Annotated in this window: 178 protein-coding genes (2 of these 178 only partly in view); 82 read left to right on the top strand and 96 right to left on the bottom strand. The window is 41.5% G+C overall.

Annotation, left to right across the window (positions count from 1 at the left end; all coding sequences use genetic code 11):
• The 5 genes from HUW48_RS25710 to HUW48_RS25690 all read left to right on the top strand — a co-directional run.
• Positions 1–13, top strand: the 3' portion of a protein-coding gene (locus HUW48_RS25710) for an ABC transporter permease (RefSeq protein WP_182413653.1). The gene continues 2345 nt to the left of window position 1, outside the view; only the last 13 of its 2358 coding nucleotides appear in the window; its start codon lies beyond the left edge, outside the window; its stop codon occupies positions 11–13.
• A 206-nt stretch (positions 14–219) separates the two neighbouring features.
• Entirely contained in the window at positions 220–2655 is a 2436-nt protein-coding gene (locus HUW48_RS25705) for an ABC transporter permease (RefSeq protein ID WP_182413652.1), read from the top strand.
• 378 nt (positions 2656–3033) lie between these two features.
• A complete protein-coding gene (locus tag HUW48_RS25700) occupies positions 3034–5391 on the top strand; it encodes an ABC transporter permease (protein ID WP_182413651.1) in 2358 nt (785 codons plus the stop codon).
• A 727-nt stretch (positions 5392–6118) separates the two neighbouring features.
• Complete coding sequence (locus HUW48_RS25695; RefSeq protein ID WP_182413650.1) at positions 6119–8515, top strand: ABC transporter permease; 2397 nt, start codon at positions 6119–6121, stop codon at positions 8513–8515.
• Positions 8516–8551: 36 nt separating this feature from the next.
• Complete coding sequence (locus tag HUW48_RS25690) at positions 8552–10981, top strand: ABC transporter permease (RefSeq protein WP_182413649.1); 2430 nt, start codon at positions 8552–8554, stop codon at positions 10979–10981.
• Between the two features lie 560 nt (positions 10982–11541).
• Here HUW48_RS25690 and HUW48_RS25685 read toward each other — a convergent pair.
• A complete protein-coding gene (locus HUW48_RS25685; protein WP_182413648.1) occupies positions 11542–12342 on the bottom strand; it encodes a hypothetical protein in 801 nt (266 codons plus the stop codon).
• A gap of 408 nt (positions 12343–12750) precedes the next feature.
• On the opposite strand from HUW48_RS25685, the gene HUW48_RS25680 reads away from it, so the two are divergent.
• The 11 genes from HUW48_RS25680 (at position 12751) to HUW48_RS25630 (ending at position 32873) form a co-directional block, all read left to right on the top strand.
• Positions 12751–15168: an ABC transporter permease gene (locus HUW48_RS25680; protein ID WP_182413647.1), complete on the top strand. Its 2418-nt coding sequence runs from the start codon at positions 12751–12753 to the stop codon at positions 15166–15168.
• 54 nt (positions 15169–15222) lie between these two features.
• The gene (locus HUW48_RS25675) at positions 15223–17637 is read left to right on the top strand and encodes an ABC transporter permease (protein WP_182413646.1); all 2415 of its coding nucleotides are present in this window, start codon (positions 15223–15225) and stop codon (positions 17635–17637) included.
• Positions 17638–17765: 128 nt separating this feature from the next.
• A complete protein-coding gene (locus HUW48_RS25670) occupies positions 17766–20219 on the top strand; it encodes an ABC transporter permease (protein WP_182413645.1) in 2454 nt (817 codons plus the stop codon).
• Positions 20220–20265: 46 nt separating this feature from the next.
• The gene (locus tag HUW48_RS25665; RefSeq protein WP_182413644.1) at positions 20266–22677 is read left to right on the top strand and encodes an ABC transporter permease; all 2412 of its coding nucleotides are present in this window, start codon (positions 20266–20268) and stop codon (positions 22675–22677) included.
• A gap of 43 nt (positions 22678–22720) precedes the next feature.
• Positions 22721–25117 carry an ABC transporter permease gene (locus tag HUW48_RS25660; protein WP_182413643.1) on the top strand — a complete coding sequence of 799 codons (2397 nt, stop codon included), beginning with the start codon at positions 22721–22723 and terminating at the stop codon, positions 25115–25117.
• An 89-nt stretch (positions 25118–25206) separates the two neighbouring features.
• Positions 25207–26013: a pentapeptide repeat-containing protein gene (locus HUW48_RS25655; protein ID WP_182413642.1), complete on the top strand. Its 807-nt coding sequence runs from the start codon at positions 25207–25209 to the stop codon at positions 26011–26013.
• Between the two features lie 245 nt (positions 26014–26258).
• Entirely contained in the window at positions 26259–28691 is a 2433-nt protein-coding gene (locus HUW48_RS25650; protein WP_182413641.1) for an ABC transporter permease, read from the top strand.
• Between the two features lie 234 nt (positions 28692–28925).
• Positions 28926–29063: a hypothetical protein gene (locus HUW48_RS25645; RefSeq protein ID WP_182413640.1), complete on the top strand. Its 138-nt coding sequence runs from the start codon at positions 28926–28928 to the stop codon at positions 29061–29063.
• Between the two features lie 709 nt (positions 29064–29772).
• Positions 29773–31239 (top strand): TolC family protein, encoded by a 1467-nt coding sequence (locus HUW48_RS25640; protein ID WP_182413639.1) that lies wholly within the window; start codon positions 29773–29775, stop codon positions 31237–31239.
• A 376-nt stretch (positions 31240–31615) separates the two neighbouring features.
• Positions 31616–32191: a Crp/Fnr family transcriptional regulator gene (locus HUW48_RS25635; protein WP_182413638.1), complete on the top strand. Its 576-nt coding sequence runs from the start codon at positions 31616–31618 to the stop codon at positions 32189–32191.
• Between the two features lie 241 nt (positions 32192–32432).
• A complete protein-coding gene (locus HUW48_RS25630; protein WP_182413637.1) occupies positions 32433–32873 on the top strand; it encodes a carboxymuconolactone decarboxylase family protein in 441 nt (146 codons plus the stop codon).
• A 230-nt stretch (positions 32874–33103) separates the two neighbouring features.
• Here the strand turns inward: HUW48_RS25630 and HUW48_RS25625 are convergent, their stop codons facing one another.
• A complete protein-coding gene (locus HUW48_RS25625; protein ID WP_182413636.1) occupies positions 33104–34270 on the bottom strand; it encodes a glycoside hydrolase family 5 protein in 1167 nt (388 codons plus the stop codon).
• Between the two features lie 278 nt (positions 34271–34548).
• Here HUW48_RS25625 and HUW48_RS25620 point away from each other — a divergent pair, with 278 nt between their 5' ends.
• Positions 34549–34989, top strand: a complete 441-nt coding sequence (locus HUW48_RS25620) for a DinB family protein (protein WP_182413635.1) — start codon at positions 34549–34551, stop codon at positions 34987–34989.
• 127 nt (positions 34990–35116) lie between these two features.
• On the opposite strand, the gene HUW48_RS25615 is transcribed toward HUW48_RS25620, so the two are convergent.
• The 3 genes from HUW48_RS25615 to HUW48_RS25605 all read right to left on the bottom strand — a co-directional run bounded on the left by HUW48_RS25615 (position 35117) and on the right by HUW48_RS25605 (position 37837).
• Positions 35117–36553, bottom strand: a complete 1437-nt coding sequence (locus HUW48_RS25615; protein ID WP_182413634.1) for a B12-binding domain-containing radical SAM protein — start codon at positions 36551–36553, stop codon at positions 35117–35119.
• Positions 36554–36902: 349 nt separating this feature from the next.
• Positions 36903–37202 carry a winged helix-turn-helix domain-containing protein gene (locus HUW48_RS25610; RefSeq protein WP_182413633.1) on the bottom strand — a complete coding sequence of 100 codons (300 nt, stop codon included), beginning with the start codon at positions 37200–37202 and terminating at the stop codon, positions 36903–36905.
• Positions 37199–37837 carry a hypothetical protein gene (locus tag HUW48_RS25605; protein WP_182413632.1) on the bottom strand — a complete coding sequence of 213 codons (639 nt, stop codon included), beginning with the start codon at positions 37835–37837 and terminating at the stop codon, positions 37199–37201. Before HUW48_RS25605 ends, HUW48_RS25610 begins: the two co-directional genes overlap by 4 nt.
• Positions 37838–38182: 345 nt before the next feature.
• On the opposite strand from HUW48_RS25605, the gene HUW48_RS25600 reads away from it, so the two are divergent.
• The 3 genes from HUW48_RS25600 (at position 38183) to HUW48_RS25590 (ending at position 40056) form a co-directional block, all read left to right on the top strand.
• Positions 38183–38620: a DUF1810 domain-containing protein gene (locus HUW48_RS25600; protein ID WP_182413631.1), complete on the top strand. Its 438-nt coding sequence runs from the start codon at positions 38183–38185 to the stop codon at positions 38618–38620.
• 213 nt (positions 38621–38833) lie between these two features.
• Complete coding sequence (locus HUW48_RS25595) at positions 38834–39424, top strand: TMEM175 family protein (RefSeq protein ID WP_182413630.1); 591 nt, start codon at positions 38834–38836, stop codon at positions 39422–39424.
• A 134-nt stretch (positions 39425–39558) separates the two neighbouring features.
• Complete coding sequence (locus HUW48_RS25590; RefSeq protein WP_182413629.1) at positions 39559–40056, top strand: GNAT family N-acetyltransferase; 498 nt, start codon at positions 39559–39561, stop codon at positions 40054–40056.
• A gap of 221 nt (positions 40057–40277) precedes the next feature.
• Here the strand turns inward: HUW48_RS25590 and HUW48_RS25585 are convergent, their stop codons facing one another.
• The 4 genes from HUW48_RS25585 to HUW48_RS25570 form a co-directional block, all read right to left on the bottom strand.
• Complete coding sequence (locus HUW48_RS25585) at positions 40278–41111, bottom strand: DUF4097 family beta strand repeat-containing protein (protein ID WP_182413628.1); 834 nt, start codon at positions 41109–41111, stop codon at positions 40278–40280.
• A gap of 535 nt (positions 41112–41646) precedes the next feature.
• Positions 41647–42513 carry a DUF4097 family beta strand repeat-containing protein gene (locus HUW48_RS25580; protein ID WP_182413627.1) on the bottom strand — a complete coding sequence of 289 codons (867 nt, stop codon included), beginning with the start codon at positions 42511–42513 and terminating at the stop codon, positions 41647–41649.
• A gap of 12 nt (positions 42514–42525) precedes the next feature.
• Entirely contained in the window at positions 42526–43332 is an 807-nt protein-coding gene (locus HUW48_RS25575; protein WP_182413626.1) for a HEAT repeat domain-containing protein, read from the bottom strand.
• Positions 43329–43889 (bottom strand): RNA polymerase sigma factor, encoded by a 561-nt coding sequence (locus HUW48_RS25570; RefSeq protein ID WP_246343621.1) that lies wholly within the window; start codon positions 43887–43889, stop codon positions 43329–43331. Before HUW48_RS25570 ends, HUW48_RS25575 begins: the two co-directional genes overlap by 4 nt.
• Before the next feature lie 212 nt (positions 43890–44101).
• Between HUW48_RS25570 and HUW48_RS25565 the strand changes: the two genes are divergently transcribed.
• Together HUW48_RS25565 and HUW48_RS25560 are read left to right on the top strand one after the other, a co-directional pair.
• Positions 44102–44911: a LytR/AlgR family response regulator transcription factor gene (locus HUW48_RS25565; RefSeq protein ID WP_182413625.1), complete on the top strand. Its 810-nt coding sequence runs from the start codon at positions 44102–44104 to the stop codon at positions 44909–44911.
• A gap of 131 nt (positions 44912–45042) precedes the next feature.
• The gene (locus tag HUW48_RS25560) at positions 45043–46248 is read left to right on the top strand and encodes an acyltransferase family protein (RefSeq protein WP_182413624.1); all 1206 of its coding nucleotides are present in this window, start codon (positions 45043–45045) and stop codon (positions 46246–46248) included.
• A gap of 107 nt (positions 46249–46355) precedes the next feature.
• Here the strand turns inward: HUW48_RS25560 and HUW48_RS25555 are convergent, their stop codons facing one another.
• The 3 genes from HUW48_RS25555 to HUW48_RS25545 form a co-directional block, all read right to left on the bottom strand.
• A complete protein-coding gene (locus tag HUW48_RS25555; protein ID WP_182413623.1) occupies positions 46356–47750 on the bottom strand; it encodes a GH1 family beta-glucosidase in 1395 nt (464 codons plus the stop codon).
• A 255-nt stretch (positions 47751–48005) separates the two neighbouring features.
• Positions 48006–49016 (bottom strand): glycosyltransferase family protein, encoded by a 1011-nt coding sequence (locus HUW48_RS25550; RefSeq protein WP_182413622.1) that lies wholly within the window; start codon positions 49014–49016, stop codon positions 48006–48008.
• A complete protein-coding gene (locus HUW48_RS25545; protein ID WP_182413621.1) occupies positions 49013–49870 on the bottom strand; it encodes a UDP-2,3-diacylglucosamine diphosphatase in 858 nt (285 codons plus the stop codon). Before HUW48_RS25545 ends, HUW48_RS25550 begins: the two co-directional genes overlap by 4 nt.
• A gap of 1340 nt (positions 49871–51210) precedes the next feature.
• On the opposite strand from HUW48_RS25545, the gene HUW48_RS25540 reads away from it, so the two are divergent.
• The 6 genes from HUW48_RS25540 to HUW48_RS25515 all read left to right on the top strand — a co-directional run bounded on the left by HUW48_RS25540 (position 51211) and on the right by HUW48_RS25515 (position 60593).
• Positions 51211–54366 carry a SusC/RagA family TonB-linked outer membrane protein gene (locus tag HUW48_RS25540; protein ID WP_182413620.1) on the top strand — a complete coding sequence of 1052 codons (3156 nt, stop codon included), beginning with the start codon at positions 51211–51213 and terminating at the stop codon, positions 54364–54366.
• Positions 54367–54501: 135 nt separating this feature from the next.
• A complete protein-coding gene (locus HUW48_RS25535) occupies positions 54502–55971 on the top strand; it encodes a SusD/RagB family nutrient-binding outer membrane lipoprotein (protein WP_182413619.1) in 1470 nt (489 codons plus the stop codon).
• Between the two features lie 46 nt (positions 55972–56017).
• Positions 56018–56458, top strand: a complete 441-nt coding sequence (locus HUW48_RS25530) for a hypothetical protein (RefSeq protein ID WP_182413618.1) — start codon at positions 56018–56020, stop codon at positions 56456–56458.
• 20 nt (positions 56459–56478) lie between these two features.
• Positions 56479–57603: an FAD-dependent oxidoreductase gene (locus HUW48_RS25525; protein WP_182413617.1), complete on the top strand. Its 1125-nt coding sequence runs from the start codon at positions 56479–56481 to the stop codon at positions 57601–57603.
• 629 nt (positions 57604–58232) lie between these two features.
• A complete protein-coding gene (locus HUW48_RS25520; protein WP_182413616.1) occupies positions 58233–59063 on the top strand; it encodes an IS5 family transposase in 831 nt (276 codons plus the stop codon).
• A 198-nt stretch (positions 59064–59261) separates the two neighbouring features.
• A complete protein-coding gene (locus HUW48_RS25515; protein ID WP_182413615.1) occupies positions 59262–60593 on the top strand; it encodes an aminotransferase class V-fold PLP-dependent enzyme in 1332 nt (443 codons plus the stop codon).
• Between the two features lie 196 nt (positions 60594–60789).
• On the opposite strand, the gene HUW48_RS25510 is transcribed toward HUW48_RS25515, so the two are convergent.
• Entirely contained in the window at positions 60790–61254 is a 465-nt protein-coding gene (locus HUW48_RS25510) for a RidA family protein (protein ID WP_182413614.1), read from the bottom strand.
• Positions 61255–61548: 294 nt separating this feature from the next.
• Between HUW48_RS25510 and HUW48_RS25505 the strand changes: the two genes are divergently transcribed.
• The 4 genes from HUW48_RS25505 (at position 61549) to HUW48_RS25490 (ending at position 67018) form a co-directional block, all read left to right on the top strand.
• A complete protein-coding gene (locus HUW48_RS25505) occupies positions 61549–63138 on the top strand; it encodes a flavin monoamine oxidase family protein (RefSeq protein ID WP_317173735.1) in 1590 nt (529 codons plus the stop codon).
• Positions 63139–63213: 75 nt separating this feature from the next.
• Positions 63214–64368, top strand: coding sequence for a pyridoxal phosphate-dependent aminotransferase (locus HUW48_RS25500; RefSeq protein ID WP_182413613.1), 1155 nt, complete (start codon positions 63214–63216; stop codon positions 64366–64368).
• Between the two features lie 311 nt (positions 64369–64679).
• Positions 64680–65675: a Hint domain-containing protein gene (locus HUW48_RS25495; protein WP_182413612.1), complete on the top strand. Its 996-nt coding sequence runs from the start codon at positions 64680–64682 to the stop codon at positions 65673–65675.
• A 242-nt stretch (positions 65676–65917) separates the two neighbouring features.
• Entirely contained in the window at positions 65918–67018 is a 1101-nt protein-coding gene (locus tag HUW48_RS25490; RefSeq protein WP_182413611.1) for a glycosyltransferase, read from the top strand.
• Between the two features lie 392 nt (positions 67019–67410).
• On the opposite strand, the gene HUW48_RS25485 is transcribed toward HUW48_RS25490, so the two are convergent.
• Complete coding sequence (locus HUW48_RS25485) at positions 67411–67818, bottom strand: hypothetical protein (protein WP_182413610.1); 408 nt, start codon at positions 67816–67818, stop codon at positions 67411–67413.
• Positions 67815–68393 (bottom strand): RNA polymerase sigma factor, encoded by a 579-nt coding sequence (locus HUW48_RS25480; protein WP_182413609.1) that lies wholly within the window; start codon positions 68391–68393, stop codon positions 67815–67817. Before HUW48_RS25480 ends, HUW48_RS25485 begins: the two co-directional genes overlap by 4 nt.
• Before the next feature lie 325 nt (positions 68394–68718).
• Between HUW48_RS25480 and HUW48_RS25475 the strand changes: the two genes are divergently transcribed.
• Positions 68719–69054, top strand: coding sequence for a DUF6249 domain-containing protein (locus HUW48_RS25475; RefSeq protein WP_182413608.1), 336 nt, complete (start codon positions 68719–68721; stop codon positions 69052–69054).
• 206 nt (positions 69055–69260) lie between these two features.
• On the opposite strand, the gene HUW48_RS25470 is transcribed toward HUW48_RS25475, so the two are convergent.
• The 4 genes from HUW48_RS25470 to HUW48_RS25455 form a co-directional block, all read right to left on the bottom strand.
• The gene (locus HUW48_RS25470) at positions 69261–70235 is read right to left on the bottom strand and encodes a Gfo/Idh/MocA family protein (RefSeq protein WP_182413607.1); all 975 of its coding nucleotides are present in this window, start codon (positions 70233–70235) and stop codon (positions 69261–69263) included.
• A 136-nt stretch (positions 70236–70371) separates the two neighbouring features.
• Complete coding sequence (locus HUW48_RS25465) at positions 70372–70710, bottom strand: hypothetical protein (protein ID WP_182413606.1); 339 nt, start codon at positions 70708–70710, stop codon at positions 70372–70374.
• Between the two features lie 127 nt (positions 70711–70837).
• Complete coding sequence (locus HUW48_RS25460) at positions 70838–72043, bottom strand: Gfo/Idh/MocA family protein (protein ID WP_182413605.1); 1206 nt, start codon at positions 72041–72043, stop codon at positions 70838–70840.
• A 165-nt stretch (positions 72044–72208) separates the two neighbouring features.
• Entirely contained in the window at positions 72209–73432 is a 1224-nt protein-coding gene (locus HUW48_RS25455) for a nucleoside permease (RefSeq protein ID WP_182413604.1), read from the bottom strand.
• Between the two features lie 486 nt (positions 73433–73918).
• Here HUW48_RS25455 and HUW48_RS25450 point away from each other — a divergent pair, with 486 nt between their 5' ends.
• Positions 73919–75451: a gluconokinase gene (locus HUW48_RS25450; protein WP_182413603.1), complete on the top strand. Its 1533-nt coding sequence runs from the start codon at positions 73919–73921 to the stop codon at positions 75449–75451.
• 56 nt (positions 75452–75507) lie between these two features.
• On the opposite strand, the gene HUW48_RS25445 is transcribed toward HUW48_RS25450, so the two are convergent.
• The 10 genes from HUW48_RS25445 to HUW48_RS25400 form a co-directional block, all read right to left on the bottom strand.
• Positions 75508–77292 (bottom strand): tetratricopeptide repeat protein, encoded by a 1785-nt coding sequence (locus HUW48_RS25445; RefSeq protein WP_246343620.1) that lies wholly within the window; start codon positions 77290–77292, stop codon positions 75508–75510.
• Positions 77293–77634: 342 nt separating this feature from the next.
• Positions 77635–79743 carry a peptidylprolyl isomerase gene (locus HUW48_RS25440; protein ID WP_182413601.1) on the bottom strand — a complete coding sequence of 703 codons (2109 nt, stop codon included), beginning with the start codon at positions 79741–79743 and terminating at the stop codon, positions 77635–77637.
• Between the two features lie 233 nt (positions 79744–79976).
• On the bottom strand, positions 79977–81299 hold the full coding sequence (locus HUW48_RS25435) for a hemolysin family protein (RefSeq protein ID WP_182413600.1): 1323 nt from the start codon (positions 81297–81299) through the stop codon (positions 79977–79979).
• Between the two features lie 92 nt (positions 81300–81391).
• The gene (locus HUW48_RS25430) at positions 81392–81568 is read right to left on the bottom strand and encodes a hypothetical protein (RefSeq protein ID WP_182413599.1); all 177 of its coding nucleotides are present in this window, start codon (positions 81566–81568) and stop codon (positions 81392–81394) included.
• Positions 81565–82107, bottom strand: coding sequence for an LPS export ABC transporter periplasmic protein LptC (gene lptC, locus HUW48_RS25425; RefSeq protein ID WP_182413598.1), 543 nt, complete (start codon positions 82105–82107; stop codon positions 81565–81567). Before lptC ends, HUW48_RS25430 begins: the two co-directional genes overlap by 4 nt.
• A 36-nt stretch (positions 82108–82143) precedes the next feature.
• Complete coding sequence (locus HUW48_RS25420) at positions 82144–83436, bottom strand: hypothetical protein (RefSeq protein WP_182413597.1); 1293 nt, start codon at positions 83434–83436, stop codon at positions 82144–82146.
• Entirely contained in the window at positions 83429–84142 is a 714-nt protein-coding gene (locus tag HUW48_RS25415) for a type III pantothenate kinase (protein WP_182413596.1), read from the bottom strand. Before HUW48_RS25415 ends, HUW48_RS25420 begins: the two co-directional genes overlap by 8 nt.
• A gap of 99 nt (positions 84143–84241) precedes the next feature.
• Positions 84242–86023, bottom strand: coding sequence for a pseudouridine synthase (locus tag HUW48_RS25410; RefSeq protein ID WP_182413595.1), 1782 nt, complete (start codon positions 86021–86023; stop codon positions 84242–84244).
• 124 nt (positions 86024–86147) lie between these two features.
• On the bottom strand, positions 86148–86711 hold the full coding sequence (gene scpB / locus HUW48_RS25405) for an SMC-Scp complex subunit ScpB (protein WP_182413594.1): 564 nt from the start codon (positions 86709–86711) through the stop codon (positions 86148–86150).
• 7 nt (positions 86712–86718) lie between these two features.
• Entirely contained in the window at positions 86719–87102 is a 384-nt protein-coding gene (locus tag HUW48_RS25400) for a TraR/DksA family transcriptional regulator (RefSeq protein ID WP_106931783.1), read from the bottom strand.
• A gap of 378 nt (positions 87103–87480) precedes the next feature.
• Between HUW48_RS25400 and HUW48_RS25395 the strand changes: the two genes are divergently transcribed.
• The gene (locus HUW48_RS25395) at positions 87481–88410 is read left to right on the top strand and encodes a hypothetical protein (protein WP_182413593.1); all 930 of its coding nucleotides are present in this window, start codon (positions 87481–87483) and stop codon (positions 88408–88410) included.
• 342 nt (positions 88411–88752) lie between these two features.
• A complete protein-coding gene (locus tag HUW48_RS25390; RefSeq protein WP_182413592.1) occupies positions 88753–88992 on the top strand; it encodes a hypothetical protein in 240 nt (79 codons plus the stop codon).
• A gap of 48 nt (positions 88993–89040) precedes the next feature.
• Here the strand turns inward: HUW48_RS25390 and ribH are convergent, their stop codons facing one another.
• The 3 genes from ribH to pdhA all read right to left on the bottom strand — a co-directional run bounded on the left by ribH (position 89041) and on the right by pdhA (position 91633).
• A complete protein-coding gene (gene ribH, locus HUW48_RS25385) occupies positions 89041–89523 on the bottom strand; it encodes a 6,7-dimethyl-8-ribityllumazine synthase (RefSeq protein WP_182413591.1) in 483 nt (160 codons plus the stop codon).
• 169 nt (positions 89524–89692) lie between these two features.
• Positions 89693–90403: a tetratricopeptide repeat protein gene (locus HUW48_RS25380; protein WP_182413590.1), complete on the bottom strand. Its 711-nt coding sequence runs from the start codon at positions 90401–90403 to the stop codon at positions 89693–89695.
• Between the two features lie 198 nt (positions 90404–90601).
• Positions 90602–91633: a pyruvate dehydrogenase (acetyl-transferring) E1 component subunit alpha gene (gene pdhA / locus HUW48_RS25375; RefSeq protein WP_182413589.1), complete on the bottom strand. Its 1032-nt coding sequence runs from the start codon at positions 91631–91633 to the stop codon at positions 90602–90604.
• A gap of 63 nt (positions 91634–91696) precedes the next feature.
• Between pdhA and recF the strand changes: the two genes are divergently transcribed.
• From recF to HUW48_RS25350, 5 genes are all read left to right on the top strand, one after another.
• The gene (recF, locus tag HUW48_RS25370; RefSeq protein ID WP_182413588.1) at positions 91697–92803 is read left to right on the top strand and encodes a DNA replication/repair protein RecF; all 1107 of its coding nucleotides are present in this window, start codon (positions 91697–91699) and stop codon (positions 92801–92803) included.
• A gap of 134 nt (positions 92804–92937) precedes the next feature.
• The gene (locus HUW48_RS25365; protein ID WP_246343619.1) at positions 92938–93234 is read left to right on the top strand and encodes a DUF721 domain-containing protein; all 297 of its coding nucleotides are present in this window, start codon (positions 92938–92940) and stop codon (positions 93232–93234) included.
• Positions 93235–93370: 136 nt separating this feature from the next.
• Positions 93371–93937 (top strand): acyl-CoA thioesterase, encoded by a 567-nt coding sequence (locus HUW48_RS25360; protein WP_182413586.1) that lies wholly within the window; start codon positions 93371–93373, stop codon positions 93935–93937.
• Between the two features lie 302 nt (positions 93938–94239).
• Positions 94240–95637 carry a T9SS type A sorting domain-containing protein gene (locus HUW48_RS25355; protein WP_182413585.1) on the top strand — a complete coding sequence of 466 codons (1398 nt, stop codon included), beginning with the start codon at positions 94240–94242 and terminating at the stop codon, positions 95635–95637.
• A 275-nt stretch (positions 95638–95912) separates the two neighbouring features.
• Positions 95913–96437, top strand: coding sequence for a GNAT family N-acetyltransferase (locus HUW48_RS25350; protein WP_182413584.1), 525 nt, complete (start codon positions 95913–95915; stop codon positions 96435–96437).
• Between the two features lie 61 nt (positions 96438–96498).
• Here the strand turns inward: HUW48_RS25350 and HUW48_RS25345 are convergent, their stop codons facing one another.
• A complete protein-coding gene (locus HUW48_RS25345; protein ID WP_182413583.1) occupies positions 96499–97800 on the bottom strand; it encodes a Gfo/Idh/MocA family protein in 1302 nt (433 codons plus the stop codon).
• 365 nt (positions 97801–98165) lie between these two features.
• On the opposite strand from HUW48_RS25345, the gene HUW48_RS25340 reads away from it, so the two are divergent.
• The gene (locus HUW48_RS25340; protein ID WP_182413582.1) at positions 98166–98885 is read left to right on the top strand and encodes a DUF547 domain-containing protein; all 720 of its coding nucleotides are present in this window, start codon (positions 98166–98168) and stop codon (positions 98883–98885) included.
• Between the two features lie 186 nt (positions 98886–99071).
• Positions 99072–99686 carry a thioredoxin family protein gene (locus HUW48_RS25335; protein ID WP_182413581.1) on the top strand — a complete coding sequence of 205 codons (615 nt, stop codon included), beginning with the start codon at positions 99072–99074 and terminating at the stop codon, positions 99684–99686.
• 74 nt (positions 99687–99760) lie between these two features.
• Here HUW48_RS25335 and HUW48_RS25330 read toward each other — a convergent pair whose 3' ends face one another.
• Entirely contained in the window at positions 99761–100588 is an 828-nt protein-coding gene (locus HUW48_RS25330) for a transposase (RefSeq protein WP_182412169.1), read from the bottom strand.
• A gap of 191 nt (positions 100589–100779) precedes the next feature.
• Here HUW48_RS25330 and HUW48_RS25325 point away from each other — a divergent pair, with 191 nt between their 5' ends.
• Positions 100780–102111 carry an NAD(P)/FAD-dependent oxidoreductase gene (locus HUW48_RS25325; protein ID WP_182413580.1) on the top strand — a complete coding sequence of 444 codons (1332 nt, stop codon included), beginning with the start codon at positions 100780–100782 and terminating at the stop codon, positions 102109–102111.
• A 51-nt stretch (positions 102112–102162) separates the two neighbouring features.
• On the top strand, positions 102163–103089 hold the full coding sequence (locus HUW48_RS25320; protein ID WP_182413579.1) for a sugar phosphate isomerase/epimerase family protein: 927 nt from the start codon (positions 102163–102165) through the stop codon (positions 103087–103089).
• A gap of 65 nt (positions 103090–103154) precedes the next feature.
• Here HUW48_RS25320 and HUW48_RS25315 read toward each other — a convergent pair whose 3' ends face one another.
• The gene (locus tag HUW48_RS25315) at positions 103155–103814 is read right to left on the bottom strand and encodes a DUF6624 domain-containing protein (protein ID WP_182413578.1); all 660 of its coding nucleotides are present in this window, start codon (positions 103812–103814) and stop codon (positions 103155–103157) included.
• Between the two features lie 208 nt (positions 103815–104022).
• Here HUW48_RS25315 and HUW48_RS25310 point away from each other — a divergent pair, with 208 nt between their 5' ends.
• The gene (locus tag HUW48_RS25310; RefSeq protein ID WP_182413577.1) at positions 104023–104226 is read left to right on the top strand and encodes a hypothetical protein; all 204 of its coding nucleotides are present in this window, start codon (positions 104023–104025) and stop codon (positions 104224–104226) included.
• Positions 104227–104328: 102 nt separating this feature from the next.
• Here the strand turns inward: HUW48_RS25310 and HUW48_RS25305 are convergent, their stop codons facing one another.
• From HUW48_RS25305 to HUW48_RS25295, 3 genes are all read right to left on the bottom strand, one after another.
• Positions 104329–104580, bottom strand: a complete 252-nt coding sequence (locus HUW48_RS25305) for a hypothetical protein (protein ID WP_182413576.1) — start codon at positions 104578–104580, stop codon at positions 104329–104331.
• A 174-nt stretch (positions 104581–104754) separates the two neighbouring features.
• Positions 104755–106152, bottom strand: a complete 1398-nt coding sequence (locus HUW48_RS25300; RefSeq protein ID WP_182413575.1) for a M16 family metallopeptidase — start codon at positions 106150–106152, stop codon at positions 104755–104757.
• A 15-nt stretch (positions 106153–106167) separates the two neighbouring features.
• On the bottom strand, positions 106168–107619 hold the full coding sequence (locus HUW48_RS25295) for a M16 family metallopeptidase (RefSeq protein ID WP_220463973.1): 1452 nt from the start codon (positions 107617–107619) through the stop codon (positions 106168–106170).
• A gap of 196 nt (positions 107620–107815) precedes the next feature.
• Here HUW48_RS25295 and HUW48_RS25290 point away from each other — a divergent pair, with 196 nt between their 5' ends.
• Positions 107816–108154, top strand: a complete 339-nt coding sequence (locus HUW48_RS25290) for a hypothetical protein (RefSeq protein WP_182413574.1) — start codon at positions 107816–107818, stop codon at positions 108152–108154.
• Between the two features lie 476 nt (positions 108155–108630).
• On the opposite strand, the gene HUW48_RS25285 is transcribed toward HUW48_RS25290, so the two are convergent.
• On the bottom strand, positions 108631–111117 hold the full coding sequence (locus HUW48_RS25285) for a bifunctional UDP-N-acetylmuramoyl-tripeptide:D-alanyl-D-alanine ligase/alanine racemase (RefSeq protein WP_182413573.1): 2487 nt from the start codon (positions 111115–111117) through the stop codon (positions 108631–108633).
• A 370-nt stretch (positions 111118–111487) separates the two neighbouring features.
• Here HUW48_RS25285 and HUW48_RS25280 point away from each other — a divergent pair, with 370 nt between their 5' ends.
• The 5 genes from HUW48_RS25280 to asnB all read left to right on the top strand — a co-directional run bounded on the left by HUW48_RS25280 (position 111488) and on the right by asnB (position 115805).
• Positions 111488–111817, top strand: a complete 330-nt coding sequence (locus HUW48_RS25280) for an ArsR/SmtB family transcription factor (protein WP_182413572.1) — start codon at positions 111488–111490, stop codon at positions 111815–111817.
• 423 nt (positions 111818–112240) lie between these two features.
• On the top strand, positions 112241–112840 hold the full coding sequence (locus HUW48_RS25275; protein ID WP_182413571.1) for an RNA polymerase sigma factor: 600 nt from the start codon (positions 112241–112243) through the stop codon (positions 112838–112840).
• Positions 112815–113045 carry a hypothetical protein gene (locus HUW48_RS25270; RefSeq protein ID WP_182413570.1) on the top strand — a complete coding sequence of 77 codons (231 nt, stop codon included), beginning with the start codon at positions 112815–112817 and terminating at the stop codon, positions 113043–113045. Before HUW48_RS25275 ends, HUW48_RS25270 begins: the two co-directional genes overlap by 26 nt.
• 19 nt (positions 113046–113064) lie before the next feature.
• Positions 113065–113739, top strand: a complete 675-nt coding sequence (gene nth / locus HUW48_RS25265; protein WP_182413569.1) for an endonuclease III — start codon at positions 113065–113067, stop codon at positions 113737–113739.
• A 185-nt stretch (positions 113740–113924) separates the two neighbouring features.
• Positions 113925–115805: an asparagine synthase (glutamine-hydrolyzing) gene (gene asnB / locus HUW48_RS25260; protein ID WP_182413568.1), complete on the top strand. Its 1881-nt coding sequence runs from the start codon at positions 113925–113927 to the stop codon at positions 115803–115805.
• A 96-nt stretch (positions 115806–115901) separates the two neighbouring features.
• Here the strand turns inward: asnB and HUW48_RS25255 are convergent, their stop codons facing one another.
• Both HUW48_RS25255 and HUW48_RS25250 read right to left on the bottom strand, forming a co-directional pair.
• Positions 115902–116288, bottom strand: a complete 387-nt coding sequence (locus HUW48_RS25255; protein WP_182413567.1) for a co-chaperone GroES — start codon at positions 116286–116288, stop codon at positions 115902–115904.
• A 159-nt stretch (positions 116289–116447) separates the two neighbouring features.
• The gene (locus HUW48_RS25250) at positions 116448–117608 is read right to left on the bottom strand and encodes a homogentisate 1,2-dioxygenase (RefSeq protein ID WP_182413566.1); all 1161 of its coding nucleotides are present in this window, start codon (positions 117606–117608) and stop codon (positions 116448–116450) included.
• A gap of 354 nt (positions 117609–117962) precedes the next feature.
• On the opposite strand from HUW48_RS25250, the gene HUW48_RS25245 reads away from it, so the two are divergent.
• Positions 117963–118592 (top strand): GDSL-type esterase/lipase family protein, encoded by a 630-nt coding sequence (locus HUW48_RS25245; protein WP_182413565.1) that lies wholly within the window; start codon positions 117963–117965, stop codon positions 118590–118592.
• Positions 118593–118713: 121 nt separating this feature from the next.
• On the opposite strand, the gene HUW48_RS25240 is transcribed toward HUW48_RS25245, so the two are convergent.
• Positions 118714–119127 carry an EamA family transporter gene (locus HUW48_RS25240; protein ID WP_182413564.1) on the bottom strand — a complete coding sequence of 138 codons (414 nt, stop codon included), beginning with the start codon at positions 119125–119127 and terminating at the stop codon, positions 118714–118716.
• A gap of 153 nt (positions 119128–119280) precedes the next feature.
• On the opposite strand from HUW48_RS25240, the gene HUW48_RS25235 reads away from it, so the two are divergent.
• Positions 119281–120186, top strand: coding sequence for a Gfo/Idh/MocA family protein (locus tag HUW48_RS25235; RefSeq protein ID WP_182413563.1), 906 nt, complete (start codon positions 119281–119283; stop codon positions 120184–120186).
• Positions 120187–120410: 224 nt separating this feature from the next.
• On the top strand, positions 120411–122363 hold the full coding sequence (locus HUW48_RS25230; protein ID WP_182413562.1) for a S9 family peptidase: 1953 nt from the start codon (positions 120411–120413) through the stop codon (positions 122361–122363).
• Positions 122364–122448: 85 nt separating this feature from the next.
• Here HUW48_RS25230 and HUW48_RS25225 read toward each other — a convergent pair whose 3' ends face one another.
• Positions 122449–122952, bottom strand: coding sequence for a cytochrome P450 family protein (locus HUW48_RS25225; RefSeq protein WP_182413561.1), 504 nt, complete (start codon positions 122950–122952; stop codon positions 122449–122451).
• 226 nt (positions 122953–123178) lie between these two features.
• On the opposite strand from HUW48_RS25225, the gene HUW48_RS25220 reads away from it, so the two are divergent.
• Together HUW48_RS25220 and HUW48_RS25215 are read left to right on the top strand one after the other, a co-directional pair.
• A complete protein-coding gene (locus tag HUW48_RS25220; protein WP_182413560.1) occupies positions 123179–124000 on the top strand; it encodes a LytR/AlgR family response regulator transcription factor in 822 nt (273 codons plus the stop codon).
• A gap of 129 nt (positions 124001–124129) precedes the next feature.
• Positions 124130–125251: a serine hydrolase domain-containing protein gene (locus tag HUW48_RS25215; RefSeq protein ID WP_182413559.1), complete on the top strand. Its 1122-nt coding sequence runs from the start codon at positions 124130–124132 to the stop codon at positions 125249–125251.
• A 124-nt stretch (positions 125252–125375) separates the two neighbouring features.
• Here the strand turns inward: HUW48_RS25215 and HUW48_RS25210 are convergent, their stop codons facing one another.
• The gene (locus HUW48_RS25210) at positions 125376–126710 is read right to left on the bottom strand and encodes an MFS transporter (RefSeq protein WP_182413558.1); all 1335 of its coding nucleotides are present in this window, start codon (positions 126708–126710) and stop codon (positions 125376–125378) included.
• A gap of 406 nt (positions 126711–127116) precedes the next feature.
• Here HUW48_RS25210 and HUW48_RS25205 point away from each other — a divergent pair, with 406 nt between their 5' ends.
• Positions 127117–127512, top strand: a complete 396-nt coding sequence (locus HUW48_RS25205; RefSeq protein WP_246343618.1) for a transposase — start codon at positions 127117–127119, stop codon at positions 127510–127512.
• 76 nt (positions 127513–127588) lie between these two features.
• Here the strand turns inward: HUW48_RS25205 and HUW48_RS25200 are convergent, their stop codons facing one another.
• Positions 127589–128374, bottom strand: coding sequence for a hypothetical protein (locus tag HUW48_RS25200; protein WP_182413557.1), 786 nt, complete (start codon positions 128372–128374; stop codon positions 127589–127591).
• 290 nt (positions 128375–128664) lie between these two features.
• Here HUW48_RS25200 and HUW48_RS25195 point away from each other — a divergent pair, with 290 nt between their 5' ends.
• Positions 128665–130929: a Tex family protein gene (locus tag HUW48_RS25195; protein WP_182413556.1), complete on the top strand. Its 2265-nt coding sequence runs from the start codon at positions 128665–128667 to the stop codon at positions 130927–130929.
• Between the two features lie 229 nt (positions 130930–131158).
• Here HUW48_RS25195 and HUW48_RS25190 read toward each other — a convergent pair whose 3' ends face one another.
• Positions 131159–131422, bottom strand: a complete 264-nt coding sequence (locus HUW48_RS25190) for a hypothetical protein (protein WP_182413555.1) — start codon at positions 131420–131422, stop codon at positions 131159–131161.
• A 363-nt stretch (positions 131423–131785) separates the two neighbouring features.
• Here HUW48_RS25190 and HUW48_RS25185 point away from each other — a divergent pair, with 363 nt between their 5' ends.
• Together HUW48_RS25185 and HUW48_RS25180 are read left to right on the top strand one after the other, a co-directional pair.
• Positions 131786–132310, top strand: a complete 525-nt coding sequence (locus HUW48_RS25185; protein ID WP_182413554.1) for a hypothetical protein — start codon at positions 131786–131788, stop codon at positions 132308–132310.
• Positions 132311–132413: 103 nt separating this feature from the next.
• Complete coding sequence (locus HUW48_RS25180; protein ID WP_182413553.1) at positions 132414–133745, top strand: sigma-54-dependent transcriptional regulator; 1332 nt, start codon at positions 132414–132416, stop codon at positions 133743–133745.
• Between the two features lie 210 nt (positions 133746–133955).
• On the opposite strand, the gene HUW48_RS25175 is transcribed toward HUW48_RS25180, so the two are convergent.
• Entirely contained in the window at positions 133956–136535 is a 2580-nt protein-coding gene (locus HUW48_RS25175) for a hybrid sensor histidine kinase/response regulator (RefSeq protein ID WP_182413552.1), read from the bottom strand.
• A 694-nt stretch (positions 136536–137229) separates the two neighbouring features.
• Here HUW48_RS25175 and HUW48_RS25170 point away from each other — a divergent pair.
• Positions 137230–137421, top strand: coding sequence for a hypothetical protein (locus HUW48_RS25170; protein WP_182413551.1), 192 nt, complete (start codon positions 137230–137232; stop codon positions 137419–137421).
• Positions 137422–137465: 44 nt separating this feature from the next.
• Positions 137466–137726, top strand: coding sequence for a hypothetical protein (locus HUW48_RS25165; RefSeq protein WP_182413550.1), 261 nt, complete (start codon positions 137466–137468; stop codon positions 137724–137726).
• 109 nt (positions 137727–137835) lie between these two features.
• Here HUW48_RS25165 and HUW48_RS25160 read toward each other — a convergent pair whose 3' ends face one another.
• Complete coding sequence (locus HUW48_RS25160) at positions 137836–138423, bottom strand: histidine phosphatase family protein (protein WP_182413549.1); 588 nt, start codon at positions 138421–138423, stop codon at positions 137836–137838.
• Between the two features lie 201 nt (positions 138424–138624).
• On the opposite strand from HUW48_RS25160, the gene HUW48_RS25155 reads away from it, so the two are divergent.
• On the top strand, positions 138625–139056 hold the full coding sequence (locus HUW48_RS25155) for a hypothetical protein (RefSeq protein WP_182413548.1): 432 nt from the start codon (positions 138625–138627) through the stop codon (positions 139054–139056).
• Positions 139057–139217: 161 nt separating this feature from the next.
• Here HUW48_RS25155 and HUW48_RS25150 read toward each other — a convergent pair whose 3' ends face one another.
• Positions 139218–141032: a glycoside hydrolase family 3 protein gene (locus tag HUW48_RS25150; RefSeq protein WP_182413547.1), complete on the bottom strand. Its 1815-nt coding sequence runs from the start codon at positions 141030–141032 to the stop codon at positions 139218–139220.
• Positions 141033–141603: 571 nt separating this feature from the next.
• On the opposite strand from HUW48_RS25150, the gene HUW48_RS25145 reads away from it, so the two are divergent.
• Positions 141604–142827 (top strand): pyridoxal phosphate-dependent aminotransferase, encoded by a 1224-nt coding sequence (locus HUW48_RS25145; RefSeq protein ID WP_182413546.1) that lies wholly within the window; start codon positions 141604–141606, stop codon positions 142825–142827.
• Between the two features lie 143 nt (positions 142828–142970).
• Here HUW48_RS25145 and HUW48_RS25140 read toward each other — a convergent pair whose 3' ends face one another.
• Positions 142971–145766 carry a TolB-like translocation protein gene (locus tag HUW48_RS25140; protein ID WP_182413545.1) on the bottom strand — a complete coding sequence of 932 codons (2796 nt, stop codon included), beginning with the start codon at positions 145764–145766 and terminating at the stop codon, positions 142971–142973.
• 267 nt (positions 145767–146033) lie between these two features.
• On the opposite strand from HUW48_RS25140, the gene HUW48_RS25135 reads away from it, so the two are divergent.
• Both HUW48_RS25135 and HUW48_RS25130 read left to right on the top strand, forming a co-directional pair.
• Positions 146034–147401: an HTTM domain-containing protein gene (locus tag HUW48_RS25135; RefSeq protein WP_182413544.1), complete on the top strand. Its 1368-nt coding sequence runs from the start codon at positions 146034–146036 to the stop codon at positions 147399–147401.
• Positions 147402–147517: 116 nt separating this feature from the next.
• On the top strand, positions 147518–148897 hold the full coding sequence (locus HUW48_RS25130) for a M28 family metallopeptidase (protein WP_220463972.1): 1380 nt from the start codon (positions 147518–147520) through the stop codon (positions 148895–148897).
• Between the two features lie 20 nt (positions 148898–148917).
• Here HUW48_RS25130 and HUW48_RS25125 read toward each other — a convergent pair whose 3' ends face one another.
• Positions 148918–149886: a M28 family peptidase gene (locus tag HUW48_RS25125; protein ID WP_246343617.1), complete on the bottom strand. Its 969-nt coding sequence runs from the start codon at positions 149884–149886 to the stop codon at positions 148918–148920.
• A gap of 191 nt (positions 149887–150077) precedes the next feature.
• Between HUW48_RS25125 and HUW48_RS25120 the strand changes: the two genes are divergently transcribed.
• Entirely contained in the window at positions 150078–150383 is a 306-nt protein-coding gene (locus HUW48_RS25120) for a hypothetical protein (RefSeq protein ID WP_182413543.1), read from the top strand.
• On the opposite strand, the gene HUW48_RS25115 is transcribed toward HUW48_RS25120, so the two are convergent.
• The 3 genes from HUW48_RS25115 to HUW48_RS25105 all read right to left on the bottom strand — a co-directional run bounded on the left by HUW48_RS25115 (position 150348) and on the right by HUW48_RS25105 (position 152677).
• On the bottom strand, positions 150348–150980 hold the full coding sequence (locus HUW48_RS25115) for an NUDIX hydrolase (protein WP_182413542.1): 633 nt from the start codon (positions 150978–150980) through the stop codon (positions 150348–150350). The two genes, HUW48_RS25120 and HUW48_RS25115, sit on opposite strands and share 36 nt — an antisense overlap.
• Positions 150981–151010: 30 nt before the next feature.
• Complete coding sequence (locus HUW48_RS25110) at positions 151011–151700, bottom strand: HAD family hydrolase (RefSeq protein WP_182413541.1); 690 nt, start codon at positions 151698–151700, stop codon at positions 151011–151013.
• Positions 151701–151954: 254 nt separating this feature from the next.
• On the bottom strand, positions 151955–152677 hold the full coding sequence (locus tag HUW48_RS25105) for a hypothetical protein (RefSeq protein ID WP_182413540.1): 723 nt from the start codon (positions 152675–152677) through the stop codon (positions 151955–151957).
• 345 nt (positions 152678–153022) lie between these two features.
• Here HUW48_RS25105 and HUW48_RS25100 point away from each other — a divergent pair, with 345 nt between their 5' ends.
• Together HUW48_RS25100 and HUW48_RS25095 are read left to right on the top strand one after the other, a co-directional pair.
• Complete coding sequence (locus HUW48_RS25100) at positions 153023–153955, top strand: M48 family metalloprotease (protein WP_182413539.1); 933 nt, start codon at positions 153023–153025, stop codon at positions 153953–153955.
• Between the two features lie 119 nt (positions 153956–154074).
• Complete coding sequence (locus tag HUW48_RS25095; RefSeq protein ID WP_182413538.1) at positions 154075–154788, top strand: TVP38/TMEM64 family protein; 714 nt, start codon at positions 154075–154077, stop codon at positions 154786–154788.
• A gap of 67 nt (positions 154789–154855) precedes the next feature.
• On the opposite strand, the gene HUW48_RS25090 is transcribed toward HUW48_RS25095, so the two are convergent.
• A complete protein-coding gene (locus HUW48_RS25090; RefSeq protein ID WP_182413537.1) occupies positions 154856–155563 on the bottom strand; it encodes a YebC/PmpR family DNA-binding transcriptional regulator in 708 nt (235 codons plus the stop codon).
• 172 nt (positions 155564–155735) lie between these two features.
• Positions 155736–157160 (bottom strand): sodium:solute symporter family protein, encoded by a 1425-nt coding sequence (locus tag HUW48_RS25085; protein WP_182413536.1) that lies wholly within the window; start codon positions 157158–157160, stop codon positions 155736–155738.
• Positions 157161–157517: 357 nt separating this feature from the next.
• Between HUW48_RS25085 and HUW48_RS25080 the strand changes: the two genes are divergently transcribed.
• From HUW48_RS25080 to HUW48_RS25060, 5 genes are all read left to right on the top strand, one after another.
• A complete protein-coding gene (locus HUW48_RS25080; RefSeq protein ID WP_182413535.1) occupies positions 157518–158009 on the top strand; it encodes a YciE/YciF ferroxidase family protein in 492 nt (163 codons plus the stop codon).
• A 192-nt stretch (positions 158010–158201) separates the two neighbouring features.
• Complete coding sequence (locus HUW48_RS25075) at positions 158202–158429, top strand: hypothetical protein (protein WP_182413534.1); 228 nt, start codon at positions 158202–158204, stop codon at positions 158427–158429.
• A 348-nt stretch (positions 158430–158777) separates the two neighbouring features.
• Positions 158778–159326: an RlpA-like double-psi beta-barrel domain-containing protein gene (locus HUW48_RS25070; protein ID WP_182413533.1), complete on the top strand. Its 549-nt coding sequence runs from the start codon at positions 158778–158780 to the stop codon at positions 159324–159326.
• A gap of 650 nt (positions 159327–159976) precedes the next feature.
• Positions 159977–162322, top strand: a complete 2346-nt coding sequence (locus HUW48_RS25065; protein ID WP_182413532.1) for a TonB-dependent receptor — start codon at positions 159977–159979, stop codon at positions 162320–162322.
• Between the two features lie 21 nt (positions 162323–162343).
• Positions 162344–163132, top strand: a complete 789-nt coding sequence (locus HUW48_RS25060; protein ID WP_182413531.1) for a DUF4249 domain-containing protein — start codon at positions 162344–162346, stop codon at positions 163130–163132.
• A gap of 76 nt (positions 163133–163208) precedes the next feature.
• Here HUW48_RS25060 and HUW48_RS25055 read toward each other — a convergent pair whose 3' ends face one another.
• The 7 genes from HUW48_RS25055 to ileS form a co-directional block, all read right to left on the bottom strand.
• The gene (locus HUW48_RS25055) at positions 163209–163721 is read right to left on the bottom strand and encodes a fasciclin domain-containing protein (RefSeq protein ID WP_182413530.1); all 513 of its coding nucleotides are present in this window, start codon (positions 163719–163721) and stop codon (positions 163209–163211) included.
• A 182-nt stretch (positions 163722–163903) separates the two neighbouring features.
• A complete protein-coding gene (locus HUW48_RS25050; RefSeq protein ID WP_182413529.1) occupies positions 163904–164527 on the bottom strand; it encodes a rhomboid family intramembrane serine protease in 624 nt (207 codons plus the stop codon).
• 52 nt (positions 164528–164579) lie between these two features.
• On the bottom strand, positions 164580–165551 hold the full coding sequence (locus HUW48_RS25045) for a polyprenyl synthetase family protein (RefSeq protein WP_182416520.1): 972 nt from the start codon (positions 165549–165551) through the stop codon (positions 164580–164582).
• 42 nt (positions 165552–165593) lie between these two features.
• Positions 165594–167936: a ribonuclease R gene (gene rnr / locus HUW48_RS25040; protein WP_182413528.1), complete on the bottom strand. Its 2343-nt coding sequence runs from the start codon at positions 167934–167936 to the stop codon at positions 165594–165596.
• A gap of 161 nt (positions 167937–168097) precedes the next feature.
• Positions 168098–169912 (bottom strand): ABC transporter ATP-binding protein, encoded by a 1815-nt coding sequence (locus tag HUW48_RS25035; RefSeq protein ID WP_182413527.1) that lies wholly within the window; start codon positions 169910–169912, stop codon positions 168098–168100.
• Between the two features lie 317 nt (positions 169913–170229).
• Entirely contained in the window at positions 170230–170901 is a 672-nt protein-coding gene (locus tag HUW48_RS25030) for a lipoprotein signal peptidase (RefSeq protein WP_182413526.1), read from the bottom strand.
• A 119-nt stretch (positions 170902–171020) separates the two neighbouring features.
• Positions 171021–174422, bottom strand: a complete 3402-nt coding sequence (gene ileS, locus HUW48_RS25025) for an isoleucine--tRNA ligase (RefSeq protein ID WP_182413525.1) — start codon at positions 174420–174422, stop codon at positions 171021–171023.
• 664 nt (positions 174423–175086) lie between these two features.
• Between ileS and HUW48_RS25020 the strand changes: the two genes are divergently transcribed.
• The gene (locus HUW48_RS25020) at positions 175087–175737 is read left to right on the top strand and encodes a hypothetical protein (protein ID WP_182413524.1); all 651 of its coding nucleotides are present in this window, start codon (positions 175087–175089) and stop codon (positions 175735–175737) included.
• A gap of 123 nt (positions 175738–175860) precedes the next feature.
• Here HUW48_RS25020 and HUW48_RS25015 read toward each other — a convergent pair whose 3' ends face one another.
• Positions 175861–177363 (bottom strand): glycine--tRNA ligase, encoded by a 1503-nt coding sequence (locus HUW48_RS25015; protein ID WP_182413523.1) that lies wholly within the window; start codon positions 177361–177363, stop codon positions 175861–175863.
• A gap of 234 nt (positions 177364–177597) precedes the next feature.
• Between HUW48_RS25015 and HUW48_RS25010 the strand changes: the two genes are divergently transcribed.
• Positions 177598–179004 (top strand): inorganic phosphate transporter, encoded by a 1407-nt coding sequence (locus HUW48_RS25010; protein ID WP_182413522.1) that lies wholly within the window; start codon positions 177598–177600, stop codon positions 179002–179004.
• A gap of 80 nt (positions 179005–179084) precedes the next feature.
• Here the strand turns inward: HUW48_RS25010 and HUW48_RS25005 are convergent, their stop codons facing one another.
• The 11 genes from HUW48_RS25005 to HUW48_RS24955 form a co-directional block, all read right to left on the bottom strand.
• Positions 179085–179552 carry a hypothetical protein gene (locus tag HUW48_RS25005; RefSeq protein ID WP_182413521.1) on the bottom strand — a complete coding sequence of 156 codons (468 nt, stop codon included), beginning with the start codon at positions 179550–179552 and terminating at the stop codon, positions 179085–179087.
• Between the two features lie 64 nt (positions 179553–179616).
• Positions 179617–180111 (bottom strand): DUF4385 domain-containing protein, encoded by a 495-nt coding sequence (locus tag HUW48_RS25000; protein WP_182413520.1) that lies wholly within the window; start codon positions 180109–180111, stop codon positions 179617–179619.
• A gap of 511 nt (positions 180112–180622) precedes the next feature.
• Complete coding sequence (locus HUW48_RS24995) at positions 180623–182212, bottom strand: Ig-like domain-containing protein (protein ID WP_182413519.1); 1590 nt, start codon at positions 182210–182212, stop codon at positions 180623–180625.
• A gap of 166 nt (positions 182213–182378) precedes the next feature.
• Entirely contained in the window at positions 182379–183272 is an 894-nt protein-coding gene (locus HUW48_RS24990; RefSeq protein WP_182413518.1) for a class I SAM-dependent methyltransferase, read from the bottom strand.
• Entirely contained in the window at positions 183273–185138 is a 1866-nt protein-coding gene (gene mnmG / locus HUW48_RS24985; protein ID WP_182413517.1) for a tRNA uridine-5-carboxymethylaminomethyl(34) synthesis enzyme MnmG, read from the bottom strand. It abuts the gene before it with no gap.
• Between the two features lie 61 nt (positions 185139–185199).
• A complete protein-coding gene (gene ybeY / locus HUW48_RS24980) occupies positions 185200–185634 on the bottom strand; it encodes an rRNA maturation RNase YbeY (protein ID WP_182413516.1) in 435 nt (144 codons plus the stop codon).
• The gene (locus HUW48_RS24975; RefSeq protein ID WP_182413515.1) at positions 185627–186034 is read right to left on the bottom strand and encodes an ATP-binding protein; all 408 of its coding nucleotides are present in this window, start codon (positions 186032–186034) and stop codon (positions 185627–185629) included. The genes ybeY and HUW48_RS24975 overlap by 8 nt, the downstream gene beginning before the upstream one ends.
• 33 nt (positions 186035–186067) lie before the next feature.
• Positions 186068–189409: a DUF4175 family protein gene (locus HUW48_RS24970; protein ID WP_182413514.1), complete on the bottom strand. Its 3342-nt coding sequence runs from the start codon at positions 189407–189409 to the stop codon at positions 186068–186070.
• A gap of 174 nt (positions 189410–189583) precedes the next feature.
• Positions 189584–190357 carry an exodeoxyribonuclease III gene (locus HUW48_RS24965; protein WP_182413513.1) on the bottom strand — a complete coding sequence of 258 codons (774 nt, stop codon included), beginning with the start codon at positions 190355–190357 and terminating at the stop codon, positions 189584–189586.
• On the bottom strand, positions 190358–190714 hold the full coding sequence (locus tag HUW48_RS24960; protein WP_182413512.1) for a hypothetical protein: 357 nt from the start codon (positions 190712–190714) through the stop codon (positions 190358–190360).
• On the bottom strand, positions 190715–191056 hold the full coding sequence (locus tag HUW48_RS24955; protein ID WP_106931474.1) for a carboxymuconolactone decarboxylase family protein: 342 nt from the start codon (positions 191054–191056) through the stop codon (positions 190715–190717).
• Positions 191057–191155: 99 nt separating this feature from the next.
• On the opposite strand from HUW48_RS24955, the gene HUW48_RS24950 reads away from it, so the two are divergent.
• Entirely contained in the window at positions 191156–191860 is a 705-nt protein-coding gene (locus HUW48_RS24950; protein ID WP_182413511.1) for a ComF family protein, read from the top strand.
• 61 nt (positions 191861–191921) lie between these two features.
• On the opposite strand, the gene gldJ is transcribed toward HUW48_RS24950, so the two are convergent.
• Positions 191922–193163: a gliding motility lipoprotein GldJ gene (gldJ, locus tag HUW48_RS24945; protein ID WP_182413510.1), complete on the bottom strand. Its 1242-nt coding sequence runs from the start codon at positions 193161–193163 to the stop codon at positions 191922–191924.
• Positions 193164–193223: 60 nt separating this feature from the next.
• Positions 193224–194237: a PorP/SprF family type IX secretion system membrane protein gene (locus HUW48_RS24940; RefSeq protein WP_182413509.1), complete on the bottom strand. Its 1014-nt coding sequence runs from the start codon at positions 194235–194237 to the stop codon at positions 193224–193226.
• A gap of 270 nt (positions 194238–194507) precedes the next feature.
• On the opposite strand from HUW48_RS24940, the gene HUW48_RS24935 reads away from it, so the two are divergent.
• Positions 194508–197510: an AsmA-like C-terminal region-containing protein gene (locus HUW48_RS24935; protein WP_182413508.1), complete on the top strand. Its 3003-nt coding sequence runs from the start codon at positions 194508–194510 to the stop codon at positions 197508–197510.
• A gap of 112 nt (positions 197511–197622) precedes the next feature.
• Here HUW48_RS24935 and HUW48_RS24930 read toward each other — a convergent pair whose 3' ends face one another.
• The 7 genes from HUW48_RS24930 to HUW48_RS24900 all read right to left on the bottom strand — a co-directional run bounded on the left by HUW48_RS24930 (position 197623) and on the right by HUW48_RS24900 (position 203083).
• Entirely contained in the window at positions 197623–198102 is a 480-nt protein-coding gene (locus HUW48_RS24930) for a DinB family protein (RefSeq protein WP_182413507.1), read from the bottom strand.
• A 99-nt stretch (positions 198103–198201) separates the two neighbouring features.
• Entirely contained in the window at positions 198202–199407 is a 1206-nt protein-coding gene (locus tag HUW48_RS24925) for a glycoside hydrolase family 130 protein (protein WP_246343616.1), read from the bottom strand.
• 62 nt (positions 199408–199469) lie between these two features.
• Positions 199470–200405: an NAD-dependent epimerase/dehydratase family protein gene (locus HUW48_RS24920; protein WP_182413506.1), complete on the bottom strand. Its 936-nt coding sequence runs from the start codon at positions 200403–200405 to the stop codon at positions 199470–199472.
• Between the two features lie 246 nt (positions 200406–200651).
• Entirely contained in the window at positions 200652–201290 is a 639-nt protein-coding gene (locus HUW48_RS24915; protein WP_182413505.1) for a Crp/Fnr family transcriptional regulator, read from the bottom strand.
• 261 nt (positions 201291–201551) lie between these two features.
• On the bottom strand, positions 201552–202004 hold the full coding sequence (locus tag HUW48_RS24910; RefSeq protein WP_182413504.1) for a DoxX family protein: 453 nt from the start codon (positions 202002–202004) through the stop codon (positions 201552–201554).
• A gap of 45 nt (positions 202005–202049) precedes the next feature.
• On the bottom strand, positions 202050–202403 hold the full coding sequence (locus HUW48_RS24905) for a nuclear transport factor 2 family protein (RefSeq protein ID WP_182413503.1): 354 nt from the start codon (positions 202401–202403) through the stop codon (positions 202050–202052).
• A 95-nt stretch (positions 202404–202498) separates the two neighbouring features.
• A complete protein-coding gene (locus tag HUW48_RS24900; RefSeq protein ID WP_182413502.1) occupies positions 202499–203083 on the bottom strand; it encodes a Crp/Fnr family transcriptional regulator in 585 nt (194 codons plus the stop codon).
• A 290-nt stretch (positions 203084–203373) separates the two neighbouring features.
• On the opposite strand from HUW48_RS24900, the gene HUW48_RS24895 reads away from it, so the two are divergent.
• Positions 203374–204348 (top strand): pseudouridine synthase, encoded by a 975-nt coding sequence (locus HUW48_RS24895; protein ID WP_182413501.1) that lies wholly within the window; start codon positions 203374–203376, stop codon positions 204346–204348.
• Between the two features lie 106 nt (positions 204349–204454).
• On the opposite strand, the gene HUW48_RS24890 is transcribed toward HUW48_RS24895, so the two are convergent.
• From HUW48_RS24890 to HUW48_RS24870, 5 genes are all read right to left on the bottom strand, one after another.
• Complete coding sequence (locus tag HUW48_RS24890; protein WP_182413500.1) at positions 204455–205348, bottom strand: aldo/keto reductase; 894 nt, start codon at positions 205346–205348, stop codon at positions 204455–204457.
• Positions 205349–205752: 404 nt separating this feature from the next.
• Entirely contained in the window at positions 205753–208299 is a 2547-nt protein-coding gene (gene hrpB, locus HUW48_RS24885) for an ATP-dependent helicase HrpB (RefSeq protein ID WP_182413499.1), read from the bottom strand.
• Positions 208300–208401: 102 nt separating this feature from the next.
• On the bottom strand, positions 208402–210513 hold the full coding sequence (locus tag HUW48_RS24880) for a beta-N-acetylhexosaminidase (protein ID WP_182413498.1): 2112 nt from the start codon (positions 210511–210513) through the stop codon (positions 208402–208404).
• Between the two features lie 192 nt (positions 210514–210705).
• The gene (locus HUW48_RS24875; RefSeq protein WP_182413497.1) at positions 210706–212115 is read right to left on the bottom strand and encodes an alkaline phosphatase PhoX; all 1410 of its coding nucleotides are present in this window, start codon (positions 212113–212115) and stop codon (positions 210706–210708) included.
• 274 nt (positions 212116–212389) lie between these two features.
• Complete coding sequence (locus HUW48_RS24870) at positions 212390–213565, bottom strand: putative sensor domain DACNV-containing protein (protein WP_317173733.1); 1176 nt, start codon at positions 213563–213565, stop codon at positions 212390–212392.
• A 398-nt stretch (positions 213566–213963) separates the two neighbouring features.
• Between HUW48_RS24870 and HUW48_RS24865 the strand changes: the two genes are divergently transcribed.
• Complete coding sequence (locus HUW48_RS24865; protein WP_182413496.1) at positions 213964–214161, top strand: hypothetical protein; 198 nt, start codon at positions 213964–213966, stop codon at positions 214159–214161.
• 138 nt (positions 214162–214299) lie between these two features.
• Here HUW48_RS24865 and HUW48_RS24860 read toward each other — a convergent pair whose 3' ends face one another.
• From HUW48_RS24860 to HUW48_RS24840, 5 genes are all read right to left on the bottom strand, one after another.
• Positions 214300–214515 carry a VF530 family protein gene (locus HUW48_RS24860; protein WP_182413495.1) on the bottom strand — a complete coding sequence of 72 codons (216 nt, stop codon included), beginning with the start codon at positions 214513–214515 and terminating at the stop codon, positions 214300–214302.
• Between the two features lie 481 nt (positions 214516–214996).
• The gene (locus HUW48_RS24855) at positions 214997–215434 is read right to left on the bottom strand and encodes a CBS domain-containing protein (protein ID WP_182413494.1); all 438 of its coding nucleotides are present in this window, start codon (positions 215432–215434) and stop codon (positions 214997–214999) included.
• Positions 215435–215573: 139 nt separating this feature from the next.
• Positions 215574–216731 (bottom strand): glycoside hydrolase family 18 protein, encoded by a 1158-nt coding sequence (locus HUW48_RS24850; protein WP_182413493.1) that lies wholly within the window; start codon positions 216729–216731, stop codon positions 215574–215576.
• A gap of 116 nt (positions 216732–216847) precedes the next feature.
• Entirely contained in the window at positions 216848–218344 is a 1497-nt protein-coding gene (locus HUW48_RS24845; protein WP_182413492.1) for a peptide MFS transporter, read from the bottom strand.
• A 420-nt stretch (positions 218345–218764) separates the two neighbouring features.
• The gene (locus HUW48_RS24840) at positions 218765–220123 is read right to left on the bottom strand and encodes a PQQ-dependent sugar dehydrogenase (protein WP_182413491.1); all 1359 of its coding nucleotides are present in this window, start codon (positions 220121–220123) and stop codon (positions 218765–218767) included.
• 414 nt (positions 220124–220537) lie between these two features.
• Here HUW48_RS24840 and HUW48_RS24835 point away from each other — a divergent pair, with 414 nt between their 5' ends.
• On the top strand, positions 220538–222097 hold the full coding sequence (locus tag HUW48_RS24835) for a glycerol-3-phosphate dehydrogenase/oxidase (RefSeq protein WP_182413490.1): 1560 nt from the start codon (positions 220538–220540) through the stop codon (positions 222095–222097).
• A gap of 178 nt (positions 222098–222275) precedes the next feature.
• Here HUW48_RS24835 and HUW48_RS24830 read toward each other — a convergent pair whose 3' ends face one another.
• Together HUW48_RS24830 and HUW48_RS24825 are read right to left on the bottom strand one after the other, a co-directional pair.
• On the bottom strand, positions 222276–226709 hold the full coding sequence (locus HUW48_RS24830) for a T9SS type A sorting domain-containing protein (RefSeq protein WP_182413489.1): 4434 nt from the start codon (positions 226707–226709) through the stop codon (positions 222276–222278).
• A gap of 365 nt (positions 226710–227074) precedes the next feature.
• Positions 227075–230686 carry the 3' portion of a T9SS type A sorting domain-containing protein gene (locus HUW48_RS24825; RefSeq protein WP_182413488.1) on the bottom strand. Its footprint extends 921 nt past the window's final position, so 3612 of the gene's 4533 nt are visible here — the last part of the coding sequence; the start codon falls outside the window, past its right edge; its stop codon occupies positions 227075–227077.

Raw genomic sequence — 230686 nt, 5'->3', positions numbered from 1 at the left:
GCGCAGCGAGTAAAACTGAGTTTGGTCTGAACCAGGATCTGTTGGATTAAAGGATTAGCTTGATTGAAAAAAGACGTGATCGGTTAGAGAGATTAAAATTTATCCAAATAAATTATAAATCACCTCCCTGATAATCCAGCAATCCGGTAAATCAAAGTGCAGACAAATAAAATTTTTAGAACCCGTGGACGATGGAACCATGGACAATCGACTAAAGTTATGCTGACCATCTATCTCAAAACTACCTGGCGGATATTATGGCGCCACAAAGCTTTCTCGCTGATTAATATTCTGGGTTTAGCGCTGGGCATAACGGCTTTTGTGCTGATTCTGGAGTACGTTAGTTTTGAACGCAGCTTTAATCGTTTTCATCAAAACTTAGCCACGCTGTACCAGGTACAAACCCAAACGCCCGAAGGCGAGGTGTGGGTAGACATGGCACCCGCCGTAGCACCTTTGCTGAAGCAGCAATTTCCGGAAGTGCAGGCTTACTGCCGCCTCGCAGAAGGATTCGGCAGCGGGGTTGTTTCTACGGCACTGGGTAAAACCAACCAAGGCCCGCAGCTCTTCCGCGAAACCAAATTGGCTTACGCCGATGCTAGTTTTTTTAAATTATTTACTTTCCCGGTGATGCAGGGCCAGGCAACCACCGCGCTGCAAGCCCCCAATACCGTGGCTCTATCGCAAACACAGGCTCAGAAGTACTTTGGTAACCAGCCGGCGCTGGGTCAGGTTATCGCGCTAAATAACCAGTTTGGTAAAACCTTGTACAAGGTAACGGCGGTGTACGCCGATATGCCCCTGAACTCGGACTTACGTTTCGATGCTATCTTTTCGTTGATTACGTTGGCGAACCCGGCCAATTTAAACGGCAACGGTTGGGCGCGCCTGGATGGTTTTGATGGTTCGTTTTTAACTACTTTTCTGCAATTAAGCCCCGGCGCTGATCACCGGGCTTTAGCTGCCAAAATTGATGCGCTGGCCCGGCAACGCGACCCTCAGGATCAGAATCATTTTTTGGTGCAGCCGGCTGGCAATTTGCATTTAGCAGCCTCGCTAAGCGCTCCGGGCCGGGCAAATGGCAGCCTGGGGTTTGTGTATTTACTGGAAGGCATTGCGGGTTTAATTTTAGTGATTGCCTGGTTTAATTACGTTAATCTTTCTACGGCCGGCGCTTTAAAACGCGCGAAAGAAGTTGGTATCCGGAAAGTAATCGGGGCGCGGACGGGGCAATTAATCGGACAATTTCTGAGCGAGTCGTTGTTCTTAAATTTGGCCGGTTTTGTTCTGGCGCTGGGCTTGGTAACCTTGCTGCAAAGCACTTTTAACGAGCTAGTAAAAAAAGAACTAAATTTAGATGTGCTGCAAACCGAAAATTTCTGGCTACTGGGTTTAGGCCTGCTATTAACCGGCGCTTTGGGTTCGGGGTTGTACGTGGCATTTACGTTGGTAACTTTTCAGCCGGTGCAAACTTTAAAAGGCACGCCGCGCACGGGTCGTGGTTTTTGGCTCCGCAAAACCCTGGTAGTAGGGCAATTTAGCGCCTCGGTGTTGTTAATTATTGCCACGCTCGTGTTAAACAAGCAATTGCAGTACATGCAAGGCCAGGATTTAGGTTTTAAAATGGACCAGCGCATTGTTACTCAAGGGCCGCAGGTGGGCGATGATGCCGCTGTTGCTTCGGGATCGGCTTTGTTAAAACAGCAATTAAGCCAACTGCCTTACGTCAAAAACTTTAGCCAGAGCAGCATGGTACCGGGTGGTTTTTACAGCTTCACGGCCACGGGCATTGCTAAACCCGGCGCTCCCGCCCTAGATAGTAAGAAAAATTATAAAATGGGCATTATCGACGATCAGTATTTAAAAACCTACAGCATTGCCGTAGCGGCGGGCCGCAACTTTACCCACCAGGAAGCTACGCTGGCCTGGGAAAAAAGTGCCAAAGTAATGCTCAACGAAACGGCAGCCCGGGAGCTGGGCTTTGCCTCGGCCGCGGCTGCCGTCGGAAAAACAATTTCCTGGGGGCAACTGTATCAGGTAGTAGGCGTGGTGCGCAATTACCACCACCAGGGCTTAAAACAAGCCATCGACCCGATTATCTTTTTGCCGAGCCTTTACAAAGGTCCTATTACCGTGCAACTCTCCCCCGACCGCATGACCCGTAAAATAGCTGAACTGGAACAGCTGTACTTAGCCAGCTACCCGGGCAACCCGTTTGAGTATTACTTTTTAAATGACCGCTACAACGAGCAGTACCAGCAAGAACAACAATACAGTAAAGTATTTACCGTAGCTTCGGCGCTGGCAATTTTTATTGCTTGTTTGGGCCTATTTGGTTTGGTGGCCTTTACCACCGAGCAACGCACCAAAGAAATTGGTATTCGCAAAGTACTGGGTGCTTCAGTGGCGAACATTCTGGGTTTAATCTCGCGTGATTTTTTAAAATTAGTGGTGCTGGCCAACTTGCTGGCCTGGCCCGTAGCTTGGTGGGGCATGCACCGCTGGCTCCAGGATTTTGAATACCGGATTACTTTAACCTGGCCGATTTTTGCGGCAGCTGCCCTGTTGGCCATTCTTATTGCGTTGCTCACCATCAGCGTGCAAGCCATTAAAGCCAGCTTAGCCAATCCGGTCCATTCGCTGCGCAATGAGTAGTCGGCACCTTGATTCGTAGGATTACGGGATTACCTGGAATATTATTAAAATTTATCATCCCATTTATTTTTAGATCAAGACAATCCTTTAATCCCCTAAATCCTGGTGCAGATAATCTTCTAAATTAAGGTTCCGAAATCCGGCCGCAGAACCTACCCGGGCTTGTTCTAAAAGCGAACAAAAGTTGTATCAAAACCGAACAAATTTTTAAAAATTCCGAGCCATACTACCTTTCAAATAACTGATAAACAAATATTTATAGTTGTGGCATCTTTCTTACTTTCAGTTTAGCCGGATGGTTGGTATTGGTAAGTATTAGGTTGATCAGCCTTCCGCATTTTAAACTTGCGTAATTTTTAAATTTTACCTTCAACGGATATGCTCCAGAATTACCTGAAAATTGCGTTGCGCAACCTGCTCCGCCACAAAGCTTTTTCTTTTATCAATATTCTGGGTTTGGCTTTAGGCATGACCTGTAGTATTTTAATTATGCTTTGGGTACAGGACGAAACAAGCTATAATAAATTTCATAAGAACGGGCCGCAGCTGTATCGGATTATGGCTAATTTAAATTGGGGCGAAACCCAAACTGGAAACAATACGCCGCAGCCTTTAGGCGAAGCGCTCCGCAAAGACATTCCGGAAATTACCCACGTAGCACAGATGACGGATTGGGATTTAGGTGTAATATTTAAAGCCAACGGCAAGACAAACAAAGAAACCAAAGGCCGGTTTGTGGGTCCCGAGTTATTTCAAATGTTTTCGTTTCCCTTAGTAGAAGGTGACCCCAAAACCGCTTTAGCCACGCCGGATGCAATAGTAATATCCCAATCTTTAGCGCGTAAGTATTTTGGGAACCAGGCCGCACTGGGGCAAATTATTAACCTCAAAGACCAGAGCAATGTGCGGGTAACAGGCGTGATGCAGGATATGCCCCAGAACTCCTCTCTGCGGGTTGATTTTGTGTTACCGATAGAAGTATTTGTTAAAAAGAACGATTGGGTAAAAACCTGGGGTAACTTTAGCTTAACTACCTTTTTGCAACTGCGGCCCGATGCTAATTTTGCCAAGGTAGATGCGCAAGTCCGGAAATACATGCCGCAAAATCATCCGGAACAAAAAGCCGATTTTTTCTTACAACCCCTTTCCGAAATGCACTTGCACGCCTACAAAGCCGGTAAACCCGATGGGGGCCGCATTGTATACGTACGCTTATTTACCCTGGTAGCGGTATTTATTTTACTAATTGCCTGCATTAATTTCATGAACCTGGCTACTGCCCGCTCGGCGAAGCGCTCCAAAGAAGTAGGCATTCGCAAAGTAATCGGGGCGGCCCGGTCGTTGTTAATGGGGCAGTTTATGGGCGAAGCTTTACTTACGGCTTTGCTGGCCATGTTGCTTTCGCTTTTATTGGTTATTTTATTGCTACCTACTTTTAACCAGGTTACCGGCAAATTTATCAACCTTAATTATACCCATCCGGCATTTCTGCTTTCGTTGGGGGGCATTACGGTACTCACCGGACTTATTGCGGGCAGTTACCCGGCTTTGTTTTTATCGTCGCTGGAGCCGGTAAAAGTATTAAAAGGCAATATTAAATTTGGGTTTAAATCGCTGCTGTTCCGGAAAGGCCTGGTAGTTTTTCAGTTTACCTTATCGCTTATTTTAATGGTAGGCACAGCGGTTATTTACCGGCAAATTAATTTTATTCAGAACCGCAATTTAGGCTTCGATCGGGAAAATGTTATTTCTATTGGCGTAGAGGGCGGGTTAGACAAAAATATAAAAGTTTTTAAAACCGAACTGCTGCAAACGCCCGGCATTAAAGGGGTTACCACCACCAGTGACCTTCCCATGTCCATTTATAACTCGTCCGCCGATTTGCAATGGCCCGGCAAATCCGACAAAAAAGCAACTTCTATTTCGGGCGTTTTTGTGGATTACGACTACTTTACCACCATGAACATCCGGCTGAAGGATGGCCGTACTTTTTCCCGCGATTTTGCCAGCGATAGCAGCGCGTACATGATAAACGAAGCCGCCGCCGACATGATGGGCATGAAAAACCCAATCGGGCAAACCGTTTCTTTCTGGAATGGCAAAGGAAAAATTATTGGGGTAGTTCAAAACTTTCATACGCAGTCGCTGCACGAACCCATTAAACCTTTAATTATGCTACCCCTGCCGGAACCCCGCGGAGAAGGCCTTGTATTAATCCGCACGGAACCCGGCAAAACCAAAGAAGCCTTAACAAATTTAGAAAAAGTTACCCGTAAGTATAATCCAGGCTACCCGTTTGAATACAAGTTCCTCGACGAAGTTTTTGAAGAACAATACAAAAGCGAAATGACCATTGGCACCCTGATTAATTGCTTTGCGGGTTTAGCCATTTTTATTTCGTGCTTAGGTTTATTTGGCTTAGCGCTTTTTACCGCTGAGCAACGCACCAAAGAAATTGGCGTGCGCAAAGTACTGGGTGCCTCGGTAGTTAACATTGTAGCCTTACTTTCTAAGGATTTTCTAAAACTAGTAGTTCTGGCCAATGTGCTAGCCTGGCCGCTGGCTTGGTGGGCGATGAGTAAATGGTTGCAAAACTTTGCTTTCCGCGCTGATTTAGGTTGGTGGATTTTTGCCCTGGCCGGTGTAGCCACCTTGGGCATTGCGCTTTTAACCGTGAGTTTCCAGGCCGTGCGCAGCGCCGTAGCCAACCCGGTAAATTCTTTGCGAAGCGAGTAAGCAATTAGTTATCCGTTGTTTGATTAACAAAAATTAAAATAAGTATCGGACGATGAACATAACCAGCGCAAGTCTTAGCGCTACGAGACTGGTGGTTAAAGACAAATGCCAGTCTCCGGACTGGCAAAAGCAGATAACATGAGGAACCGTTAAGCGGAAATTTAGTAGTTAAAGGAAGGAGTGTAATTTTTGATCTGATAATACATATCCTGCCCCTACCCCCTCCAAAGGGGGACTTTCTATAGCTGATTAAAAGGACAATAACTGATAGTAAGGCAAAGGTTCAGCAAATCCCAGCGCCAGGAAAAAGTAAAACATAGAAAAGGCAACTATCCGGTAGGCAGCAGCTAAGAGCAAAGACACCAGTTTGGCTCTAGAGGGCCTTCTAAGGTTCCGGTTTTGCGCAGCAAAATTCCGAAGACGGAGTCGAGGAAAGGAAGCTTAGACAGCCCGAGAGAGCTAAACGAGGCCCGCCGGCCACGAGGCAAACGCAGCCGATTCAAGCCAGATTGCACTTGAGCCTGGAGACGGGAACCGGCTCCAATGACAAACAGAAAGGAATGATATAGGCAGATATGCCAGTCCGGAGACTGGCTCTTGTTAAAAAGTCACCAGTGCCGCTACGCTAAACACGGGCGCTAGTTTAATGCCAGCTTAAGGCAAAGAAGAGACTAGAAAAGCTTCGAAAATGAAAAAATTTAAAAATTAATAATTAATCATCCATCTCATGCTTTCCAACTACTTAAAACTCGCTTACCGGAATTTACTGCGGCAGAAGTTTTATACTGCCATTAACATAGTAGGGCTAACGCTGGGAATTACCTGCTGTTTGCTGATATTCTTATTTGTAAAGAACGAACTCAGCTACGACCGTTTTCACGCGCAAGGCGACAGAATTTACCGGGTGTTGCGCGTGGCCAGCATCAACGGCGACAAAGCAAAAATACCGTACGTATCCGGGCCGTATGCGCCCGCGCTGCGCAACGATTTTCCCGGCGATGTAAAAGCAGCGGTGCGGGTTATGTCGACTAACGCTTTGTTTTCGTATCAGGATAAAACGTTTAAAGAAGACCGGGTATTTATCACGGATCCTAATTTTCTGGAAGTATTTACTTTTCCGTTAGTGCAAGGCGATCCGCGGCAAGTACTCGCCGACCCGAATAACGTAGTTATCAGCGAAGCCATGGCCCAGAAGTATTTCGGCTCCGAAAACCCGGTAGGCAAGCTCCTGACCTTAGATAAAACCCAAACGTGCAAAGTGAGCGGCGTAATGGCCAACGTGCCGGAAAACTCCCACCTGAAATTTGATTTTATCTTTTCCATTAAAGACTACGAAGGACAAGACTGGTTCCAAAGGTGGAATAACAATGCGATGTTTACCTACGTGCTGCTGGCCGAGCAAACGAATCTCCAAAATTTAATGGCGCAATTCCCCGCTTTTATGGAGAAACACCAGGGCGCCGAAGCCAAAAAAGAAGGACAACGCATGACCCTGGATTTACAGCCCCTCCTGGCCATTCACCTGGATACCAATACCCAGTTTGATTTTGCGGAGCAAGGCAATAAAAGCAACGTGTACATCTTTTCGGCCATTGCCGTATTTATTTTGCTCATTGCTTGCATTAATTTCATGAACCTGGCTTCGGCCCGTTCGGCTGGCCGGGCCAGAGAAGTAGGCGTACGCAAAGTGCTGGGCGCCTATAAACAACACCTGATCGGCCAGTTTTTAAGCGAATCTACCTTGCTCACGTTTATTGCGGTGGCCTTATCGTTTGGTTTAATCATCTTAATCTTACCTTACTTTAATGCCTTCACCGAAAAGCACCTGGTTATTCCTTTTACCAGTCCGGGATTATACGCGTTTTTAGTGGGCATTACGCTGGTGGTTGGTTTGCTTGCGGGCAGCTATCCGGCTTTCTTTTTGTCTTCTTTTCAGCCGGTGAAAGTTTTAAAAGGCCGGCTAGCTTCCAGTGCGGGCCATCCGGTGTTACGCAAAGCTTTGGTAGTAGCGCAATTCAGCCTTTCTATTTTCCTGATGATTGGTACTGCGGTTATTTTCCGGCAGATGGACTACGTACAACACAAAAATTTAGGATTTAGTAAAGAGCACATTATTAGAATTCCGTTGGATAATAGCGAGATTCACGACCACCGACAGGCTTTTATGAACCGGGTAAAACAACTGCCGGGCGTACAAGCAGTTTCGGTTATGTCGGGCGAACCGGGCGGTTTCCACGATAAATACGTATTTGCCGTAACCGATAAACCCAACGAAACCTGGAGTTTCCGGACGGCTTTCTCTGATGTAAATTACCTGCCTACGCTCGGCATTAAACTGGTAGCGGGTCGCAATTTCTCTAAATCTTTTGCCACCGATTCGGTAGCCGCCATATTACTGAACGAAACCGCCGTTAAAAACTTAGGCTGGACGCCTCAGGAAGCGCTCGGGAAAGAGTTAGTAGACCCCAGCCATTGGGCCGAACAACAAGTGCCACGCCGGCGAAAAGTAATTGGCGTAGTACAAGATTATCATTTCTCGTCGCTGAAAGAAGCCATTGAGCCTTTGGTAATAACCATGCGCCGCGACCACCGGCTGGTAGCTATCCGGTTGGCTCCCGGTAATCCTAAACCAGCTTTGGCCGCCATCGAAACCGTGTATAAGCAACTAGCGGCCAGTTATCCGTTTCAATACACTTTCCTCGACGAATCGTTCGACCAATTATACAAGAGCGAGCAAAAGCAAGCGCAAATTCTTACCGTTTTTGCCGTACTCGCCATTTTTATTGCTTGCCTGGGTTTATTTGGTCTGGCTTTATACTCCACAGAACAGCGCCGCAAAGAAATTGGCATTCGCAAAGTGCTCGGCGCTTCGGTGGGCGGGTTGGTAACCTTACTTTCTCAGGATTTTTTAAAATTGGTATTGTTGGCTAATGTATTAGCCTGGCCTTTAGCCTGGTGGGCCATGCACCAATGGTTGCAGGATTTTACCTACCGCGTAGAACTCAGCGCCTTTATTTTTATTGTGGCTGGCATTGTTGCCTTACTCATTGCCATTGCAACAGTCAGTTTACAGGCCTTAAAAGTAGCCGTGGCCAACCCGGTTAACGCGCTGCGCGACGAGTAAGAAATTCTGTTTTTTTAAATTTTTGTATTTACGGCTATGCTGAAAAACTATTTTAAAATTGCCTGGCGCTCTTTAACCAAGCAAAAGATGTATGCGGCCATTAAAGTGGGCGGGTTTGCGCTGGGCATTGCGGCTTGTTTTTTAATTTCTTTGTACATCCGCGACGAGCTGAGCTACGACCGGCACGTACCAGATGCGGAGCGCGTTTACCGGGTAGCTATCGATTTTAACTATAAAGGCGAGATTATCAAAAGCGTGCATTTTCAGGCGCCTTTTGCCAAAGCGTTAAAAGCCGACTTTCCGGAAATTCAAAAATCAGGTCGCTTAATTGCCAGCGAGCTGTTCGGGGCGGGCAACGCCCAGATCCGGCGCAGCGATAAGCTGGAAAACTCCTACGAAGATCACGTTGCCTTTGTCGATCAGGAATTGGTAGATATACTGCAACTACCTATGGTGTACGGCGACCGTAAACGGGCGCTCGCGGAACCCAACACCATTGTTATTTCTAAAGCAAAAGCCGATCAATTTTTTCCGAACGAAAACCCGGTTGGCAAAACGTTAATCATTAACGACAACACTGCCAAGCCTTACAAGATAGGCGGCGTTATGGCCGACATGCCCACTACCTCGCACCTGCAGTACGATTTTTTACTTACGTTAACCGGGCAGGATTTTTACCCCGGCGAACAATCAAATTGGCAAAACACTAATTATCTAACTTATATTTTACTGCGGCCGGGCGTTGATGCCCCGCAGTTAACGAAAAAGTTAATCTCGGTAATTGAGAAAAATATGATGCCCCAAATGGTAGCGGCTGGCAACGTGGAGGCGGCGAATATTGTAAAAAACAGTACTTTTAAGCTGCAACCCCTCCCGGATATTCACCTGCGTTCCAACGGCATCCGGGATGCCTGGTCGAAGTACGGCGATATTCGGTTTGTGTATTTGTTTGGCGCTATTGCTGGTTTTATTTTAATCATTGCCTGCATTAACTTCATCAATCTGTCTACGGCTAAGTCGGCGAACCGGGCCAAAGAAGTAGGATTGCGCAAAGTACTGGGTTCTTACCGGAGCAGCTTAATCAAACAGTTCTTAACCGAATCGCTGTTATACAGCGTTATTTCTTTTGCCGTGGGGCTTTTCCTGGCTTGGCTCTTACTGCCGTACTTTAATCAATTAGCCGCTAAAACGTTAGTGATTCCGTGGCGGGCCTGGTGGCTGCTGCCTACATTGTTATCGGCTGCCGTAGTGGTGGGGGTAGTAGCGGGCTTGTATCCGGCTTTTTACTTGTCGGCTTTTCAACCGGTTAGCGTATTAAAAGGGGCTGTCAGCCGGGGTAGTAAAAGTTCCGGTACCCGCAGTTTGCTAGTGGTTTTTCAGTTTACTACTTCCATTGTTTTAATCGTCGGTACTTTTATTATTTACCGGCAAATGAATTACATCCTGCACAAGGAAATTGGTTTTAACAAAGACCAGGTAATTTTACTGCAAGGTGCCCATACGTTAGGCGATAAAGTAAAAACTTTAAAAACGGAGCTCCTGCGCTTACCCGAAGTAAAAAGTGTGAGCATCAGCGATTATTTGCCCGTAAAAGACACCAAACGTAACGGCAACTCTTTCTGGAAAGAAGGAAAAGTTACCGAAGAAAGCTCTGTAAATGGCCAAATCTGGGAAGTGGATCAGGATTACGTAAGAACCCTGGGCATGCAAATAGCCGCAGGCCGGGATTTCTCCCGCGATCTGGCCTCCGACTCTCAGGCAGTAGTTGTAAACCAGGCGATGGTGCAAAAATTTAATTTTGCGCAGCCCATTGGTCAGCGCATTACCAACGGCGGCCAAACCTGGACCATTATCGGGGTAGTTCAGGATTTCCATTACGAAACGTTTAAGCAAGACATTGCCCCCCTTTGCCTGGTTCTAGGCAATAGTCCGTCGGTAGTGGCGGTTAAAGTAAATACCGCCCAAATGGCGAACCTGGTGCAATCCGTCACCGGCGCCTGGAAAACCGTAGCGCCGCACCAACCCCTGCGTTTTAGCTTCCTCGACGAATCGTATGCCCGCATGCACGAAGAGGTGCAGCGTATGGGCCAGATCTTCAGCAGTTTTGCGGTACTGGCTATTATTGTGGCCTGCCTCGGTTTGTTTGCTTTGTCGGCTTATATGGTGGAGCAACGCAGCAAAGAAATCAGTATCCGGTTGGTACTAGGGGCGTCTACGTTTAACATTTTCCGGTTGCTCACCTCAAATTTTTTAAAATTAGTACTAACGGCCCTGGTTATTGCGGTGCCCATTGCCTGGTACGGGATGCAACAATGGTTGCAGGATTACGAGTACCGCGTTGCGATTACCTGGGATGTATTTGTAGTGGCCGGCATACTAGCCGTTTGTATCGCAGTGCTTACCATTAGCTATCAATCCATTCGGGCGGCGTTTACCAGGCCGGTGAAGGCTTTGCGGAATGAATAAATTTTTAAATTTTGAGTAAGGAGGGATCCGTCAGCGAAGACTTTTCTTTGGAGTCTTTTCAAGCCTCCATGCTCAGGTGCTATCTTATTTGATCGGGCTGAGTTTGCCTCATGGCCGGCGGGCCTCGTTTGGCTCTTTCGGGCGGTCTAAGCTTCCTTTCCTCCTAACGTCGGAATTCTGCTGCGCAGAACCGGAACCTTAGAAGGCCCTCCACAGCCAAACTGGTATCAATTGCGAGTGGCTACTGTTTGATGATAATTTGAAATTTTAAAATTACCCTGGCATTACCTTGCCCTGGCGCAAGTCTTAGCAAAGTGAGACTTGTGCCTTAATAACAAAAGCCAGTCTCCCGACTGGCGATATACAAATCACATGAAAGTTGTAGGTTTGGAAGTCTGGAGACTTCCTCTTGTTCATGAAGCATCAGTGACGCTACACTGATATCTGGCACTAATTGACGGAGTTTTTAAAGCTTTGTAGTGGAAATTAGTTTCAGGTTTTTATATAAGCTAGCCTGAAGTAAATACTGCGTTAGTTACTCACTATTTCGGGCTTGTGGTTTAGTTTCCAAATAGCTTTCCTAAGTAAGCCCCTAACAATGCTGAAATCAGAAATAGTATCATGCTATAAATCCAATGGTCTTTAGTAAGTTCGAAAATGCCCTGTGGGCTAAGTCCATAGATGTCTCTCCATTTAGATTTTGTTTTTAAACTTTCTTCTGCTGTTAATTTCAAAATATTTTCGATAACGTCCACCTTAGCCAAGGTCGATTGATGTAGTCGAACATATTCTTTGTTCTCAAAAGATTTCGCTTCATTGGCTCCATTTAGCCAATGTTTGGGTGATATCTTATTCATTTCTAATATTGAAGGAAGTCTAGGATGGCTCGAATAGCCTTTTCCATATTTGTCAATTAAAAGTCTGGCAAGATCAAATTTATTTTCATCCTTAATTTCAAATGGTTTTGTTCCTAAAACAGATGCTCTGTATTGAAGGGCTTCAAATCCATAGTTTATATCCCGCATATTCCAATGAATCCACTTGTAATCTTTATGCTCCTTTACAAAATCATAAAAGTCTTTCAACATTTCTTTTTCAAGTTGGTCGTAGCTTTCATTTACTTGGTCAAGTGCAATCTTTCTTAATTCTGCTACTTTGTGAATTGAAAATGACTTCGTTTGAGCTGTACTTAAATATCTAACCGCAATAGAAGTAATTCTTGGAGTTTTACCGTCTTTAATGTCGTAAAAACTTTCACAAGAATAGTGTATAATTAAGCAATGGGAATTGTTATCGTAAAAACTATTAATTATCTCCTTAGCTTTTCTATGTGTATTAATTCTTCGACTCGTTTGTCCCATTAATGTATAAAGCCCTTTTAAGATAGCAGGTAGCTAGAATGTATATAGAAACTGTTAGTTTATCCCTCCAATATAGTAGTAAATGCGCAATTTGTAGTTAATATAATTTACCCATAAACTAATTTAAAAACTTCTTTTTAAACAAATTAGCTGTATCATATCAGGTTAAAAACTTTTAGGACGAAAGCAGAATGGTGTCAACTTCTGCTCACTTGCATTTGATTTAAGCGCTTGATTAAATTAGTTCTAACCTCTGTTCCGGAACCGGACAATTTATTGTATCAAAACCGGACATTTTTAAATTCAACCCTGGCTTTTACCTATATAACTTATTATAATTTAGCAGTTTACAATCGTGGCATTTTTCTTACGCGTTATTTTGTACCGGTACATTAAATCGCTTCGGCCATGCTACTCAACTACTTCAAAATTGCGATCCGGAATTTGCTGCGGCACAAGTTGTTTTCGTTCATCAACATCTTTGGCCTGGCCGTGGGTTTAGCATGTTGCCTGCTGATTGCCTTGTTTATTTTGCAGGAGTTAAGTTACGATAAGTATCACGCCCATGCCGACCGTATTTACCGGGTAGGTCGCTACTTTAACGGCGAAGACGGATTGCCCGGAGTACAGTTAGCGAATATTGCTCCGCCTTTTGCCCCTTTGCTTCAAAACGATTTTCCGGCGATAGAAGAAGCTACCCGTTTGTTGCAGCACAAGGCCGTAATAGCTGTTAGTCCGCAGAAATTCTTTACCGAAGAGAATGTATTTTTTGCGGAGCCTTCTTTTTTTAAAATTTTTACCGTTCTGCTCCATAGTGGCAATGCGCAAACGGCCCTAAGCGAACCAAACACCATCCTGCTCACCGAAAAATTAGTAGCGAAGTATTTCCCGAAGCAAAACCCCATTGGCCAATTGGTGCGCTTGGATAACAAAGTAACTTTAAAAGTAAGCGGCGTATTCCAGGACTTTCCGGTAAACTCCCATTTCCACCCGAGCTTTCTGGTTTCGTTTAGCACCCTGCAGGATAGTACGCTTTTTGGCCGGAAAAACCTGGCTAACTTTAGCATCAATCGGTTTACCACTTACCTGCTGGTACCACCAAAATACAACGTAGCCCACATCAGCGTGCAACTGCCGGCATTCCTCGACCGGCACATTGAATACCAGAATACCCGGCCTTCTTCGTACAACAACCTGTTTCTGCAAAAGCTTACCGATATTCATTTACATTCCCACCTGGATACCGAACTGGAAGCCAACGGCGATAGCAAGCAGGTGTATTTATTTGGGGTAATTGCTTTGTTTATTTTACTCATTGCATGCATTAATTTCATGAATTTATCTACCGCTCGTTCGTCAGTGCGGGCGAAAGAAATAGGAGTACGCAAAGTAATGGGCGCCAGCCAGGGCAAGTTAATTGTGCAGTTTTTAAGCGAATCGCTGTTGTTTGTATTGATTGCGGTACTACTGGCCGTAGTGTTCACCGATCTGGCTTTGCCGCTGATGAATCATTTGATTGGTAAAGAGCTAACTTATAGTCCGGTAAATGGTTGGCTAACGGCTTTGGTAGTGCTGGGTTTAGCCTTGCTGGTTGGCTTGGTAGCGGGTTCGTATCCGGCTTTGTATTTGTCTTCGTTTCAGCCAGCAAAAGTTTTAAAAGGCAAAATTATCCAGATAAACCGTACCGTATCGTTGCGAAAAGCGCTGGTAGTACTGCAATTCGCGATTACGATAGTATTGGTGGTGAGCACGGCCGTGGTGTACAAACAATTAGGCTACCTGCAAAATAAATCTTTGGGCTTAAACAAAGATTACATCGTTACGCTGCCTTACATGCCGCTTTTATCCGCGCGTTACCAGGCTTTCCGGAATGAATTATTAGCTACTAATGCCGTCGCGCAGGTGGCCCGTTCCATAGAAGCGCCTTCCGAACGTTTACTAAATTCATTGGGCGAGATGGGCATTGAATCAGGTGGATCGTACAAGGAATCTTCGCTATCATTTGAATTTCTGGGCATCGATCCTTATTTCGTGCCGACCTATAAAATTAAGGTTTTAGCGGGCCGTAACTTTTCTGAAGCGTATCCCACTGATAGCAACAAGGCTTTTCTGCTGAACGAAGCCGGAGTAAAAGCATTGGGCTTTAAAACGCCTCAGCAAGCCATTGGAAGCACCATTGATTACGGCGACCGTCGGGCTAAGATTGTGGGAGTATTATCGGATTTCCACTTCGAATCGATGCACCAAAAGATCAAACCTATTTTGTTCATGATTCCGCCTACGTCCGAATTCCGGCATTTATCGGTAAAGTTAGCGGGCGCGGATTTACAATATGGAATAACTCAGCTGGAAAAAACCTGGAAACAGTTTCTCCCGGACTATCCGTTTGAGTACGCTTTTCTGGACCAGAAATTTGGCCAGCTCTATGCAGCCGAACAGCGGCAGGGACTTTTGTTTACGCTGTTTGCCGGCATGGCTATTTTAATTGCCTGCTTAGGCTTGTTTGGTTTGGCCACTTTTGCTACGGAGCAGCGCTCCAAAGAAATTGGCATTCGCAAGGTGCTGGGCGCTTCCATTGGCAGTATTGTGGCTTTGCTCTCACGTGATTTTTTAAAATTAGTGTTATTGGCGAACCTGTTGGCCTGGCCCATTGCCTGGTACGGCATGCACCGCTGGCTCCAGGATTTTGCTTATCGCACGCCCTTATCGTGGTCTACGTTTGGGTGGGCAACGCTGCTGGCTTTAACTATTGCCCTGCTTACAATAAGCTTCCAGGCGATAAAAGCCGCTGTGGCAAACCCGGTAGAGGCGCTACGGAACGAGTAATTTAAATTATTTAAAAAATTATGGTCTATTGACCCTGAACTATCGATTAAAACTATGCTACTCAACTACTTTAAAATTGCTTTCCGGAATTTGCTGCGGCACAAAGCTTTTTCGCTGCTAAACATTGCTGGCTTGTCGGTGGGCGTAGCGGTGGCTTTGCTTATATTTTTAATTGTAAGGTTTGAGCTAAGCTTCGATACGTTTCATAAAAAATACGACCGTACATATCGGGTGGTAAACGAGTTTACCCACGAAGCCGGTAAAGATTACCAAGTAGGGGTGCCGTTTCCGTTTGTGCCCGCCTTAAAAACCGACTTTCCGCAACTAGAAAAAGTAACTACTACTTTCCAAGCCTATAATTCGCAAATCACGGTTTTAGATGAGCACGGTGCTATTACCAAAAAGTTTAGAGAAGAAACCAGCCTTTTATTCACAGAACCCGAGTTTTTTCAAATTTTTGATTACCCATGGCTGGCCGGTGACCCTAAGAAATTTTTAGTAGAACCCAATACCGTAGCCTTAACCCGCTCTACTGCCGAAAAGTATTTCGGCACCTGGCAAAAAGCCTTAGGCAAGTTTATTAAGCTCGATAACAAACAATTGCTGCAGGTAAACGGCATTTTAGAAGACCTGCCGGATAATACCGATTTTCCATTACAAATAGCCGTTTCTTTTCCAACTATTCGCCATTTTCTGGAGGCGAGTGAATTTACCAATTGGGGCAGTGTTTGGAGCAGCACGCAATGCTACCTGGCGCTGCCGCCCAAAGTATCGCAAGCACAATTTGATCGGTCATTAATGTCTTTTTTAAAAAAACACAATCCCGACGATCGTAACCACACCTACAAACTGCAGGCTTTATCGGATTTGCATTTTAATACGCGCTACCCGTCCATGACGTACCGCAGCATCAGCAAAGCCACGGTTTTGTCGCTGGTACTTATTGGTGCTTTTATTTTGGTAATTGCCTGCATTAATTTCGTGAACCTGGCTACGGCGCAAGCCATTGGCCGGGCCAAAGAAACCGGTATCCGCAAAGTACTGGGCAGTAACCGGGGTCATTTAATGGTGCAGTTTCTCGGCGAAACGTTCGTGATTGTGGTACTGGCGGTTTCGGTGGCGGTATTACTGGTAATGGCGGTGCTGCCGTTTATTCGATCTATCTCTAACCTTCCGGAGGATTTCCAGCTGCCTTTTTCGCTGGAAGTAATTGGTTTTCTGTTCTTCCTGATTTTGCTGGTTACCGTACTTTCAGGTTTTTATCCGGCCTTAATTTTATCGGGTTTTCAGCCGGTACAGGCTTTAAAAAGTAAAATGACGCTGCAAACCGTGGGTGGTATTTCGTTGCGCAAAGCTTTGGTGGTGATGCAGTTTTCCATTTCTCAGGTTCTGATTATCGCCACGCTTATTGCCATTACGCAAATGGACTATGTGCGCCAAAAGGATTTAGGTTTTAACAAAGAAGCCATCTTGCTGGTAACCGTACCCCAGGATAGCCTGAGCCAACTAAAACTGCAAACGTTAAAAAACCGGTTCCAGGCTTTATCGGCAGTGCAAAAAGTAAGTTTGCATTTCGCGGCGCCTTCGTCGGGCAGTAACTCCATGACTAATTTCCGGTTCGGCAAAGCCACTGAAGACGCGCAGTTTCCGGTTAACTTAAAAGCCGGCGATGTCGATTATTTTTCTACTTTCCAATTGCGGTTAGTGGCCGGGCGGGCTTATTTCCCTAGCGATACCGCCCGCGAAGTGGTAGTAAACGAGAAATTACTCCGACAGGTCGGCGTGAAGCACGCCCAGGATGCCATTGGTCAGACTATACGCATCAACGATCGCAATTATCCGGTAGTTGGGGTAGTGCAGGATTTTCACAATGTATCGCTGCGCGACCCCATTGCACCCACCGCCATACTCGCGAATAAAAGCAGCTACCGGCAGGTAGGTTTAAAATTAAAATCTACCAATGCGGATATGAAAGAGACCCTACATACCGTGGAGCAAATTTGGAACGAAACTTTTCCGGAGTACGTGTACGAGGCTAATTTTCTGGATGAGCGTTTAGCGGAGTTCTACGAAGGCGAAACTAAGCTGGCGCAATTATTTAAAATTTTTGCCGGCATTGCCATTTTCATTGGCTGCTTAGGGCTTTATGGGTTGGTATCGTTTGTGGCGGTGCAGAAAACCAAAGAAATCGGTATCCGCAAAGTACTGGGTGCTTCGCTGCCCAACATCGTATCGCTGCTTTCCCGCGATTTCCTGAAACTGGTTTTACTGGCTAACGTGCTGGCCTGGCCGCTGGCCTGGTGGGTAATGCAAAGCTGGCTGCAGGATTTTGAATACCGCACGCCCATTGGCTGGTGGATGTTTGCTATTGCCGGTGTGGGCGCTCTGCTTATTGCTTTAGTTACCGTAAGTTTCCAGGCTATTAAAGCCGCCGTAGCGAACCCGGTAAAAAGCTTAAGAACCGAATAATATTAGCTCTAAAAAATATCAAATTTAGGTAAGAAGAATTAGTAAGCCGGGGTGCAGAGTGATTGAGTACCATTGGCTCATTACCCGGCATTGAACAATAGCACTAGAAATCTTCTAAATCTACTTCTATGATTCAGAACTATTTAAGAATGGCCTTTAGAATATTTATTCGCAATAAAGCTTTTACAGCCATAAATGTTTTAGGCTTATCTATTGGCATTAGTGCTTCTCTGATTATTTTCTTAATTGTGCATTACGAGTTTAGCTACGACAAATTCGTGTCTAATTCTGACCAGGTTTACCGGGTGGTAATGGACCTAAAATTTAACGGCAACGAAGGCCACAGCGCGGCCGTACCGGCTCCCTTAAGCAACGCCATTCAACAGGAAGTTTCCGGTGTAGAAGTAACCGTACCGCTCATGCAGTTTCAGGGCGATGCTACGGCCAAAGTGAGCATCCAAAGAGAAAAAACAACCGAACCAGTAATTTTAAAAAAGCAAGCCGGTATTATATTTACTAATTCTCAGTATTTTTCATTATTGCCTTTTCAATGGTTAGCCGGTTCGCCTAATAACGCGCTTAAAAATCCATTTACAGTAGTCCTCACCGAAAGCCGAGCCAGACAATATTTTCCTTCAGAAAACCTGCCGGACATTCTGGGTAAAGAAATAAAATATAATGAAGATTTTACCGCTACCGTTTCGGGCATTGTGCAGGATTTAAACGAAACCACCTCTTTCGAGGCTGTAGAATTCATCTCGTTTGCTACCATTGCTCAAACCCACTTGCAGGATAATTTTATGATGCAGGTATGGAACGATTGGATGGCTTATTCTCAAGTGTACGTAAAACTGGCCCCAAATAACCAGGCTGCTAACGTAGAGAATCAATTAGTTGCCCTTTTTAAAAAATATAATAAAGACGCCAATAAAGATAAAGGCAACAGCATGCGCTTTAAGCTGCAACTTTTAAGCGACCTTCATTTTAACAAAGATTATTCGGGTTTTAATCAAAGAATAATACCTAAATCTGTTCTGTACAGTTTGTTCGCGGTGGCTGCATTTTTGTTATTGCTGGCTTGTATCAACTTTATTAACCTTACTACCGCTAATGCTGCTCGGCGCGCCAAAGAAATCGGTATTCGAAAAACCATGGGTAGTTCCCGCAAACAACTAATAATTCAGTTTTTAGGAGAAACCTTTTTATTAACTTCCGTAGCCGCTCTTATTTCTTTTTCCTTGGCGCCTGCCCTACTTACCTTATTTGCCGATTTTATTCCGGAAGGTTTACAGGTACAATCGCTGCGGCAGCCGCATGTGTTTTTGTTTTTATTCCTGCTCACTTTATTGGTAAGCTTTCTGTCCGGCTTGTACCCAGCCTTTGTTTTATCGGGCTATCAACCTATAAAAGTTTTAAAGGCGCAATCCCTCACCAGCGGCAACGAGACCAAACAAGTCTGGATTAGAAAAACCTTAACTGTGTCGCAGTTTGCCATAGCGCAAATTTTTGTAGTGGCTACTTTAATTGTAAGCAAACAAATTAATTATTCTTTACACACCGAGTTAGGTTTTAACAAAGAAGGCATTATTACTTTCTCGTTGCCCCGTGATACAGTAACTACCCACCGGCAACAATTACTAAACGAAATAAACGCTATATCTGCCGTAGACTTGGCGAGTACCGGTTTTCTGGCTCCGATTGAAGAAGGCCCCGCTTTCACGAACATATCCTTTGCTCCAAAACCCGAAATAAAAGACCCGGTGCAAATACGCTGGGGCGATCCTAATTACATTCATGTTTATAAAATAAAATTACTGGCCGGCCGAAACATCCTGGCCAGTGATAGCATCAAAGAATTTCTGATTAATGCTACCTATGCCAAATTACTGGGCTTTCAAAATCCGGAAGAGGCTATTGGTCAGCCTCTCCTCTTTGGAGAAAAGAAAGTACCTATTGTGGGTGTAATGCAGGATTTTCATGAGCAATCCATGCATGCATCTATAACGCCGCTTATTTTGGGCGGTAATAACGGCGATATATTTCACGTCAGGTTAAAGCCTAATATTTCCGGCGCCGATAATTGGCAGCAAGCCATCCGCGAAATCCAGAAAGCTTATCACCAGATATACCCCTGCGAAGATTTTGGATACCGTTTTGTAGACGAAACAGTAGCTAATTTTTACCAAACCGAACGGCGCACTGCACGGCTTTTAAGCTGGGCCACTGGCTTATCGGTTCTTATTAGTTGTTTGGGTTTATTAGGCTTGGTAATGTTTACCATTAATACCCGCACGAAAGAAATTGGCATCCGCAAAATTCTGGGAGCTTCGGTAAATAGCATTGCCGCTATGCTGTCGCAGGATTTTATAAAGTTGGTAGTACTGGCGAATATCCTAGCCTGGCCGATTGTGTGGTACGGCATGCACCGCTGGCTGCAAGATTTTGTTTACCGCATCGAAATGAACTGGTGGATATTTGTATTGGCCGGAGTAGCGGCTTTACTCCTTGCCTTAGTAACGGTTAGTTTCCAAGCCATAAAAGCTGCCCTGGCCAACCCGGTAGATGCGCTCCGGAATGAGTAAAGGCAAGTGCTTAGTTAAGTTATGTTGGTTTTAATCTCAGATAAATATGATTACCCATTACCTCAAATTAGCTTTCCGGAATTTATTCCGTCATAAGTTTTATTCCTTCCTGAATATTGCCGGGCTCGCCATTGGTATGGCCTGTTGCCTACTAATTTTCTTGTACGTGCGCACATCCTTGGGCTACGATACGCACCATCAACACGCCAATGATATTTACCGGATAGTAGCCGAAGATAAAAACGTAGAGCGGGAAAAGTTACTTGCCTTTACTACTCCTATGCTGGCCCCTACTTTACTAAAAAATTTACCGGAAGTGGAGCAGGCTGCCCGCCTGATAATTATGCCGGGTTCCCTGGTAGAGTACGAGCAAAACCGATTTTACGAAGACAACTTTTACCTGGCCGATTCTTCAATTTTACAAATTTTAAACTTACGCTTGCGGTACGGCGATGCCCGAACAGCCTTACACACTCCTAATAGTGTACTTCTTTCGGAAGCGACGGCCCAAAAATACTTTGGTTCAGAAAACCCGGTGGGCAAAACTATCTCGCTGGATAAAGAGGCGAAACTAACTGTAACGGGGGTATTGGCGAAACCGACTACTCCCACGCATTTAAAAGCCGATTTTATTGCCTCTTTCTCCCTGGCTCGTTCGCTTTTTCAGGAGCGGTTACAGGATTGGACCTGGCAGCAGTTTTATACTTATATACGGCTAAAAAATAACACTTCCCGGCAGGAATTTGAAGCAAAACTGGCCGATTTTACCCAGAAAGTAGTAGACCCGCTCACCCGCTCCGAAAACACCCAATACGTTTTTCACCTGCAACCGGTAAAGCATATTTACCTGCGTTCGGCGCACCTGGAGTACGACCAGCCCAACCGTGGCAACATTAATTACGTGTATGCCTTTGCTATTATCGCGGTATTTATTCTGGTTATTGCCTGCTTTAATTTTATGAACTTATCTACGGCTCGTTCCCTGAAGCGGGCCAAAGAAGTAGGTGTACGCAAAGTTATCGGGGCGCAAAAAAGCCAGCTTATCGGTCAGTACCTCGGCGAATCCATTTTAATGACTTTGCTTGCTTTCGTGCTGGCTATTCCGTTAGTAAAATTGGTTTTACCTTTTTTCAATGCGTTATCCGGCGAATTTTTACACTTGCATTTTAGTAAAGACTTACCCGTAATAGTTGGTTTGCTGGTACTAAGTATCCCGGTGGGCGTATTGGCTGGTTTGTACCCGGCTTTCTTCTTGTCTTCTTTCCGGCCGATTACGGTACTTAAAAGCAATACAACGGCAAATGGCTATCGGCTTTCTTCGTTGCGGCAAGGATTGGTGGTTATTCAGTTTGTAATCTCTGTAGTGCTGATTGCCGCTACCGCTATTGTGTACCGCCAGCTAAACTACCTCCAAAATAAAGATTTAGGTTTTAATAAAGAGCAAACCCTGGTTTTTAGAATGGAAGGCACCCGAATGCAACAGGCTTACGAACAATTTAAAACCGAACTTCTCCGGAACCCGAATGTATTGGCCGCCACCGCCTCTTACGGCGAACCAGGCGGGGTAGCCGCCGGAGAAACCATTCGGCTCAGAGGCGACAAGAACGACCGGTACATTAATATGTTTGCGGTAGATTACGACTACCTGCCCGTGCTAAATATGCAAATGGTAGCCGGCCGGCCTTTCTCCCGGAAGTTTAAAACCGACGAAAAACAAGGTTTTATTCTGAACGAAACTGCCGTAAAAGAATTTAATCTGGGCACCCCTGAACAAGTTATAGGAAAAGAAATCTTCTGGGACGAATGGGAAGCGCCTAATCAGGTTAAAAACGGAAAAGTAGTGGGGGTGGTAAAAGATTTTCATTTTAAAACCATTCAGCAAAAAATAGAGCCTTTGGTAATGCACGTGTACCCGGCAGCCTTTACCTGGATGACCGTGCGCATCCGTCCTACGAATATTTCTGCCACTTTAGCCGACCTGGAAAAAACCTGGCGAACCATGGCCCCGGAATATCCTTTTACCTACCACTTTCTGGATGAGTCTTTTGGTAAAATGATTGCGAAAGAACACAAAATGAGCCAGGTATTTACTATTTTTTCTGGCTTAGCCATTTTTATTGCCTGCCTGGGCTTACTGGGGCTGGTTGCTTTTGCGGCGCAGCAACGCACCAAAGAAATCGGCATCCGCAAAGTACTGGGCGCTTCGGTACCCCAAATTATGCTTTTGCTCTCCCGCGATTTTACTAAGTTGATACTAATTGCCATTGTTATTGCCTGTCCCATTGCCTGGTACGGCATGAATAAATGGTTACAGAATTTTGCTTACCGCATTGATATTAACTGGTGGGTATTCGGGCTGGCCGGTATGGGAGCTTTGCTAATTGCATTACTTACCGTGAGTTTCCAGGCCATTAAAGCGGCCGTTGCCAATCCGGTAAATGCCTTACGCAGTGAATGAGTACAGCGCTGGTAAATAAGATATAACTTTAATAAATGCAGTTATGCTCCGGAATCACTTAATCATTGCTTGGCGTAACTTATGGCGCCACAAAATTTACGGTTTTACTAATTTAGCGGGTTTGGCTTCCGGCTTGGCCGTTAGCATCCTCATTCTGCTTTTTGTGGCTCACGAGCTTACCTACGATCGGTTCCATACCCAGGCCGAACGCATTTATCGAGTAGTAGCTAAAATAAATTACGGGGGTAATATGCTGCAGATGATGGGTATGTCGGCGCCGTTTGGCCCCGCCGTGCAGCGGGCCGTACCCGAAGTGCAAGGAGTAGTGCGGCTGCGGGAAGCCCGCCGAATAGTAGTAAAAGCTGATCCGCAGCACCGGTTCTTCGAAGATAAATTTATTTTTGCGGATAGCTCGTTATTTACGGTTTTCTCCTTTGTCCTGAAGCAAGGTAATGCTCGGACAGTGTTATCGCGCCCCGGTACGGTAGTTATTTCTGATAGAATGGCGCATAAGTACTTCGGCGACGCAAACCCTATTGGTAAAACACTTACTTACGACAATAAGCATACATTTGAAATAACCGGACTAGCCCAAAATCCTCCATCCAACTCCACCCTTGATTTTGATTTTGTCGGCTCTTTCTCCAGTCTGGCTCAGGTAGAAAAAGGAGAAAACAGTTTTATTTCCGACGATGATGGTATTCCTTACCTCCAGAATCACTTAGGCTCCGGCTCCTACGTAACCTATTTTTTACTTAATGCCTCCACTAGCCAGGCTAAAGTAGAAAAGTCTATTTTAAAGTTGCTACAGAAAACAAATAGTTACAATAAGGAAGAACAATATACAATAGTGCCGCTGCTGGGCGCGCACCTGCAAAACACTTTTGGTCGTTCTTCCGAAGTGCTGCCGATATATATTTCTCTAGGCATTGCGCTGTCCATTATGTTACTGGCCATACTCAATTACATGAGCCTAACCACAGCTCAGGCTACTAAACGGGCCAAAGAAGTGGGTGTTAGAAAAGTAATGGGCGCGAGCCGTTCCGAACTAGCCGTGCAGTTTTACGGTGAATCCATCCTGACCTGTTTATTGGCTTTTGGTTTGGCTCTGATGTTGGTGCAAGCACTGCAGCCGGCATTTTATAATTTGTTAGGTTTGCGCATTGATGCTAATTTTTTATACAGTCCGGTTGCTTCACTTACTTTACTCAGTTTATTAGTAGTTTGCGCTTTACTGGCAGGAAGTTATCCGGCCTTGCTGCTGTCGCGGTTTTCGCCGGTAGCCGTGCTGAAAGGAAAATTAGGAATTAACCAGGGTGGTGCCTGGGTACGGCGCGCGTTTACGGTGTTTCAGTTTGCGGTTTCGGTGGGTTTGATTATTGGCAGCCTGGTAGTGCAACAGCAATTAAATTTTGTACGAAACCGAAAACTTGGTTTCTATAAAGAACAAGTATTAGTTGTGCCCCTCGATGCTACTACAGGTCGCCACGCCGGAGCTGTAAAAAATGAGATCCGGCGGCAAACGGGAGTGCAACAAGTGGCAGCTGCCTCCAGTACGCTTTTCGAAGGTTACACCCTATTTTTTACTAAATCGCCTACCACCAACCAGGATGTGATGCTCAACTTTCTGCAGGTAGATGAAAGCTTCCTGAACACGTTGGATTTAGCCTGGAAAATTCAGCCGGAAGATAAAACGCGAATTGGTACGGGAAATACCATTATCATTAACGAAGCGGCCGTTAAAAAGCTCCAGATAGAAGAACAGCCTATCGGGCAGGTTCTAAAACTGGGTACTTCCAACGAGATTGTGGGCGTTTTAAAAGATTTTAATTATAGCCCGCTCCATAAAGAAGTAGAGCCGCTGTACTTGTCGGTGGTAAAAGATACGGCTACTATGGCGGGTGGGTGCCTGTTCATTCGCCTTGACCCAAAATCTGACATTCCTCAAAAAGTAGCGGCTATTGGGGCAACTTTTCAAAAATACCAACCCGAGAAACCTTTCGAATACACTTTCCTCAACGATTCTTTTAATGCGCTTTATAAAGCCGAAGACCGGCTCGCCAAAATGTTTGCTGCCTTTACGGGCTTCGCTATTTTTATTGCGGCTCTGGGTTTATTTGGTCTGGTTACCTACATGGCCGAAACCCGCACCAAAGAAATTGGCATCCGCAAAGTGCTGGGTGCCTCGGCTTCCTCTATTGTGGCGCTGCTTTCCCGGGATTTCTGCCGGTTAGTAATATTAGCAAACCTGATTGCCTGGCCACTAGCCTGGTGGGTCATGCACCGTTGGCTGGAAAATTATCCTTACCGGATTACGCTTAGCTGGTGGACTTTTATTGCCGCTGGTTTGGGAGCCTTACTAATAGCCTTATTAACCATTAGCTTTCAGGCAATAAAAACAGCTTTAGATAACCCGGTAAAAGCCTTACGAAATGAGTAAAAATAAATGCTTATACCCTGTTACCTTTTCCGGAAGGTACGGTTACCCTTTACAGCAACCTCATCTTGTTATTTATAAATAGTAAAGCCATGAAAAGTTTAGTGTCTGTTCTCTTAATCATTATTATTGTTTCGGGCCGGGTAGTAGCCCAAACAAAAGTAGCCGCTGCCGATATTTTGGCACAGGTAAACCGCGGTGAGGCCGTAACTTACAAAAACGCCGAAATAACCGGTAACCTCGACCTGACTCAACTGGCCAACAAAAAATTGAAAAAATTTGCAGATGAGGACAATGACCGCTCCACGAAAGAATACATCAGCACCGTTACCGCTCCGCTAACATTCTCGAACTGCACCTTTACGGGCAAAGTACTGGCTTATTATAATCCGGACCAAGGCATCATGTACTTTAATAATAACGACAAGAAAAACGAAATTTATAATACCAATTTTGATAAAGCGGTACGCTTTGAGAACTGTACTTTTGAGCAGGAAGCTACTTTTAAATATAGCCAGTTTAAAGAGGGAATTTCATTTGCCAGCAGTCAATTTAAAGACGAAGCTTTCTTTAAATACACCAAGTTTGAGCAGGCTCCGGATTTTAGTAAAGTAAAGTTTAACGATGGTGCCGTATTTAAATACGTGCATTTCCCGGCAGGCACTAATTTTAGTCAGGCAGTATTTACCGAGGATGCGGATTTTAAATACGCTAAGTTTACGGGTAACACCAATTTTGAAAAGGCCCAATTTAACGGTTTAGCAAACTTTAAATACGCCGATTTCTCCGACGATGTAAAACTACAAGGCATTGCCTTTAACGGAACCAAAGATTTTAAATACACCCAACTGGGCGGCCGCAAATTCAGTGAGGTAGTATCGGGAGAAAAAAATAAGTAAATACTTAAGCGTAAATTCCTTATCCGGTAACAAATTATAACTTCTGGCGCGAGCGTCTTCGCTCGTGTCTACTATCTGGTAGGCCTCTGGCCGGGCGAACCGGAGAACTAAAATTAAAAGCAAAGTAATATAAAGCTACCATCGGCCAGAGGCCGGACGATAGGCATCACGAGCGAGGACGCTCGCGATAGTAATGGAGATAGAAACAGATTCCATATACCTAAAAACCACTAACCCCAATAAGTATGCTCCGGAATTATTTAAAAATTGCCTGGCGCAATATGCGACGGCACCGTGTATTTACTTTTATTAACTTGTTTGGTCTGGTAGTAGGGCTTACCTGTTGTTTGCTCATTGCCTTGTATATCCGGCAGGAACTAAGCTACGATACTTACCATAAAAATGCCGACCGTATTTATCGCGTTACCCGCAATTTTTCCGATCCGGATGGTAACGTAAGTTTGCATTTAGCCAATGTGGCGCCGCCTTTCGGCCCTTTGCTCAAAAATGATTTTCCGGATATCGAACAAGTAGCGCGTACCCTGCAAACCAATACTCTGCTGGCTCTGGATAAAGAACACTCGTTTAACGAGCGGGAAGTTTTCTTCGCGGAGCCATCTTTTTTTAAAATTTTCTCTGTCCCGGTTCAGCAGGGCAGCCCGGAGAAAGCTTTGCAGGAGCCGTATTCTATTATGCTCACCGAGAAAATGGCTCAAAAGTACTTTCCGGAGAAAAACCCGATAGGTCAGGTGCTGCGCATGAACAACCAGTTTAACGTGAAAGTAACCGGCGTTTACGAATCCTTTCCCGCCAACTCTCACATGCACCCCGATTTTCTGGTATCATTTAATACTCTGGAAGACAGCACTATTTACGGCAAGCAAAACTTACTCACCAATTGGGGCAATAACTCCTTTAATACTTATTTACTGTTACCAAAAGAGTACCCCATAGAAAACATGCAGGCTCAGTTTCCGGCTTTTATCGACCGCCACATGACCGAAGAAAGTGATGGACAAGTAAAGCCTTCGTCGTGGACCAAACTGTTTCTCCAGAAACTTACCGATATTCATTTGCGATCGCACCTGGATTCAGAATTGGAGCCGAATGGCAATATTACCAACGTGTATTTATTTTCGGCAGTAGCGTTGTTTATTTTGCTTATTGCCTGTATTAATTTCATGAATTTATCAACGGCCCGTTCTTCTTTGCGGGCGAAAGAAATTGGTTTGCGCAAAGTAATGGGTGCTACCCAGCCCAATTTAATCCGGCAGTTTTTAAGCGAATCGTTGCTGTTTGCCTTTCTGGCGGTGATAATTGCGTTGGTACTTACCCGGCTAACCTTGCCGTTCCTAAACCGGTTTTTAGACAAAGAACTAAGCTTTACTTTCGGCAATGGTTGGCTAATGATAGTAATTATGTTCGGGCTGGCCTTGCTGGTAGGTTTGTTCGCGGGCTCCTACCCTGCCCTGTTTTTATCTTCGTTTCAGCCGGTTAAAGTATTAAAAGGCACCTTAACCGTAGGGCGCAATTCGGTGTCGCTGCGCAAAACGCTGGTAGTGCTGCAATTTGCTATTTCGGTGGTGTTATTGGTGAGTACAGCTATTGTGTACAAGCAATTAAGCTATTGCCGAAATATTACTTTAGGCTTCGATAAAGAACATATTGTTACCATAAATTACACCAGCGAACTTAACGAACGGTACAGTGCTTTCCGAAACGAGGTGTTATCCAATGGCGTGGTAACTCAGGTGGGGCGGTCTATTGGCGTGCCTTCTGATCGTTTGTTAAATTCCATGGGTACGCTCCGGATTCAGAAAGAAGATTCACTGGCTCCCTCGCCGGTTTCTTTTCAATATTTGGGCATCGACGATCAGTTCATTGATACTTACCGGATAAAATTAATAGCCGGCCGTAATTTTGATCCCCGTACCTATCCTACCGACGATTCTATGGCTTTTATTTTGAACGAAGCCGGAATGAAAATGCTGGGCTTTACCCATCCGCAGGACGCGTTGGGCCGGAACGTTGAATACGGTAATCGCAAAGGTAAGCTGGTAGGCGTGCTCCAAGATTTTCATTTTGAATCGATGCACGAAAAGATAAAACCCCTAGTTTTCATCATGTCGCAAGGCGATGGTTATAACGATCTTTCTTTTAAAATTAAGGGCAATCAATTGCCTGAAGGCTTAGCGCACATTGAGAAAACGTGGCAACAATTTTTACCGCACCGGCCGTTTGAATATACATTTCTGGACGAAAAATTTGGCCGCTTGTACGAAACCGAGCAACGTCTAGGAACCCTATTTACCCTTTTCTCCGGTATTGCTATTTTAATTGCCTGCCTTGGCTTGTTTGGTTTAGCTTCTTTCGCCATTGAACAGCGCACCAAAGAAATTGGCATCCGCAAAGTATTAGGCGCTTCGGTTGCCGGAATTGTATCGCTGCTTTCCAAAGATTTCCTGAAACTGGTATTGGTAGCAAATATTCTGGCCTGGCCTATTGCCTGGTACGGCATGCATAAGTGGCTCCAGGATTTTGCTTATCGTACACCTATTACGTGGTGGACATTTGCCCTGGCTATGGTGCTGGCAGTTATTATTGCTTTAATTACCGTTTCGTTTCACGCCTTAAAAGCAGCGGGCAGTAACCCAATAAAAGCCCTACGCAGCGAATAAAGATTTATAATAAATAGTAAATTTTAAAGTAGCAAAATTTGGTTTAACAAAAGCCGGGTCTGCAAAACAGGTCTGGCTTTTTTATGATCTGTACTTACTTGGTTTTGGCTTATAATTAATACTAAAGTGTATAAACTCTTGGCTATATAAAGTTGAATAAAGGGCTTTTCCCTGGAGCCTTTTCAAGTCTCCAAATGACGGTGCTGATACAGTTCAACGGCCTACGTTTGCCTCGTGGCCTGCAGGCCTCGTTTGGCTGTGGAGGGCGGTTTAGCGAACCTTGGCTCGTTGCACTGCGCCATGCTGCTGCGCCGCACCGGAACGCTAAAGGCCCTCCACAGCCAAACTGGTATCTTTACTAGTAGCACCTGATATTGCTACTACTGATTAATTCATTCAATTATTTTATAAAATACTAGGGTTTTACATTCAGAAAGTACTGCAGGCTCCCCTCCTATTTTAGGAGAGGCAGGAGTGATATAAAATAGTACCCTAATTCAAGTCACGAACTTTAGAAAATTAGTAATAGCTACATAGTAAATATAACAAGTCAATAAAAACAAGAAAGACTTTGCTACCATGTAATGACACCAGTTTGGCTATAGAGGGCCTTTTAGCGTTCCGGTGCTACGCAGTAGCATGACGCAACGGAGTGAGCCAAGGTTCGCTAAACCGCCCTCTATAGCCAAACGAGGCCCGCCGGCCATGAGGCAAACGTAGGCCGTTGAACTGCATCAGCACCGTCATTTGGAGCCTTTTCAAGTCTCCAAAGAAAAAAGCAAACACCGCTAGGTATTTCAAGAAATTAAAGCCAATAATTTACCTTAACTCTCTATAGAATAATGTTTAGACAGTCGGGTATAAGTGTTATAAAAGCGAACAATTACTTGTATCGGAACCGGACAATTCTATCTTTTTCCTTAATCCATGTTAATATAATCTGCTATAAATCAGATATTTAATAAAATGGCATTTTATTGTATACCTCTTCCTGCGGGAAGTAATTCTACCTATATCCGGTAAACCGAGCGATTTACTCTTTGAATAGAATTAGAAAGCAAACCGCTATAATCTGATTATTATGTTTAAAACATTAACTTTTATCCTGGCTTTTTTATTGCTCTTTTCTTCCGCTAAATTGGCTGCTCAGCAAACTCCCCGCGTATGGTCATTGGATTCTTGTATTAATCAGGCCATTTCGCAAAATATTCTGGTAAAGCAAAGCGAGTTGAATTTGCAGTCTAGCCGGGTAGTTAATGCGCAAACCAAAGCAGCTTTTTTACCTACCAGCCAGTTCAATGGCTCTCACTCGTACAACACGGGCCGGTCCATCGATCCGTTTACAAACCAACCCACCACTGATCAAATTCAATCGAATAACTTTGGCTTATCTGCCGACCTTACTTTGTTTAATGGCGGCCAGTTACAATATCGCTTGCAGCAAAGCAAGTTAGGTTTAAAAGCCAGTCAATATGAGTTAGAACAAACCCGCCAGACAGTGGCCTTAAATGTGACTCTGGCCTATTTACAGGTACTGTTTAGCCAGGAGCTTTTAATTATTTCCGAAAACCAGTTAAAAAATACTAATTTACAGGTAGAGCGCTCCAAACATTTAGTAGATGCCGGTGCATTGGCTACTTCTACTCTTGCTGATTTAGAAGTACAGGCCACCCAGGATGAATTGCAAGAGGTAACCGCTGCTACTAATTTAAAAACCGCCCGTTTAGCTTTATTGCAGTTGTTAAATTTACCCGCTACCACTGATTTTACTATTCAGCCTCTGGCCACCGAAGTACCCGCTACTAACCCGTACAATAAATCTTCGGATGAGTTAATTGCTATTGCTGAAAAAATACAGCCGGGCATTATAGGTGCTGATTTACGGGTGAGAAGTGCTCACCAAGGAGTGCGAGCAGCACGCGCCAGCTTACTGCCTGTTTTAGGAATGAGCGGTTACATGGGCAGCAATTACTCCAGCGCCGTGCCTACCTCGCGGTTTGTGGCCGATGGTACGGGAACTACAACCCGGGAGGTTCCTTCGCAAACCGATTTTGTATTAATCAATGGCACGCGCACCCCCATTATTCAAACGCAAACTAATCCTAACGGTAACGTAGAAAGTTTTCATTATTTCGACCAGTTAAAATTTAACATGCGCAAAAGCATTGGTTTTTACCTGAGTTTCCCGATTTTAAATAGCTGGCAGAACCGAACTCGTTTGAGCAACGCGCTTATTGCTGAAAAAACGGCCGAATACGCCGCCGAAAACGTAAGGCTACAATTACGTCAGAGCATAGAATTGGCCCATAGTAACCTCGAAGCTGCCCAAGCCCGGTTCCAAACCTCCACCCGCCAGGTTACTGCTTCTAAAATAGCTTACGATGCGGCTCAAAAGCGTTTTGAAAGTGGCAGCGTACACTACGTAGATTTAAACCTGGCCAAAACCAACTACGACAAAGCGCTCAGTAACCAGGTGCAAGCCAAGTATGATTATTTGTTCCGGCAGCGGCTGTTAGATTTTTATTTGCAGGAATCTACGGCTAAATAAGTATAGCATTCCATTCAAATTAAAGCCCGGCTGGTTCTTCGTAAACAGTCCGGCTTTTTTATGATAAATGGTATCAACTATTTACGTGAAGGCTTTTAAGCCTTCATACAGCGGTGCTAATGCAAATATAAAGTTTTAAGTTTTGCTTCGTGGCTAGCAGTTTTCGTTTGGCTGTTGGTTGCTCGTTGCGACTAGTTTTACTTCATTGCGGTAGTATAATCTCGTGAGTGCAGTAAAACAGTTGCTAAAATGTGGGGCAAATTTCTGTTTCTAATTGATTCGATTATTACCTTGTTCTGGTCAGATTTGAAAGTTTGGTATACTAATCAAAATTTTAGAAAAAATAAACAAGCAGCCTTTTATTTCTAACCTTAAAATGTCAGAGCAGTTAATTAAGCACTTTGCCCGGTTTGTAGAAATTAAGGAAGCTAATATTCCCGGTATCTTATCTTTTTTTCAGCCTATTAGCTTACTTAAAAAAGAAAATTTACTTCGGGAAGGTAGTATTTGTACTTCCCATTATTTTGTAGTGAAAGGTTGTTTGCGCCTGTTTTTTGTAAATGAAAAGGGAGTAGAACAAACCATTCAGTTTGCGCTTGAAAACTGGTGGTTAACCGATTATATGGCTTTTCAGAATCAACAAGTTTCTAACTTTTACATCCAGGCCGTAGAAAAAACCGAAGTATTGGCTATTAGCTTGTCGGCACAAGAGCAATTATTTCTGCAATTTCCACCATTAGAAAAGTATTTTCGCCTGATTTACCAGCGAGCGTATGCCGCCAGTCAGTTAAGAATAAAATATTTATACCACTTTTCTCGCGAAGAGCTATACGAGCAGTTCATTACTGCCTATCCTGAATTTATTCAGCGCATTCCGCAATATTTATTAGCCTCTTTCCTGGGTTTTACCCCCGAATACTTAAGTGAGCTCCGCAAGAAAAAACGTTCTTAAACCAGTTTAAGTTTTTTCAGAGGTAAGTTTCCGAGCTTTGTTGGGGATAAGGTAGTCAAGTTATGGAAAACCCTGCTGCTATCTTCGCTCCTTTTTTAATTATTTACTGTTTGTTTTTGCCGGCAAAGGCAGCAAAATTTAAAACTTAGGGCGGCAGCTAGTTACTCGTAAAACGGGTTTTCTTCTGAGTACAATGACTTATTATCCATCAGTAGTTTGTATTCATTATAAAAGTAAACTCATGGAAACCAGAATTAACATTCAGGCTGCTCAACCCCAAGCCTATAAAGCGATGCTTGGGTTAGAAAGCTATTTGCAAACAACCCAGTTAAACAATAAACATAAAGAATTAATAAAAATTAGAGCTTCGCAGATGAACGGCTGCGCTTTTTGCCTGGATATGCACACCAAAGACGCCCGGAAACTAGGCGAAACCGAACAACGGATTTATTTACTAAATGCCTGGAAAGAAACCGACCTGTTTACCGACGAAGAAAAAGCTATTCTCGCCCTAACTGAAGAAGTAACTTTAATTCACCAGAAAGGCGTAACCGAAGAAACGTACAAAACCGCCGAGAAACTATTTAGCCCCGAATACCTAGCTCAACTTATAATGGCTATTGTAACTATAAACGCCTGGAATAGAATTGCTATCAGCACCCGATTACCTATTCTTAAATAAAAGCTTGCTAAACAAGTGTCTGCTGCCTGAAGATAACACAGGTACCATCTTGAATAGGCAGCAGACACTTTTTCTAATTTCTTTATTAAAAAATCCCTTCAGCGGTGCTGATGCGGCTTGAAAAGTAACCAGTTTGGCTCGTAGCTAGCGGGCCTTGTTTACCCCGTTAATTAAAGAATTATAAAGCTTTTACAAATTAGCTTATAGATTATAGATCAAGAATCCAGCCGCTACACTTTACTTAATAAGTTCAGCATTTTGCGGTCGAGTTTTTGGCCGTACCAATCTTCGTAAGCTACATCGGTCCGGCCGGAATTTAACACGCCAAAATCACCGCTAAACTCCCAAACAGCAAAGCCAATTCCATTTTCCGACAAAATACCTAATACATCGCCGAACCAGGCCAGGAACACGTCGTGCGGCGTTTTGTTCCAGGAACCGCATTCGCCGCAATGTACGCCAACGCCGCTATTTACTAAATCAATCCAAGGCTTATAAAATTCTTCTAACAAAGCCCGGCTTAAATATTTATCGCCCACCTGGCCGGGCCATTTTGGTTCCGGTAAATTTTCGGGATCTTTGTTTGCCCAAGGGGCTTTGTAGTGCGAAATAATACCCGGATTATAACCCCGGCAACTCTGCCCAATGTCCAAATCAGTAATTTCGGGGATAACGGTGGTACCGGTATTGTTACCATCGGCTATAACCAGGTGCTTTTTATTTTCTCCCCGAATGGCTTCAGAAGCAGCTTTGGCTAACTTCCGGTAAGCTTCGCCGGGTACCGCGCTGCGTTTCGAATGTTGGTCGTTCATGTCTTCGCGCATGCTGGGTTCGTTAAGCAAATCGAAGCTTATTTTTTTATTAGACACATTTTTGTATCGGTTGGCCCACATTTTCCAGTGAAAACAAAATGCATCTAAGGCTTGCTGATCGGTCCATAAATTGTAAGGCTCGTTAAATCCGGCATTCACGCAGTAACCCGGAGCGCGGTGTAGGTTTAAACTTACGTGCATTTTGTATTTATGCGCCATCTGCACCAGGCTATCAATTTTATCTACTTGCCTTTCGTCTATCTTATAAACCTCATCGGGAGTAATATTACGGCTACGGTCAAAATTTAGATAATACGGATACGCCATTGGCAAACGCACAAAATCAAAGCCCCAATCCGACATCCACTTAAAGTATTCTTCGGGGGTTGACTGACGGGTGCGAGTGGGATCCGGCGAAAAGAAATCGAGCAGGTTAAATCCTTTCCACTTCGGAAGTTTGTTCTTTTTTTTGGCGTTTACCTCTAAGTTGGCAAAAGCGCTGCTGCCAACCAAGCCCAGACCAGCCGTAAGCATGCCGGTTTTTTTTATAAAATCGCGACGGCCATTTGGTAATTCGTTTTGCATCTTCTCTTCTTTGTTTAAATATTAAGCAGGAGTTCTGATCTAGTCTGGAAGATACACATTTAACTCTAATACTTATAAATTAGCAAGAACGAATATTAAAATTATACATGTCCTTCTCAAGCAGAATTATTACCCGCCGTACCACTAAAGAATTTTATTCAAAAAAAGCCACCGGAATAATACTACCTGGGAAATAGTAAAATAAAAGAAAGATATTTAGACATTAGAAGGCAAAATAGTACTCGAGCAAAGTCAAGCTAACTTTAAGAACACAGGCCATGGTTTCGGAATTAATAACTATTTACGAACGGGATATAAACCGATTAAAAATTGAAATTGAATCTTTTCAGACGGAAGAAAACCTCTGGAAAATAACGGGCCAGGTAAAGAACACCGCCGGTAATTTAGGCCTGCACCTGGTAGGAAACCTGAAAACCTATATTGGTAAGAACCTGGGAGGCTATGATTACACCCGTGACCGGGAGGCAGAATTTAATTTAAAAAATGTGCCGAAAGAACAACTACTGCAACAAATCGATGAAACAAAACAAGTAGTTGTTTTAGCGTTGCAGCAATTAGAAAAAACGCAACTCGAAGAAATTTACCTAGAAGAAACCTTAGGTTACCCCATGACTACTGGTTTTTTCCTGATTCATTTAGCCGCTCATCTTTCTTACCACTTAGGCCAGATAAATTATCTCCGCCGGATATTAGAATAACCTAATAACCGCACTGGTTTGAGTCTAAAGAAACCTACGTTAAAGATTTGAGCTCTTTTTCTCTATTTTGATTTTAATAATTCCTGCTCTTAAAGGGGGCGGGGCATTCGTTTATTCCTATAAAAGGCTATTCGCTAAAGGCAGTAAGAACCGGTAGTTCGGGTAAAGAAGCAGGTAAGATGGGTTCTGGTTGAAGCTTTTCCTTTCGGTTTACTTTAGATAAAATACTTTCCAGCAGAGGCAGCATCGCATTAAGATTACGCGATTTAATTACAAAATTCCAGAGCGATTCAAATTTTTTCCAGCCTCCGGCATAGGCAAAATGTTTTAATTGGTGTTTGAGAGAATCGTGCGTTAGGCTGCCTTTCAGAATATTAGGCCAGGAGTAGAAATTATCATAAGCCCAGTTGTAGCCTTGTTTTAGGGCTTCGGCAGAAATTTTAGTGGTTTGGTATACCACGTGGCGGGTGTCGTACAAATCCCAGTTATGGGTAAGAATACGTTTAGCGGCATTCATATCCTGAAAAAGCTTGGTGCCAGGGTATGGCGTGAGAATGTGAAAAGTAGCGGTGGTAATACCCTCCTGCACCGCCCAGTTTACTGTTTGCGCAAAAACGTCTGGTTCGTCGTTGTCGAGCCCAAAAACAAAGCTGCCGTTAATCATAATGCCTAAGTCGTGCAGCCGCTGAATGGCCGCGTGGTAATCGCGGTTTAGGTTTTGCTTTTTATTGCTGATTCTTAAATTTTTAGGACTTAGCGTTTCGAACCCAATAAACACGCTGCGGAGCCCGGCATCGGCGGCCTGTTCAATTAAGTTGCCCCGCAAAATGGCATCTACGGTAGATGCTCCTTGAAAAACCCGATTCATGCCCCGCATACCGGCAAATAATGCAGCGGCAAATTTCTGGTTGCCCAATAGATGATCGTCGAGAAAATAAAGGTGGCGCCCCGGCAAGCGATCAATCTCGGCGAGTGCCGCATCTACCTGTTGCACGTAAAATCCTTTACCGCTCTGAAAAAAAGCATCTTTGTAACAGAAATCGCAGTGGTGTGGGCAACCGCGGGTTACCACAATAGAATTAGGAACGAGATAGTAATTTCGCTTTATTAAATCGCGGCGCACCGGCGGAATGCCAGTTAATGTCCGGACGGGAGAAAAATAACGCTTTTGGGGGTGCTTTCGGCGTAAATCTTGTAAAAACTGCGGAAAGGTTTCTTCGCCGGGGCCTAAAAATATACTATCAGCATGTGGGGCAGCTTCGTCGGGTAAAGATGTTACGTGTAATCCTCCCAAGGCAACGTACGTTCCTCGGCTCCGGTAGTGATCGGCAATTTGATAGGCCCGGTACGCATTAGTAATATAAACTTGAATCACCACCAAATCAGGCGTATCATTCAGTTTTAATTCTTCTACGTGTTCGTCTTCTAACACTGCCTCATCGTCTGGCGAGAGGTAAGCAGCCAGGGTAGCCAATCCAAGCGGCGGAAAGAGGGAATATTTAATAGGTCGCCAGTAAGGGCTTTTGGCTTCGGTAAGAGCGGGTAAGATAAATTTTACTTTCACGATTATTGGTTATTAAAAAAGTTACTTTTTGTTTTTTAGCTTCTGCGGATTGAGCCATTTTCAAACATTGGAGAATAATAATTTTATTTATTTTAAAGTACTTTGAATTACAAAGTTCATAAACAAAAAAAATAGAGCTAGCTATTTTACTTATAAAGAATACTCCGCCGCCAGATTGTAATAAGACAAAACTTCATAATTTATATAGCTGTATTGTGTTTCATTGGTCATACAACCAGGAGCAAATACTAACATTAATCAGAATAGTTTTTAGTAAATTCTGCACCTGTTTTCCACTTCTTTATCTATTAAAAATTAAGAAATTCTTATAATGCTCTTATTTATTACTTTATCCTTCCCGCGTTTTAATTAATTGTTCGAGGGCATTTAAATGGTCGTTAAAAGCTTTGCGGCCTGCTTGAGTTACGGCGTAAGATGTATTAGGCTTTTTGCCTACGAATTGCTTGCGTACCTGCAGGTAATTTAATTTTTCGAGGGCTGTAATATGGCTGGCCAGGTTGCCATCCGTGAGTTGCAGCGTTTCTTTTAAGGTAGCAAAATCTACCCAATCGTTTACCAGCAATACCGACATTACCCCTAACCGAATCCGGCTATCAAAAGCTTTATTTAATTTGTTAAAGGCGATCATCGTTCGTATTTATTGTACAGCAAGATACCGTAAATAATATGCAGTATCCCAAACCCAACGGCCCAAAATAACAATCCATACCCGATAAACCAAGTTGCTAATAAACCTAAAATTAGTTCACACAGGGCTAATTGGCGTAAATCAGAGTACGTATATTTGCTGGCATTCAATAACGCTAAGCCGTAAAACAGTAAGGTAGCCGGAGCCAGTAAACCTACCATGCCGTGTTTGAGCATAATTAAACAAAAAATTCCACCGGTAGCTAAAGGAATAAGTAAGTTCCAGAAGACCCTTTTGGCAGAAGCATCCCAAATAGGTAAATTTTTTCGACGGGCCTGCCGGGTAGTTAAAAATATGCCTACAGAGGTGGAAGCTATTAAAACGAATACTGCTACCGAAACCAGGAACACATCTAAACTTGAGACACCCAGGAGCGTGTCTCGCTCCGTGCGTGCGTAGGTGGTAGCAGCACTTAAATTAAAATCAAATTTCCAGTAAACGGCAAAAGCACCTAATAAAGCAAAAATACCGGCGAACACTCCGGATAAGCCACTCAGCGAAATAAACCGCGAGGAGCGCTCCATTAACGAGCGTATTTCGGACAGGGTTTCTAAATGTTGCTCGGGATTTTTCATGAGATTAAGCGATAAAAGGACTTTGTGATTCAAAGTAAACATTAAACATTCAGTATTCCAATTATTGTTTTCATTAAATTTATATTGTGCTTGGAGTGAAGAGTTTCCATACGAATTTTTATTATTCTGAAATCCAAATGTTAGCCTTGATAAACTTGGGAAGCTGCTTTTTCGCTATAAAGCATTAGTAAATTATTTAGCAACCATAAACTTTGCGAAGACACTCTTAAAATTTACTAAAAATTGTATTTGCTAGTACCGAAACGAACCTGATTGCATGCCTGGTAAGTATTCATTTATACAAGTTACATAGTACTTATTTTCCTAAAGCTACTTTAATTGATAATGACAAAAGAAAACAACTTAAAAAGATTTCTGGATGCCCAAGAAGCCGATTACGCCATTGCTTTAACGGATGTGAAGAATGGCAGAAAGCGGAGCCATTGGATGTGGTATATCTTTCCGCAGATACAAGGATTAGGGTTTAGCCAAATTTCGAGGTTTTACGCTATTAAAGACCTTAACGAAGCCGAAGATTATTTAAAGCACCCTGTTTTAGGTAGCCGCTTAATACTTATTTGTAACGAATTACTTCAACTGCAAGAGAACAATGCCAATAAGATTTTCGGCAGCCCGGACGATTTAAAGCTAAAATCGTGCATGACCTTATTTTCAGTTGTACCTAATCCTAATCCCGTTTTCCAATCAGTTTTAGATAAGTTCTTTAGTGGCGCAAAAGACAATAAAACCCTCCAAATAATCAGCGCACAACAATCAGAATAAAACGCATACCAGCTTAGTTCTTGAAACAGAAAAGATTACGCAAAAGAAAGATTACTTTAAAAGTACTTTTGAGTACACTTTTCAAAAAAAAGTAATTCGAATATTAATTCTTTATAAGAATGCCTGAAGAATAAAGCTTAAAACCATAAAAAAACTAAGCCTCTACAATAATTTTAACTTATAGGCTACATTTACATAATATAAACTTACCTAATGCATAAAGGACGATTAGAAGCATTTAGTGATGGTGTACTAGCCATAATTATTACCATTATGGTTTTAGAAATTAAGGTTCCACACGGGCAAGATCTGCGGGCTTTAGAGCCCCTAATTCCGGTTGTTATTAGTTATATCTTAAGCTTTATCTACGTGGCTATTTACTGGAACAACCATCATCATATGCTGTATACCGTAAAACATGTAACTGGCGATATTTTGTGGGCGAACCTGCACTTACTTTTCTGGTTATCGCTGATCCCGTTTGTAACCGGCTGGATTGGAGAGAATCATTTTGCTCCAATACCCATGGCCTTTTACGGGGTGGTTTTATTTATGTCGTCAATAGCGTACTGGCTGCTTCAAAACCGGATTATCCAAAACCACGATCCGGAATTTATTCTGACTAAAGCAATCGGAAAAGATATAAAAGGCAAAATATCTCCGGTTCTTTATTTCACCGCCATTTGCTCCACTTATTTCGGTTCCTGGATTGCAGGTAGTATTTACGTTTTAGTTGCTTTTATGTGGTTGATTCCGGACAAACGTATTGAAATAATAATGAAACATACTGCGAATGAAAAATAATCGGACGAGGCCAAAAGGTTACGAATGGTAAAAGAGCTATTCAGAATAAATATGCTAGTCGGAACTGCCTTTTAAATAAATTCTACACCAATTAAAGTATATCGGGTTAACAAATCTTTTAGACAAGTAATTTAATGCTGCAAACAGAAAGGTTAAGGATTGAACTGGCCGATTTAAATGACAAAAAATTTTTCTTTAACCTGCTGAATAGCCCTCACTGGAAGGAGTACATTGGAGACAGAGGAATTAAAACCGAACAAGATGCAGAAAACTACATTAAAAATTCGCTGATTAAAAACTATACCGATAAAGGATATGGGTTATACAAGATGGTAGAAAAGGCCTCTCACCTGCCCATTGGTATATGTGGTTTTATTAAAAGAGACTACCTTGATTCGGTGGATATTGGCTTTGCCGTACTACCGGAGTTTGAAGGAAAAGGTTATACTTACGAAGCGGCCAAAGCTGTTTTAGAATACGGCAAAACGCAGTTAGGTCTTACAACTGTTTATGGAATTACTACTCCCAATAACCAGGCTTCGCGGCATTTACTCGAAAAATTAGGGTTACAATTTATTGCAAAGAGAACCGCTCCCGGGCAAAATCAAGAGTTATTAATTTTCTCTAATTAAAAGAGGATACCAGTCATTCACTCCCTGAAAAATAATTGATAACAAAGAAACGCCCCTAGCTGGAAGATGTACACTGTACCATCAACTTAAAACAAAAACAATTGCCCGAGTTTTAGAAGATAACGATACGTAAAAAAGTATCAGGCAGATGTGCCTGACACAAGAAATACCTCTCCTAATATTGAGGAAATTGTAATGTATTCTTTTTTCTATACCTCTGGTTATTTGATTTTCCGGATGTAGATATTGCCGTTAAAGTTCTTGAACATAAACTCCGGACCACCGCCGTTTACCGAACCATAAAGCCATTTATCCAGTTTTATACTTTTGCCGCCACTTACTTTCACCAGGTCTTTTTCTTTACCATCTTTGTTGAAATTCATCTCAAAATCGCTGTAGATTTCGCCATTATCGGCTTTCATTTTGGTGGCAAACTTAGCATTAGCGGGTAAAGCAACGTCTATTTTCCCATTCATGGTGCTAAACGCCATGGGTACGTTGGGGTTAATTTTTCTTAAACTTACTTGCAGGTCGCCGTTTAAAGTATTAGCTACTACGGAACCAGAAACATCGGTGAGTCTAATATCATCGTTGAGGTTACTTATTTCCATTTCACCATTTACGCCTTCCACAATTATTTTACCGCCGTTCAGAGTACTAAGTTTTACCGAAAAATCGCGGGGCACTTTAATATTCAAGTCCATTTCTTTATTGAAGGAATTGGTACGTACCACTACCCGGTTATTTTCTTCGCTAGCCTCCAAGCCAAAGCTATTATTCGGGATCCGGCGCAGACCATTAGCAGCCGCGTCGTTTTGCCGGTCTCTTTTGCTGTCGTTATCATCGCCCCGTCCGGAATAGCCAATGATTACATCTTTACCAGAATGAGCCGTTACTTTAATAGAACCATTCATTAGTTCTACTTTTAAGTTGCCTGGCTGGCTTGGTTTAGATAAAGCTACCGTTAAATTCTTGTTTTCATTTTGAGCTACCACGGGCTTGGAAGGAATTATAATAATCCCGGCAAATAATAAAATATAAAGTAATCGTTTCATGACTTGGGTGAGTTAAATTTTGTTAATCTAAATAAGTTTAAGTTCTGTTAGCATAGCTTCGGTATGCAGTTGATTTTTAACTGCCTTGTTTCATTGCCGAAGTATTTGTTCTTTTTGTCTTGACACAAAAAGAACCAAAAAAGTCAAGACGATTTTAAACTCGCTCCGCTCAAACACAAAATCGTCGAGTTCTGCACCTAGCTAAGGTTGTTTGTTCTATAGCGACTAAGTGTTATTTGTTCTTAATTTTAATTTTTTCGTTTTCTTGCTTTGCTTCCTATTCTAATATCGTGAGCGTCCTCGCTCGTGATGATTATCGTCCGGCCTCTGGTCGGTTGTAGAATGATTGTGTTTCCGTTTTTAGCTTTATATGTAATTCCTGAATCAAAAGCTTTCCAATTCGCCCGGCCAGAGGCCTCCCAGATGGCAGCCACGAGCGAGGACGCTCGCGGCATTAGGATTTTTAAATTTTTAACTTCTCAACCTTATAACTTTTCAACTTGCAACTTGCAACCTTTAACCTGTAAACTCGCGCTCACTTCCCCTGCCGCACGTACACGTTGCCATTGAGGGTTTCGAAGCTGAAGGTGGGGCCGCCTTTGCTGAGACGCATGGTCTGGCGGTTATCTACTTTGTATATGGTGCCGGTGCCTTTGTTTTTGGTGTTTTGAATGGTTTGCGCCGGTAAAGTTTTCAGGTCATCGAAATCGCTGTAGAACTCGCCGTGCATGGTTTTAAAAGTAAAATCCGCGGATAAGTTAGGTTTAAACACCACATTCAGTTTCCCGTTAATAGTCCGGAAATCAGAATCACCGGTGGGGTTTTTAGTGTAGATTACGTCTACGTCGCCGTTCACGGTATTGGCTTTGGTGGTGCCTTCAATGTTGTTAATTTTAATGGGGCCGTTAACATTGTTGGCTTTTACGGCGCCTTGCGTGTTGGCCACCGTAACCTCGCCATCGTTCACTGTGGATACTTCCAGGTTAGTTTTCCGGGGTACTTTTACAGTAATATCAAAAGCAAAATTATAATTATCCTCGTCGCGGTCGATGTTCATACTGCGCATGCGGCCTTTGCGACGGTATATAAAAGGCGCTTCGAGGTAAACGTACACGGTATCGCCAGAGGCTTCGGTTTTTAACTGCACTTCGCGCATGCCTTTTTCGGCGTCGGCCTGGGTTTTGGCCGTAATGGTTTTTTCGGCGGTAAGCTCTACTTTGTCGCCGTTGTAACCTTCTACTTTTACATCGCCCTGAATATTTTGTACGTAGAGCACGTGCGTACCAGTAGGGGTGTTATAGCTGACGCTGCGCGTAATGTTTTCGGTTAATTTCTGGGCAAAGGAATTCCCGGTTAGCCCGCTGTACGTTAGTACCGCCAGGCTAAGTAACATCTTTTTCATAAGATTGATGGATTAGATAAGTACGTTGATGGTTTGTTTTACTTTGGCCTGTACGGCCTGATTTAAGTCTTTTTTGCGCAAGAGTTTTTGGAGTTCACCCACCGATTTTTTCTCCTGTAAGCTCAGCATAATATCGGCGAGCGCAATTTGAACCAGCGGCGAATCCTGCTGACTGATAGCGGCAATTAAACCTTCGCGCACCGCGGGGTTGCTGGCGTGTTGGTACAAAGCCTCGATGGTAGCCAGGCGCACGTTTACGTTCGGGTCGTTATTTAAGGTTTGCAGCAAAGCCCGGACTACTTTCGCATCGGCCGTTTCCAGATCGCCGGTTAAGTTCACCGCTTTCAGGCGTTCTGTGGCTGATGATTGCTTGAGTAAAGCAAGCATCATCACTTCGCGCATGGTTTGTACTTCGCCGGTTAAGTGACTTAGTTCTTTTTCGTACGTTTTCGCGGGTGTCAGCCGGAAGCCGATGCCTACGCCAATGGCCAGCACAATAACGCCGAAAACCATTTGCCCGAATACCTGCGGTACGCTCCACTGCGCTAACCAACTTTTGAAAAAACTGCTTTTAGGTACGCGATAGGGGTTTTCTTTTTTATAATCCGTCAGCATTTCCTGAAAATCCGCTTTCATGAAAGCACTGGGGGCCGGTGCCGGTATGTCGCCCATCTGACAATACAAATTTTTAAATTCCTGTATTTCCGTGGCCTTAATGTTACCTTGTTCCAGGTAATCCTGTAGTTCGGCTTCTTGCTGTAAGGTTAAGGTGCCTTCCAGGTGACCGGTTACTAAATCTATGTACTTCTCATCCATCATATTTCTTGCCGCTCTAATTGAGTATAAATATTTTTTAAATTCTGCATCGCCCGAAATACTTTTACTTTTACTGCCGCCTCGGAGCAGCACAGTATATCGGCAATTTCTTTGTATTTTAAATCCTGGTACCGGCTCAAAATCAACACTTCTTTTTTATCGTGACTCAGCTGGTTCAGGGCTTTTTGTAACAGTTGTATTTCTTCGTCTTTCTTGGTTTGCTCTTCTATATTGTATGAGTTGTGCAAACTGTTTTCCACGGTTGTAAAATCATCCGAAAAACCCAATCGACTGTCTCGGCGGTAATGGTCGGCGTATACGTTGCGGGCTAAGTGGTACATCCAGGTGGTAAATTTACCGTCGCCGGTAAACGTGTGTTTGTACTTGAGGATGCGCATAAATACGTTCTGTACCAAATCTTCGCTCACCATTTTGCTCGACGTAAACCGGTAGAAAAAGCTGTACAGCACCCGGTGGTACCGGTCGAACAGCAATCCCAGCCGATCTACGTCTCCGGATTTAACTTTCAGCATTAAAGCATTATCGGCAAGTGCGTCCAAGCGAAACAGCGTTTTGTTTTTCAGATTCAGGAAGGGAAACTACAGGTTTAGTGAATGGTTACAACCTTTTGGCAAATAAATTTAAAATTTTTCAGGAGACTTTGATAAACTATAAAAAAGGAGCATCCTGTCTAGTAACTAGAAAAAGTTTATCTTTAATTATCAATTAATTAACAATGCTCAATTACTTCTTTTAAGTAAGAAAAATAACTATGGTTACGGACATTAAGAAGATGCACTCTACCCCTGATGTCCGGCTGTTTTTATTGCTGATTCCTTTTGTCAACGCTTACAATTACTATTTAACTTACACCAACATTCAGCTTAACTGGTTTTTGGTACAAACCTTTACCGTGGATACTTTGCAAGGCTACGCCGCCTGGTGGAGCATACGCAGTTTTATTTTCTGGTTAGATAAACGGGTGCCTTATGCTCAGGGGCTTGTTAAACGGATATTGTTACAGGTATTGGCCAGTACAGTAATAGGCTTGCTTTTGATAATTGTTACGACCGAAATACTCAATGCTTTACTGCGGGAGAAGCCTGTACCGCTTAGTTTTTACCAGAACGATATTTTTATTTTTATCATCTGGTTTCTGGTAATTAACGGCTTTTATGTGGGCTACCATTATTTCCAGGAGTGGCAGCGCACGGAACAGTTACGCGCCGATGAGAAAAAAGTGCGCCAGGGAGGAATATGGGTAAAATCGGGTCGTGAAAATGTTTTAGTTGCCTTCTCCGAGATTCAAGGACTTTACGTGGATGGGGACTATACTGTGCTGGTTACAAAACTAAAAAAATACCTGCTGGAAAAATCCTTGGATAAAATGGAGGCTACCCTGCCCGCCGAAATGTTTTTCCGGCCTAACCGGCAGTTTATTATCAGTCGCCAAATAATTAACGGATTTAAACGAATCGAGAATGGTAAATTAATTTTACTGGTGCAGGACTTAGATTTCTTCCCGGATACAATTCAGGTAAGCCGTACCAAGGCTCCTGCGTTTAAAGATTGGTTTCAATAACTGCTCACTAATGCCATTCAAGGAGAAAAGCGCTACAGTTCGCCGGTAAAGCAATATTAAGGCACTGTAGATACGGGTAAACAAGCCTATTTTTGAATCAAAATTAGTTTTCCCGAAAAATCTATTCCCTTATGCCTACCCTTAGTTCGTTTCAACCAACCTTAAAATCAGCCACCCAAACCGAACGTTTTCATGGCTTAGATGCTACCCGCACGTTTGCCTTGCTCATCGGAATCTTTCATCACGGCATTGAATCGCTTGTTACTTACGTAAACAACGACTGGGCCACCCAAGATAGCCAGAGCAGCATTGTACTAGATATTTTGTTCTACGTTTCGCACGTTTTTCGCATGCAAACCTTTTTTCTACTGTCGGGATTTTTTGTCCATTTATTGTACCACCGCAAGGGCGAGACGGCTTTTATTCGCAACCGGTCCAAGCGGCTCTTATTACCTTTTCTATTATTCTGGCCGTTACTTTACGGTCTTAATTGGTCGTTGTGGGTATGGGGAATCCAACGGGTTACGCAGCTGAGCCGACCAGAAGCAATCGCGAAACTGCCTGGTTTTATGGTTTGGGAGCAGGGTTTTCCTTTAATGCATTTGTGGTTTCTTTATTTTTTAATCTTGTTTTGTTTGTTGGTGGTTCTGGTGCGACCTATAATGGAAAATTGGATTGACCCTGCTCACCGGATTCGTTTATTTTTTGACCGCCTGTTAGCAAAATGCCTGCAAAACTGGTGGGGCAGTTTAGCATTAGGAATACTAATGATTGGCCCCATGCTGGGCATGACCGACTGGTTTGGGGTAGATACCTCGGCCTCCGGAATAGTGCCGCGGTGGGCTTCTTTCACAGTTTACGGGCTTTATTTTACTTTGGGTTGGTTTCTGCATCGGCAGCCAGGCTTATTAAATAATTTTCGGAAGTTCCGGCTTGTTAACCTAGGCTGGAGCGTTGCCTTAATTGGAGCCTTAATAACTATTAATTTACTTTATGCGGAGCCAAACGCCGCCGTAGCTCAAATTATTTTAGCGGTTCTTAATACCGTATATGCTTTTGCCTCTATGACTACTGCCCTCGCGTTTATTGGCTACATGATGGTTTACTTCTCCGAACCAAAACCGCTTATCCGGTATTTATCTGATTCGGCTTATTGGGGTTATTTAATTCATTTACCGGTGGTGGTCTTTTTTCAAATTTTGGTGGCTCCTTACGCCTGGCATTGGCTTCTAAAACTCGGGTTTATTTTTGGACCAAGCAGTATTATTTTATGGCTCACCTATCAATACGGCGTACGCCATACTTGGCTAGGGGCCCTACTTAATGGGAAACGCTAGGCTGACAAACAAAATTTGAAAGGTAATTAATAGCACTACACCAGCGGGATTAAAACTTTCTACATGAGCACAAAAAAGCTTTTCTTCTTTTAAAAATCAGGAAAGGTTTAATCGTTTAAAAACTCCGTATACCACTTACCCGAAGCTTTTACAATACGTTGCTGCGTTTCGAAATCGACGTAGACTAAACCAAAGCGGGGGTGGTAGCCTTCAGCCCATTCAAAATTATCCGTGAACGACCACACGAAATAGCCGTCTACTTTCACGCCTTCTTGCCTGGCCTTAAGTACTTGCATTAAGTGTTCCTGAATATAATGTAACCGTTGCGTATCGTTTACTTCGCCGTTAACAACCTGGTCCGGGAAAGCGGCGCCGTTTTCGGTAATGATTAATTTTTTGATTTGCGGGTACTTGTTGTACTTGTGCAGAATGTGGTAGATCGAGGGCGGGTACACTTCCCAGTTCATGACCGTAGAAGCTACCCCGCGTTTTTTAGGCGGCACCAAAGCGGCTTGGATAAAAGGCGTGAAAAAAGCGTATTTCACCATTTCGCGGGTGTAGTTCTGGATACCAATAAAGTCAAAGTCAAAGGGCAGCAAAGCTTCATCGCCTGGCTTCATAAATTCTTGGATGCGGCGGAGGTAAGGTACGTCGGCGATGGGATAGCCCAGACCCAGGCCTGGTTCGATAAACAAGCGGTTGAGAATCGCATCTACCCGGCGAGTAGCGCCGTGGTCACGGATAAGCGTTGGGCGATAAGGTTCCAGATGAGAGCAAGAATACGTGGTGCCAATTTCGGCGTGCGGCAAAGCATTTTTTAAAATCCGGCCGCCTTCGGCCTGGCAAAGGGCAGCGTGGTGGGTAGCCGCTAAAAAAGATTTAATGCCGCGCCGACCGGGAGCGTGTACACCTAAAAAATAACCGGCGCCCACAAAAACCATGGGTTCGTTCAGCACCATCCAGTATTTAATACGGTCGCCGAATTGGCTGGCGCACAAATGGGCGTATTCCTGAAACCAAGCTACTATGTCGCGGTTGGTCCAGCCGCCGCGGTGTTCGAGGGCTTGTGGTAAATCCCAGTGGTATAAAGTTACCCAAGGCTCAATGTTGCGTTCCAGGCAGCCGTCAATTAAACGGTTGTAGTAATCAATGCCTTTTTGGTTGGCCTTGCCGTAGCCCTGCGGGAAAATGCGCGACCAGGCCAGCGAAAACCGGAAGTTTGGGATATTCATCTGATCCAGGAGGCAAATATCTTCGCCGTAGCGGTTGTAAAAGTCGCAGGAATGATTGGCGTGGTGGCCCGATTGAATTTTACCTTTAATGCCCGAAAAAGTATCCCAGATAGAAGGACCTTTGCCGTCGGCGGTATGGGCGCCCTCAATCTGGTGCGCCGCCGTAGAAACGCCCCACTGAAACGTTTCGCCAAAAGCCGCCCGGGTTAATGGTTGCTCGCTGGTTTGGGCCTTATCGGCAGTAGTATTTTTTAAAAAAGTTTGCTGCATCTGGTTATTACTCAAAACGCCGGAAGTAAGCTTCCAGCGTTTCCATTTTTTTAAATTTTTGCTGAGCTTGGACTCCTCTTCGCTGGTGCGAGCTTGCAGCTCGTACCATAATTATTATTGGTATTTTAGTGATACGAGCTGCAAGTTCGCACCAACAATTAGTTGTAAATTTATCTCGCCAGTGCGGAGACTGGCTTTTGTCTATCGGTCCAAGTGACGCTGTGCTTAACTCTTGAACCATTCGTTTCTGAAATACTAAACTACCGACTGGTACTTATCCGCGGCGTGTTCCTGTAAAATCTGATCAATAATTTGTTCGGTTTCGTTCGGGTAATTTACCGGTATCACCGCGCCGTTTTCGAGCCACTCCTGAATAACCGGCAAGTGTTTGGTTTTAAGCGATGGAATAACCGGTACGCCCATTTGTTTTAAAGCGGCCGCGTTGCATTGTTGTTCGTACTGACTTTTCATGGGAATGGCCAGTAATTTTTTCCCCAGGTACAAGGCTTCGGCGGGAGTTTCGAAACCAGCGCCGCACAACACGCCCGCACTGGTAGCCATACTTTTCACAAAGGCTTCGTTTTGAATCGGGTTTACCTGAATGTTTTTGTGCCGGAAAGGCGTTTTGTTATGCTTCGAGAACACCTGCCAATCCGTATTTTTAAAATTTTTTAACTGGTCAATCAGCTTCCAGTCGTCGTAGGCGGGCAGGTAAACGGTAATGTGGCCCTGGTTATCGGGAGTGAGTTCCCGAATTTGGGAGCGGATAACCGGGGTAAAAATATTATCGCCAAAACGGTCGAAGTGAAAGCCGTAGTGGTGCGTGGCCGGCGCGTAATTTTTTAAAATAAACTTACCGAACACATCTTCTTTTTTGGGTTGTGGGGCTTGCGGTGCCAAAACGGCGCTTTGGTGACTTAAGGCCACGCAAGGCTTCTTTTTAAAGTAACAAGCCCAGGCCGAGACCGGCTCAAAATCGTTCAGCACTAAATCATACGCCTCAATGGGCAACTGCCGCATTTGCTGGTAAAATGCCCGGGAGTTTAGCTTGCCAAAGGTTTTTACAAAATCAACCCCGCCTTTCTTACCGAAAATAAAACTTAAACCGCTAAACTGATGCTGTACCGGATAAGGCAAGGATATATCGGCCTGGCAGCCGCTTACCAGAATATCTACTTCGCCGCGCTGTTGTAAAATAGGGATAATATCCCGTGCCCGGCTTAAATGACCGTTTCCGGTGCCCTGTACGGCGTATAATATTTTCAAGCGCCTTTTAATTTAAATTCCTGCATTAAGTTTTGCATGAGCTCCGGGTAGTTTAATACTTCCGATGCTGTGTCGGGGAGTTCTTCTTCCTGGTAGGCTAGGGTGGCATCGTCGTGGTAACGGTACAAATGCCATTGACCGCCGTAGTATTCCAGGGCGGTTAAGTTTTCAATCCAATCGCCGGAGTTGAGGTAAGTAACGGAGCCAATATCTGTGCTGATTCGCTTTATTTCGGGATGGTGAATATGGCCGCAAACCACGTAATCGTAGCCATTATCAATGGCGATATTGGCGGCAGTTTCTTCGAAGTTATTAATAAAAGCAACGGCGCTTTTCACCCGGTTTTTAATGCTACGGGATAGGGATATTTTGTTGCCGTTGAGTTTAACCGAAAAAAAGTTAACAAAGCGGTTTATCAAAATCAATAAATCGTAGCCTACGGCACCCAGTTTGGCGAGCCAGCGGGAGTGCTGCATAGTAACGTCGAACACGTCGCCGTGGAAAATCCAGGCCTGGCGGCCGTCAAGCTCGAGTAATAATTTGTTCTGGATGGTAAACGAACCCATTTTAAACCCCACAAACTTGCGCAGCATTTCGTCGTGGTTACCGGTAATGTACTGCACTTTCACACCTTTGGCGATTAAACCGGTCAGGTATTTTACTACCTGCATGTGCGCTTTGGGCCAGTAACTTTTACTAAACTGCCAGATATCAATAATATCGCCGTTCAGAATAATTTTTTTGGGTTTAATGCTTTTCAGGTAGCGCAGAAGTTCTTTGGCGTGGCAGCCGTAAGTGCCTAAATGCACATCCGAAATAACCACCACCTCCACTTTTCTTTTTTTTACGCCCATAATAATCGGGTAAAAGCCTTAGGTAGTTGGTTGACCGGTTTGATCGGACTTTAACGCCGAATAAAAAGAATGCAGCCGATATAAGACAAACTGATCTACTAATTGCCGGAACAAACGCGTGAGTGCTTTCATAGTACTTCCGATTTTTAAATTTTGGTTAAGAAACAGCCCTAACGTTACAAGCTTGATTTAAAGGAGATCAAACAGAATACCGTAACAAGTGTATTTCTCAATATTTAAAACTACAAAGCAAGTATTAGCCAAATATTACCCCCAAGTTAAGTTTAGGTAAACACCAGTAAAAAGCTAAAAAAATGAAGTGTCTTATTATTTGATAGGACATTAATACTTATAAGTAAAAATTAGTAAGTAATCGTTTATATTTTAATTTAATTATTTAATAAACTTATGTATTTTACCAAATACACTTTAAAATTTGTGTCATATTTATAAATAAACATTTAAAATTAGATAAGTGGCATCAAATTTTAATGCGAATTTATGATATTATAAAATTTAAAATGTTGAATATTTTTGAATTATTTTAAAAAATGGGCTGGATTTTAAAGGGTTTTCTGAAATATAATGAACGAAGAACTTTAAAGTCAGAAAATTATAGCTGTTAGTTGGATGATTTGTAAATTTTTCAATGATATTTTCACTTTAATTAATTATTTGTAACTATGCATAGTATCAAATCAATAATTAACAATAAAACATTTGTTTAACTATTAAGAACTCTGAAAAGCTTTTGTGTCTGGCCAACGTTAATGCTTTTTATACCCGAATGGTTTATGGCAGATTTTTTTAAAAATTAAATAAAGTTTTATTTCTGGGAGAAAAATTATGGAGAGACAAGTACAAACCGAATGCTGGCCGGCGAGCCAGCAGTAAAAACATAAAGCAGTAGCTTTCTAAAACCCAAAGCAATCAAGGATCTGGTACCAAAGTAAATTTTAGATTTATTAACTAAATTGGTGAAATTCCTGGGTTGTTTTGTAAAATAAAACCTGTAAAAAGCTGCTAATATTTACTATTAAGAACTGTTAACCTGAAGGTTAATTGGGTTCTTGTCCTGTACCAACAGTTTCGAGCTGTTTTGAACAATTCTGTTATCCGGAGTTGATTCAATCCTGATTTTTACGCGCCACGTTTCCGGTTATTTCCTATTCTCAGGCAGCTTTTGTCGGGAGCCAGATAATTTTTGCCCATTGTAATACGCCATAACCCGGATGCCGACCTATGTTTTAAAGCCTTTCGCTGGAAAGGAGTGCGGTTTACGCATTGCTGTTAATTACTTGTCTACACAAAAACAACACCCATCATTAAAATTAAGATTTATGAAGCGATTACTACTCTTGTATGCCCTTGTTACCCTAGCCCTGTCGCCGGTACTGGCGCAGCAGCCCATTAAAGTCACCGGAAAAATACTAGATGCTGATTTACCCTTACCGGGTGTAACCGTGTTGGTAAAAGGCACTACCACCGGAACCGTTAGTAACGCAGAAGGAATGTATTCTTTAGAATGCCCGCCAACCAGCACCTTAGTGTTTTCCTTTATTGGGTACACTTCTCAGGAAATTGCCGTGGGTGGCAAAACCAGCATTAACGTAAGCCTGGTTACCGATGCTACTCAATTAGGCGAAGTAGTAGTAACCGCCTTTGGTATCGAAAGAGAGAAAAAAGCTCTGGGTTATACCATTCAGGAAGTAAGCGGCGAAAAGCTAACCGAGGTAAAATCTACCAACGTGGTTAATAACTTGTCGGGCCGGGTGGCCGGGGTACAGGTAAACAGCAACGGCGGGCCGGGTAGCAGTTCGAATATTGTAATCCGGGGTATGGGTTCGGTAAGCCGAAATAACCAGCCGCTGGTGGTAGTAGATGGCGTGCCTATTCAACAATCTAATTCTAACCGCTACGGCGGTGGCATTTCGGAAGTAAACCCCGAAAACATTGCTTCTATGTCGATCTTAAAAGGCCCGAATGCGGCGGCTTTGTACGGTTCGCGGGCGGCCAACGGAGTAATTTTAATTACTACTAAAAACGGTGCTGGCACCAAAGGTATTGGCGTAGAAATAAGCTCTAGCGCTACATTTGAGCGCCCTCTGGTAAAACCAAATTTCCAAAATACATACGGCGGCGGCAACGGCTACCGCACCTGGTTTAACAATGGTCGCAGTGGTTCTATAACCGACCCGGTGGAAATACAGCAATACCGCGCGGCTTACGGACCAAACGCGCCGCTTAACGGCACCGAAGGTACCGACGAAAGCTGGGGCGCTCCCATGGATGGTCGTTTAGTGCGCCAATGGTGGACCGGCGACGATGTAGCACCTTTAACCCCGCACCCGGACAACTGGGAAGAATACTGGGAAACCGGCCATACCTTCTTTAATACCATTGCGCTTACCGGCGGCAACGAAAAAGGCAGCTTCCGGCTTTCGCTGGGCCGCCTGGACCAAACCGGTATTATGTTCAACAACGATTTTAAAAGAAACAACATCGATATCAGCTCTTCTTATAACCTTACTTCTAAGTTAAAGGCTACGGTAAGCGCCGAATATATTAAATCAGGTTCTGATAACCGGGCTTACCAATCCAGTCAGGATTTTATCTGGGCGCACCGGTCGGTTTCCTGGGATCAGTTGAAAAACTGGCGCGATTACGTGGGCGTGCATAACCAAATGCCCGGCGATAATTTGCCGCCGAACTGGCAGCATACCTTCTTCGTGAATCCATTTTACGAGCAGGAATATTTAACTAACGCCAACGACAAAGACCGTTTACGCGGCAACATGTCCTTAGCCTACACTTTCAACGATAAATTTAGCTTAATGGTGAGAAGCGGTACCGACTACTGGAGCGATACCCGCACCAACATTACCCGCTTCGAGCGTATTTCGGGCGGTAACTTCCGGGCCGGCCAGTTTAACGAAGAAATTTTGCGGAGCCAGGAAACCAACCACGACATGATCTTGACCTACAAGCAGGATTTCGGACCGGATTTCTCTTTTAGCGGCCAGGCCGGTGATATTTACCGCAAAAACTACTACAAACGCAACTACGCCCAGGTAGAACAATTGGTAATCGACAAGCTGTATACTTTAAACAACAACGCTAGCCCCAACACCAACGCCAGCGAAACGCAGGAATTTAACGTGCAAAGTTTGTTTGCCGCCGCGCAATTTGGTTTCCGGAACTCGTTATTCCTGGATGTAACCGGCCGCAACGATTGGTCCAGTACTTTACCTATCAACCAAAATTCTTTCTTCTATCCATCGGTATCGGTGAGCGCAGTAGTAACAGATTTATTAGGTATCAGCAGCAAAGCTTTATCGTTTGCCAAAGTTAGAGCCAGCTGGGCCCAGGTAGGTAACGATGCCGATCCGTATCAGTTGTACCAGTTATACGATGCTAAATCGCCCTGGAACGGCGCTATCCCGAGCTTCGGCGAAAGCACTGATATTAACAACGCCGGCCTGAAGCCCGAAATTACGACTGGTCAGGAAGTAGGCGCGGATATTCGTTTCTTAAATGGCAAAATTGGCTTAGACGCAACGTATTATACCAAAAGCACCAAAGATCAGATTTTAGGAGTAGAAATTTCAAAAGCTACGGGTTACAACCGCCGTTTCTTAAACGCCGGTGAGGTTACCAACAAAGGGGTAGAATTAATGTTAACCGGTACACCGGTGCAATTAGCTAATGGCTTCCAGTGGGATGTTTCGGTAAATTACGCCCGTAACCGCAGCGAAGTAGTAGAACTGGCCGAAGGTTTAACCACTTACACGCTTTACACCACCCGCGGACTTTCTACCGAAGCTCGGGTTGGTCAGCCTTACGGTACTTTCTACGGCACCGCGTTTTTACGCTCTCCCGATGGCCAGATTGTTTACGACAAAGAACGTGGTACGCCATTAGTAGCGCCGGGCCAGCAAGTGCTGGGCAACATTCAGCCAGATTGGATTGGTGGTCTTTCTAACTCGTTCTCTTTTAAAGGTGTTACGCTAAGCGCTTTAATTGATGTAAGAAAAGGCGGTGATATTTACGACGAAGGAACCGGTACTGCCCGCTGGACCGGCCAATACGCCGAAACGGCCGTAGGTCGCGAAGAAGGCGTAATTGGGAAAGGCGTGAAAAACGTAGGAACCGCCGATGCCCCGGTTTACGTGCCCAACGATGTTATTGCCGATGCCAAACTTTTCTACAGCTACAACAACCCACGTACCTACCACGAATCTGCCATTTTTGATGCCAGCTACGTGAAATTACGCGAAGTAAGCTTAGGTTACCAACTGCCGGCATTCCTGACTAAATCCATCAGAGCGCAATCGGCCCGTATCTCGTTTGTAGGTCGTAACCTGGCTATTTTGTTCAAGAATACGCCGCACATTGATCCGGAAGTAGATTCACAAGGCGGTAATGCCCAAGGCTTTACTTATGGTCAGTTGCCTAACAGCCGCAGCTTCGGGATGAGCCTGGACGTGAAATTCTAAAACAAAGCGAAACATCTCCTAAACACACAAAAATTTAAAAAAACTGTACAACTCCCTTCTCCTTTGCAGGAGAAGGGGCCAGGAGATGAGGGTTGCTACCATCAAAATCTAATTATTTTTAAAAAGACTTATCCGATGAAAATATATTCTAAAATAAAAATAGCCTCGTACGTAGTTGCCGGAGCTTTTATGGCGAGTGCCTGTACCAAAGACTTTGAAGCGATGAATGTGAGCCCGAACAAACCAAATGAGGTAAGTTCGGCGGTATTGCTGCCCAACGGCATTGAGTCGAGTGTAGACCGTTACTGGGGGCACCGGGCGCGTTTCGAGCGTATAAACCTGGATGGCGGCATGCTGTGGGTGCAATACCTGGCTCGCAATATTTACTCCGACGAAGGCGATAACTACAACATGAGTCCCGCTTATTACACCAATAACTGGAAAGGCTTTTACAACGACGCCCTGCAAAACTTTCAACGGATTATCATTCAGTCTGGCCCGGAAGGCACCGCGCCAAATGCCAATTACGAAGGTGCTGCCTTGGTAATGCGTTCCTGGGTATTTTCGTTATTAACCGATATTTACGGCGCCATTCCTTACACCGAAGCATTACAAGGTACCGCTGAAACACCTATTTACACGCCGAAATACGATTCGCAGGAAGCAGTTTACGCGGGTTTGCTCGAAGATTTAAAAATTGCCAACGAAAAGTTAACCGTAGACGGACCAGCTATTTCGGGCGATATTATGTTCGGGGGCAAAATTGACATGTGGAAGAAGTTTGCCAACTCGCTGCGCTTAAAACTAGCCAACCGGCAAGCTGCCAAGAAACCCGCCGAGTCGCGGGCTATTATGGCCGAAATATTAGGCGACCCGGCTAAATACCCGGTTTTCACCAGCAACGCCGATTATGCGGTACTTAAAAACGCCAACGGTTTACCCAGCAACAACGAGTGGAACCAGGTAATGGTGCAGGAAAGCCGTACCGACTGGAACCTAAGTAAAACCTTGGTAGATAAGCTGCAAGCCCTGAATGATCCCCGCTTAGCGGTTTACGGCCAGCCGGTAAATAACCAGTACATCGGTATCCCGAACGGTTTACCCGACGCGATTGCCACTACTTACCTGGCTACCAGCGCTAAAATCGGCACTTACTTCTTGCAGACTACTACGCCGAGCGTTGTGATGAGCTATTCCGAATTGTTGTTTACCCTGGCAGAAGCTGCCGTTGACGGCGACATTACCGGAGATGCCCAGATGTATTACGAACAGGCCATTGCTGCCTCTTTTGGCCAGTATGGTTTAACCATGCCTGCCGATTACCTGGCAACCGCCGGACCGGCCACCAAAGAAAATATTCTTACTCAAAAGTGGATTGCCTTATTTGGCCAAGGCATTGAAGCCTGGACGGAATACCGCCGCACCGGTTACCCGGTTATGCCTAACCCCGATACCCGGGCTATTTTCTTGAACGATGGGGTGTTGCCTACCCGTTTGCAGTACCCTTCTACCGAATACTCACTGAACAAATCGCAGTTAGATGCCGGCATTTCTTTAAACGGCGGCGCCGACGATAAAAAAACCAAAATGTGGTGGGTCGAGTAGTCAGCCAGGTAAAAATTAAAAAATTTAAATTCTAAGCGTATCAACCATGAAAATAAATCATCTAAATAAATTCTATACCCTGCTTTTTGCCCTGAGCTTTTTCTTAATAAGCTGCGAAAAAGAAGACGAACTAGTAGTGGACCGGGTAGTATCGCCGGTATTAGTTACCGTATCTGGTTCCAGCTTTTTAGCTACCGAGCCGGTAAAAGTAACCACGGCCATTTACGAATTGGATAAAAGCGGTATTCTGGATAATAAAGTAGGCATCGACACCATACCGGTAACCGGTTTAGCCGTAAAAGTAATGCTGAATAATGCGGCCATTACCGAGCTAACCACCGATGCGGCCGGCCAGGTAAGTATGGAAAAAACTTGGGCCGAACTGGGATTAGCAGCTCCTACGGCCGGTAAATTTCTGGTGTTAGAATGGTCGGGTTCGCACAAAGGACAAGCTTTTACCAAAACAAGTCGGGTAGTAGTAAAATAATTTAAAAAACGCTACCCAATATGGATAGAAGAGATTTCCTGTTAAAATCCGGGGCATTCGGGCTGGCTTTGGCCATGGGGGTTGGTTCTTGTGCTCCGGCCAATAATCTTTACCGGGGCAGCGCCACCAGTGCGGGCTCCCGGCGCTTGCCGCGCGTCCGGATTTCGCCGGACCGGGTCGTAAAAGAAACGGTAGGGCTGCGGCCTTACCGGCTTTTGGGCCCCCGGCTGGACGTAGAAATGCTGGGGAACAAAACCATTGTGCATAATTACGGGCACGGCGGCAGCGGCTTCTCGCTGTCCTGGGGAACCGGGCAGATTGCCGCCAACAACGCCGCGGCTACCGGTAAAAAAGAAATTGCGGTAATTGGCTGCGGCATTGTGGGTTTAACTACTGCCCGTTTGCTGCAGGAACAAGGCAAAACCGTTACCATTTACGCCAAAGAATTATGGCCGAAAATTACGTCCAGCATGGCAACCGGCACCTGGTCGCCGGCGCATTTGCTCTGCGAAGACGAGCACGTTACCCCGGAATTTAAAGCTATGTGGGAACAAGCCTGCACCTATTCTTTCCGGACGTACCAAAATTTGTTGGGCTTAGGCGATGTAGTGACTTGGATTGATCATTTTATTATTGGTGGCCGCACGCACAAAGAAGAACCTAAGCTTCACATTAAAGGGCAATTGCCAGAACCCATCGAGCTAACCCGCCGCGAACATCCGTTTCGGGCCAAAGAAGTGGTAAACCAACCCAATATGGTTTTTAACATTCCGGCCTACCTGCGCCTGCTCACCGATGATTTTTTAAAATTTGGCGGCAAAATTCAAGTGCAGGAGTTTAAAACCCTGGAAGAAGTAGATGCTTTGTGGGAAGATTGCGTTGTAAACTGCACCGGTTTAGGTGCCAAAACCTTATTCAACGACCAAAACTTAATGCCGATTTCAGGTCAATTATCTTTCCTGATTCCGCAACCCGAAATCAATTACCGCTTAAGTACGCCCAACGGGTATATCATTCCCCGGAAAGATGGGTTGGTGCTGGGCGGCAATGCCATCCGCAATAATTGGAACACCACGCCTAATCCCGAACAAACCAAAACGGTTATTGCTGCTTTGAATAATGCCATGATGGGAATGCGGAGTTAAAATTTGTTGCATAGCTGCGGCTGATGCTTTAATACACTATGGCGCGGAAGTTACTTCCGTGACTTTCGAACCAGAACAAGGTAGATTAATTTAAAAACTATCGTTCGCATAGCTGCGGTCGTTACATTGGTTGCTAATTGAAGTTGTTTCATTGATTGCGTAATTGTTCTTTTTGTCTTGACACAAAAAGAACCAAAAAAGTCAAGACGCTAAAAACTCGCTGATCGCTCAAACAGTTTAGCGCCAATCTTTGCACCTGGCTTAAGCTACTTGTTGCATAGCTGGCAAGTAAAATTTAAATTTTTAAAATTTTAGAAGTAACCACTTCAAAATACAAAGTTGTCATTCAGGAGGAACCTATTTAGCTGCGCAGCAACATTGTTAAATTTACTTAGTAGCCATCAACAACTCGAGTATATCCATCGGTTAGCAGAAAAAAAGTCCCCCTTTGGAGGGGTAGGATAATTACCACGATAATAAATTGGTAACTGGCACTTAGTAAATGGCATCTGAAAAAAAAGCTCCCCTCCTAAGAAGGTGTTTTAAAAAGTACTTAGGGGAAAATAGGGGAATAAAAAAGTACTCAAAAGGGTTAAGAATAGTTGAACCACCAACTTATCAAAACCGAAATGAGTACTAGTCAAAAGAAGCAAAAACGGCGGAGATATCCAAGTGATATCAGTCAGAATGGCTGGCAGAAGTTAAAGAAGTTATTGGAAGGACCGGATTCAGCCATCAGGAAAGCAGGTCGCCCAGCCGCCGATTTAAGAGAGGTCATAAACGCTATTTTTTATGTAGTAAAAACGGGTTGTAGTTGGCGGAGCATGCCCCATGACTTACTGTGCTGGCAAACGGCGTATGGTTACTTTAATGGCTGGAGTCAGAATGGCACCTGGGAGTGGGTTCATAGCGTTTTTGTAAAAAAGCTGCGGTGCCAATCCCAGCGCCAAGCTTGTCCCTCGGCGGGCAATATAGATTCCCAAAGCATCAAAACAACGGCTTGTGGGGGTTCTCACCGGGGCTTTGATGCGGGTAAGCAAATCAAGGGCCGCAAACGGTTTGTTCTTACCGATACCCAAGGCTTGCTGTTAGCCGTATGGGTATGCGCTGCCAGTGTTTCGGAAAAGAAAGGAGCCATGCCATTGCTTCGCTATAGGAAGCGAGTGCCTTATCTAGCTCATCTCTGTCGGCGTAGTAAATTGGTTTGGGTGGATGGTGGTTACCGGGGAGAGGATTTAATGGCCTATGTAAAAAAGCTATGGGGCTGGTGCTGGCAAGTAGTGCTTCGAACAGATAATACGAAAGGCTTTAAAGCCTTGCCCCGTCGATGGGTCGTAGAAAGAACTTTTGCTTGGCTGCTGTTTGCCAGACGACTGAATAAAGATTATGAAAAGAACCGTCGTAATAGTCAGAGGATGGTCTACTTAGCGATGCTAGCCCTCATGCTTAAACGAGTTTAATCTATTTTAAAACAGTTTCTTAGATAAGGAAAGGTTGAGGGTGGTTGATTTTCCTTCTAATTAGATAACTAGTCGCTATTGTAGCAAATTATTTTTATATTAATGTAAGAAGAAGTATAACTAAAGCTTTGAGTAGTTGAATTATAAAACAGATAAATTTTCAAACATAAAACTTACCATTTAAAACCAGTAACTCTCATGCCGGATAACTCAAATTCCAGAAGAAACTTTGTTCGAAAAATAGGCGGTTTGGCTGGTTTGCTGAGCGTTAGTCCGGCATTGGCGGCCCGGAAAACCGAAATGGGTTTAATAATTCCGGAAGTTGCTGCCGGCGAAGATGTAACCCGCGACGAAGATTACTGGAGTTTTATTCAGCAAGCCTATTCAGTTTCGCCCAACATTATTAACCTGAACAACGGTGGCGTAAGTCCGCAGCCCATTGTGGTGCAGGATGCCCTCGACCGGTATAACCGCCTGAGCAACGAAGCCCCCAGCTATTACATGTGGCGTACTTTAGACGAAGGTCGGGAAGCAGTCCGGATGAAATTAGCGGATTTAGGCGGGTGCTCGCCCGAAGAAATTGCCATTAACCGCAACGCCAGCGAAGCTCTGGAAACTATTATTTTCGGTATAAACCTGCAACGCGGCGACGAAGTGGTACTGACCAAGCAAGATTACCCCAACGTCATCAACGCCTGGAAGCAACGCGAAAAGCGCGACGGCATAATTTTAAAATTTATCTCCCTGGACTTGCCCATGGAGGATAATAAATTGATTGTTAGTAAGTTTAGTGCAGCATTTACGCCCAAAACCAAAGCCGTAATGATTACGCACCTGATGAACTGGTCGGGGCAAATTTTACCAGCGGCCTTGATTAGCCGGGCCGCTAAAAAACACAATCCGGCTATTCAAGTAATAATCGATGGGGCACACTCTTTTGCGCATATCAACTACAAAATTCCGGATTTAGAAGGCGATTACTACGGCACCAGCTTGCACAAATGGCTTTGCTCGCCGTTTGGCACCGGCATGTTGTACGTAAAGCAAGCTCGTATCAAAGATTTATGGCCGCTCCTGGCTCCCGAAGATCCGCAATGCCCCGATATCCGCAAGTTCGAACGACTGGGCACCCGTTCTTTCCCAACCGAAATGGCGATTGGGCACGCCATCAATTTTCACAACACAATTGGCAACGAGCGCAAGCAAAAACGGCTGCATTTTTTAAAAAATTACTGGGTAGAGAAATGTATGAACGTGCCTGGCTTTTCTACGCAAACTTCCTTGAAACCAGAATTTTCGGGAGCTTTATGTACTTTCGCCTTAAAAGGCGTGGAGCCCGGGCAAGTTGCCAGCGAATTATTTAAGCGGGCGCGTATTCATACGTCGGCTACGGTTTGGGAAAATATCAGCGGCGTGCGCATTACCCCACACGTGTATACCCCCATCAAAGATTTAGACCGATTAGTAGACACCATTCACGCCATTGCCAAAGAAAATGGTACTGCCGCTAATCGCACCAGCAGCAAATAAATAATAGCAACGCATTTATTGGAACTTGCCCCACTAAAATTTAAAAACCGGCCTGCTTTTCTTCTTAACTAATAGGTTAAGGAAGAAGAGCAGGCCGGTTTCTTTCTGAGTTTTTTAATTAAAGTAACTAGCAATAACTAGTGATCGATACCACTAAGCTAGTATTGTTTATCGTCAGTCGACTATGGGCTAAACATTAATGCATGGCGGCAATTACCGAAATTTCTAAGTTGGCGTTGCTGGGCAAATTAGATACTTGCACTGTTTCACGGGCAGGCGGCTCTACGGTAAAGTACTTGCCATATACCTCATTCACTTTCGCAAATTGGCCCATGTCTTTTAAGTAAATAGTAGCTTTTACGACATGCCGGAAATCCATGCCGGCCCCTTTTAATATCGCCTGTAAATTTTTAAGCACCTGGTCAGTTTCGGCTTCAAAACTTTGCGACGCTAACTGGCGGGTTTGCGGATTAACGCCCACTTGCCCCGCTACAAACAAAAAACCATCTACTAAAACGCCTTGGCTGTAAGGCCCAGCGGGTAAAGGGGCCTGGTCAGTTTTAATAATTTTCTTTTCGGGCTGGGTGCCGGCCGTTTGTTCGAAGCTGGCCGTAGCCGATAACAAAACAACAGCGCAGGATAGGTAAAAACACTTTTTCATGGATAAATCAGGTTAAAAGGCAACGATTTTATAAGAAAAGTAAAAGAATGAAACATTTTTTAAGTGGCTGGTACAGATTGTACGATTTAAATTAAACAACAAGCTGGTTAAAATAGGTGGTTTTATTATAAACAGTTTAAATTTTAAGGCACTTATATAAAAAATAGATGTTTTTTATTGAAACAAGTGTAAATTTTAGGTGTGTTTTGAAATTGACACATGTTTTTTCGGCAATATACTATAAAATTTTTACCTTTAGACATGGAGTTTTAGTAAAATTTAAATAGAATTAATTTGAAACATCTATCCCGAAGAGCTTTTTTGAGTAAGAGCGCGCTACTCGCCGGAAGTGCTTACCCAGCCATGATGGCATTAGGCTTATTGCCCGGTGCCCCAGCCCATGCTTTTGATTTATCCGGTGATGGTAAAGGCAAACACGTCCTGATTTTGGGGGGTGGTTTAGCCGGCATGACGGCGGCTTACGAGTTAAATAAATTAGGTTACCGCACTACTATTCTGGAGGCCCGCACCCGGGCTGGCGGTCGGGTATTTAGTGTCCGGAAAGGATCTACCCACCAGGAAGGAGACGGTCCGGTGCAAACCGCTAACTTCGACAATGGCCTGTATTATAATGCTGGCCCTTCGCGGATTCCGCATCACCACCAGCTTACCATGCATTATTGCAAAGAGCTGGGCGTGCCGCTGGAAGTATATAATAACGTAAACGAAGGCACCTATTACTTTAGCGAAGGCAAAGGCGCTTTATCGAATAAAAAAGTGCGCGCCCGCGAGATCCACAACGACATGCGCGGCTACATGACCGAACTGCTCGCCAAAGCCCTGGACCAGGACAAGCTGGATTTAGCCTTAAATAAAGAAGACGCCGCTAAAGTATTAGAATATTTACGGGCCGAAGGCGGTCTGGACATTGATAAGTTATACAAAGCTTCTGCGCGCCGCGGTTACCTGGAATCGCCGGGTGCCGGTGAAAAGTCCGGGAAAGTAGGTGATCCGCATAAACTGGCCGATATAATTCAGTCGGGTTTGCTAGACCCCGATTTTTACAACGTAGCCGAATACACCTATGAGCTGCAAATGACCATGTTCCAGGCGGTAGGCGGCATGGATAATATCGCCAAAGCCCTGGAGAAAAAAGTGGCAGGTTCACTAAAGCTAGGAGCCGAGGTAAAAACCGTGCAAAATGTACCCACCGGCGTAAAAGTTATTTATAAAGATAAACAAGGCGAACACGAGTTAACCGGCGATATCTGTATTTGTACTTTGCCGTTGCCAGTGCTCAGCAACATCGACCATAACTTTGCTTCGGATGTGAGCCGCGCCATTGATTTTGTGCCTTATATCCAAACGGGTAAAATAGGCTTGCAATTTAAACGCCGCTTCTGGGAGGAAGACGAGCAGATTTACGGCGGCATTACCCACACCAACAACGAGCTTACCCAGATTTTTTACCCCTCGTACGATTACTTAAGCAAAAAAGGTATTCTGCTGGGGTATTATAACTTTAATGAGAAAGCCAAAATGGTCGGCGATTTATCCATGGCCGACCGGGAAAAACTGGCTCTGGAAAAGGGCAGCCTTATTCATCCGCAGTACAAGCAAGAGTTCGAAACTTCGTTTTCGGTGAGCTGGCACAAAACCAAATACAACCTGGGCGGCTGGGCCGTGTACAACAGCGAAGCCCGCAAAACCCTTTATCCGGCCTTGCTCAAACCCGATCAAAACGTCTATTTCGCCGGCGAACACACCACCTATTTAACCGCCTGGATGGCCGGCGCTTTTGAATCGGCCCGCAGCGTGGTAGCTTCTATTCACTCGCGGTTAGCGGAGCAACGGGTACAATACCCGGTTACTTCTAAAGGCTAAAATCCCTCTCTATCAAAAATAAACTTTCACCTTTAATTTACACTTATACGCACTTTTACTCTCATGGAAAAATCAATGAACAGACGTAACTGGCTAAAGTCCAGTGCTTTTTTAGCCGGAGGATTTACTTTCTTTTCCGGTTCAATCAATCAACTGGTAGCTAAGCCGGTTGCCCGTACCCTCGAGAAGAAAGTTACGGAAGAAAGTATTATTCTGAGCGCTCCGGCCGAAATGAAAGCGCGCCTGAATGCCAACGAAAATCCTTTTGGACCCTCTGAGAAGGCTAAAAAAGCCGCCATGGATGCTCTGAACACCAGCTACCAATACCCCATGAAATATACCCGGGAGCTGGCGCAAAAAATTGCGGATTACGAAGGTGTAAAACTAGAAAACATTCTAATGGATGCCGGTTCCGGCCCTTTGTTGTTAGCCGCTGCCATGTATTACAGCAAAAAAGGCGGTTCTAATATTGTTTCCGGCGATCCTACTTACGCCAGCTTGCCCCGCGACGCCGAAGATTTTAATACCACCTGGAACAAAGTGCCTTTAACCGCTGACTATAAGTTAGACCTGGATGCCATGGAGAAGCGGGTAGATGCCAGCACCTCGCTCATGTACGTCTGTAACCCCAATAACCCCACTGGTACCGTAGTAGATTCGGCTAAGCTCCGCGCTTTTTGCGGCCGCGTATCGCAGAAAGTGCCCGTGTTTATTGATGAGGCTTACATTGATTATTTACCGGATCCGCAAGCCGCTTCGATGATGGATTGCGTAAAAAAAGGCCAGAACGTAATTATTGCCCGCACTTTCTCTAAATTATATGGCTTTGCCGGCTTGCGTGTAGGGTACATTATTGCCCAGCCCGAGGTAGTAAAAGAATTAAGCAAATATGCTGCTGGTGGTATGAGCATTTCGGCTCCTTCGGTACAAGCTGCTTTAGCCGCTTACCAGGATAAAGCCTTTTTGCAGGATGCTTTAAAGAAAACCATGGCTTCTAAGAACTTCCTGTACGATGTACTGAAGAAAGAAGGCTACGAATACATTCCGTCGTCGAGCAACTTTGTGATGTTCCCGCTGAAAATGGACGGCGAAAAATTTGTCGCCGAATTAATGAAACGTGGCGTAGGCGTACGTAACTGGAAATTCAGTAACCAGGAATGGTGCCGCATCAGCATTGGCCGCATGGACGAAATGCAAGCGTTCGCCGATGCCTTCCGCCAAATATCTTAAAACCTCAACTCCTAGCCCCTTCTCTTCCGGGAGAAGGGGAGCTTAGGTTATTTTTTTTTAAAATTTTACAATTAGAGGAAGCTATTTAGTTGTCCGAAAAGCAGTGGCAACCAACTGGCACCAGCAAAGTGGATGATATAAAACTACCAAACTTACACCGCTCGGAAAACGGGCAAACTACCTAAAACAAAAACAAAACAATATCAAAAGTCGCCCGCAGCTTCAAGCTTATTTTAAGAATTTACAAAGGCATTATGGCTTCGGGTTAGGCTTAATTTTTTAGAAAATCTTTCATTTTAACCTTTACAATTATGCGTAAAATATTCTTATCGTTTGCACTCATTGGTAACATGTACGTGGCGCACGCCCAGAGTACCGGCACGTCGCGGCCTTTAACCATGGCCGAATACCAGAAAGCCAAAACTTTTGCGGTAAAAGATTTAGATAACGATACCTACGTTAAAATTGAAAACGCTTATATCCTGGACCGGTACGAAGGCCGCAAACCTTACTTTATTACCGGCGACGATGGCCTGAAAAAACGCATGGACTTGTACCGCCTAGTAAGCAAAGAAGGCATGCAGGAACTCGGTACCATGGTATTTTACACCAACGAAAAAGGTAAATTATACAAGGCTTTGTTGCCTAACTTCACTACCGATGGCAAGGTGTGGGAAAATTATTTCGAAGACATTCACGCCATTGATAAAGAAGAAAAAAACTTTGTGCTGAAGCTGTCTTATATTTTGTCGAAAGAATTGGCGTTTCAGCAGTACAAAGCTTTAAACCAGGGCAAAGATTTAAAAGCGGAATCGGCTACCTACGGCAATGATATTTGTTTCCCCGGCGACCAGTTGGTAGCCATGGCCAATGGTAAGCAAAAATTGCTGAAAGAAGTAAAAGCCGGCGACCAGGTTTTAACCATCGATCCGGCCACCAAAAAGTCGACCACGGTACTGGTAAAAGAATTGGTATCGCACGAAGCAAAGAACTACGCCATTACCCGTTTACTGGTAGCCAGCGCTTCGGAGAAAACAAGCAAGCTGGGCAAAGAAGTGAACCTTAGCAGCAAAGTGCTGGAAGCCACCCCGAACCACCCGATGCAAACCCGCGATGGGAAACGCAAAATGGGCGAAATAAACCTGGGCGAAGAAGTATTGTGCTACAACAGCAAAACCGGTAAATACGAACCATTTACGGTATTAAACAAAGGCGAATACGCGGGTGGCGTGCAAAAAGTGTATAACATTGAAGCCGCCGCCGGTACCACCTTCATGATGAACGACGTAATGGTATTGCAGAAATAAGGCTGATTATTTAAAGCTATCCAAGAAGATGTTCCGCCTGCCTACATAGCCGGCAGGAACTTCTTCTTAGATTAAAACCATGAGAATTAGTATTCTATAATTTAAGTTAGCTCCTAATCTTTTTACAATTTATCCTACTTATCAAAACCAGGAACAATAAAAATGCGTATCGTTAAATTAAAATATCAATATATATAAATTATTTACTATATTTAGTACCACTTCACTTTAAGACAAGTAAAATGAAAAAAATATGTTTCTTCCCAGGTACGCTGGCACTAGGCGGGATAGGAAAAATATTTGTGAACCTAATTCAGGAATATGCCGGGCGCGGCGTAGATGTACACGTGTTTCTTACTAAAAAAGAAGGTGAGTTTCTCAGCCAATTACCCCCTAACGTGCAGGTATTTGAGGGCAGTGGCCGAGCTTTAACCAGTATTGTAAGCTTTATTCAATATTTACGCCGCGAGAAACCAGAAGCTGTTCTGTCGGCACGGGAATTCTTGAATATTATTAACATTTTCTGCTGTTTATTTACCTTCAACAAAACCAAACCAGTAGTTTCGTTGCACACTAATCAAACCGCTGAAAACGCCGCTGAACCTAATAATCCGAGTTTGTACAAAAACCCTTACTTTCTTACTTTAGCCAAAGTACTTTACAAAATTCCGGAAAAGATTGTAGCCGTATCGGGGGGAGTAGCCGACGATTTCTCGTATCGGATGGGTGTGGACCGGAAAAAAATGAAAGTTATTTATAATCCTGTTTATAGCCCAACCCAAGAGGATATTATACCTAATACTTTACTTCATAATTTTTTATCTGATAATCGAAAGTTTATTATTGGAGTAGGACGATTAACCCCGCAGAAAGATTGGCCAAATTTACTAAAAGCATTTAGCTTAGTTAGAGAAAAGATGGATGTGTCTTTAGTTATATTAGGAGAAGGTTCTCTGCGCCAGGAATTGGAGGAACTAATTGAAGAATTATCATTACAAGGACATGTATTGCTGCCGGGATTTGTTAATAATCCTTCTTATTATGTAAAAAAAGCATCTGCATTTGTTATTTCGTCAAAATATGAAGGGTTTGGCAATGTAATAGTAGAAGCATTAGGCGTTGGCACTCCGGTAGTATCCACTGACTGTCCTAGCGGACCAAGTGAAATATTAGAAGATGGCAAATACGGTAAATTAGTTCCAACGGAAGATCCGGTTGCTTTAGCTACCGGAATTATAGAGACTCTAAACATCTCGCACAATTCAGAAGTTTTGATCAACCGGGCGAAAGATTTTTCGGTCCCTAGAATTGCGGATGAGTATTCGAATTACATTATGAATTAAGTAACTGAATAAAATTAATTTACTATTCTTGATGTCGAGATTGCTATTATGTAGCGTTTATAGTCAACTATTTAATCTCACAAAATTCTGATAGCTAATAGCTTGATACTTGTGTCTCTTTGCTAAATACAACCTTCGCCTTGCTTAATTTTAAATTTAGTAAAAACAGTACGTAAAACTTTCCTACTCTCCCTTCCTCTTAAAATGTAATTAAGATAAAATTTAATTTTCTTTATTACGCCGAGGCCGATTTAGCTACAGCCAGCTCCCCTAAAAAGGAGCTGGCTGTAGCTAAATCGTCGAATTTGAAATCCCTTTAAAATTTATTGCTCCTTAACTTCCTCTGCAACCCGGAACTTACAAGAATAATTCTCCGCAAAGCAGTTAAGCTCCTAGTTATTCCGCAATCGCCCATAAAGATGATCCAAAACGAGCCAACAAAAACAAATAATACCCGCCAGGAACAATTCTGGTAGGTAGGGCATATGGTTATAAGTAGCAATATTATGTAGAAACTGTGGAAAGAAAGAAATTAAAGTAAAACTTGGTGAAGGACCAAAGGCCAACACGCTTAAACTTAGCGTGAGTAAAACAATACTGCTTAAGCTAATACCTATCCACCGCCAAACCTGAGCAGGAAGAAATGGCTCGTATATTTTTGCGCGTTGTGCCAACGTTTGCGCTTTAATTTGCGCCATAACTTCTGTGGTAAAATCTGCTTTCAAGTCAGGTAAAGGCGTGGCTTTCGTTAAAAGCTGTTGGGTTAGTAAATCGCGTTGCACTTCCATATTTTCTTTCATCTAATAATTTCCTTCCATTCGTGCTTTAATACTCCTTGCAGGTACAAATACATTTTTTGCCTGCCGCGGAATAGTTTTACTTTAATGTTTGCTTTTGATAACCCGGTAATTTCTTTAATTTCTTCCACGGATTTTTCGTGCAGATAGAACAAGGTTAAAAGCAGATTTTCGTGGGCGGGCAGTTGGCTCAAAGCTAGGTCAATATACTTGCTTTGCTCGGCCGTTTGCAGGTTTAGCATTTGTAATCCTACTTGTTCCAACTCTGTTTCGGTGAGGTCGGCATCTTCCAGCGAAACGGCAAAAGATATTTTGCGGCGGGTTTTAGAAATTGCTGAATTATAAACAATGCGGTACAACCAAGTCGAAAATTTGGACTCGCTTCTAAAACCCGGTAATGCTCGGAAAGCTTTCACAAAAGCATCCTGAGCGACTTCTTCGGCATCTTGCTTATTTCCTGTAATTTTAAAAGCAAGAGTAGTCGCCAAATGCTTGTACTTTTCTACTAAAACGGTATACCCCGCTGTATTTCCGCAGAGTACTTGCTGAACATAGTAATAATCAGGCTGCGTTTCCATGTGTGCGGGTTAGACGCCACTATTTTAAAAGCGGTTACAAGTACGTAGTAAGTTCTAAGCTAAAAGTAATAAGTAAAATCAAGTTACAGAAAATCGGCGTTTCTTTAAAGTTCCTTCAGAAAAAGCTATATAGCCGAAAAGCTTCCTCTGGAAGGACTAGATAAATTTAAGATTATTGGTTTGCAGATATAGATAGTTGCTGAGTTTTTTAAAGTTTCGGATAAGTGAGTACACATAACTGTAATTTTAAATTTACTTTGTATAAGCTGTAACCAGCTGTTATTGCAAGGCGTCCAAAGAACATAAAACTTAAAATTTACTTATTATGCAAAACATGTTCGGCCCAGTGCTCATCGTTATTGTAGCCATTTTGTTCTTCAGCACAATTTTCGGTATTTGCTATTTGTATTTCACTTCCCGTACTCGCGAACGGTTGGCTTTGGTAGAACGGGGCCTCGACCCTAACTTTTTCCGGCCTCGGCGCACTGCCCTTAAATACGGCATGGTTATTTTCTCGGTGTTGCTGGGTATGACTATTGGAGATTTTATACCTTGGCGTTACGCGATTGGGGTGCCGCTGGGCGTAATGTTCGGAGGCTTAAGCCTGATTGCTTATTACTTTATTATTGATAAACGCCTAGGTGACCGCGATGAAGCCTGAAAAGTAAAAAAGACGCACTTAAATGCGTCTTTAGAGTAGAAGAATATCGTTAATAGAACTTACGCGAAAGATAAAGTCGTTTGTGAAGACACAAACGACGGCACCGATCGAATTTCAATGCCGACGCTGGTCGTTGGCAGTATCCTCACTGCCAATCTTTGCGAAAATCTTTATTAAGTCTGGTGTCTAGCGTCTAATATCTAAAATTATCTGCCCACAATCTGATCCATTACCCAAGCGGTACGGGCAGCAGTTACTCCCGTGCTGGGGCACTCTCCTTGTCCGGTTAGTTGCTCCACGATGGTTTGAATGAATGGTTGCTGAATATGCGTGGGGGGCGGTAAGTCAAATTTTTTAATTCCTTCGGCTGTTTCTAGTTGCACCGGTACTTTATCAAAAGCCGCGAACGTAATTTTGCCTTTACTACCAATTATCTCCATCTGATCGGTACGTTGAGTCTCGGCAACGGTAAAGGACCAGGTACCGCTACCCAGTACACCAGATTGAAAACGAAACTGCGCCGTTACAATATCTTCCGCCGGATATAAACCAGCTTGATTAGCCGTTTGCCCCGAAGCAGTAGCAATCGGGCCTAAAATGTAATCTAAAATATCCAATTGGTGCGGAGCCAAATCAAAGAATAATCCTCCACCGGCAATTTCGGGTTGCACGCGCCAGGGTAAATTTTCTTTTTCTAAATTATTTTGTAAAGGATGGTACAACTGAATGTTTACAAACCGTACTTCACCAATCGCGCCGGTGTCCACTAACTCTTTTACTTTTAAGAAAGAAGGCAAACAGCGCCGGTAAAACGCTACAAATAATGGCAACTGAGCTTCTTCACAAGCTGCAATCATCTCCTGGCATTCGGCATAAGTGCGGGCCATTGGCTTTTCTACGTACACGGGTTTGCCCGCGGCAGCTACCTGCAAGGTATAATCACGGTGCGAATCGGGCGGCGTGGCAATGTAAACGGCATCTACTTCGGGGTCGTTAATGAGCGCAGTAGCATCGGCATACCACTTGGGTACATTGTGCCGACGAGCGTAATCTTCGGCTTTGGCGGCATCGCGGCGCATTACCGCTACTAGTTTTGAATTTGGTATTTTACTAAAAGCGGGTCCGCTTTTTACTTCGGTTACGTCGCCGCAACCAATTATCCCCCATCGAATGGTTTCCATAGTTTTATCTGGTTCTGGTAAGGTAATATAAATTTGAAAAGGGAAGAACAATCGGGTTAATAACTACAATCCTAGGTTGTTCCGACAAAGGTTTGAATTAAAACTAATTGGCTTACTCGTCTTCCCACTCTTCTTCCTATACATTTTTCAGAAACTGTTCTTCGATTTCTGTTTTATATATTTCTCCCGGCAGAAAAGTAAGTACGTTTTGCTCGAACTTTTTACGGGCATGTTGCTGAAATACCTGAAACATTGTCCAGAGCATTAAGCGGCCTTCGGCATCATCTTCGGCTATTTGTTCTTCCAGGGCATTCCATTGATTACTCAGGTTTTTAGAATAAAAGTAATCTTTAGAATCGGTAACCTTCTTTAAATTTTTGTATTTCCGCTCTGGTTGAATTATGTATCCATCCGAAAAGTCTATTTTATCTCCCCATAAAGGCAGTATTTTGCTATAAATTTCTTCAAATGTCATTCTAGATAATGCCTTTAAAATTTAAATTACTAATTCTAACAAAGCCTTTTAAACTACGTAACCAGATAAATTCTTACTTGATAACAACTAAGCATGAAATAAGATTTTTACAAATACTTTAAATAGCTCACTTATTAGCGGCCATTACCTGTTGCACAATTTTACCGGATTCTTTGTGTTTTAAAATGCGTTTAATTTCGCCGCCGGGCACTAATTCTTCTTTTATAAGCCAGTAATCAGCGTCGAATTCTACTTTAAGGCTTCCTTTTTCGGTTACTTCAGTATTCCCGCGCCAAATTGCTAATTCTACGGGCTCCCATTGTTTAGTTTTAGCGGATTTTAAACAAGCGTCCATTACGGCGTTTACAATATACCCATCGTAAAAAGTCTCCATGGGCGTGCTACCTTTTTCCATGGTATTGAACATATCGGTAAACATGTGGGTATAGCCCAAATCGTGCACCTCGTCGCCAACCGGAAAAAGCCAGCCCGTTTCCATTTCGGCTTTTTCGGCCACGTAACCGCCCCGGCCCACAGCGGTGAACATCTCAAAACCGGTTCGCAGGAAATGATCAATGCGGATGGTTCCTTCGGTACCCGTTAATTCGTCGCGTAAATCCATACCGCCCCGAAACGCCCAGCTTACTTCAAACTGTGCAACGGCTCCAGTCTCGTATCTTACCAGCCCAATGGCGTGATCTTCCGCTTCAATGGGTTTTACCAGCGTATCTGCCCAGCACATTACTTCTACGGGCCGCACGTTTTTGCCAATGTAATTCCGGCTTACCTCAATGCAATGACAGGCTAAATCCAGAATAGCTCCCCCACCCGATTGATTAATATCCCAGAACCAATCGCTATGCGGACCAGGATGCGTTTCGCGAGAACGGGTCCAGAGCACTTTGCCCACAGCACCACTTTTCACGGCATCTAAAGCTTCCAAGGTTTTAGGTGTATAAGCTAAATCTTCTAAATACCCGTGAAATACACCGGCTTTTTCCACAGCTTCCAGCATTTGGCGGGCTTCATCGCCGGTACAGCCAAGCGGCTTGGTACACAGGACCGCTTTACCGGCTTCCGCTGCCATTATTACCGCTTCCAGATGCAAATTATTAGGCAGGGCAATCACTACGGCATCCACCTCCGGGTCGTTAATAGCTTCGGCCATATCCGTGGTAGATTTAGGAATATTAAATTCAGCGGCGAACTTTTTACCCGATTCTTCTTTACGAGCATAGATAATGTGCACTTGGTCGCGGCTGCGTTGGGCATGTAAACTACGGGTATAAAACCGGGCAATAAATCCCGAACCTAACATTGCTATTCTGGCCATTTTTTATGTTGTAGGTTATAGGTGGAAGGTTTTAGGTAAGTAAAGAGACACAAGTATCAAGATATTAGATGCTAAACTTTTATTAATAAATTTAATATCAGCACCTTCTTACAAAATTCTCGGCATTCAGTATATTCAATTAATTTTGTTTAAAATCTTAACTCATTAATGCACCGCCGCTGCTACCTGCTTGCGGTCTAACTGTTTTTCGCGGAATAATAGGGCAAATAATAGTAAAACTCCCGCTGCAATGGCTGCCGGTACCAACCAGATTTCCTGCCAGTGATGCTCTGTAGGCGAGATTGTATAATTTTTAGCCACGTACCCCGAAAGTTTAGTACCGATCCACATACCAATGCCGTACGTGGCCATGGTAATCATTCCCTGAGCGGAACTTTTAATTTTTTCGCCGGCTTTGTGATCGGTGTAAATCTGGCCGGTTACAAAGAAGAAATCAAAGCAGACACCGTGTAAAATAATACCGGTAAACAACATCCACATCTGATCCGGGCCACCAAATCCAAATATTAAAAACCGTATTACCCAGGTAAGCATCCCAATCATAATCATGTATTTTACCCCAAACCGACGAAAGAAAAACGGAATAGCCAAAATAAACAGAGCTTCTGAAATCTGGCCGAAGGTCATGTTACGGGTTGCATTTTGCATGCCGGACTCTACTAAAAATTGATTAGTTTGGCTATAGTAAAACGACAGCGGAATACAGATTAAAATAGATGAAATAAAGAAAATAAGAAAAGAGCGGTCTTTTAATAGAACAAATGCCTCGGAACCAACAATTTCGGAAGTACGAACGGCAGCGTTTTTGGCTTTGGGGGGTGTGTTAGGTAAAAATAAACTTAAAGCTGCTAAGGCAATGGACGCTACTGCGGCCATTGTAAAAGTAAAGCCCAATTCCGTAGGAGAAATATGAAAAACCTGATCGATGAGCCACCCGGTGGCAATCCAGCCTATGGTACCCCATACCCGTACAGAGGCAAACTGTTTTCCGGGCTCAGCCATTTGGTTAAACGAAATAGCATTGGCTAAAGCTAAAGTGGGTGCGTACAACAGCGAATAAAGTAAAATACCCCAGTAAAACACATCCGGATTTTGAATAGTAGTAAGATAATACAATACTCCTGCTCCAAGCAAGTGCATTAACCCAAATACGCGTTGGGCCGCAAAAAACCGGTCGGCAATCATACCCACAAAAAACGGCGAAATAATAGTAGCAATAGACATGGCACTGTACGCATCACCAATATCAACCCCGTCCGCCTGTAATGCATTTGCCAGATAGGTACCCATGGTAACGTACCAGGCTCCCCAAATAAAGAATTGTAGAAACATCATGGCGGAAAGTAACCCGCGTACCCGTGATTTCATAAGTGGTAAAATTTATCTTAGTAACATACTAGTATTATTGGAGCAAAGCAATAGCACCAGGTAAGTTTTAAGGTATTGGCCGCACGTTTTACTCCTGCCTTCTACTGCAAATTAGCTTTCTGCATACGGTCGGTTACTAATATTCTTATCTGTTTAAAGTAGTTAGGGCAAGCTGATAGGAGTAATTTAACTCGTCGTTATAATTCTGATTTACTTATTACTAAAATTTACTTTAACGAAAATAATTCAGGTAAAAAAGTAAATACAGTTTCATATAAGTTCATAATAGTTGTACTTGCAAAACTTAGTTACCTGAAACTGGGTGCAACCAATTATTTTTAAAATGTTAATTAAACCACCTTGTAATTTACTTTATTTTGAAATTTGAACACCAGAGAGGAAAGAACTCATATAAATAAGATACATTTTTTGTAAACTTATAACCTGCAAATAAAACTTATTACTTATTCTGAATAAACCGGACTTATGCACTACATGATCGGGGTTGATATTGGTACTACAAGCACCAAAGCCGTTGGCTTTAATTTACAAGGGCATGTACTAGCCGAAAAGTCGGTGGAATATCCTTTGCTCAATCCACAACCCTCGTACAGCGAACAAGATCCGGATGAAGTATATCAAGCTGTGTTGGATTCTATTAGTGCCGTTACCACAGCTGCCCGAACTATTGGTTTTACGGTAGCTGGTTTAGCGGGAATTAGTTTCAGCAGTGCCATGCACAGCTTAATTGTTTTAGATGTAGAAGGTAATCTGCTCACGAACAGCATTACCTGGGCCGATACGCGAAGCAAAGAATACGCTAATCAAATTAAAAACAGTGCCGCAGGTCATAACATCTATCGCCGGACGGGTACGCCTATTCACCCTATGTCGCCGTTGTGCAAATTGGTTTGGATGCAAGCAGAGCAACCGGAATTAATACAAAAGGCGCATAAATTTATCTCTATTAAAGAATACGTGTTCTACCGGCTTTTCGGGCAGTACGTTATTGACTATTCAATTGCTTCGGCTACCGGATTGTTTGATATTTTTACTTTACAATGGCATCAACCAGCCTTACAATTAGCGGGTATTTCCAATGATCATTTATCTACTCCGTTTCCATGCACGCATATTGTTCGTGGCCTATCGACTGAGCAGGCTAGCTATTTAGGAGTGGATACCCAGGTAGCTTTTATTTTGGGTGGTAGCGATGGTTGTTTGGCTAATCTGGGAAGTAGTGCTATCCGACCCGGTAATGCGGCCCTTACCATAGGTACCAGTGGGGCCATTCGGGTAATTTCTTCCGAGCCGGCTACAGATTCTCAAGAGCGAATATTTAGCTACATTTTAACTCCCGAACACTATGTATTGGGTGGCCCGGTGAGTAATGGAGCTATTTTGTTGCGTTGGTTCCGCGACCAGTTCGGGATGCCTGAAAAACAAATAGCAGACGATTTAGCAACGGATGTATATGAATTACTGCTGCAAAAAGCGGCTACTATCCCTGCCGGATCTAATGGTTTACTATTTTTACCGTATTTGCTGGGTGAACGGGCGCCTATATGGGATGCGAATGCCCGGGGCGTTTTCTTCGGCTTAAACTTAACGCATACCCGTGCGCATTTATTACGCGCCTTGCTCGAAGGTATTTTATTTGGCGTATACAGCGTAGCAAATGCCTTAATACAAGTTACCGGACCTATTGATGTAATTTACGCCAACGGCGGATTTGCCAAAGGTGGTATTTGGGTGCAAATGCTAGCCGATATATTTAATCAGGAAATTCGGGTAACCGAAAGTGTAGAAAGTTCGGCATTAGGAGCTGTTATTTTAGGCATGCAAGCTTTAGGCATCATCCACGATTTTGAAACGATAGAAAAGCTGGTACCCGTTTCCCACACTTATTTACCTAACCCGGAGAACCATGTTGTTTACCAGCAGTTGTACGCCATTTACGAAGGCTTGTACCCGAAATTAAAGCAAGATTTCGCCGCTATTGCTGCTTTGCAGGGATAATTAATTTTTTTAGAAAAATTTACTCCTTAAATCTTTAAGAGGCTCTTAGGTTAAATTTAATTTATAGTATCGCCACGTAGTTTGCGGAAGCGTTTGCGGGCATCTACGGTATAAATACTTCCTGGATATTTCACTATTAAATCATTGTAAAGCTGTTTTGCTTTTTCCGGATCTTTTACCTGCTCTTCATAAATGGTAGCCAGCAAAAACAAAGCATCGTCGCTGAGAATATCGTATTGCGGGTTATCCGTAATTTTAGTTAGATTTTGAATGGCATCTTGGTAATTACCCGTTTTGAGAAATACTTTCGCTTTCAGGAAGAAAATATCATCTGAAAGACTGTGTTGCGGATACTTTCGTAAAATATCATCCAACTGTTGCTGAGCTTCTGGTAATTTATTTTGAAAAATAAGCAACTCTGTAGCTGCGTACTCCTTTAAAGCGGCCGTAGAAGAATCCAAGCCGGTATTATCGGTTATCAGCAAACTTAAGTCCATGGCATCATTAGCAATTTCGCGACTGGTTGCCAGTTTTAAAATATCCAAGTGCTCCTGCGCCAACTGAAAATCGCCTTTGTAATAATTTAATTTAGCGTTTCGCAACTTAGCTTCATGGCCAATTGGCGTTTCTTTATGCGATTTTTCTACTTGCGAATATAGTAAAGTTGCTTCCCAAGGTTCGCCGCGCAGTAAATAAATATCACCCAAGCTAATTTTAGCTTCTGCTATTAAATCCTGATTAACCCGTGGGGTATTAATTACTTCCTGCAACAGAGCAATAGCTTTGTCTTTTTCATCTAAGTAAAAGGCGTGGAGCGAAGCCATGTTTTTCATTACTTCTGCGGTACGGCCGTTCTTACCTAACTCATCTAACAAGTTCTGATAATCGCCAATAAGAGTACGAATTTTAGCTAAATCTACCGGAAAAGTATTGCGCACTTGTTCTTCGCGGGCTTTAATCAAACGTTCGCGGGCATACCCATAATAAGGACTAGTACGGTATTCTTTAACTACGTAGCTGTATGCCTCAATGGCGCTTTCGTAATCTTTATTCTTTAAACTAATAGCGCCTAATTCCATTACCTTTTCGCCGCCACCTTTGGTACGCTTATCCAAGGATTTTGCTTGCACCAAGGCACTAAAAAAATCCTTCCGCTGCGTATATACCCAGATTAATAATTCGCTATACACGTTCTTATCCGGATTTTGCTGCACATTCGTCAGCAATATTCTCTCTAATGCTTCAAATTCTTTTTCTTCGCGTAAGCTGTTTTGCAACATATTTTGCGCCAACAGCAACTGCTCCGGATTTTCTTTTACAATATTGAGTATTTCGGAAATTAATTTTTCTGATTGGCGCTGGTACGAGTACAACTGCATTAACTGCCCCGTATAATCGGTTTCCTTTTTGCTGAGTTTACGACCTTGCAAATAAGTTTTTTCGGCATAATCATAGAGCCGGTTTTGCTCAAAGGCTTGGGCAACCGGTAAAATAGTATTAGGCTTAGCCTGATCAATTGCCTTATCAAAGGTTTTCTCTGCCCCTCTCTTATCCCCGCTTGCTAATTGTACTACGCCCAAATCAATGGTAAAAGCGGATATTTCCGGATTTCTTTTAATAGCTTTTTTTACTAATTTTTCGGCCTCCTTATAATTTTTAAGGGCGGTAAGAGTCTTAAGATAATCTGGGTAGATGGCAGTAAACTGCTGATTATTAGAAGCAAGCTTGCTATAAATAGAACTAGCTTTATCGTATTCTTGCTTCTGCAAATAAGTTTTAGCTAAGGCTTCCTCTTCCGAAGTATTTTGGGCTTGCGCTGAAAAGGAATGAAGCCCTATCAATAGGCTGATAAGTAGAAAAAAACTATAATTTCGGGCAGAATATAACATAAAAGTAAAATTCTAAGTCGCGTGAAAACAGCTAATAAAAAGAAGGAGTTGTTTTAAGATAAGATAACTATAAAAAATATATTTTACCCGAAAATTTACTCTGTTTTTATCTTTTTGTTTGTTTAATCTAAATACTTTAAAATCAATCGTAAGGGTACATACATTTGCAGAAAATTTGCCGGAGTTTATTAAAAGTTTAACGTAAATCTACTTTGTTTCTGTACTAATTATAAAACAAAAAGAGCTGCCTTTTATAAGCAGCTCTTTTTGTTAAGCAAAGAATTCTTTTACGATTTAGAAGAACTTAACCCGTTCATCTTTAATATTGGCTTGTTCGCGAATATACTGATAAGTACCTCCTTCGATACGAGCACTACGGTTTGCTTCTAATTGCTTCCGGGTGGCTACTAAATCTTGTGTTCCTGGAGTTTTATTCATGCTAGTAACTTCTACAACAACTACACCACTTTGTCCTTCAATTGGCGCAGAACGCTTACCTGGTTTTAACCCGAAGGCTTGCCCAACTACAACCGGCTCAATTCCTAAACCATCTACATTACCAGCCGCAAAAGTTATATCATTAGCCGATTGAACCGCTGCACCGGCACCATACTTAGCCGCAATTTGTTCTAAGCTGCCGTTCATGCCTTTTAGCTTTTCCGTAATCTGCTTGCTTTTTAGTTCATTACGCACAGCTGCCGTTAATTCTTCTTTTACATCATTAATAGCAGCGTAGCCTTTTTTGTTTTTACCAGTTAAAACTGCTACCACAAACTGATCATCTATTTCAAATACCGGCGATACGGAACCAACGTCTGTTTTATCGTTAAAGGCCCATCTTACTAATTCACGGGCGTTAGATAAAGTATTAACTGCCCGGTCACCCACCTTAATCGACTTAGCTTCAGTTTTTATTAAAGACTTATCTTGCGCAATATTCTTCCGGAAAGATTCGGCACTTTTACTTTCTCCTTGCAGTTGGTCTGCTTTCTTGAAAGCCATATCGCGGGTAGTTTCGCTTGGAGCAACTGCCCGTTGAACAGTAGCAATCTGATAAGAACGGGTAGTTTTAGGAGCTGTTACTTTTATAATATGATAACCAAATTGAGTTTCTACTACTTCTGGTAACAAACCTAGTGATTTAGCATCAAAAACTGCTTTTTCAAATGGTGCCACCATCGCTCCCGCCGAAAAATATCCTAAATCACCGCCTACGGAAGCAGTACCATCCGTACCATACTGACGCGCCATCATAGCAAAGTCAGCGCCCCCTTTAATTTGGTTTAATACATCTTGGGCTTTTTTCTTGGCCGCTGCTTTAGCAGCAGGCGTTTCATTATCCCACCGGATTAATATATGGCTAGCCCGGGAAGAAGCAGGTCCATTATCTTTTACGTCGGTAACTTTATAAATGGTATACATACCATTTTCTAAATACGGCCCGAAAATAGCGCCTTTCTGTAAATTAGCATTTTTTAATTTCTCCGGTACAGATCCTGGATTTACATACTGCCCGTTAAAAGGAACATCAGAATTAGCACTCACAAAAAGAGAATCGTTGTCAACGGTAGCAAATTGCTTCACCACCTGGTCAAATTCTTCTTTTGTCGCTAAGCTGTCTTCTTTAGATGGGCTAACCGGAACGGTTACATATTCAACAGAACGGCCTTCTTCAACTTTGTATTTTTCTTTATTTTTCTCGAAGTAAGCTTTTAACTGGTCATCGGTAACTTTTATGCTCGAATCGTTAATAGAAGAGAATGGAACCAGTAAATATTTTATATTTACTTTAGTGTTTTGTTCGTCTAAAGCACGTTTCGCTTCTACGGTAGTTACGTAATTTGATAAACGAATTAAATTATTATATTTCGTTAAAGACCGCTCGGGGCCTAAGTTGCTTTCGAAATTATCCCAGGCCGCACGTTGCTCTGGAGCTGCTTTCGGTAATTGGTCTCTTAAATAATTTTTTACCAAAGAGCGGTCGAATTGCTGCGTTTGCGGATTAGTAAAGGCTTGTTTAATGGCCGGGTGAATATTGTTACCTTGTACCATATCAATCAGTTCATCGTCCGAAACCGAAATACCCAAACGATCTAATTCTTTCTGGTAAGCTACTTTAACAATTAACTGGTTCCAGGCTTGTTCCCGCAACGAAGTCATTTCGTTTTCGTTTGGCTGCTTGCCGGTCTGAGAAGCATAATTGTTTTTAATACCTTCCAGTACTTGGTCAAACTCTTCGATGGTAATTTCTTTACCCGCAATTTCGCCAACAACGTTGTTACTGCCGAATAAACGGGATTGCGGACCTAAAAGGTCGCCTAATACCATGAATACCACCATTGCCAGGGCAATTAAACCTACAGCTACGCCCGATTTTTCTCTGATCTTATTAATTAAAGACATATAAAATTTAAATGATACAAAAGAATTGCAAAATAACCAGAATACAGATTAAATTCAAAATTAAGCCTTTCAAATTCTTATGGTTACTAGTTATTATACTAAGAACCACGTAAGAAAATAAGTTGCTTCCGTAACAATAAACAAGCCTAATTAATTCGCTACAAAGATTATTTCTAGATTTGGCTATTATTTAAAGATAAAATAATTTATTAATTATTGCGATAACCGCTAAATCAGGAAACTGTATCATCCGCACTGGTTACTAAATCAGAGGAAATTGGAAGGGTAAGTTTTACTGTGTTGATCCGGTTATCATCCATAGACAATATAGTAACTACGTAAGGAGCCACGGCAATAACTTCGTTTGGTTCAGGAATATCTTCGTGAACAGATAATATAAAGCCTCCTAAGGTTTCGTAATCCCCTTCGGGAAGTTTTAAAGTATATTTATCATTTAAATAGTCGATTTCGTGCCGGGCGCTGAATAAGTAGCTGTTTTCATCGGGTAAGTATTGCTCCAGCAAAGCTTCGGTTTCTAAATCATATTCATCGTTTATTTCGCCAAATATTTCTTCAATTAAATCTTCAACGGTTACAATACCCGATGTGCCCCCAAACTCATCTACTACCAGGGCCATGCTCCGGTGGTCGGCCACAAACTTTATAAACAACTCGCTGGCAAGCATGCTTTCCGGTACAATAATAATAGGCGTTAAGATAGAAGCAATATCAGCGGGTTTCTTAAAAAGCGCCAATTGGTGACAGTACCCTATAATATTATCTATGGTTTGATTATAAACTAAAATTTTAGAATGACCTGTTTCCACAAAAGCTCGCTTTAAATCGGCAATACTATCTGTAATACCTACTGCCTCAATTTCAGTGCGGTGTACCATACACTCCTTTACCTTTGTATTCCGGAACTCCAGGGCATTATGAAAAATTTTAGTATTTACTTCCGGAGTAGTACTTTGCTCCTCTGGCTGGTACAATTGTTTTTTTATATAATATTCTACATCCGTTAAACCAAAAACTGGTTGTTGGTCTGAGAATTCTAACTTTAGTAATTTTACTACTATAAACCGGGTAATACTTATAATTACAAAAACAATAGGATACAAGCCATAATACAATACGAGCATAGGCAGGGCAAATACTTGTAGCATTTGATTTGCATTTATTAAAAACAAGCTACGGGGTAAGAACTCTGCCATTAATAAAGCTACCAGTGCTGCTACCAGAACCTCTACCAGCACTAACAATATTTTTGAAAAGGGAAATACCGGCCAATATGGTTCCAGCGATTGATGCAGCATAAATGCCAGCGTTGCCCCAAAAAGAACTAATGCTAACGTTTGGCCAATTAGTAAAGTAGCGGTAAGCTTAGAAGGCCGTTTAAGGAAATGGGCAATAATACGTCCTGAAACAGAATTTCGTTTTTCCTGTAATTCCAGTTGCAAGCGGCTAGCCGTAAGATAGGCTATTTCAATGCCCGAAAATAAACCACACAACAACAACGAAAGAATAATGAGTAAAATAGCTGGCATTTGCTCCATGCAGTTTTGCAAACTTTAGTTACAAGTTACGAACAAAAAGCATAATAGATTAAGTTATTCTGCAGCAGCAATAATAAAGGCTATTTCTTCAATTATTTTTTCCCGGATTGACCTGATTTTTTCTGATAGCGGTATAAAAACAAGCAAATGAAAGCTATCATAAAAATCCAGTAATTAGCCGCTAAATTGTTTTCCACGATAGTTCGGTGAACGCCAATAACCATAGCTACTACCGCAATAGAAATATAAATTGTTCCGGAGAGCCTCATTGTGGTTGTTCTACAGTAATATTACCCGTCGGATTTAATATTTTCCAGTGGATAAACCCATCGTCCGACACTAATCCGTTACCTTGAATAATATCGGTTTTAGTTTGAACAGTAACAAACTTATCGGTATGAATCTGGCGCTTAACTTTATCCCAATGCAGCTCTTCAGTTTTCATCGTTTCGCCTTTTTCAATGTTATTTACCACTACGTTGCCCCGCGCAAAATAAGAATCGCGTTGCTTGTCGTATTTGGCATAATTAGCTCGCAACGTACTGCTTACCTGCTGATTCCGGTTATAGAAGGAAAGGTTGATGCCTTCGGGGTATTCTGCATCGCCATTCTCGAACTGCCACTGCATTTTAGCGTTCAGCTTTATTTTAAGCCGCGCAGAATCGCTGTACAGAGTAGTAATATTACCCGACTGCATAGTTGGCCCGGTATATTTTACTTTTGGCACAGGATTATCTGCCCCAGAGTTGCAGGCAATAAGCGAACTTATAGCTATTAATAAGCAAAACAGTTTTTCAAAACGGTACATGTAATTAGAAGCCTTAATAACGTAAGGTTATACTTACTAATCGATTTTTGGCTTAATAAACCAGTTGCTGTTTAGCGAAAATCCTAATTGTATCCGGAAGTATTTTTCCTGCAAGGCGCTACTTTCGCCGTTACTGCGACGTCCTACTGCAAAACCTAAGTTAAGCAACGATTGGGTATATTCTGGTGGCCGGGGCGACCCGCCAATCGGTAAGGTAAAGCCCCAGTGCAAGGACACATCGTTTACCGGTTTGCCATTAAGTTCCAGAGGTGTTTTTCCTACCCCAAGGCCAGCCCGGTAACCTATCCGTTGGAAATAAGAATTAATAGACGCTGGATTGGGAATGTATTCTGCACCAATGGCTGCCCGGTAAGAATCTGCCAGTTTATCTGAATTTAAGCCACTTTTAAAATTTGACCATTTCTGGGCGCTTAAATCGGCTCCAACTACCAGGGAACGTCCATTATCTATGCTTAGCCCAACCTGAATTCCTTGGGGCAAGTGGGTAGTAGTACTAATACTATCGCCCAGGTAGTTACGGCTCAGGACTAAATCACTAGAAAGACGACGTTCCTGCACGGTTCTTCTTTTAGCATCCAGATCGTTGCCTAAGGTATATACTGTTCCTACATTCAAGCTCCACTTATTGGTAAGCGGCTGTCGATAAGCCAATGCACCTTTAAACAAAAGGCCATTATAGTTAGAACGTTCGTTAATAACTAGGCGTTCCGCACTTAACGAAACATCTGATTCATTTACCAGTTGAGCAGTAGCTTCCCGCTCCACCGCCCCAAAAAGGTACGAGGCCGAAACACCAATATTTAATCGCTTGGCAATTCGTATTCCATGCCCCCAAGATACTTCCGAAATATTACCGTTACCCGTATAGCTATTTAAAGTTTTAGTAGTAGCATCTCCATTTACTGTACCCTCCGAACTATATTCGTAGTTTACATTAGAAAAAGGGCGCAGGCTAATAGCCGTACTCCATCGTTTAGATAAAGGCAAAGCTAAACCTAAATAATTTAAAGTACCATCGGCACTACTTTGTTTACCAACATTGTCTGATAATTGCTTGGCTTGTCCGCCTAATCCCATTTCAAAAGTAACCCGGTTATTATAATAAAGTAATGCTGGGTTAGAACTATTGATGTACGCACTAGCCGGGGTTCCTACACCTACGTTCCCCATACCGAAACTACGCACCGAACCGGTGCTTTCGTTGATATCTCCAATGCCGGTAGCAGAAAAAGGAGAGTTTTGAGCTTGGGCAGTTACTACACTCGCCAAAAAAGCAAAACCACTTAAAAACCGGTAAACTTTATACATTATAATTTAAAATTCGGTTAAGCCCAATTAAAACTAATTCGGGTACGACAAAGATGGAAGCTTTTATGTTCTTTTCAAAAAACGATGCATCTCCACCACATACTACCGTTATTAAATTGGGAAATTGTTGTTTATATTTTTTTATTATTCCTTCTACTTCCGCTAAGGTACCATTTAATACTCCGCTTTTTAAACACTCAATAGTATTACGACCTGTCAGAGGTACTTCGTCTTTTTCAGCCTGCTCCACTAACGGCAACTTACCGGTAAAAGTATGCAAAGCTTTAAACTTCATGTCTAAACCCGGCGAAATACTTCCCCCATCATAAGTAGCTTCGCGATTAATAAAATCAAAAGTAATACAGGTACCCGCATCTATAACTAAGCAATCCTGATCCGGAAAAAGAAAACTAGCTCCAGTTACCGCAGCTAACCGATCCATGCCTAATGTTTGGGGAGTACCATAGTTATTCGTTATGGGTACTGACATGTCAGGCGTTAACCAGATAATTTTCCGCGGAATAGGTAAAAACTCCTGTTTTAAGTGCCGCACCGACGAAATTATGCCGTTATGCACCTTGTACTGCGTTATTTTATCCGCTAATTCGGGTAAATTTTGCACTTGATTGGCTTCTAATAAATTTTGCCCATTAAAAATACCGTATTTAATTCGGGTATTTCCAACATCAATTGCAATCTGATTCACGTGAAACTAGCTTATTCCGTCTATCTTTTATATTTCACCAATTTGCTAAAGTTTCAGCTTTTTTAGTAGATAAAACTTTACGCTAACTGGTTGCCTGCTTTACAAGAAATATTTTAACCGAATAACTTCTTTCTCGGATAAGAAGCGCCATTTACCCCGGGGCAAATCTTTTTTAGTTAAACCTGCATATTGTACACGATCAAGGGAAACCACTTCATAACCCAGGTGTTCAAAAATGCGCCGAACAATCCGGTTCTTTCCAATATGAATTTTAATGCCTAAGAATTTACCTGTATCCCCCACTAAAGCTAATTCATCTACTTCTGCTTTGCCATCTTCTAACTCCAGACCAGCTTCAATTTTGACAAAATCTTCTCTGGTGATGGGCTTATCTAACTCAACCTGATAAATCTTTGAATTTTCGTGCGAAGGGTGCGTTAATTTCTGAGCTAACTCGCCATCGTTGGTAAATAACAATAAACCCGTAGTGTTACGGTCTAAGCGTCCCACTGGAAAAATTCGTTCCTTAGAAGCATTTTCCACCAAATTCATTACTGTTTTGCGTCCTTCCGGATCTTCGGTAGTAGTAATAAAATCTTTAGGCTTGTTCAGGAGTACATACACCATTTTTTCGCGGTTTAACCTTTTTTTACCGTATTGCACGGTATCTTCGGGTTTTACCATGTAGCCCATTTCAATTACTACTTCACCATTCACTTTAATCTCGCCAGCAGCTATAAGCGTATCGGCTTCGCGGCGGGAGCAAACTCCAGCATTGGCAATATACCGATTCAGGCGAATACCGCCATCTGCATGATTTCCGTCCCCACTTTTGTTGGAATCGCGTTGGCTAAAACGACGCAAGTCATAATCAGGCGCTTCGTTGGGCCGCTCCTCTGTATTTCGCCGGAAAGACCTGGGTTCATCCCTTCCTGAATCTCTTTTGTTGAATGGTTTTTTTACGAACTTGTCCCGGTCAGGCCGAGTTTCTTCCCGTGAACGTTGAAAAGGTGCGTGCTCTTGATTTTTATTATCACGTGTTCGGTTAAAAGACTTACGTTCGCCGGTTGCTTCATCGCGATTACGGTTAAATGGCTTACGGGCACCGGTTTCTTCCCGGCTGCCACCATACGGTTTACGATCGGTGCTCCCATTACGATCAAATGGTCTGCGATCGTCATTAGAAGCTTCTTGGTTAAACCGGTTGAATGGCTTTCGGGTAGAATTACCTTCTTCCTTATCTCGGTTAAAAGGCCGACGTTCATTGCCAAACCGGTCTTCGTGGCTATTCCCTTCCGATTGTAATTTTTGCCGGTAAGCTTCTTTTTCGGGTTTGAAAGAACGGTTACGTTCACCCGGTTTCCCTTTAGGCACATCGCCAAACGGTGATTTCCGGTAACGGTTTTCAGTATTAAAGTTACGGTTCGGATTATAAGGTCGCGCCGGACGGTAATCAGATTCGCGGTTACTTTCGCCGCTTTCGTCAGAACGCTGATAACGTTTAGGTGCTCCGTCGCCTTCTTTCGAGAAAGAATTTCTGCTCGTGAAAGGCTTAGAATTTTTAAATTTATTATTTGATTGAAATCCGCCAAATCTTTTATTATCTCCGTTTCGGCGATAATTGGAGCCTTCCTGATTATTCCTGTTTTCCCGAAAACTACCTGGTTCTTGGTTTTGATTATTCTCGCGATTCCCGTCGGTAGAAGGGCTGCTCCGATCGAAGCGGTTAGAACGGTTAAATACTTTTTTACCCTCGTTGTTAAACCTGGGTGATTTTCCTTTTGACCAGGATTTATTGTCAGAATCGTTAGAGGAACGTTTTGTAAACTTATTGCGGGAATTAAATTTACCAGATCCGGTTGAATTAGATTCAGTTGCCATAGTTATATTGTTTTGCAGTATCGCTACTGTAATGAATTTATTTAAAATAGGAGAAGGCCGGTTAAGTTATGGTAGACTTAACCGGCCATTTTTACTTTTACGAATAATTAAGAAAATAAGAAATCTAATTTTCAGAAATGCCGCCAATAATATTTTCTTCGGATACGAAGTCTTTGAGTTGGGGTAGATCTTTTAAATGGTTAATGCCAAAGTATTCCATAAACTTTTGGGTTGTTCCATAAATAATTGGCCTACCAATAGTATCCGCTTTGCCTTTAATCTGAATCAATTCTTTTTCCAGGAGTTTCTGAATAGCATAGTCACAACTTACTCCCCGGATCTGTTCTATACCCGACTTAGAGATTGGTTGTTTGTACGCTATTATAGCCAAAGTTTCCAGCGCCGACGTGGAAAGCTTACGTTTCGATTTTTGTTTCAAAAACGCTCCAATCACCTCTTGATAATCGGGTTTAGTCAGAAATTGATAGCCGCCACCAATAGCGTAAATCTGAAAAGCAAAAGATGCCTCAGCAAAACGCTGGTTCATTGCTTCAATACTTTCTAAAACGTCGCTAATGGTAATTTCCTGTTGCAGCGTTTCTGATAAACATTTTTGTAGCTCTTCAATCGCAACGGGCGCCGAAGCACAAAAGATAATTGCCTGGATATAATTTTGTAAAAATTCCAAAAACTAATTAATCTCTGCGTTGTAACTTAGCTTCAATTGAATGTTGAGTATGTGGTACTGCACGTAAACGTTCCTTAGGAATTAACTTCCCGGAAGCAATGCAAACGCCATAACTGCCATTCTTAATTCGGATTAACGCATTTTCTAGCTGCTGGATAAATTTTAATTGCCGAGAAGCTAATTGGTTTAAGCTCTCTTTTTCAGCAGTATCTGCTCCATCCTCAAGCACTTTGGCCGAAGAAGCTGTATTATCGGTGCCACTATCGTTCCGTCTACTTAAAGTTTCTTTTATAAAAGCAACTTCTCTTTTGGCATTGGTTAGTTTTTCCCGAATTATTTGCTCAAACTCATTTAATTCTTCTCTGGAATAGCGAAGCGGTTCCTCTGACATATACTTTAAAACTCTTGAATTGATTCTTATTATAATGAAAATGTAAATCAGTTAAATCAAATATCTTGCCTTATTATTTTTTGTAACAGAAAGCAAAGCAGATTAGTTTAATTTCTTGTAGTTATAGAAATAGACCTACCTACCCATTTAGTAAAAGGCATGATTTAATTTGCCGCAAAAGTAAGAGTAAATATCTAATATAATAGCATTTACTTAAATTTAACTTAAACTCTAACATTTTTGTATTTGCCTTTCTTTCCCAATTTTAGTAAGTAAGAAGCTAAAGTTGTAAAAGCTTGGCTTGGTTTTAGAATAGTATTTCGTATCTCTCGTTTTAGTAATTTTGTCTTAATTATATTTACATTTCACTCTTATAGTATGCAACGTAGTTTATTATCCTTTTTTTTGCTTTCTTTTTTACTAATAACTGGTTGTACTGCCCCGCGGGCGATTATAAACTCAGGTAAAGTTACGGCTCAAGGGCAATTTAAAGCCGGATTAAACTTTGGAGGTAACATTGCTACTGAGCCTATAAGTCAGTTAGATGATATAACCAAGTCAGCAGTAAATGCGATTACTAAAAAAGATTCTATTTATTACGACGAACAAATAGATGTTTTTGCTAAAGGTTTAACTGCCTACGCCTTAGACCCAGTAGGACCTACTTTTGACTTTTACGTGCGCTACGGATTAGCTCCGCGGGTGGATGTTGGATATAAATTTGCCTCCGGAGCACACGTTTTTGATGCTATGTACCAGTTCTTAGGCCCAATTGGAACCCCTGAGAACCCCGGTGAAGGAAGTTTATACGGTAGTGTTGGACTGCAATACACAGGACAAAAGGCCAACTTACCTGGTCGCGCATTGCTAAACAAACTAGAGCCCGTATTAGATTTTTATGCTACTCGCCGCGACTTAGTTATTCCGTTGATATTTAGTAAATCTTTCGGGCCAGAAGAAGAGATTGGTAACATTTCGTGGGGAGTAGTATACAACCATACTTTTATTAAGTATGGCTTCGATCCGGGGAATATATTTACTAAATATGCCGATAGAGTTACTAAAGTAGAAGCCGTTAGAGAAAAAAATAATTTTGCATCGTATGGAGCTTTTGTTAACGGGAAAATTGGATTCCGGTATGTTTATCTACTGCCTGCCTTAACCATGTATTATCAGAATTATGGTACGTATAAAGTTCTGGGAGGTCAGAAACATAGCTTCTCCGGAATGACTTTTATTCCGTCTCTGGGCATACAAGTAAATATAGGACGTAATACCAAAACAGCACCTCCTCGCCGTCGATATTAAGTAAAACGCACTAAGTAATGAGACACAAGTATCAAGAAATTAGACAAAAGACTTTTTTGTAAATAATCTATTCAATATCTATCAATTACGTTAAATATTTCTTATCAAATAGATTAATTTTATTTTGTCTCTTTACTTATTACTACAAAACTAGAGTAAGCTTCTTTTTAATTTGGAGTAGGTTAATGGAAATGTTTAGTAACTACTTAATTTTATTTCCAATGATTCTTTTAGGAGAAAGTTTTTAACAAGATATCTTAAAGTTAATATACATATACTTGCGTATGTACAATTTTAAGATAAATTTGTAAGTAACAATTTAGCTAACCCATACTTACTTTTATGAGAAAATTGAAACAAGCTTTATGTATTTTAATGGCCTGCACGATGCTTTCTTCCTGCGCTACCCTTTTCGGGGGTAAGGTTACAGAATATCAGAAAACCAGACCAGCAGCCGGCGAACCTCAGCGTGAACTAAGAATAGGAGCCTTTATTGCGGACCTTCTTATATTCTGGCCTAGCTTAGCCGTTGATTTTGCTACCGGAGCTATTTACAAGCCAAAAGCAGCCGCTTCTAAATAAAAAGAAGGAGCTGAGTTTAAAGTAAAATTTAAATTCAGCTCCTTCTTTTTAAGCGGAAATTCCTAACATATGAATAGCCGTAGCAGCGGCTTCTACTCCTTTATTGCCGTGTTTGCCACCGGCTCTATCCCAGGCTTGTTCTTCGTTATTGGTAGTAACTAGGCCAAAAATTACGGGTTTATTATACTTCAAACTCACCTGCGTTATTCCTTGCGCTACAGCATGGCAAATGTAATCGTCGTGCTTAGTCTCTCCTTTAATTACTACTCCTAAGCAAATTACAGCTTCAATTTCCGGATTCTGGGCTAGCAATTGCGCCCCAAAACTTAATTCAAAGCTGCCCGGTACAGTATTACGAATAATATTGTCTGATTTAGCTCCGTGCTTTATTAAAGTGTCGTAGGCCCCCTTAGCCAAAGCATCGGTAATTGCTTTGTTCCACTCGGCTACTACTAAACCAATTTTCTTTCCTGTAATATCAATTAAGTTATCTGAATTATACTCGCTCAGGTTTTTAAGGGAACTAGCCATGTTTAAGGTTGTAAGTTAAAAGTTGCAAGTTACAGGTTTAGAAGAAACAACTTCTCCTTCATACTATTTATTACAAGAAGTAAAATACCCTTTAAGTGATATAAAACAAAAAGCACAATTACCGAAATTTTAATTTCGATAATTGTGCCCTTAAAAAAACTTAGACAATTTACTTGCCGGCAGCTAAAAGCTCGGCCCGGGCTTTGTATTTTTTGGCATCTGCTACTTCGGCTGCGTTAGCATAATTATTAATTATTCTATCGTACATTTCGGTAGCCTTCGCATAATTGTTATTGGCTTCATAGGCTGTAGCAGCCTTCATTAAATATTGCGGGGTAAAAAACTCGTTTGAATTGTAATCAACGGCTTTTAAATAATTATCAATAGCTTCTTTTTTATTACCTAACTCCAGGTAAGCATCACCTAGCAAACTATAGGCTTTACCTTGCAGAATTAAATCGTTCGATTTATAATCTTCCAGGGAAGTAACAGCTTCTTTAAATTTACCTTGCTTTAAGTAAATAACACCAGCATAAAACTTAGCTAAATTACCTGCTTTTGTACCACCATATTCGTTGGCAATAGCAGTTAAACCCCGGTACTGACCATCACCTTTTAAAGCTTTATTCAAAGAGTCCGCTTCAAAATAATATACCGCCTGAAACATATCCGCTTGAGCTTCTTTCTCTTGCGAGCTACGGTAATTATAAAACAAGAACCCTCCAATAACGGCAACTGCCACGACCCCCAAAAGGCCTAATAATACATTTTTGTATTTAGTTAAAAAGTCCTCTGAGCCATGGGTTAGACGATCCGCCAGTACATCCGGATTTTCCAGAACATCTAAAGTGTGGTCTTTCTTGGTGATATTTTGTGCCATTATTGTTTGATTGTTAATTGCTTGTTACTTGTTGTTAGAAACGGATCAGGTACTTATTCAGCTGTTATCAAACTTCTTGAACAACAATTAGGAATAATAAATTTACTTAATTATTGGTTGTTAGGAGTTAAACAGAAAAAATAACATTTGAATTCAATCAAAAGCAAAAATTTACCAATCTAACAACTTGTAGCTAAATTAATCTTGAATATAAGGATAATCTTCCTGAGCGTACACGTCTTTATACAACTCATCTGCCGTAGGATAAGGAGATTTTTCAGCAAATTCTACGCATTCAGCAACTTCCGCTTTTATCTTATTATCTATTTCTTCCAGATCCTGCTCGGTAGCATATTTATTTTCTAAAATAGAGTGGCGAACCAATTCAATCGGATCCTGGTTACGGTATTCTTCCAACTCTTCCTTGGTGCGGTATTTAGCCGGGTCCGACATGGAGTGACCTTTGTAGCGGTAGGTTTTAAATTCAAGGAAAGTTGGACCTTCGCCGGCACGAGCTCTTTCGGCAGCCCGAGCAACTGCTTCGTGTACGTCTTCGCAACGCATGGCATTTACCGTTTCAGCAGGCATCTCGTAAGCCAGAGCCAAAGTAGCTAATTCCGTAACATTTGACGTGCGGGACACCGAAGTACCCATCGCATAACCATTATTTTCTACTACAAAAATAACGGGCAATTTCCAGGTCATGGCCATATTGAAGGTTTCGTGGAAAGAACCTTGCCGTACGGCACCATCGCCCATGTAGGTAATACATAAGTTGCCAGTTTTATTATATTTCTCGGCAAAGGCTAAACCGGCACCTAATGGAATTTGGCCGCCCACAATACCGTGACCACCCACAAAATTTACCGATTTATCAAAAATGTGCATGGAACCACCCTTACCTTTAGAGCAACCTGTAGCTTTGGCAAATAATTCGGCCATTACGGCGTTCGGAGAAGTACCTAAAGCTATAGGATGTGCATGGTCGCGGTAAGCGGTAATCCATTTATCGTCTTTGGTAAGCGCTGTAACCGCACCAGCCACGCAGGCTTCCTGACCAATATATAAGTGGCAAAAACCTTTAATTTTTTGTTGTCCGTATAACTGACCTGCTTTTTCTTCGAACTTGCGCATTAGCTGCATCATTTCGTACCAACGCACATAGGTTTCTTTTGAGAAATTTGATGCAGGTTTTACCTTTGTTTTGGGCATTTGTTTTGTAACTGCCATAACTTGTAACGAGCTAAACTGTTTAGAGTGCGAAATTAAGTAAAAAATTCAACAAAGAAATGAATGGTCCTCGAAAATCTCTATTTACTGTTTTTTAAGAATTACGAAGAGGCAGACCTTTCTTTCTCGCCGCATATTAATTGTTTTATTGGTGATAACGGCAGCGGCAAAACCAACGTGCTCGATGCTATTTATTATCTTTCGATGGGTAAAAGTGCTTTTACCGCTACCGACCTGCAAAATATTAAACAAGGCGAAGAGTATTTTATGATCAAAGGTCACTTTTCAACCTTTACGCATACTGATACGATTCAATGCACTTTTCGGACAGGTCAGAAGAAAATAATTACGCATAATAAATTAGCCTACGATAAAATAAGCGAACACATTGGCAAATACCCGGTAGTTCTGATTTCGCCTTACGACACTGATTTAATCCGGGAAGGTAGCGAAGAACGCCGGAGATATTTCGACAGCCTTATTTCGCAACTCGACCCGGTTTATTTAACCGAACTCATCTCTTATAATTATATAGTAAAACAGCGCAACTCATTGCTCAAGCAATTTGCCGACCGCAATTATTTTGATAAAGAATACTTACAGATTCTGGATGAACAGCTTGTACCGGCCGGCGAATACATAACCCGTGTTCGTCAAGCTTTTTTAGAAAACTTTGTTCCTGTTTTTCAGAAACATTACCAGCATCTTTCCGGCAGTAGCGAAACAGTAACGCTCGATTATAAAAACCAACTCTATGGGCAAAACTTTTTGCAATTACTTCAGCAGGCGCAACGAAAAGATTTATTGCTGCAACGTACTACGGTTGGTCCGCATAAAGATGATTTTGTTTTTTTGATGGACAGCTGGCCGGTAAAAAACTATGGCTCGCAAGGACAGCAAAAATCGTATGTAATTGCTTTAAAATTAGCGCAATTTGAGATTGTAGCCCAGCAAAAAGGCCAAAAACCATTGTTGCTCCTGGATGACATTTTTGACCGGCTCGACGAAAAAAGAATTACTAAATTGTTAGAACTAGTAGCAGAAAACACCTTCGGACAATTATTTATTACCGATTCGCACTTAGAGCGTACCCAAAAACTGGTTGGCCCAGTATCTGATCAGGTCCGCAATTTTCAGGTAGTAAGTGGCACCGTGCAGTTGATAAACTAGTGGATAACCCCGGGATAAATAAACCCGTGATTGTTTCAGTTGTCGGCCTTGCTGGTGCGTATATTTGCCAAAAGTGTTACCCAACAATCTTAACTCTGCATACTACCGTGACCTTTATAAACCGAGATAAACAAATGAATATTCGCCAGTCCGATATACAGCCGGTAAAAGATAGCATTCAGGCTTTACTAAAAGCTTACCGCATTCAAGGCAAAGTAAATCAGGTTCAGGTAGTAGCCAGTTGGGAAAAAATTGTAGGCAAAGCCATTGCCCTTAAAACCAAAGAACTCTACTTTAAAGAAGATAAACTCTTTGTGTTACTTACCTCTGCCCCGCTTAAGCACCAGTTGGTTATGTCGAAAACCCGTGTTATTGAACTAATTAATATGGAAGTAGGCGAAGGAGTAGTAAAAGAAGTAGTGTTCTTGTAGATGAGTTGCAAGTTATAGGTTGCAGGTTTCAGAAAGCTTAAAGGCCTTACATAGTATATTTAATGCAATTAGTTTAATGCGTTACTTATTGCAGAAAACTTTAAACTTGCACCTTGTAACCTGAAACTTATTTAAAATGTCTGCTCTTCTCCCCGATTTTCGCACTGTTGCGTACTCGCGTACTACTTTAACCGAACTCATGATTCCGAGTTATGCCAACTTTGGCGGCAAAATTCACGGAGGTATTTTATTATCCTTAATGGACAAGGTGGCGTATACGTGCGCTGCCAAGCATGCGGGTAATTATTGTGTTACCGTAACGGTTGATGGAGTAAATTTTCTGCAACCCGTGGAAGTGGGTGAACTGGTTTCGCTTATGGCATCTATTAATTACGTTGGGCGCACCTCTTTGCTGGTAGGCATTAAAGTTATTGCCGAAAATGTAAAAACCGGGGTAGTGAAACACACCAATACTTCTTATTTTACCATGGTGTCCAAAGCCGACGATGATAAACCCACCCAAGTTCCGGGTTTAGTTTTAGAAACGCGTAACCAGGTGCGCCGTTACTTAGAAGCGATCAAACGCAAAGAAATGAAAGCCCAATACGCCAATCAGTTCAACAATGCTAAATCTAACCTGACTATTGAACAAGAGCTATACAAATTAGACGGGGAGCGCTGCCAGATTGGGTTTGAGTTATAAAGCTTAACTCATAATAAAATTTACTTTTTTGAAACAAACTAATACTTAATTTCTTCTGAATAACTAGCCTTAATTTAACTCGCCTGATCTTAACCATTTAATTCTTCCCGCGTAAGACAAGTCAATCCTTATTTTTCTTCCTTTCTGGCATATTCAGTTATATATAATATAGATTTGTACTTGCCAGAGAAGTGGTATTGTATGTTGGTTGATAGGCTTCTAAATTCTTACTCGATTTGCAACTAAGAAAGGCCGTAAATACTGTATTAAGAAGCTTAGTAGGCTGCTGGTTAGTTTTCGGAATGTTAATTAGTTTTCACCCAGTCATTCAAGCTCAAACTATTTCGCCGCGTGCCGTAAGTGAAATTATTACTGATTTTAATGGCTTCTGGCAAAGTTCGAGTACCGCTATTAGTACTATAAAGCCAAATAACAGCCATAACTTATTAGCCTTTACTTACAACAACACCCGGTATTCAACGGCAGTAAATAATGCTTTACTAACTTCCAGGGGATTAACCTATACGAAAGGTAACTACCAGGCCTTATCTGGGATTACTCTATCTGGAATAATAACTACAAATACAAAAGTGGGAGTAGGTGCCATGTACGATGGAGTAGCTGTAGGCCCAAGTAACCCTCCTCCCGTCCGGGATTTACCTCTTTACCTTTCTGATGGAATTAATGGGTTAAATATTGGAACCGGTATCGCAAATGTACCCGCCGGACCAAATCTTAACTTTAACATGGATAACATTATACCTTCTGCCGTTGGAGATGGTATACCGGATATTATAGTTACGCAAATAGCCGACCCAACTAGTTCCGCTGATAAATACCAATTCCTAAATAGTAGCAATGTACGAGTAGGTAATCAAGTAACCATTTTATTTACAGATATTCCGGTTACTGGCCAATGGATAGCGGATTTTTACGAAGCCAGTAACAATCCTTTAACTTTAACTAGCAGCTTTACTAATACTCAACGGGATATTCGAGTGTGGGCGGCAGACTTTAGTGACTTTGGTATTACTCAAACAACTGTTGCCAACGTTAAAACTTTTCAAATTACTTTATCCGGTAACAGCGATGTGGCATTTGTAGCGTACAACGTTAATGCTTTTAAATATCCGCTCCCAGTTGAGCTTACTTCATTTAGCAGCAAAAGTATAAACAATCAAGTACTTTTAACCTGGCAGACCCGTTCGGAGCATAACAGCGCCTATTTTGAAATAGAAACCAGCACAGACGGCATAAAATTTACCCCTATCGCCCAGGTGAAAGCAAGCGGCACTACTTCTTCATCGCAGCAATACGAGTATTTACATCAAACCCCTTTTATTGGCACTAATTATTATCGTTTGCGGCAGGTTGATTTTGATGGGGCGCAGAATTACTCGGCCATTATAGCTGAAAAAATTACTCAAAAACATTTTACTACCTGGCAAATTCAAGTAGCTCCCAATCCTTTTAAAAATAAAATTGAATTGCAAATTGCTCCACCAGAACCAGGAAACGGCAATGCTCAAATTCAGCTATTTTCGTTAAATGGCCATAAATTATACGAAAAATCTATTTCCGGAATATTTCAGCCAGCCACCATCCCTTTAAACGATTTACCAACTCTACCTTCCGGTATTTACTTGTTAAAATGCTCTCTGAATAATCACTCAACGGTTGTAAAAGTAATTCGGGAATAAAAAATTAATTTTCAAATTAGGCTCATCTTCAACTGCTAACCTATTAAAAATAAGATATTTAAAATTAGATAGAGTATTTTAAATTCATAAAAATAATTTATCTTTGCTCAAAAATAACATACAGCCTCTGTTACTCTATCCTTCTTCTTCGGGCTTTACCTTGCCTGGAATTGTTTAATAATTCAGCTACCCGCTGATTTTCTTCGGATGACTTGCTAATTGCATCCGAACAGATATTTCTTTTTCCATTAATTAAACAATTAAAAGGTATAATCATGTTTTTCCTTACTTCTGATAGATTAAAATTAATTCCTTTATCGCATAATCAACTGCAATTACTAACACAAAACCGTACGGAGCTAGACAACATTTTGGGACTGAACCCAAGCGAGCAAGTATATGATGCAGCCATTGTTGCCGAAATGGTAGATGCGGCAGAAAACTTTTGGCTACCTCAAACTGCCTTGCACCCGCAAGATTATAGCTGGTTTACTAATTGGGATATAGTACTAAAAGAACGCAATGTTTCTATCGGCGGCATTGGCTTCACCGGTTTACCTGATATTGATGGTAAAACCATGGTGGGTTATGGCATTAGCCTATTGCACGAAGGCCAGGGCTACGCTTCAGAAGCCTTGCAATGCTTATTACGCTGGGCATTTGCCAACCCGCAATTAAAATCTGTTATAGCTACTACGCCGCCCGAAAACTTTGGATCGCACCGTGTATTGCACAAAAATAATTTTAAAGAAACGGGCTTCTCCGATGATATGATTCATTGGCAATTAAACCGTTCTTAAAGTAAAAGGCAGCGTTTCTGGTAAACGCTGCCTTTCGTATAATTTCCACTTCTTCAAAAATCTACACCGTCGGGTATTTCCATTCGCCGCGATACTCCCGGCTGAGTAGTTTATTGGCCTCCGGATCGTTCACGACAACTTCTTTTTCGCCGTCCCAGATTACGCTACGGCCCAGCTTTAAGGAAAGCATACCCAGCAAGGCCATAGAAGTAGATCGGTGCCCCACTTCAATATCGCAAACCGAGCGTTTTTTGGCCTTAATAGATGCCAGGAAATCAGCCCACAATTGTTTAATATTTTGCTCATCGGGTTTATTTAATTGCGGGTCCTGATGAATGATTTGTTTTTTAGAATCTATAGGATAGAAGGTCCAGCCCTGTTGCCAGCCCATGTGAAACGTACCCTCGGTACCGTAAAAATAGCAGCCTACATTTTCACCTTTTTCGGCGTTATTACCCGCAAATAAGCGGTGTTCCCAGTTAACCGTAAAATCTTCGAACTCGTAAGTAGCTACCTGGTGGTCGGGAGCATCGGTATTATCTTGCCGGATGGCGCGGCCTCCAGTTGAAAATACTTTCTTCGGATATTTCTCTTCGGTCCACCATAAAATTTGATCTAACCAGTGAATACCCCAGTCGCCGAGTTGGCCGTTGGCATAATCCAGGAACATGCGAAAACCTTTCGGGTGAATAGCTGCATTGTAAGGTCGCAAAGGAGCCGGGCCGCACCACATATTCCAATCTAAACCTTTGGGTGCTTCGCTGTCGGGTACAACCTTACCGGGCCCCCCACCATAATGCACAAAAGCCCGCACCATACCTATTTTACCAGCCTTACCAGATTTTAAGAATTCCATACCCGATACGTTGTGCGGCGATACCCGGCGGTGTGTGCCCACCTGAACTATCCGGTCGGCGTCGCGGGCAGCTTTTACCATAGCGCGGCCTTCGTAAATAGTATGGCTAATTGGTTTTTCGACGTACACGTGGGCACCTTGCTGCACGGCTGCAATGGTAATAAGCGGATGCCAATGGTCGGGGGTAGCTACAATTACAATTTCGGGCTTTTCTTTGCTGAGTAATTCCCGGAAGTCGCTGTATTTTTTAGGTTTATCGCTGGTTAGCTTTTCCAGTTCGGCGTAAGATTTAGCTAACTGGCTCTGGTCTACGTCGCACATCGCCACTATTTTACTTTCGCCGGCAGCAATTGCTTCGCGTAAAATGTTTGTACCCCACCAGCCCGAGCCAATAAGAGCAGTACGATACGGCCGGGTTTTACCAGCTACCGAAATAGACGGCAAGGTATAAGCCGAAAAGGCCAGACTAGCCGCTGCCGATGTTTTAATAAAATGACGACGATCCATAGTTTTAATGTTTATTCTTTGGTTTTCTATCTGAAGATTAAGCTCGACTAATTCGCGTTAGCACAAACATTAGAACTTTTAGCTAGCTGAATTACCAAAACAGGCTTCTTCAAATCTATTGCTCCCTAATTAGAAATCAAAATAAAAACTACCGGTAATTTATCTGCTGGTTTTATTCTGCTGTAGTAGCCAAATGTTTTTTGATAATGCAGGTGTGCTGTTTTGAGCTACTATTATAATTATTCGCTACAATCCTGAACCAGTGAAATAAAGCTTTAAGCTGAAATCAGGTAAGCCATTAACTTAAAAATAGTTAATTTTACTTTATTCTTTCTTTTTGTTTGTAGCTATTGCTGCGCCCGCTTATGAAAAAAATATTTTCTTGTGTTGTACTGCTTTTCCTTTGTTCAACCTCGTTTGCCCAAAACACTTTACCTGCTTTTACCGACGAAGCCGATGCTTTTTTTAAAAAATACGTTGCAGAGGGGAAAGTAGCTTATGCTGCTATTAAGAAAGAAGAAAAAAGCATTCAGTTGCTTACAAATAAGATTGGCGCAATAAACTTACAAGGTATACCGGATAACAGTAAAAAAGCTTTCTATATAAATGCCTATAATTTACTCGTTATTCAGGCCGTAACTAATCTGTATCCTGTAAAGTCGGTAATGGATAAGCCTGGTTTTTTCGATAAAACAGTGCACGTGGTAGCCGGAGAAAAACTAACCCTAAACGATCTGGAAAAGAAAAAATTATTACAACCCTACCAGGATGCCCGGTTACACTTTGCGCTGGCCTGTGCCGCCGTTAGCTGTCCGCCGCTGGCTAGCTACGCTTATACCCCCAACGGATTAAATGGGCAACTCGATAGCCGCACCAAACAAGCCATAAACAATCCGGCCTTTATAAAGGTTAATACTCAAAACCGACAAGTACTTATTTCTAAAATTTTTGACTGGTACAAAACTGATTTTACTAAAGATAACCAAACGGTGTTATCGTTTTTAAATACTTACCGAACCGATAAAATTCCGGGTAATTATCAGGTAGGTTATTACGAGTACGATTGGCGTTTAAATAACCAATAGCTGCCAGAAAGGCTAATCTGTTTCGGAATCCTTTCGCTTTGCTTTTTGTATAGTTTTTATAACAAGTTTAGTTTTGCTTAAAGTAAACTAAACCAATGGTACTAACTTTATTAAGGTATTAACCCAAATGGTAAATACTTTGGTTGAGCAAATTAGAATTATAAAATTTTATATCACCAGAAAAGAATGCAACAATCCGCTAAACACCCGCTTATTAATCTGGAGCAAGCCTTTACTTATCCGGAATACGAAGCGTTAATTGACCGCTTATTGGCCGAAAATAAAACTACCGGACCCGATCAGGATCCGAAAATGGTATCGTATACCCAATTAAATCAAGTTCGTATGGTGCGTGTTGCCCGCACTACTGTTTTATTGCCCGAAGTACAACAAGCGCTGGCCGACTTAACCCGCTCCTTGCAATGGGTAGTTTTAACCGAAGCCTGGTGCGGCGATGCGGCGCAAAATGTGCCGATACTAGCTAAAGTTGCGAATGCCTCGGCAGGCAAAATTGAGTTAAAGCTCTTGCTTCGCGACGAAAACCTGGATTTGATGGACCAATATTTAACTAATGGCACCCGCTCTATTCCTAAATTAATTTGTTTCGATGCGGTTTCGGGTGAGGAATTAGGCACCTGGGGGCCTCGGCCCGATGCCGCTCAAGCGTTATTCCAGGCTTTTAAAGAAAACCCTACCGGTACAAAAAAAGAGTTTATTCAGAACGTTCAGCTTTGGTACGCCAAAGATAAAACCATTTCGATGCAACAGGAAATAGCTCAATTACTGAAGAACTGGCGGTAAAAAAGAATAAGTAGTTGCTCGTTGTTAGATTAATAAATATTTAATAATTAGTTAAGTATTAATTATGAACTTGTTTAGAGTTTTGGTTTATTAGGGATTTTACGAATAAATAAGACGGAGAAAGCAATTAAAATAAGCACGAACCAGTGTAGTGCTTTGGTTTCGAATCGAATGAGCAAAGCTTTGAAGCTGTCCATCCAGGCGTTAGCTCTTTCAATGGCATTTCTCTGCTTAAAGAGTTGTTCATCAAAATAAATATATTCATCCGTGATTTGGCCATTCCTGGGATTAGTGGCAATATTAGCTTCTATTTTCATTTCTGAACATATACTTCTAAAAGCTTGGGAATCAAATCCGGCATCGGCATTTAAGAATAAACCTTTAGTTTCAATACCTGCTTCTTTCAATAAATTACATAATTCTTTAAATACTACTTCAATCTCATACAAGTCATGGTGGGCTCCTGATACTGGTAAACTACAAGCCAGCATCTGCCCTTTGTTATCAGCTAAAAACAGGCTATTGCAACTATTGGCCGCTTTCCTGTTTTGATAACCAATGCATTCCCCTCCCTGCTTACAGATAGTCTGACTACCATCTAACTGAACACCTGATAAATCTAGTAAGCAACGCTGGCTTTTTAGTAGGCCAAGCCATACATTCTTAAAACTCCCATCATTTACCCACTTTCGAAAATGATGATACACGCCTTGCCAGCTAATGGTTGGGCCAGTAAATATTTCTTTTAGGGGTAACTCTCGCCATTGACAGCCTGTTTTCAACCGATATAAAATACCTGAAATAATGGCTGCTGGTGCTACTTGTAATTTACTGCCTCTCTTTCCTTGGCTCAAATATGGAACTATCCACCGATTTATTTTATCTTCGCTTAATACTGCCATTGAAATAGGAACTTGTGTAAAGTGTCTTTGCAAACTCTTTTACACTCCTATTTCTTTGGTAGTTTTAAAACTCTAAACAACTTCTGTATTTCAAATTAATTTTTCGAAGTACTTACCTAATTAAGATGGATGGCGCAACGGTGCAGTCTATCTAGGTAAACACGTATCTTTAAAGCGGTTTAACGCAGCGCATGAAGAAAATAGTAATTATTGGTAATGGTATTGCCGGCATTACGCTGGCGCAGCATGTCCGGCGATTAAGCGACCATTCATTACTGATTATTTCATCGGAAACTGATTATTTTTTCTCGCGCACTGCTTTAATGTACGTATACATGGGGCACTTACGGGCCGATCAAACCAAACCTTTTGAAGATTGGTATTGGCCCGAAAACCGCATTGAGTTAAAACGCGACTACGTTACCCAAGTAGATACTTCGCAAAAACAACTGCAACTGCAATCCGGCGAGATAGCTACTTACGATATTTTAGTTATAGCTTCCGGCTCTAAATCCAATACGTTTAGCTGGCCCGGCCAAGACCTAGCCGGAGTACAAGGTTTATATTCGTGGCAGGATTTAGAAAACCTGGAAGTCTTAACATCTCGCATTAAACGAGCCGTTATTGTTGGCGGTGGTTTAATTGGCGTAGAACTGGCCGAAATGTTTTTGTCGCGCTGCCTGGATGTTACTTTTCTGGTACGGGAAAAAAGTTTCTGGAGCAGCGTATTACCCACCGAAGAATCGGCGATGGTAACCCGCCATATTCAGAGCCACCACGTAGACCTTCGCCTGGAAACCGAATTAGCCCAAATTTTACCTGACGAAACCGGCCACGTACGAGCGGTTATTACTAAAAAAGGCGAAGAAATTCCTTGCCAGTTTGTAGGTTTAGCGGTGGGCGTTCACCCCAATGTTGATTTTTTACGTGACAGTGGTATTGCTTTAGATAAAGGCGTTCTGGTAAATAAGTATTTTGAAACCAACGTGCCCGATGTTTATGCCATTGGCGATTGCGCCCAGTACTTAAATCCGCCTGTAGGCCGAAAACCAGTAGAACCGCTCTGGTACGCGGGCCGCATGCACGGCGAAACGCTGGCGCATACTCTCTGCAGTCAGCAAACAGCTTATAAGCCGGGCATGTGGTTTAACTCGGCCAAGTTTTTTGATATTGAATACCAGGTATACGGCGAAGTAAACCAGCATCCGCAACCCGGCGAAGAACATATTTATTGGGAACACCCAAACGGCAAGAAATCAATCCGGATTTGCTTTGACAAAGCCAGCAATCGCGTAAAAGGTTTTAATTTAATGGGTATCCGCTACCGCCACGAGGTATGCGAGCGCTGGATTCGAAACAATACGCCTATTCAGGAAGTACTTAAAAACCTGCGAGAAGCAAACTTCGACCCTGAGTTTTACAAACGCTACGAACCCGAGCTTTTACGGCAATACAACCAGCTTTATCCTGCTCAAAAAGTAACTACCAGCAAATTAAAACAAATCTTAGGATTTAAGAGATAGTTTTTTCTCAGGTTAGTTCTTGTATATTAGAGCCGCAAAAAACTAAACTTTATGAAAAAACTTGTATTAAGCGCATTTACTGTTCTTTGTTTAACAGTATCGTGTAAAAACAACCAAAGCAATGATGCTTCTACCTCTGCCTCCGGTTCAGCATCCGACTCAGCAGCCACTGCCACTTCCGCCACAACCACCAGTAGCCAGTCGAACCCGGAAGAAAAACTAGACTGGAAACTGGGCGCTCAGGCCTATACTTTCAACCGGTTTACTTTTGCTGAAGCCATTGATAAAATTAAAAGCTGCGGTTTAAGCTACGTAGAAGCGTTTCCGGGCCAAACTATTGGCGGCGGTATTGAAGGTAAAATGGAGCCTAATATGTCAGCAGAAAAACGTAACCAAATTTTAAAAATGCTACAGGATAAAGGCGTAAAAATGGTATCGTTTGGGGTAACTGGCGCTAAAGACGAAGCTGGTTGGCGGGAATTATTTCAATTTGCCAAAGATATGGGCCTGGAAAATATTACCATGGAACCGGAACCAGAATTTGTTCCGTTAGTTTCTAAACTTTGCGACGAATACGGGATAAACGCTGCAATTCATAACCATCCTACCCCTTCGCGCTACTGGAATCCTGATGTGGTTATTGCTGCTATGAAAGGTCAGAGCAAGCGTTTAGGAGCCTGCGCCGATATCGGTCACTGGGTTCGTTCTGGTTTAGACCCTGTAGAATGCCTGAAAAAATTGGATGGCCACATTATACAATTACACTTTAAAGACCTGAACGAAAAAAGCAAAGATGCCCACGATGTACATTGGGGCCAGGGTGTTTCGAATGTAGACGGCGTACTGGCCGAGCTTAAAAGACAAAACTTTAAAGGTTTATTCTCCGCCGAATACGAGTACAATTGGGAAAACAGCGCTCCCGATGTAACCGCCAGCGTACAATATTTTAGAGAAGCAGTACAGAAACTAGAAAAATAAAAATAATTTACTAAAAACAGCAGCGGCTCCTATAAGTTAGGAGCCGCTGCTGTTTTTAGTAAATTCTACCTAAAGTCTTTCACCTTCGCTTGGGCGTTGTAGGCACTTTTAGTAAAAACCAACTTTTCCAAACCCATCTTTTCTCTACGGTTATTTATTTTTTTAACATGCGGATAAGATTTAATGGGCCAGACAAGCGTTTCTTTACTGCCGTCTTTATTTAGCTTTACTCCATATTGGGTGCCGTAAAGTTGTTTCTTACGTTTATTTGTAAGAACTCTATCTTCTATAAGAGCTAAATTACTTTTAGTAAACTCTCCCCTACTTGCGGCCTTTTTCAGGACAGGTAAAAACTTTAACTGCGTTTCAAAATTACCATGCTGAATTTGCAGGAAAGCTTGCCCTACAGCCACAACTCCAATTTGACTTTCTAATGGCCAACCATATTTCTGGTGAACAGCAATTACTTTTTCTAAGTTTAAAGAATCATCTAACACCATTTGCTTTAACATTTTCTTTGCTTGTTCAGAATCTTTACCAAATTCCTGCCGGGTCCGAAAATAATTGCCCCGGTTTGCGAAAGTGGGTTCTTCCATGGCTTCAAACAACGTTTTAACACTATCGTTTACTTCTTTACTGCCCCCGAAATAATTTGCCGTTTGAGCCAATAAAGAACCAGGTGCTAGCAGTAAATAAAAAGTAATTAATGGTAACAGGTACTTCATGAAAATGTAACTTTTTTAAAGAATTAGCCAGATATAGCTAAATTGAGTTAAGAATTTATTATGCAAGCAAACTAATTATTTATCAGGCACTTATATTATTATTAAGTTGTCTAAAAAATCGAATAAATAAGTTAAATTATCCAAAACTTTTTTGCTTAATTGTAGTAAAAATGTTTTCTCCCAAAAAAAATCACCTAATTAATTTTCTATGAAAAGCTTTTATGACTTCGACGTAGACAACCCCGCCGAGCGACAGGAACGTTACGTCACTTACCCCGCACTTTCTAAGTTTCACATGACTCTCCAGGATGAATTAACCGACGATGAATACCAAACGTATTTTGAATCGGAAAAACAATTAGTACAACAAAAACCCCTAGTTAACAACTTACAGAATCAATGGATCAATTAACTTTTACTACCACAACCAACTATTAAAGGGTAAACGAGCAAATGCAGTTTACCCTTTTTTATTTCTTTTTTTACCATTTTATAATCTTTATTTTTCTTTGTTTTACTCTTCCCGGAAATAAGGGTGTGCGTATTTTAGCGCAGTGCTTTCTTCAATAATTTCGTAGGTATCAAGCATGTGCGTTTCTAAGCCAGAGTTAGTGCCTTTTACAAAAACATTTTCGGGGGTGCGGTAAATAGCATAATTATGTTTGCCAAACGGAAATAAATTGTTACTCCGCAATTCTTTCGCTTTCGTTAAATCTACCTTTTCGTTGGAAGTAGTTGTTACTATAAATAAATTCTTGTTTTCCATAGGGTAAGGAGGTTCTATCTTTATAAGATCCCAACTGTATTTCTGCAAAATAGAAAAAGGCTGGGTTCTCTACCAGCCTTTCCGAATAAATAGTAAATGCTTGCCATTTTGTTACAGGCAAAGCTCTTTGTTTTGAAGAATTATCAGAGCAAATTTTAGTTTACAGACTTTTACTTACAAAGCTCGCTTCTTTATCTCCGCCTGAAACTTTTTAATCTGCGGCGTAATTACTTTTTTATCGCCTACTACTACCGTAGTCATATCTTCGGGCCGAATATATTTTTTGGTAAGATCTTTTACTTCCTGGGGCGTTACCGCGTGAATAGCTTGCACCTGATTTGTTAAATACGTATCGGGCAGACCGTGTAAATCCAGGAAATTCAGTTGGTTGATTATGCCTCCCGGCGACGAATTCTGCAGCACAAATATACCCGCTACGTAGTTCTGAATACCTTTTAACTCTTCGGGAGAAGGCGCTTCTTTTTGTAACCGGTCTATTTCGTTAACGATTTCTTTTAAAGAATTACCCGTATGTTCGGTGGTAACATCGGCCTGTTCGCTCCAATCGGCTACCCGGTAACGCGGAGCAATAGTGCTGTGTGGTGAATAAGTATAGCCTTTATTTTCGCGGATGTTGCGGGTAATGCGGGAGCCAAACGAGCCACCCAGCAAAGAGTTCATTACGCGCAGTTTGGTATAATCAGGGTGCGAGGGATCAATGGTAGGCAAGCCAATAATTAAGGTAGATTGCGGAGCACCGGGCCGGTCTAGCAATAACATATCGGGTTTAGTAACCGGTTGAGCAATTTCAATACGCGGTGGTGGTCCTTGCTGCCACTCGCTTAAGGCCGAAGTAATAGCTTGCCGCATGGCACTTCCCTCGAATTTACCGGCTACGTACACACCGGTGCGCTGCGCACCAAATTGGCGCTGGTAAAAGTCCCGTACTTGCTCCACAGTAAAAGCATCAATCTGCGCATCGGTAGGCAAATCACGCCCGTAAGGATGGCCTTTATAGATGGCCATCCGGAATTTAGTATCAGCCTGCGTACCAGGCTGCGAGCGGGCCAAATTCATACTGCGTTTAAAATCGTTCTTAATACGTTCTATTTCCGAAGGCGGAAAAGCCGGATGTTGCACCAGATCGGCCAATAATTTTACCAGTTCCGGTCCGTACTCCGATAAAACTGAACCCGAAATAGTTGTTTGGTTCGAGCCTACGCTTATATCTACAGAACCACCCATGCGGGCTGCCTGCTCGGCAATTTGTTTGGCGTTTAAATTAGTGGTGCCTTCCCGCATAAGCTGTCCGGTAATATCAGCCAGGCCATTTTCTTTTTCTGTTTCGTGCACATTGCCTACCTGCACAATTAAACTCACGGTAACTTTTGGTATTTCGCCGTAGGGTACCATGGTAGCTTGTAAGCCGTTGGGCAAAGTAAATTCTTGTTTAGCAGGTAAAGTAAAGTTGCGTGGTTCGCCGCCGGTTGGGGGAGTTTGTTTCTGAGCGAGGGCAGTGGCACCGCTAAACAGCAAAGCCGCGTTTAACAAATAGATATTTATAATTTTCATGGTGATAAATCCTCCTTAACTTTTGGCTAATGGGTTAACAGTTAAAATGGTACGATTGGTTGGCCGCAGGTATTCGCGCAAGGTTTTCTGCATTAGCTCCGGTGTTACTTTTCGGAATTCACTTTCTAAAGTGTTAATACGCGCCGGATTGTTATCAAATAAAGCAAAACTAGCCAGTAAATCGGCCTTTCCGAAACCATATAATTGGCTAATCTGGTCGTAGAAACTAGAGCGCATTTTTACAATGGCCAAGTCCAGCAAAGCTTGGTCAATACCGCTTGTTTCTAATTTTTTAATTTCCCGGTCAATCACGGCAATAATAGAATCTGCCGTTACATTATTGTCGTGAATCAGGTTACCGTCCCAGAGCATGGGGCCATTGTAATTAAACATATTGCCTAGCCCAGAATTAATGCCTCCGCTTACGCTACCAGTATAGCCCTTTTCTTGCACCAGCGCCTGATACAAACGGCTATCGTTACCTTGTATCAATATCTGGTCGAGTAAACCCATGGCATAATATTCGGGCGTATTCCGGTCGGGCATGTGGTAGGCAAAAGCCAGCGCAGGTTTGGTCGCCAGTTTATCGTCTTTGACAAACCGTTGTTCTTTTTCCTGGCGAGGTTCGGTTAAATCTACTTTGGCCGGTAAATCTGCGGAAGGAATAGCGCCAAAATATTGCTTTACCCAGGTTTTAGCCTGAGTTGGGTCGAAATCGCCGCTTACTATCAGTGCCGCGTTATTAGGTGAGTAAAAGGTTTTAAAGAAACTCTTAACATCATCTAAATTAGCCGCGTCTAAGTCTTTCAAGTCCCCGTAAAAATTATGCGCGTTAAACCAGTTTTTATTCGCATATTGGGGCATATCCAGCCAAGGAAACCCCCCATAAGGCTGATTCAGAACATTTACTTTTACTTCGTTCTTTACAACTTCTTGTTGGTTTTTCAGGTTTTCCTGCGTAATGTTCAAACCTCGCATTCGATCGGCCTCGGCCCATAGAATGGTTTCCAGTTTATTGGCTGGCACAATTTCGAAGTAATTCGTAAAATCAAATCGGGTTGAGCCGTTTAAAACGCCCCCATTTTTCTGAATTAACTGAATAAACTCCATTTTACCCAAATTCTGGGAACCCTGAAACATCATGTGTTCGAATAAATGAGCAAATCCAGTACGGTCTTTTGGCTCATTCCGAAAACCAATATTATAGTAAGCCGCTACGGTAACAATAGGGGTAGTTTTGTCCGGTGACAGAACTACTTTTAAACCGTTATCCAAAGTATAGTAATCAACGGGTATCTGGTAAGTAGTTTTTGGGCTGAAAGCTGCCGTTTCTGGAGTAGTAGGCGGTGTAGGAGTAGCGGAACTTATTGTTTTTTGGCTACATGCACCAAGTAACAACATCGTACTAAATCCGAAAGCAGAACAAGCTAACCGAAGTTTTTGCGGGAGTAAAATTGTTTTAAGCATAGTTAAAGTAATTATTTAAAAATAATCTTTTAAAATTTTTGGATACAGACATACCTTCCTGGGTGCTTATTTAAAGCACGCAATAAATTTTAGGAGAAGTTTTTTGTTTGTTTTGTTGCGGAAAGAAAGGGGCGTAAACGTTACGGTTAGTAACAGCCCAAATGTAAGTAACTCTTCGGAAAAAAATTTAAAATATATGAAAAATATTTTCGCTCATATTCTTCTATTTGCAGTAGCTGTTAGTTGCCAATCGGGTGTTGAGCAAAAATCCGGGACGCATACTCCTACCGAAAAACAGTTAGTGATTATAGCTACAATTGAGGAGAAATTATATGACCGACCTACTGTTAACGGATTCGCCATAACCATGGTAGAGCCGCAAGAAATTCTTCAGGTTACCGATACAACCAATTATTTTTTCTATAAAGTAAAGCTGCAACGCGCTAAGGAAATGAAAGAAGGCTACATTTTAAAAGCGGCTTTTGTGGGTAAACCTACACTGGTTAGCTTAGACAGTTTGCAAGCTGTTAAATAGCTATGCGGACGTATTTTTTGTGCCTGAAAGCAATTATTATTTACTAAATCAATACAAAGCCAACTTATGAACTGTACCCTTAAAAATAAAACTACCTCTACTCCTACTAAGCTTAGGAGAGGAACTTTTTTCATGTATAAATTTAAAAGGTATTCCCTTTATTTTGTCGCAGCACTTAACACCAAATATAATTTAAAAAACGTATTTACTAATTCTAAAACTACTACTCCACAAAATTAGAATCAGATAGCTAAGAATAAATAACACCAATTTGGCTATGGAGGGCATTATAATGTTCTGGTGCCGAGGATCGAGGCATTGTGAGGCACGAACAAAAGAAGCTTAGACTCGCCCTCAATAGCCAAACTAGGCCCGCCGGCCATGAGGCAAACAGGTTACGGTTCAAGTAAGATAGCACTAAAGCTTAGAGACTTGAAAAGGCTCCAAAAATTAAAAGATTAAAGAACCTTTACTTACTATAACTCCGCGAAGAAAACCCGCTTTACCCGACCACTAATATTTGTGAGTAGTTCGTAAGGGATGGTGCCTATTTTCCGGGCCATTTTACCAATAGTAATATTTTCGCCAAAAACTTCTACTTCATCACCGGCTTTTACGTCCAGCCCGGTTACATCCAGCATGCACATATCCATACAAATATTCCCGATAATTACCGCTTTTTGTTTCTTTATAAGAACTTGACCAACACCATTACCAAATCTTCGGTCGTATCCATCGGCATAGCCAATGGCAATGGTAGCAATTTGCTTTGGTTCGTCGGCAATACCTTTACGGCTATAACCAACTGTTTCTCCGGAAGCTACTGCCTTTACCTGCGAAATAGTAGTTTTTAACTGACCAACCGTACGTAGAGCATCTTGTTCCATGCCGGTTGCTTCTACCCCATATAACCCAATGCCTAACCGCACCATATCCATTTGGTGCTCCGGAAAACGCACTATCCCCGCCGAGTTTAAAATATGTTTAATAACCTTGTAACCTAACCTATTTTCTACTTGCTGCACCATGGCACGGAAACGGGATATTTGTAACTGCGAGAAATCGTTATACATGGCTTCATCGGCTCCCGCCAAGTGGCTGAAGGCGCTTATTACCCGTAATTGCGGGGTAGCCTCCAGACGCGCAAACAAAGGTTCCAGATCTGTTTCGGTAAAGCCCAGGCGGTGCATACCGGTATCAAGTTTTAAATGAATGTTCTGGCGGTAACTCGGGTCAGAAGGTAAAGCTTTCATGCAGGCCTCCAGAATTTCCAGAGAATATATTTCGGGCTCTAACTTGTATTGCTGCAACTTAGTAAACGAATCCGGCGAAGGGCTCATTACCATAATGGGTAAACTAATGCCGTGCCCCCGCAGCGAAATACCTTCATCCGGGTACGCCACCGTGAGGTAATCTACCCGGTGAAACTGAAGTAAATTAGCAATTTCGTAGGAGCCGCTGCCATAAGCAAAAGCTTTTACCATTACCATTAACTTGGTTTCGGGAGCCAGCTTAGCGCGGTAAAAATTTAGGTTATGCACCAAAGCATCCAGGTTTACTTCGAGTACCGTACCATGAACTTTCCGTTGAAAAGCGCTTACTATTTTCTCAAATTCAAATACCCGCGCCCCTTTTAATAGAATGGTTTCCTGACGATAGTTATCCGCATTAAATTTTTCTAAAAACTCATTTGTATCCGCAAAAAACTCAGCGGGTAACTCAAACTTTAATTTATGCCGGCTGATAACAGGACCAATCCCAACTAAGCGGTCGATGCGGTGAACCCGGATTAATTCGGCCACCTGGCTGTACAATACTTCTTCGGACAAACCAGATTCGAGCAAATCTGATAAAATCACGCTTTTCTTAACTGTACGGGTTTGGTTTTGCAGTACATCTAAGGCAATACTTAAACCGCTTAAATCATTGTTATACGAGTCGTCGAGCAGGTAACAGTTGTTTATGGCTTCTTTCATCTCCAGGCGCATGGCTACCGGAGTTAATTTTAAAAATCGCTGCTGGATTTCGAGTAATGGCACTTGCCTAACCAGCAATACGGCCAAACAATGCAAGCAATTTTCAATGGAAGCCTCGTCGGTGAAAGGAATGAGTAGCGTGCCCGTTTGCTGTTGATATTTGAATTTGCAGGCAAAGTGATTGTTTTGCAGAGCGCTATTTACAATCTGCAAATCGGCAGACTGGTGCCGCGACCAGGTAAACGCCGGAATATTTGCCGCCACTACTGCTTCATGAACAGGAACATGATCCAGGCAATAATAAAGACGCTCTACATTCTGAAATAATTTTAACTTCTCGGTTATTTTTTGTGCCACCGATTCAAATCCTTGCGCGTGGGCCTGCCCGATATTAGTAAAAATGCCTTCGGTAGGTTGAATAACAGCGGCGAGTTTTTCCATTTCTGCCATGCGCGAAATTCCAGCCTCAAAAATGCCCAGTGTATGATTTTGATTAATTTGCCACACCGAGAGCGGCACCCCGATTTGTGAATTATAACTACGCGGGCTTTTTACCACGCGTTCATCGGGACTAAGTAATTGTGCCAACCATTCTTTTACAATGGTTTTGCCGTTACTACCCGTAATAGCAATTACCGGTAACGAAAACTGACTCCGATGGTACGCGGTTAACTTTTGCAAAGCCGCTAAACTACTGTTTACCTGCAAAAAGTTAGCCTCCGGAAAAGCTCTTTCCAGGGCATCGGTTTGTTTTACACCTGGAATTGCATTGCTTTCCTCAATTACAAACTGTCGTACTCCCCGTTTATATAAATTAGCAATGTACTGGTGACCATTGTTATAAACACCTTTAATGGCAAAGAACAAAGAACTAGCCGGATGCGCCAGCTTACGACTATCCGTTAATAAATACTGAATTAAATAATCTTGTTTTAACTGCAGTAAGTTGCCATGAGTAAGATCAGCCAGATCCTGGAAGCGTAACATAGGTAAATTTTTAGTGGGGCAAAGGTAAAAAACACAAAGCAGAACGTTCGGATTCTAGTACCTATTTGTTCTGGCAAAAGCATATCTTCTGCAAAGAGGCTCATTCTTATTCTTGCTTTCACCTATTTGCAATTATTTAATTATGGGTAATATATTTTTACTTAGTAACGTAAGCTCCTGCCTTAATAAGTATATATCCGTATAAAAGCGAGTAAAAGCTTTTTGTATAAGGTAAACCCTAAGTGTAGAAGCGATAACCTAACTTTAATGGGCTACGCTGAACCAACTCAATCAGCGCAAGTCTTGCAATATTTACTAATTTTAATCTTACATTATACTCTTAGAAATAAAGCTTCTAAACCTGGCAGATATGGCAATTTCCAAGGCAGCCTCTTTCCGCGAAACAGAAATAAAACTAGCCGCTTACGCTAAAGCATTGGCGCATCCGGCCCGCATATCTATTTTACAATTGCTTAGTCAAAAGCAAATTTGCATTTGTGGCGACATTGTAGAAGAACTGCCTTTGTCGCAATCTACAGTATCGCAGCACTTAAAAGAATTAAAAGCAGCTGGCCTGATTACCGGCGAAGTAAACGGAACCTGCGTTTGCTACGGACTTAATACGGAGCAGGTACAGGAAGCACGACAATTACTCCAAGGTTTTTTTAATAATCTGGCTACTATCCTACCCGCTGGCTAAAGTTACTTGCTGCAAAATTTTTGATTAATTATTATTTAATCTGCTTATTTTTTAGTAACTAAAGAAATATATGGTAACTGCCTACCTTTTATGTTTCTTGACGCTCTTTTTAGCCCAGAATTTACTAAATTAGCTCCTGAAACACCTTTTAAAATAGATTATGAGTTTAACTCTCTGATGGCTAAATTCATCATATTTCAGAATGTTTGAGTCTTTGAACCAGGCTTAAAATTTTATATTGGGACGATTTTTGCGGTTTTTATAAAAAAATTTTCAAAAAAAGGCTTCTATGTAACTGGCTACTTTGCAATTCTGAAAATATCTCTATATATTTACAGAGAAACACTTCCAAGTAACATCCTAAAAATTCTTAATCTGTACAATATGGAATAAAGCTCTACGTTAATTTTATGTAGCTTTAATATGAACACAATCCAACTTAGCGACTCAGAACTGGTGTCGTTATATATTGCAGGTAATGAAAACGCTTTCGAACTCTTAGTAAAAAGACACAAGAACAAAGTTTTTACCACGATTCTATTAATCGTAAAAGACACTTATACCGCCGAAGATTTGTTGCAGGATACTTTTATTAAAGCTATCCATACAATGAAGAGTGGCCGGTATAACGAGGAGGGTAAATTTTCTTCGTGGATTTGCCGTATTGCCCATAACCTGGCAATCGACTATTTCCGTAAAGAAAAACGGAACCCAACAATTGAAATGGAAGATGGCAGCAATGTTTTTAACACGCTGGCATTTGCCGAAGAATCAATTGAAGCCTTGCAGATCAAGGAGGATACGCACAAGCGTCTCCGCGAATTGATCCAGCAATTACCCGAAGCCCAGAAAGAAGTGCTGATTATGCGGCACTACGCTGATATGAGCTTTCAGGAAATTGCTGAAACGACCGGGGTTAGTATAAACACTGCGCTGGGCCGCATGCGGTACGCATTGATTAACCTTCGGAAGAAGATGACAAACCAGAATATTGATTATGATAAAAATCTCTACACACAATGATCTCATCCAATACATTTATGATGAATTGGCATTGGGTGAGAAAAAAGTATTTGAACAAACCCTTGCTAAAGATCAGAAATTGGCTGAGCATTGTGCTGAGTTATTGATTTTGCAAGAAAAGTTAAATGGCGAATTGAAAGCTCCGAGCGAAAAAACAATTAACTCTATTTTAACTTATTCGAAAAACTTAAGTTTGCAGCAGTAAAACGCTGCAAACTTTTTTTATGCGCAAAAAGGAACGCTATCAGCATTTAATAGAATATTTTACTAATAATTTTCCGGAACCTAAAACCGAACTGCACTATAATAACGCTTACGAGTTAATACTAGCTGTAGTACTGAGTGCCCAATGTACCGATAAACGGGTTAATATGGTAACTCCGGCTTTATATGACCAATTTCCTACTCCGCAGCACCTGGCGGCGGCTACCCCAGATGATATTTACCCCCTTATTAAAAGTATTTCGTACCCGAACAATAAAGCCAAGCATTTAGCTGGTTTAGGTAAAATGCTGGTAGAGCAGTTTAACGCCGAAGTACCCAGCAGTGTAGACGAATTGCAGCAATTACCAGGTGTAGGACGTAAAACGGCTAACGTTATTTCTTCGGTTATTTACAACCAACCTGCTATGGCCGTAGATACGCACGTTTTTCGGGTATCTAAACGACTGGGTTTGGTTACGCAAAATGCGCACACGCCGCTGGAAGTAGAAAAGCAATTGATGCAGGGAATTCCCCAACACTTAATTCCGAAAGCGCACCATTGGCTTATTTTGCATGGCCGGTATATTTGCGTAGCCCGTAAACCTAAATGCGATAGCTGCGCCCTTACCCATTTCTGTAAGTTTTACCAGACATATTGGCCCAACATTCCCGATGATCCGGAGAACCGGTTATAAACTACTTCATTCACTTTAAATATGCTTCACAGAATCTAAGTAGTCAAAATAAGCTGTTTATCTAATATGTATTTATAGAAAGTTGGTTGGGTTGATAAAATTATTCCTGTTCATACATTTGACTTTCTCCTTTTTATTTGTTTCTGCGTATTCAGCGAATACGTTTTAAAATAATCCAGAAGAATTTGTGCGGTATTAATTTAATTATCAGTAAGAACGGTCCCGCTCCAGATTCGGCCATTCTGCGTCTTACTCAAGCAAACGTTCACCGCGGACCAGATGCTACGGATTATTACACCACTCATTACAACCAAGAATATATTTACTTTGGGCACAATCGTTTAAAAATACTTGACCTTTCGAACGAGGCAAACCAACCCCTTTTCTCATTAGACCGGCGTTATTTACTCCTCTATAACGGAGAAGTTTATAATTACCTAACTCTCCGGGCCGAGTTGCAAACTAAAGGCTACTCTTTCCAGACTACTTCTGATACGGAAGTGGTGCTAGCAACTTTAATAATATTTGGGCAGGCTGGCTTAGAAAAACTAAACGGTATGTTTGCCTTAATTTTTTACGACACGCAAACTCAAAAACTAATTGCCGCCCGCGATCGATTCGGCATTAAACGCTTGTATTATTTCCATTCTAACGAGTACCTGATTATTTCATCGGAAATAAATAGCTTGCTGGCATCCGGGTTAATTAAAAAAGAATTAAATGAACCGCAACTGCTAAATTACCTGCGCTACCGGTATGCTTTAAAACCCCAAACATTTTTTCGGAATATTTATGAGTTAGAAGAAGGTCAGATTTTAAGTTATGCGAATCAAAAACTTCACTTAGAATCTTTTATTCCCTCTTACGCAACTACAACAAATACAGAACGCAGCGATGCGGAGATAACTTCGCAAGCCGAAAATTTACTTTTAAAATCAGTGGAGCGGCAATTACGGGCCGATGTACCGGTGGGATTATTTTTAAGTGGCGGGGTAGATTCTACTTTAATACTGGCGTTGGTGCAACAATTAGGACATCGGCACTTCCCGGCTTTTACTATTAGCAACAAAGCCTCGGAGAGCACTTTCGGCTCCGCCGATTACCGTTTTGCCCGACTTGCCGCTCAGGATTTTGGCGCCGAACACCAGTCGTTTGAGATAGATGCTTCTATTTTAAAATACGTAGATGATTTAGTAACCACCCTGGACCAACCCATTGCCGATGGAGCAGCTTTGCTTACCTATTATTTATCTAAACAAGTAAGATCTACTATAAAAGTAGCTCTGTCTGGCGCAGGTGCCGACGAGCTTTTTGGTGGATACAACCGTCACCGGGCTTTTTATCATTTCCTGCAACATCGTCGGTTTGCCCATATATTCTTGGCTTTGTTTAAACCGGGAGCAAGCATGTTACCCACCGGAATAAAGCATCCGCTTCGTAAGCAATTTTTACTTATCCGGAAACTTGCCGATAAAATTCAGCCGTACCAACCCGTTCAAACTTATTTAAATTTTACGGCCATGGACCAGCACTTGCAAGATTTGTTACAACCTGGATTTTTTGGGAACACAGCCCTCGCCGAAACACCTGCCAACAATCAAAATATCCTGCGTTGGAGCCTGAACCAGGATTTACACCAGTATTTGATTGCGGATATTCTAGCCTTAACAGATAAAACCAGTATGATTCATTCGCTGGAGGTACGAACGCCTTACTTGGATAACGCCTTACATGCTTTCTTACAAACCTTACCTCCGGGAACCTTATTTAAGAATGGTTCTAAATGGATTCTAAAGCATATTCTGGAGAAACACCAGGAAAAGCAAATTGCTAACCGGCCAAAAGAAGGGTTTGGGATGCCGCTGGGTTATTGGCTTAAACAAAACGAAAACCGCTGGATTGTTGAAGATTTGCAGAATCCGCAACACGTATTGTTCCGCTACCTCCGCTTTCCGGAAACGCAACAACTTATTCAGATGCAACTACAGGGCCGCTACGATTATAGCACCGAACTTTGGGCTTTAATAATATTGGCCCGCTGGCTGAACCAACACTTTGCCGCTTAGTACAAAAGCCGTATAATTTTAAATACACTACTATTATAAAACAAGAAAGCGGCAATGTATAGGTGCCGCTTTCTTATTTAGGTATGTAAAAGAACTTTAATCTAAATCTTCTTCCCGAATCAGCATTAAAACTGCTGCCTGGGGTACGATAAAGTAACGCTCCGATAAGTAATTTATTTCGATGGCATCGCGTTGCAGATAAATGGCTAAATCGCCTTCTTTAGCCTGTAAGGGTATGTACCTAACTTCTTCTTCGTTGCCATTTTGATTCCACGATTCTTCCTCAAAAGTATAATCAGCGGGAATAGGATAGCCCGGACCTACTTTCATTACGTAACCTTCCTGCACTTTTTCTTTTTCCTGCACCCCAGGAGGCAGAAATAATCCGCTTTTAGTTTGGTCTTTCGGTGATTTTGGCTTTATCAAAATCCGATCGCCCACAATTATAATCTTCTGCAACTTATTTGTTTCAGATATTTGCATAGCTACTATTCATATTGGGTGGCAAATATACGCATAAACTTCCTGTTTCTATGCCGCAAATTGAGTTTAAAGCGTTTACGTTCCTTCTTCTGAGACAAAGGAATTAAAATAAAAACTCCCACTTAGGCGGGAGTTTTCTCCTACCGTTTACTAATTTCTTTACTTCCAACTCAAAGGGTAATTTTCATCCAGGTAAGGCAGGGCGGCTTCGGTTAAGTGCAAAGGTTTAAAAGTATCAATCATTACGGCCAACTCATGCGTTTCTTTTTTCCCAATACTGGCCTCTACAGTTCCCGGATGCGGCCCGTGCGGAATACCCCCCGGATGAATGGTGAACGAGGCAATATCTACCCCTTTGCGGCTCATAAAGTTACCTGCTACGTAATAAAGCACTTCGTCTGAATCAACGTTGGAATGATTGTAGGGTGCTGGAATAGCCAAAGGATGATAATCGAATAAGCGTGGTACAAACGAGCATATCACAAAATTATGCCCTTCGAAGGTCTGGTGAACAGGCGGTGGTTGATGGATACGGCCGGTAATGGGTTCAAAATCGTAGATAGAAAAAGCATAAGGGTAAAAAAAGCCATCCCAGCCCACCACATCAAACGGACTAAAATTATAAAAATACTGGTGCAAAAAACCTTCTTTTTTAATTTGTACCCGGTACTCGCCAGGTTCCGTTTGGGTAATTAATTCAGCGGGAGGGCGTATGTCGCGTTCGCAATACGGAGCGTGCTCTAATAATTGCCCAAACTGGTTGCGATAACGACGACAGGTTTCTACGGGGCTAAATGCTTCGATTATCAGTAAACGGATTGGACCTGGCTGGAATTTAAATTGATGAATAACCGTGCGGGGAATAACTAGATAATCGCCTTGCTGAAATTCCAGTTTACCCATAGGAGAAAGTAACTCTCCGCTGCCCTCGTGGACAAATACTACTTCATCGGCCTGTGCATTTTTGTAGTAATAATCCATTGAGTGGCTGGGGTCGGGGTTACAAATGCTGATGGTTACGTCATTATTTACTAAAAGCGTTTGGCGGGCGCTTAAGTAATCCGTACCAGTAATGGTTTGGGTTAAAGTACGCATATGGCCGGGAGCCAGGGGCCGGTTTTTAACCTCAACGGCCGCATACGGAACAGGCTCCCCGATGCGACTAATTTGAGTAGGCGGATGAATATGATACAACAGCGATGAAACCCCGTGAAAGCCTAAAGTTCCTACCAGTTGCTCAGCATATAAGCTACCATCGGGCTGCCGAAACTGAGTATGCCTTTTCGGCGGGATAGTACCTAATCGATAATAATAGGCCATAAAAAGCTGCTTTTAAGTAAGTTACTACTTATTTTTTACTCATTCCATCTGGCAAAGTTTAGCAATTAGTACTTGTTTGTAGCCCGACTTGAAAATTACTGGCTAAACGAATTCCGGCGAAGTACTTAATCTGAAATAAAGAATTGCCTTCCCGGGTTATCTACCTAATTTACTTTTTTGTTTATTGTTGAGGTTAACAAGTTCTGTTAGCAGATATAGGTGATTTTTAGATTGGTCGGCATTGCAAAGAATAGGAAATTATCACAACCAGTAGTTTAGTTAATTTGCTTATTCGTTCGTTAATTGGAAAGCTTTTAAACTTTACTTATCTGATTTATTGCAAACTGCCACATTATGAAAAACTGGTTTATTCTGGCTCTGCTTTTTATTTATCCGCTTATCGGATTTTCTCAATCTAAAATTAAAGTTGCTTGTGTGGGCAACAGCATTACCGCAGGAGCGGGAGTAGAAGCCGGCAAAAACTACCCGGACCAACTGCAGGTTTTGCTAGGCGATACTTACGACGTTGAAAATTATGGTATTAGTGGCCGCACCTTATTAAAAAAGGGCGATTTCCCTTACTGGAAAGAAGCCAAATACCAGGAAGTGCTGCAATGGCAACCCGATATTGTAGTAATAAAGCTAGGCACCAATGATTCCAAGCCGCAAAACTGGCAGCATAAAGCCGAATTTAAAAAAGATTACATTGCGTTTGTTAAGTCTTTCAAAAAACTCCCCTCCCACCCTAAGGTATACATCTGTAAACCCATGCCAGCGTACTACGAGAATTTTAAAATTAACCCGGGAGTGATTAAAAACGAAATTTTACCTTTAATAGAAACTATAGCAAAAAAAACGAAAGTAAAAGTAATTGATTTGTATACTCCCATGCTGGGTAAAGATGCTTTGGCACCAGATGGCATCCACCCGAACGCGGAAGGCGATGCCGTTTTAGCCAATGAAGTATATAAGGAAATTAAGTAATAAGTTTTTAGTTATACGTTTTAGGTTAATAACACATTAGCTTTTAATCACCTATTTTAAATCAGGTACTTAGTTAATTTTATCTTTTTATTTAAGTAAATAAAAAGATAAAATTAAGGTCTTATAAAACTAAAACGAGTGTTCCTAAAATAATTAATCCTGCTCCTGAAGCAGTTTTTAAACTAAGGGGTTCGCCTAAAAATACAACAGATAAAAAAATAGCAATGGCTACGCTGGCTTTATCAACGGGAGCTACCTGCGAAACTTTACCAACCTGCAAGGCTTTAAAGTAAAATATCCAGGATAAGCCGGTAGCACACCCGGATAAAACCAGAAAAGTCCAGTTTGTTTTGGTAAGATTCGCTAAACCAGGAATACTACCTTTGAAAAAAGCGATAGACCAGGCTAAAGTTAAAATAACTACCGTACGAACAGCAGTAGCCAAGTCCGAGTCAACCCCTTTTATGCCAATTTTGGCAAAAATAGCCGTTAAAGCTGCAAATACCGCTGATAACAGCGCATACGTCCACCACATAAATTTCTGATTATAAATTTTAAGTACTTCAACGAAATTAGTGTACAGTATAAATTGTGATAATCTAATGATTACTCTAAGCCATCAGCTAAACAACTAAAAACGAACAACTACTTTAATAAAAACGGTTAAAAGTAATTATACCTTTACGTTATGATAAAAGTAGGCATAGTAGGTTTAGGCGATATTGCACAGAAAGCGTATTTACCCGTTTTAAGTAAACGGGCCGATATAGAAGTCCATCTTTTTTCTGGTAATGTTACTAAACTAACCGAGTTAGGCCAACAATACCGGTTTACGAACCTTCATGCAACTCTGGATACTTTTTTAGCAAGTGGCCTAAACGGGGTTATGGTACATGCCGCTACCGAAGCCCACTACGAACTAGTAAAATTATTTTTACAGCATCGCCTCCACGTTTTTGTGGATAAACCGCTCACTTTAAATTATCCTGATTCTAAGCATCTGGTAGAACTGGCTGAGCATCATAATTTATTGCTTTTTGTGGGCTTTAACCGGAGGTACGCTCCTGTTTACCAAAAGTTAAAAGAACTTCCGGAGCCTAATTTAATTATCATGCAAAAAAACCGGCAGGCCTTGCCCGATACCATCCGCCGGTTTGTGGTAGAAGACTTTATTCACGTTGTAGATACCTTACGGTATTTATTTCCTTATTCCATCGAGGATATTGTGGTTCATGGGAAAAAACAAGGCGATGTGTTGCACCACGTAGTCATTCAACTTATAAATAAACAAGCCATTGCCATTGGCATCATGAACCGCGATACCGGCACTACCGAAGAAAAATTGGAAGTAATGAATGCCACCGAAAAAAGAATTGCTTACAACGTAGCCGAACTTGAAATTTTAAGTAATAAAAACACCTCTTGGCCAGGCGGCAGCGATTGGGAGTCTACCTTATACAAACGAGGCTTCGATAACCTGGTAGAAGATTTTTTACAAGCTTTACGAACTGGCACTCCGCCTCAGATTAGCGCCCGCGATGCACTACGCACTCACGAAATCTGCGAGATAATTGTAGAAAAGTTAAGTAGCTAGCTTCCTTTTTCTCGATCCCTGATAAAAATATACGCATTATTTAACCAGTAAATAGGCCTTGTTTTAGTAGTACTTGCACCTCTGACAGGTTTACGTTGGTTAAGTAAAGTAACACCTAAAGCCAATTACTCACATAAACTTTATATTAACTTACAACTTGTTATTTGCTAATGGTTTATGTAAATTTAAAAGTAATCCTTCTCTACAACTCTAACCCGCCTGCTATGAAAAATTTATGGAAGTTTATTAGTGGTCAAGTTATAATTTTAGTTCTGCTTTCGGGCTGTAATAATTCCGGAACCAGTAAATCAGAAAAGCTAACAACCGAAGCTCCGGCTAAAGCTTATACCATCGAAGAATTTATGGCTACTACTTCCATCGGGGGCAGTGATTTTTCTCCTGATAATAGCAAAATTCTTTACACAAGTAATCAATCCGGTATTTACAATGCTTTTGAGTTACCGGTAAACGGAGGAGAACCCAAACAACTTACCCGTTCTACTACTAACTCCGTTTTTACTATTTCTTATTTCCCGGATGATGAGCGCATTTTATACAGCAGCGATAAGGGCGGAAATGAAATAAGCCACCTATATGTGCAAAACCTGGATGGCACAACCAAAGATTTAACCCCCGGCGAAAAAGCTAAATCCCAATTTTTTACGTGGGCGCACGATAGAAAGAGTTTCTTTTTTATCAGCAACAAGCGCGATAACCGCTATTTCGACCTCTACGAAATGGACGTAAAAACGCTAACTCCGAAATTACTATTAGAAAATACCCAAGGATTAGATGCTACTACTATTTCGCGCGATAAACGCTATATCGCCTTAATTAAAAGTATTACTACTAATAACAACGACATTTATTTATATGATGTGGCCACCAAGCAGTTAAAGCATTTAAGTCCGCATAAAGGCGATATTTCTTATTCTCCGGCAACCTTTACCCCAGATAACAAGCAACTATATTTTTTAACCGACGAGAACAGCGAGTTTAAGTTTGTTAAAAGCTACGATATAGCTTCGGGCAAAACCGCCGATGTAGAAAAAGCCGATTGGGATATTATGTACACCTACTTTTCCTACGATGGCAAACACCGGATAACTGGTATTAATAATGATGCCCGAACTCAGATTAAAATTTACGAAACAGGCTCGAACAAACCCTTAGAACTACCCGATATGCCAGCCGGTAATATCAACGATATTAATATTTCGGAAGACGGTAAATTAATGGCCTTTTATGTAAATAGTTCTAAAGCACCCAATAATCTGTACGTTTATAATTTTGGAACGAAAGAGGTTAAGGCTCTTACCAACTCCATGAATAAAGCCATTAACCCCAACGATTTAGTAGCTGGAAAAGTAATCCGGTATAAATCTTTTGATGATTTAGAAATTCCTTCTTTGCTGTATACTCCCAAAGGCGCCAAAGCCGGCGATAAACTTCCGGCCTTATTATGGATTCATGGTGGCCCGGGCGGGCAAACTACTTTGGGTTATGACCCTTTGTTACAATATGTCGTGAACCATGGCTATGTAGTGTTAGCGGTAAACAACCGGGGCAGTTCGGGTTATGGTAAAACATTTTTTGCCGCGGATGACCAAAAGCACGGCGATGTAGATTTGAAAGATTGTGTGGCTTCTAAAAAATTCCTGGCTGAAACGGGCTACGTAGACCAAAATAAAATTGGTATTTTAGGCGGTAGCTACGGTGGGTATATGACATTAGCCGCTCTAGCTTTTACCCCCGATGAATTTGCCGTAGGTGTGGATATTTTTGGCGTAGCCAATTGGCTGCGTACTTTAAATAATATTCCGCCTTATTGGGAATCTTTCCGGGAAGCACTTTATAAAGAGATGGGCAATCCTAAGACCGACTCGGCAGCCCTTTATAATAAATCACCATTATTTTTTGCGCATAAAATTAAAAAGCCTCTTATCGTGCTTCAGGGGGCCAACGACCCACGGGTATTAAAAGTAGAATCCGACGAAATTGTAGCAGCCGTAAAGAAAAATAAAGTACCCGTAGAATACATCGTTTTCCCCGACGAAGGACATGGTTTCGTAAAAAAAGAAAACGAGATAAAAGGCTACGGTGCTATTCTGAAGTTTTTAGATACCTACTTGAAAAACGGCACTACTCAAATAAAAGAAGTTGCTGTAGCTGATTAAGATAACTCTAATAAGAAAATGAATAGCCTTTTTAGTAAATATTTTACTAAAAAGGCTATTAAAAATACTTATCCGAAGGAAGAAACTAACTTTCTGGATGGACTGCCACCTGGTCTACAGGCACAGTAGTAGTATTATTTCTTACTTCTTGCATAATAACCCGGCTTTGGGGTAAAGTAGGCATGCGCGACATAGGATAAGTTAAATCCTGCTTCGGTACTTCAAAACGAATACCTCTGGTCAGGTAATTTAAAGCTAATTTCGTGGTTTCGATGGTAATCCATCCGTTGGCGCAGCGGTGACTGGTAAGGTAATAACCACTTCCCTGCGGAATAAAACTATAAGGGCTGCCTTGCCAATTGCAGAAACGTTTGGGAACAAAAGAGAATGATTGCTCCCACCAAAGGAGCAAACGAATAATACCGTCGTACTTCTTGCACAAAAATTCGGTAAAATCTTGCTCATCTGTCACTAATTTCTGCCGGTGAGCCGGGAATAGATGCACAGCCAAAGCGCTGAAAGTTATGTAAGTGGCTATAGCAACAATAGGCCGAATAACGTTTATCCATTCTACGGCCGCCCTTTGCAAATACCATTCTGTTTACCGTTAAAGTCTATGTAGGTATAAATCTGATAGCATTGCGAGAAAGCAAATCTGTTGAGAAATCCTTTCTTCGTTCCGTCCGGATTAAATCTTCGGCAAGCAGTTTGTCTTTTTCTAAAAACCTGCTATTTTTCAAAAGCGCGAGCCATATTTTTTATGAATCAGAAAAATATTGTTTCGTGCTTTTGCTAAAGTTTAGAGCTTACAAAAAGTGGAAAATAAGTTTGAGATAAAGTACCGGGATAAAGTATTCTTCCCGGTATTTATTATTGTTATGGGTGTCATAAACCTGTACATCGCTTATGGCGAATTTTACCTGAATAAAAAGTACCTCACCGGTTTATTATTAGATTCTTTTGAAGTTACCTGTGCCTGGCTGGCGGTTCGGTACATTATCCACTACCTCGACCAAAAATACCCTTACCAGCAAAATTTTATCCGCCGTATTCTGCTGCAACTACTTCTTACTTCGGTAGTGGCGTTGGCTATTCTTATATTTTTTACGGAGAGCATTAATTATTTAATAACTAATAAACCAGTACCCCGCGAAGTATATACGCATCATTTATGGGTTTTTGAGATATGGCTGCTGGTTATGAATAGCATTTACGTTACTCTATATTTTATACAATGGTCTTCCTTTTTGGCGAAGAAAAAACAAGAGCCCGAATTGGAGCTACCTAAAGCTGCTTTATTAACCAAATTAGGAAATAAAAGTACCGTTCTGAGTTTTGCCGATATTTGTTATTGTACCATAGCCAGCGACTTAACTTTAATTTACAGCACCAAAGGAGAATCTCATTTAATTGAGAAATCGCTGGAACAACTCGAGCAGATACTTCCTCCGGACCAATTTTTCCGGGCTAACCGGCAATTTATTATTCACCGGAATTTGGTGCAGGCGATAGAACGGATAGAGAATGGCAAAATCAATATCTTGGTAAAACCTTGCCCCAAGTTGCCGGAGGTTATTACAATTAGTCGGGCTAAGGCACCTGCTTTTAAAGAATGGCTAAAATTAGCAGCCGTTTAAGGCTACATTTCCCGGGGTAAAATAGTACGCTTCGGCTAAAACGGCCAGTTTAGGCTTGAGAATGGTAATATACTGGGCTTATTTTCGTCTTCCCAATTAATAAGCACTCTTTATATTATCAATCCAACCATGAAAAAATTTGTTTTACTAACCTGCCTGTACTACCTGATTTGTACTTGCTTTGCCCAAAAATCTACCAACCCCACCAAAACAGAAATTGATGCTTTTGTAAAAAAAGAAATGGCAGAAGTAGGAATTCCCGGCTTGGCGGTAGCCGTGGTAAAAGACGGTAAAGTTCTGCACGCCGGCACTTACGGCATTGCCAATGTGGAGTGGAACCAGCCCGTTACACAAAATACCGTATTTCATATTGCTTCTGTTACCAAGCTGTTTACTTCTACTTTAGTATTAAAATGGCTTCAGGAAAACAAAATCAGCCTCGACGATTATATTAGTAAATATATTGCTGCAAGCCCACCTACCTGGAAAGACATTCAAATCAAACATTTACTATCGCACGAATCGGGTATTCCCTGGCCGGTGGGTAACAATGAAAAAATTCAGACTTGCGAAGAATTAGTAAATTCTCTCAAAGATTCAACCTTAACTTTTGCTCCCGGCACGAAGGAATCGTACATGAACGGCGATTACTTTGCGTTGCAGCATATTCTGGAAAAAATTGGCGGCAAACCCATAGAACAGTTACTCGCCTACGAAATTTTTAAACCCTTAAACATGAACGATAGTGGCTTTGATAAGGAAATCCGTAACGTGCCTACGCAGTTAATGGAACCCCTGCGAAACAAATCTCAGATTTTTACTAAAGGCAAAAACCAGCCATTCATTTTTAAAAATATTTACACGCAAACCTCTTATGCCTCAGCGGGTTTATACTTATCGCTGGCGGATGGAATAAAGTGGGCTACTGCTTTAGATAAAGCTACTTTTATACGGAAAGATATTTTAGCGCAAGTAACCGACCGAATGCCGTTGGTTAAAAACGAGAAGCGTTCTTTTTCTATTTTGGGCTGGACCCGCGAAGAAAACGCAGGTCATTTAATGGTAGGCCATAGTGGTGGTCCCGGTTTAGGAGATGTACTGCGTTTCCCCGACCAAAAACTGACTATAATTGTACTAAGCAATTACGCCGACATGCTGCCGTACCTGGCCGAAGCTATTGCCCGCTTGTACGTGAAAGATTTAATTCCACCCAAACTAGCCAAAAGCTATGACCGGGGCTTAATAAAGTAAATAAATACAAACCTTGAGTAACATCAGATTTCTAAAAAATAGCATTTTAGAAATCTGATGCTGTCAAAATCTTGCAGCTTTACGGGTAATGAAAATTAGCAACAAGGTCGGAATTATGGTTACCTTAAGATTTATGTATCAATGAGGTGTGTTTGGTATCGCGCATGGTGATGTATACCAGCAAGGAAATAAAAATACAGGTTGTAACGTACCAGTAAAAATAACCTTCGTTACCAGCATTTTTAAAACTGAGCGCCACGTATTCGGCGGTTCCGCCAAAAATGGCCACGGTTAAAGAATACGGAAAGCCCACACCCAAAGCCCGGATTTCGGTGGGAAATAATTCTGCCTTTACCACCGCATTAATAGACGTATATCCACTCACAATAAGCAAAGCCAGCATAATGAGCCCGAAAGCCTGCCATTGGTTGGTAGTCTGGCTTAAAGCTGTTAATAAGGGCACGGTAGCCAAAGTACCCAAAACGCCGAAACCGATTAGTAAAGGTTTGCGCCCAATATAATCTGAAAGTAAACCAAAAAGCGGCTGCAAGGCGGCATAGATAAACAGCGATACAAACGTAATAAGGGTAGACTGGTCTTTCGTAAGCTTAACCGTGTTTACCAGAAACTTTTGCATGTAGGTGGTGTAGGTATAAAAAGCAATAGTTCCACCCAAGGTTAAACCAACTACGGTAGCTACGGCACGCGGGTGTTGCAGCAATTGTTTGATGGTGCCGCTTTTCTTTTTTACTAAATTATTTCTATCCTGAGTAAAAGCCACCGACTCCAGCATGTGGCTGCGCAAATACAAAGCCGTTAATGATAAACCAGCCCCAATAAAAAACGGAATACGCCAGCCCCACTCGTGCAATTGCGCTTCTGTTAAAAATAATTGCTGCAAAATTAGCTGAATACCCAAGGCAATAAGCTGTCCGCCAATAAGGGTAACGTACTGAAAGCTGGAGTAAAAACCCCGGCGATTAGCCGTAGCCATTTCGCTTAAATAGGTAGCCGAAGTACCGTACTCCCCTCCTACGCTTAAACCTTGCAGCAAACGGGCAAATAAAAGCAAAACTGCCGCCAATACGCCGATTGATTGGTAAGAAGGCGTAACTGCAATCAGTAAGGATCCGAACGACATGAGCAGCACCGAAAGCGTCATGGCAAACTTGCGCCCAGCTCTATCAGCTAAGCTACCAAACAACCACCCGCCAATAGGGCGCATGAGAAAGCCTACCGCAAAAATACCAGCCGTGTTTAAAAGCTGCGCAGTTGCGTCACTTTTCAGGAAGAATACCGGGGCGAAATAAATAGAAAATGCCGAATACGCGTACCAATCGTACCACTCCACCAAATTGCCCATAGAACCGCTGATGATGGCTTTTAAACGGTTCAGTTGTTTGTCGCTGGTTCCAGTGAAACTCGTAACTGCTTCTGCTGAATTGCCTAGTTTGGCCATATAACATGCTTACCACCTAGATGAAGAAAATGATCCTCCATCAATAAACTAAATTATCGTCGTTTGGCAAAAGCTTTCATAACTAGCTATCGTAATTTTAATAAGTATGAAATTAGCTTTATCTGCTAAAACAATAAACTTATTGCTAACTACTCTTTCGCCATCGTTTGTGTCTTCACAAACGTTTTCGTACAATTCAATATTCCAATTTGTTTAAATTTCCTGCCGGTGTTTGTGTCGCCACAAACACTTTCCTTCTTCTACCGTTATCCTCAAACTATGGAACTAGGCTCCATTTACTTTTATACCGCGACAATCTTTTAATTGGAAAAATCTGCTTAAACCAGATAAGTACAAAGAATTTATTGTAAACTCCTTGCAATTTCTGACTGCGGAAAAGAAGATAATGGTATACGGATTTGTAATTATGCCCAATCACCTGCATCTGATATGGGAGTTCACGCAGCTCAACGGCAAAGAATTACCGCACGCCAGTTTTATGAAGTTTACCAGTCACCAAATACTAATAGATTTAAAGAAATTTCATCCGGAAGTACTGCCGTATTTTGAAGTAAGTTTAAAAACTAGAAAGTATCAGTTCTGGCAACGTGATTCACTGCCCATTCACCTGTACTCGCCCAGTGTTATTTTTCAAAAATTAGATTACATTCATAACAATCCGGTGCAAGGCAAATGGCTCTTAGCGGCATCTCCTCTGGAGTATAAATATTCTTCTGCTTCTTTTTATGAAACCGGCGTGGATGAATTTGGCTTTTTAACGCATATTGGGGAGCGGCTGTAAGCTCGTTTGTGAAGACACAAACGAGGGCGAAGTCATACTTCTGATACAACAATTTAATTGCTGTTAACTTTATCGATTAATGATTTTGTAGAAATGATTCATGAACTCGAATAACTTTATAAATCTTGGGTTCTCCATTTATAGTTTGAACCTGAACATCTACAATAAATGCTAATTTGAAAATATTACGGTGACCATTTAACATTGCCATTTTGATCGCATCGGTATCAAACAGAACTTTTACTGGTTTATCAGACAAAGTTTCTATAATCCCTAAATCTCCTTTCTTATTAGCTGCTCCTTTATTAGCTTGATGCCAATAAAAAAGCATTTGTTCCTGTATTCCAGATAAAGATTTATCTACAATTCTTTTCTCAGCATTAATTTTCTTCTTTAAAGATTTGGCTTCACTTGAATCTGTACTGAAGACATTAAAATATACACTTCCTGGTCCTGAATTGATGATATTGAATTGTCCACCAACATCTTTAGCTATTGGCTCTATAATATTACCTAAATCTTCATAATCTACCTTTTCAAACTTTGCTGGAGGCTCAGACTTACCTCTGAAATAGTTATAAGCTGTTTTTAGATGAAGACCAAACTCGACTACGCTATTAATATTTTCAAAAAAAGGTAAATATATTGCTGGAGAAACACTTACTAAATCTGTAATAATTGACCCAGACTCAATCTTTTCTACATATAACTTAACATCATAGTAAGGACCTGTATTTCCTCTGCTATAACAAAACCTTCGGTATTGATTACCTAAACTAAGTAATGAGTTAGTGATGGAAATAAGCTCAACAGGTTGTTTATTCAATAGCTCTACTCTGAGTTTTTGTTCATTTACAACCATCCTTTATAATTTATTTTCTATTTTAAACAGATCCTTGTAATAATTGTAATTTAATTCCCTCCAAATTATAGCTTAATCTGAAATATAAAAAATATAATATTCTGCTAATTTACTTTCTACAAACATCGTTACGATCCTCTCCGCCAACGTTTGTGTCTTCACAAACGTCTTCCACTAAACCCACTCCCACCTATACCAAAATCTTTCCTAAACATCAACCCCCTTCCTGGCTTTGCCTTCCGATTTTTCCGGCGTAAATTTGAATTGTATAACCCGAAGCCTAGTGCCGTATGGAAGAATTGATTAGAAATTACCTTAAAATTGCCACCGAGCTGAGTATCAGCATCAAGCAAGTACAAGCTACCGTAGAATTATTAGACGAAGGCGCTACGGTACCTTTTATTTCGCGTTACCGCAAAGAAGTAACCGGCTCTCTGGACGAAGTGGCCGTAGCCGGCATCCGTGACCGCATGGAACAACTCCGCGCACTGGATAAGCGCCGCGAAGCTATTCTTAAATCAATCCGAGAGCAGCAAAAACTAACGCCCGAACTCGAGGCCCAGATTAATGCCGCCGAAACCATGGCCGTGCTCGAAGATATTTATTTGCCTTACAAACCCAAGCGCCGCACCAAAGCTACTATCGCCCGCGAGAAAGGTCTGGAGCCATTGGCGCAGCGTTTATTTGAGCAAGAAAAATTTGATGTAACCGCCGAAGCAACTCAGTATATCAGCGCAGAAAAGGAAGTAAAAGATGCCGAAGAAGCCTTAGCCGGCGCCCGCGATATTATTGCCGAATGGATTAATGAAAACCCGGATGCCCGTGCCCGCATGCGGAATTTGTTCGAGAAGAAAGGCGTGTTTAAGAGCCGCGTGATGCTGGGCAAGGAAGAAGAAGGCCAGAAATACAAAGATTATTTTGAATGGGAAGAACCCATCGATAAAGCTCCTTCGCACCGCGTACTGGCCATGCGCCGCGGCGAAAACGAAATGATTTTGATGCTCAATGCCCAGCCCGAGGAAGAAGAAGCGATAGAGTTGCTCGAAAACATGTTCGTGAAGGGCAATAACGAAGCAGCGCAGCAGGTAAAAATAGCAACCAAAGACGCCTACAAACGCATGCTGAAACTGTCAATGGAAACCGAAATCCGGATGCTGTCGAAGAAGCGCGCCGACGAGGAAGCCATTCGGGTATTTGCTGATAATTTGCGCCAATTATTGCTTTCCGCGCCACTGGGTCAAAAAACCGTTTTGACTCTGGATCCCGGCTTTCGGACCGGCTGTAAACTGGTAGTACTGGATAAGCAAGGCAAATTACTGCACAACGAAAACGTGTATCCGCACACCGGCGCCCGCCAGGCCCAGGAAGCCGCGAGTACTGTTAAATATTTAGCCTCGAAATACGAAGTAGAAGCCATTGCCATTGGTAACGGTACCGCCAGCCGCGAAACCGAAACTTTTGTGCGTGGCTTGGGCTTACCTAATACTATTGCGGTAGTAATGGTAAACGAAAGCGGCGCCTCTATTTACTCCGCTTCGGATGTAGCCCGCGAAGAGTTTCCGGATCATGATGTTACCGTACGCGGTGCCGTTTCCATTGGTCGCCGGCTCATGGACCCACTTGCAGAACTGGTAAAACTCGACCCGAAAAGTATTGGCGTGGGTCAGTACCAGCACGACGTAGACCAGTTTGCCTTAAAACACTCCCTGGACGATGTGGTCATGAGTTCGGTAAACGCTGTGGGTGTAGAAGTAAACACCGCCAGCAAGCAATTATTAACCTACGTATCCGGTTTAGGACCCAGCCTGGCCCAGAACATTGTGGAATACCGCAACCAGAATGGTCCGTTCCGCACCCGCGCCGAACTGAGAAAAGTACCGCGTTTAGGCGATAAAGCGTTTGAACAAGCGGCCGGTTTCTTACGCATTTTACACGCGAAAAACCCATTAGATGCTAGCGCGGTTCACCCGGAACGTTACGAACTGGTGGAACGCATGGCGAAAGACTTAGGCGCTACAGTTACCGACCTGATGAAAAAGCCGGAACTCCGCAAACAAATAAATTTAAAAAATTACGTAACCGATACCGTTGGTTTGCCTACGCTCCAGGATATTATGAGCGAGTTAGCTAAACCCGGCCGCGACCCCCGCGAAAGTTTCGAGGCGTTCTCGTTTACCGAAGGCGTAAACGAAATAAACGATTTACGGACCGGCATGAAATTACCCGGCATTATTACTAACGTAACGGCTTTTGGCGCTTTCGTGGATATTGGAGTACACCAGGATGGTTTAGTGCACGTGAGTCATTTATCGGATCGTTTTATAAGCAATCCGCACGAAGTAGTAAAGGTAGGTCAGCGGGTGGAAGTTACCGTGCTGGAAGTAGATGCGGCCCGCAAACGGATTTCTCTGTCGTTAAAAACTGAACCCATGGCCGCTAAACCAGCCGGCGGTGGTGCCGGAAACGGTAAAAAAGGTGATCGCAACAAACGGGAAGAAGAACCCCAAAATGATTTTCAGGCGAAACTAGCCATGCTGAAAGGGAAATTTAAGTAAACCCTTGCTATTCACCTTACGGAAAGCAAAAAATTTAAAAATTCAGTTTTGCGCGCTGTAGAAGTTGATAAACCGATTTTTTAAATATTTACTATTTCCCGGACTGCTTATCCAGCAAATACCTGACGAAGCGATAGTCCAGGTTAAGTACTGTTCATAAGTAAAAAGGCTTACTAAATTAAGAATCATCTGGTTCTTAATCTGGTAAGCCTTTTCTATTTTAAGCTCGTTATTTGTAACGGTGGTAATCAAACTCAAAATCCTCATCATAGTTATCTCGATTACTTTCTTCTTCCGGATAAAATTCATCATCTTCCTCTAAATCATTAAAATCGTCCTGGTACATGATTTTCTCTAACTCATCTTCTTTGTTCAGTTGATAAAATAAGCCGGAGGCAAGCAGCGAAGAATTTTGGGAAAAAGTATGCTGTTTTAAGCTTTGCAACTTTAAGCTTTGGATCAACCCCAATTCGGGATCCGCGGCAGAATTCATTATAATACTTGGTTTCATTTTTTTATCTTATTTATTCCCAAGGTAATTAGTATAGATAAAAAGCAAAAACCACATCGCTTTATTTAACTTAAACTTAATCTGCCCTTCTATATTTACCAAAATACAATACCATTACTTCGAGGATGCGGCGCTATAATAATAAATATGTGGCAAAAAGCGACTTTATTCCCCAATTAAGCTTCTCAGAATGTAGAATTTTTCCACACTTTCAAATTTAGAGGTTTTTCTCATTTGCTTAAAACTACTTGTATACTAGTTAATTACAATTATTTCTGGTTTTTGGCATAGCTTTCGAATATAATATAAGTAACCAATTGATGTTAAATAGATAAAATTAGTATTATGAAGAAAATTGTTGTATCCGCTTTTTCCCTGTTTCTATTAGGCGCTGTATCTGCTCAAGCACAAACTACTACTGGTGGTCAGTCTACTACTCAAGATCAAACCACTACCCAAGGTGCTACACAAGGTACTACTCAATCTGGAACGCAAGCAGGAGCTGCAAGCGGAACGCAGGCTGAAACATCTACTAGCACTGGTACTGCTACTCAAACAGACGCTACCAGCACTGGAGCGGCTGCGGCTGCAAGTACTGCTGCCCCTGGCACCACTGCTACAGGTACTTCCGCAACCGGAACGGCTGCTACTGCTGATGCCGCTGCTGCCGGAACTACAGTAGCCTTAGAAGAACTGCCTGCCCCTGTAAAAGCTACTCTTGCCAGCGAAAAATTAAAAACTTGGACTCCATCTTCTGCTCAATTAGTGAAAGATGCCACCACTGGAAAAGAGTATTATTCTATTGAATTAAAACAAGCTAACCAAGTTGGAACCGTTAAAATTGGTAAAGATGGTAAGCCAGTAAAATAATCTCTGCTTTAAAACAAGCCTACCTTATTACAACCAGAAAGAAAAGCCGGGAATTACCCGGCTTTTTTTTATTTTTACATCATCCACGTATGTACGATAAGGTATGGAAAAAATATTAGTGATAGAAGACGATTTAACCTTTGCGCTAATACTGGAAGGTTTTTTAAAAAAGCAGGGATTTGAAGTAAACGTTGCTCACCGGGTAAAAGATGGCATAAAGCTACTAAGCGGCCAGACCTACCAATTAGTTTTAATGGATTACCGGTTACCAGACGGCACCGGCTTTGAAATACTAGAAAATATCCGAAGCATGTCTACTCCCGTTCCGGGTATTATGATGACCAGTTTTCAGGATGTAGGTACGGCAGTTAGGGCGATGCGTCTGGGTGCTGTTGATTATATTACCAAACCGGTTAACCCCGACGAATTATTGATGGTAATAAAAGAAGTATTACCCTCCGACAAAGAAAAAGATAAAGATCACCCCACCGATACGCCTCTTTTTATCTCGGGCCACAGTTATGCTTCGCGCCAACTGCACGATTTTATTCAGTTAGTAGCACCTACGGATATGTCGGTGATTGTGCAGGGCGAAAGTGGAACTGGTAAAGAATACGTGGCTCGTACCATTCACCGTTTAAGCAAGCGCGAAGAAGCTCCCTTTGTAGCCGTCGACTGCGGTGCCATTTCCGGCGAAATAGCGAATAGCGAACTTTTCGGGCACGTAAAAGGGGCTTTTACCGGCGCCACCAACGATAAGCAAGGCGTTTTTGAGATGGCACAGGGAGGCACTATTTTTCTGGATGAAGTAGGAAACCTCTCGTACGATATTCAGGTGAAGTTATTGCGAGCCTTACAGGAACGTACTATTCAGCCCCTGGGCAGTAATAAACAAATTGCCATTGATGTACGGGTAATTACGGCTACCAACGATGATCTGGTAAACAGCGTGAAAAACGGAGATTTTCGGGAAGATTTGTACCATCGTTTGAACGAATTTATTATTAAAGTACCCGCTTTACGCAACCGCGAAAACGATCTGGAAGAATTTGTTGCTCATTTTGTGGCACTGGCTAACCAGGAACTTACCCGCAATGTAAAAGCTTTTTCTCCGGAAGTAATGGCCATTTTACGGGAGTACCATTGGCCGGGCAACCTGCGCGAATTAAAAAATGTGGTAAAGCGAGCTGTACTGCTATCATCGGGAGAAGTAGCCGGTGTAGAAACGTTGCCCGAGGAGATGGTGCAAACCATTAACGAAGCGCCCAAAACAGAAGGACCGGACTTAAAAGCACTACAAGAAGCGAACGAACGGGAACTCATTTATAAAACCTTACAGGAAGTAAAATTTAATAAGTCGAAAGCGGCCCGTCTTTTAAACATCGACCGGAAAACCCTTTATTTGAAACTAGCTAAGTATAATTTAGAAGCTTAGAAAAAATTGCAGGAATTAGTTCTAATTTAAGAAGGTACTCCCACTACAACTTCCCTGCAATTTTTGAAGATTTACTATTGAATGCAAGTACTAAAGTTATTCTACTTTGTTAATGCCAGCCACCAACCACAAGACAAAAAAGTAAATTTAAAAAACAAGCGGCCCTGCATTTAACTAACTAAACGCAGGGCCGCTTGTTTTTTGAAGCCGTTACTTAACCAATATTTCTTCTAAACTTTTCACTTTCAGGTGAACTTTCTTTACCAGTTCTTTTATTTCTTTTTGCAAATTTTCTAGTTCTGGTAACATGGTTTCGAGAGGTTGCTGTTGGTTTAAGGCCGTTTCTATTTTACGGAGCCGAGATGCCAGTTCTTTCGTGCCTACTTGTCCAATACGGCCAGCTAAGCGATGCACTATTTCTCGGGTCTGCTTCGGCAAACATTCTATTGAATAATCATTTAATTTTTCTAAATCTAGCTGGGTATCTAAGATAAACTGATTCAGAATAAGCCGTAGTTGTTCTTCATCGCTACCTGTTATTTTAATCAACATAGATAAATCGGGTTCTGATAAGGAAGTAGTTGGCAGATTAGGATTAATAGCTCCGGTTATATTTTGGGAGTGTAGCCAGGTGAGTAATTCGTGCTCGCGGAAAGGTTTCATTAGAATTCCATCAAAGCCTTCGGCTAGAATTATTTCGCGTTCTTCCGGCAAAGCTTGAGCGGTAAGTGCCACTACTTTAATCTCTTTTCCCAGCTTTTTGCGCAGAGCGCGGCATAACTCCAAACCGTTTATTTCCGGCATCCGGATATCTAATAAGACCAATTTAATGTTTGGATCCCAGGCTTCGCGCAGAACGGCCTGGGCATCGGAAGTACAAGTATTTATGATACCGTATTTGTTCAGGATAGTCTCGCATAAGCGCAAAATAAAGGCATCATCATCTACTACCAGTACTTTACCATTGGGCTTACCCGAAGTAATTGTTTTAATGGCTTGGTTACTGGCAGTTAAAGTGGCTGGTTCCGGAACTGGCGCGAGAGCCGGCAAGAAAGGCAATCTTACCACAAAACAAGAACCTAGCCCCGGTTCACTGCTCACCTCAATTATTCCGTTCTGGCCTTCTACCAAGGTTTTAGCAATACTTAACCCCAAACCAGTACCGCCGTGCGTGCGCACCACCGAAGCATCTACCTGCTCAAATAAGTAAAAAATACGTTCTAATTCTGAAGCCGGAATACCAATACCTGTATCCATAACGGCAAAAGTAATTTCAAAGGCTTCGTGGGTTCGCGTACAATTCACTTGCAATGTAACCTGCCCCTGATGCGTAAATTTAATAGCGTTGCCTAATAAGTTATAAAGTACTTGCCGCAACCGGAATGCATCACCCGAAACAAACAAGGTATTAGGAATAGTACTTTCCAGAACCAGCGCTAATTCTTTTTGTTCGGCCGGTAAACGCATGGTTTCTATTACCCCCGAAACAAGTTGCTGTACATTAAATGGCTGTTGTTCAAACGTAAACTTACCCGAAGTAATACGGCTGTAGTCGAGCACTTCGTTTACAATTTGCAATAAATGCTCGGCCGACCGGTAAATAGCTTCGAGCGCCTCCCGTTTAGGTTGTGGCTGTTGGTATACTTGTTCGGCAAAACCAATAATAGCTTGTAACGGTGTCCGGATTTCGTGGCTCATGTTGGCCAGAAAACGTTGCTTTACCTGGCCCAGGTGCTCGGCTTCTTCTTTGGCGGCTATTAACTGCTTCCGGTATTTATGACTGCGTGAGATATCGATTAAAATTAAATAAGCCAGAAAAGCTGCTACCGAAAAGAAAATAACCATAATTCCATTCATCCGGCTAATGCTGGCCCGTACTACTTCGGTGGCTTGCTGGCTGTTTTGCCTATCTAGGTGAATTTCTTCGGCTTCTATTACGTGCAGGATAGCTAGCAACTGGGTATGCAATTGATTGTTGGTGTGGATTAAAGCCAACTCGCGATTCAGCAGCTTGGTGGTGCGTTGGTGTTGCTCCCGCTCCATGCGCCGCATCATTTTCTGAATCTTCCAGATGGAACTATCTTGTTTGGCTACGGCCAGGGTATCTACCTGTATTTTTAGTTCTTCTTCTACTTGTTTCAGGGCTGGTAATGCTGGTTCTTCTTTGCGGCCTCTAAACAAGCGACTGAGAAAAGATTTTTTAGGCTTTTTCTTAACTACAATCTGCAGCGTATCGGCGTTGGGCAGGGTAGTAGTAGTTACATAGCGTTGGTTGGTAATAACAATGCTGGTATCTATTTTGGGTTTATTGTTTTTAGCAATGTAATTAGAAACCGCATGAATTCGTTTAGAAAGGGCCTCGTTATGAACTAAATCTTTCCGTAGCTTCAGGTAACTTAAGAAAAGCTTATCGCGTGACCGCAGAATAGTTGTCATGGAATCTAGCCGCTGCACTTGCAAAGGGTTATTTGCGCTCAGGACCCGTAAAGTATCTAAGGTTTTTACTAAGTATTCTGAGCCCTTTTTAAATTCGGCATAAGGTTTATCTGGATTTTTAATAGCCTGAACCCGTTGCAATTGGTCGAGTTGGGTGATTGAGCGGAAAAGTGTATTTACTACTTTTAACTTTTCGTTGGGAGTAGATAATCTATTTACCGTGGAAAGCATTTCCTCAAAGCCGACCTTAGTTACGATCCAGGCTAGTCCAATAGCAATGGCTCCTATCAAAAAGGCCGCAATTACTTTCCGGCGGATAGATTGCAGAAAAAATTTATCAGTGAACTTGGCCATCCTGTTTGCTAAGTACTTAAACGTTTTTGTAACTAATTAATAAGTTACTAAAGTGCTATCTGCCTTTTATTATATTTAAATCAAATTAAAATTAATAACTGCTTTTTAGCTTACTATGTATAACGGCCCAATAGGTATTTTAGTATTCATATATAATAATATTAGTAAATATTATTATTTTTCTCCGGCAAAGTTAAATATTTTATTTGAGAAGCAAACTTGTTTATTGTAAGCGAGTTACTCTTGTGAATATAATAAAAAATAAAACACAAAATTGTTCGTGATTTTATGAAATTTTTTCAAAATAAAATCCTTATTGAATAAATTTTCCTTTATTTTCTGTTTGCCTGATATTTAATCCTATCATATCAATATAGAATAAAAATATATAAAAAAAGCTTCTAAAGCACTCTAATTCAAAATATACTATAACCGAAAAATGAAATTTCTACATCTATCTGTTTAACTGTTGCTATTTTGCATCCCGGAAAATGAATACATTTATTAAAAAGAAAATTTAATTAATTTGTTGTGAAGATTGACAAGTTTTAATGAAGAACTTTATCTGTTTGTAGTAGGGCAGAGTTCCGTTTCCTTAAATTTATTTCTGCGGAGCGTTTCTTACAAACTGTTACATAAAGCTTGCGTAAACTTATTATTTAGGCATTTTTTTATTTTTTAGGTATCTGAAAGTATGCGCATCCGCAAAAAAGTAAAAGCTGTTTTACCCGTAGAAGCCAGCAAGTTCGAAACTTTGGGCGTATTTGTAAAAGCTGCTGAAAAAGCTAATTGGACCGAAGAAGAAATTCAGTCTGTAATTGATGAAGTGGTAGAAGCTTCGGACGAAGAGGCTTTGCTTATTTTTCAGGATTATACCCAACCCTGAATCTTGCCTGGAATCTTGCGCACCTAAATAAAATTACTTTTTACATGCCGTTAAATAAAAAACTGGCCGAAAAACTAAACAAGCGATTCGCCCCGAGCAGCCGCCTGGATGATACGTACCAGGGCCTGGATTTAACCTTTATTACCAACGAATTAGGCGAACCCATAACTCTGTTTATTGGCAAGCGCCGCCCCGATGGCGCTATTACCGGCGAACGTTACGTCCGCACCATAAAACGCTTACCTAACTCCGATCAGATTGCATCGAGCCACTGGGATTTAAAAGGCAAAGTTTCGCGGAGTTAAATAGACGTAGGTAGTAAGACTTAAAATTATTTCCTTCGGCTTTTATCTTGTTGTACTTGCTAAATACTATCGGATGCTAACCAACAGCCTAGAACGTAAAATAGACAACCTATTTTTCGGCTTTCTTTACTAATTCAGAGACTCCCAGAAATCCGCCTCCGTCGTAACGGACTATGTGCCATCCCATCTTACGCAAAGCTCTACGGATAAAAATATTTAAGAACCCATGCGCTACTAATACTACTTTACCATCCCTTTCGGCCTGTTTAACTAATTGCTGCGCTGCTTTATGTGCCCGAATTCTGGCTTGCCGGAAATTTTCAAGACCATTGGTGTTTATACCAAGTAACCAGAGTGCCCGCGCCCCAATTAGCCAGAATTTAATCGGAAATTTTAAATATGGTATTGAAAACGCTTGCCGCTGAAATTCATTAAAAATCGGATCTTCGATTAAAGTTATCTCCGGACCAAAAATAGCTTGGGCCGTTTGCTTAGCCCGAGGCAAGCTGCTGCAATATACCTTGGTAATTTGTTCGGTTGGTAAGCCAGCGGGTTTCGTTACGAGTTCTTCAATAGCACAAGCATCGTATTCCATTAAAAACTGACTTGCCTGTTCTCGGTTAAACCAACCCTGCTTCGACACAACTGGTCGTTGGTGCCGGATTAAGAAAATATGCAGCAGTTTTGCTTCAGCCATTCCAGTAAACTTTACTCTCATAAAAACGACTTACGGTAAATAGAGTTAGTGCTATATGCATTTGTACTCTTTTTAGTAATTATTCAGCCCATTTGACCAGTTCATCATTCCGTTTAGGCTAACAAACCCTAAAACTTAGGCAACTCGTTGTGGTAAATTCGTATACTCATCTAAATAATGTTGAATTAAAGCTCTTTGTAAATGAAAAATCTAGGTAAAAATACTCTTATTGCTTGTTCTATGGCCTTTTTATTTATTTCCTGCGACTCTAAACGGCCCGATAGCGCTGCCGAGAACACCGAAGAAGTAATAGAACAGGAAAACCCAAGTGCCACCGATGCCGAAGATGCTAATAATGCTTCGGTGGAAGGGGACACCAAAGAAACCGGTGATAATATAGAAGACCAGGCCGAAAATGCTGCTAATCAAACCAAAGCTGCTGCTAACGAAGCGGGTAGCGATTTAAAAGAAGCAGGCCAGAAGACCGGCGATAAATTAAATGATGCTGGTCAGGAAATTAAGCAAGAAGCTAAAGAAGCAGGTGCCGAAATAAAAGAAGGTGCACGCAATGCCAAAGCTAAAATAAAAGAAGAAGCCAGAGAAGCTGATGCCGCTATTGATAACAGAAATTAACCTTCTTTTGTATGAGTTGGGTTACCCTCTCCCTGTAAATAATTAAGGAAATCTGTTTATATCTTCTTCTTTAGTTTTCAGGATATTGCATTCGATTCAGAACGCAGGAATGTGCCGCGGCGCGTTCCTGCGTTCTAAAATGATTGATCAACTTACTTTTTCTACAAACCATCGCCGTATTTAAAGTATTCATTTACGGTTACGGGCAGTTTACCATTAGCACTTATTCTACCGGCAAGTAGTTGAGCGGCAGCTTCCTGTACTGGCAATAATTGTTGATAACTTACTACTAAGCCATTCGCTTTTCTAATTTCTTTTAGTTCGGTAAGGGTGTAAGCATTGTCGAATAATACTACCAGGCATTTCTTCTGATCGAGCAGTTCGTTAACCAGCGCTATTTCGTCTTTACCCAGCAGAAGCGTATTACTAGGCCGAATACTAGGGCCATATAACCCGATTACCACTTGTTTATATTTCTTAAGCCGGCGGCGCAACAGCAATCTAGCCTTTTTATCGCTCCGGCGTGGCAACACAAAACTTTCAATGGGCACGTATTCTCCTAATTTTTTCTGAAAGAAGGTTGGCCGCGAAGCCCCCACTGCTAAAACTGCATATTTTACATTTTTTTTGCGTTTTAAAGGAATAATATGGCGCTTGTTATGCAACAGGGTTTGGGAGCCTTCGGCCAGGCGCCGGTTGGTTTCGTAGGACCGCGAAGCCGTTAAATTGGCGTATAAACTATCCAGTACAATAGGTTTATATTTATTTAAGCCTACCCAGTATTTGGCCGCCAATACTTTTTTGCAGCGTCGGTCAATGTCGCGCTGGCTTAAACGTTTTTGCCGGATAGCCAGTTTAATGGCAGCAATGGCTTTGGGTACACTCACTAGCCGTTCCAACACATCGTTACCAGCTTGTAAAGCCCGCACTTCGGCTTCACCGGACTTAAAGTACTTGGTTAAGCCTTTCATTACCATAGCATCCGTTACTACCAAACCGCCAAATTTTAGCTCTTGCTTTAGTAAGTTAGTAACAATAGGCTGCGAAAGCGTAGAAGGTAGGTTAGTAGTAGAATCGAGTTTGGGCAAGTGCATGTGCGCCACCATAATTCCGCCTACTCCTGCTTTTATTAATTCCCGAAAAGGATATAGTTCCAGCGAGTCCAAACGCTCCCGGCCATAAGGTATTACGGGTAAATCGTGGTGCGAATCAATGTTAGTGTCGCCATGTCCCGGAAAGTGTTTAGCCGTAGCAATGATTCCTTCGCTTTGCATGCCCAGCATATAAGCCAGACTTTTAGAAGCTACATCTATTTTATTTTCGCCGAAAGCGCGGTAACCAATTATGGGGTTGGCCGGGTTATTATTAATATCTACCACTGGGGCAAAGTTTAAGTGCATGCCCAAACGCTTAAACTCCAAGGCAATTTCAGCACCCATGCGGTAAATTAAGCTATCGTTGTTAATGGCACCCAATAGCATTGGCAATGGATATTGAATAGCGCTATCCATACGCATTCCAATTCCCGATTCGGCATCCATGCTAATTAATAAGGGTACTTTACTCGCCGCCTGAAATTTATTGGTGAGTTTAGCCTGCCGTACCGGTCCGCCCTGAAAGAAAATCAAACCGCCTACTTTATACTTCCGGATCAGGTGTAATACATCTTCTTCGTGTTCTTTGCCCTTATTCGAAAATGCCTCTACAATCATTAATTGTGCAATGCGCTCATCGGGGGTAAGCCGCCGAAATACCGAATCTACCCAGCGATTTTTGCGGTGCAACGAAGTAATTAAAGCATTGGGGTAGGTAATAGTATCTTCGGGCTCTACTTCTTCGGCTTTAAAAACTACTTTACGGGCCGGTTTTTCTTTTTCCTGACAAGAGCTCAAAAGCGAGATGGCCAGAAAGAAAGACCCAAAAAGCAATAAGTAAAAATGTTGGTAAACGGAACTGTAATTTTTAGAAAAATACATCAAATTTAAGCTTAATAAGCAGGTTCCATTCGGCGGAAATACAGGTTTTTAATGCAGGTTTACCCTTTTTAAGCCATAAGTGTTACAAATTCATCGCATTAATAAATTTATTGCTAACGTTATAAGCAACCCTTCTCCATCAAATTCAAGTATTTTCTTAAGCATATATTACTAAGTACAGAGACGAATTCATAATAAAGTAAATCCGTATTTTCTATTATTGTCCTTCCGGAGGAAGCTACCTTACTATGCAGCCAAAAAGACTCCTACTAAATAGTAGAACTCTTTAATTTATTTTTATTCAGTTACTTAGATAAATTGAATAGTATATTACTGTCATATTTTATTTTCTGGCGTTTTGTCGATTGTAAAAAGTTTGCTCTTGGTTTAATTGATTCTAATACCGTTCAGAGTTGTTGCAGCCAGACAATGAAACTTAACGATTATTGCTCTATTGCTTATTAGTATACTGTTTAAAAGCATTAAAATGAAGCAATTACAATTTCGTTTCTTTTAAAATCCTTTCCGGGCTAATTTTTCTCTTAACTTTAAGCCCAAATTTTGGCACTATATGATTGAGAAGAGTAACCGGCTGCTTAACGTTTTTTATGAAATTCGTGGCCCCGTATTCGAAAAAGCGATGGAATTAGAGCTGCAAGGCTATAAAATAACGCGCTTAAACATTGGTAATCCTGCACCGTTCGGCTTTGATGCGCCCGACGAAATTATTCACGATGTAATTATTAATTTACGTCGAGCGCAGGGCTATACCGAATCAAAAGGTTTATTTGCCGCCCGGAAAGCGGTAATGCACGATTGCCAGCGCCGGGGTATTGCCGAAGTAAAAATTGATGATATTTATATTGGTAACGGAGTTAGTGAGCTTATTTTGCTCAGCATGCAGGGTTTGCTCAACAACGGCGACGAAATCTTAATTCCGGCTCCCGACTATCCGCTCTGGACGGCTTCGGTAAACCTGGCGGGCGGCAAAGCCGTGCATTATATGTGCGATGAAGCGGCCGACTGGTACCCGGATTTAGAAGATCTGGAAAGTAAAATTACGCCCCGCACCAAAGGTTTAGTAATTATTAACCCGAATAATCCAACGGGAGCGGTGTACTCCGAAGATGTTTTACGCCGTCTGGTAGCTATTGCCGAGCGCCATAACCTGATTATTTTTTCGGATGAGATTTACGATCGTATTTTATACGATGGGGCTGTGCATCATTCCGTAGCGGCCTTTTCGGAGGATGTTTTATTTTTAACTTTTAGCGGTTTATCTAAAAATTACCGGGCGGCGGGCTTTCGGGCCGGCTGGATGATTGTAAGTGGCGCCAAACATCGGGCTAAATCCTATATTGAAGGTTTAACTGCCCTGGCTAGCATGCGTTTGTGCAGCAATGTGCCTTCGCAATTTGCTATTCAAACCGCTTTGGGAGGTTACCAAAGTATTAACGAATTGGTAATGCCTACAGGTCGTTTGTGCAAACAACGCGATGCTTGCTATGAAAAGTTAACTTCTATTCCGGGAATTACTTGCGTGAAACCCAAAGGCGCTTTTTACCTGTTCCCGAAAATTGATGTACAAAAGTTTAACATTCAGGACGATATGCAATTTGCCCTGGATTTACTCGAAGATCAGCACATTTTAATTGTACATGGCACCGGTTTCAACTGGCCTTACCCCGACCATTTCCGGGTAGTGTACTTACCTACCGTAGAAGAACTAAATGCCACGCTGGGTAAAATGGCTGCCTTCCTGAAAGATTATGAAGAAGTAGCTAAAATTCGTTAATGAATAGAAGCTTTACTTGAAGAACCTGCTATAAAAAGAATGGCCAGCCTTTTACTAAGAGTAAAGGTTGCCGTTCTTTTTTAGAAACTATTATTCATCTGCAAGCAGGTTAAAGAAACTGAACCTGAAATGAATTAATAAAATTAAAAACCCAGATCCAATACCAGCAACTCTACCGCATAATCTTTTTCTTGCGGCAAATACGAGAAGCGCACCCCCAAAGTTAATAAAACACTATTCAAGCGCATAAAATTAAAATCGGTACTTAATTCAGCGCCTACTGATTGGTACCGCTTATCTGACTGGTAAACGTTTCTATTACTCCATCCCCGGCCATAATCAAAAAACACATTGCCTTTTAACCGCTGGAAATACAATATGGGCCCTAAAGCTAAATCGGGGTACCATAAAGGTAATTTATACTGCACAAAACCACTCGAAAAATTCTGGTGCGAACGGTAACTGTACCCTCGCGGGAAAACCAAGGTGCTGGCAAAGCGGTAATTTTCTACTCCTTGCTGCTGATAATTACCGCCGATCTGGAACGAATGATGTTTAAATAACCCGGGGAAAGCCAGGCGAACCGAAGCAGCTAATAAACTACCCTGGTAATCGCCTTTTAGGGGCGTATGAAAATAATTTACGGCTAATCGTTGCTCGAAGCGTCCAGCTAAATCGCGCTTGCTGGTGGTAAACACCCGGTTATAGGCCAAGTTATATTGTACACTGCGCAAAGCTCCGTTGGTTTGATCTGTTAAAGCTTGCCGCGGACGTTCGTAACCCGAGATATTTGTAAGGCTGGCAGAGGTTCCTATTACTAAAGATTCATTATACCTGGAGTGCGTTAAATTCAAAGGTAACTGCAAACCAGCAGTCAGGCTATTTTCTTTCCAACCATACGAGATGGTATCGTTTTCTATTTCGGCGCGTTGCCCTACAGCTCCCGTTAGATTAATAATTGGGTAAAAACCCTGATAGCTGATATCGGCAAAAGCCCGGCTGCTTTCTTCGTTTACATTGTAAGTATACCCTAAACTGGTAAGGGTAGTGCTCAATAAATCCTGCGAAATAACAGTTGCGGTAAAGGTATTATTAATAACATCGCGCCCCGGTATCCAGCTATGGGGTTTTATAATATGCTTAAATTTAGAATACGGCTGAACAGGATAAACTTTAGTGGGTACTTCGGTTAAGATATTAGCGTTACCTTCTTGCTCAACTAAAGGCTGGTAATATTTTATGCGTATGTCCGGTACATTTTCCAAGGGAACCCACGCACTAGGATTATTCTCCATCCGGGCTACTTCGTAGCCATTTTTAGTAAAATCATTAAATAAAATTTGCTTGTTATCGCGGCTAACAACGGCATTAATGCCGGCAAACGGACGAGCCGTTACCTGAAATTGTTTTCGGGTAGTAACATCTAGGGCAAAAACATTTTCGATGCCTAGGTACGGTGCATTAAAGTAAACGTAATTTCCGGCTAGTACCGGGTGGCCAATGTTTTCGGTGGTAGGTGCCAGTAATTCGGTAAAAGTACCTGTTTCGGAATTTAACAAGCTGATGGAACGACGGCCTTGCGCAGTACGGAGCAGCACGATATTCTTTCCATCTGGTGCCCAACGGGGCATCGAAATAAAATCATTTTCCGGAGCTGGTAATCTTTTTAACTCTTGTCCGGTATTGGCATCCAGAATTACTAAGGTATAATCGTTTTGTAACGAAGTTTCTATAGCGGCTATTTTGCTGGCATCCGGCGAAAATGCGGGTGCGGCTAACCGGGTTTTGCGTTGTAATACGTGTTGTTTACCCGCAGCTACATCATAATACTTAATAACCGAATACGTTCGGACTTGCCAACGCGGATCAAACTCATACTCCGACCAAACAATTTTATCTTGAGCCATTGATAGCATCGCATTTCCGTTTATCGGACCAGGAGTAAATAACTTCTTTTCCTGACCATCGGCCGCAATTTTTACAAAGTGCGGATAATCACCTAAGCCAGATTTTAGCGCTACTATGCTACCATCCGAGAGTTCTTGCGGAAATTCGTAATTGGTGTAGGTAGAACTTTTACGTTTAGTAATTACTGTAGCTTCCGTTGGTTTAATTTGGGCAGTTTGCTGGGTCCACAGCGAATCGAGCTCGTGCTGCATCCGGCGGTAATTGGCAGGCAAACGGTAACCTGTTTCGTAGCGCATGGCCGTTGAAAAAATAAACGGAATAAAAAACCGGCTCGCCGCCTGGTCTACTACTTTCCCCCAGAACTCAGGCCCGTAATGCCGGCGGCCATAAGTAGTAAGATGATACCCTAAAACGTAATGGTTAGGCACCGGGTCTTTAAAAGAACCTAAATGCTGTTTATTATACGAGTAATTTCGCCCATTTAATAAATTTGTCCGGTACAGTAAATCAAAATCGGGTGTGCGGCCACGGCCACTATTAGTAAAAGCAGTTTCGGTACCAACCGCATCGCCTTCCCAAAACCAATTAGGCAAAGCCAAATTATTTGCCACCGATAAGCCATAATCGCCGAATAAATAATAAGCCAGTTTTGAGGTTCCCTGCCAGGCTTTGTCGTATTGTACTACGTGCCGGAACTCGTGTACCGATAATAAATCGAGCCAGCGGTTAGTACCCAGCAAGGTGTAATCCTGAGTAGGCATGGTATAAAATTCGGAGTGGCGCGGAGCCAGCGTAACAAAGCCATTGGCAATAGCGTTGCGGTTTTGCAGAATAAGGGGCAGCCGCCGGGGTTCGCGGCCCAGGGTATGCGATAGGGGTGCGTGCAAATACTGTAAGGTGTTGGCTACACGTTGAGCTTCCTTCTCAAATTCGGAAGGAAAAATTACCTGAAACTTTTCGGTGTTAATTTGTTTCCAGGAAACATTAGGTGGATTGGTGTTTAATTGAGCCTGAGCAGCGTACCTAATCAAGAAAAAAGTAAATAATAGCAATACACTGCGCTTTGGCCGAAGAAGCAAAGTACAAAAAGGCATAATAGGCACGGGTTACGTAAATATTATATTAAAAATAGTTCGGGTTGAAGCTGCTTTTCTTCTGGAGTTTCGAGTTAAAGAAGAATTACCCGAAAACAAAGAATAGGTGCGGAAGATAATATTTTATTTCTATATAACTAAATCTGCACCTTTCTCCTTATGTAAAATTTAATCATTTTTGTAGAAGTTGATGTATTAAAAATTATGGCGCAAACCGCTATTGTTTCACCCGTTAAGTTTCATCTGCTTACCTGGCTGCGTCAGCCAGTTGATAATAGTCCGTTAATTTTTTTTCGTTTGTTTTTTGGTTTGCTACTCGCCTTAGAAGCAAGTGGTGCTATTGCTACAGGTTGGGTAAAACGAAACTTCATTGATCCCACGGTACACCTGCCTTTTATTGGTTTCGAATGGCTGAAACCATTGCCTGGAAACGGCATGTATTATTACTATGGCTTAATGGCGGTACTCGGGCTGCTGATTCTTTTTGGGGTGTATTACCGGGCCAGCCTGGCAGCATATACGTTCATGTGGTGGGCTACCTACCTCATGCAAAAGGTTAGTTATAACAATCATTACTATTTATTAATCCTGCTTTGTTTTTTGATGTTGCTGGTACCGGCAAATGCCTATGCTTCCTGGGATGCCCGCCGAAACCCGGCTATTCGCTCTTTAAGCTGCCCAAGGTGGTGTTTGGCAATTTTTGCGGCTCAAATTGGTATTGTGTACACCTTTGCCGCTATTGCTAAAATATACCCCGATTGGTTACAAGCTATGCCCATTAAACTTTGGTTTAGTGTAAAAGCCCATTACCCCTTAATTGGGCCATTGTTACAAAAACACGAGCTGCAGGTATTTATTGCTTATGGTGGTATCTTGTTCGATTTACTAATTACTCCTTTTTTGTTGTGGCGTAAATCCCGGAAGTGGGCTTTTATTGTTTCGCTTTTTTTTCACTTGTTTAATTCCACGGTATTTCAGGTAGGTATTTTTCCGTACATAGGTATTGCCTTATCGGTCTTCTTTTTTAATCCCGAAACAATCCGGCGTATATTTTTCCGAAGAAAACCAGCCTTATCAGTTACAGATACTCAACTGAATGCGTTACTGGCTACCTCACCTACCCCGCCGGTCTTTTACTTATTAGGAGTTTATTTTATAATTCAACTACTATTACCTATCCGGCATTGGTTTATTCCCGGCGACGTGCATTGGACCGAAGAAGGACACCGGATGGCCTGGCAAATGATGCTACGCGCTAAAACCGGTACTATTTACTTTGAAGTACGTAACCCCATTACTGGCCAGAGCCAAACCGTTTACCCAACGCAATTTCTAACTTCTAAACAAGCCAGCGTTTTACCTGTCCGTCCCGACTTAATCTGGCAATTTGCCCAATTCCTGAAACAGCATTACCAAAAACAAGGTTACCAACAGGTGCAGGTCTTCGCCTTCGCTCAAGCCAGTCTTAACGGTCGGCCTTATCAACCTTTTGTAGATAGTAAAACAGATTTAGCCGCCGTTCCTTGGGAGCCTTTTAAACATGCCAACTGGATTTTATCGTATAAAAAGTAGACTACTTACTAAAATTAATTACTTCAAATTATTCTGTTAAAGTAATTTCGGCCGAATAATTCAGCTTATTACTTTTATGGCCGTACTCACTTAATCCAGTACTTTATTTTTTGCTCATGAATTATACTTGCTTTTCTTCTTTGAGGCGCTATTCCGCCATTATTTTTTTAACTATTGCTACTTCAAACTTTATTTACGCGCAAACAATCTCGCGGCCCGATGCCACTATTGCGCAAATGATCAAAGAAGTATCAGCACAGAATCTGGAAAATACCGTCCGGAAACTAGTAAGCTTCGAAACGCGGCATTCGTTGAGTTCTACTACTGATAAAAAGCGAGGTATTGGCGCAGCGCGGAATTGGGTAGAAAGTGAATTCCAAAAAGCCGCCGCTGCTTCCGGTGGCCGTTTAACGGTAACGCAAGATAAATACATTGTTAAAGCCGATGGTCGCCGAATTCCGGCAGATGTAGAAATGGCAAATGTAATGGCAACTTTAAAAGGCACTGACCCAAGTGATAACCGCGTGTTTATTGTTTCGGGCCATATAGATAGCCGCAACACCGATGTGATGGATGTAAAAGGAAAAGCGCCAGGTGCCAACGACGATGGATCGGGAGTAGCGGCGGTGGTAGAATTAGCCCGTGTAATGGCCTCACGTCCTTTTCCGGCTACCATTATTTTTGTGGCCGTGCAAGGCGAAGAACAAGGTTTATATGGCGCTAAACATTTAGCCGAACGAGCTAAAAAAGAAAACTGGAACCTGGTGGCCATGTTAAACAACGACATGATTGGTAATGCATTTTCTGATGAAACCAACCTGCGCGATAATACCCATGTCCGGATTTTTAGTGAAGGCGTACCCGCCCTGGAAACCGAAGAAATGACCGCTTTACGTAAAAGTATTGGTGGAGAAAACGATAGCCGGAGCCGTCAGTTAGCCCGCTACATGAAAGAAATGAGTGAGCGCTTTGTTCCGCAATTAGAAGTTGTTTTGAATTATCGTACCGATCGCTTTTTGCGGGGTGGCGATCATACCCCGTTTAGCCAGGCGGGCTTTACGGCCGTGCGCATTTGCGAAATGAACGAAAATTACCAGCACCAGCATCAAAATGTTCGCACCGAAAACAACATTGCTTACGGCGACTTTCCGGAGCACATCGACTACGATTACCTGCGTAAAAATACGGCACTTAATTTAGCTACTTTAGCTAGTCTGGCTTTAGCTCCAACTTCGCCCGAAAATGTAGGAATTGTAACCAGTAATCTTACTAACCAAACCGAACTGCGTTGGGAAACACCTAAAACAGGCGAGAAACCAGATGGCTATTATATTTTAATGCGGGAAACCTCCATGCCCATGTGGCAAAAGAAAATTTATGTAAGCGATACCAAAGTCCTTCTCCCCTACTCCAAAGATAATTACTTTTTTGCGGTACAAGCCGTAGACGCCGAAGGGCACGAAAGTTTACCCGTAATGCCGAAACCCGTGAGATAAAGAATGAAATAGAGTCAACTCTACAAATGCATCACAGCCCAGTAAACACCTTTCACTACTTCGGCCATTTTATCAAAATCTAAAGTATCAATGGTATCCGATTCCTGGTGGTAGTGGGGGTTGCGGTAGAAAGAAGTATTTGTAATCATTACCGCAGGATAGTTGTTGGCCCAGTAATTTAAATGATCGGATAGATCTACGCCGGGAATAGAAGCTGGAGCATTTAACGATTGTACATCAATGGTACTGCCGGCCAACATGTATTTTTTAAGGTGAGCCACCAACTTTTCCTGATTTAAATCTCCTATAACCGAAATAAAATTTGCTTTATCGGGGTAAATGGCATGCATGCCGGGTAGTGGGTAACGTTGCGAACCTTTTTCTTCGGAGTAATAACCAATCATTTCCAGGCACACCATGGCTTTTACTATTACACCTTCTTTTCTTAGGGACTTAGCGTGTACAGCACTGCCCATAGATGCTGTTTTAAAATACGGCGGCTCTTCGAGGCAAAAAGAAACCAGATCAAAGCGGTACTTTAACTTTGCTTCCTGGGCGTGCAATAAACGGGCTATTTCCAGAAGGCCTGCTACTCCGCTGGCGTTATCGTCGGCGCCTGGTTGGTTGCCACAAACATCGTAATGCGCTCCAATAATAATGCGTTCGCCTTCGGTTGGCCCTAATGAACAGATAATGTTTTTATACGTTTGCCCATCTACCTTAAAGGGTTGGTACGATACGCGATTGCTTAGCTTTTGAAACTCTTCATAAATATAGGTGGCGGCTTGTTCTATCCCTGTTAGGTTAAATGCTTGGCGGGGAGGAGTAATTTGGGTTAGGTATTGTACATCAGCGTATAATCTTTCTTTTTCTACAAGAATCTTGAGAGCGCTCTTCATACCTACCTTTTTTACAGGATTCAAAATTATATAGGCACTTACCAGCCCAATACTGGCTAAAATTGCCAGTAAAACCAGACCTGTTTTCATAATTTATGGCCTAGAATTGAAAACCAGATTCGTATAAACGTGAAAGGAATGGTAGGGTTAGCCTTGTGGTTTAGATTGTAATAATTATCTAACCGATTTGAATAAGCACTATAATTTTGGTTCACCCGCTGAGACTATACCAGTCTTAATATAGCAGCGCTACCTTATTTGAGAAGTACTCCGTTTGCCTCATGGCCGGTGGGCCTCGTTTAGACCCCTCCGCCTACGGCACCTCCCCTAAAAACATGGGAGAAGATGCTGTTATTCCTAATTTCTCCTTTCCTCCTCCCGTTGGAATTTGGCTGCGCACCGGAACGCTAAAACGCCCTCAACAGCCAAACTGGTGTTTATTGCCGGTAGCTACTGCTCTGACGTTTTCTAACTATTTGGTCTTTTCTATAGTGCATCAAGCCACGTCTACTTCCCTGTTTTTAGGGAAGGTGCCTATAGAGCAGAAGGGTTTAATCGAAATAAACTTCTTTTTCCGGATTTTCTAAATACTCAAACAGTATCTGTACCTGCGAGTCGGTGTTTCGCTCCAGGGAAAGGGGCGGTAAGTTATTCCGGTCGAAAAAACCGACATCTAAAGTTTCCATGCCTTGTTGCAACGATCCACCAATGGCTTTGCAAAGAATAAAAATTTTGTACGTGTGATACGGCGAAGGCGGATGCGGATGGTGTTTTTTATCGAGTATGGCCAGTAACCGGATAGGCTTTACTTCTAAACCTGCTTCTTCGCGGGTCTCTTTTACGGCTACTTCAGAGGCGGAATATCCTACATCGGCCCAACCGCCGGGTAAAGACCAACAATTATCTATTTTCTCGTGCACCAACAGTATTTTATTCTCCCTAAAAACCACGGCCCGCACATCTACTTTGGGGGTTTGATAGCCGTTTTCGTTAGTAAACAATGCCCGGATTTTATCCGGATCTTCGCCGGATAATTCCTGCATTATTTCTACGCTAATAGCGCGTAATTCTTCGTAGCGTTCGGTGTCATAGTCGTTTACCGCGTACGTTAAACCCGCCTGGGCAATGGCTTGCACACGCTTAGCGAAGGCAAGCCACTTCTCAGAAGCTTCGGTTAGAGACATAAGTTATAGGACTAGTATTAACGAAGATTTTTATAGGTTGCTCTGTAACAGAGTTTCCAATTGATCAATGGTTAACTCGTCGAAATTGTCGATCACTAGATCAGTATGATCTAACTCTTCGCGGCTATGCGTGGTAGTGATCCCTACTACTTTCATCCCGGCTTTTTGCCCAGCCTCTACTCCAACAGTTGAATCTTCCATAACAACGCATTTATCGGGAGCAATCTTTAAAATTTCGGCTGCCCGCAAGTAAATCTGCGGATCAGGTTTGCCTTTAGTTACCTGGGTGGCATCAACTACGGCACTAAAATAAGACCGGGTACCAGTAGCATCCAAAATAAAATCAATATTGCTGATGGGGGCATTAGAAGCTAACGCCATGGGAACCGATGCTTTTTTCAGTTCTTCTAAAAAGTCTGATAATCCGGGGGTTAATTCTACGTGGTCGCGGTAAATATCGCGGAACAAAGCTTCTTTTTCTTCGCTTAAATCGGTAAGCTGATCGGCGCTGAAAGTATTGCCGTTGGCAAAAGCTTTATCTTTTATAAATAATTGTAATGCATCACGGTTGGTGCGTCCGTAAATGTAATACCCTAAATCCTTGTCCTCTAGGTTAAGCTGATGTTTTTCCGCAAACTTTTCCCAGGCTTTTAAATGGAAAGAGTTGGTATCACAAATAACTCCGTCCATGTCAAATAATACTGCTAAATCTTTTTTCATTTGTACTTAATAACTGCTGAATGCAGCAAATTGGCTTAAAGTGCTGATAATACGGATTTGCGCTAGAAATAGCTATCTTATTTTTAAACCAAAGCTATTTCTTAACTTTCAAAATCAAGTTTAAGTTAAATTATTCAGAAACGGTAATTGCTTTTTGTGGTATTTTCTTATTCAGATTATAATACATTAAAACAAAAAAGCTGTTCCTTTTGCAAAAGGAACAGCTTTTTAGATAGCAATTGTCTTGTTATTTATTATTTACTTCTAACCGTTTTTAAAAGATCTTTCGCATCCTGACTTGCTTCGAGCGCCAGGTACTCGGCTTGTAAACTTTTTATTTTGAGCTTATCTGCACTGGAAATAGTTGTTTCAAATTCACCTTTCCGGTTATTTAATTGCCGGTAAACGTAATCAACATAATCCCAATCGTTCTGATTCCAGTTGTGTTTTCTGGCTCGTACGGCACCCATAAAAATTAAGTAAGCTTCGCGCACGTTAGCAGCCGTAATGGTATTTAGATTTTTGTACTCCCCTAGTAACTGCGCCTGGCGTTTTTTAATTTCGGCGGCTTTCAATGGTTGGCTGGTACGTTTTTTATTCTGTTCTTCCCATATTTTATACTTAGCCCGGGCAGCCTTGTATTCGGCTTTTGCCTCAGCCGATAAGCTATCCAAGCCTTTTTCCAATCGGGCGGTTCGTCTTTTAAATTCGGCCTGCATCTCGGGCAAATTTTCATTGGTAGACGAATCTACCTTGCTGGCTTTTTGGTTTACCCAATCCCTAAATTTCTTTAGCTCCTGAACAGCATTGGTATTATGCTGAATTACCTGAATAGTATCGTTATCTGTAGTAGTATTTTCAGTGGATGAAGTAACTGAAGAATTTTCGACGGTTCGCTTTGTTTCGCAGGCAGATAAGCCTCCTGTAAAACTAAAAATTACTAAAATGAAAGGCGCTAGTTTATTCAATATTTTCATAGGTGGTTCGTTGTTGTTAATGTACGCAATAAGTAGGAGTATTTTGGTATATACGTAGGCCATAACCGGAAAGTCTATACTAACTCTCACCACTGCTACAAACTACCAATACAACAGTAAATCTAGCTTATAGAACCCAGCAAACAGGAATATTTAATAAAGTAAATATCTGATAGTTAAATAATTGCACTTGCTAACATTCTGTCAGGAGTAATCAGATTGGCAAAGATATTGCACTTATAAGACGAAAGCTAAATTACAGAGATGGCCTAAATCAAGTTAATCTAAGCATTTGATTTCAGGCATTTTAACTTAGTACAAAATTGTTATTTTTAACTATCCAACATGAAAAAATTCTGGCATAAATATATTCTGGGTTTAATGCTAGCTGTGCCATTTTTACAGTTATCTAATCCGGTACTAGCAATAAATCAAAGCAAATTAACTGTAACTTCTGTAACTGCCGATTCTGACGGAGCCCGAGATATAATTAAAGAAATTATTGATGTGGTAGGCCTAAAACCTCGGTTTGAAGTAAGAGAGTCGGAGGAAGTACCTAATGCAGCGGCCGTTATTTATAATGGCCAACGGTACATTTTATACAACCCGGAGTTTGTGGCTTCGGTAAACAACGCAGTTAAAACAGATTGGGCGGCTGTAAGTATTTTGGCTCATGAAATTGGTCATCATTTAAACGGACATACTTTAATTAGGGGAGGCAGTAACCCCGCAGATGAATTAGAAGCCGATGAGTTTTCGGGCTTTGTGTTGCGTAAAATGGGCGCTACTTTACCGCAGGCGCAGGCTGCTATTGCTGCCTTAACCGATGAGTCTTACTCAGCTACGCACCCTGGCCGTTCTATGCGGTTAACTGCTATTAGCACGGGCTGGCAAAATGCTAATGATCAAATTCTGGCTAGTACTAAACCGGGTAGTAAAGCAGCGCCGGCGGTAGTTGCCCAGGCAGAAGAACCCGAACAGGAAGAAGTAAGCCAGCCAAACATTCGGAGACAAGCTACTACTGCCAAATTAGATAACCGTTCTGTTTTAGGTAAAGTTACATTTGAAGCAGCTCCCCGGGAGCAATTTTACGTAACTTCTGGTTATGATTTAGTACGGGTAACTAATAGTGGCTTGAAAGTTGTTGGTAAACTAGTACGAACCAATAATTCGGAAGTGCCCTTTGTTTTCGAGAGCGATTATTTTCAGTCGTTATATTTAACTAACGAAGGTTTAATTGTAAATCGTCGCGGACAGCGCATTGGCTACGTGAGTTAAGGTTTGAGAGTAAAGAGTTAATTTTCCTGTTTTCTTGTTTTTTGTTTATGAGCCCTTGCTGGTTAACGCCCGCAAGGGCTTTTTACGTATAGCTGTTTTTCATGTAACCTATAATTGATGTGAACCAGCCCGAAACTACTTTAACGGAATCTTCCTCCGCTAGTAAAACTCCCTGGATTATTTCCGGAAGCTTTATTGGTTTACTGCTCGCTTGCTATTTTTTATGGCCGGCTTTTCAGGAAGCAATACAGGAAGCCTGGCAGGTATTAACCAGCAACGATCAAAAGCGCATTTCCAGGTGGGTAAGTCAGTTTGGATTCTGGGGGCCAATGTTTATTGTGCTGTTTATGGTAGCGCAAATGTTTTTGGTGGTTATAAATGTAGTAGCCCTTATGGTTGTAGCCGTGCTGGCTTACGGACCAATTTGGGGTTCGGTCATTTCTATAGCAGGCATATTTGTAGCTTCAACGGTAGGGTATTTACTGGGGCTAGGCCTAGGGCCGGCTACTATCGGTAAGTTTCTAGGAGCAAAAACCCAGGCAAAAGTAGCTGAACAAGTAGACCGTTACGGTATTTGGGCGGTAGTACTGGCTCGTATTTCACCGGTAATCTCGAACGATGCCATTAGCATTGTGGCGGGTATTGTTAAAATGCCTTATAGCAAATTTATGCTGGCCACGGCTGGTGGCATTATTCCGCTTACCATACTAATTGCTTACCTAGGCCAGAATATTAATCGCCTGAAAATTGGGCTGATAGTAGTTTCAATAGTGGGTGTGGTGGCTTTAGTGGCTTATTACATTATTGACCGCCGGAAACAGAAAACTAAGTAAAACATTAAACTGGTATAAAAAAGCAGCCTGCTCTCTGAAGAAACAGGCTGCTTGATAAAAATTTAGCTTAAGCCATGTTATGGTAAACGGCCTGTACGTCGTCGTCTTCCTCAATTTTCTCGATTAAGGTTTCTATTTCTTCGGCTTGTTCTTCGTTTAGTTCGGTACGCGTATTGGGTATGCGCTGCAGTTCGGCGGTAGTTACGGGTAAGCCTTTTTCTTCGAGCGCTTTTTGCATAGCGCCAAAATCAGTGAAAGCCGTTTCTATAATAATCTCCCCTTCGTGCTCATAAATATCTTCGGCTCCGTAATCAATTAAATCCAGCTCCAGTTCTTCTAAGTCCAGACCTTCGGCGGGAAGACGGAAAATGCCTTTGCGGGTAAAAATAAAATCTAAAGAACCGGTTTTACCTAAAGCTCCTCCCGAACGCGAAAAATAAACGCGCATATTCGCTACCGTGCGGTTAATGTTTTCGGTTGCGGTTTCTACTAAAATGGCAATACCGTACGGACCATAACCTTCGTACACTACTTCTTCGTAATCTTTTTCTTCTTTGCTGGAGGCACGTTTAATAGCCGCTTCTACCCTATCTTTGGGCATGTTCACGCCTTTCGCGTTCTGGATGGCCGTACGCAAGCGGGCATTCGAATCCGGATTAGGTCCGTTTTCTTTTACCGCCATGGCTATTTCTTTGCCTAAGCGCGAAAATGCTTTCGACATTTTATCCCAACGCTTAAACTTACGGGCTTTTCTAAATTCAAATGCTCTTCCCATAGTATCTTAAATCTGATTATATTTTGTTTTAATAACTCTTTCCTAAAAAGAAGCAAGTTACACTTCTTTCGGGTATTGGAGCAAGTAAGTTATAAGTTAGAATTTACAAGAATCGTCTCATAACTTCCATACACCCCTATAAAATTTACTAAAATATGTTCAGGTTCTGCTTTTAACGGTTAGGCATACTAAACTCTTCAGTAGAAGCTATTACCGGCTTATTTCTTGAATTTGTTGGCCAGAATAAACCAAGCTCCCAACCCAAAATGCTCGCTCCTAAACCAAATAAAAGTGGATTAATAGCAGTATCTAACCATATAGCCAATAACCACACAACCATACCTGCCACCATGGAACAAATAGCAGCTTCCGATGAAAGTTTTTTACTATATAAACCAGCTACTAAAGGCACAAACAAGGATACTAAACTTAAGGCCGATGAGGAACTAACTAATTCGTAAATATTACTTTTAAGTAAAGCCATTATTAACCCAACTACCGAAACCACTAGTACACAAACCCGTGATAACAACAATAATTGTTTATCGGTAATGGAAGTAAAATAAGGCCTAAAAATATTCTCGCTTAATATGGCCGCTGGCGCTAGTATAGCCCCACTGGCGGTGCTAATAATAGCTGAAATTAAAGCCCCGAAGAACAACATTTTTACCCAAAAAGAACTGGAATGTAAAATTAAACCCGGCAATAAAAGTTGGGTGTCACCGCGCATTAAATCAGGATATAAAACTTTAGCGTACAAGGCCAGCAATAATGGCAAAAAAGCAATGGTTAAATACAAGGCTCCCGCCGCTAAAGAAGAATACACTGCCGTTTTTTCCGATTTGGCCGACATTACCCGTTGAAACACATCTTGCTGCGGAATAGAACCCAAACCTATAGTTATCCAAAGGGCAAAGTAATTTAACCAGGTAGTTACAGAGAAAGATTGTGTAGGTGCGAAATCAAAGAAATGAGCCGGTACGGTTTGGAGAACTTCTGGTAGCGGTACTTTCTGCACGATAACTATGGTAACAAAAATTAATCCTCCTATAATCATGATGGTTTGCAGAAAATCGGTGATGGATACCGACCACATACCTCCCATATAGGTATAAATAATTACCGCCAGAGAGCCCACCAAAATACCAACTGTAACAGACAGGCCGGAAATTAAATTGAGCATAATGCCTAAGGCTACCATTTGGGCCGCTACCCACCCAAAATAAGAAATTACCAGAAAAAACGAGGCTACCAACTCGGTGGTGCGGTTAAAATAGAGCCTGTAAAAATCGCCGAAGGTAAGTAAGTTAAGTCGGTAAAGTTTTTTAGCAAAAAACAACCCCACTAATATCAGGCAAAGCGCCGCACCAAACGGATCTTCTATTACGCCTAGCAAACCATGTTCAGCAAACTCCGACGAAGCCCCTAAAACTGTTTCGGAGCCAAACCAGGTAGCAAAAACTACTGCCGTAGAAATATAAAAGGGCAACTGTCGTCCGGCAAGTAGAAAATCGCTGGTGTTTTTTACCCGGCGAGCTGCCCAAATGCCAATGAGTACGTTTAAAAGTAAGTATATGCTAATTGATAAAAGCAACATATCAGGAGAGTAGTAGCCGGAAATAGTTGGAGGTAATTCTTTCTAAACTGAATAATGATTTATTGAAAATTTAATCTGCGCCCAACAAGTTAAAAATTTTACCAACATCTACATAATACCAGCAACAGGTTACTTACTTATTCAGGAATGCACGTGCGGCTGTTAAAACATCAGAGAACATAAAAAATACTTTTTTGTAAAAAAACTAAATATTTAAAATAATAAAAACTAGAAAGTTAAGTGCGTTTTACTAATTACTCTAAGCTTAAAATACCAGAATACAGATTAACACTTTTGGCAGTAACCCGTATAGCAGAACCAAAACAAACCGATGTTAAACTAACTAACAATAAAACTATGACTAAGCTAAAAAATCTGGAAGAACTGTTTCACCACGAGATAAAGGATTTATACAGTGCCGAAAAACAACTAATTCAGGCATTACCTAAAATGGCTGAATCAGCCACCGACCCGAAACTAAAACAACAATTTGAACAGCATTTAGAAGAAACCAAAGTGCAGAAAGATCGCATCGAGAAAGTTTGCGAACTATTAGGCATATCTGCTGGCCGCATGAAATGCAAAGCTATGGAAGGTTTAATTGAAGAAGGCCAGGAATTAATTGCTGAAGATGCGGAACCTGAAGTAAAGGATGCCGGCCTAATTGCCAGTACCCAACGGATTGAGCATTACGAAATTTCGGGCTACGGTACAGCCGCACATTACGCCGAGCGTTTAGGCCATGCCGAAGCCGCTCAATTATTAAGTGAAACATTAAAAGAAGAACAAACGGCCGATACAAAACTGAATAAACTGGCTAAAGGCTACATTAACCAGAAGGCCGAGTAAAATAAACCTCTTTACCAAAGAAAAGAACCTGTCCGCAAACAGGTTCTTTTCTTTTATACCGGGTTTGAAACGGACTTACTAAATATTTACTAGTTTATTTTTGAAACAACACGTGGTTACTAAAACAACCTTTGCTATTTAAAGGCAGTAAAACCGGTATAGAATTACTTATTTATATAATTTTTTAAGATTATGGAAAAGAAAAAACCGCAGGAACATAAACTTACCGATGAACAAACCCAAACCCGTTCGGGAGAGCTAACCGGCTCGGATGATGATAAAGTAAAACGGACGATGGTAGGCACCGGAGCCAGTAAATCAGATGAGAATTGGGACCAGGAACACCGGCAAGCCGATGAACGGGATATTGAAGATCGGGATACCAACGATGGTGATGCGAACACCGAAAATAACTTTTAGATTTAAGGTTTAGCAGTAAGTTTTCTATCCATTACCGAAAACTTACTGCTAAACCTTGTAGCTGTTTTGAAAAAAAATCAAATTTTTTTACTTAAAATAGTACTACAAAGTTGAAAATACAATTTAGCTAAAAAGCTCCACGTGAAACATTTTACTTCTTACATATTTAGCTGAATAAACCTGATTTAGCTAAAATCATCCTTCCGACGAGATAATTATTCTTCCTTTTGGCAACTTGATATAATTAAAATTAGAAAATTTAACAAAAAAATGGAATAAACTAATTTTAAAAAAAGACCGTTTAAGAGACACTACCAATGAAATTAGTGTCAAACTAAATGTCCAAACATGTTAAGATACAAAATCGATGGTATTTTCTTCTTATTTATTACCCTAGTCTCATTTCCGCACTTAGCGTCCTATTCAAAGGAAGAAAATCCACAACACACTACCAATCACCTATTTGAGAGCCTTCTAAGTAAAGCTAACTCACTTAAATTAACGCGTAAGCCTACCTTAAAAAAAGTAGAAAAAAGTAAACCTGAAACTTTCGCTGAAGAAAAAACAACTACAAAAGTTACCGCATCGGTTTATTACCCGGAAGTAGCTCAAACTGATTCTACCCCTTTCATTACTGCAGATGGTTCCGAGATTAACGAAAAGCATCCTAAAAAACACAAATGGATTGCTGTATCCCGTAATTTACTTACCCGCTGGGGTGGCCATATAGATTACGGCGATAAAGTACACGTAAGCGGGATTTCCAATCGCCTGGATGGGGTATATGTAGTAAGAGATACCATGAAAAAACGTTTACGTAACCGAATTGATATATTAGTAGGCCCAAATGATAATATAATGGGCCGCTGGAATGATGTAAAGATTACGAAGCTATAAACTACTTTATTATCTCATCATAATAGTAATATCTCAGATACACCTAACTAAACTTTAATCGGGATTCTCCTCCCATTAAAATATAAAAGAGCAACCTGGCTGAATACGCTAACAGGTTGCTCTTTTTATTTTGTTCATACCCAACTACCCTCTATTCCTCGGGCAAATCATACATCAAAGCAGCTTCTTCTTTCTATATCAATCCCGAACACTATGTTCGTTAACGAACACAATAAAAGGAACTGTGAAAGTTTTCATCTTCATAACCAACTATTTACAGATTGGCCTCCTCTTTGAGGATAATGCTACAAATTATTTTAGTTGGGCTAAATAAAATTAATAAATGCTGATAATAAACATTTACTAAACGCAAAAACAGTGTAGGGTAAGCTCTTGCATTTCCTTGTACTAAGTAAGTGGTTGAGTTACTGTAGTTATCCTAATAATCTTTTTAAAAATAAAAAAGGTGCTCAATTATAACAAATACCAAAAGATAAAGCCGCAATTCGTCCCTCTTTTTTGGGTGCTTTAGTAGCAAAATTGTTGAAACTAATTGCAGTAGGCTCTATTTATGTTTTGCTTTGCGCTCAAATTCCAAAGCATTACCAAGTTTCAAAACTCAATTAATCCATCCACTATTTTTTACAACTATGAAAACCTTTATTTTCCGGCTCCTTTTCGCTGCGTTAGTGGTGAGTTTAGGAGCTTCCTTGCCCATTTTGGCGCAAGAAAAAATTACGCTTAGCGGCTACCTTAAAAACAAATCTTCCGGCGAAGGCCTGATTGGCGCCAGCATTGGGGTAAAAGAGCTAACGGGCGTAGGAGCAACTACCAACGAATACGGCTTTTATTCGCTTACCTTACCTAAAGGCAACTACACTCTTTTGTTTTCTTACCTCGGTTTTGCGCCTTTCAGCCAATCCGTTACCCTTACGGCCAGTAAAAAACTAGATATAGAATTAGCCGAGAATAATACTGCCCTGCGCGAAGTAGAAATTACAGCCCGCAAAGAAGATGAGAACGTGAAAACCATGGAAATGAGTACCCTAAAAATGCAGGTAACCGAACTAAAAAAAATGCCGGCACTCATGGGTGAAGTAGACGTAATTAAAGCGATTCAATTAATGCCCGGAGTGCAAACCGCCGGCGAAGGAACTTCGGGATTTTACGTGCGCGGCGGAGGTGTAGACCAAAACCTGATTCAACTGGACGAAGCGCCGGTGTACAATGCCTCGCATCTACTGGGCTTTTTCTCGGTTTTTAACGCCGATGCTATTAAAGATGTGCAGTTATACAAAGGCGGTATTCCGGCCGAATACGGCGGCCGTTTATCTTCATTGCTCGATATCCGGATGAAAGAAGGAAATTCCAAAAAATTAGGTATTTCAGGCGGAATTGGTACGCTTTCGAGTCGCTTAACGGTAGAAGCTCCTATTTTAAAAGATAAGGGTTCGTTTATTGTATCCGGACGCCGGACTTACGCTGATTTATTCTTTAAATTAAGCTCCGACGAAGCTTTAAAAAACAACAAACTATACTTCTACGATCTTAACCTGAAAGCCAATTACAAGCTAAATGAAAATAACCGGCTGTTTGTATCGGGCTATTTTGGCCGCGATGTAGCTAAAAACTTAACGGCTTCGTTTAACTGGGGCAATGCAACTGGTACTGTGCGCTGGAACCATTTATTTAACGATAGGCTGTTTTCCAACACTACTCTAATTTTCAGCGACTTTGACTATTCTCTGGGTTCCACAGATAAATCATCGGAATTTACCTGGACCTCGCACATTAAAGATTATAGCCTGAAAAACGATTACACTTTTTACATTAACCCGCGCAATCAGGTTAAATTTGGTTTTACCAGCACCTATCATAAGTTTTTACCGGGTAAAGTTGTACCGGGCCCCGACTCGTATTTTAACGAAATTAAACTAAACTCTACGAGTGCTTTAGACGGTGCCCTTTACTTGAGCAACCAGCAAACATTATCGCCGCGTTTATCCGTGGAATATGGTTTACGGTTATCAGGCTTTGCCAACATAGGCCCAGGTACTGTTTACAAATACGGCTCAGATGGCCGCACCAAGGAAGATAGCACCGTATATGGCTCCTTGGACAAGATTAAGTCTTACGGCGGCTTAGAGCCTCGTTTTTCAGCCAAATTTGAGTTAAATGAGCTAAGCTCCATTAAGGCTTCTTACAACCGTACCCGCCAGTACTTGCATTTACTTTCTAATTCTACGTCGTCGTTGCCGTTTGATGTGTGGGTGCCCAGTAACCAATACACCAAGCCCCAGTACGCCGACCAGGTAGCTGCCGGTTATTTCCGCAACCTACACGATAACATGTTTGAGACCTCGGTAGAAGTATATTATAAAAAAATGTACAACCAGATTGATTATAAAGATAATGCTGAGATTTTTTTGAACAACCGAATTGATACCGTGTTGCTGCGCGGCCAAGGCAAATCGTACGGAGCTGAGTTTTTTGTGCGCAAACAAAAAGGTGCTTTAACCGGCTGGCTAAGCTATACCTTAGCTAAAACCGACCGTACCGTACCCGGTATAAATAATGGGAATAAGTACCCGGTACGCTACGACAAACGCCATTCAGTAAATTTAGTAACTACTTACCAGCTAAGTCCTAAATGGAACGTAGGCGCCAACTGGGTATACTATACCGGCGGAGCCATTACCATGCCGGTAGGTAGGTTTGAATACAATGGTAAGGTTTTCCCAGTATATTCTTCCCGAAACGGGTACCGATTGCCAGCCTACCACCGCTTGGATTTATCCGCCACCCTGGAGAAACCGCAAACTGATTATAAGCGCTATTCCAGTTCCTGGACTTTCTCGCTGTATAATGCTTATTCCCGTAAAAACGCTTTTTCTATCTCGTTCCGCGAAAACGAAGACAATCCGGGTCGCACCGAAGCCGTGAAAACTTACATGTTCGGCATTATTCCGGCGGTTACTTACAATTTCAACTTTTAATTATTCCAAAAGAATTTTACTATGAAAAATATAACTCTATTCCTTAGTTTATTCATGCTTGCCCTTACCGGTTGCGAGCAGGTAATTGATTACGAACTCGACGAAGACACCGAGAAAATAGTAATTGAAGGCTTAGTTACCAACCAGCTTGGGCCTTATACCGTGCGGGTATCTAAAACCTTAGGTTATCTGCAAAACGGTCAAACTCCTGGTATTAGCAATGCCGAAGTAACTATCTCCGATGATAAAGGTAATTCTGAAGTACTGCAAGCAAAAGAAAATGGCATTTACCAAACGAAAGATTTAATTGGCACTATCGGTAATATCTATTTCCTGAAGGTAAAAGTAAATGGCCAGGAATATACCAGTCAATCGTACTTGAAACCAGTTACCACCCTAGATTCGGTTACTTATAAATTTAAAGAAAAGAACGCCGAAACCGACGAAGGTTATTACGCTACTATTTATTTTCAGGAACCGAAAGGCAAAGGCGATTATTACCGTTTTAACATTTGGGTAAACGAAGAGCAGGAAGACGATATAGTAGCAATTGACGACGAAGTATACGATGGCAACTACGGCGACCCGGAAATTGATATTGCCCTACAAAAAGGCGACAAACTCCGGGTAGAAATGCTTTCGCTGGATAGGCCCGGTTACGATTTTCTGCGGGTATTAGGTACCATGCAATATTACACCGGCGGTCCGTTTGATGCGCCACCTGCTAATGCACCCAGCAACATTAGCAACGGAGCTATTGGTTATTTTGGCGCCTCAGCAGCTACCGTAATAAATTCTACTGTAGAATAAATAGTAAACAGGTAATACATAAAAAGCGCCAACTAAGTGGTTAGCTGGCACTTTTTATGTATTATGTGTTTACTATTTATTCTAAGTTATTAGGGTGCAGAATATCACTGATAGTATAAATAATTCCGTTCTTGGCTATTTCATTATCACGACTAACAACTGGTATGCTATCCACTAAAACTTCTCTTTTTTTCCTAAAAATAGTAAGACTATCCCCAGCTAAGGTGAGTAACTTTATACCATCTTTTAGATCTGCTAACTTATACCTGCCAGGCACAATATGGTGCAACAAAATGGCTCTAAGCTTTTGCGCATTTTCGTACTGCAACTCTTGTAGAGCCTCTTCGGTAGGGGCAAAAAAAGTATAAAGGTTGTTCTCGGATAAAGGAGTTAAAACACCCGATTGAAAAGTTAATTCTAGTAAAATAGGGCGCTCGCTGGATAGTGCTATAACATCAGCTATGGTAATGCTGGTTTGGTTACTTACGAGTAAAGATTTACTATTTAACAAGGGTTGGGCCAAAATATAGCTTCCTCCGCTGTAAAGCAGAAGCAAGTAAATAGCCAACGAGCAAACCCAATGTTTCATGACGGTATCCTTAAAGGAAATGCACGAACTCTTATAGTATGCTATACGTGGAGTTGAAAGAATTAGGAGGTAAAAAAGGATAAAATCTACCCCTTTTATAAAAAATTTTTAAAATTAATTCCAAAAACTAGGATAAGAATGAAAAAATTTAATTTTACTGGCTTTTCACATAAATGGTAAGCCTAAAAAATTCGCCAGCCACTAATCTGATCAATAAAGTTTTGACCAGCTCCTTGCACTAATAAAAAACTAACTACAAAACCGAAAACAGCTCCGTAAAAATGGGCACTGTGGTTAATAGCTCCACCCATCCTTTGGGCTTCGTAGTACGAATAAATAAGGTAAATCACGCCAAAAATAAAGCCTGGCATACAGATAAAAGCGAAGAGGCAGATAAGATTAATCGGATTAAATAAAATGCTGGAAAAAATAATAGCCGATACGGCTCCGGAAGCTCCTAGTGCGCGATAATTATAATCCTTTTTATGCTTAATGTAAGTTGGTACATCGGCAACTATCATTCCGCCCAGGTAAATAAGCAAATAAATAGCAATCCCCATCTCATAACCGAAATTAGACATAAATACCCGCTCTACTACTCCACCAAAGAAATACAACGATAGCATATTAAAGAACAGGTGCATCCAGTCGGCGTGCAGAAAACCCGAAGTAATAAACCGGTACCAATGATTTTTTTTATTAACACTAAACGGATGAAATACCCATTTATCTAATAAATCCTGGTGCGACCAGGCGTAAATAGAAATTCCGGAAGTAAGAATAATAAGAATCAGAGTAATACTCATGTTTTTATTAGATTAGTAAGTCTTAAATAGTAAATGATAAATGGTAGATGCTTCAGCTTTCGCGGGCCATTAAATCTAACGCCAGGTTTTCTAATAATTCTTTCCGTTCGTTAGGTGCATGTACCGCATGCAGACTTTGTATGGCTTCTTCAAAGTAAAAATTTATTTTTTCCTGAGTTTGTGCTTTTACCTGAAGTTGGTCGTAGATAGCCGTTACTTCAGCAATTTTCTGTTCAGGTAAGTACACTGTCTGGCTTTTAAATTTTAAAAGTACCTCTTTTTGCGCCGGAGTAGCTTGTTCCAAAGCGGTTAACAACAAAAATGTTTTCTTATCCGCTAGTATATCGCCTCCTACTTGTTTGCCAAATTTTTCGCTATCGCCATAAACATCCAGCAAATCATCGCGCAGCTGAAAAGCAATACCAATGTTAATTCCGAAGTTTTTCAACAGCAAAGCATCATTTTCCGAAGCATTGTTTAAAATAGCACCCAACTCTAAACTAAACCCCAGAAGAACAGCCGTTTTTAAGGTAATCATATGCAGGTAATCGGAAATGCGTACTTGTTGGCTGCTTTCATAATTCATGTCAAACTGCTGCCCTTCGCAAACCTGAGCTGCCGTATGGCTAAATAAAGTAAGTACCTTTCGTAATTTACTTGTTTCCACCCCCAGAAAAAACTCGTAAGCCCGTACCAGCATTACATCGCCACTTAAAATAGCAATGTTTTGGTTCCATTTTTCGTGTACGGTTGGTTTTCCCCGCCGGAGCGGAGCCTTATCCATAATGTCGTCGTGCAGGAGCGAAAAATTGTGGAAAACTTCGGTGCCCACCGCAGGCAAAAGTACGTGATCTAACTCATCGGCAAATAAATGCGCAGCCAACAAAGTAAGCAGCGGACGGATTCGTTTTCCGCCCAGTTGCATAATATACCGGATTGGTTCGTATAATTCAGGCGGGTTATCCCCAAAAGAAAGAGTGGATATCGTCTGATTAATTCTCTTTGAAAAATCGGCGATATCCACCGGCAACTGTTGCTGTAATGGCTGACTCAAGGTAATTACTTTTTAATCGTCGAAGCCGTAGTAATCCTTAATAGTACGACCTTTCGTTTCAAAATTACTAGAAGTTTCTAAATTACTAGCGGCCTCTTTTTTATTAGAAGCTTCTTTAGAAGTATCTGTCTTTTTACTACGACTTTTTATTTTTTCTTCGCTCCGTTGTTCCTTTGCTAAAAGCAGGTCGATGGTGCGATCGTTCAAATTTACACCTTTTACTTCTACCATTACTTCATCGCCAAAAGAAATTATACGTTTGCTGCGCCGCCCGATAATTCTGTAATTCTGAGCATCTAATTCGTAGAAGTCATCTTCCATATCACTTAAACGTACCATTCCCTCACATCTGGTTTCCTGAACTTCCACGTATAAGCCCCATTCTGTTACCCCGGAAACAATACCTTTAAATTGCTGCCCAACGGTATCCTGCATAAACTCTACCTGCTTGTACTTAACCGAAGCACGTTCCGCATCGGCAGCCCGCTTCTCCATTTCAGAAGAATACTTACACTTTTCTTCGTAATCTTCTTTATTTTCTGACTTTCCACTATTTAAATAATGGAATATCAGTCGGTGCGCCATCATGTCCGGGTACCGCCGAATAGGCGAGGTAAAATGAGAATAATGACTAAACCCTAAACCAAAGTGGCCTAATGGTTCCGTAGTATATTTAGCCTTAGCCATAGTACGAATAGCCAAGTTCTGTAGTACGTTTTGTTCTGGTTTACCTTCGGTTTGCACTGCCAGTTTATTTAACTCTTCCGAAACTTTATCAATGTTATCCACCGTAAGATTATACCCAAACCGCTTGGCAAACATCGAAAAGTTAGTAAGTTTATCCGGATCAGGAGCATCGTGGGTACGGTAAACCATTGTATTCCGTACTTTAGTTTTCTTCATATTAAACACAAACTCCGCTACCTTACGGTTAGCCAAAAGCATAAATTCTTCAATAAGCTTATGTGCATCTTTCCGTTCTTTAATAAATACAGAAACCGGCTTGCCTTGCTCATCCAGCTTAAACTTAACTTCGGCCGTTTCAAAACTAATAGCGCCATTTTTAAATCGTTTATCTTTTAATTCGTGCGCAATTTTGTTTAAAGTAAGTATTTCCGGGGCGAAATCGCCTTCGCCGGTTTCAATGCGCTCCTGGGCTTCTTCGTAGGTAAAGCGTCGGTCAGAATAAATAATGGTTTTACCAATCCATTGATCGTAAAGTTTGCCCGTTTCATCGAGCTCAAACACCGCGGAAAAAGTTAGTTTTTCTTCGTGCGGCCGTAACGAACACAAGCCGTTCGATAGTTTTTCAGGCAGCATGGGTATGGTGCGGTCTACTAAGTAAACCGAAGTGGCCCGGTGATATGCCTCCTGTTCTAATTGCGATTTTAACTCAATGTAATGCGTAACATCGGCAATATGCACCCCAATTTCCCAATGTCCGTTTTCTAATTGCTGAATAGATAAAGCATCGTCAAAATCCTTTGCATCGAGCGGGTCAATGGTAAACGTAGTAACATTCCGGAAATCACGTCGGTTGGCAATTTCTTCTTCTGGAATAGTAACCGGAATAGCTTCAGCTTCTTTTTCCACATTTTCGGGAAACTCAAACGGCAAACCAAACTCCGCCATAATGGAGTTAATTTCCGCTTCATTTTCGCCAGCCTGACCAAACACCCGCACTATTTTACCAATTGGGCTTTTATTGCTGGATGTAGGCCACTCAGTAATTTTTACTAATACTTTATCGCCGTTATTAGCATCTTTTAGGTCATTTTCACCTACAAAAACATCAAAATACAGCTTTTTAAAATCGGGAACTATAAAAGCAAAACCTTTAGAAAGCTCCACTCTTCCCACAATTTCTTCTTTGGCGCGTTCTATAACTTCAACCACTTCCCCTTCCGGGCGGTCACCATTACCCGAAGAATAAATTCTAACTTTTACGCGGTCGCCCCCCATGGCAAATTTTAACTTTTCACTAAATACCCGCACATCTTCTTCGGTTTCGTCAGAAACTATGTACGCATATTTAGGATTTGCTAAATCTACAACCCCAGTTATATAACTAGAAGTGGCGTTTAAAATATAGTTGCTACCTTCCAGTAAGGTTAATTTGCCTTCTTTACGAAGTTGTTTTAAATATTCGTTAATTAAATCCCGGCCTTCTTTGTCGCTTACGCCCAGACGCCGGGATAATTGTTTATAGCCAAAGGCTTTATCCGGATTACCGGAAAATATTTTAAATAATCTGGACTTAGTTACTGCCAAATCTTGTCGCCGTACACGGCCATTCTCAGCTTTTTCAGTCCGGTTATTACCACGACTAGAAGTTGATTTTTCTTTATTTCGCATGAATTTGTTTCAAATAAGAATCAAAGCCAAATTAATAATACTTGTACACTTACTTACTAATAAGCAGTTAAGTAGTTTACTAAAATTCAGCTTGTTTTAACAATTTTAAATAATTTGTACCTTAAAGTCCAAAGTTATACTACTGGAACCTCAGGTTTGTTTTAAAGCTGAGCTTTACCAGCTTTCTGGAGAGCACGTTTTTGTTGCGCCGCTACAATATCTTTTATATCGCCTGTTGGAATTGCCTGAATAAGCGTGCGGGTATACTCGTGCTGGGGATTACTATAAATTTGTTCAGCAGGTCCACTTTCTACTATCTTCCCCTGGCTCATCACAAATATCCTATCTGCCATAAAACGAGCCACAGCTAAGTCGTGCGTGATAAACAGGTAAGTAATCCCAAAATCTTCCTTTAACTTGTTTAATAAGTTAAGTACCTGAGCCTGTACCGAAACATCTAAAGCAGAAACAGATTCGTCGCAGATAATGCATTGCGGTTGTAAAGCGAGGGCCCGGGCAATGGAAATACGCTGACGCTGCCCACCGGAAAATTCGTGTGGATAACGGGAGAAGTGCTCCGCGCTTAAGTTCACAGTATGAAGCAGTTCTAATACGCGTTCTTTTCTTTCTGCTTCTGTATTATAAACATTATGTACGCGCATAGGTTCCAAAATGGCTTCTCCAATTGTATGCATCGGATTTAAAGAAGCATAAGGATCCTGAAATATCATTTGTAGTTTTTTACGTTCCTGGCGCAACTCCTTACCGGTTAAGCTGGCAATATTTACTTTATTGAAAATTATTTTGCCATTAGTAGGTTTAATCATTTTTAAAATTGCTCTCCCTAAGGTAGTTTTTCCGCAACCTGACTCCCCCACCAGAGCTACTGTTTCTCCCGGGTAAATTTCAAAACTAACTCCATCTACTGCTTTGATAACCTCTTGCGAACGGGAAAACAAAGGTTTCCGAACTGGAAAATATACTTCTACATTTTCAGCTATTAGCAAGGGAGTATTTATTAATTTTTCGTTTTTAGATGCTTCTATTAATTCCTGATTTACAATTTTAGTAGAATTATCCACAAGACTAATTGGCTTTTCAATAATAGTTCCACTCGGTTCTACTTGCATGAAATCGGCTACCGTAGGCAACCATTTTTTACCGAATGATAAAGCCGGCCGGCAAGCCAGTAAGCCCTTTGTATAAGCATGCTGCGGATTGCTAAAAACTTGCAGTATTGGCCCTTGTTCTACTATTCTACCTTTATACATTACTAAAACGCGATCAGCAATCTCCGCTACAACTCCTAAATCATGCGTTATAAACAAAATAGAAGTCTGGTGTTGAACCCGTAAATCGTTTAGTAATTTTAACACCTGATTCTGTACCGTTACATCTAAGGCGGTAGTTGGTTCATCGGCAATAAGTACAGCTGGATTACAAGCCATAGCCATTGCAATCATAACGCGTTGCTTTTGCCCACCGGATATTTCGTGTGGATAAGCATTTAAGATTTTATTTGAGCGAGGAAGTTTAACTAATTCAAAAAGCTCTAAGGTTCTTTCAGTTGCCTGTTTCTTAGATAAACCTTTATGTAGCTCCAGCACTTCTCGTACCTGAAAACCGCAGGTATAAACCGGGTTTAAAGAAGTCATGGGTTCTTGAAAAATCATTGATATTTCGTTACCCCTGATTTTCTGTATTTGCTTTTCAGGTAGTTCCAATAAATTTACTGTTCCAAACTGCCGCGACTGGTATATAATTTCTCCGGCACTTATTTTACCTGTTGGAGTGTTGATAAGTCGTAGAATAGATAAGGCAGTAACAGATTTGCCAGACCCAGATTCCCCAACAATGGCAATTGTTTCACCTGGAAATAACTGAAACGAAACATCATCCACTGCTTTAACACTACCCCGATGTGAGTTAAAATTGGTTTGTAGATGGTTGATTTGTAATAAGGGAGTTTCTGGCATTGAAGCGCGTAAATTCTGTTGTTGCAAAAAGCTAGGTTCCGGATTTAATTAAAACTTAATCTATATTACTCTTACTATTATGAATAGTTTAAATAGTATTTCCAAACTAACATTTTAAACTGGTATCAATCATTATACAGATAATACTAAATCTGAAAGGTAAAATAGTAAATTCGTTTAAGATAACGATTGAAATTCTTTTGATTAGGTTATTGAGGTGCCATCCTACAACTATTAAGTAGAACATAAATTACTGTAAAAGCAAAGAAGCCATACTATGAAGTATGGCTTCTTTGCTTTATAAATATTTGAATCTGTTAAGCTTCTAATTTAGCACTAGTTGTTTCTGGTTGATTATCAGAGGGGCTTTCTTCCAGGTTTTCTGAATTAATAGATACAGATGTTCTATCGGGCAAGCTAGAAAAAAAGCGTTTCTGATTAAATAAAATTATAAGTACCCCAATAAAAATAGCCGAATCCGCTACGTTAAAAATTGGCCACAACGACATAGCCGTTCCACCTAATCCTGGAACCCAATACGGAATAATTCCTTCCCATATATCCAAGTAAAACATATCCACTACCTGACCATGAAACCAAGGGGAAGGAGAGCCAAACGGAGCATTATCAAACCAAATCCCGTAAAAAATACTGTCAATCAGATTACCAATGGCACCACCTAAAATTAAGGCCACGCACCAGATAAAACCCGGATGCGCCCGATGTTTCCATAGATAGTATAAGCCATAGCCAATAAACACCATGGCTACCATCCGGAATAAACTTAAAATTAATTTACCGTAGCTTGAACCCAACTCTACTCCAAAAGCCATTCCTGGATTTAAAGTATAGTGAAGTTTCGCCCAATCGCCAATTAAGTGAATTTCACCGGGTAATCCCATTTCCATATTAAAGTGGACCACGAACTTTACCACCTGGTCGATGAGAATAACCAATAAACTAAGCAGGTAATATTTATAATATTTCATTTACTAAATTTTACTAAAAGCGACTGGGAACTATATAAACAGATATAATTACTAAACTTAAACAATTTTACCCATACATAATTCCCATCACAGCTAATTATCAAAAAATTACCTAGTTTTTAAACTACTTCTAACTTAGCCGTAAGGGTATATTCGTCAATTTCTAAGGCGGTTCCGCCTGCAATTATTTCGAGTAATTGCACATCGGTAGCCTGGGTTTCTTCGCTGATATACTTCTCAAACGCTTGCACGGCTGCATTCACTTCGGCATTATTATTTTGTAACGAAATCCGGATCCGATCCTGTACATCCAGGCCGCTATCTTTCCGTAAATTTTGTATCCGGTTTACTAAATCGCGGGCAATACCTTCTTGCTTTAACTCTTCTGTTAAGGTAATATCTAAAGCCACTGTTAATTTACCTTCAGAAGCTACGAGCCAACCAGGAATGTCTTCCGAAGAAATTTCCACATCTTCGGGTGTTATAGTTACAGGATCGTTGCCCAATTTAATTTCAAAACCATTTTCTTTTTCCAGTTTACTAATGTCTTCCTGGTTCATTTTCTGGATAGCCGCGGCTACTTCTTTTAACCGGGGACCAAAAACCTGACCTAATTTTTTAAAATTCGGCTTAATTTTCTTTACCAAAATACCGGAAGTATCATCAATGTATTCAATGACTTTCACGTTAACTTCCGAGAGAATCAAATCAGCTACAGCTTGTATTTGCTGCCTGGTTTTTTCGTTAAGTACCGGAATTAAAATACGCGATAATGGCTGCCGAACTTTAATAGTTTCTTTTTTCCGGAGTGAGTGCACCAGCGACGATACGGTTTGCGCCAACTGCATGCGTTCTTCTAAGCCAGCATCAATCGCTGATTCAGATACCTGTGGATAATCGGCTAAATGCACCGACTCCACCGGATTTTTACCAGAAACCTTGTTTAAATCTAAGAACAACTGATCCATGTAGAAAGGCGCTACTGGGGCGGCCAATAAAGCTACTTTTTCGAGGCAAGTATAAAGCGTTTGGTAAGCGGCAATTTTATCTTCGTTGTATTCCCCTTTCCAGAAACGCTTGCGGTTTAGGCGCACGTACCAGTTACTTAAATCATCGCTCACAAAATCCTGGATGGCGCGGGTAGCTTTAGTAGGGTCGTAATCGGCGTATGCCGCATCCACTATGGCCACTAAAGAATTTAACTTCGAGATTATCCACCGGTCGCTTTCGGTACGGTTTTCTAAAGGTACATCCGCTTCGGCGTAAGAAAAGTTATCCAGGTTGGCATATAAGGCAAAGAAAGAATATGTATTCTGGAGTGTCCCAAAGAAACGGCGTTGTACTTCCACAATGCCATCGGTATTAAATTTTAAATTATCCCAAGGTGGCGCATTCGAAATCATGTACCAACGAGTCGCATCCGGACCGTAGGTGTTAATGGTGGCGAACGGATCAACGGCATTGCCTAAGCGCTTGCTCATTTTATTGCCGTTTTTATCGAGTACCAAACCATTGGCCATTACATTTTTAAATGCTACGCTGTCTTCCAGCATTACCGCTATGGCGTGTAGGGTAAAGAACCAACCACGGGTTTGGTCTACGCCTTCTGCAATAAAATCAGCCGGGAAGTTTTGCTTAAAGGTTTCTTGGTTCTCGAAAGGGTAATGCCATTGGGCATACGGCATAGCCCCGGAATCAAACCAAACATCAATTAAGTCGGGCTCGCGGCGCATGGGCTTACCTGATTTACTAGCCAGCACTATGTTATCCACATACGGCCGGTGCAGATCCATTTCTGAAATCACAGTTTGTTCCATTACTCCAGCTACAACTGCTTTATCCACCTCGGCTTGTAACTCTGCCACGGAGCCAATGCAGATTTCTTCATCGCCTTCTTCGGTACGCCAGATGGGTAAAGGTGTACCCCAATAACGCGAGCGCGACAAATTCCAATCAACCAGGTTTTCGAGCCAATTACCAAAACGACCTGATCCGGTAGATTCTGGTTTCCAGTTGATGGTTTTGTTTAACTCTACTAACCGATCTTTTACCGCCGTAGTTTTAATAAACCAGGCATCCAGTGGATAATATAAAACCGGTTTATCTGTTCGCCAGGAATGTGGATAGGTGTGCTCGTATTTTTCAACCTTAAAGGCTTTATTTTCTTCTTTCAGGATGATGGAGATAATAACATCCGTGGTTTTAAAATCCGGATGGCTTTCATCTTCGTTGGTGTAATTTTTTACGTAAAAGTCATCAATACCAAGTACTTTGTGGGTTTTGATCTTGTACTTTTCAACACCTTCCAGCAACTTTACCCCAATTTCGTCGATGAATTTTCCGCGTCTATCCACGGTAGGCAACTCATTACCTAGTTCATCTTTTATAGTTAATGCCGGAATACCTTGCTGTTTAGCAATCCTAAAGTCATCGGCACCAAAAGTGGGTGAGGTATGCACCACGCCGGTACCGTCGGAAGTGGTAACAAAGTCGGCGGCAACTACCTGAAAAGCTTTATCGGTATCGTAGAATGGTTGCAGGTAAGGCATTAATTGTTCATACCGAATGCCCACTAATTGCTTACCCGTAAATTCCTGCACAATCTCAAAAGGAATAGCTTTATCGCCGGGCTTGTAATCCGAAATTTTTAAATTTTTATTTTTTTCGGAGAAGTACTTTCCTAGCAGTTCTTTGGCAAGAACCACACTTACCGGTTTATGCGTATAGGCATTAAAAGTATTTACCTGCACATAAGTTATTTTATCACCAATAGCTAAAGCGGTGTTGGAGGGTAAGGTCCAGGGGGTAGTAGTCCAGGCCAGTATATAGACATCACCTTTAGGTTCCGTGAAAAGAAATTCCGATTTAGAATCTTTTATTACTTTAAACTGGGCTACAATGGAGGTATCTTTTACTTCTTTATAGCAGCCTGGCTGATTAAGTTCGTGCGAACTTAGCCCAGTACCATCAGATGGCGAATACGGTTGAATGGTATAGCCTTTATACAAAAAGCCTTTTTGGTACAGCTTTTTCAGAAGCGCCCAGATAGATTCAATGTAATCGTTTTCAAAGGTGATATACGGATTATCCAGATCGACCCAATAACCCATTTTCTGGGTAAGATCGTCCCATTGGCTCTTGTAGCGCATCACAGTTTCGCGGCAACGGGTATTATAATCCTCGATGGAAATTTTCTTACCAATATCTTCTTTAGTAATGCCCAATTCTTTTTCTACCTGAAGCTCGATAGGCAAACCATGCGTATCCCAGCCACCTTTACGGTTAACCTGAAATCCTTTTAAAGTTTTGTATCGGCAAAAAATATCTTTTACAGCCCGGGCCATGACGTGGTGAATACCGGGGGCACCATTGGCAGAAGGTGGTCCTTCATAGAAAACAAAGGGCGTTTTACCTGCCCGCGTCTCTACCGATTTTTCAAATATCTTGTTTTGATTCCACCGGGTTAGCACTTCTTCGGCTAATTTGGCGTAATCCAGGTTCTTGTACTCGCTATACTTCACTGCTATATTAAACTTTAAATCTACTTCTGTTTTGGTTCTAAAATGTTAGATCGATTTTTTTTACTTTGATTAAAAAATCATTCTGCTCTACTCGTGGGTAATTCTTCATTTTCTCTATGGCTGATTAAAGGCAGTAGAATCAAATTAGTTTTGTAAAGCTATAAAGGCCAGAATAAAAACAGGATGTAATCCGGACATTTTTCGTTTTTAGCTTTACGCTGACAAAAATAAGAAAGCCAAACAACAAAACCGAAGATGTGCAAATTATACTGATAATAAGTGTAGTAAAACCAACTTAATCTGTATAAATAAGCTTTACCTACATAATCTAAAAAATATAACCTGCAATTAACTCGAACATTCCCCAATAAACCTGATCTAATTGGAAGAACTTTAATCAGTTGATAATTCTTGCTTATAAATAATAAAGAAACATGTAAGGAATTACTGCTGAAGATATTATTATCTGGAATATCACCTGAGTTAACATATTTTTTCAACAATAAGTAGCTATTACCCAGCTCACTTTTAGGAGACTTTTTTAATTTTTTTGTAGTCAGACAAATAAAATTAAGCTACTCTTCCGTTTCACTTATGCATTTTGCTTCTCTTGGGCATCCAGAAACTGTTACTTTTGCACCCACTTATTAATTTACTTACAACTATGAAATCAAAATCTTTTTCTGGCTTACTAATAAATCTATGTTTTTTGGTAATAGCTCTAGCTTTTAGCAGTTGCTCTACTTCTCAACCTTACTTTTTCGCAAAAGGTACCGGTTCTTTCAACGATCCTTATAAAACCAATCAACCGAAGAATAATACGATAACGGCACATGGTACCCCTGATATACCAAACACCGATTTAAGTGCCCAGTTGAAAAATGAAGTAACTATTGCTGCGGAAACAAACAAGGAAAAAGAAATTACGCAAAAAGTAGTTATACCGAAGTTTACCCCTAAAGAATTAAAAAAATTAAAAAAACGCTTAGAAGCCGTGCTAGATACTACTAAAAAGCGGGAACGGGTTACTATTAAAACCAACGAGAAGAAAGTAGATGAACTGCGCAACGAGGTAGAAGGCCTTAAAAATTCGGTAAGAACTGAAAAAGACGGCGACAAAGTAGTAGTTTCTTTTGACAAGCCGCAAACAAACTTATCCACCGAAGCTAAAGTTCTTATTATTGTGGGAGCTGCTTTATTGTTAATAGCTTTACTTTCTTTGCCAATTATCGGGCCCGTATTGGGTGTGGTGCTGGGTATTGCAGTAGTTGCTGCCGCCTTGGCTTTAATCTTAGGAATTGTGGAAATTGGTTGATATTAAAGTCCGTTTAAAGAATCTTTATTGTTGATTGTGTTTCTCTTCAAAACAAAAAACCAAACCGTAAAGGCTTGGTTTTTTGTTTTATATGAATAAAATAAAATTTAGTTCGGTGCTGTTTTACAGTTTTTCAAAAATACGTTTTAAACTTACTGCCTCACCAATGTAATTTTTTAATTCACTGATTGGCATCCGTTTTTGTTCCCGCGAATTCCGGTCCCTAACGGTAACTGTATCATTTTCTAAAGTTTCATAATCCACGGCAATGCAAAATGGCGTACCTATTAAATCCTGTCGGGTGTAGCGTTTACCAATAGCATCCCGCTCTTCGTAGATTATATTAAAATCAAACTTCAAGTCATCGAATATTTGCAGCGCTTTTTCAGGTAAACCGTCTTTGCGAACCAACGGGAAAATAGCAGCTTTTACCGGAGCTAAAACAGGATGTAATTTTAAAAAAGTTCTGGTTTTAACGCTATCGCCTTCCGTTACTTCTTCTTCGGTATAGGCATTGCACAAAGTCATTAAGAATAAGCGATCGGCACCAGCCGAAGTTTCAATCACATAAGGCACGTAATTTCCGTAAGGCTTGCCTTCCGCATTCAGATCATTATCAAAATACTGTTGCTTTTTCTTAGACAAGGCTTGGTGTTGCGATAAATCAAAATCAGTGCGGGAATGAATGCCTTCTACTTCTTTAAAACCAAACGGGAATTCATACTCCACATCTACTGCAGCATTCGCGTAGTGCGCTAACTTTTCGTGGTCGTGGAAACGTAACTTTTCGGCGGGTGTGCCTAATGCTTGGTGCCATTTAATTCGTACTGCTTTCCAATACTCGTACCATTCCATCTCGGTACCAGGCCGAATAAAGAATTGCATTTCCATTTGCTCAAATTCCCGCATTCTAAAAGTGAACTGGCGGGCTACAATCTCATTCCGGAAAGCTTTACCAATTTGCGCAATCCCGAACGGAATTTTCATGCGGCCGGTTTTTTGCACATTTAAGAAATTTACAAAAATACCTTGCGCTGTTTCGGGCCGCAGGTAAATAGTAGTAGATTCATCGGCTACCGATCCGGTTTGCGTCGAAAACATTAAATTAAATTGGCGTACTTCGGTCCAGTTGGCAGTTCCGGAAACGGGGCACGTGATTTTCTCCGCTATAATTAGTTGTTGTACGCCGCTCAAATCTTCGGCTTCAAGCAGGCGAGCCATCTGTTGTACCAGTTCTTTTGCTTTTTCCGGCTGTCCTTCTTTTTCGTACTGCGCTGCCCGGTCTTCTATCAACACATCGGCCCGGTAACGCTTCTTCGAATCTTTGTTATCGATCATAGGATCGTTGAAAGAATCTACGTGGCCCGAGGCTTTCCAGGTATCCGGGTGCATAAAAATGGCAGCATCAATGCCCACTACATTTTGATTGAGTTGGGTCATGCACTTCCACCAAACATTTTTAATATTGTTTTTTAATTCTACCCCATTTTGTCCGTAATCGTAAACGGCTTGTAGCCCATCGTAAATCTCGCTGCTCGGAAAAACAAAGCCGTATTCTTTGGCGTGCGAAATAATATCTTTTAATTGTGTGCTTTCTAAAGAAGATTTTTCTGATTGTGTTGCCATAACCGCAAATATAGAAATTTAGAACGGAGCCAAATGTAGATAAACCAAAGAAAAATTATAGGAATTGAATGAATCTTATTTATATGCGTCGTTTTAGTTTAAATATTTTAAAATTTGTGATGGAATATTTGTAAAGTTCGTACTTACTTAGCTTGATTTAACAATTCCTTAACAATAGCCGCGGCAAATTACTTTAATTTTGCGGACAATTTTATCCAACCTCAACCAACCTGTATGTTCGGATTAGAAACTCACCTTCTGCTCCTCCTTTTTCTTTGTTTGCTAGCGGCTTGCGCTTTTGAATTCGTTAATGGTTTTCATGATACTGCCAACGCCGTTGCAACTGTTATTTATACCAATACGCTCCGGCCCTGGGTAGCTGTAGTCTGGTCCGCTTTCTGGAACTTTATTGGGGTATTTGCCGGCGGCATTGGCGTAGCTATGGGAATTGTTTACTTGCTACCCGTAGAAGCGCTCATTGACCAGAATGTTTATCATGGTATTGCAATGATTGGAGCTTTACTTTTAAGCGCTATCCTCTGGAATTTAGGAACCTGGTATTATGGTTTACCATCATCTAGCTCACATACCTTAATTGGTTCTATTTTGGGCGTAGGCGTAGCTTTTTCCTTGTTACCCGATAATTCCTCCGGTGCTGCAGTAAACTGGGATGAAGCCGTAAAAACAGGTGCGTCCCTGATTGTATCCCCATTTTTAGGCTTTACTTTAACAGTCTTTTTAATGTTTATTTTAAAACGGTTCGTTAAAAACAAAGCTATTTTCCGGCAGCCGCATAAGCGGAAACCACCACCCCTTTGGATCCGATTAATTTTGATTTTAACTTGTACTCTGGTATCTTTTTTCCACGGGTCCAACGATGGGCAAAAAGGCGTAGGTTTAGTAATGTTAATATTAATTGGAATTGTTCCTTCTTTCTTTGCCCTTGATAACAGCAAAAACCCGTTAGTGATGCAAGCTTCGCTGGCGCAGGTAGAACAAACGATTAACCGAATAGATACCGCAGTTCTATCGAAAGTAGATACGGAGGTAGTAGCTGAAATGAAAGATGAGGCTATTGATTTGCATCGTCTTTTTGCATCAGTTAAAACAATCAATGATTTACCTAAGAAAAGCCGTTTTTTAATTCGCCGGGATATTTTATTATTGGCGAAAGGTTCAGAAAAGATATTGACCAGCCCTGGAATTGCCCTTAGCCAAACCGACCGCAATATTTTAAAAGAAAATATCAGTACCCTTAGGTCCTTTACTGATTATGCGCCAGATTGGGTAATTTTAATGATTGCCATGTCGTTAGGTTGCGGAACCATGATTGGCTGGAAACGAATTGTTAAAACAATTGGCGAAAAGATCGGCAAAGAACATTTAACCTATGCCCAGGGAGCTTCGGCTGAATTAATGGCTGCGAGTGTTATTGGCTTTTCCACATTCATTTTTAAACTACCGGTAAGTACTACCCATATTCTTTCATCAGGTATTGCAGGTAGTATGGTGGCTAATAAAGGTATTCGGAACCTTAATCCGGGCACCATCCGCAATATTGCTTTGGCTTGGGTATTAACCTTACCCGTATCTATGTTTTTGGCTGGAACACTTTTTCTAATATTCCGCTGGGCTATTTAATGTTAATTCATATAAGCATAAAAAAAGCCGTTATGTGGATAACGGCTTTTTTTATGCTTAATGCTTTTTTATATTGATTATTATACCTGATTTTCTGATGGCCACTGTACCTCTAAATCATCATTTATAAACACTCCAAAATTAATGGCGATTAATCTATCGTTTTCAAAGTACAAGTCCAGCATTTCTTGTTCAAAAGACCATCTAACTTCACCAGTTTCAAGTTTTTCGGTTTCGTAATTAGTTAAACCTTTTTGCTGCAGCAATTCTTCTATTTCTTTAGTAGATTTTTGAAATACGTTTGTGTTAAATAGCCGTACATCTTCATTTTCGGTCTGAATGCAACTTAATCGATAATCATCTTCGCGGTCGAAGAAAAAAGAATATCCTTTCTCCCAGTAGTTAAAAGCTTTATGTTCAAACTCATCATCTTCGTCTGATTCTTCAATTTCTTCCGGCTCACCCATTATATCTTTCACCTGGTCCATGGTAAAGCCAAAGTAAATGTTACTTATTCCATTACCCAATTCTATTTCATTTTCTTTCATAATTCCGTTATTAGTAGGTTTATTTAGCAAATATATTATGTGAAATTTTTATTAATACTTAATCTTATAAACCATATTTCTGTTTATGTTCAGCCATAAGAGTTAGATATTTCTCATTGTTTTTGGCCAGCATCCACTTTTCTTTAAATATTTCTGCAGAAGCAGCTTTTACACTATCCTGTTCTATAGGTAACAAATATTTCTGCCGGGCAATTTTCTCTGACTCTTTATCCACTTCATTCTGGGGATTTTGCTTAAACTTCCGACCGGATTTATGGTTAGCATATCGCCTGGATCGCGTAAATCCCATTTGTAAAAATTTTCGAGCCATATCTGCGCCTACAAACTCATTCCTTTCTAAGTAATCCAAAAACAGAGAATAAATTTTTTCTGAAGATTGCAGTGCTATGTCAGGAGTTTTGAAGCGCCAGTAAGGAAGGATTTCAGATTTATACGGCTCTATTAACAATACACCTTGCTCACCTTTTCCAACCCGATACAATTCCGGATTCTTCCGAAAATCAGTTGTTTTAAAAGCTATGGTATAATCAAAAGCCATATAATAATTTTTGTTTTCTCTTACGAGAAATTTTTAAATGAAGCTATATTTTAAAACTTTTCCCTTTTTCCACATTTTTAATTAACTAATATTAAAATTAAAATTCTTTCTTAAATATTTAAATCTTCGTTGTTATACCTGTTAATAAGTGGATAAAAATATTTATTCTACTTTTTACACAGCTTTGCTCTTTATTCCACTTGCCATAGCTAGTTATTAACTAATATTTTTAAAATAATTTATTGATTATCAATTATAATATTATTGTTTCCACATTTCCACTTTCTTTTACTAACTAAAAGTTTGTACTTTTTAACAAGTGAATAAGGTAAATTTAAGTACCGACTTAATAGTGTATTTTCCACTTTCTAAGTTTTAATTCTTGGCTCAAGCCTGATCCAGAATTTTAAGAGTAGATTAATCACATGTTGCTAATATCTTTTCCACAAGTTATAAGTTAATAAAAAAGGCCAGATGTATATCTGGCCTTCTCCGTTTTTAGTAATAATTACTAAAACTCTATTGGTACATCTTGCGACCAATTTACTCGTACCTCAATTGGTTTCAAATAATTGAATACCTTTTCTGGTATTGTTTTTAGATCTTTGTTACCTCCACGCCATTCGCCATTTTCATCCTCATCAATCTTTACGCGAATACGATAAGTATTTGGTTGTAGTTCTTCTATCAACAGATTTTTGGGTGAATCGTAAGTTTTAACAACTTTATAATCTTTATCTAATAGCTCCAAAAAATACTTTTTATAAGAAGTTTTAATTTTTAAATCTATACTACCACCTTGATCTTTATCGGTGATCGTGAGTTTTGTTGCTTGGTTTTTAAATCTATCCCCTGAAATAGGTAATATTACTGTAGTATCAGCTAGTATCTCGACCGTATTTTTTGCTTTTGTATTTAAGTTGAAGCTTATAATATTACGGCTGTCATTCAATTTAATATCCTGAGGATAGTTTAAAGGTCGTTTAGCAGCAGCCGAGTCTTCAACTAATGTAAGCAGCGGCCCTTCTTTTAGTTGCAAGGGAGCATCAAATTTAAATTGTATTGTTTCATTGGGTTTTACTTTTGTGCTAGGATTAATTACCTGAAAAGATAAATTGCGTTTTGCCTTTTTTCCGGTAAAAGCTAAATCAACGGTATCTATTTTTGCATTATCAGCTGAGTCTAGAGCCGTAATAAAATACTTACCTTTTATTTGATTAGTACTTGGAAATAGCCTCACCGTTTTAGTGTTTTCACTTATAAGCGTAGCAACATCATTTGGATTACCACCAGTAATTTTTACAGAGGTAATTCCTTCGTTGTAATTAAGGTGGTATTCGTCTAAGTAAGGTTGTTTAGATGTTATATAAGGAGCCTTGGTATCTATCCGAATGATTTGTAAGTCTTGAGCAGGCGTTTGTGCCGTTATTTCTATTGGGTTAGCTAAATACCCAATTTTCTCTTTTTCGTCATTATAAATATTATCGTTGTTTTTATCCTGATGGGCATAGAGCAAATACGTAGCATACTTTATATTCTGTAATAAATAGCTACCATCTTCTCCGGTCTTGGTTAAATAATATGGCTTGGCATTGCGGATGGTGGCGGTATCATTAGCTGCATATAAAATTACATTGATATCTTTAGCCGGCTCGCCAGTTAATATATCAGTTACAATTCCTTGTACCCTACCTGAATCTAAGAAAGCTCCGGTACTAAAGGTTAAGCTCAAGTTCTTAGGTTTATTACCTTCTGTAATATCTTCTATACCTTCTCTAAAATTTAAAAAGTAAGTAGTATTCTGTTCAAAATCCTTTTCAAAACTTAATTTAACTTCTTCCCTGTCTACTTGGGTGTTTATAGTATTTTCAGCGTTTGGAGAAATAATAAGTTGTCGGTTAAAGTCTTTTGTGCGCACCTCTTCGTTAAATTTTAAGATAATGGTTTTACCTTTTACGTTAAGTGCTTGATTGGCCGGGGTACTACTTATTAACTCCGGACTTTTAATGTCCTTCTCCCCTCCTTCCGGCGGGCTTATGCTGGCACAACTTGTTAGAAATAATAAAAAGAATGATGGTAAAATTTTTTTTAATGTATGCATTCTTTGAGTTCTTGCTTGATCAGCAACAGAAATGATGTAGTTGGATTAGTTTATTATTAATAGAATCTTTTTATATCTTGTATGTGGATAATTTACTAATGGTTACTACTTATTAAATTTATAAGTTATTAATAGTAAATGCTTTATTATAGAATAAATAATGCTATTAGTTCTTTTTACCCACATATATTAAACTGGAATAATCGTTAGCATTTTTACTGGCATAATTATTCGATTTAAAACCATTTAAGACAGATTTTATGTATTCATTATTTCCAGTAAGATATTTTTCGCTTAGCATACTTACATAATAAGCATCAAATTTCATCGGAATTATTTCTAAAAGTTCAAGCTTGTGCTTTTTAAAAAAACGCTTCATTGTAGCTTGATTAAAATGGTATAAATGTCGGGGAACATCGTAGGCAGCCCAGTTCTCTTTATAAACCTGGGCGTCATGAGAGTCAGCATTAGGAACTGCTACAATAATGTTGCCGCCAATCTTTGTTAATTGAGTAAGCTTTTTAAAAGTTTCGTTTAAAGTGTGGATATGTTCGAGTACGTGCCATAAAGTTATAACTTGAAAACTTTCGTTTTCTATGTGTTCTAAGGCACTTACATCTGCTGCTAATGTTTGCTGTAATAATCCTTCCGCTTGCGTGCGAGCTACACTGCTGGGTTCATAACCTTGTACTGACCACCCGTCTTTCTTACTAGCCTCCAGGAAATTTCCGGTGCCGCAGCCATAGTCAAGTAAGGTATATTTAGGAGCGAACCGATTTATTAAATCAACCTTTTGCTTTATCGTATAAGTTCGAACTAACTTATAAGCCTTATTGGTAATACCAGTAGCCTTATTCGTATGAGAAATATATTCTGCTGATTGATAATATTTCCCTATACTATTTTCATCCGGTCGGGGGTTAGTAAATTTAAAGCCACAATTTTCGCATTGTACAATAACAAAGCTTTCTTTCGAAACAGAGTTATCTTTTACAATTAAGAAATTTTTTAAAAGGTCTTTGTTGCAAATGGGGCAACGATTTAATCGTTCGTAATTCATTTATTTGCCTAAATACACCATTAATACCGAAATGTCTGCTGGCGAAACACCACTAATGCGTGAAGCCTGACCTATTGTTTCAGGATTTATTTTGAGTAGTTTTTCACGGGCTTCTTTCGATAGAGCGGGCATATTCTTGTAATCCAATCTTTCTTTGATTATGTAATTTTCCAACTCTTCTATTCTGTTAGCCATTACATTTTCCTTATCAATGTAACTAGCATATTTAACAGCGATTGATGCTTGTTCTATGCTTTCGGGTAAGTATTTGTTTAAATAAGTACCTACTGCTGGCAAAGCTGCTGCAATGTGGCGTATATCTACGTTGGGCCGTTTAATTAAATTACCAGCTTTTACTTTTTCCGAAATTGGCGCTGAATTTAGATCCTGTAGAATAGCATTAATCTCGCTTGGTTCAATTGATTTATTATTTAAGTAATCTATAATATCCTTTGTTTCAGAAATTTTCCGATTTACTTTAACTAAGCGCTGTTCGTCTGCTAACCCTAAATCGTACCCTTTTTTAGTTAATCGGATATCGGCATTGTCCTGGCGTAATAAGATGCGATGTTCCGCACGCGAAGTAAACATTCGGTACGGTTCTTCAGTACCTTTATTTACTAAATCATCAATTAATACACCTATATATGCTTCTGAACGCTTTAAGATAAAGTGTTCTTTTTCATGGATTTTATTGTGCGCATTTATACCAGCCATTAATCCTTGACAAGCCGCTTCTTCGTAACCAGTAGTACCATTAATCTGGCCGGCAAAATATAAGTTCTCTATTAACTTTGTTTCTAAAGTTAGCTTCAATTGAGTTGGTGGAAAATAGTCGTATTCTATTGCATAACCGGGGCGGAACATTTTAGCATTTTCAAACCCGGCTATCGAGCGTAAAGCTTTAAACTGAACGTCTTCGGGTAAAGAACTCGAAAAACCATTTACGTAAATTTCCACGGTACTCCATCCTTCCGGCTCTACGAAAATCTGATGACGGTCTTTATCCGCAAACCGATTTATTTTATCTTCAATCGAAGGGCAATAGCGGGGGCCTAAACCTTGTATCCTTCCCTGAAACATGGGTGATTTTTCAAAGCCAGTTTTTAGGATTTCATGGGTTTTAGTACTGGTGTAAGTTATATAACAACTACGTTGGTCTTGCAATGGCTTAGTATCCGTATAGGAAAATTTAGACGGGTTTTCGTCTCCTTTTTGTTCTTCCATTCTGGAGTAATCCAACGATCTTCCATCGACTCTAGGCGGCGTACCTGTTTTCATTCTTCCCGCTTCAAAGCCGAGATTAATTAATTGTTCTGTTATTCCGGTAGCTGCCCTTTCTGCTGCCCTTCCTCCACCAAATTGTTTTTCTCCAATGTGGATGATACCATTTAAGAAGGTCCCATTTGTTAGTATTACAGCATTTGATTTAAATTCAATTCCTAAAGCTGTCTGTATTCCTGCAACTCTGCCATTATTTACTAATATAGCTGAGGCCATTTCTTGCCAGAAATCGATGTTAGCTGTTTGTTCTAAGTTTAAACGCCATTCTTCAGCGAAGCGCATGCGGTCACTTTGTGCACGGGGGCTCCACATGGCTGGTCCTTTCGATAAATTTAGCATCCGGAATTGGATCATAGTTTTATCTGTAACAATTCCGCTTTGGCCACCTAAGGCGTCAATTTCTCTAACTATTTGACCTTTTGCTACTCCACCCATTGCCGGATTACATGACATTTGTGCAATAGTGTTCATGTTCATAGTTACTAACAAAACTTTCGAACCCATACGGGCGGCAGCCGCAGCAGCTTCGCATCCTGCGTGACCGGCTCCTACTACAATTACATCGTAATTTTCGGTGTACATTATTGTATTTACTTAAATGTGTTTCACGTGAAACACTCAATCTTCCTTAATAAATTCCGTTCTAACTAAAATCCCGTAAAGATAAGTAGTCGTTTTCTTTTTGACGCATTATGGCTTTACTGCTTTCATCTTTATCGTCGTACCCAATTAAATGCAAAACACCGTGTATGATTACACGGTGTAGTTCATCTTGAAATGGTATGTTTAATTGAGAAGCATTTTCTTTTACCCGATCAATGCTTATAAATATGTCGCTCTCTATTGTGTCTTCCTCATCCGAATTATCAAAAGTTATTATATCGGTATAAGTATCGTGGTTAAGATAAGTCTGGTTTATGTTATACAGGTATTCGTCTGAACAAAAGATATAAGTTATGTTATCTATTATAAGTTGATGTTCTGCAATAACTTGAGCAATCCAGTTTTTTACTTTATCCACATCCTTTAAAGTAAATTCTACTTCTTCGGATATAAATTCTATGGGTATATCAGGCATTATTAATGTAAAATGTCAATTGAACATTACGTCCATCGTTTGTAAATTTAACTTCATCGCATAAATGGCGCATTAAGAAAATTCCTCTGCCACCTGGGTTTTCTAGATTCTCGGGGGCAGTAGGATCCGTTAAAGCATCAGCGTCAAAACCGTTTCCTTCGTCTTGTACTTCAAACCTCAACAAATCCGGCTCTACAAAAAGAGAAAGGTATACGTTTTTATCTTTATCAAACTTATTACCATGGCGAATAGCGTTATTTACAGACTCCGTAACGGCTACCATTATATTGCCGTAAATGTCATCTTCAATATGGAATTTTTCTTTCGAGTTGTCTATAAAACTTTCTACAACGCGAATGTTTTCAATGAGAGAAGGAATCTGAATTTTAATTTGATTCATAATAGTTATTTGATAGCGCTAATTTATGCAAAGTTATTTTCCTATTTTCTGAAAATATTCATTTACCTCTTTTTTGTAATAAGGCGTAAAAGCAGGAGAGATAGTTTTCAGCAATTCTGTTTGTTTCTCCTTATTTTTAATATACTTTTCAAACGATGGTGGTACCGCTCGGGCCAACTCCTTACTAGATTGTGCTTCCCGTTTATTATCTAATTCTCGTTCCCTGGCAGATTTCTCAGCTTCCAGTAAACGAGTTAATATTTCGCGTTGGCGCATAATGGTTTGCTCCGTAAGTCGTTTATTAACGAGATCGGTTTCGGATTGTTCCATCATTTTATTTAATTTATCTAGTTTACCACCGTTACCTTCACTTCCCTCCTCTTTTGTGCCCTTGCCTTCTTTACCGCCTTGTTTTTCTAGTTCTTTTAAGGCATTGCGTAAACGTTGCTGTTCGGCCGCTAATTTGGCTAATTCTTCTGAAAGAGCTTTACCAGATAAATTGCTTTTTTTCAGTTCTTCCATTTTCTGATTGAGCATCTGCTGCATTTTACCCATTTCGCCGGATCCGGGTTTAGGTTTGCCACCGGGTTTAGGCTTGCCTTTACCTTGCATTTGGGCAGCCATGGCCATCTGTTGCTGCATTTGTTTTAAAGCATCGTTTAACATTAAAGCCAGATTATTTACTGAAGTCATAGTCAGTTGCTGGTGCATAGTAGCTTTACCCACATTGCGATCTTTAATCTGATTTAAGCTTTCGGTAATATTATTGTTCATGGCCCCAACTTCCCGGGTAACAAAAGACTGAATTTGAAAAACCTTTTTGGCGAGCGAATATAAGCTATCTTCTATAATTTTAGCATCATCTTTTAACTTAAGTTGTTCCTGACCTAAACTTATAAATCGTGGATCGCTCTGGCTTACGCTCCTGAATGATTTCATAAGCTCCTCTTGGTCGAAGGAAAGTTTAATCAGATTATTTAAAATATCACGCAAATGATCCAGGTTTTGTCGAGCTTCCTCCATGCTGTTACTCTCGGCTTCTTGTTGCATTTGCTGAGCCATTTTTTGCATCTGCTCGGCCGCATTTTTCTGCGATTGCGCTGCTTTTTTATTTTGTTTCTTATCTAAAGATTCCTGGCTGTTCTGCATCTCCTGATCGATCTGGTTTTCTTCCTGCTGGGTGTTCTCCATTTGGTTCTTATCTTCCAGTTCCTGGTTTAGTTTTTCCAGTTCATCCAGTTCTTTTTTAACATCCTCAAATTGTTGCTGTAGCTCATTTTGATCTTGCTTCAGTTCCTGATTAGGTGCTTGTTTTTGCTCGGTTTTTTCGGCTAGTTTTTCTTGTTGTTCCGATAGTTCTTTTAATTTATCTGTAGCACTTTCTAGTTTTTGTTCGAATTGTAATTGCTTAAATAATTCTAAAGCCCGCTCTAATTCTTTCTCCAGATTATTTTCTTTCTGATCCATTTTATCCAGCAACTTTTGCAATTCGCGTTCGTTTGGCATTTGCTGTTGCAAGAGTTTTTCGAGTTCCTCGTATAACTTCTTTGTTTCCTCGTCCAGCAGATCTTCCATAAGCTTCTGTAATTGCTTGGTTTTTTCTGCTAGCTCCATGCTTTTTTCATCAACCTTATCCTGCTTTTGATTAAGCTGCTCAAATGATTCCCGCATGGTGGCAATGTCGCGTTCGAGTTGCTTCTTTTTCTCAAGCAAATCTTCAATTTGTTTTTTATCCTGCCAGTTAAGTTCTTTTTTCGTTTTAAGTTTTTCTTCGGATTGCGAAATCTGTTCCTTTAACTTTTGCGCCTTCTGTACCGATTTGCTCATTTGATTTTGCATAGATTTGGCATTCGAAGCAATCTCGTTATTTAACTCATTGCGAGATGGAATTTTTAGAGATAGAACCCGGGTACGAGCGCTTTTAGGTCCTCTAATACCATCGTTATCCCAAACCTGAACAAAATATTCTAACTGCTGACCAGGACTTAACTTCAGATTTGCTATATTCCACGGGTGGTAGTACGATTGACTGATTTGTTGGGGTTCTAACCGTAAAGGGATGGTTTTGAAATTACCCGGCTGCGGATTATTGCCCGTAATTACCCGGTAATGAATGTTTAACCGAGACAATCCGTAATCATCAGAAACGGTACCTCCTAAAACCAGATTATCAAAACCAACAGAATCCTGGAAGCTTTCAATGGTTATTTCCGGAGCCCGATCTGGAATGGCCGTAACCAGGAAAGTCATTTTATCTTTATTATCGCTGTATTGGTTTTTTAAACGGACTTCGTACTCCTGAGTAGTACTTATTTTTTTACTAACCGTAAAGTTGTCTTCCTCGGGCGTAGCAGCTAACACGGAGCTAGGATTAGTAAATGCTAGCTTTAATTGTTCGGTTGCCAGGGTGGCGAAATTCCAGGTTACTATGCTTCCTTCGGGTACAGTAAGATTACCTGTATTATTAATTACTTCTGCTTTTTTCTGTAGGTATTTAGGATATTCAATTTTTACATCAAAATCTTTAAGATTAGGCCGTGCCAAAACATGAAGGGTATATTCGTTAGAATAAAATCCAGAACCAGCTAATTGAAAAGCCACTGGTTTTTGCAATTTCTGAAAGGTATAAGTATAGGTATTGTTTTTAGTAGGTATTAAATTTTGTTCCCGGCCGTTGTACACAATCTTTAACTCATTCGGAATTGTTTTACCTTCCAGTTTTACCTCCAATTGAAAATCCTCGTTGCGAAATGCTTCCAGCTTTTTGTTTTGTACTATAAACTCAAAAGGTGCTTCCGGCGCGTAATACTTTTTATAGTTAATAATACGCTCCGTTCCTTTTACAAACAGATTAGGGTAAATTAAAGTAACAAGCAGCATTAATCCTACCGGTATAAATACATACTTAAGTAAAGGGCGGTTTTCCTGTAGTTTTACACTTTCATCGAACTTAAAGCCTGCTAGTTGATGACTCTTTTGTTCAATACTGGCAGCAATTAAATCGTTGGTTTTGCTAAGGTCTTTTAGCTGAATAGTGTTTAGCAGCTTGTCTTTAATTTCGGGGTAATAACTTCCTACTTTTTGCGCCGCTTGTTCGTCGGAGAGTAATTTTCTAAAATTAGCAAAAGCGCTAAGCGGCGCAAAAATCCAGCGCAAAAAGGCATAAACGACTATCCCCAGAAAAGAAAAAAACAAAAATGCCCGAACGTAGTACGGGAAGTAAAAAAAGTATTCGAGCAGATTATAAATCAGGAAAAAAGTTAAAAGTAATGCCGCTGAAAAAATGCTTCCTTTTATAAGCAAATTAAGGTAAAACTTCTTCTTGAAAGCCTGCAAATGCTGCAAGACTGCATCCATGGTTACATACTGATTCATAATCTAAAACAAAGCATTAAACGATTATATATAAATAGCTGTATTTCAAATAAATATATAGATAATTTTTGCAAATTAAGGTGGAAGCGGATATCTAAATGAACAGAGTATTTACTAAAACTCTTACTTAGCTTAAATTAAAACGATAAAGCCGGAAAATACGATATAATCCAATTAAGCAATTTCTGGGGCTAATTCCAGTAGAACCGGGCAATGGTCAGAATGTTTGGCTTCGGTTAGTATTGCTGCCCGGCGTAAACGATCCGTTAGCGATTCTGTTACAATGGCATAATCAATCCGCCAACCTAAATTTTTGCCACGAGCTCCGGCCCGGTAACTCCACCACGTATAGTTATGTGGTTCCTGATTAAAGTACCGAAATGAATCGACATAGCCATGACCTAAAAAATGCGAAAACCATTCTCGTTCTTCCGGTAAAAAACCCGAACTGTTGGCGTTTGACTTTGGATTATGAATATCTACCGATTGGTGGCAGATATTGTAATCGCCGCAGATAACCAAGTTGGGTAGTTGCGCCCGTACTTGATTAATGTACTGTAGAAAAAAATTTAACCATTGCATCTTAAAATCTTGTCGAGTGTCGCCACTGGAACCGGAAGGCATGTACACATTTACTACCGAACAATCTCCAAAATCAGCTCGTAGTACTCGCCCTTCTGAATCATAAAGCGAGTTGTTGCAACCCACAGTTACACTTGTAGGCTCTTTTTTCGAAAAAATTCCTACGCCGCTATAGCCTTTCTTTACCGCCGGATGGATGTACACGTGGTAACCCAAACTTTCGAAAAGCTGCCGGTCAAACTTTTCTTCGTCGCATTTAATTTCCTGCAAACAAATAACATCCGGATCGGCTGCCTGTAACCAATCTATAAAACCTTTACTTACCGCCGAGCGGATACCATTAACGTTGTAACTAATAATTTTCATTTAATCTTCTTGGTCAAAGTATTCTAAAATATGCCACTTAAGCATACGTTCCTGTTCTTTTAAATTAGCCGCCGGAATAGTTTTTACCGCCCGGTAATGCGGCCAGCCGTCTTCATCGCGGTAGGTAAATTCGTAATAACCCGATAAGCTAAACAACTTACAGGTAGCTATATGCATTAAATCTTGTTTTTGTTCTTTGGTAAAATCGCGGATGCCCTGCCCTAGTTCCTGAATGCCGATTAAAAACAAAATACCATTTAAATGAAGCGTTTTACCGAATTTCTCCCGCAATTTCCGCAATAGTTCCAGCCATCGGTTTTCAAAATCGGCATTGTAATCAATTCGCCTTGTTGTCATTTAGCTAAGTTTTAATTCTTCCCAGTACTCTACTGCCCGCCTGAAGTGCGGAATAACAATAGAACCGCCAATTAAGTTAGCAATAGCAAATACTTCGTAAATCTCTTCGTCGGTAACGCCACATTCCTGGCATTTGCCCAAGTGGTATTTCACGCAATCGTCGCAGCGCAATACCATAGAACAAGCTAAACCCAGCATTTCTTTGGTTTTTACATCCAAAGCTCCTTCCTGGTAGGCGTTCGTATCGAGGTTAAAAAAGCGTTTAATAACTTTATTATCCGCCGCCATTATTTTTTCGTTCATCCGCGAACGGTAATCATTAAATTCTTGTACTTTATTCATTATCTATCTGGTAAATTGATTTTTGGTTCTGGTTAAAACCCTTGTTATCCTAAAGTTCAGGTTTATAAAATTACAAAATTTAGCATTTATCTCTAAGGTATGCTCACCCCTCTTAACAATTTAGTTGCTGATTTTATTTCATTATTGTTTCCGGAAGACTGTCTGGCATGCCATGAACTACTGGCCCGCGGCGAAACAACTATTTGTACCGATTGCCGGGTGAATTTACCTTATACGAATAGTCATCTTTTAACTGGAGCGAAAAGCGAATTATTAAGTCGTTTTTACAACAAAGTACCCGTTAAGCATGCTTTGGCTTATTTAACTTTTACCCGCTCTGGCCGGGTACAACAGCTACTACACGCGCTTAAATACAATGGCCACGAAGAGGTAGGTGAAATATTAGGCAATTGGTACGGCGCCGATTTAAAAGAATACCAATATCAGGAACAATTCGATTTGATTGTTCCGGTACCCTTGCATAAGAAGAAATTACGAAAACGGGGTTATAACCAATCGGATTCTTTTGCTAAAGGACTAGCGCAAGTTTTAGATACCCATTGGCAACCAAATGTACTGGAACGTTTAGCCGATACAAGTACCCAAACAAAGAAAACACGCCTGGAACGGTGGCAAAACGTAGGGCAATTGTTTTCGGTAATTCAACCAGAAATGGTGAAAAACCAACGCATTTTGTTGGTAGACGATGTTATGACAACCGGTGCTACCCTGGAGGCTTGTGCTTTAGTGCTATTAGATGCAAAAGCAGCAGCTGTAAGTGTAGCAGCGATTGCTGCCGCTTAATATAAGTCAACAAAAAAAGGCCCGCTGATTGGCGAGCCTTTTCTATAAAATTATATTTTAATTATTTATTGGAACCAGTGTTAATCATGGCGCAACGGAAACCAATGGTAGAAGTAGCAGAATCCTGAGCCATAAACCGGCGGGTACCCGGTGATAACCAATAAGCTACGTCTTTCCAGGATCCACCTTTATACACCCGGACTTCATCGGTAATTAAAGATTGGAAACCAGCTGCATCGTAATTAGTTGCAGGGTCACTAATTCCACCACCCCGACGTACCGGGTTTAAGTCTTCCACATCCTGAAACGAAAGTGGACGGTACACATCTTGTACCCATTCGTTTACGTTACCGGCCATATTATATAAACCAAAGTCGTTAGCTGGATAAGCATATACCCATTCGGTAATCATAGCGCCATCATTTAGCGAACCGGCAATACCGGCATAGTCACCCCGGCCGCGTTTAAAGTTAGCTAAGAATTCGCCCTGGTGTTTGCCATACGGGTTACGCATTTGATGACCATCCCAAGGGTAAATACGTTTGTTCGTTTGGTTTTCGTCCTGGTCTAGTTGGGTACCAATCATAGCTTGCGCTGCATACTCCCATTCGGCCTCAGTGGGCAAGCGGTAGTTCGGTAATACTAAACCAGATTCAATAGATAAAGAGCCACCTTCAGCAGGAGCTTCAGCGGCAGCACCTTTTTTCTTTTTACCAAATAATTTAAAACCGCCACCTCCAGTGTTGCCACCATTCCGGGCCATGTTCTCGTTAACTTTAGCAGTACGCCATAAGCAGTAATCATTGGCTTGTTCCCAGCTTACGCCCACAACCGGATAAAAACGGAAACCAGGATAACGCAGGTAATATTGTTCGTAAGGATCGTTGAAAGATAATTCCTTTGCCCAAACGGTAGTATCGGGTAAAGCTTTGGTATAAACTTCTTCGGCTGAATCTTTTTTGATATGAGATAAATATTCTAACCAGTGAATGTTAGCCACTTCTGTTTCATCCATAAAAAACGACGCAACCGTTACGGTACGCTCGATATTATCCCGAGTCATTGCTACGTCTTCTTCCATGGAGCCCAAAGTAGTACGGCCACCTTCAATAAATTTCAAACCCGGACCCTCAGCGAGAGGCTCATAGCTGGCTACCTGAAAACCTTCATCGGTGTTGTACTCAATTCCGGTTTTAGCGCTTATATCGCCCGGATTAGTGCTCGTAGGCTTCGCATTTCTGTTACAGGAAGTAAGAATAACGGCACCAGCCGCCACGTAACCTAAAAATTTAAACAAATTCATAAAAGTTGTTGGCTCCTAAAAAATATTAATTTTCCGAATTTAATGCAATAATAACACTATTTAAAATGCGGGGCAAGCGATATGTTTATAATTTTTCTTAGATGCCCGGCTTTTGAAAATTTTATCGAAATCGATTTTATCAAAAGATATTGCTATTTCGTGTGCTCCTCCGGTACGGCTGCCAGCCCCGGTAAAAACTACATCATAACTATACGCTAAACGAAAAGGTTCTAAAACAATGCCAGTTATTACAGCAACTGACTGGTCATACATAAAATTACTGCTCAGAGGCAGCCCGCGGTATATTAGTCCTAACGTAACAGGTGTATACGTAAAGTATAAACCAAGGTCAGTTTTTTTGAAAAATTGTTGTTGGGTATACGTAATGGTGGGAGTTATACTAAACTCATATAAGTAAGCATCGCGGTAGTAATTATTAATGTAAAATTTATAACCAGTATTTAAAGTAAATTTTACCGGTAATTTAGATTCTATTCCGAAACCAATATCCGGTTGGTTGGCATGATGCGCCGCCAGCGAGATCCAGAACTGATTATTATAAAGCACTCCTCCCGCTGCCACGCTCAGGTAAGAAATCGGATCGTAGATATAATTTTCCTGAGAAGTAGGATTAATACTGCCATTATCATTTAATTGATCGCCAAAAATTAAATCAGTATAACTAAAACGTTGCGAACCATACGAGGCCTGTAGTGCTACACTGGCTGAAAAGTTTTCGTTAAGCGCCGTTTGATAGGCATAGATGCCACCTACCTGCGTGCGGGTAAAACCCGCCTTACCGGTTTTATCTAAAGAGGCTACCAAGCCGGCCGCTGTTTTTTTATTTTTAAATTTATAATCAGCCGCTATTTGTTGAGTAACAAAACCATTGTCCAGGTTACGCCATTGAGTGCGGTAAGCAGCAGCTATACTATAATCGGAGCGGAGGCCGGCAAAAGCCGGATTTACATGCAGGCGGTTACTAAATTGTTGGCTAAACTGAAAATCCTGACCCCAGGCCCAGAAATCAAAAAAAAGGAACAAACACAAAAAAGTAAATTGTTTAGCCCGCATAAACCTTTTAAAAGAATAAGCCTACTCCGGACATTCTTTCTTAATTATCGTAAATACCGAAGGCCTCCTGGAAAACGTTGTTATTAAACCAGTAGGTATGTTTGCTTGTCTAATATTTTACTGAACCAGCAAAAGTATGGGACTTTCAGGTAGAACTACAAAAATAAGTTATTATAAGCATCGGATAAAACGCTTAATGAATACCTAAGTTTAACGTATACGTTACCTTTGACCCTAAACTTCGGTTGCTATTTAATGTAAAAACGCCTTATGAAAAAAGTATTTATAGGATTTGTAATTTTTATTGTGGTGTTAATAGCTGCTGCGGCTTTAACGCCTTACTTATTTAAGGATAAAATAAAGCAGGTTCTGGATAAACAAATTGCGAAAAATGTAAAAGCAAAAGTATTGTACCAGACCGATAACGTTAGCATTAGCTTATTCCGCGACTTTCCGAATTTGGCATTGAGCATTGATGATTTAACTATTATCGGGCAGGATTCATTTCAGCGCGATACCCTGGCTATGCTGCCTAACTTTAGTATGGGTCTGGATTTAATGAGCGTTATTGCCGGCGATAAATTAAAGGTTCGTTCGGTAAAATTGCAGGATCCGCGACTTAAATTAAAAGTTCTAAAAAGTGGCCGCGCTAACTGGGATATTTTTATTACTGATACCACGCAGGTTGAAACGCCCGCTGATACGGTTAATCAGTTTAATATGGCCATTAAAGGTTGGGAAATAAACAACGGCACCTTAGTGTACGAAGATTTAAGTATTCCTTTCCGTACCGAGGCGTTCCACGTGAATCATAATGGGAGCGGCGATTTTGAACAGAATGTGTTTGATATGAAATCGCGCACTACGGCCGATGGATTTACTTTTAATTATGCCGGCCTCGATTACCTGGATAGTACCCGGTTAGATGCCGATATAACCTTGGCCATGGATTTAAACCAATCGAAATACATGTTTAAAGAAAATAATATTAAGGTAAACGAGTTTGGTTTAGGCTTAGATGGTTCTGTGCAGATGCCTGGCGATGACATTAATATGGATTTGACCTTTAAATCGGCTGATAATGATTTTAAGAGTATTTTATCCATAGTGCCGGGAATTTTTACCGAGAAATTTAAGAATATTAAAACGGAGGGTAAAGTAGCTTTTAATGGCTACGTAAAAGGTACGCTAAACGACACCTCTATGCCGGGTTTCGGTACGGATTTAAAAGTTTCCAACGCCATGTTTAAATATCCGGACTTGCCTCAGGCGGCCACTAATATCAATATTGATATGAACGTGGATAATAAAGATGGGGTAATTAACAACACAAATGTACTCATTCGGAAAATGCACCTGGATTTAGGTAAAAACCCGGTAGATGCCAAAGCTTCCATTCAAGGCTTAGAACCAATGAAAGTGGATGGTAACGTAAAAGCGAATATCGACCTGGCCGAAATGACCAAAGTATTTCCGGTAGAAGGTATGACTTTGCGCGGGTTGTTATTTGTGGATGCGGTGGCGAAAGGTACTTACACCAAAACCCAAATGCCGGTAGTAAATGCCAAAATGAACCTAACCAATGGCTTTGTAAAAGCCAAACAATTTCCGGCGCCAATTCAAAACCTGAACCTGGTTTCTACTATTACCAACACCACCGGAAACACCGATGATACCAAAGTTTTAATAGAACGTTTTAATATGTTACTGGACGGTGAGCCGCTCGAAGGCCGGGTAGCCGTACAAAACATAGCCAAGCCCGCTTTTGATGCCCGGATAAAAGGTATTTTGGATTTAACTAAAATCACCAAAATCTTCCCGCTTGAAGGTACTACCCTATCCGGCCGCATTAATGCCGACGTTACCGCCAAAGGTAAAATGACTGATATTGATGCCGGTAAATACGACAACATTACTTCCAGCGGCAGTATGCAGGTAACTAACCTGAACTACAAAAGCACCGATCTACCACAAGGTATGAAAATTACTACCGCTAACACTGTTTTTAATAATGAGAAAATTCAGGTAAATAATTTTAAAGGCTTTATTGGCAAAAGCGATGTGCAGCTAGATGGATCGGTATCCAATTACATGGGTTATTTGTTCGGGAAAAACCAGCCTTTGCGCGGTAATTTTACTATGAATTCTTCCCGTTTTGATGTGAATGAGTGGATGGTAGACGAGCTAAACGGCGAACCTGTACCACCTGAGGCTGAGGGGGGTATAATTCCGGTACCCGAAAACCTGGATGTAGTTTTAAACACAACGGCTAACCAGGTAGTTTACGACAATTTAAACCTGAGTAATTTAAAAGGAACGGTTACCCTCCGCGACCAGGTGGCTAAACTAGATGGGGTATCCTTTAATGCTTTGGGTGGTTCTTTTGTTACTAATGGTTCCTACAATACCAAAAATTTGCAGCACCCAGGTTTTACTTTTGGGTTAAATATTAAAAATCTTGATTTTAAATCGGCTTATAATGCTTTTAACACTATAAAGGTTCTGGCTCCTATTGCGCAGTTCCTGGATGGTAAGTTCTCCACTAATTTTAATTTTAACGGCGAATTAGGTCCTGATATGATGCCTGTTTACAAAACTTTAACCGGTAAAGGCTTAATTGAAGTAGTAAAAGCGGTAGTTCAGAATAATGTTATTGTGAACCGGATTAGTGAAGTAACTAACTTTAAAGAATTGCAAAATTTTTCTATTGAGAACAAAGGCTTTTCTGCGGAAATTGTGGGCGGTAATTTAGTGGTGAAACCTTTCGATTTTACGGTAAAGGATATTAAAACTACGGTATCGGGTACTAACGGCATTGATGGTAGTTTAACTTACGCCTTAGCCTTAGATGTTCCTACGGGTAAAGTAGGGAATGCTTTAAATGCTAAACTGGTATCACTTACCGGCGTGAAAGACATTAAAGGTACCGAACGAGTAACCATGAATTTGAATGTAGGTGGTACGGTTACAAATCCTAAAGTATCTCTCTCAACGGCCAGTGCTAAAAATCAAGCCAAGCAAGTGGTACAAAGTATTGTACAGGAGAAAGTAGATGTAGCCAAGCAGCGACTAGAGCAGGAAAAGCAAAAAGCTGAAGATAGTATAAGAGCGGAAGTAAACCGTAGACGCTTAGAAGCCGAAGCTAAAGCCAAAGAAGAAATTGCCAAACGTACCCAGCAAGCCGAACAAAAGTTAAAGCAGCAAGCTTCTGAAAAGCTAAATAATTTATTTAATAAACGGAAGCCGACAGCAGATACTTCTAAAAAGCAATAATCAAAAAGTAAATTGGTATAAAAAAAGAACCAGGTTGCGGAACAGCCTGGTTCTTTTTTTATTAAAATGAGTTCCCTTAGAGTAATTTAATTAATTGTAAGCAATTTCATTATTATTTCTCTTCCTGATATCCTCCGGTTTCGAGCACAAATGTAATGTAATCGGTATTTAATGGTTCTAATCCGTTCTGGCGTAAATCACGGGCAATTTGCGCCCGGTGGTACGTACCATGATTAAATACCTGCATCAGAATGTCTTCCAGAGAAGTGGTGAAATTTTCGCCTTTGGTGTTTTTATAAGTTATCAGAGTTTCTAATTCTTCAGGTAAAGAATCTGCTAAGCCTATAAATCGTTCGAATGTACTTTCCTGCAGTCTTCGGCACTCCGCCAAGGTATGTTCGTCGAATACTTGTACAGGACTTTCCAGGTGTTGAATCCGGGCTAACCAAATAATTTCGGCATTTAGTAAATGACTAAATAAATGCAAACTCGTAGAAGGTATTTGGCTTCCGAATTTTTCCAGGATTTCTAACAATCGCTGGTTTGCCCAACTGGTATAAGCGGCTAATTTTTGTAAGGTATTACCTGCCATTTTACAAATTCTTATTAGTGCTTTGCCAAATTACATTAAAGTATGTTATCAGGTATGCGAAATAAGGTAAAAACTTATTTCCTAAAAATTATTCGTACCTCATCTGTCCTGCTCAGGAGTATGTACAGCTACGGCAATTTTAGAATCAGCGGTGCCATAGTACAAAAACCACTTATCCTGTAAGTGAACCAGTCCTTCCAGAAAACAGACATTTCCTATCTGCCCGGTAATTTCGTATTCTTTTTCCGGCTTCATAAAGTAACTGGCGGTGCGCTGTAGTACTTTGGTTGGATCTTTCGGGTCGAGTAAAATTTGGCCAGCGGTATAGGTGCCGGGCGGTAAAGTGGGGCTACCTCCTTTATCCAGGTTCATGCTGTTGTAAATAAGTAAAATACCAGCATCGGTGAGCATTGCCGGTGGACCGGGTTCTACCAAACGGCTATCGAACTGGCCAGGGCGGGGACCAAAGGCAATAGCCAGTTTACTATTTTCTTCTATGGGCGTCCAGTCGAGCAGGTCATCAGAGGTAGCTATAAACATGTTAGTATCACCCCAGTACATCCAGTATTTTCCGTTGATTTTAGTAGCAACTATTTGGTTGCCGTTGCGGCGGCAAACAATAGCCCCCGACTTAGACCAAGTATCTTTGTATTTGCCCGCGTAAGCTTTTTCAAATGCTAAGCCGTGTTTTTCCCAGGTTTGTAAATCCGAGGAAGTAGCCACGCACAAACGGGCGGTTTTGCCATCGTAAGTGGTATAGGTCATTACGTAAGTACCTTGGGGCGTTTCTACTACTCTAGGGTCTTCGCAGCCACCCTCCCACTCATACTTTTTCATAAAATCGTTATCGGGATATAACACGGGCTTCGGCATTCTTTTAAAATGTAAGCCATCTTCGCTAATGGCTAAACCTATGCGGGAGGTACCGGCAAACTTGCCTATTTTATCTTCAGCCCGATACAGTAAATGTACTTTGCCATTGCGCACCACCGCAGCCGGGTTAAAAACATCTTTTTCTTCCCACTTAACCGTAGCCCGACGAACCGGACAAAAAAACTGAGTAGTGCTATCCGGCCCTAAAATAGGGTTAATAGCATCTTGTTTCTGAAAAGGTTGTAAGGTCCAGTTTTCAGTGGCAGTTGCGGGTTGGTTGCTCTCAATAGCGGAGCCAGGTGGAGTACTAGCTACATTCGTTTCTGATTCGGTTTGTTTCGCTGATTTCTGATTACAACCCGGTAAAAGAAAACAGAAAGCCAAGAATAAAAACAGGTTAGGCATGAAGGAGACAGTACGGGCAGCGAGCATAGGCAGATAAAATTTAGATAACTGCCTTAATTATAAGAAGATGATGGCGGTTGTCCAAAGAACTAGTCTTTTTTTACTTTATTTAGAAGAAAAGGAGCAAATTGCTTTATTCCGGTGGCATAAGGAGTAGGCTGTACTTGAAATGCTTTCTGAAACTTATCGGAATTAAATACATAATCGTACTGGTATTGATAATATAACTCCGCGATTTCGCCTATCATTTTATTAAATAAACCAATAGTTTGTAGCATCAGCTTATTTACCTTCATAAAATTTGGTTTAGTATTAGAAGCTTTAGCCGCCAACTGAATAAATTCATGCCCCGTAAGGGCTGGTGCGGTAGGTAAATGCCAGATTTGATTATCCGATTCAGGGCGCTGGCCCAGTAAATAAACTGCTCTGCCGGCATCCGGAATGTAGATAAAAGAATGTTTGCTGGACGGGTCGCCGAGCCACGTGGCCTTTGCTTTTTGGGCATACTTATACAGCACCATAGAATCGTAAAAACTGTTGAGGCTTTCGGCACCGTAAAAATCGGGAGCACGGGCAATAGAAGCGCGTAGATTACCATCTTTTACTTCTGCCATCAATTTCTCGGCTACTCGCGCCCGAATTTCACCTTTCACACTGCTGGGGTTATAAGGCGTTTCTTCAGTCATAGGGCCGCGCACGTGGCCGTACATGTACACATTATCGAAAAAAATAAGGCGGGCTCCGGTGGCTTTAGTCGCATCTATCAGATTTTGCATAATTACCGGCCACTCGGCAGCCCATACTTTTTTTTCGTAACGGAGGCCGGCACACATGTAAATTACCGAGGAACCTTGTACGGCTTGTAATACTTGCTGGTAGTTTTTTAAATCGGCTCCTAACCAGGTGGCTTTTTCCGTTGTTTTTATTTCACGGCGGCTTACCAGACGTACAGGTTGATTATTTTTTAACAATTCTTGCGCCAGCGCATTGCTGACGGGTCCGCCAGCGCCTAATATGGTATGCATAATTATTTGCTTTTTTACTCATGCAAGGTAAGATGGGCAAGGCACCTAAATCGTTAACAAAAGATAATAAAGAGCTTCGCTGGTTAAAATTTTGTTTGATTTCTAAATTTTAATTCGGTTAGAAAATGGAAATAAGAAATTTATCCACCATCAGCCTAAGAAGTTTGGTGCTAGATAATTTCCTCCATTGTTTTGGAATAACCACAGTACATTAATTGCTTTAAGGAGTTTCAGGAATTTACTTTTTTACGCTACAGCAATAGTATGCTTTTCTTTAGTACTAGCAGCCGAAATCCTTTTACGGATGCGGGAAAGCGACACCGGCGTAATGCCTAAAAAGTTAGCGACATAGTGTTGCGGAATGCGTTGCAGGAGATCGGGTTGTTGTTGGAGTAGTTGCTGATATCGTTCTTCGGGAGTTTGAGTTACAAAAGAAACTACACGTTCTTCGTAACAGCAAATTAAATATTCGGCTACCAAGCGACCAAAACGCTCCATTTTGAAGGCAACTTTAGGATTACTGCTTAGTTGCAGCAAAGCCGGTTTCGAGAAGCAGATAATCTCCGAAGTTTCTAAGGCCTCGATGTTTATTAAACTGGGTTCATCTTTTAAAAAGCTTTTATAAGAGCTAACCAATTCATTCTCGAAGCAAAAGTAATTGCTAATTTCTACGCCTTCTTTTACAAAGAAAAACCGGAAAGAACCGGAAATAATAAATCCTATTTCGTGGCAAACTTTACCTCCTGTAATAAAAGCCTCCCGTTTTTTTATATTCCGGAGATAAAGGTGCTCCGCAAAAATGGCCCATTCTTCATCTGTAAAAGAAACAAAAGTTTCCAGATGTTGCCGGTACATATATAACATTTCGGGAGTTAAGGTTGCCATGATTAAAGAATTACATTAAAAGTAATACTCGAAGATGCTATCCTAAATTATAGATTTACAAATAGTTACTATAAGTATATTTTTAATGGTAAGATAAGTTTTTTGATTTAGAAATCAGAATTTCTTTTATTAGTATTTAGCTATAATAAAAGATCAGGATGTATATTTTTTCAAACAGATTTAAAAATTAACCAACAAGCCCGATAGTAAAGGAAATCTTTAACACCGGGCTTTGGGGCTGATCCTAGGATTGATTAATTGTTAGTTGAGTTTGCTTTTTATTAATAACTTATCGGCGGCGTATTTTCCGCCACCGGTAATTAAAAGCGAAAAGGCCATAGCTATCCAGAAAATAAAGAACTCGTATCCTTCCCCGGCCTGGTTGTTGAACCAGTTCATAAAAAATCCGAACTCAATGCGGGTAGTTAAAATAATACCTAAGGCTAATAACCCCAGCGAGGCAGCCAAAAAGCGGGTGGCAAACCCTGCTACCAAGGCCAGCGCCCCTATTGATTCCAGTATAATAATCAGGAAACCTAATACCCAGGGAAGGCCTTCGGATTCGGTGAAAAATTTCATAGTGCCAGTAAAGCCGTAGCCATTAAACCAGCCAAATAGTTTCTGCGCGCCATGGGCAAATACTACTAATCCTAAGCCAATTCTTAGAAAAAGGGGAGCCAGCGAATTGTCGGTTTCAAAAATTTTGTTTTTCATGGCTTTATTTCGACTAATGGATTTAACGTATTAGATTGTTGAAGATCAATTGCCATAAAAGAATTGTTCTTTAATTATTTTACCGTCTTGCCATTCCTGCACCGATACCTGGGTGTAGTTGCGCACGCCCCAATCTTTGTGGGTATAATCGTAGTGCCATTGCACCATCGTTACGCCTTCGCCCACGGTAACTTTTAAAGGATGGGCTCCTCCGAACTCGGTAATGGACGAGAAGAATTCGTTTTCGCGCTGACGGTTAGCGGCTTTGCCCAAGGTGGGTGTGTTTTCGTTTTCCTGCATTACTACGTCGTCGTGGTAATACTTTTCGAAGGCTTCCAGGGCTTTACCCTGTAAAACCAAGTCGTTTAAATCGCTGATTTTTTCTAATAGAGTTATCATGAGCTTTGTTGTTATTGTTTAAGCAAAGCTCAGTAGAAACGGCGCGAAATAAGATGAAGTAGATTAAAAAAGGAGGTTAAACTTGTTTAATAAAATTATTGCTCCAGAATTAACTGGTTGCGGATTTTACTCAGAAATTCTTTGGTAATGCCCAGGTAAGAAGCAATCATGTACTGCGGTACCCGTTGATCAATTTGTGGGTATTGTTTTTTAAAAGCCAGGTAGCGCTCTTTGGCCGGCAGACTAAAACTATTTACCACTCTTTTTTGCGAAGCCACAAAAGCTTTCTGAATAATAATCCGGAAAAAGCGTTCGAGTTTAGGAATTTCTTGGTAGAGCTGTTCCAGATCTTCGTGGGCAAATTGAGCCAGTTCGGTGTTTTCGAGGCATTGAACATTAAAGTCGGCCGGATTTTGAGTAATAAAGCTGCCTAAATCGGCCGTCCACCAGTTTTCTACCGCAAACATTACAATGTGCTCCTGCCCTTCCGGATCTATGTAAAAAGTTTTTAAACAGCCTGATAATACAAAGTTTTCGTATTTGCACACATCACCGCTTTGCACCACAAACTGTCCTTTCAGGTATTTGCGGTATCTTACTTTTGCGAGCAAAGTAGCTTCTTCTTCCGGGGTAAGAGTTATATACTGGTTAATATAAGCAAGAAGCGGTTGAAGATTCATGGTTGTAAAACTTGGGGCTCAATAAATTTAAAAAACAGGCTACTTTTTAAACTAAAATAGTATTTTAAATAACTCAAGAGTCCATTTAGAGGTAAAAATTTAGAAATAGAAAGAGAGTAGTGTCAGGTTGATTTAGATTTTAAATTCTTTGCGTTAGGTTATCCTTACCTTTGCCAGATTATTAAAGAAAATTAAATTAAAATTTAAAATAAGACTGCTCATTATTTTTGCTTGAAGCATTTATACAAGCAGCTATTTATACTTACAATTAAGCAACGTTACCCTTAATTATGGAAGCAAAGCGATTAAATAAATTTATCAGTGATACCGGTTTCTGTTCCAGACGGGAAGCCGATAAATTACTGGAGCAAGGCCGGGTGACGGTAAACGGTAAAATTCCCGAACCGGGCACCAAAGTAACCGCCAACGATAAAGTCCGGATTGATGATGAGATTTTACACGTGCGCGAAGAAGAAATTGTTTTTCTGTTGTTTAACAAGCCTGCGGGTATTGCCACTACTACCGATCTTTCCGTTAGAAATAATATTATTAGCGCGTTAAATTATCCCGCTTCTCTGCAACCCATCGGTTTCCTGGATCGCGAAGCGGAAGGATTATTGTTTTTAAGCAACGATACCGAACTGGTTCGCAAAATAACCAAGAACGATTCTAAATACGAGAAAGAATACCTGGTAACAGTAGATAGATTAATTACCGGCGATTTTTTAACCAAGGTAAGTGAAGGCGGAATACCCGAGCCCGGAGCTACCCGCAAGAAGAACTTTGTAGCAAAAATGGGAACCAATCGCTTTCGGATAGTGCTGGAGCCAGGTACTAATCACCACGTAAAAAGAATTGTAGAGGCCTTAGGCTATAAAGTGGTGCATTTGCAACGAAACCGTATCAATAATTTTACGGCCGGTAAATTACAGGTTGGCATGTGGCGCGCCTTAACTGAAATTGAAATAACTGAAATTAAAAGTGTAGTAGCTGGTAAAGCCAGAAGCAAGAACTATGGTGCTGGTAAGGAAGATAATTTTTACGAAGAAGATTTTTCTTCTGTCCGGCCGAAATCTAAACCTGAAACCGGGAATAAAGAATCTGGGAAACCAATTACCGCAGCAAAAAACGCAGGCAGTAAACCGCGGTCCAAAAGCCCTGCTAAAACAGGTTCTGGCCCCCGTGTTGGGAAAAGTAAACCTACAGCCAACCGGAATGCAGCCCCGAGGAGTAACGGAAGAAGAGGCGGTTCACCTAAAAGGTAATTTTAAAGATTGAATTATTGGTAATGCTTAACTTACTGATAAATTTAATAAACATTAAAGATGGCACGAGCGAAGACGCTCGCGCCATCTTTAATGTTTATTAAATTTAAATTTCTCCTCTGGAAATAGCGTACAACTCGTACCAATCCTGATGCTCTAAATCAATATTAAAAGCATTAACAGCATTTCGGAGCCGCTGTTCATCGCGCGTGCCCAACAATGGTAAAGCCCCTAATTTAATTACCCAAGCTACCGCAATCGATTCCATATCTACGTTATATTTCTGGCCAATTTCCTGTAATTTCTGGCGGACGCGTACCGCTACTTCATCCGTGCCATTGGCAATCCTTCCATCTGCTAGTGGGCCGGAAGCCAGTGGCCGCATGTAGCGCTGTTTAATGTAATCAATCTGGCCATTATCCAAGGCCTGCGTGTTTAATAAATTCAACTCAATGTGGTTGGTTACAATAGGTATATTTAAGTAAGCGGCCAGTAACTGATGCTGAAAAACTGAGAAATTAGCTACCCCGATATTTTTTACCTTCCCCGATTCTTTTAGTTGCCGCAAGGTAATAGCTGTTTCTTCCAGGTTAGAGATGGGGTCGAGATGATATAAAAGGAAAATATCGAGGTAATCAGTTTTTAGTTTGCGAAGCGATTCTTCTACGTTGCGCAGAATATGTTGGCGGGAAGTGTCGTAATGCTTTACCCGCACCTCCGGCTGACTAGGATGTGGTAAACGCAAACCGCATTTAGTAAATAAAACAATGTCTTCTCTTTTAAACGATTTCTGGCTAATTACCTGACCAAACAATTCTTCAGCGTGGTAAGAGCCGTAAACATCGGCATGGTCGAAGGTGTTGATACCTAATTCCAGACAAAGATTTACTATTTTTTCCATGGAGGCGGCAGTAGTAGTAGCATCCTCTTGCCAACGGTGGAAACTGTAAACTGCCGGGGATACTTTAGGGCCAGCGTCGCTTAAATAAATTTTCTGCATTAGTTAGTTATTTTACTGTTGAAGTAATCAAGTCTTTGTTAAAAGCAAATGAATCTTTAACGAAATTTTTACTTTTTGTTGGTGTAAATAGTATATCTGGCAACTGCTAATTAGATTTTAAAAAATAAAAGTAAATGGATGGAAGCAGTTAAAAGTAGCTGTCCTTCGGGAAAAATCTATTTTGCTATGCAGGTAATTAGCTTCCTCCCGAAGGACAAAATTAAGGGTGTTTCTTTACCTACAAACTACTTTAGCCATTTATTAAACCTAGTATTTTACAATAAGGTAAGCTAAGCTTGCAATTTCTTGAACTCAAAAAGTTTTGATAGATAAATAAACACACATTTTATATAAATATGCTCTAAAATCCGCGAATCCGTGTAATCCGCAAAAAGTCCTCGCTTCTAACCCGGTCGTTTCTTCGTTCCCCGGGTAGGTGGAGCCGAAAGTGGGTCATCGGGCCAATGGTGTTTGGGATAACGCCCACGTAAATCTTTACGAACCTCAAAATAGCCGGTGTTCCAAAAACTGCGTAAGTCGCGGGTTACCTGTACCGGGCGGGATGCCGGGGATAGCAAGTGCATCAGTAAAGGTATTTTTCCACCGCCGATCCTCGGAGTATCCAGCATACCAAAAACTTCCTGTAAGCGTACTGCTAAAACAGGTACCGATATATCAGAATAATCTACCGCAATGCGCGAGCTGCTGGGTACGGTTACATGCGTAGGTGCCAAACGGTCCACTTCCTGTCGCTGCTCCCAGGAAAGATCATTCAATACTAATTCATTAAAATCCAGCCGGGCTACTTGCTCCAGCGAACGTAAACCAACTAAATGCGGCCGCAGCCATTCACTAGCAGTAGAAGTTAAACTTTCATCAGAAACATTAGGCCAGCGTTCTGGCTCCAGTTGGTGCAGAAATGCCAGGCGTTGCCGAGTTCGTTGTGCCTCGTCAGACCAGGGAAGCCGGTCTAATCCTTTTTCCAGTAAGGCTTGTAGCAGGACATCCGCAACAAGTTCCGGGTCAGGTTTTGTTTGGTTAGATTCTTCCAGAATCAGGGCTCCCAATCGGGTAATTTGCCTAGCGATAATGCGGTTAGCAGTATCATCCCAACGTACTTCCTGTTTTTGCTCCAGTTGATAACTAAAATGCTGCAATATTTCCGCTTTAGAAATAGGTGCTGCCAACAATACCCGGGTTTGGTTAGTAGTTTCCAGTTGCGCTACGCCGTAAAATTCTGCCTCGGAAAATAACTCGGTGGCTAAAGCAGCACGCTGTCCGGTTACGAGTCGCACTCGCCCGGAGGTTTCCCGCTGTGCTAACCGGTCGGGGTAAGCTAAAGCTGTAAGTAAACCCACTGCATCTGGTTGAATTTGACTATCTGGTTCGTGGAGGCGCTGGCGTAAATGGCGGGCTTGTTCGCGGACGCGGCGTAAGGTATTTTCGTCGGTTATAAAACCGGGAGTAGGCGGGCGTTGCCCAGCCAGCAGTTCCAGCCGTAGGTGCAAATCGGGCAACAGATTGAGGCGGGTAGTTTCTACTGGTTTCAAAATATCGCGTTCGGCGAGTAAAGCAGCCAGAGCGCAGGCAGTAGAGCCAAAACCCAGTTCGTGCCCTTGCATTACCAAATGACCTAAGCGAGGCGCTAAGCCTAAAGCGGCTAAAGCTTTCCCGTGGCGGGTTGCTTTTCCGGTAGCATCCATGGCTTCGAGGCGCAGTAATAAATCGCGGGCCAGAGCTAAGGCTGCTGTGGGTGGAGTATCCAACCACTTTAAAGTGGTAATATCTTTTATCCCCCAAATGGCTAGTTCTAAAGCTAAACTACTTAGGTCGGCTTCGCAAATTTCCGGTACTTGGCGTTCTGGTAATTGCAACTGATCGGCCTGCGACCACAAGCGGTAACAGGTACCTGGTCCTAAACGGCCTGCCCTACCCCGGCGCTGATCTGCGGCGGCTCGCGATACCGGAATGGTAGCTAAAGTAGTAAGGCCAGTACGGGTGACAAATTTTGGTACCCGCGAGAAGCCGCTATCCACTACTATTTTAACTCCTTCAATGGTTAAACTGGTTTCGGCAATACTGGTAGCCAGTACCACTTTCCGGTAACCTTTAGCGGCTGGTTGAATGGCTGCCTGTTGTTGGGCCAAACTTAACTCGCCGTGTAATACATGCAACTGCGTGTTTGAGGGTAGTTTGTTTTCCAGATGTTGGGCGACTTGCCGCATTTCGCCTAAACCCGGTAAAAAGGCCAACACGTCTCCATCGGTATGCTGGGTTAGAGCCTGGCGAATAGTTTTAGGCATTAAATTCGTCAGTCGTTCTATTGGGCGGTTTCCGGCGGCAGCTACTTCCGCGGGTGAAATATAATGCGTTTCTACGGGGAACATGCGGCCCTCACTCCGGATAACTGGAGCTTCCAACCACTGACCTACAGTAGCAGCATCAAGGGTGGCACTCATTACCAATATGCGCAATTCGGGGCGTAATACTGTTTGGGCATCTAAGACTAAGGCTAATCCTAAGTCGGCTTGTAAACTTCGTTCGTGAAATTCGTCGAAAATAATAGCGGCAATGCCTTCCAGAGTAGGATCATCCTGTAACAAGCGGGTTAAAATGCCTTCGGTTACTACTTCTATTTGGGTTTTGTTAGAAACAGCCCGTTCCATCCGCACCCGGTAGCCCACTGTTTGGCCTACCGATTCACCTAATAATTCGGCCATGCGCTGAGCGGCAGCTTTGGCAGCTAACCGGCGCGGCTCCAGCATTATAATTTTGCCTTCATTGTGCCAGGAGACCGTTAGTAAAGCCAAAGGTACCAGAGTGGTTTTACCTGCCCCAGGTGGTGCTTCCAGAACAATGCGGGTAGAATCTTCTAAAGCTGCAAGCAGCCTGGGAAGCGCTTCTTTAACAGGTAAATTAGGTAAAGTATCGAATAAAGCAATAGATGACATTTACTCGTAAAGGTCGAAATTCTTTTTGATAAATCTACGTTGGGCAGGTTTACCTTAATTCTTTAATTGATGGAGTAAATAGTAGAACTTAAATAAAACAATTTACTGACTTTCAGCTGGGCGAGCGTCGTTCTTTGCTGGCGACCAATCGTTGATTGTTTTATTTATTTCCAGTTCGTAAACGTACATCCAATCGCTGTTGTTGGTGCCGTTAGCTAAATGATGGTGATGGTTTTCGTCGAGCTGGTAATCGTCTGGGTTTTCTAAGAAGCGGGTTTTCGAAAATACTTCCTCAAAATGTTTCCTTACTTCCGGGAAAGTAGCTACGTACTCTCTAATTTGTTGACCGGCGGCTTGTTTTTGTTTACCCGGTTTTACTTTATCGTACTGCGCTAGCAGCAACAATAACTTAGCCGGATAAATTTGTAACTCGTTGATTTGCTGCATAACCGCTAAATTATACTGATTTCGGATAGCAGCTTGTTCGGCTTTGGTTAGGGTTGTTTTAATTTGATCGTACCGGTTCACTTCTGCCTGAGCGCGGCTTATTTTATTTTGGTATTGCTTGCTCCAGGCACCTGGTTTTTTAGAATTGGGTAATTCAATCAAATCAATGTTAGTTGGATAGTTGTTGCGGTGGCCTTTATCCAGTAAAGCAGTTTCCCAAAATGTTAAAGCCTGTTCTAAGCTATTCTGAAATTCAAAATTTGCTGGGCGTAAAGCTGGGGCGTAAAACCGTTGGCGGTATAGAGCATTCACTTCTCCTACTGGTAAATCGGCTTTGTTCCAGCTAAATAAAGCGAAGTTGTACAGCCCCCGCCACACGGTTTCGTGGTGCGGCGAGCAATCGTCCCAAACGGTGCATAAAATACCGTCCATTTTCTTATCAGCGGCAATCCGGTTAAAATCTTTTATCGATTTAAAATTAGAATTTTCGCGCGGCAATAAAGGCCACATGGTTTGAGCCGCGGTGGCAGCCATTACTTTTAAATTGTGGGTTTTGTACCAGTCAATGGTTTTTTTATTACCGTAAATATCCGGTGTGTCGTAATTCCAGCGCATGTACACGCAATCTTTCGGGAACAAAGAAAGATTTTCGGTTAAACGTTGCTCGTTGGCCTGCCAGGTGCTATCTACTTTTTGCGGCGAAAGCTTGTCATTATAAGTAGTTTCGTACAAACCGGAAAGCTTAAAAAGCATATCGTCCCAAAAAATAGGAATACGGTTGTGCTGGCGGGCATACTCGCACACTTTGTTTAGCCAGTACATTTGCAGTTCCAAGGGCTTTTTACCGGATTTTTTGGCCAGTTCCGACATGCCCAGCTTACCAACTTCATCGCCGCCAATGTGCAGGTATTTACCGTACGGGGTAGCTGCCATGGCATCAGCATAAAGCGAGAACTGTACCTCGTAAGTAGCAGGGTTAAGAGGATCAAAAGCCCAGTCAGATGTTGGATCATCTCTTAACGGTTTGTATTGATCGTGCTTTAAAATAAACGAAGCGTGGCCTAAACCCTGCACCAAAGGACTTATTTCTATATTGCGGTCGCGGGCGTATCGGCTGATAGCGGCAAATTCTTCAATGGAAATGGCGTTGCTGGCTCCTACTTTGGGAGCTTTCCGGTAGCGTAATTTATCTTCGAACTCAACAATAACAGCATTTACTTTTACCTGAGCCAAACGGTCGATTAAGTTGTAATAATAATGCCCGGCATCTAAATGATGCTTTAAATCCAGGTGCACGGCCCGGTATGCCAGCTCAGGGTAATCGGTTATTTTACAAGCCGGAATCTTAATTTGCTGGTCACGGGCATCTTCCAGGAGTTGGTTCAGGGTTTGGCAGCCATAAAATAAACCTGCCTGGTCGCGGGCAGAAATATGTACCTGGTCGTTCTCTACCCGTAGAAAGTATCCTTCAGGAGAGGCAGGTACATCGTTATTAGATGAAATAGTTAGAATTAAGCTGTTTTTCCCCGCCGATGCACTAAGCGGCAGGTTTTCCAGCAACCCGGAAAGCACAGGTTTTTGCGCGCTACCATTTAAAAAAATATTCTTAACAGAAGTAGAAGCTAGTCCTTTACCAGATAAAATTTCAATTTTTTGCGGCTGCGGTAATAATTTAAAATTTTCCTTAAAATTGGCTAAATCTGTGGTTTGAGCCTTTACTTGATTAACGAAGGAAATACATAAAAACAGCAGGTATAAATATCTCATTCTGTACGGAATAAAGTGGTTGAAGAAAATATCTGCATTTTACAGCGAAGTGCTGCTAAATAGGTTATCTGTTACCAGCAAGCATTGTAAACTAACGGGAAAGATAAACGATAACGTAAAAGAATACTTAAGTGCCGGTATAAATATTTATAATCCCCACGCTTAGGTATTCTTTTATGCTAATGAATTTTATTAAACTCTTTCTTTCCAGGGACCGGTAATAGCTATGGTTAAACCCGGTGATTGAATATTTATGAACATAGTCCGACCCGAAGGTGAGAAAACCGGACCAGCAAATTCGGAGTTTGGAAAGCCTACGTTTTTCGCTAAAACATAAGTTTCACCTTTAGGCGTGATGCCAATAATGCGAGGGTTAGAAGTATCTTCACAAATAACTACGTCTCCCCAGGGCGAAATAGTCAGGTTATCGCATTTTTGAAAAATTTCGGTATTGTTAGGTTCCAGAAATAATTCCAGTTTACCCGGAGCTTCTTTTTCGCGGTATGTTCCTTCGTAAGGGCTGGGAACATACCTAAAAATCTGTCCTTTAGAAATTGCTCCGCCGGAGGTACACGCAAAGAAAAGTTCGTTTTTACCGTACCAAATGCCTTCGGTGTTGGCAAAACGGGCAGCTCCTTGTTTATAACCACGAATGCGGAGCGCACTTTCCTGTGCTTCTACATCGTCTAAATCCAGCCACTCTACGTCGTATTGTTTTTTAACTGGAAATTTAGTTGTGGTAAGATCAGGCCAATTACGGGTATCGGCGCTTTTCCATTCTTTTAATACTAAACATTGTAATTTACCTCCTTTTTGCAGTTCGCCGTAAGCGTTAGGTAAAAAGCGGTAGAAAATACTATCCCCACTGTCTTCGGTTTGGTACACAATGCCGGTATTGGGTTGCACGGCCACTGCTTCGTGCACAAAACGGCCCATGGCTTTAAGTGGTACCGGATCATTCAGCTTAACTTTATCGGAAGCTTTTACTTCAAAATTATACCCATGATCGTGTTCCAAGGCGCCCTCCAGTTCATTTTTTTTGAGTGGGGTTTCTTCGCAGGTAAGCCACGATTTCCAGGGGGTAATGCCGCCGGCGCAATTCCGGATGGTGCCAGTTAAGCTTAGGTATTCGAGTTCAACCTGTTGGTTTTGTTCGTTAAACACCATGGTAGTGGTACCGCCTAAACAAGTTTGTTCGCCTTTCCCGAAATCGTAAATTTTACTTTTATCAACCTTGCTCAGCAATGCTTTGTCTTCACCGTAGGGGCCTTTGTCGTAAGTGCCCGGCGATAGTTCATGATTCCGGATCAGGAGTACTTTATTGTTTTTTAAAGCGAAGGATCCCATACCATCGTGCGCTCCCGGCGACAACAAGCCATCGGCCATTGGATTACCTTTACGAGAAATAATTTTGCAGGAGAATCCTTTGGGCAAGCTCAACGGGCTACCAGTTTCGGTAATTAAAGGGCCATAACCCACTTGCATGGTTTGCTCCGGCTGAAAGGTAGCCATTGCCATACGGGCAGCTAAATTATTTAAGCCCACAAAGCCCAGGCTAACCAAGCCAGATGTTCTAATAAAATTGCGTCGGGATACTGTCATGGTAGTAAAACAGATAAATGGTTTTAAGTTGTAGTTTAACCGTTTTTATCTGAATTTTCAATTACTACCCGTAATTTAATAGAAACTTAATGCTGAATTGGTTTGCTATTACTGCCCACAGCAATCTCTTAGGATAGATTAAATTTACTAAAGAGACGAAATTAATTTAATCTATTTAATAAATATATATTTGGCTTAAGTTGCTGAAATTAAAACTGTTAGATGTAATAAAGCCTTGTGTCTACTATCCTGATACTTGTGCCTCTTTACTTAATTACAGCAGCAAGCTATCCACTCTATGCGCGTGAACCATTCCTTCGCAGGGTGACCAGGAAAAAATAGTAAATCGGCCATCTTGCGAAGCAACCAGAGCGTGGGCATCGCGTTGGTCGAACACGAACTGAGCCGCCGATAAATGGCGGGTGCCTCCGTTTTGAGCGGGATGAATAATCATGGGTTCCTGATCAATAATAGGTTCTGTTACTACAATTTGCTCTACCGAAGGTTTGCCTGGCGGCCGACGAATTTTGGCTCCAAAAGCCAGCAATTCGTACTTATCGTTAATAATAGTGGCGCCATCTACGGCGGTAAGGCCAGCTACTCCTTCTACGGCTAATCGCATATTAGCCTGCCAGTTACGGGAGCTTTGTTCTTCTGCTTCTTGCTGTATTACCGTTGCTAAACCATCATAAGCCGGCTGAACCGCATAAGAAATAGGGTGGATAATGGATTCGCGCCAAGCCTGGGTGCCGGCCGGAACTACCAACAAGGTACCACCCCGGCCATGCGCCCGCATAGAGGCCGCTAATTGTACCAGCACATCAACAGAGCCATTCCACGACGAAGGAGTAGTAAAACCTAGCAACGAAGTTAACATGGCTGGGCAATCTGGTAAACTAGCACTTTGTTCGTCTATAATTTTAACTTTATCGCCTTTAAGTACCGCTACGTTTACAAATTTACCAAAACCATCCAGGCCACGGTGTTTTATTACCAACAAGCCCGGTTCAATCACTTCCAGTACAAAACACATACTCGGAATAATACGCGTAGTTCCCCAAACGTATAAATCTTCGCCTTTGCCCCAAACGCCTAAATGAATGCCGGGCCGCTCTACTGCCGGGCCTAGTTTGGTAAGACTACTGGGAGTAAGCGCCAGACGTTGATCAAATATAAGCGGCTGTTCGGCTTGTTCCGGAGAAAGAAAAGCCAGGGAAATTTTAGGAGAATGACCTTCTTCGCGCCGGAGACTGGCCCAAAAAGCAACATCCACAATGGTAGCAATGGTTAAGGCCTCAGGGGGCGTTGCAAGCTCGTGTTCACCGTTTTGCTGGGTATTAGCAATGTGTTGGGCAAAGTGTTGTTCCACAGAGCCAGCTACCACCTGAGCGGCCTGGTATCGGGTTTCGTAATTCATGCTTTTGGCTTCGCCATTCTTCTTAATCAACACGTTGGTAGGCTGGTATAACTTATAAATAAATGCAGTAAGAGAATTCCGAAATTACTCCAGATTCTGTTTGGATGCAAACAAATAGAAAGGCAGAATGTTGCCGGGATTTATACTAGAGCAATCAGGAAAGCACTAGATTTTGCTAGTTCCCGAAGATAAAAGCAAGTTGCGGGAAGATTTTTTTTAAAATTTATCTACTGTTTAGTACAATTAGGTATATTATATATATAAATAAAATTTGTAAAATTTTTATTTTTTATAATTATTTATTATAATTGTTTTATATAAAGTGCTTATTAACTGAACAATACACAAAGCTGTAATGGCATATATTTATGCAGGAAAAAGCACGCCCAACCAAATATGAACTAATTAATCAGCCAATTAAAATTGCAATCATGGAAAAGCTTCAGGCAATGCTCCGACTAATGGAATCAGATGAGTTTTTGTTAATTACTCGAACGAAAGATCAGGATGGTATAACGTATAATCGCGATATGACGGATAGTCATGTGAAACGGTTTTGCCTGCAAGTGTACCGCCACATTAAAAACAGCCAGGAAACCTTGAACGCTTTTAAGAAATTGCTTTACTAAATAGTTTTGGGCTAATGTTCCATGTGAAACTTGGTTTCAAATTACCATTAAAACCAGAAGCCTTTATTTTAAAATTAGTAAATCAATTAGAACGGAAGTAACAGTAACCAGTACTTTACATTCCGTTCTAACTACTTCTCAACGCAACGTTTTTAAATAAAGGTCTTCTACTCTTTTGCGGGCCCAGGGCGTTTTCCGGAGAAAGGTTAAACTTGATTTTACGCTAGGATTATGGTTAAAACTATTTATATTAATTCTGGCGCCTAACTCTTCCCAACCGTAATAATTTACTAAATGAATCAAGATCATCTCGAGGGTTTTGCCGTGCAGCGGATTATTTTTCTGCTCTTCCATTTTTACTTTATTCCGGTATAATATGCCGTTACAATTAAATTTTAGTAATAAGTACTTGTAAGTTTTATTAGCAAGCAATAGTAACAACTTGCATAAGACACGTTTTACTTAAACGTAAATTTAACGTGAGTTCGATATAGGCATTTCATAACAAAAAAACATATCTGTAATAGCCAAAAGGATAAAACTGTAGAGTTTCCCGTCTATTCCTGTCATTCTGGAAGAATCTAACCAGCAAGTAACCGGTTAGATTCTTCCAGAATGACAGAATCAAAGAAGATTAACTTACTTTTTATGCGGGTGTTTCTTATCTCGAACTCACGTTAAATTTACCTGTTTAACGGAGTTCATTTGTTTTAACTTTATTTGCTGCGGGCAAATAAAAAAGGTGTAGTTTACACTACACCTATGCGCAAAATTTGGATGAATAGGGCCATATTCCTTTTGTGCTTACTGCCCAAACTAACCAGAAAATACTATCTTATTGTTGATTAGAGATATAACTTTGCAGGCTATCAATAATAAACTTTTGCTCTTCCATTAAATGCTTTACAATATCGCTCATCGAAATAATTCCTACTACTTTTTCATCTTCGTCTAACACGGGCAGGTAGCGAATTACTTTATCGGTCATCAGGTTCATGCATTCCTTTATGGTAGTAACGGGAGTTACCGTAACCGGATGATCGTTCATGATTTCTTTGATGAGCGTTTTTTTCGAAGCTTTTCCTTCCAGAATTACCTTGCGGGCGTAATCTCTTTCGGTAAAAATACCGATAAATTTCTCGCCTTCCATTACCAGCAAAGCGCCTACATTTTTTTTCATCATCATCTCTAAAGCATTGTAAACCGTAGAGTAAGATTCTATGGTAATAGTAGCATAACCCTTCTTTTGTAAAATATTTTTTACGTGGCTCATAATTGTCTCTTTTAGTTTAGCAGTTTAAAATTTGAAGCGGTTACTATTTTTGTTGGACAATATATTAAAAAAGCCGGTATAAAAAAGTGCCGGCTTAATTAAGTAATTAAAAAAGAAGAGTTTTGGTGGTAAAAACCTGTTATTTCAGGTGGCGGTTAACCTCGGTTAGTAAATATTCTTTCGGATCGGAGTTGTATTCCCAGAACATAACTCCCGCCAGTTTATTGTCGAGCACGAACTTACATTTATTCCGGATCGACCATTCGTCTTCGTAAGTAATAAATTTCTTTTCGGCAGCATTGTATAAATAAGGCGCTTTGGCTTTTTTGTCGCGGTATGCTTTATAGCCGTTCTTATTGATTAAGGTATCTTTTAACTTAGTATAGCCACCCCCTTCAGAAGGTTTAATTACTTTCTGGCCAATGCCTTTTCCTTTAGCTTCGGCCAGGTCATAGCCTTTGCCGTAAAAAGCCAGCCCAATAACCATTTTAGAAGTTGGTACTCCTAGCGCCGAATAATCTTTCACGGCTTTGGCGGCGAAGTCTTTGGTATCATATTTTTTAGAAGCATATAAATTACTGTGGTGGCCCGCTACTGGTCCGCCTGAATAATCGTAAGTCATTAAGTTTACATAATCCAGGTACTGCTGTGCTTTGCCCATTTCGGTGTGGTTAATAAAATCCATGAAAGTAGGAATAGCCGTAGTAAGCAAGTATTTTTTGCCGGTTTGGGCTTGTAACTTGTCTAGTTCCTGCCGAAGCGCAGCAAACATTAAAGTAAAATTTTGAGTGTCTTCGGGACGGTAAATATTGTCTTCTTCGCCTTTAATAGCTGGGTATTCCCAATCAATGTCTACTCCATCCAGTTGATTTTCCTGCATGATGCGCACGCAACTGGCGGCAAATGCCTGACGGGAGGTATCGGAAAGTACCGCATCCGAAAAGTTCTCGCTCCAGACCCAACCACCCAACGAAATTAAAATTTTAAGCTCCGGATTTTGCTTTTTCAACAAGTTTAGCTTCCGAAAATTAGTAGTGTCGGTGGCCAGATTCGTAAGAAAAGCCCGGTTGCCTTTTACATTTACGAAGGCATAATTAATGTGCGTTAACTTATTGGCGCTGATAGTTTCGGTATTAACCAAACCCCGAAAGCCACCCACGTACCCGATAATAACTGGTTTTGTGGTAACTGGTGCTGTTTGGGCCTGCCCTTGTGCGGAAATAGAAAAAATTAGTAGTAAAGAAAATAATAAACAGGTGTAGACCTGCTTTTTAAAAAGTGTAGTAAGTTTTAGCATAATGGAGTGTAGTAGTATTATATAAGCATTAAGATTAAGTAAAATTTTGAATTTAGCTTTATAAAATCTGAATATTCTTTTCGGAGTAAGGTAAGATATACACGTAATTTGTGAGGCTACCGTACATCGGCCATCCACTTACGAATAAGTGGGCTCAGGCACGTTAAAACCACCCCCGTACCTAACGACCAAAAACCAATTTTGCTTAAAATAGCGGCGTAATAGGGTAGCGATAGTACCGGATTATCTACTACGTTCTCCGGCACGCTCATTAAAGCCCCGATCTTACCCGCCAGAAATTCCCCAATTGCCGAAGCGAAAAAGAAAATTCCCATCATTAAAGCCACCATGCGGGTAGGAGCTAGTTTTGTAACCATACTCAAGCCAATAGGAGAAAGGCATAACTCGCCGCAGATAATAAGATAGTACCCGAGTACAAAAGCAGCTAGAGAAATTAAACCGGTAGCAGCGCCTAACTGACAGGCAGCATAAAATACGTAAAAACCTAAACCCACAAAAATAAAAGACAGCCCAAACTTTACGGGCGTGGAAGGCTCCAGTTTTTTCCGGTTAAGCACGGGCCAGAGCCAGGCAAAAAAGAAGCTGAGAATAATTACCCAGGCGGGTGGTAAAAAATTATTAACCGATAAGGCGGGTAAGTCTAAACCGGCTACGTGCATATCTACGTTGCGCATGGCAAATAAATTAAGCGAACCGGAATTTTGTTCGTAAAAAGCCCAGAATAAGGTCGAAAATACAATTAATACTAACGCTGCCAGTAATTTACTCCGGGCAGCTCCATTTAACTGAAAGGCAACAAATAATATGTAAACCAGCGATATAATTCCTAAACCGAACATGATATAATCCATTACTCCGTACCGGTTAAAAATGGCTACTACGGCGGGCACTACTAACAACGAACCCAGGTAAATGAATACTTCGGTAGATAAACCAGCAAAAATTGGTTTTTTGAGAGCGATAGGATCGGGTGGTAAGCCCCGGTGTTGCAACGATTTCTGGCCAATGTTAAATACAACTAATCCTAAAATCATGAAAATACCGGCTAAGCCAAAGCCATAATGCCAGTTTATACGTTGCCCTACGTAGCCGCACAGCAAGCCGCCTAATGCTGCCCCAATGTTAATGCCCATGTAAAAAATGGAAAAAGCGCTGTCTTTACGAGGGTCGTTGTCGGCGTATAAAGTACCTACTATGCTGGAAATATTGGGTTTGAAAAAGCCATTACCACAAATAATAAAAGCCATGCCGTAAAAGAAACTCCAGCTTTGCGGCACTGCCATAACAATATGCCCAATCGCCATTAAAATACCCCCGAATAAAATAGCTTTGCGGTAACCTAAAAACCGGTCGGCCATTAAGCCACCAAACAGCGGCATGGTATATACTAAAGCGGCGTACGAACCTAATATAGCATAACCCTTGGGTTCGGAAAATTTAAGTTGCGTTACCATGTACGCCAGCAACAAGGCTTTCATGCCATAAAAAGAAAACCGCTCCCACATTTCGGTAAAAAACAACAAATACAATTGTTTGGGATGACTAGTAGTAACAGGTGGGGCTTCGGCAATTGGCGTTTCCGTGAGGTCCATTAAAAAAGCAGGATTATAATTTTTGACATAAGCAGCTGTTAGAATAACGGAAAATACGAACTGGAATAGTATTCTCTTTAATTTTTTATAGCACTGATTTAGTAACTATAGCTTATCTGTGTTATTAAATTAGCAATGTGAATATAATTCAACATCCCGGTTTGTCTCCGGACACCATGATTATTCCACAAAATACAAAAAGATTGCTAACGCGAAATTCTTAAATAACAGATAATATCATTTATTCTGTTACAACTAGGTTCGGATAGAAGTAATCCGGGATTAATCTCCGAAAAAGGTACGTATCTTTCTAAATTCAGAGCCTATTTTGAATAAGGTTTGAGAGAAGGAACCTGTAAGGCGATGGGCGAATTTAATTATGAAAAAGCCTCCCAACTGGAGGCTTTTTCATAAAAAGAATTAAGATTTATTCGGGCGTACGTACCATAGTGTATTAGCCGCATCATCGGCCACTAGTAAGGCACCATCAGGTAAAACAGCTAATCCTACTGGGCGGCCGTACACTTCACTTTTATCGGCATTGGCAATAAAACCAGTTAAAAAGCTTTCGGGTTTACCAGCAGGTTTCCCTTCTTTAAAAGGCACAAAAACAACTTTATAACCCACAAATTTAGAGCGGTTCCAGGAACCATGTTGGCCCACAAATGCTCCGTTGTGGTATTTCTCCGGGAATAATTTCCCGTCGTAAAAAGCCAGGCCCAGGCTAGCTGTATGTGAGCCCAGGGGAACATCCGGAACCAACGTTTTCTTCACCATTTCCGGTTGTTGTTCTTTTTCCATGCGGGGGTCTGGGTGCGGTCCCCAGTAAGCAAATGGCCAGCCGTAGAATCCGCCGTCTTTCACACTGGTTAAATAATCGGGTACCAGGTCATCGCCCAAGTTATCGCGCTCATTTACTACGGTGTACAAAGTAGTGGTACCAGGAGCCCAATCCATACCTACCGGATTCCGTAAACCGCTGCCAAAAATACGTTCGCCGGAACCATTGGGGTTTATCTCCAGAATATTGGCCCGGCGCTGCTCGTTATCTAATCCATTTTCGGCTACGTTGCTGCCCGAACCTACCGAAATGTAAATTTTAGATCCATCGGCATTCGCGATAATGTTACGGGTCCAGTGGTTATTATAACCACCCGCTGGTAAATCCAGAATTTTTTCGCCTTTACCAGTTATCTGGTCCTGACCGGTTTTATAAGGGTATTTCCAAAGTGCATCGGTATTGGCTACGTAAAATGCATCGTTCAAAATTAACATTCCCAGAGGCTGATGCAGGTCTTCCAGAAAAGTTTTATGTACCTCTGGCTTGCCATCTTTATTGGTATCGCGGAATAAAGTAATGCGGTTGGCGCTGCCGCCAGTATTTACTTTTTTACTTTTGCCGGTTCCTACATTTTGCACTCTTTTAAAAATGCTTTCTTCGGTACTAGCTTCGGCCACTAAAATATCGCCATTGGGAGCCACGTAAATCCAGCGAGGGTTGCGCAGATTATCGGTAAATTTGGTTACCGTAAAACCAGCCGGTGCTGTAGGGGTTTTGCCGGCAGGCCAGCCAATTACTTTACTATTTTTAGCCGTGGGCGGGGTAGCAAAGGGTTTAGGCAGGGTATCGTTTTCAGAGGTTGTAGTCGTAGTTGCCGTACTATCTCCCGATTCGGTAGAGCCAGTAGTATTGGTAGTGTCGGAGTTTTGTTTTGAATTACAGGCGGTAAAACTAATAGCAAACAATAAACTACAAATGGCTAACAGGAATTTTCTCATAACATGCATTCTGGTTTAAATAAATAGTTATTTATATAAAATAGGTTCAGTAATAAATAGCAGCTTAGTATTTATTTTGTTTGAAATTACTTACGAATAAATAGGTATTTGGCTGAAATAAAATAGAAAAAGTATTCTGGTTACATTTTATTAAAATGCATTTCTATTTATAAAGCAGGCGAAACCAAGGCTTTTCATATAAAACAAAGTGCTTAATTATAAAGAAGATACTATTGCCAACTGTTTCTGTTTAAGAAGATGCATTTACTTTTTGTTTAAGAAGAGGAGGTTACTTTTATTCTTCTTACTACTCGTTAAATTATTTACTAATTAATTTCTTATCTCGCTAAATAGAAGCTTATTGCAGCATCAGAAGCAAAATTCTCAAGCCTCCTTTAATCAAAAAATCCAAAAATGGATAGAAATTCGGTTCTACAGATTATTCAAAGCGATATTACCTGGGATTTAATTATAATTGGGGGTGGGGCTACCGGCATTGGGGCAGCATTAGAGGCGGCTACCCGTGGTTACCAAACGCTCTTGCTGGAACAATCGGATTTTACCAAGTCAACTTCCAGTAAAAGTACCAAGCTGGTACACGGTGGCGTGCGTTACCTGGCGCAGGGCGATATAAAATTGGTACGCGAAGCGAGCGTTGAGCGGGGTTTACTCGTCCAAAATGCACCGCATCTGGTGAAAAATCAGGCTTTTATTATTCCGAGCTATAGCTGGTGGGAACGGCCTTGGTTTACGGTAGGTTTAAAATTATACGATTTATTAGCCGGAAAGCTTAGCCTAGGGCCATCAGTACCTATTTCTGCCCAGGAAACCATTGCTCATTTACCTACTATTAAAACGCACAAACTACGAGGCGGCGTTTTGTACCACGACGGGCAATTTGATGATTCGAGATTGGCCATTAATGTAGTACAAACCACTTTTGAGCAAGGTGGTTACGCGGTTAATTACATGGCCGTAACAAATTTACTAAAAGATGAGAATGGAAAATTAACTGCGGTACAAGCGTACGACGCCGAAAATAAGCAACCTTATACTATCCGGGGCAAAATGGTATTAAACGCTACCGGTGTTTTTACCGATCAAATCCTGAAAATGGATAATCCGGAAAATAAGACTTCCATCCGGCCCAGCCAAGGAGTACATTTAGTGCTGGATAAAGAATTTTTGCCCGGCGATTTCGCGCTTATGGTTCCTAAAACCGACGATGGCCGAGTTTTATTTTTGGTGCCCTGGCACGGGAAAGTAATAGTAGGCACTACCGATACGCCAGTAACGGAAGCTTCATTAGAGCCCCAAGCTCTGGAAAGTGAAATTGAGTTTATTTTAAGCACAGCAGGGCGGTTTCTAACCCGTTCGCCAAAGCGGGCGGATGTGCGCAGTGTATTTGCCGGTTTACGGCCCTTGGCTGCGGTAAACGGAAGCGCGCAAGGAACCAAAGAAGTATCGCGCAGTCATAAAATTATGGTAGCTCCTTCCGGTTTGGTTAGCATTTTAGGGGGCAAATGGACAACCTTCCGAAAAATGGCCGAAGAAGCCATAGACCAAATAGAAAGCGTAGCAAATTGGCCCCATAAACCTTCGGTTACCAGTCAATTAAAAATACATGGGGCAGCAAATCCTGATCCTGCTAATAGCTTAAGTAATTATGGCACTGATGCCGGGCATATTCAAGCCTTGATAGCTGAACAACCCGAATTAGGAGAATATTTAAGCCAAAAACTAGGAATATTAAAAGCGCAGGTAATTTGGGCGGTACGCAAAGAAATGGCTCGAAATGTAGAAGATGTGCTGGCACGCCGGGTAAGAGCTTTGTTGTTAGATGCCCGCGAAAGCATACGTTTAGCTCCGGCAACGGCTCGCTTGATGGCGCAGGAATTAGGTTATTCGGAGAAGTGGCAACAACAGCAAATAGAAGAATTTACGCAATTGGCGCAGCAGTATTTACTAAAATAATTTTTAGTTCAGCCTAACTTTTAAGAATTAGCAGGATACTGGTATTTCCTCTTATATTGCTCTGCCTGAATCGGGTTAGATATGGAGATATCCTAAATATGAAAAGTTATAATTAGCATAAAAACAAAGGCGGGATAGAAGTTTTTCTATTCCGCCTTTTTACTAAAATACTAGGCTTTCACTTTGTCAAAAGCAATTTCTGCTGCTGACGAGTAGTAGGGGTTTGCAGTTGCAAGAAATATAAACCTACTAACTTATTAGCAGCTTGCCATTCTACCTGGTAACTTTGATCTGCCTGCGCTTCTCCCTGAAACAATGTAGTTATATAATTACCCTGGTTGTCAAAAATCTTTACTGTAGCGGTTTGGTTTTTGGGAAAAGAAAAGCTTACCGTAAACTTTCCAGAGGACGGATTTGGATAAGCTTTTAAACTGAATTGTTCCATTGGCAATGGAATTTCTTCTACCACGGTAGCTTCTCTTTCAGCTTGAATAGAAGTACTTTCCGGAGCAACCTTCACCAGCCAGTAATCAGTGCCTCCTTGACTCGGCTGCGTTCTATCGCCACTTACTCCTGAATCAGACTTTCCGCCTAATAAGAAGCCTCCTTCCTGGGTCTGAATTACGGCTCTTAGTTCTTCCGCACCGCTGCCACCAAAGGTTTTGCTCCACTCATATTGCCCATCTTTATCTGCTTTCACCATCCAATAGTCACTTAAACCCTGGTTATCTTGCCGTTTGTTGCCACTCTTGTTGGAGAAAGACTTGCCTGCTAGCAAATACCCCCCATCCTGAGTAGGAATACTGGCTCGTAGCTCATCGTCTTTACTGCCCCCATAGCGCTTGTCCCACACCTTCTCTCCCGTGCTACTTACTTTCAAGAGCCAGTAGTCTAAGCCTCCCTGACTGTCTCTCGTCTTATCCAATCCTGCTGGTGAATCACTCTGCCCGGCTAGAAAGTACGTACTACCCGCTTTTCCTAATGAGTAGGCTTCATCCTCTCCTGTGCCGCCGTAGGTTTTATCCCAGAGTTGTTTACCTGCTTTATCTACGGCTACTAACCAGAAGTCACTCTTACCTCTACTCTCCTCACTCTTATTGCCACTCTTACCTGACCAGGAACTACCCCCTAACAAGAACCCGCCCTCTGCTGTTAGTACAATGCCACTTAGCTCTTCTACTTCTTTGCCACCATACCTTTTGTCCCAGAGCTTCTCTCCCGAACTACTTACTTTCACTAACCAGTAATCAGTCCCACCCTGATTAGCTTGCGTTTTATCTCCGCTCACCGGCGAGCTGCTGTACCCCGCCAATAGGTACTCTCCAGTACTTAGTTGCAATACTTTTTTGAGTTCATCGTAGCCACTGCCGCCATAATTCTTATCCCACTCTTTCGCACCGGCTTTATCAACCTTTATAATCCAATAATCTCTGCCCCCTCTACTCGCCTCAGTCTTGTCGCCACTCTTGCCCGATAAGGAACTACCCGCTAGTAAATAGCCACCATCTTTCGTTTGAATGATGCGGTTCAGATAATCATCACCACTGCCACCATAGCTTTTGTCCCACAACTTCTTACCATTCTGATCTGATTTTACAATCCAATAATCGTTTTTACCTTGGCTAGCTTGGCTTCTATCGCCGTTTACTCCCGAAGCCGAATAACCTCCACTTAAGTAACCGCCATCATTGGTCTTGATAATCGAAGTAAAACCTTCGTTCCTAGAGCCACCATAACGCATATTCCATTGGGCCGTAAGTGGTAGGTCTTCTTTTATTTTTACAATCCAGTAATCTCCTCTTTGACTCAAACTTCTATCAAAGCTAGGTTCGCTCTTATCGCCATTCGCTTCCGAGTAAGAGGTGCCCGCGAGTAAATAATTACCATCTTGAGTAACCAACAGAGTTGCTAAAAAATCCTCATCATAACCGCCTAAAGTCTTATCCCAAACTTTTACGCCTGTGGCATTTACCTTTACTACCCAATAGTCGCCATATAATTCACCGCCCCGAGACTCCTCACTTTTATCTGATCCAATTTTCGAAGTAGAAGTGCCACCCAACACATATCCGCCATCCGGAGTAGCTGTTATTTCAATTAATCTATCGTTACCTGGGCCACCTAAAGTTTTCTCCCATTCTTGGCTGCCATTAGCCTGTAATTTTACCAACCAGTAATCTGTGTCGGATCTATCATCCATTTTGGACGATGTAGTACCACTTAAAATAATTCCGTTATCGCTAGTTTGTTGCAACGATGAAATACTACCGCCACTTATAACTTTATCCCAAGCCTTAGTTCCATCAGTATTTAATTTCACCAACCAAGTACCCTTTTGGGCTTCGGTTTTATCGCCTGATTTTTCAGAATCAGAATATCCCACTATCAAGTATGCCCTGTCTTGAGTTACTATTAAGGACGTGAGATAATCTTCCTTACTGCCTCCCAGAGTTTTGTCCCAGAGCTTTTTACCGTTTGCATCTATTTTTACTACCCAATAATCACTACTTCCCCGGGGCGCCTCGGTCTTATCATCCTTTTTATATTCATACGTGTTGCCCCCCAGCAAATAACCCCCATCCGGCGTAGCAATTAAGCTATTAAGATTACCCGGTCCCCAGAAAGTTTTACTCCATTCTTTGGTGCCATCTGAGCTGGTTTTAACAATGTAGAACTTAGTATCTTCTAAGAAAAAGGCAGTATTAGAAGAACCACCGAACAAATATCCCCCATCCGCAGCGACTATCCCTTTAATTAATCGGGTATCATTATCCCCACCCAGGTCTTTTTCCCACTCCTTCTTTCCGTTATTATCTATTTTAGTGATGGAGAATCCCGGGTCATTCTGCAGCGATTTTCGGGAAATTCCGCCCAATAAATAACCACCATCTGAAGCAGGTAATAGCGTGGAAAGGCGATCACTATAAATTCCACCGAAGGTTTTATCCCATAGCTTGGTAACCGGACTAAGATTATCCACAATAATGGTTTGGGTAACATCCGCTGCAGGCTTATAATCATTATTACCCGCTTGCGAGATTTTAATTATAATCTTTCCGGCTCCGATAAGCGAGAGTACATTGCCTTTTAGAGTGGCCGGACCGGACACCACGTTAAAGGTAACGGGCAACCCGGAACTAGCCTTGGCGGTTAAGGTAAAAGGCGCATCCCCTACTTGCTTAAGAATAAGCGGAGTAGTGATGGTAATGGTTTGGGTTATTTTATTTGTGTCCTTAATCTTTATTAGCCAATAATCAGAATCTCCTTTACTATCTTGGCTTTTATAACCCCCTTTGTCCGAACGAGAATAACCGCCGAGCAGGTAACCTCTATCCGGCGTAGCTACCAGGCTAGAGAAAATATCGGCATTAAACTGTACTTCTCTGCCAAAAGTTTTATCCCACACTTTGGTGCCATCCTCTTTTATCTTGACAACGTAATAGTTGCTGCCACCCAATACGTAGCCTCCATCCGAAGCAGCGACCATGCTCTGGAGCGGATAATTATAAGTAGTTCCATATACCTTTTCCCAAACTTTCTCGCCGGTAGCTTTAAGTTTTACTACCCAGTACCCGTATGCCGATTTGCTTTTATCCACACTTCGGTTTGAGTTCGAGTAGCCCCCTACTAAATACCCCCCGTCCGGTGTTCGTAGCAGAGAGTAAGGCTCATCCTTTCTATCCCCACCTAAAGTTTTATCCCAGACTTTCTCCCCTTGTGCATCAATTTTTACTACCCAATAATCTCCTCGATTATTAATATCTTGCCCATCCCGGCTGGCTTCACTCTTGTTTCCTCTCTTACCTGAGGCGGAAAAACCACCTAGTAAATAACCGCCATCTGGGGTTTTTAATAAGGAAGTAAGATAATCATAGCTATCACCACCCAAGCTTTTATCCCAAATTTTCTTTCCTTGGCTATCTATTTTTATAATCCAGTAATCTTCCGCTCCTTTACTAGTTTGGCTTTTATCATACCCTTTCCCGGAATTGGAAAAGCCACCTATTAAAAAACCGCCGTCGGGAGTAGTTGCTAAAGAGGTAAGTTCCTCGTACGCATCTCCACCAAAGGTTTTGTCCCAGACTTTTTTCCCGTTATCATCTATCTTTACGAGCCAATAATCTGATGAATAATATCGAACCTGATTCGGGACTTCCTTACTACTCTCGCTTTTATCGCCACTAGCCGGCGAATCGGAAGAACCACCTAATAAATATCCGCCATCGGGGGCGGGTATAATGGCCCTAAGTTTATCATCCTGTTCTCCACCAAAGGTTTTGTCCCATTCTTTCGTACCATCCGGACTTAGTTTTACCACCCAAAAATCACTGGTATAACATCCAGAGCCATAACAATCTCCTTTATTACCTTGCGTTTTATCACCCGACTTGTTAGAATAGGAGAAGCCCCCCAGAATATAGCCTCCGTCTGGAGTGGCTATCATTGCTGAAAGTTTATCATCGCTGCTACCCCCGATAGTTTTATCCCATTCTTTGTTTTGAGCGAAAATTATAGTCTTGAAACCAAGAGATAGAAATAAGATTAAGCAGGGATTGCACCAGTTGAATAGCTGGCTCAATTGAGACAAGAAAAAATATAAAAGTATTTTCATTGGTTTTGAGATTAAGATTAGAAAGTGAGCATTGCGTTTACAAAACAAGTCAGGCTTTACTTTAAAAAAATCTACCAGTAGATAAGCTTAGGTCTGCTAGCCAAGTAGGGAGGTTAGTAAATATACGGAGCTACTTATTTATTTTCTACACCTTTAAGAATGAGTTTATTAAAAATTTCATGAAGATGTTCTTATAATTTAGAAGAACTGCAAACCATACTTTTTGCGAAAACAAGGGGAAGCAAGAATAAATAATCTTCGCTGAAATCAATTAGTAGACACTAGCTGCCAAAGCAATTGTTTTCCTGTAAACAAAAAGCTGGATAGAATATACCTTATCAGTCTTTTGTTTACAGGAAGCTGACTTACTTGGCTATTAGCAATTTCTGGTGCCACCGGAGAGTAGGGTTTTGCAGTTGCAAGAAAAATAATCCAGCCGCTTTGTTGTTTGCCTGCCATTCTACCTCATACTTCTGATTAGCTTTTGCTTCACCCTGGAACAAAGTAGTGATTTCTCTTCCTTGATTGTCGTATACTTTTAAGCTAGCATTCTGGGTTTGCGGTAGAGTAAAGCTTACCGTAAACTTTCCAGAGGACGGATTTGGATAAGCTTTTAAACTGAATTGTTCCATTGGCAATGGAATTTCTTCTACCAGGGTAGCTTCTCTTTCAGCTACAATAGATTTAGCTTCCGGAGCTACTTTCACCAGCCAGTAATCATATCCACCTTGGCTCGGTTGCGTTCTATCGCCACTTACTCCTGAGTAGGACTTACCGCCTAACAAGTACCCGCCTTCGCTGGTCTGAATCACGGCTCTTAGTTCTTCCGCACCGCTGCCGCCAAAGGTTTTGCTCCACTCATATTGCCCATCTTTATCGGCTTTCACCATCCAATAGTCACTTAAACCCTGGCTATCTTGCCGTTTGTTGCCACTCTGGTTGGAGAAAGACTTTCCGGCTAATAAGTACCCGCTATCCTGAGTAGGAATACTGGCACGCAGCTCATCATCTTTACTGCCACCATACCGCTTATCCCACACCTTTTCTCCCGTGCTACTTACTTTTAAGAGCCAGTAGTCTAAGCCTCCCTGACTATCTCTTGTCTTATCCCATCCGGCTGGAGAATCACTTTGCCCGGCTAGAAAGTAAGTATTACCGGCTTTGCCTAATGAGTACGCTTGGTCCTCACCTTTTCCTCCGTAAGTTCTATCCCAGAGTTGCTTACCTTCTTTATCTACGGCTACTAGCCAGAAATCACTCTTACCTCTACTAGCTCCTGTTTTGTTGCCGCTTTTATCAGACCAGGAACTACCCCCTAACAAGAAACCACCTTCCGCTGTTTGCACGATCCCTGCTAACTCTTCTTCTAAATTACCGCCATAGCGTTTATCCCACAGCTTCTCTCCGGTAGAACTCACCTTGACTAACCAGTAATCATTCTCACCCTGACTCGCCTGTGTTTTCTCCCCACTCACGGGGGAGTTGCTGTAACCGGCTAACAGGTATTCTCCAGTAGAGAGTTGGAGTACTTTTTTGAGTTCATCGTAGCCACTGCCGCCATAGCTCTTGTCCCACTCTTTCTTTCCTTGCTTATCTAGCTTGTCGATCCAATAATCCCTGCCTCCTCTGCTTGCTTCACTTTTATCGCCACCTTTTCCCGATAAGGAACTACCCGCCAGTAAATAACCACCATCTTTTGTCTGAATGATCCGGTTCAAGTAGTCATCTGCAGAACCTCCATAGCGTTTGTCCCATAGCTTCTTGCCGTTTGCATCTGATTTTACTATCCAGTAGTCGTTCTTACCCTGGCTCGCTTGAGTTCTATCGCCACTTACTCCTGAAGCGGAATAACCTCCACTTAAGTATCCACCATCACTCGTTTTAATTATAGTAGTAAAGCCTTCGTTGCCAGAACCACCGTAGCGCAGATCCCATTGCGCCGTTAAGGACAGATCTTCTTTTATCTTTATCAGCCAATAATCTTGGTTCATGCCCTGCATAGAATCTGGATCCCGGGAGAATTCTGTTTTGTCCCCATCAATGCCGGCGTTGGAAGTACCACTTAGCAAATAACTTCCATCAGTACTGACCTGTAAAGCCGTGAAATCATCCCTTCTGCTGGTACCAAAGTTCTCATCCCACATTTTCTTACCGGTATTATCTACCTTTACTATCCAATAATCACCATCCTGGCCAAACGAGTTCCCTCCCCGATATTGCCCACTTTTATCTTCCCCCACGCCCGAGGTAGAAGAACCTCCGAGTAAATAATTTCCATCTTCAGTAGGCACTATAGCTCTTAGGTAATCCTCTTGATTGCCGCCTATGGTTTTATCCCAAAGCTTTTTACCAATGGCATCTATTTTAATTACCCAATAGTCACCTTTGTAAGAGTTAGGAGAATCCCGGCTGGATTCACTCTTATCACTACTCTTATCCGAATAAGAAGTGCCTCCTAATAAATACCCTCCATTCGGAGAAGCCACTATTACCGAAAGGTCATCTCTATTATTTCCACCATAAGTTTTATCCCATTGCTTATTACCTGCAGCATCTATTTTTACTATCCAGTAGTCCGAAGGAACAGCCTGGTTTTCCCCAAAATCTCCCCGGTAAGTTTCACTTTTATCATTACTCTTATCTGAATTGGAAGAACCTCCGAGTACAAAACCTCCATCTGGGGTAGCTAACATAGCAGTAAGATTATCCCATTCATTCCCACCTAGGGTTTTATCCCAAATCTTATTGCCCTTACTATCAATTTTTATAATCCAATAGTCGCTACTACCTCGGCTCGGTTCACTTTTATCGCCGTAAATACCAGATTCACTATAACCGCCTAATAAATAGCCACCATCCTGGGTAGGCACCATGGTGCTAAAGACAGTAGTAGACCAATCACTTTTAAAATCCTTCTCCCATTCGGTGGTACCATTGCTATTTAGTTTAACTATTGAATAACCGGCTCCAACCCCAAAAGGAGGAGTTCCACCTAACAGGTATCCCCCATCCGAAGTTATTAATAGGCTTCCAAGCCAAAAATCAAAAGTGATGTTTATGTCTTGTATTTTGGTTCCTTCTTTATTTATCTTGGTTAGCCTAGAGGAATTGCCCATTATAAATCCTCCATCTGGGGTAGCTACCATTAGGTCGTTAAACTCTCCTGCTATAGTTCTATCCCAGACTTTGGTAACCGGAGTGGGTACATCCACAATAATGGTTTGGAAAACATCCGTGGCAGCGGCATACGTCGCGTTACCCGCCTGCGAGGCTTTTACCTTAATAGTGCCTAGATTTGTAAACGCAAGGATTTTGCCTTTGAGGGTGCCTGGTCCGGATACCAGGCTAAAGGTAACTGGCAACCCTGAGCTAGTTTTGGCCGAAAGGGTAATAGGCGCATCTCCTAAGGTTTTGGTGATTAGGGGAGTAGGGAAGGTAATAATTTGTTCTTTCTTCTTGGTAAGGGCTATTTTCACCACCCAGTAGTCATATTCTCCCCGGCTCTCTTCCGTCTTATCTCCGTCGACACCTAAACTGGAATTTCCCCCAACTAGAAAGCCGCCATCGCTGGTAGGTACCAGTGCCTTCAGTGAGGGTTCTTCACCTAAATTATGATTATTAACGCTGCCATAAGTTCTGTCCCATTCTTTGGTACCGTTTTCCTTTATCTTCACTATCCAATACCCTTTTTTGTCATCGCTCTTATCCCCTGCTTTTTTCCGGTTAGAAATACCGCTTAATAAGTATCCCCCATCCGGAGAAGTAATCATGGTTCTAAATTCATCTCTGAAACTGCCCCCATAAGTTTTATCCCACTGCTTTTTTCCTTGGGAATCTATTTTTATTATCCAATACCCGGCATAAGACGTACTCTTGTCTTCTTTCTTACCTGAGGGAGCATTAGTACCGACCAGGTAGCCGCCATCTGGGGTGTTTAGCAAGGCACTCACCTTATTGTACGCCCAATCAGATACGTC

Origin of the sequence: Adhaeribacter radiodurans (genome assembly GCF_014075995.1) — a bacterium.
Lineage (GTDB): Bacteria > Bacteroidota > Bacteroidia > Cytophagales > Hymenobacteraceae > Adhaeribacter > Adhaeribacter radiodurans.
This window is presented reverse-complemented; position numbering and strand designations above follow the sequence as displayed.

What these genes read in the sequence shown, in the direction of transcription:
- HUW48_RS25705 (WP_182413652.1), top strand. Translation starts at nt 220, where the DNA reads ATGCTGACCATCTATCTCAAAACTACCTGGCGGATATTATGGCGCCAC.
- HUW48_RS25700 (WP_182413651.1), top strand. Translation starts at nt 3,034, where the DNA reads ATGCTCCAGAATTACCTGAAAATTGCGTTGCGCAACCTGCTCCGCCAC.
- HUW48_RS25695 (WP_182413650.1), top strand. Translation starts at nt 6,119, where the DNA reads ATGCTTTCCAACTACTTAAAACTCGCTTACCGGAATTTACTGCGGCAG.
- HUW48_RS25690 (WP_182413649.1), top strand. Translation starts at nt 8,552, where the DNA reads ATGCTGAAAAACTATTTTAAAATTGCCTGGCGCTCTTTAACCAAGCAA.
- HUW48_RS25685 (WP_182413648.1), bottom strand. Translation starts at nt 12,342, where the DNA reads ATGGGACAAACGAGTCGAAGAATTAATACACATAGAAAAGCTAAGGAG.
- HUW48_RS25680 (WP_182413647.1), top strand. Translation starts at nt 12,751, where the DNA reads ATGCTACTCAACTACTTCAAAATTGCGATCCGGAATTTGCTGCGGCAC.
- HUW48_RS25675 (WP_182413646.1), top strand. Translation starts at nt 15,223, where the DNA reads ATGCTACTCAACTACTTTAAAATTGCTTTCCGGAATTTGCTGCGGCAC.
- HUW48_RS25670 (WP_182413645.1), top strand. Translation starts at nt 17,766, where the DNA reads ATGATTCAGAACTATTTAAGAATGGCCTTTAGAATATTTATTCGCAAT.
- HUW48_RS25665 (WP_182413644.1), top strand. Translation starts at nt 20,266, where the DNA reads ATGATTACCCATTACCTCAAATTAGCTTTCCGGAATTTATTCCGTCAT.
- HUW48_RS25660 (WP_182413643.1), top strand. Translation starts at nt 22,721, where the DNA reads ATGCTCCGGAATCACTTAATCATTGCTTGGCGTAACTTATGGCGCCAC.
- HUW48_RS25655 (WP_182413642.1), top strand. Translation starts at nt 25,207, where the DNA reads ATGAAAAGTTTAGTGTCTGTTCTCTTAATCATTATTATTGTTTCGGGC.
- HUW48_RS25650 (WP_182413641.1), top strand. Translation starts at nt 26,259, where the DNA reads ATGCTCCGGAATTATTTAAAAATTGCCTGGCGCAATATGCGACGGCAC.
- HUW48_RS25640 (WP_182413639.1), top strand. Translation starts at nt 29,773, where the DNA reads ATGTTTAAAACATTAACTTTTATCCTGGCTTTTTTATTGCTCTTTTCT.
- HUW48_RS25635 (WP_182413638.1), top strand. Translation starts at nt 31,616, where the DNA reads ATGTCAGAGCAGTTAATTAAGCACTTTGCCCGGTTTGTAGAAATTAAG.
- HUW48_RS25630 (WP_182413637.1), top strand. Translation starts at nt 32,433, where the DNA reads ATGGAAACCAGAATTAACATTCAGGCTGCTCAACCCCAAGCCTATAAA.
- HUW48_RS25625 (WP_182413636.1), bottom strand. Translation starts at nt 34,270, where the DNA reads ATGCAAAACGAATTACCAAATGGCCGTCGCGATTTTATAAAAAAAACC.
- HUW48_RS25620 (WP_182413635.1), top strand. Translation starts at nt 34,549, where the DNA reads ATGGTTTCGGAATTAATAACTATTTACGAACGGGATATAAACCGATTA.
- HUW48_RS25610 (WP_182413633.1), bottom strand. Translation starts at nt 37,202, where the DNA reads ATGATCGCCTTTAACAAATTAAATAAAGCTTTTGATAGCCGGATTCGG.
- HUW48_RS25605 (WP_182413632.1), bottom strand. Translation starts at nt 37,837, where the DNA reads ATGAAAAATCCCGAGCAACATTTAGAAACCCTGTCCGAAATACGCTCG.
- HUW48_RS25600 (WP_182413631.1), top strand. Translation starts at nt 38,183, where the DNA reads ATGACAAAAGAAAACAACTTAAAAAGATTTCTGGATGCCCAAGAAGCC.
- HUW48_RS25595 (WP_182413630.1), top strand. Translation starts at nt 38,834, where the DNA reads ATGCATAAAGGACGATTAGAAGCATTTAGTGATGGTGTACTAGCCATA.
- HUW48_RS25590 (WP_182413629.1), top strand. Translation starts at nt 39,559, where the DNA reads ATGCTGCAAACAGAAAGGTTAAGGATTGAACTGGCCGATTTAAATGAC.
- HUW48_RS25585 (WP_182413628.1), bottom strand. Translation starts at nt 41,111, where the DNA reads ATGAAACGATTACTTTATATTTTATTATTTGCCGGGATTATTATAATT.
- HUW48_RS25580 (WP_182413627.1), bottom strand. Translation starts at nt 42,513, where the DNA reads ATGAAAAAGATGTTACTTAGCCTGGCGGTACTAACGTACAGCGGGCTA.
- HUW48_RS25575 (WP_182413626.1), bottom strand. Translation starts at nt 43,332, where the DNA reads ATGATGGATGAGAAGTACATAGATTTAGTAACCGGTCACCTGGAAGGC.
- HUW48_RS25565 (WP_182413625.1), top strand. Translation starts at nt 44,102, where the DNA reads ATGGTTACGGACATTAAGAAGATGCACTCTACCCCTGATGTCCGGCTG.
- HUW48_RS25560 (WP_182413624.1), top strand. Translation starts at nt 45,043, where the DNA reads ATGCCTACCCTTAGTTCGTTTCAACCAACCTTAAAATCAGCCACCCAA.
- HUW48_RS25555 (WP_182413623.1), bottom strand. Translation starts at nt 47,750, where the DNA reads ATGCAGCAAACTTTTTTAAAAAATACTACTGCCGATAAGGCCCAAACC.
- HUW48_RS25545 (WP_182413621.1), bottom strand. Translation starts at nt 49,870, where the DNA reads ATGGGCGTAAAAAAAAGAAAAGTGGAGGTGGTGGTTATTTCGGATGTG.
- HUW48_RS25540 (WP_182413620.1), top strand. Translation starts at nt 51,211, where the DNA reads ATGAAGCGATTACTACTCTTGTATGCCCTTGTTACCCTAGCCCTGTCG.
- HUW48_RS25535 (WP_182413619.1), top strand. Translation starts at nt 54,502, where the DNA reads ATGAAAATATATTCTAAAATAAAAATAGCCTCGTACGTAGTTGCCGGA.
- HUW48_RS25530 (WP_182413618.1), top strand. Translation starts at nt 56,018, where the DNA reads ATGAAAATAAATCATCTAAATAAATTCTATACCCTGCTTTTTGCCCTG.
- HUW48_RS25525 (WP_182413617.1), top strand. Translation starts at nt 56,479, where the DNA reads ATGGATAGAAGAGATTTCCTGTTAAAATCCGGGGCATTCGGGCTGGCT.
- HUW48_RS25520 (WP_182413616.1), top strand. Translation starts at nt 58,233, where the DNA reads ATGAGTACTAGTCAAAAGAAGCAAAAACGGCGGAGATATCCAAGTGAT.
- HUW48_RS25515 (WP_182413615.1), top strand. Translation starts at nt 59,262, where the DNA reads ATGCCGGATAACTCAAATTCCAGAAGAAACTTTGTTCGAAAAATAGGC.
- HUW48_RS25510 (WP_182413614.1), bottom strand. Translation starts at nt 61,254, where the DNA reads ATGAAAAAGTGTTTTTACCTATCCTGCGCTGTTGTTTTGTTATCGGCT.
- HUW48_RS25500 (WP_182413613.1), top strand. Translation starts at nt 63,214, where the DNA reads ATGAACAGACGTAACTGGCTAAAGTCCAGTGCTTTTTTAGCCGGAGGA.
- HUW48_RS25495 (WP_182413612.1), top strand. Translation starts at nt 64,680, where the DNA reads ATGCGTAAAATATTCTTATCGTTTGCACTCATTGGTAACATGTACGTG.
- HUW48_RS25490 (WP_182413611.1), top strand. Translation starts at nt 65,918, where the DNA reads ATGAAAAAAATATGTTTCTTCCCAGGTACGCTGGCACTAGGCGGGATA.
- HUW48_RS25485 (WP_182413610.1), bottom strand. Translation starts at nt 67,818, where the DNA reads ATGAAAGAAAATATGGAAGTGCAACGCGATTTACTAACCCAACAGCTT.
- HUW48_RS25480 (WP_182413609.1), bottom strand. Translation starts at nt 68,393, where the DNA reads ATGGAAACGCAGCCTGATTATTACTATGTTCAGCAAGTACTCTGCGGA.
- HUW48_RS25475 (WP_182413608.1), top strand. Translation starts at nt 68,719, where the DNA reads ATGCAAAACATGTTCGGCCCAGTGCTCATCGTTATTGTAGCCATTTTG.
- HUW48_RS25470 (WP_182413607.1), bottom strand. Translation starts at nt 70,235, where the DNA reads ATGGAAACCATTCGATGGGGGATAATTGGTTGCGGCGACGTAACCGAA.
- HUW48_RS25465 (WP_182413606.1), bottom strand. Translation starts at nt 70,710, where the DNA reads ATGACATTTGAAGAAATTTATAGCAAAATACTGCCTTTATGGGGAGAT.
- HUW48_RS25460 (WP_182413605.1), bottom strand. Translation starts at nt 72,043, where the DNA reads ATGGCCAGAATAGCAATGTTAGGTTCGGGATTTATTGCCCGGTTTTAT.
- HUW48_RS25455 (WP_182413604.1), bottom strand. Translation starts at nt 73,432, where the DNA reads ATGAAATCACGGGTACGCGGGTTACTTTCCGCCATGATGTTTCTACAA.
- HUW48_RS25450 (WP_182413603.1), top strand. Translation starts at nt 73,919, where the DNA reads ATGCACTACATGATCGGGGTTGATATTGGTACTACAAGCACCAAAGCC.
- HUW48_RS25440 (WP_182413601.1), bottom strand. Translation starts at nt 79,743, where the DNA reads ATGTCTTTAATTAATAAGATCAGAGAAAAATCGGGCGTAGCTGTAGGT.
- HUW48_RS25435 (WP_182413600.1), bottom strand. Translation starts at nt 81,299, where the DNA reads ATGGAGCAAATGCCAGCTATTTTACTCATTATTCTTTCGTTGTTGTTG.
- HUW48_RS25430 (WP_182413599.1), bottom strand. Translation starts at nt 81,568, where the DNA reads ATGAGGCTCTCCGGAACAATTTATATTTCTATTGCGGTAGTAGCTATG.
- lptC (WP_182413598.1), bottom strand. Translation starts at nt 82,107, where the DNA reads ATGTACCGTTTTGAAAAACTGTTTTGCTTATTAATAGCTATAAGTTCG.
- HUW48_RS25420 (WP_182413597.1), bottom strand. Translation starts at nt 83,436, where the DNA reads ATGTATAAAGTTTACCGGTTTTTAAGTGGTTTTGCTTTTTTGGCGAGT.
- HUW48_RS25410 (WP_182413595.1), bottom strand. Translation starts at nt 86,023, where the DNA reads ATGGCAACTGAATCTAATTCAACCGGATCTGGTAAATTTAATTCCCGC.
- HUW48_RS25400 (WP_106931783.1), bottom strand. Translation starts at nt 87,102, where the DNA reads ATGTCAGAGGAACCGCTTCGCTATTCCAGAGAAGAATTAAATGAGTTT.
- HUW48_RS25395 (WP_182413593.1), top strand. Translation starts at nt 87,481, where the DNA reads ATGCAACGTAGTTTATTATCCTTTTTTTTGCTTTCTTTTTTACTAATA.
- HUW48_RS25390 (WP_182413592.1), top strand. Translation starts at nt 88,753, where the DNA reads ATGAGAAAATTGAAACAAGCTTTATGTATTTTAATGGCCTGCACGATG.
- ribH (WP_182413591.1), bottom strand. Translation starts at nt 89,523, where the DNA reads ATGGCTAGTTCCCTTAAAAACCTGAGCGAGTATAATTCAGATAACTTA.
- HUW48_RS25380 (WP_182413590.1), bottom strand. Translation starts at nt 90,403, where the DNA reads ATGGCACAAAATATCACCAAGAAAGACCACACTTTAGATGTTCTGGAA.
- pdhA (WP_182413589.1), bottom strand. Translation starts at nt 91,633, where the DNA reads ATGGCAGTTACAAAACAAATGCCCAAAACAAAGGTAAAACCTGCATCA.
- recF (WP_182413588.1), top strand. Translation starts at nt 91,697, where the DNA reads ATGGTCCTCGAAAATCTCTATTTACTGTTTTTTAAGAATTACGAAGAG.
- HUW48_RS25365 (WP_246343619.1), top strand. Translation starts at nt 92,938, where the DNA reads ATGAATATTCGCCAGTCCGATATACAGCCGGTAAAAGATAGCATTCAG.
- HUW48_RS25360 (WP_182413586.1), top strand. Translation starts at nt 93,371, where the DNA reads ATGTCTGCTCTTCTCCCCGATTTTCGCACTGTTGCGTACTCGCGTACT.
- HUW48_RS25355 (WP_182413585.1), top strand. Translation starts at nt 94,240, where the DNA reads ATGTTAATTAGTTTTCACCCAGTCATTCAAGCTCAAACTATTTCGCCG.
- HUW48_RS25350 (WP_182413584.1), top strand. Translation starts at nt 95,913, where the DNA reads ATGTTTTTCCTTACTTCTGATAGATTAAAATTAATTCCTTTATCGCAT.
- HUW48_RS25345 (WP_182413583.1), bottom strand. Translation starts at nt 97,800, where the DNA reads ATGGATCGTCGTCATTTTATTAAAACATCGGCAGCGGCTAGTCTGGCC.
- HUW48_RS25340 (WP_182413582.1), top strand. Translation starts at nt 98,166, where the DNA reads ATGAAAAAAATATTTTCTTGTGTTGTACTGCTTTTCCTTTGTTCAACC.
- HUW48_RS25335 (WP_182413581.1), top strand. Translation starts at nt 99,072, where the DNA reads ATGCAACAATCCGCTAAACACCCGCTTATTAATCTGGAGCAAGCCTTT.
- HUW48_RS25330 (WP_182412169.1), bottom strand. Translation starts at nt 100,588, where the DNA reads ATGGCAGTATTAAGCGAAGATAAAATAAATCGGTGGATAGTTCCATAT.
- HUW48_RS25325 (WP_182413580.1), top strand. Translation starts at nt 100,780, where the DNA reads ATGAAGAAAATAGTAATTATTGGTAATGGTATTGCCGGCATTACGCTG.
- HUW48_RS25320 (WP_182413579.1), top strand. Translation starts at nt 102,163, where the DNA reads ATGAAAAAACTTGTATTAAGCGCATTTACTGTTCTTTGTTTAACAGTA.
- HUW48_RS25315 (WP_182413578.1), bottom strand. Translation starts at nt 103,814, where the DNA reads ATGAAGTACCTGTTACCATTAATTACTTTTTATTTACTGCTAGCACCT.
- HUW48_RS25310 (WP_182413577.1), top strand. Translation starts at nt 104,023, where the DNA reads ATGAAAAGCTTTTATGACTTCGACGTAGACAACCCCGCCGAGCGACAG.
- HUW48_RS25305 (WP_182413576.1), bottom strand. Translation starts at nt 104,580, where the DNA reads ATGGAAAACAAGAATTTATTTATAGTAACAACTACTTCCAACGAAAAG.
- HUW48_RS25300 (WP_182413575.1), bottom strand. Translation starts at nt 106,152, where the DNA reads ATGAAAATTATAAATATCTATTTGTTAAACGCGGCTTTGCTGTTTAGC.
- HUW48_RS25295 (WP_220463973.1), bottom strand. Translation starts at nt 107,619, where the DNA reads ATGCTTAAAACAATTTTACTCCCGCAAAAACTTCGGTTAGCTTGTTCT.
- HUW48_RS25290 (WP_182413574.1), top strand. Translation starts at nt 107,816, where the DNA reads ATGAAAAATATTTTCGCTCATATTCTTCTATTTGCAGTAGCTGTTAGT.
- HUW48_RS25285 (WP_182413573.1), bottom strand. Translation starts at nt 111,117, where the DNA reads ATGTTACGCTTCCAGGATCTGGCTGATCTTACTCATGGCAACTTACTG.
- HUW48_RS25280 (WP_182413572.1), top strand. Translation starts at nt 111,488, where the DNA reads ATGGCAATTTCCAAGGCAGCCTCTTTCCGCGAAACAGAAATAAAACTA.
- HUW48_RS25275 (WP_182413571.1), top strand. Translation starts at nt 112,241, where the DNA reads ATGAACACAATCCAACTTAGCGACTCAGAACTGGTGTCGTTATATATT.
- HUW48_RS25270 (WP_182413570.1), top strand. Translation starts at nt 112,815, where the DNA reads ATGATAAAAATCTCTACACACAATGATCTCATCCAATACATTTATGAT.
- nth (WP_182413569.1), top strand. Translation starts at nt 113,065, where the DNA reads ATGCGCAAAAAGGAACGCTATCAGCATTTAATAGAATATTTTACTAAT.
- HUW48_RS25255 (WP_182413567.1), bottom strand. Translation starts at nt 116,288, where the DNA reads ATGCAAATATCTGAAACAAATAAGTTGCAGAAGATTATAATTGTGGGC.
- HUW48_RS25250 (WP_182413566.1), bottom strand. Translation starts at nt 117,608, where the DNA reads ATGGCCTATTATTATCGATTAGGTACTATCCCGCCGAAAAGGCATACT.
- HUW48_RS25245 (WP_182413565.1), top strand. Translation starts at nt 117,963, where the DNA reads ATGAAAAACTGGTTTATTCTGGCTCTGCTTTTTATTTATCCGCTTATC.
- HUW48_RS25240 (WP_182413564.1), bottom strand. Translation starts at nt 119,127, where the DNA reads ATGTGGTGGACGTATGCGCTGTTATCAGCGGTATTTGCAGCTTTAACG.
- HUW48_RS25235 (WP_182413563.1), top strand. Translation starts at nt 119,281, where the DNA reads ATGATAAAAGTAGGCATAGTAGGTTTAGGCGATATTGCACAGAAAGCG.
- HUW48_RS25230 (WP_182413562.1), top strand. Translation starts at nt 120,411, where the DNA reads ATGAAAAATTTATGGAAGTTTATTAGTGGTCAAGTTATAATTTTAGTT.
- HUW48_RS25215 (WP_182413559.1), top strand. Translation starts at nt 124,130, where the DNA reads ATGAAAAAATTTGTTTTACTAACCTGCCTGTACTACCTGATTTGTACT.
- HUW48_RS25210 (WP_182413558.1), bottom strand. Translation starts at nt 126,710, where the DNA reads ATGGCCAAACTAGGCAATTCAGCAGAAGCAGTTACGAGTTTCACTGGA.
- HUW48_RS25205 (WP_246343618.1), top strand. Translation starts at nt 127,117, where the DNA reads ATGGTATACGGATTTGTAATTATGCCCAATCACCTGCATCTGATATGG.
- HUW48_RS25200 (WP_182413557.1), bottom strand. Translation starts at nt 128,374, where the DNA reads ATGGTTGTAAATGAACAAAAACTCAGAGTAGAGCTATTGAATAAACAA.
- HUW48_RS25195 (WP_182413556.1), top strand. Translation starts at nt 128,665, where the DNA reads ATGGAAGAATTGATTAGAAATTACCTTAAAATTGCCACCGAGCTGAGT.
- HUW48_RS25190 (WP_182413555.1), bottom strand. Translation starts at nt 131,422, where the DNA reads ATGAATTCTGCCGCGGATCCCGAATTGGGGTTGATCCAAAGCTTAAAG.
- HUW48_RS25185 (WP_182413554.1), top strand. Translation starts at nt 131,786, where the DNA reads ATGAAGAAAATTGTTGTATCCGCTTTTTCCCTGTTTCTATTAGGCGCT.
- HUW48_RS25180 (WP_182413553.1), top strand. Translation starts at nt 132,414, where the DNA reads ATGGAAAAAATATTAGTGATAGAAGACGATTTAACCTTTGCGCTAATA.
- HUW48_RS25175 (WP_182413552.1), bottom strand. Translation starts at nt 136,535, where the DNA reads ATGGCCAAGTTCACTGATAAATTTTTTCTGCAATCTATCCGCCGGAAA.
- HUW48_RS25170 (WP_182413551.1), top strand. Translation starts at nt 137,230, where the DNA reads ATGCGCATCCGCAAAAAAGTAAAAGCTGTTTTACCCGTAGAAGCCAGC.
- HUW48_RS25165 (WP_182413550.1), top strand. Translation starts at nt 137,466, where the DNA reads ATGCCGTTAAATAAAAAACTGGCCGAAAAACTAAACAAGCGATTCGCC.
- HUW48_RS25160 (WP_182413549.1), bottom strand. Translation starts at nt 138,423, where the DNA reads ATGGCTGAAGCAAAACTGCTGCATATTTTCTTAATCCGGCACCAACGA.
- HUW48_RS25155 (WP_182413548.1), top strand. Translation starts at nt 138,625, where the DNA reads ATGAAAAATCTAGGTAAAAATACTCTTATTGCTTGTTCTATGGCCTTT.
- HUW48_RS25150 (WP_182413547.1), bottom strand. Translation starts at nt 141,032, where the DNA reads ATGTATTTTTCTAAAAATTACAGTTCCGTTTACCAACATTTTTACTTA.
- HUW48_RS25145 (WP_182413546.1), top strand. Translation starts at nt 141,604, where the DNA reads ATGATTGAGAAGAGTAACCGGCTGCTTAACGTTTTTTATGAAATTCGT.
- HUW48_RS25135 (WP_182413544.1), top strand. Translation starts at nt 146,034, where the DNA reads ATGGCGCAAACCGCTATTGTTTCACCCGTTAAGTTTCATCTGCTTACC.
- HUW48_RS25130 (WP_220463972.1), top strand. Translation starts at nt 147,518, where the DNA reads ATGAATTATACTTGCTTTTCTTCTTTGAGGCGCTATTCCGCCATTATT.
- HUW48_RS25125 (WP_246343617.1), bottom strand. Translation starts at nt 149,886, where the DNA reads ATGAAAACAGGTCTGGTTTTACTGGCAATTTTAGCCAGTATTGGGCTG.
- HUW48_RS25120 (WP_182413543.1), top strand. Translation starts at nt 150,078, where the DNA reads ATGGCCGGTGGGCCTCGTTTAGACCCCTCCGCCTACGGCACCTCCCCT.
- HUW48_RS25115 (WP_182413542.1), bottom strand. Translation starts at nt 150,980, where the DNA reads ATGTCTCTAACCGAAGCTTCTGAGAAGTGGCTTGCCTTCGCTAAGCGT.
- HUW48_RS25110 (WP_182413541.1), bottom strand. Translation starts at nt 151,700, where the DNA reads ATGAAAAAAGATTTAGCAGTATTATTTGACATGGACGGAGTTATTTGT.
- HUW48_RS25105 (WP_182413540.1), bottom strand. Translation starts at nt 152,677, where the DNA reads ATGAAAATATTGAATAAACTAGCGCCTTTCATTTTAGTAATTTTTAGT.
- HUW48_RS25100 (WP_182413539.1), top strand. Translation starts at nt 153,023, where the DNA reads ATGAAAAAATTCTGGCATAAATATATTCTGGGTTTAATGCTAGCTGTG.
- HUW48_RS25090 (WP_182413537.1), bottom strand. Translation starts at nt 155,563, where the DNA reads ATGGGAAGAGCATTTGAATTTAGAAAAGCCCGTAAGTTTAAGCGTTGG.
- HUW48_RS25085 (WP_182413536.1), bottom strand. Translation starts at nt 157,160, where the DNA reads ATGTTGCTTTTATCAATTAGCATATACTTACTTTTAAACGTACTCATT.
- HUW48_RS25080 (WP_182413535.1), top strand. Translation starts at nt 157,518, where the DNA reads ATGACTAAGCTAAAAAATCTGGAAGAACTGTTTCACCACGAGATAAAG.
- HUW48_RS25075 (WP_182413534.1), top strand. Translation starts at nt 158,202, where the DNA reads ATGGAAAAGAAAAAACCGCAGGAACATAAACTTACCGATGAACAAACC.
- HUW48_RS25070 (WP_182413533.1), top strand. Translation starts at nt 158,778, where the DNA reads ATGTTAAGATACAAAATCGATGGTATTTTCTTCTTATTTATTACCCTA.
- HUW48_RS25065 (WP_182413532.1), top strand. Translation starts at nt 159,977, where the DNA reads ATGAAAACCTTTATTTTCCGGCTCCTTTTCGCTGCGTTAGTGGTGAGT.
- HUW48_RS25060 (WP_182413531.1), top strand. Translation starts at nt 162,344, where the DNA reads ATGAAAAATATAACTCTATTCCTTAGTTTATTCATGCTTGCCCTTACC.
- HUW48_RS25055 (WP_182413530.1), bottom strand. Translation starts at nt 163,721, where the DNA reads ATGAAACATTGGGTTTGCTCGTTGGCTATTTACTTGCTTCTGCTTTAC.
- HUW48_RS25050 (WP_182413529.1), bottom strand. Translation starts at nt 164,527, where the DNA reads ATGAGTATTACTCTGATTCTTATTATTCTTACTTCCGGAATTTCTATT.
- rnr (WP_182413528.1), bottom strand. Translation starts at nt 167,936, where the DNA reads ATGCGAAATAAAGAAAAATCAACTTCTAGTCGTGGTAATAACCGGACT.
- HUW48_RS25035 (WP_182413527.1), bottom strand. Translation starts at nt 169,912, where the DNA reads ATGCCAGAAACTCCCTTATTACAAATCAACCATCTACAAACCAATTTT.
- HUW48_RS25030 (WP_182413526.1), bottom strand. Translation starts at nt 170,901, where the DNA reads ATGAAATATTATAAATATTACCTGCTTAGTTTATTGGTTATTCTCATC.
- HUW48_RS25020 (WP_182413524.1), top strand. Translation starts at nt 175,087, where the DNA reads ATGAAATCAAAATCTTTTTCTGGCTTACTAATAAATCTATGTTTTTTG.
- HUW48_RS25015 (WP_182413523.1), bottom strand. Translation starts at nt 177,363, where the DNA reads ATGGCAACACAATCAGAAAAATCTTCTTTAGAAAGCACACAATTAAAA.
- HUW48_RS25010 (WP_182413522.1), top strand. Translation starts at nt 177,598, where the DNA reads ATGTTCGGATTAGAAACTCACCTTCTGCTCCTCCTTTTTCTTTGTTTG.
- HUW48_RS25005 (WP_182413521.1), bottom strand. Translation starts at nt 179,552, where the DNA reads ATGAAAGAAAATGAAATAGAATTGGGTAATGGAATAAGTAACATTTAC.
- HUW48_RS25000 (WP_182413520.1), bottom strand. Translation starts at nt 180,111, where the DNA reads ATGGCTTTTGATTATACCATAGCTTTTAAAACAACTGATTTTCGGAAG.
- HUW48_RS24995 (WP_182413519.1), bottom strand. Translation starts at nt 182,212, where the DNA reads ATGCATACATTAAAAAAAATTTTACCATCATTCTTTTTATTATTTCTA.
- HUW48_RS24990 (WP_182413518.1), bottom strand. Translation starts at nt 183,272, where the DNA reads ATGAATTACGAACGATTAAATCGTTGCCCCATTTGCAACAAAGACCTT.
- mnmG (WP_182413517.1), bottom strand. Translation starts at nt 185,138, where the DNA reads ATGTACACCGAAAATTACGATGTAATTGTAGTAGGAGCCGGTCACGCA.
- ybeY (WP_182413516.1), bottom strand. Translation starts at nt 185,634, where the DNA reads ATGCCTGATATACCCATAGAATTTATATCCGAAGAAGTAGAATTTACT.
- HUW48_RS24975 (WP_182413515.1), bottom strand. Translation starts at nt 186,034, where the DNA reads ATGAATCAAATTAAAATTCAGATTCCTTCTCTCATTGAAAACATTCGC.
- HUW48_RS24970 (WP_182413514.1), bottom strand. Translation starts at nt 189,409, where the DNA reads ATGAATCAGTATGTAACCATGGATGCAGTCTTGCAGCATTTGCAGGCT.
- HUW48_RS24965 (WP_182413513.1), bottom strand. Translation starts at nt 190,357, where the DNA reads ATGAAAATTATTAGTTACAACGTTAATGGTATCCGCTCGGCGGTAAGT.
- HUW48_RS24960 (WP_182413512.1), bottom strand. Translation starts at nt 190,714, where the DNA reads ATGACAACAAGGCGAATTGATTACAATGCCGATTTTGAAAACCGATGG.
- HUW48_RS24955 (WP_106931474.1), bottom strand. Translation starts at nt 191,056, where the DNA reads ATGAATAAAGTACAAGAATTTAATGATTACCGTTCGCGGATGAACGAA.
- HUW48_RS24950 (WP_182413511.1), top strand. Translation starts at nt 191,156, where the DNA reads ATGCTCACCCCTCTTAACAATTTAGTTGCTGATTTTATTTCATTATTG.
- gldJ (WP_182413510.1), bottom strand. Translation starts at nt 193,163, where the DNA reads ATGAATTTGTTTAAATTTTTAGGTTACGTGGCGGCTGGTGCCGTTATT.
- HUW48_RS24940 (WP_182413509.1), bottom strand. Translation starts at nt 194,237, where the DNA reads ATGCGGGCTAAACAATTTACTTTTTTGTGTTTGTTCCTTTTTTTTGAT.
- HUW48_RS24935 (WP_182413508.1), top strand. Translation starts at nt 194,508, where the DNA reads ATGAAAAAAGTATTTATAGGATTTGTAATTTTTATTGTGGTGTTAATA.
- HUW48_RS24930 (WP_182413507.1), bottom strand. Translation starts at nt 198,102, where the DNA reads ATGGCAGGTAATACCTTACAAAAATTAGCCGCTTATACCAGTTGGGCA.
- HUW48_RS24925 (WP_246343616.1), bottom strand. Translation starts at nt 199,407, where the DNA reads ATGCTCGCTGCCCGTACTGTCTCCTTCATGCCTAACCTGTTTTTATTC.
- HUW48_RS24920 (WP_182413506.1), bottom strand. Translation starts at nt 200,405, where the DNA reads ATGCATACCATATTAGGCGCTGGCGGACCCGTCAGCAATGCGCTGGCG.
- HUW48_RS24915 (WP_182413505.1), bottom strand. Translation starts at nt 201,290, where the DNA reads ATGGCAACCTTAACTCCCGAAATGTTATATATGTACCGGCAACATCTG.
- HUW48_RS24910 (WP_182413504.1), bottom strand. Translation starts at nt 202,004, where the DNA reads ATGAAAAACAAAATTTTTGAAACCGACAATTCGCTGGCTCCCCTTTTT.
- HUW48_RS24905 (WP_182413503.1), bottom strand. Translation starts at nt 202,403, where the DNA reads ATGATAACTCTATTAGAAAAAATCAGCGATTTAAACGACTTGGTTTTA.
- HUW48_RS24900 (WP_182413502.1), bottom strand. Translation starts at nt 203,083, where the DNA reads ATGAATCTTCAACCGCTTCTTGCTTATATTAACCAGTATATAACTCTT.
- HUW48_RS24895 (WP_182413501.1), top strand. Translation starts at nt 203,374, where the DNA reads ATGGAAGCAAAGCGATTAAATAAATTTATCAGTGATACCGGTTTCTGT.
- HUW48_RS24890 (WP_182413500.1), bottom strand. Translation starts at nt 205,348, where the DNA reads ATGCAGAAAATTTATTTAAGCGACGCTGGCCCTAAAGTATCCCCGGCA.
- hrpB (WP_182413499.1), bottom strand. Translation starts at nt 208,299, where the DNA reads ATGTCATCTATTGCTTTATTCGATACTTTACCTAATTTACCTGTTAAA.
- HUW48_RS24880 (WP_182413498.1), bottom strand. Translation starts at nt 210,513, where the DNA reads ATGAGATATTTATACCTGCTGTTTTTATGTATTTCCTTCGTTAATCAA.
- HUW48_RS24875 (WP_182413497.1), bottom strand. Translation starts at nt 212,115, where the DNA reads ATGACAGTATCCCGACGCAATTTTATTAGAACATCTGGCTTGGTTAGC.
- HUW48_RS24865 (WP_182413496.1), top strand. Translation starts at nt 213,964, where the DNA reads ATGGAAAAGCTTCAGGCAATGCTCCGACTAATGGAATCAGATGAGTTT.
- HUW48_RS24860 (WP_182413495.1), bottom strand. Translation starts at nt 214,515, where the DNA reads ATGGAAGAGCAGAAAAATAATCCGCTGCACGGCAAAACCCTCGAGATG.
- HUW48_RS24855 (WP_182413494.1), bottom strand. Translation starts at nt 215,434, where the DNA reads ATGAGCCACGTAAAAAATATTTTACAAAAGAAGGGTTATGCTACTATT.
- HUW48_RS24850 (WP_182413493.1), bottom strand. Translation starts at nt 216,731, where the DNA reads ATGCTAAAACTTACTACACTTTTTAAAAAGCAGGTCTACACCTGTTTA.
- HUW48_RS24845 (WP_182413492.1), bottom strand. Translation starts at nt 218,344, where the DNA reads ATGGACCTCACGGAAACGCCAATTGCCGAAGCCCCACCTGTTACTACT.
- HUW48_RS24840 (WP_182413491.1), bottom strand. Translation starts at nt 220,123, where the DNA reads ATGAGAAAATTCCTGTTAGCCATTTGTAGTTTATTGTTTGCTATTAGT.
- HUW48_RS24835 (WP_182413490.1), top strand. Translation starts at nt 220,538, where the DNA reads ATGGATAGAAATTCGGTTCTACAGATTATTCAAAGCGATATTACCTGG.
- HUW48_RS24830 (WP_182413489.1), bottom strand. Translation starts at nt 226,709, where the DNA reads ATGAAAATACTTTTATATTTTTTCTTGTCTCAATTGAGCCAGCTATTC.